192 protein-coding genes, 3 tRNA genes, 1 other RNA gene and 3 pseudogenes (2 of these 199 cut by a window edge) are annotated in these 230,686 nt (G+C 40.6%); 93 read left to right on the top strand and 106 right to left on the bottom strand.

Going from position 1 to position 230,686, the window contains the following annotated elements:
- On the top strand, positions 1-93 hold the 3' portion of the coding sequence (locus ACMX3D_RS11235) for a KGG domain-containing protein (RefSeq protein ID WP_482751498.1). 276 nt of this gene lie to the left of the window's left edge; the window shows 93 of its 369 coding nt (coding positions 277-369); its start codon lies off the left edge, out of view; the stop codon is at positions 91-93.
- Positions 94-215: 122 nt separating this feature from the next.
- Here ACMX3D_RS11235 and ACMX3D_RS11230 read toward each other — a convergent pair whose 3' ends face one another.
- The 4 genes from ACMX3D_RS11230 to ACMX3D_RS11215 all read right to left on the bottom strand — a co-directional run bounded on the left by ACMX3D_RS11230 (position 216) and on the right by ACMX3D_RS11215 (position 3,512).
- On the bottom strand, positions 216-1,004 hold the full coding sequence (locus ACMX3D_RS11230) for an SDR family oxidoreductase (protein WP_482751497.1): 789 nt from the start codon (positions 1,002-1,004) through the stop codon (positions 216-218).
- Between the two features lie 18 nt (positions 1,005-1,022).
- Positions 1,023-1,844, bottom strand: a complete 822-nt coding sequence (locus ACMX3D_RS11225; RefSeq protein WP_482751496.1) for an NADPH-dependent oxidoreductase — start codon at positions 1,842-1,844, stop codon at positions 1,023-1,025.
- Positions 1,845-1,930: 86 nt separating this feature from the next.
- Complete coding sequence (locus ACMX3D_RS11220) at positions 1,931-3,052, bottom strand: sulfonate ABC transporter substrate-binding protein (RefSeq protein WP_482751495.1); 1,122 nt, start codon at positions 3,050-3,052, stop codon at positions 1,931-1,933.
- A 217-nt stretch (positions 3,053-3,269) separates the two neighbouring features.
- Positions 3,270-3,512 carry an RRXRR domain-containing protein gene (locus tag ACMX3D_RS11215; protein ID WP_482751494.1) on the bottom strand — a complete coding sequence of 81 codons (243 nt, stop codon included), beginning with the start codon at positions 3,510-3,512 and terminating at the stop codon, positions 3,270-3,272.
- An 870-nt stretch (positions 3,513-4,382) separates the two neighbouring features.
- Between ACMX3D_RS11215 and ACMX3D_RS11210 the strand changes: the two genes are divergently transcribed.
- From ACMX3D_RS11210 to rbsK, 4 genes are all read left to right on the top strand, one after another.
- A complete protein-coding gene (locus tag ACMX3D_RS11210) occupies positions 4,383-5,420 on the top strand; it encodes an NADP(H)-dependent aldo-keto reductase (protein WP_482751493.1) in 1,038 nt (345 codons plus the stop codon).
- Positions 5,421-5,597: 177 nt separating this feature from the next.
- Positions 5,598-6,722, top strand: a complete 1,125-nt coding sequence (locus ACMX3D_RS11205; protein ID WP_482751492.1) for an aryl-sulfate sulfotransferase — start codon at positions 5,598-5,600, stop codon at positions 6,720-6,722.
- Between the two features lie 183 nt (positions 6,723-6,905).
- Positions 6,906-7,571, top strand: coding sequence for a glutathione S-transferase family protein (locus tag ACMX3D_RS11200; protein ID WP_482751491.1), 666 nt, complete (start codon positions 6,906-6,908; stop codon positions 7,569-7,571).
- A 413-nt stretch (positions 7,572-7,984) separates the two neighbouring features.
- Positions 7,985-8,923, top strand: coding sequence for a ribokinase (gene rbsK / locus ACMX3D_RS11195; RefSeq protein ID WP_482751490.1), 939 nt, complete (start codon positions 7,985-7,987; stop codon positions 8,921-8,923).
- Positions 8,924-9,074: 151 nt separating this feature from the next.
- Here rbsK and ACMX3D_RS11190 read toward each other — a convergent pair whose 3' ends face one another.
- Positions 9,075-9,506 carry a nucleoside deaminase gene (locus tag ACMX3D_RS11190; protein WP_482751489.1) on the bottom strand — a complete coding sequence of 144 codons (432 nt, stop codon included), beginning with the start codon at positions 9,504-9,506 and terminating at the stop codon, positions 9,075-9,077.
- Between the two features lie 17 nt (positions 9,507-9,523).
- Between ACMX3D_RS11190 and ACMX3D_RS11185 the strand changes: the two genes are divergently transcribed.
- Entirely contained in the window at positions 9,524-10,447 is a 924-nt protein-coding gene (locus ACMX3D_RS11185) for a nucleoside hydrolase (RefSeq protein ID WP_482751488.1), read from the top strand.
- Positions 10,448-10,576: 129 nt separating this feature from the next.
- Here the strand turns inward: ACMX3D_RS11185 and ACMX3D_RS11180 are convergent, their stop codons facing one another.
- Together ACMX3D_RS11180 and ACMX3D_RS11175 are read right to left on the bottom strand one after the other, a co-directional pair.
- Positions 10,577-13,231: a PAS domain S-box protein gene (locus tag ACMX3D_RS11180; RefSeq protein ID WP_482751487.1), complete on the bottom strand. Its 2,655-nt coding sequence runs from the start codon at positions 13,229-13,231 to the stop codon at positions 10,577-10,579.
- Positions 13,232-13,379: 148 nt separating this feature from the next.
- Positions 13,380-13,799, bottom strand: coding sequence for a response regulator (locus ACMX3D_RS11175; RefSeq protein ID WP_482751486.1), 420 nt, complete (start codon positions 13,797-13,799; stop codon positions 13,380-13,382).
- A gap of 249 nt (positions 13,800-14,048) precedes the next feature.
- Here ACMX3D_RS11175 and ACMX3D_RS11170 point away from each other — a divergent pair, with 249 nt between their 5' ends.
- Entirely contained in the window at positions 14,049-15,353 is a 1,305-nt protein-coding gene (locus tag ACMX3D_RS11170; RefSeq protein WP_482751485.1) for a glutamate-5-semialdehyde dehydrogenase, read from the top strand.
- 53 nt (positions 15,354-15,406) lie between these two features.
- Here the strand turns inward: ACMX3D_RS11170 and ACMX3D_RS11165 are convergent, their stop codons facing one another.
- Genes ACMX3D_RS11165 through ACMX3D_RS11155 form a run of 3 tightly spaced genes read right to left on the bottom strand, consistent with a single transcriptional unit; the run spans position 15,407 to position 17,568 of the window.
- Positions 15,407-15,742, bottom strand: a complete 336-nt coding sequence (locus tag ACMX3D_RS11165; protein ID WP_482751484.1) for an element excision factor XisI family protein — start codon at positions 15,740-15,742, stop codon at positions 15,407-15,409.
- Complete coding sequence (locus ACMX3D_RS11160; RefSeq protein ID WP_482751483.1) at positions 15,730-16,146, bottom strand: element excision factor XisH family protein; 417 nt, start codon at positions 16,144-16,146, stop codon at positions 15,730-15,732. The genes ACMX3D_RS11165 and ACMX3D_RS11160 overlap by 13 nt, the downstream gene beginning before the upstream one ends.
- Positions 16,147-16,152: 6 nt before the next feature.
- Complete coding sequence (locus ACMX3D_RS11155) at positions 16,153-17,568, bottom strand: isochorismate synthase (RefSeq protein WP_482751482.1); 1,416 nt, start codon at positions 17,566-17,568, stop codon at positions 16,153-16,155.
- A gap of 437 nt (positions 17,569-18,005) precedes the next feature.
- Here ACMX3D_RS11155 and menA point away from each other — a divergent pair, with 437 nt between their 5' ends.
- From menA to ACMX3D_RS11135, 4 genes are all read left to right on the top strand, one after another.
- Positions 18,006-18,905: a 2-carboxy-1,4-naphthoquinone phytyltransferase gene (gene menA, locus ACMX3D_RS11150; protein WP_482751481.1), complete on the top strand. Its 900-nt coding sequence runs from the start codon at positions 18,006-18,008 to the stop codon at positions 18,903-18,905.
- Positions 18,905-19,978, top strand: coding sequence for an o-succinylbenzoate synthase (locus ACMX3D_RS11145; RefSeq protein ID WP_482751480.1), 1,074 nt, complete (start codon positions 18,905-18,907; stop codon positions 19,976-19,978). The genes menA and ACMX3D_RS11145 overlap by 1 nt, the downstream gene beginning before the upstream one ends.
- A complete protein-coding gene (locus tag ACMX3D_RS11140) occupies positions 19,963-21,453 on the top strand; it encodes a 2-succinylbenzoate--CoA ligase (protein ID WP_482751479.1) in 1,491 nt (496 codons plus the stop codon). The genes ACMX3D_RS11145 and ACMX3D_RS11140 overlap by 16 nt, the downstream gene beginning before the upstream one ends.
- A gap of 401 nt (positions 21,454-21,854) precedes the next feature.
- The gene (locus ACMX3D_RS11135) at positions 21,855-21,980 is read left to right on the top strand and encodes a DUF433 domain-containing protein (protein WP_482751478.1); all 126 of its coding nucleotides are present in this window, start codon (positions 21,855-21,857) and stop codon (positions 21,978-21,980) included.
- 101 nt (positions 21,981-22,081) lie between these two features.
- On the opposite strand, the gene ACMX3D_RS11130 is transcribed toward ACMX3D_RS11135, so the two are convergent.
- From ACMX3D_RS11130 to ACMX3D_RS11115, 4 genes are all read right to left on the bottom strand, one after another.
- Positions 22,082-22,528, bottom strand: coding sequence for an acyl-CoA thioesterase (locus ACMX3D_RS11130; protein WP_482751477.1), 447 nt, complete (start codon positions 22,526-22,528; stop codon positions 22,082-22,084).
- 84 nt (positions 22,529-22,612) lie between these two features.
- Positions 22,613-23,698 (bottom strand): T3SS effector HopA1 family protein, encoded by a 1,086-nt coding sequence (locus ACMX3D_RS11125; RefSeq protein ID WP_482751476.1) that lies wholly within the window; start codon positions 23,696-23,698, stop codon positions 22,613-22,615.
- 46 nt (positions 23,699-23,744) lie between these two features.
- Complete coding sequence (locus tag ACMX3D_RS11120; protein ID WP_482751475.1) at positions 23,745-24,983, bottom strand: phosphotransferase family protein; 1,239 nt, start codon at positions 24,981-24,983, stop codon at positions 23,745-23,747.
- Positions 24,984-25,968: 985 nt separating this feature from the next.
- Positions 25,969-26,286: a TMEM14 family protein gene (locus ACMX3D_RS11115; RefSeq protein ID WP_482751474.1), complete on the bottom strand. Its 318-nt coding sequence runs from the start codon at positions 26,284-26,286 to the stop codon at positions 25,969-25,971.
- Positions 26,287-26,373: 87 nt separating this feature from the next.
- On the opposite strand from ACMX3D_RS11115, the gene ACMX3D_RS11110 reads away from it, so the two are divergent.
- The 4 genes from ACMX3D_RS11110 to ACMX3D_RS11095 all read left to right on the top strand — a co-directional run bounded on the left by ACMX3D_RS11110 (position 26,374) and on the right by ACMX3D_RS11095 (position 32,734).
- A complete protein-coding gene (locus tag ACMX3D_RS11110; RefSeq protein ID WP_482751473.1) occupies positions 26,374-27,729 on the top strand; it encodes an ATP-binding protein in 1,356 nt (451 codons plus the stop codon).
- A 36-nt stretch (positions 27,730-27,765) separates the two neighbouring features.
- A complete protein-coding gene (locus ACMX3D_RS11105) occupies positions 27,766-29,034 on the top strand; it encodes a tellurite resistance TerB C-terminal domain-containing protein (protein ID WP_482751472.1) in 1,269 nt (422 codons plus the stop codon).
- 75 nt (positions 29,035-29,109) lie between these two features.
- Positions 29,110-30,438: an ATP-binding protein gene (locus ACMX3D_RS11100; protein WP_482751471.1), complete on the top strand. Its 1,329-nt coding sequence runs from the start codon at positions 29,110-29,112 to the stop codon at positions 30,436-30,438.
- Positions 30,439-30,544: 106 nt separating this feature from the next.
- Positions 30,545-32,734 (top strand): DEAD/DEAH box helicase, encoded by a 2,190-nt coding sequence (locus tag ACMX3D_RS11095; protein WP_482751470.1) that lies wholly within the window; start codon positions 30,545-30,547, stop codon positions 32,732-32,734.
- Positions 32,735-32,867: 133 nt separating this feature from the next.
- Here ACMX3D_RS11095 and ACMX3D_RS11090 read toward each other — a convergent pair whose 3' ends face one another.
- The 3 genes from ACMX3D_RS11090 to ACMX3D_RS11080 form a co-directional block, all read right to left on the bottom strand.
- A complete protein-coding gene (locus ACMX3D_RS11090) occupies positions 32,868-34,544 on the bottom strand; it encodes a sodium:solute symporter family protein (protein ID WP_482751469.1) in 1,677 nt (558 codons plus the stop codon).
- Positions 34,545-34,553: 9 nt separating this feature from the next.
- Positions 34,554-34,805: a DUF4212 domain-containing protein gene (locus ACMX3D_RS11085; protein WP_482751468.1), complete on the bottom strand. Its 252-nt coding sequence runs from the start codon at positions 34,803-34,805 to the stop codon at positions 34,554-34,556.
- Positions 34,806-35,108: 303 nt separating this feature from the next.
- Positions 35,109-38,807, bottom strand: coding sequence for a PAS domain S-box protein (locus tag ACMX3D_RS11080; protein ID WP_482751467.1), 3,699 nt, complete (start codon positions 38,805-38,807; stop codon positions 35,109-35,111).
- 461 nt (positions 38,808-39,268) lie between these two features.
- Between ACMX3D_RS11080 and ACMX3D_RS11075 the strand changes: the two genes are divergently transcribed.
- Complete coding sequence (locus ACMX3D_RS11075; RefSeq protein WP_482751466.1) at positions 39,269-39,634, top strand: hypothetical protein; 366 nt, start codon at positions 39,269-39,271, stop codon at positions 39,632-39,634.
- A 77-nt stretch (positions 39,635-39,711) separates the two neighbouring features.
- On the opposite strand, the gene ACMX3D_RS11070 is transcribed toward ACMX3D_RS11075, so the two are convergent.
- From ACMX3D_RS11070 to ACMX3D_RS11055, 4 genes are all read right to left on the bottom strand, one after another.
- Positions 39,712-40,584 carry an MBL fold metallo-hydrolase gene (locus ACMX3D_RS11070; RefSeq protein ID WP_482751465.1) on the bottom strand — a complete coding sequence of 291 codons (873 nt, stop codon included), beginning with the start codon at positions 40,582-40,584 and terminating at the stop codon, positions 39,712-39,714.
- A gap of 173 nt (positions 40,585-40,757) precedes the next feature.
- Entirely contained in the window at positions 40,758-41,306 is a 549-nt protein-coding gene (frr, locus tag ACMX3D_RS11065; RefSeq protein ID WP_482751464.1) for a ribosome recycling factor, read from the bottom strand.
- Positions 41,293-42,021, bottom strand: coding sequence for a UMP kinase (gene pyrH, locus ACMX3D_RS11060; protein ID WP_482751463.1), 729 nt, complete (start codon positions 42,019-42,021; stop codon positions 41,293-41,295). The genes frr and pyrH overlap by 14 nt, the downstream gene beginning before the upstream one ends.
- A 70-nt stretch (positions 42,022-42,091) precedes the next feature.
- On the bottom strand, positions 42,092-42,646 hold the full coding sequence (locus tag ACMX3D_RS11055; RefSeq protein WP_482751462.1) for a thioredoxin family protein: 555 nt from the start codon (positions 42,644-42,646) through the stop codon (positions 42,092-42,094).
- A gap of 394 nt (positions 42,647-43,040) precedes the next feature.
- Between ACMX3D_RS11055 and ACMX3D_RS11050 the strand changes: the two genes are divergently transcribed.
- From ACMX3D_RS11050 to ACMX3D_RS11015, 8 genes and pseudogenes are all read left to right on the top strand, one after another.
- Complete coding sequence (locus ACMX3D_RS11050) at positions 43,041-43,946, top strand: alpha/beta fold hydrolase (RefSeq protein ID WP_482751461.1); 906 nt, start codon at positions 43,041-43,043, stop codon at positions 43,944-43,946.
- A gap of 161 nt (positions 43,947-44,107) precedes the next feature.
- Positions 44,108-45,988: a nuclease-related domain-containing DEAD/DEAH box helicase gene (locus ACMX3D_RS11045; protein ID WP_482751460.1), complete on the top strand. Its 1,881-nt coding sequence runs from the start codon at positions 44,108-44,110 to the stop codon at positions 45,986-45,988.
- 155 nt (positions 45,989-46,143) lie between these two features.
- Positions 46,144-46,416 carry a hypothetical protein gene (locus ACMX3D_RS11040; protein ID WP_482751459.1) on the top strand — a complete coding sequence of 91 codons (273 nt, stop codon included), beginning with the start codon at positions 46,144-46,146 and terminating at the stop codon, positions 46,414-46,416.
- Entirely contained in the window at positions 46,413-46,778 is a 366-nt protein-coding gene (locus ACMX3D_RS11035) for a clan AA aspartic protease (RefSeq protein WP_482751458.1), read from the top strand. Before ACMX3D_RS11040 ends, ACMX3D_RS11035 begins: the two co-directional genes overlap by 4 nt.
- Positions 46,779-47,034: 256 nt before the next feature.
- A pseudogene (locus tag ACMX3D_RS11030) lies at positions 47,035-47,214 on the top strand (DoxX family protein); the annotation flags it as partial.
- 177 nt (positions 47,215-47,391) lie between these two features.
- On the top strand, positions 47,392-48,702 hold the full coding sequence (locus tag ACMX3D_RS11025; RefSeq protein ID WP_482748684.1) for an IS701 family transposase: 1,311 nt from the start codon (positions 47,392-47,394) through the stop codon (positions 48,700-48,702).
- A gap of 16 nt (positions 48,703-48,718) precedes the next feature.
- Positions 48,719-48,868 (top strand): annotated as a pseudogene (locus tag ACMX3D_RS11020) (DoxX family protein); the annotation flags it as partial.
- Positions 48,869-48,880: 12 nt separating this feature from the next.
- The gene (locus tag ACMX3D_RS11015; protein ID WP_482751457.1) at positions 48,881-49,375 is read left to right on the top strand and encodes an ureidoglycolate lyase; all 495 of its coding nucleotides are present in this window, start codon (positions 48,881-48,883) and stop codon (positions 49,373-49,375) included.
- Between the two features lie 11 nt (positions 49,376-49,386).
- Here the strand turns inward: ACMX3D_RS11015 and ACMX3D_RS11010 are convergent, their stop codons facing one another.
- The 6 genes from ACMX3D_RS11010 to ACMX3D_RS10985 all read right to left on the bottom strand — a co-directional run bounded on the left by ACMX3D_RS11010 (position 49,387) and on the right by ACMX3D_RS10985 (position 60,915).
- Positions 49,387-50,403: an alpha/beta hydrolase gene (locus ACMX3D_RS11010; protein WP_482751456.1), complete on the bottom strand. Its 1,017-nt coding sequence runs from the start codon at positions 50,401-50,403 to the stop codon at positions 49,387-49,389.
- Positions 50,404-50,630: 227 nt separating this feature from the next.
- Positions 50,631-51,566 (bottom strand): alpha/beta fold hydrolase, encoded by a 936-nt coding sequence (locus tag ACMX3D_RS11005; RefSeq protein ID WP_482751455.1) that lies wholly within the window; start codon positions 51,564-51,566, stop codon positions 50,631-50,633.
- 19 nt (positions 51,567-51,585) lie between these two features.
- Positions 51,586-52,092 carry a DUF4112 domain-containing protein gene (locus ACMX3D_RS11000; RefSeq protein WP_482751454.1) on the bottom strand — a complete coding sequence of 169 codons (507 nt, stop codon included), beginning with the start codon at positions 52,090-52,092 and terminating at the stop codon, positions 51,586-51,588.
- Between the two features lie 117 nt (positions 52,093-52,209).
- Positions 52,210-53,124: a YihY/virulence factor BrkB family protein gene (locus ACMX3D_RS10995; RefSeq protein ID WP_482751453.1), complete on the bottom strand. Its 915-nt coding sequence runs from the start codon at positions 53,122-53,124 to the stop codon at positions 52,210-52,212.
- A 285-nt stretch (positions 53,125-53,409) separates the two neighbouring features.
- A complete protein-coding gene (locus ACMX3D_RS10990; protein WP_482751452.1) occupies positions 53,410-54,000 on the bottom strand; it encodes a chemotaxis protein CheB in 591 nt (196 codons plus the stop codon).
- 219 nt (positions 54,001-54,219) lie between these two features.
- Positions 54,220-60,915: a HAMP domain-containing protein gene (locus ACMX3D_RS10985; RefSeq protein WP_482751451.1), complete on the bottom strand. Its 6,696-nt coding sequence runs from the start codon at positions 60,913-60,915 to the stop codon at positions 54,220-54,222.
- A 552-nt stretch (positions 60,916-61,467) separates the two neighbouring features.
- Here ACMX3D_RS10985 and ACMX3D_RS10980 point away from each other — a divergent pair.
- Positions 61,468-61,614: a hypothetical protein gene (locus ACMX3D_RS10980; protein WP_482751450.1), complete on the top strand. Its 147-nt coding sequence runs from the start codon at positions 61,468-61,470 to the stop codon at positions 61,612-61,614.
- A gap of 323 nt (positions 61,615-61,937) precedes the next feature.
- On the opposite strand, the gene ureG is transcribed toward ACMX3D_RS10980, so the two are convergent.
- The 3 genes from ureG to ureE all read right to left on the bottom strand — a co-directional run bounded on the left by ureG (position 61,938) and on the right by ureE (position 63,785).
- A complete protein-coding gene (gene ureG, locus ACMX3D_RS10975; protein ID WP_482751449.1) occupies positions 61,938-62,534 on the bottom strand; it encodes an urease accessory protein UreG in 597 nt (198 codons plus the stop codon).
- Between the two features lie 143 nt (positions 62,535-62,677).
- On the bottom strand, positions 62,678-63,367 hold the full coding sequence (locus ACMX3D_RS10970; RefSeq protein WP_482751448.1) for an urease accessory protein UreF: 690 nt from the start codon (positions 63,365-63,367) through the stop codon (positions 62,678-62,680).
- Positions 63,345-63,785 (bottom strand): urease accessory protein UreE, encoded by a 441-nt coding sequence (gene ureE, locus ACMX3D_RS10965; RefSeq protein WP_482752318.1) that lies wholly within the window; start codon positions 63,783-63,785, stop codon positions 63,345-63,347. The genes ACMX3D_RS10970 and ureE overlap by 23 nt, the downstream gene beginning before the upstream one ends.
- An 82-nt stretch (positions 63,786-63,867) precedes the next feature.
- Between ureE and ACMX3D_RS10960 the strand changes: the two genes are divergently transcribed.
- The 3 genes from ACMX3D_RS10960 (at position 63,868) to ACMX3D_RS10950 (ending at position 65,195) form a co-directional block, all read left to right on the top strand.
- Positions 63,868-64,446, top strand: a complete 579-nt coding sequence (locus ACMX3D_RS10960; protein WP_482751447.1) for a hypothetical protein — start codon at positions 63,868-63,870, stop codon at positions 64,444-64,446.
- A 175-nt stretch (positions 64,447-64,621) separates the two neighbouring features.
- Positions 64,622-64,906 carry a DUF2795 domain-containing protein gene (locus ACMX3D_RS10955; RefSeq protein WP_482751446.1) on the top strand — a complete coding sequence of 95 codons (285 nt, stop codon included), beginning with the start codon at positions 64,622-64,624 and terminating at the stop codon, positions 64,904-64,906.
- A gap of 91 nt (positions 64,907-64,997) precedes the next feature.
- Positions 64,998-65,195, top strand: coding sequence for a hypothetical protein (locus tag ACMX3D_RS10950; protein ID WP_482751445.1), 198 nt, complete (start codon positions 64,998-65,000; stop codon positions 65,193-65,195).
- 22 nt (positions 65,196-65,217) lie between these two features.
- Here ACMX3D_RS10950 and ACMX3D_RS10945 read toward each other — a convergent pair whose 3' ends face one another.
- The 3 genes from ACMX3D_RS10945 to cobU form a co-directional block, all read right to left on the bottom strand.
- Positions 65,218-66,180 (bottom strand): ribonuclease Z, encoded by a 963-nt coding sequence (locus ACMX3D_RS10945; protein WP_482751444.1) that lies wholly within the window; start codon positions 66,178-66,180, stop codon positions 65,218-65,220.
- Between the two features lie 173 nt (positions 66,181-66,353).
- Positions 66,354-66,785 (bottom strand): hypothetical protein, encoded by a 432-nt coding sequence (locus tag ACMX3D_RS10940; RefSeq protein WP_482751443.1) that lies wholly within the window; start codon positions 66,783-66,785, stop codon positions 66,354-66,356.
- A 127-nt stretch (positions 66,786-66,912) separates the two neighbouring features.
- Positions 66,913-67,470 carry a bifunctional adenosylcobinamide kinase/adenosylcobinamide-phosphate guanylyltransferase gene (gene cobU / locus ACMX3D_RS10935; protein ID WP_482751442.1) on the bottom strand — a complete coding sequence of 186 codons (558 nt, stop codon included), beginning with the start codon at positions 67,468-67,470 and terminating at the stop codon, positions 66,913-66,915.
- A 253-nt stretch (positions 67,471-67,723) separates the two neighbouring features.
- On the opposite strand from cobU, the gene ACMX3D_RS10930 reads away from it, so the two are divergent.
- The 6 genes from ACMX3D_RS10930 to ACMX3D_RS10905 all read left to right on the top strand — a co-directional run bounded on the left by ACMX3D_RS10930 (position 67,724) and on the right by ACMX3D_RS10905 (position 73,535).
- Positions 67,724-68,536, top strand: a complete 813-nt coding sequence (locus ACMX3D_RS10930) for a hypothetical protein (protein ID WP_482751441.1) — start codon at positions 67,724-67,726, stop codon at positions 68,534-68,536.
- A gap of 133 nt (positions 68,537-68,669) precedes the next feature.
- Positions 68,670-69,602: a glycosyltransferase family 2 protein gene (locus tag ACMX3D_RS10925; RefSeq protein WP_482751440.1), complete on the top strand. Its 933-nt coding sequence runs from the start codon at positions 68,670-68,672 to the stop codon at positions 69,600-69,602.
- Positions 69,603-69,616: 14 nt separating this feature from the next.
- A complete protein-coding gene (locus tag ACMX3D_RS10920) occupies positions 69,617-70,558 on the top strand; it encodes a glycosyltransferase family 2 protein (protein ID WP_482751439.1) in 942 nt (313 codons plus the stop codon).
- A gap of 123 nt (positions 70,559-70,681) precedes the next feature.
- Complete coding sequence (gene hpsU / locus ACMX3D_RS10915; protein WP_482751438.1) at positions 70,682-71,245, top strand: hormogonium polysaccharide biosynthesis acetyltransferase HpsU; 564 nt, start codon at positions 70,682-70,684, stop codon at positions 71,243-71,245.
- A 76-nt stretch (positions 71,246-71,321) separates the two neighbouring features.
- Complete coding sequence (locus ACMX3D_RS10910; RefSeq protein ID WP_482751437.1) at positions 71,322-71,894, top strand: DUF1349 domain-containing protein; 573 nt, start codon at positions 71,322-71,324, stop codon at positions 71,892-71,894.
- Positions 71,895-72,089: 195 nt separating this feature from the next.
- Positions 72,090-73,535, top strand: coding sequence for a sensor histidine kinase (locus ACMX3D_RS10905; protein ID WP_482751436.1), 1,446 nt, complete (start codon positions 72,090-72,092; stop codon positions 73,533-73,535).
- Between the two features lie 140 nt (positions 73,536-73,675).
- On the opposite strand, the gene ACMX3D_RS10900 is transcribed toward ACMX3D_RS10905, so the two are convergent.
- Positions 73,676-74,482 carry an LmeA family phospholipid-binding protein gene (locus ACMX3D_RS10900; protein ID WP_482752317.1) on the bottom strand — a complete coding sequence of 269 codons (807 nt, stop codon included), beginning with the start codon at positions 74,480-74,482 and terminating at the stop codon, positions 73,676-73,678.
- Positions 74,483-74,792: 310 nt separating this feature from the next.
- On the opposite strand from ACMX3D_RS10900, the gene ACMX3D_RS10895 reads away from it, so the two are divergent.
- From ACMX3D_RS10895 to ACMX3D_RS10885, 3 genes are all read left to right on the top strand, one after another.
- Positions 74,793-75,059 carry a CopG family ribbon-helix-helix protein gene (locus tag ACMX3D_RS10895; RefSeq protein WP_482751435.1) on the top strand — a complete coding sequence of 89 codons (267 nt, stop codon included), beginning with the start codon at positions 74,793-74,795 and terminating at the stop codon, positions 75,057-75,059.
- Positions 75,056-75,331: a type II toxin-antitoxin system RelE/ParE family toxin gene (locus ACMX3D_RS10890; protein ID WP_482751434.1), complete on the top strand. Its 276-nt coding sequence runs from the start codon at positions 75,056-75,058 to the stop codon at positions 75,329-75,331. The genes ACMX3D_RS10895 and ACMX3D_RS10890 overlap by 4 nt, the downstream gene beginning before the upstream one ends.
- Before the next feature lie 355 nt (positions 75,332-75,686).
- Positions 75,687-76,829 (top strand): ParA family protein, encoded by a 1,143-nt coding sequence (locus ACMX3D_RS10885; protein WP_482751433.1) that lies wholly within the window; start codon positions 75,687-75,689, stop codon positions 76,827-76,829.
- A 393-nt stretch (positions 76,830-77,222) separates the two neighbouring features.
- On the opposite strand, the gene ACMX3D_RS10880 is transcribed toward ACMX3D_RS10885, so the two are convergent.
- From ACMX3D_RS10880 to glyA, 3 genes are all read right to left on the bottom strand, one after another.
- The gene (locus ACMX3D_RS10880; protein WP_482751432.1) at positions 77,223-78,473 is read right to left on the bottom strand and encodes a competence/damage-inducible protein A; all 1,251 of its coding nucleotides are present in this window, start codon (positions 78,471-78,473) and stop codon (positions 77,223-77,225) included.
- A 65-nt stretch (positions 78,474-78,538) separates the two neighbouring features.
- Entirely contained in the window at positions 78,539-79,585 is a 1,047-nt protein-coding gene (locus ACMX3D_RS10875; RefSeq protein ID WP_482751431.1) for a glycosyltransferase family 4 protein, read from the bottom strand.
- Between the two features lie 177 nt (positions 79,586-79,762).
- Complete coding sequence (gene glyA / locus ACMX3D_RS10870; RefSeq protein WP_482751430.1) at positions 79,763-81,046, bottom strand: serine hydroxymethyltransferase; 1,284 nt, start codon at positions 81,044-81,046, stop codon at positions 79,763-79,765.
- A gap of 674 nt (positions 81,047-81,720) precedes the next feature.
- Here glyA and ACMX3D_RS10865 point away from each other — a divergent pair.
- Both ACMX3D_RS10865 and ACMX3D_RS10860 read left to right on the top strand, forming a co-directional pair.
- The gene (locus ACMX3D_RS10865) at positions 81,721-81,918 is read left to right on the top strand and encodes a hypothetical protein (RefSeq protein WP_482751429.1); all 198 of its coding nucleotides are present in this window, start codon (positions 81,721-81,723) and stop codon (positions 81,916-81,918) included.
- 80 nt (positions 81,919-81,998) lie between these two features.
- The gene (locus tag ACMX3D_RS10860) at positions 81,999-82,475 is read left to right on the top strand and encodes a Tic20 family protein (protein ID WP_482751428.1); all 477 of its coding nucleotides are present in this window, start codon (positions 81,999-82,001) and stop codon (positions 82,473-82,475) included.
- 309 nt (positions 82,476-82,784) lie between these two features.
- Here ACMX3D_RS10860 and ACMX3D_RS10855 read toward each other — a convergent pair whose 3' ends face one another.
- Complete coding sequence (locus ACMX3D_RS10855; protein WP_482751427.1) at positions 82,785-83,558, bottom strand: fumarylacetoacetate hydrolase family protein; 774 nt, start codon at positions 83,556-83,558, stop codon at positions 82,785-82,787.
- Positions 83,559-84,106: 548 nt separating this feature from the next.
- Here ACMX3D_RS10855 and rpsF point away from each other — a divergent pair.
- Entirely contained in the window at positions 84,107-84,433 is a 327-nt protein-coding gene (gene rpsF, locus ACMX3D_RS10850; protein ID WP_482751426.1) for a 30S ribosomal protein S6, read from the top strand.
- Between the two features lie 207 nt (positions 84,434-84,640).
- Positions 84,641-85,201, top strand: coding sequence for an Npun_F5560 family protein (locus ACMX3D_RS10845; protein WP_482751425.1), 561 nt, complete (start codon positions 84,641-84,643; stop codon positions 85,199-85,201).
- Positions 85,202-85,466: 265 nt separating this feature from the next.
- Here ACMX3D_RS10845 and ACMX3D_RS10840 read toward each other — a convergent pair whose 3' ends face one another.
- The gene (locus ACMX3D_RS10840) at positions 85,467-85,820 is read right to left on the bottom strand and encodes an STAS domain-containing protein (RefSeq protein ID WP_482751424.1); all 354 of its coding nucleotides are present in this window, start codon (positions 85,818-85,820) and stop codon (positions 85,467-85,469) included.
- Between the two features lie 473 nt (positions 85,821-86,293).
- Between ACMX3D_RS10840 and ACMX3D_RS10835 the strand changes: the two genes are divergently transcribed.
- Both ACMX3D_RS10835 and ACMX3D_RS10830 read left to right on the top strand, forming a co-directional pair.
- Entirely contained in the window at positions 86,294-86,923 is a 630-nt protein-coding gene (locus ACMX3D_RS10835) for a DedA family protein (protein WP_482751423.1), read from the top strand.
- Positions 86,924-87,165: 242 nt separating this feature from the next.
- Positions 87,166-89,019 carry an aspartate kinase gene (locus ACMX3D_RS10830; protein WP_482751422.1) on the top strand — a complete coding sequence of 618 codons (1,854 nt, stop codon included), beginning with the start codon at positions 87,166-87,168 and terminating at the stop codon, positions 89,017-89,019.
- 29 nt (positions 89,020-89,048) lie between these two features.
- Here the strand turns inward: ACMX3D_RS10830 and ACMX3D_RS10825 are convergent, their stop codons facing one another.
- Complete coding sequence (locus ACMX3D_RS10825) at positions 89,049-89,912, bottom strand: hypothetical protein (protein WP_482751421.1); 864 nt, start codon at positions 89,910-89,912, stop codon at positions 89,049-89,051.
- 387 nt (positions 89,913-90,299) lie between these two features.
- On the opposite strand from ACMX3D_RS10825, the gene ACMX3D_RS10820 reads away from it, so the two are divergent.
- The 6 genes from ACMX3D_RS10820 to ACMX3D_RS10795 all read left to right on the top strand — a co-directional run bounded on the left by ACMX3D_RS10820 (position 90,300) and on the right by ACMX3D_RS10795 (position 98,060).
- Entirely contained in the window at positions 90,300-91,808 is a 1,509-nt protein-coding gene (locus ACMX3D_RS10820; RefSeq protein ID WP_482751420.1) for a tetratricopeptide repeat protein, read from the top strand.
- 110 nt (positions 91,809-91,918) lie between these two features.
- Entirely contained in the window at positions 91,919-92,518 is a 600-nt protein-coding gene (locus tag ACMX3D_RS10815) for a MiaE family protein (RefSeq protein ID WP_482751419.1), read from the top strand.
- Positions 92,519-92,649: 131 nt separating this feature from the next.
- The gene (locus tag ACMX3D_RS10810; RefSeq protein ID WP_482751418.1) at positions 92,650-93,054 is read left to right on the top strand and encodes a VOC family protein; all 405 of its coding nucleotides are present in this window, start codon (positions 92,650-92,652) and stop codon (positions 93,052-93,054) included.
- Between the two features lie 101 nt (positions 93,055-93,155).
- A complete protein-coding gene (locus tag ACMX3D_RS10805) occupies positions 93,156-93,575 on the top strand; it encodes a hypothetical protein (RefSeq protein ID WP_482751417.1) in 420 nt (139 codons plus the stop codon).
- A 936-nt stretch (positions 93,576-94,511) separates the two neighbouring features.
- On the top strand, positions 94,512-96,677 hold the full coding sequence (locus ACMX3D_RS10800) for a GumC family protein (protein WP_482751416.1): 2,166 nt from the start codon (positions 94,512-94,514) through the stop codon (positions 96,675-96,677).
- Between the two features lie 237 nt (positions 96,678-96,914).
- Positions 96,915-98,060 (top strand): SpoIID/LytB domain-containing protein, encoded by a 1,146-nt coding sequence (locus ACMX3D_RS10795; RefSeq protein ID WP_482751415.1) that lies wholly within the window; start codon positions 96,915-96,917, stop codon positions 98,058-98,060.
- A gap of 50 nt (positions 98,061-98,110) precedes the next feature.
- On the opposite strand, the gene ACMX3D_RS10790 is transcribed toward ACMX3D_RS10795, so the two are convergent.
- On the bottom strand, positions 98,111-99,406 hold the full coding sequence (locus tag ACMX3D_RS10790; RefSeq protein WP_482751414.1) for a hypothetical protein: 1,296 nt from the start codon (positions 99,404-99,406) through the stop codon (positions 98,111-98,113).
- 214 nt (positions 99,407-99,620) lie between these two features.
- Between ACMX3D_RS10790 and ACMX3D_RS10785 the strand changes: the two genes are divergently transcribed.
- Entirely contained in the window at positions 99,621-100,100 is a 480-nt protein-coding gene (locus ACMX3D_RS10785; RefSeq protein ID WP_482751413.1) for a hypothetical protein, read from the top strand.
- Between the two features lie 44 nt (positions 100,101-100,144).
- On the opposite strand, the gene ACMX3D_RS10780 is transcribed toward ACMX3D_RS10785, so the two are convergent.
- The 5 genes from ACMX3D_RS10780 to ilvN all read right to left on the bottom strand — a co-directional run bounded on the left by ACMX3D_RS10780 (position 100,145) and on the right by ilvN (position 106,401).
- Entirely contained in the window at positions 100,145-102,343 is a 2,199-nt protein-coding gene (locus ACMX3D_RS10780) for a GumC family protein (RefSeq protein ID WP_482751412.1), read from the bottom strand.
- A gap of 622 nt (positions 102,344-102,965) precedes the next feature.
- Positions 102,966-103,037: transfer RNA gene (locus ACMX3D_RS10775), tRNA-Gln, on the bottom strand.
- Between the two features lie 127 nt (positions 103,038-103,164).
- Complete coding sequence (locus ACMX3D_RS10770; protein ID WP_482751411.1) at positions 103,165-104,568, bottom strand: hypothetical protein; 1,404 nt, start codon at positions 104,566-104,568, stop codon at positions 103,165-103,167.
- Positions 104,569-104,819: 251 nt separating this feature from the next.
- Complete coding sequence (locus ACMX3D_RS10765; protein WP_482751410.1) at positions 104,820-105,284, bottom strand: hypothetical protein; 465 nt, start codon at positions 105,282-105,284, stop codon at positions 104,820-104,822.
- Positions 105,285-105,882: 598 nt separating this feature from the next.
- On the bottom strand, positions 105,883-106,401 hold the full coding sequence (gene ilvN, locus ACMX3D_RS10760; protein ID WP_482752316.1) for an acetolactate synthase small subunit: 519 nt from the start codon (positions 106,399-106,401) through the stop codon (positions 105,883-105,885).
- Between the two features lie 275 nt (positions 106,402-106,676).
- Here ilvN and ACMX3D_RS10755 point away from each other — a divergent pair, with 275 nt between their 5' ends.
- On the top strand, positions 106,677-107,039 hold the full coding sequence (locus tag ACMX3D_RS10755) for a BON domain-containing protein (RefSeq protein WP_482751409.1): 363 nt from the start codon (positions 106,677-106,679) through the stop codon (positions 107,037-107,039).
- A gap of 16 nt (positions 107,040-107,055) precedes the next feature.
- Here the strand turns inward: ACMX3D_RS10755 and ACMX3D_RS10750 are convergent, their stop codons facing one another.
- Positions 107,056-107,976: an alpha/beta fold hydrolase gene (locus ACMX3D_RS10750; RefSeq protein ID WP_482751408.1), complete on the bottom strand. Its 921-nt coding sequence runs from the start codon at positions 107,974-107,976 to the stop codon at positions 107,056-107,058.
- Positions 107,977-108,381: 405 nt separating this feature from the next.
- On the opposite strand from ACMX3D_RS10750, the gene infC reads away from it, so the two are divergent.
- Positions 108,382-108,915, top strand: coding sequence for a translation initiation factor IF-3 (gene infC / locus ACMX3D_RS10745; protein ID WP_193896811.1), 534 nt, complete (start codon positions 108,382-108,384; stop codon positions 108,913-108,915).
- A 203-nt stretch (positions 108,916-109,118) separates the two neighbouring features.
- On the top strand, positions 109,119-112,157 hold the full coding sequence (locus tag ACMX3D_RS10740) for an MFS transporter (RefSeq protein WP_482751407.1): 3,039 nt from the start codon (positions 109,119-109,121) through the stop codon (positions 112,155-112,157).
- A 55-nt stretch (positions 112,158-112,212) separates the two neighbouring features.
- Here the strand turns inward: ACMX3D_RS10740 and ACMX3D_RS10735 are convergent, their stop codons facing one another.
- Positions 112,213-112,827 (bottom strand): Uma2 family endonuclease, encoded by a 615-nt coding sequence (locus ACMX3D_RS10735; RefSeq protein ID WP_482751406.1) that lies wholly within the window; start codon positions 112,825-112,827, stop codon positions 112,213-112,215.
- Between the two features lie 236 nt (positions 112,828-113,063).
- Here ACMX3D_RS10735 and ACMX3D_RS10730 point away from each other — a divergent pair, with 236 nt between their 5' ends.
- Positions 113,064-115,673: a U32 family peptidase gene (locus ACMX3D_RS10730; protein ID WP_482751405.1), complete on the top strand. Its 2,610-nt coding sequence runs from the start codon at positions 113,064-113,066 to the stop codon at positions 115,671-115,673.
- Between the two features lie 108 nt (positions 115,674-115,781).
- Here the strand turns inward: ACMX3D_RS10730 and ACMX3D_RS10725 are convergent, their stop codons facing one another.
- Entirely contained in the window at positions 115,782-116,207 is a 426-nt protein-coding gene (locus ACMX3D_RS10725; protein ID WP_482751404.1) for a GNAT family N-acetyltransferase, read from the bottom strand.
- Between the two features lie 190 nt (positions 116,208-116,397).
- Between ACMX3D_RS10725 and argZ the strand changes: the two genes are divergently transcribed.
- From argZ to crtC, 4 genes are all read left to right on the top strand, one after another.
- A complete protein-coding gene (argZ, locus tag ACMX3D_RS10720) occupies positions 116,398-118,509 on the top strand; it encodes a bifunctional arginine dihydrolase/ornithine cyclodeaminase (protein ID WP_482751403.1) in 2,112 nt (703 codons plus the stop codon).
- A gap of 41 nt (positions 118,510-118,550) precedes the next feature.
- The gene (locus ACMX3D_RS10715) at positions 118,551-119,054 is read left to right on the top strand and encodes a DUF2085 domain-containing protein (protein WP_482751402.1); all 504 of its coding nucleotides are present in this window, start codon (positions 118,551-118,553) and stop codon (positions 119,052-119,054) included.
- Between the two features lie 259 nt (positions 119,055-119,313).
- Positions 119,314-119,724 carry a hypothetical protein gene (locus tag ACMX3D_RS10710; RefSeq protein WP_482751401.1) on the top strand — a complete coding sequence of 137 codons (411 nt, stop codon included), beginning with the start codon at positions 119,314-119,316 and terminating at the stop codon, positions 119,722-119,724.
- Positions 119,725-119,894: 170 nt separating this feature from the next.
- Entirely contained in the window at positions 119,895-120,767 is an 873-nt protein-coding gene (gene crtC / locus ACMX3D_RS10705; protein ID WP_482751400.1) for a cyanoexosortase C, read from the top strand.
- 41 nt (positions 120,768-120,808) lie between these two features.
- Here the strand turns inward: crtC and ACMX3D_RS10700 are convergent, their stop codons facing one another.
- Both ACMX3D_RS10700 and ACMX3D_RS10695 read right to left on the bottom strand, forming a co-directional pair.
- A complete protein-coding gene (locus ACMX3D_RS10700; RefSeq protein WP_482751399.1) occupies positions 120,809-121,810 on the bottom strand; it encodes an acyltransferase family protein in 1,002 nt (333 codons plus the stop codon).
- 194 nt (positions 121,811-122,004) lie between these two features.
- Positions 122,005-123,837, bottom strand: a complete 1,833-nt coding sequence (locus tag ACMX3D_RS10695; protein WP_482752315.1) for an N-acetylmuramoyl-L-alanine amidase — start codon at positions 123,835-123,837, stop codon at positions 122,005-122,007.
- A 190-nt stretch (positions 123,838-124,027) separates the two neighbouring features.
- Between ACMX3D_RS10695 and ACMX3D_RS10690 the strand changes: the two genes are divergently transcribed.
- Positions 124,028-125,665, top strand: a complete 1,638-nt coding sequence (locus tag ACMX3D_RS10690; RefSeq protein WP_482751398.1) for a CTP synthase — start codon at positions 124,028-124,030, stop codon at positions 125,663-125,665.
- Between the two features lie 90 nt (positions 125,666-125,755).
- Complete coding sequence (locus tag ACMX3D_RS10685) at positions 125,756-126,178, top strand: hypothetical protein (protein ID WP_482751397.1); 423 nt, start codon at positions 125,756-125,758, stop codon at positions 126,176-126,178.
- A 56-nt stretch (positions 126,179-126,234) separates the two neighbouring features.
- Here the strand turns inward: ACMX3D_RS10685 and ACMX3D_RS10680 are convergent, their stop codons facing one another.
- The gene (locus ACMX3D_RS10680) at positions 126,235-126,558 is read right to left on the bottom strand and encodes an ArsR/SmtB family transcription factor (RefSeq protein ID WP_482751396.1); all 324 of its coding nucleotides are present in this window, start codon (positions 126,556-126,558) and stop codon (positions 126,235-126,237) included.
- Positions 126,559-126,628: 70 nt separating this feature from the next.
- Positions 126,629-127,381, bottom strand: coding sequence for a PAP/fibrillin family protein (locus tag ACMX3D_RS10675; RefSeq protein WP_482751395.1), 753 nt, complete (start codon positions 127,379-127,381; stop codon positions 126,629-126,631).
- Positions 127,382-127,513: 132 nt separating this feature from the next.
- Here ACMX3D_RS10675 and ACMX3D_RS10670 point away from each other — a divergent pair, with 132 nt between their 5' ends.
- Positions 127,514-128,917, top strand: a complete 1,404-nt coding sequence (locus ACMX3D_RS10670; protein WP_482751394.1) for an aromatic ring-hydroxylating dioxygenase subunit alpha — start codon at positions 127,514-127,516, stop codon at positions 128,915-128,917.
- 3 nt (positions 128,918-128,920) lie between these two features.
- On the opposite strand, the gene glsA is transcribed toward ACMX3D_RS10670, so the two are convergent.
- Positions 128,921-129,823 (bottom strand): glutaminase A, encoded by a 903-nt coding sequence (glsA, locus tag ACMX3D_RS10665; protein WP_482752314.1) that lies wholly within the window; start codon positions 129,821-129,823, stop codon positions 128,921-128,923.
- Positions 129,824-130,153: 330 nt separating this feature from the next.
- Between glsA and ACMX3D_RS10660 the strand changes: the two genes are divergently transcribed.
- A complete protein-coding gene (locus tag ACMX3D_RS10660) occupies positions 130,154-131,665 on the top strand; it encodes a thioredoxin-like domain-containing protein (protein ID WP_482751393.1) in 1,512 nt (503 codons plus the stop codon).
- 1 nt (position 131,666) lies between these two features.
- Here the strand turns inward: ACMX3D_RS10660 and ACMX3D_RS10655 are convergent, their stop codons facing one another.
- Positions 131,667-132,200 carry a DUF4352 domain-containing protein gene (locus ACMX3D_RS10655; RefSeq protein ID WP_482751392.1) on the bottom strand — a complete coding sequence of 178 codons (534 nt, stop codon included), beginning with the start codon at positions 132,198-132,200 and terminating at the stop codon, positions 131,667-131,669.
- Between the two features lie 444 nt (positions 132,201-132,644).
- Between ACMX3D_RS10655 and ACMX3D_RS10650 the strand changes: the two genes are divergently transcribed.
- Complete coding sequence (locus ACMX3D_RS10650) at positions 132,645-134,198, top strand: NAD(P)H-quinone oxidoreductase subunit N (protein ID WP_482751391.1); 1,554 nt, start codon at positions 132,645-132,647, stop codon at positions 134,196-134,198.
- 244 nt (positions 134,199-134,442) lie between these two features.
- On the opposite strand, the gene ACMX3D_RS10645 is transcribed toward ACMX3D_RS10650, so the two are convergent.
- Complete coding sequence (locus ACMX3D_RS10645; protein WP_482751390.1) at positions 134,443-137,691, bottom strand: CHAT domain-containing tetratricopeptide repeat protein; 3,249 nt, start codon at positions 137,689-137,691, stop codon at positions 134,443-134,445.
- On the opposite strand from ACMX3D_RS10645, the gene ACMX3D_RS10640 reads away from it, so the two are divergent.
- Positions 137,657-137,980 carry a hypothetical protein gene (locus tag ACMX3D_RS10640; RefSeq protein WP_482751389.1) on the top strand — a complete coding sequence of 108 codons (324 nt, stop codon included), beginning with the start codon at positions 137,657-137,659 and terminating at the stop codon, positions 137,978-137,980. The genes ACMX3D_RS10645 and ACMX3D_RS10640 overlap by 35 nt on opposite strands.
- Before the next feature lie 51 nt (positions 137,981-138,031).
- Here ACMX3D_RS10640 and ACMX3D_RS10635 read toward each other — a convergent pair whose 3' ends face one another.
- Positions 138,032-138,220 (bottom strand): hypothetical protein, encoded by a 189-nt coding sequence (locus ACMX3D_RS10635; protein WP_482751388.1) that lies wholly within the window; start codon positions 138,218-138,220, stop codon positions 138,032-138,034.
- A 256-nt stretch (positions 138,221-138,476) separates the two neighbouring features.
- On the bottom strand, positions 138,477-138,794 hold the full coding sequence (gene trxA, locus ACMX3D_RS10630; protein ID WP_482751387.1) for a thioredoxin: 318 nt from the start codon (positions 138,792-138,794) through the stop codon (positions 138,477-138,479).
- A gap of 221 nt (positions 138,795-139,015) precedes the next feature.
- Between trxA and fabG the strand changes: the two genes are divergently transcribed.
- Positions 139,016-139,780 carry a 3-oxoacyl-[acyl-carrier-protein] reductase gene (fabG, locus tag ACMX3D_RS10625; protein ID WP_482751386.1) on the top strand — a complete coding sequence of 255 codons (765 nt, stop codon included), beginning with the start codon at positions 139,016-139,018 and terminating at the stop codon, positions 139,778-139,780.
- 7 nt (positions 139,781-139,787) lie between these two features.
- Here the strand turns inward: fabG and ACMX3D_RS10620 are convergent, their stop codons facing one another.
- Entirely contained in the window at positions 139,788-140,870 is a 1,083-nt protein-coding gene (locus ACMX3D_RS10620) for an MraY family glycosyltransferase (RefSeq protein ID WP_482751385.1), read from the bottom strand.
- A 256-nt stretch (positions 140,871-141,126) separates the two neighbouring features.
- Between ACMX3D_RS10620 and groL the strand changes: the two genes are divergently transcribed.
- The 5 genes from groL (at position 141,127) to rnc (ending at position 146,325) form a co-directional block, all read left to right on the top strand.
- Positions 141,127-142,791 carry a chaperonin GroEL gene (groL, locus tag ACMX3D_RS10615; protein WP_482751384.1) on the top strand — a complete coding sequence of 555 codons (1,665 nt, stop codon included), beginning with the start codon at positions 141,127-141,129 and terminating at the stop codon, positions 142,789-142,791.
- Between the two features lie 352 nt (positions 142,792-143,143).
- Positions 143,144-144,286 carry a magnesium/cobalt transporter CorA gene (corA, locus tag ACMX3D_RS10610; RefSeq protein ID WP_482751383.1) on the top strand — a complete coding sequence of 381 codons (1,143 nt, stop codon included), beginning with the start codon at positions 143,144-143,146 and terminating at the stop codon, positions 144,284-144,286.
- Positions 144,287-144,328: 42 nt separating this feature from the next.
- Positions 144,329-145,036, top strand: a complete 708-nt coding sequence (locus tag ACMX3D_RS10605; protein ID WP_482751382.1) for a hypothetical protein — start codon at positions 144,329-144,331, stop codon at positions 145,034-145,036.
- Positions 145,037-145,084: 48 nt separating this feature from the next.
- An RNA gene (rnpB, locus tag ACMX3D_RS10600) (RNase P RNA component class A) lies at positions 145,085-145,524 on the top strand.
- A gap of 72 nt (positions 145,525-145,596) precedes the next feature.
- On the top strand, positions 145,597-146,325 hold the full coding sequence (rnc, locus tag ACMX3D_RS10595) for a ribonuclease III (RefSeq protein WP_482751381.1): 729 nt from the start codon (positions 145,597-145,599) through the stop codon (positions 146,323-146,325).
- A gap of 35 nt (positions 146,326-146,360) precedes the next feature.
- Here rnc and ACMX3D_RS10590 read toward each other — a convergent pair whose 3' ends face one another.
- Positions 146,361-147,719 (bottom strand): right-handed parallel beta-helix repeat-containing protein, encoded by a 1,359-nt coding sequence (locus ACMX3D_RS10590; protein WP_482751380.1) that lies wholly within the window; start codon positions 147,717-147,719, stop codon positions 146,361-146,363.
- A 38-nt stretch (positions 147,720-147,757) separates the two neighbouring features.
- Positions 147,758-148,528 carry a DUF6745 domain-containing protein gene (locus ACMX3D_RS10585; RefSeq protein WP_482751379.1) on the bottom strand — a complete coding sequence of 257 codons (771 nt, stop codon included), beginning with the start codon at positions 148,526-148,528 and terminating at the stop codon, positions 147,758-147,760.
- Positions 148,529-148,710: 182 nt separating this feature from the next.
- Between ACMX3D_RS10585 and ACMX3D_RS10580 the strand changes: the two genes are divergently transcribed.
- A complete protein-coding gene (locus tag ACMX3D_RS10580; protein WP_482751378.1) occupies positions 148,711-149,322 on the top strand; it encodes a hypothetical protein in 612 nt (203 codons plus the stop codon).
- A 3-nt stretch (positions 149,323-149,325) separates the two neighbouring features.
- On the opposite strand, the gene ACMX3D_RS10575 is transcribed toward ACMX3D_RS10580, so the two are convergent.
- Together ACMX3D_RS10575 and crtD are read right to left on the bottom strand one after the other, a co-directional pair.
- Positions 149,326-149,694 carry a Dethiobiotin synthetase gene (locus tag ACMX3D_RS10575; RefSeq protein WP_482751377.1) on the bottom strand — a complete coding sequence of 123 codons (369 nt, stop codon included), beginning with the start codon at positions 149,692-149,694 and terminating at the stop codon, positions 149,326-149,328.
- Between the two features lie 112 nt (positions 149,695-149,806).
- On the bottom strand, positions 149,807-151,321 hold the full coding sequence (gene crtD / locus ACMX3D_RS10570; protein ID WP_482751376.1) for a C-3',4' desaturase CrtD: 1,515 nt from the start codon (positions 151,319-151,321) through the stop codon (positions 149,807-149,809).
- Between the two features lie 175 nt (positions 151,322-151,496).
- On the opposite strand from crtD, the gene ACMX3D_RS10565 reads away from it, so the two are divergent.
- From ACMX3D_RS10565 to ACMX3D_RS10555, 3 genes are all read left to right on the top strand, one after another.
- On the top strand, positions 151,497-151,847 hold the full coding sequence (locus tag ACMX3D_RS10565; protein WP_482751375.1) for a hypothetical protein: 351 nt from the start codon (positions 151,497-151,499) through the stop codon (positions 151,845-151,847).
- Between the two features lie 667 nt (positions 151,848-152,514).
- Positions 152,515-153,798, top strand: a complete 1,284-nt coding sequence (locus ACMX3D_RS10560; RefSeq protein WP_482751374.1) for a M16 family metallopeptidase — start codon at positions 152,515-152,517, stop codon at positions 153,796-153,798.
- Between the two features lie 101 nt (positions 153,799-153,899).
- Entirely contained in the window at positions 153,900-154,766 is an 867-nt protein-coding gene (locus ACMX3D_RS10555; RefSeq protein WP_482751373.1) for a fructosamine kinase family protein, read from the top strand.
- A 107-nt stretch (positions 154,767-154,873) separates the two neighbouring features.
- Here ACMX3D_RS10555 and ACMX3D_RS10550 read toward each other — a convergent pair whose 3' ends face one another.
- Both ACMX3D_RS10550 and ACMX3D_RS10545 read right to left on the bottom strand, forming a co-directional pair.
- Entirely contained in the window at positions 154,874-156,013 is a 1,140-nt protein-coding gene (locus ACMX3D_RS10550) for a tetratricopeptide repeat protein (protein ID WP_482751372.1), read from the bottom strand.
- 90 nt (positions 156,014-156,103) lie between these two features.
- Entirely contained in the window at positions 156,104-156,742 is a 639-nt protein-coding gene (locus ACMX3D_RS10545) for an RNA polymerase sigma factor (RefSeq protein ID WP_482751371.1), read from the bottom strand.
- A 196-nt stretch (positions 156,743-156,938) separates the two neighbouring features.
- Between ACMX3D_RS10545 and ACMX3D_RS10540 the strand changes: the two genes are divergently transcribed.
- Positions 156,939-157,535, top strand: a complete 597-nt coding sequence (locus ACMX3D_RS10540) for a glyoxalase-like domain protein (RefSeq protein WP_482751370.1) — start codon at positions 156,939-156,941, stop codon at positions 157,533-157,535.
- 56 nt (positions 157,536-157,591) lie between these two features.
- Here the strand turns inward: ACMX3D_RS10540 and ACMX3D_RS10535 are convergent, their stop codons facing one another.
- The 7 genes from ACMX3D_RS10535 to ACMX3D_RS10505 all read right to left on the bottom strand — a co-directional run bounded on the left by ACMX3D_RS10535 (position 157,592) and on the right by ACMX3D_RS10505 (position 164,565).
- A complete protein-coding gene (locus tag ACMX3D_RS10535) occupies positions 157,592-158,371 on the bottom strand; it encodes a photosystem II electron transport protein, Sll1252 family (protein ID WP_482751369.1) in 780 nt (259 codons plus the stop codon).
- A 78-nt stretch (positions 158,372-158,449) separates the two neighbouring features.
- Positions 158,450-158,950, bottom strand: coding sequence for a hypothetical protein (locus ACMX3D_RS10530; RefSeq protein ID WP_482751368.1), 501 nt, complete (start codon positions 158,948-158,950; stop codon positions 158,450-158,452).
- Positions 158,951-159,064: 114 nt separating this feature from the next.
- Complete coding sequence (locus tag ACMX3D_RS10525) at positions 159,065-159,460, bottom strand: hypothetical protein (protein WP_482751367.1); 396 nt, start codon at positions 159,458-159,460, stop codon at positions 159,065-159,067.
- A gap of 124 nt (positions 159,461-159,584) precedes the next feature.
- A complete protein-coding gene (locus ACMX3D_RS10520; protein WP_482751366.1) occupies positions 159,585-161,804 on the bottom strand; it encodes a TolC family protein in 2,220 nt (739 codons plus the stop codon).
- A gap of 104 nt (positions 161,805-161,908) precedes the next feature.
- Entirely contained in the window at positions 161,909-163,468 is a 1,560-nt protein-coding gene (gene kaiC, locus ACMX3D_RS10515) for a circadian clock protein KaiC (RefSeq protein WP_482751365.1), read from the bottom strand.
- Positions 163,469-163,543: 75 nt separating this feature from the next.
- The gene (gene kaiB, locus ACMX3D_RS10510) at positions 163,544-163,870 is read right to left on the bottom strand and encodes a circadian clock protein KaiB (RefSeq protein WP_482751364.1); all 327 of its coding nucleotides are present in this window, start codon (positions 163,868-163,870) and stop codon (positions 163,544-163,546) included.
- A 113-nt stretch (positions 163,871-163,983) separates the two neighbouring features.
- On the bottom strand, positions 163,984-164,565 hold the full coding sequence (locus ACMX3D_RS10505; protein ID WP_482751363.1) for a KaiA family protein: 582 nt from the start codon (positions 164,563-164,565) through the stop codon (positions 163,984-163,986).
- A 671-nt stretch (positions 164,566-165,236) separates the two neighbouring features.
- Here ACMX3D_RS10505 and ACMX3D_RS10500 point away from each other — a divergent pair.
- Entirely contained in the window at positions 165,237-168,629 is a 3,393-nt protein-coding gene (locus ACMX3D_RS10500) for an ATP-binding response regulator (protein WP_482751362.1), read from the top strand.
- Between the two features lie 39 nt (positions 168,630-168,668).
- On the opposite strand, the gene ACMX3D_RS10495 is transcribed toward ACMX3D_RS10500, so the two are convergent.
- The 3 genes from ACMX3D_RS10495 to ACMX3D_RS10485 form a co-directional block, all read right to left on the bottom strand.
- Positions 168,669-170,567 carry an ArnT family glycosyltransferase gene (locus tag ACMX3D_RS10495; RefSeq protein ID WP_482751361.1) on the bottom strand — a complete coding sequence of 633 codons (1,899 nt, stop codon included), beginning with the start codon at positions 170,565-170,567 and terminating at the stop codon, positions 168,669-168,671.
- Between the two features lie 25 nt (positions 170,568-170,592).
- Complete coding sequence (locus ACMX3D_RS10490) at positions 170,593-170,760, bottom strand: hypothetical protein (RefSeq protein WP_482751360.1); 168 nt, start codon at positions 170,758-170,760, stop codon at positions 170,593-170,595.
- A gap of 144 nt (positions 170,761-170,904) precedes the next feature.
- On the bottom strand, positions 170,905-171,537 hold the full coding sequence (locus ACMX3D_RS10485; RefSeq protein ID WP_482751359.1) for a hypothetical protein: 633 nt from the start codon (positions 171,535-171,537) through the stop codon (positions 170,905-170,907).
- 584 nt (positions 171,538-172,121) lie between these two features.
- Between ACMX3D_RS10485 and ACMX3D_RS10480 the strand changes: the two genes are divergently transcribed.
- Positions 172,122-172,454 (top strand): DUF565 domain-containing protein, encoded by a 333-nt coding sequence (locus tag ACMX3D_RS10480; RefSeq protein ID WP_482751358.1) that lies wholly within the window; start codon positions 172,122-172,124, stop codon positions 172,452-172,454.
- 36 nt (positions 172,455-172,490) lie between these two features.
- Complete coding sequence (locus ACMX3D_RS10475) at positions 172,491-173,537, top strand: glycerate kinase (RefSeq protein ID WP_482751357.1); 1,047 nt, start codon at positions 172,491-172,493, stop codon at positions 173,535-173,537.
- Between the two features lie 159 nt (positions 173,538-173,696).
- Here ACMX3D_RS10475 and ACMX3D_RS10470 read toward each other — a convergent pair whose 3' ends face one another.
- The 7 genes from ACMX3D_RS10470 to pedR all read right to left on the bottom strand — a co-directional run bounded on the left by ACMX3D_RS10470 (position 173,697) and on the right by pedR (position 185,121).
- Positions 173,697-174,680 (bottom strand): diguanylate cyclase domain-containing protein, encoded by a 984-nt coding sequence (locus tag ACMX3D_RS10470; RefSeq protein WP_482751356.1) that lies wholly within the window; start codon positions 174,678-174,680, stop codon positions 173,697-173,699.
- Positions 174,677-179,380: a PAS domain S-box protein gene (locus tag ACMX3D_RS10465; RefSeq protein ID WP_482751355.1), complete on the bottom strand. Its 4,704-nt coding sequence runs from the start codon at positions 179,378-179,380 to the stop codon at positions 174,677-174,679. Before ACMX3D_RS10465 ends, ACMX3D_RS10470 begins: the two co-directional genes overlap by 4 nt.
- Before the next feature lie 826 nt (positions 179,381-180,206).
- Positions 180,207-181,661, bottom strand: coding sequence for a protein adenylyltransferase SelO (locus ACMX3D_RS10460; protein ID WP_482751354.1), 1,455 nt, complete (start codon positions 181,659-181,661; stop codon positions 180,207-180,209).
- Positions 181,662-181,958: 297 nt separating this feature from the next.
- Complete coding sequence (locus tag ACMX3D_RS10455) at positions 181,959-182,354, bottom strand: hypothetical protein (RefSeq protein ID WP_482751353.1); 396 nt, start codon at positions 182,352-182,354, stop codon at positions 181,959-181,961.
- A 160-nt stretch (positions 182,355-182,514) separates the two neighbouring features.
- Positions 182,515-183,513 (bottom strand): glycosyltransferase, encoded by a 999-nt coding sequence (locus tag ACMX3D_RS10450; RefSeq protein ID WP_482751352.1) that lies wholly within the window; start codon positions 183,511-183,513, stop codon positions 182,515-182,517.
- 6 nt (positions 183,514-183,519) lie between these two features.
- Entirely contained in the window at positions 183,520-184,182 is a 663-nt protein-coding gene (locus tag ACMX3D_RS10445) for a DUF6391 domain-containing protein (RefSeq protein WP_482751351.1), read from the bottom strand.
- A 675-nt stretch (positions 184,183-184,857) separates the two neighbouring features.
- Positions 184,858-185,121, bottom strand: a complete 264-nt coding sequence (gene pedR / locus ACMX3D_RS10440) for a photosynthetic electron transport-dependent transcriptional regulator PedR (RefSeq protein WP_190979368.1) — start codon at positions 185,119-185,121, stop codon at positions 184,858-184,860.
- Between the two features lie 476 nt (positions 185,122-185,597).
- On the opposite strand from pedR, the gene ACMX3D_RS10435 reads away from it, so the two are divergent.
- On the top strand, positions 185,598-186,575 hold the full coding sequence (locus ACMX3D_RS10435) for a carbohydrate kinase family protein (protein ID WP_482751350.1): 978 nt from the start codon (positions 185,598-185,600) through the stop codon (positions 186,573-186,575).
- A gap of 64 nt (positions 186,576-186,639) precedes the next feature.
- On the opposite strand, the gene sfsA is transcribed toward ACMX3D_RS10435, so the two are convergent.
- Positions 186,640-187,365 carry a DNA/RNA nuclease SfsA gene (gene sfsA / locus ACMX3D_RS10430; RefSeq protein ID WP_482751349.1) on the bottom strand — a complete coding sequence of 242 codons (726 nt, stop codon included), beginning with the start codon at positions 187,363-187,365 and terminating at the stop codon, positions 186,640-186,642.
- A gap of 166 nt (positions 187,366-187,531) precedes the next feature.
- Between sfsA and ACMX3D_RS10425 the strand changes: the two genes are divergently transcribed.
- Positions 187,532-188,668 carry a GGDEF domain-containing protein gene (locus tag ACMX3D_RS10425; RefSeq protein ID WP_482751348.1) on the top strand — a complete coding sequence of 379 codons (1,137 nt, stop codon included), beginning with the start codon at positions 187,532-187,534 and terminating at the stop codon, positions 188,666-188,668.
- A gap of 146 nt (positions 188,669-188,814) precedes the next feature.
- Here the strand turns inward: ACMX3D_RS10425 and ACMX3D_RS10420 are convergent, their stop codons facing one another.
- Positions 188,815-189,759, bottom strand: coding sequence for a hypothetical protein (locus ACMX3D_RS10420; RefSeq protein WP_482751347.1), 945 nt, complete (start codon positions 189,757-189,759; stop codon positions 188,815-188,817).
- Positions 189,760-190,265: 506 nt separating this feature from the next.
- Between ACMX3D_RS10420 and ACMX3D_RS10415 the strand changes: the two genes are divergently transcribed.
- The 4 genes from ACMX3D_RS10415 to ACMX3D_RS10400 all read left to right on the top strand — a co-directional run bounded on the left by ACMX3D_RS10415 (position 190,266) and on the right by ACMX3D_RS10400 (position 193,462).
- A tRNA-Ile gene (locus tag ACMX3D_RS10415) sits at positions 190,266-190,337 on the top strand.
- A gap of 32 nt (positions 190,338-190,369) precedes the next feature.
- Positions 190,370-190,441: transfer RNA gene (locus ACMX3D_RS10410), tRNA-Arg, on the top strand.
- 598 nt (positions 190,442-191,039) lie between these two features.
- On the top strand, positions 191,040-191,606 hold the full coding sequence (locus tag ACMX3D_RS10405) for a Rid family hydrolase (protein ID WP_482751346.1): 567 nt from the start codon (positions 191,040-191,042) through the stop codon (positions 191,604-191,606).
- A 329-nt stretch (positions 191,607-191,935) separates the two neighbouring features.
- Positions 191,936-193,462 carry a slipin family protein gene (locus tag ACMX3D_RS10400; protein WP_482752313.1) on the top strand — a complete coding sequence of 509 codons (1,527 nt, stop codon included), beginning with the start codon at positions 191,936-191,938 and terminating at the stop codon, positions 193,460-193,462.
- Positions 193,463-193,675: 213 nt separating this feature from the next.
- Here the strand turns inward: ACMX3D_RS10400 and ACMX3D_RS10395 are convergent, their stop codons facing one another.
- The 7 genes and pseudogenes from ACMX3D_RS10395 to ACMX3D_RS10365 form a co-directional block, all read right to left on the bottom strand.
- Positions 193,676-194,479, bottom strand: a complete 804-nt coding sequence (locus tag ACMX3D_RS10395; RefSeq protein ID WP_482751345.1) for an isopentenyl phosphate kinase — start codon at positions 194,477-194,479, stop codon at positions 193,676-193,678.
- Positions 194,480-194,648: 169 nt separating this feature from the next.
- A complete protein-coding gene (locus ACMX3D_RS10390) occupies positions 194,649-194,909 on the bottom strand; it encodes a hypothetical protein (protein WP_482751344.1) in 261 nt (86 codons plus the stop codon).
- Between the two features lie 770 nt (positions 194,910-195,679).
- Positions 195,680-196,099 (bottom strand): endonuclease domain-containing protein, encoded by a 420-nt coding sequence (locus tag ACMX3D_RS10385; protein WP_482751343.1) that lies wholly within the window; start codon positions 196,097-196,099, stop codon positions 195,680-195,682.
- Positions 196,100-196,310: 211 nt separating this feature from the next.
- A complete protein-coding gene (locus tag ACMX3D_RS10380) occupies positions 196,311-198,017 on the bottom strand; it encodes a DUF262 domain-containing protein (protein WP_482751342.1) in 1,707 nt (568 codons plus the stop codon).
- A 152-nt stretch (positions 198,018-198,169) separates the two neighbouring features.
- On the bottom strand, positions 198,170-200,830 hold the full coding sequence (gene acnB, locus ACMX3D_RS10375; RefSeq protein WP_482751341.1) for a bifunctional aconitate hydratase 2/2-methylisocitrate dehydratase: 2,661 nt from the start codon (positions 200,828-200,830) through the stop codon (positions 198,170-198,172).
- Positions 200,831-201,090: 260 nt separating this feature from the next.
- A pseudogene (locus tag ACMX3D_RS10370) lies at positions 201,091-201,399 on the bottom strand (DUF4351 domain-containing protein); the annotation flags it as partial.
- A 113-nt stretch (positions 201,400-201,512) separates the two neighbouring features.
- On the bottom strand, positions 201,513-201,908 hold the full coding sequence (locus ACMX3D_RS10365) for a hypothetical protein (protein WP_482751340.1): 396 nt from the start codon (positions 201,906-201,908) through the stop codon (positions 201,513-201,515).
- A 629-nt stretch (positions 201,909-202,537) separates the two neighbouring features.
- Here ACMX3D_RS10365 and ACMX3D_RS10360 point away from each other — a divergent pair.
- The 4 genes from ACMX3D_RS10360 to ACMX3D_RS10345 all read left to right on the top strand — a co-directional run bounded on the left by ACMX3D_RS10360 (position 202,538) and on the right by ACMX3D_RS10345 (position 205,108).
- Entirely contained in the window at positions 202,538-202,858 is a 321-nt protein-coding gene (locus ACMX3D_RS10360; RefSeq protein WP_482751339.1) for a 2Fe-2S iron-sulfur cluster-binding protein, read from the top strand.
- Positions 202,859-202,949: 91 nt separating this feature from the next.
- Positions 202,950-203,132, top strand: a complete 183-nt coding sequence (locus tag ACMX3D_RS10355; RefSeq protein ID WP_482751338.1) for a hypothetical protein — start codon at positions 202,950-202,952, stop codon at positions 203,130-203,132.
- A 248-nt stretch (positions 203,133-203,380) separates the two neighbouring features.
- Positions 203,381-204,421, top strand: coding sequence for a DUF3326 domain-containing protein (locus ACMX3D_RS10350; protein ID WP_482751337.1), 1,041 nt, complete (start codon positions 203,381-203,383; stop codon positions 204,419-204,421).
- A 105-nt stretch (positions 204,422-204,526) separates the two neighbouring features.
- Positions 204,527-205,108, top strand: coding sequence for a CPBP family intramembrane glutamic endopeptidase (locus ACMX3D_RS10345; RefSeq protein WP_482751336.1), 582 nt, complete (start codon positions 204,527-204,529; stop codon positions 205,106-205,108).
- Positions 205,109-205,249: 141 nt separating this feature from the next.
- On the opposite strand, the gene purN is transcribed toward ACMX3D_RS10345, so the two are convergent.
- Positions 205,250-205,915: a phosphoribosylglycinamide formyltransferase gene (gene purN / locus ACMX3D_RS10340; protein ID WP_482751335.1), complete on the bottom strand. Its 666-nt coding sequence runs from the start codon at positions 205,913-205,915 to the stop codon at positions 205,250-205,252.
- Positions 205,916-205,940: 25 nt separating this feature from the next.
- On the opposite strand from purN, the gene ACMX3D_RS10335 reads away from it, so the two are divergent.
- Positions 205,941-206,825 (top strand): carbohydrate ABC transporter permease, encoded by an 885-nt coding sequence (locus ACMX3D_RS10335; protein WP_482751334.1) that lies wholly within the window; start codon positions 205,941-205,943, stop codon positions 206,823-206,825.
- 334 nt (positions 206,826-207,159) lie between these two features.
- The gene (locus ACMX3D_RS10330; RefSeq protein WP_482751333.1) at positions 207,160-207,774 is read left to right on the top strand and encodes a pentapeptide repeat-containing protein; all 615 of its coding nucleotides are present in this window, start codon (positions 207,160-207,162) and stop codon (positions 207,772-207,774) included.
- Between the two features lie 65 nt (positions 207,775-207,839).
- Here the strand turns inward: ACMX3D_RS10330 and ACMX3D_RS10325 are convergent, their stop codons facing one another.
- The 4 genes from ACMX3D_RS10325 to fraC all read right to left on the bottom strand — a co-directional run bounded on the left by ACMX3D_RS10325 (position 207,840) and on the right by fraC (position 212,017).
- The gene (locus ACMX3D_RS10325; RefSeq protein ID WP_482751332.1) at positions 207,840-209,159 is read right to left on the bottom strand and encodes a 2Fe-2S iron-sulfur cluster-binding protein; all 1,320 of its coding nucleotides are present in this window, start codon (positions 209,157-209,159) and stop codon (positions 207,840-207,842) included.
- 194 nt (positions 209,160-209,353) lie between these two features.
- Entirely contained in the window at positions 209,354-210,124 is a 771-nt protein-coding gene (locus ACMX3D_RS10320; RefSeq protein WP_482751331.1) for an ABC transporter permease, read from the bottom strand.
- Positions 210,125-210,410: 286 nt separating this feature from the next.
- The gene (gene fraD, locus ACMX3D_RS10315; RefSeq protein WP_482751330.1) at positions 210,411-211,442 is read right to left on the bottom strand and encodes a septal junction protein FraD; all 1,032 of its coding nucleotides are present in this window, start codon (positions 211,440-211,442) and stop codon (positions 210,411-210,413) included.
- A 32-nt stretch (positions 211,443-211,474) separates the two neighbouring features.
- The gene (gene fraC, locus ACMX3D_RS10310; protein WP_482751329.1) at positions 211,475-212,017 is read right to left on the bottom strand and encodes a filament integrity protein FraC; all 543 of its coding nucleotides are present in this window, start codon (positions 212,015-212,017) and stop codon (positions 211,475-211,477) included.
- A 338-nt stretch (positions 212,018-212,355) separates the two neighbouring features.
- Here fraC and ACMX3D_RS10305 point away from each other — a divergent pair, with 338 nt between their 5' ends.
- The gene (locus ACMX3D_RS10305; protein ID WP_482751328.1) at positions 212,356-213,492 is read left to right on the top strand and encodes a cob(I)yrinic acid a,c-diamide adenosyltransferase; all 1,137 of its coding nucleotides are present in this window, start codon (positions 212,356-212,358) and stop codon (positions 213,490-213,492) included.
- Positions 213,493-213,660: 168 nt separating this feature from the next.
- Positions 213,661-214,026 carry a Tom37 metaxin N-terminal-like domain-containing protein gene (locus tag ACMX3D_RS10300; RefSeq protein WP_482751327.1) on the top strand — a complete coding sequence of 122 codons (366 nt, stop codon included), beginning with the start codon at positions 213,661-213,663 and terminating at the stop codon, positions 214,024-214,026.
- 680 nt (positions 214,027-214,706) lie between these two features.
- Here the strand turns inward: ACMX3D_RS10300 and ACMX3D_RS10295 are convergent.
- The 8 genes from ACMX3D_RS10295 to ACMX3D_RS10260 form a co-directional block, all read right to left on the bottom strand.
- A complete protein-coding gene (locus ACMX3D_RS10295; RefSeq protein WP_482751326.1) occupies positions 214,707-215,057 on the bottom strand; it encodes a four helix bundle protein in 351 nt (116 codons plus the stop codon).
- A gap of 32 nt (positions 215,058-215,089) precedes the next feature.
- Positions 215,090-216,979 (bottom strand): ISL3 family transposase, encoded by a 1,890-nt coding sequence (locus ACMX3D_RS10290; protein WP_482751325.1) that lies wholly within the window; start codon positions 216,977-216,979, stop codon positions 215,090-215,092.
- Between the two features lie 333 nt (positions 216,980-217,312).
- Entirely contained in the window at positions 217,313-218,614 is a 1,302-nt protein-coding gene (locus ACMX3D_RS10285; protein ID WP_482751324.1) for a cytochrome P450, read from the bottom strand.
- A gap of 476 nt (positions 218,615-219,090) precedes the next feature.
- Complete coding sequence (locus ACMX3D_RS10280) at positions 219,091-219,414, bottom strand: response regulator (RefSeq protein ID WP_482751323.1); 324 nt, start codon at positions 219,412-219,414, stop codon at positions 219,091-219,093.
- 351 nt (positions 219,415-219,765) lie between these two features.
- Positions 219,766-223,479 carry a HEAT repeat domain-containing protein gene (locus tag ACMX3D_RS10275; RefSeq protein ID WP_482752312.1) on the bottom strand — a complete coding sequence of 1,238 codons (3,714 nt, stop codon included), beginning with the start codon at positions 223,477-223,479 and terminating at the stop codon, positions 219,766-219,768.
- A 722-nt stretch (positions 223,480-224,201) separates the two neighbouring features.
- A complete protein-coding gene (locus ACMX3D_RS10270; protein WP_482751322.1) occupies positions 224,202-224,375 on the bottom strand; it encodes a hypothetical protein in 174 nt (57 codons plus the stop codon).
- Between the two features lie 656 nt (positions 224,376-225,031).
- A complete protein-coding gene (locus ACMX3D_RS10265; protein ID WP_482751321.1) occupies positions 225,032-225,607 on the bottom strand; it encodes a hypothetical protein in 576 nt (191 codons plus the stop codon).
- 369 nt (positions 225,608-225,976) lie between these two features.
- Complete coding sequence (locus ACMX3D_RS10260) at positions 225,977-227,689, bottom strand: putative bifunctional diguanylate cyclase/phosphodiesterase (protein ID WP_482751320.1); 1,713 nt, start codon at positions 227,687-227,689, stop codon at positions 225,977-225,979.
- Between the two features lie 687 nt (positions 227,690-228,376).
- On the opposite strand from ACMX3D_RS10260, the gene ACMX3D_RS10255 reads away from it, so the two are divergent.
- Positions 228,377-229,228, top strand: a complete 852-nt coding sequence (locus ACMX3D_RS10255; RefSeq protein WP_482751319.1) for a DUF1206 domain-containing protein — start codon at positions 228,377-228,379, stop codon at positions 229,226-229,228.
- 37 nt (positions 229,229-229,265) lie between these two features.
- On the opposite strand, the gene ACMX3D_RS10250 is transcribed toward ACMX3D_RS10255, so the two are convergent.
- On the bottom strand, positions 229,266-229,982 hold the full coding sequence (locus tag ACMX3D_RS10250) for a pirin family protein (protein WP_482751318.1): 717 nt from the start codon (positions 229,980-229,982) through the stop codon (positions 229,266-229,268).
- A gap of 273 nt (positions 229,983-230,255) precedes the next feature.
- Positions 230,256-230,686, bottom strand: partial view of a DNA starvation/stationary phase protection protein Dps gene (dps, locus tag ACMX3D_RS10245; RefSeq protein WP_482751317.1) — the 3' portion only. 136 nt of this gene lie beyond the right edge of the window; only the last 431 of its 567 coding nucleotides appear in the window; its start codon lies beyond the right edge, outside the window; the stop codon is at positions 230,256-230,258.

Raw genomic sequence — 230,686 nt, 5'->3', positions numbered from 1 at the left:
GATACAGAGTCTAAAGGTACTCAAGGTGGTTCAAGAGAGCAACATGCTGAAGCAGGCCGCCAAAGTCACAAAAACAAGAATAAGAACAAATAATTTCTTGTTAAGATTTACGCACAAAGCTTAGCTGTTGACAGGGGTGTAAGGGAATAAGGGTATAGGGGTGTAAGGGTTTTACTTGTCTACATCCTTATATCCCTATACTTCTACACCCTATTTCAAAATGTCCCTGCATTCATACCGCCATCAACTTGTAACATCACACCATTTAAATATGAGGCTGCTGGTGAACAAAGAAAAACAGCAACATTAGCAAATTCTTCTGGTGTCCCCATTCTTCCTAAAGGTATAGCTGCATCAATACTGGCAATTTCTTCGGCTTTTGTTTTACCACTTTTTAGTGTGCGATCGCTGAGTAATTCATCTACTCGTTCTGTGTATGTCCAACCAGGTAAAATGCTATTGACGCGAATTTGCTCACTGCCTAATTCCTGGCTCAAAGTTTTGGTAAAACCAATCACCGCTAAGCGAATCGAATTAGACAATATTAGATTTTTGACTGGTTGTTTTGTGGAAGATGAAGTAATAGTCAGAATCGCTGGTGCAATTGATTGGCGTAAGTAAGGTAAAGCAGACTTCACCAACCGTACTGCACTCAGCAGATTTAAGTTAAGGGCGTTTTCCCAAGCAGTCAAATCAGTATCATCAAATGTGCCGGGTGGTGGCCCGCCTGCATTGGTGACGAGAATATCTAAGCCGCCGAATTTCTCTACAGTGCCATTAATCACCCGCTCAATATCTGCTGGTTGGGTGACATCTGCACGTATAGCTAAGACTTGTGTATTTGTTTCCGCTTCAATCTCAGCAGCAACTTTCTCGATGTTTTCACTCCGCGCACAGATGACGACTTTTGCACCTTCACGGGCAAATTGCCGTGCTGTAGCTTTACCTAGACCTTTACTAGCTGCTGTCACTAAGGCTACTTTGCCAGTGAGATGCAAATCCATAAGCTTTTTTGTGTGTGTTTATCGTAACTGAAAACCAAGATTATTTAAGGCTTCACGTAAGTGATCGCGTCCTCTTAAAGATTCTACAGTAGCAATTCGCTCAGCTGAATGTTGTGACCAATCACCAGCAACATTCATCTGTTGTTCAGTATAAAACTGTTTGATGATGTTGTTGTAGTGGGCGATCGCTTCATCTTGTTCGGCTAATTTATAGGTTTCTCGATGTAGTACTGCTGACTGCGGTAAACGTGGTTTAATTGCTGCATTCACTTCCGGGTTGGGATAACCTACACACAACCCAAACACCGCATATACAGAAGAAGGTAAATTGAGGATGCGTGCTACTTCTTCTGGGCGGTTGCGAATACCACCGATATATACTGTTCCCAAGCCTAAAGATTCAGCTGCGATCGTGGCATTTTGTGCTGCTAAGGTAGCATCAACGGTTGCCATAACAAACATTTCTAAATAGTCTAAAGCTTCATGGGCAATGCCGCAACTGTCAGCAACGTAACTCAGACGCGCCAAATCTGCTAACCAAACTAAAAATAGCGGTGCTTGACGGATGTGTGCTTGATTTCCCGCCAGTTTTGATAGTTCTTCTTTGCGCTGGGGATCTTCGACTGCGACTACACTCCAAGTTTGCAGATTAGAAGAAGTAGATGCAGACTGCGCCGCTGTCACCAGTATTTCCAGGGTTCCTGGTGGTAGAGGATCGCCCAGATAAGAACGAATAGAACGGTGAGAGAGTAATGTGGTGAGTGATTCATTCCAATTAATTTGGGAATCAAAAGGAATTTCACCGTAGCGCGATCGTAACAGTTCTGTAGGATTGCTCATAGAAAGTATGAAGTATGAAGTCACCCGCATATGTAGGTGTTTGTATAGATGCGATTTCTCATCGCCAAGAACTTCCTAAATTTAGATTAAATCTTTGGTGAAAATGCAGCGTATTGTTCTTTTGTTAAGACTGCATCTCTGACGTTAACCTGTTTAGGAATCAACTTCAATTGATAATAGGTATCAGCCACTTCTTGTTGTAAATTGATCAAGTTATCATCAATTGGCACCACTCCAAAACTACGTCTACTAGTTGCCTTTTGCATTGTTTCTATATCAATGCCTAGCACAGGTGCAAGAGTTTGTGCTACCTCTTTCCGATGCTGTTGTGACCATTCTTCTAGCTTTTGAATTTCTTCTAGTATTGCCTTTACAGTATTGGGATTTTCAGTCACAAACTTGCGGGTTCCTAAATAATATCCCCCTTGTTTATTAATGCCTGTGCCATCAACGAGAACACGCGCATTAGTAGCCTTTTGTGCTGCTGCATAAAATGGATCCCAAATTACCCAAGCATCTACACTACCTTTAACAAATGCCGCCCGTGCATCAGATGGTGGTAAATATTTAGGTTCAATCTCACTATATTTGACTCCCCCTTTTTGCAGAGCTTGAACTAGTAATAAATGAGCGCTAGAACCTTTTTGAAAGGCAATTTTTTTACCTTTTAGGTCACTCAATTGTTTAATCGGCGAATTTTCAGGGACAAGAATTGCTGAACCTGCTGGACTAGGAGCAATACCAGCAACGTAAGTCAATGCTGCACCCGCGGCTTGGGCAAATATTGGTGGTGATTCTCCTACATGCCCAAAATCAATGCTTCCCACATTCATTGCTTCTAGTAGTTGTGGCCCTGCGGGAAATTCAATCCATTCGACAGATTTTCCTTCTGGTGCTAAACGTTTTTCTAATACACCTTTAGCCTTTAGTAAAATCAGCGATTTTTGATAACCAAATCTGACCACTTTCGCTTCTTGAGGCGCAGTATCGCTAACTGGATTGGCGTTACTATTTGCAGAATTAACATTAGATGGTGATGAGCAAGCTGCAAATAACAAGCTCAAACACAGACCTGTAATGAAAGCTCCTGCTATGGGTAAAGGCGCAGCATGAAAGCGTAACTTAGGTGATTTTTGTAATGGAAGATTGATCAATTGAATTAGCGATCGCCACTTAATTGCTAAATAGCGAAATATCAAGTTAATCATCAGAATACTTCTCTAGTCATTGTTAACTACTATAAACCTACGGATATACCGCTGTATACTATGAATTTAGGGGAAGTAACAAAAAATCAGGAGTGATACTTGCAAACCTCCCCTGTTTTCCCTTGATCTGATCATCGAAGAAGAATTCAGGAGTCAGAACAAATTCAAATGCACTCATAACAGGAAGATTAAACTTAGTTATGGAACAGTGAAGTTTTTACCTCCTGCTTCCTGCCTGCCCCTTCCTGCCTTGTACTGGTTTGGCAGCTACAGCACTAAGTTGAAGTTTAAAGCCGAGTTGCTCTGGTTTAATTTGCGAAAAAGACTCTTTTAAAATAATTGTGAAGGGATATCTTTGAAAAACAGCCGCTTTTCCTTGAGATAATAATGCCCTGGCATGGCTGATACGTACCGGAGATAGCGGTTGTTGATCGGCATCAAGAATTAAAACTTTAGTCATAAGTCAAAAAATAGTGTCAGGTCAAGTTACTATGCGATCGCACTTTTTTGTCTCATCTCTGACTAACGAAATGCGATCGTATCCAGTAATTACGCAGTCAGACGAATAAAGGCTTTGCTCATCTACATTCCTTATGCCAACCCTTAATTGTTTGTCTCACTGCATGAGTCTTAGCTGTTTTGCTATTTGTCTGATGTAGCATATTGCTTTGATAAGAAAGATGAGAGCCTAGAGGTAAACTCCAGCACTCTCTTATAATTACCGCCCATTTAGCTGTGATATCGTGTAATACAAACAACGGTTTACCGAGCGATTTACCGTTATTTGTATTACATGCAAAAAATAGCATAGACAACTCAAAAAAGCAAGCCAACTGACAAAGTGCTATCATCCGTAGACACCCACAGATACAAGAAATACCAGTCTGCCAAGTTTTCTTGAGAATTCAAAAAATAAAAGTTGTTATCCTTTTCCCTAACCCAAACTCAGCACTCAAGCTATATAAATTTTTGTAACTGCAAAATCTCTCTAACTTTCTGCTAAAATCTACTATAAGTTGACTGGTTTACAGTATTTTAAAAAGTAAGCTTTAATAAATAAGCTAATAAAAACTAATATTTTAAGTATAAAAAGTCAATTTTAGGCTCAAATTCTTAGCCAAAATCTAATGTATATCTGTAATTTGTCTGCACTAAAACCATTCACCCTCATCAGTTTTATTTATATCTAAGAATATTAAATGAATAGCAAATATAACCAGTTGACATACTTGCCATGACAATCATTAAATTAGAAAGTCAATAATTTGAAAAAAGCGAAATATTTATTAAAGCTTCGCAGTAACACCTCATCAATACACAACACAAAGATATGCGCTATAACCAATTAGGTGAAAGTGACCTGAGAGTTTCGGAAATTTGCCTTGGTACTATGACATATGGGCGGCAAAATAGTATTGAAGAAGCCCATCAGCAGCTAGACTATGCTATTGCTAACGGAGTGAATTTCATTGATGCTGCGGAAATGTACCCAGTACCGCCGAGAGAAGAAACTTACGGCTTAACAGAAACATATATTGGCGAATGGTTAAAACATCAGCAGCGAGATAAAGTGATTGTAGCCACTAAAATTGCTGGCCCAGGGCGAGGCTTTAAATGGTTACGTGGGGGAGCAGACGCAATTGAGCGCGATAATATTAAACAAGCTGTAGATGATAGTCTGAGAAGATTGCAAACCGACTACATTGACCTTTACCAAATTCACTGGCCAGACCGCTATGTACCACGTTTTGGTCAGACAATTTTTGAACCCACCCAAGTAAAACCCTCGGTTCCAATAGTAGAACAACTAGAAGCTTTTGCTGATATTATTCAATCAGGCAAAATTCGCTATCTTGGTTTAAGTAATGAAACTCCTTGGGGAGTCACCCAATTTAGTAATGCTGCCAAACAATTAGGATTACCAAAAGTTATCTCCATTCAAAATGCTTACAACTTACTCAATCGCGTATTTGATGGAGCTTTAGCAGAAGCAGTTTATTACGAAAACATTGGTTTATTAGCTTACAGTCCTTTAGCCTTTGGCTTTTTAACTGGTAAATATCTCAACGGTAAACCAGAAAATACCAGAATTACATTGTTTGAAAACTTTGGTCAACGCTACCTTAAACCTAAAGTCACCGAAGCAGTAGCAGCTTACGTAGAACTAGCCAAACGCCATCAACTGAGTCCAGCACAACTAGCTATAGCTTTCGTGCGGAGTCGTTGGTTTGTAACTAGCACAATTATTGGTGCAACAACTCTAGAACAACTCCAAGAAAATCTAGAAAGTGTGAATTTAGTTCTCAGCAAAGAGATTTTGGCAGAGTTAGATGCAATTAACACTCAATATCCCAACCCCGCACCTTAAAAATACTGGCATTGCATAATTACCTCACGCAGAGAGGTAAGGAGTTGAAGATTTCAATACATCTGATTCAGCAATGCTAAAGTACTGAGCATTTGTCAGCAGCTGTCGCGTTTTCGTGTTGGCTGTTAACCGTTAGCAGTCAACAGTCAACAAACCTTATGATTGATTAAGTAGAATATGACGATCGCCACAACATTTGTTGAACAAAATACTATCCGCCGTCGGGGTACTGGCCTCAAAGCTTATAATCCTGAGAAAGCTTATAAGGGATATACACTTTTTACACCACTGACAAGTGATGGAGAAGTATATCTTTTGAACTTGCAAGGGGAAGTAGTACATCAATGGAATCTGCCTTATCCGCCAGGGTTATATGGTTATCTCTTGCCTAATGGCAATTTGTTCTATAACGGGAAAACTCCAGAAATTCCGCCACGCTTTCCCCTATGGTCGGCGTTTAAAGGTGGCGTTGTTTTAGAGGTAGATCCTAAAGGCAATATCATCTGGGAGTATCAGCATCCAGACCATCATCACGATGGACGCAAACTCCGCAATGGAAATGTGATTTTATTAGCCATTGAAAAGATTCCCCAATCTCTGGTTCCTCGCATCAAAGGTGGTGTTGCGGGAACAGAAGCAGATGGTGATATTTATGCTGATGTACTTTACGAAGTAACTCCCGCAGGCGAGATTGTCTGGACTTGGCACGCCTACGAACACCTCGACCCAGAGAAGTTTGCCATTACTCCCCAAGATCAACGGCATGAATGGACTCACGGTAATACTGTCGGCGAACTCGCTGATGGCAATATTATTGTGAGCTTCCGTAATATCTCCACAGTTGCTATTATCGATCGCCAAACTGGAAACATTATCTGGACACTGGGTGATGATGTATTAGCACAGCAGCACTTTCCGAACGAACTACCTAACGGCAATATCTTGATTTTCGATAACGGCGCACATCGTCGTCACACGGCGTTGAATTTCTCGCGTGTAATTGAAGTCAACCGTCAAACTCAAGAAATAGTTTGGGAATATACTGATAGTCCACCACACAACTTCTTCAGTTCATACATATCAGGAGCGCAACGCCTTCCTAATGGCAATACTTTGATTACCGAAGGCGCTTATGGCCGCATTTTTGAAGTGACTGTAGAAGGGGAACTCGTTTGGGAATATGTTAATCCTCATTTCGCAGTTCGCAACGTCCCTGGTGAAAAGTCGTTGGTAGCGCGTGGGGAACAAAATTCCGTCTTCCGCGCCTTTCGTTACGCACCTGAAGAAGTGCCTTGGCTGTAGAAATTTTAGATTTTGGATTTTGGATTTTAAATTGAATAATCAAAAACATAAAATTGCAAATCCAAAATGAAGTGACGAGAGACAGGAGGGAAGAAAGTTGTTCTGTCTCTGTCTAATTAACAGATTTGGGATGGTTGCATTCCAATGTCGGCTACAAATTCCTATTCATAAAGGAACGTAAACATGGCTGAAGTTAAAATTTATAGTGCCGTCGTTTGTCCTTTTGCTCACCGTTCTCGTTTGGTACTGCAAGAGAAAGGTATCGACTTTGAGTTGATTGAAATTGATTTGCAGAATAAGCCAGCGGGATTCACAGATATTTCTCCTTATGGAAAAGTACCAGCACTTGTGCATGGCGATCGCCGCGTTTGGGAATCTGCTGTTATTAATGAATATCTTGATGAAGTGTTTCCCAACCCCCCACTTTTACCCAACAATCCAGTAGGTAAAGCCCAGGCTCGTATTTGGATTGATTTTGCCAACACTAGATTTGTACCAGCTTTTTCTAGTCTGTTGCGGAGTCCAGATATTCAAAAACAAGAAGAAGCGAAAAAAGAACTTTACAAACATTTAGAATTCATCGAGAACGAAGCTTTTGGGAAGTTGTCTAAAGACGGCTCCTATTGGTTTGGCGAATCTGTCAGTTTGGTAGACTTTACCTTTTTCCCTTGGTTTGAGCGCTGGGCTGCACTGAAAAAATATCGTGACTTTCCGCTACCAGCTGAGTTCGCTCGCCTGAAACAGTGGAAACATGCTCTCAAAGAACGGGAATCTGTCAAAGCGATCGCTAATCCAAAGGAATTTTACATAGAGCGTTATGCTAAATTCGCTACGCCTGTTGCTGCGTAGTCATCTCTGGAACTAAAAACCATAACATCACATCGACGCTGCGGGGAAATGTAGAGTTTTCCCGCTTTATTTATCATCGCAGTGCTTGTGTTTTTGCTAAGGCTACGGTGACACACCAATCTTTGAATCGGCAATGTTAATGTATCAAGTTACATTATTAATGTGTCGCCTGACATTGTTAATGTATTGCCTGACATTGTTAATGTATTGCCTGACATTGTTAATGTGTTGCCTGACATTGTTAATGTGTCGCCTGACATTGTTAATGCACAGTCCAAATCAATACCTATAATAAAGCTACAGCTACAGTACATCTTTCTAGGATTTATGCCGAAACGGATAGCGATCACTAATCACATGAGTATAAAAGAATAGTTCGCTATCGTTAGGCGACAGAAGCAACAAAACCCAGCATGAGTATTATTGTTTTTGGCAGTATCAATATAGATTTAGTAGTCACAGCACCGCGATTACCAGTTATCGGAGAAACTTTGCTGGGAAAAGATTTTTTTAAAGTCCCAGGAGGTAAAGGTGCAAATCAAGCCGTAGCATTAGCGCGGTTGGGAATTCCCACTCAGATGGTGGGACGTGTGGGGACACAAAGTTTTGGTGCTGAACTGGTAAATCATTTGCAAACTGCTGGTGTAGACACAGAGAATATCTTGATAGATGAAGCTGCAAACTCTGGAGTTGCCATTATTGTTGTTGATGATCATGGACAAAACCAAATTGTGGTGATTCCTGGGGCAAATGGCCAAGTAAATCAAGAAGATGTCAAAAGGTTATCGCACTTATTACCAACAGCCAAAGCACTACTTTTACAATTAGAAATTCCCTTTGATGCTGTAGTCGCTGCTTCCCAAGCCGGACGCAATGCCAATATTACAGTTATTCTTGATCCTGCGCCGGCACAATCTAACTTACCCGCCGAACTTTACTCTTTGGTGGATATTATCACCCCGAATGAAGTAGAAGCAGGACAGTTAGTTGGTTTTACGGTAGATAGCGAAGAATCAGCCGCCGCTGCTGCTACGGTGTTATTGCAAAGGGGTGTGAAATCTGTGATCGTTAAACTAGGCGCAAAGGGTGTTGTTTGCGCCACAGCTGAAGAAACATTCTTTGTTCCAGCTTTTCCCGTTCATGCTGTCGATACTGTGGCTGCTGGTGATGCGTTTAACGGTGGTTTAGCAGCTGCACTTTACGCCGGAATGTCTTTACGCCAAGCAGTTGTTTGGGGTGCAGCCGCAGGTGCTTTGGCAACTACAAAACTAGGCGCACAAACTTCATTACCTGATAAGTTTATGTTTGAGGCATTCCTCAAAGAAAGGGGAGTTTTGAAAGATGAAGTGTGAAGTGTGAAGTATGAAGTGTGAAGTATGAAAATCAATAGGTTTAGATCCCCGACTTTTTTGAAAAGTCGGGGATCTTTTTGTTTGAGAGGAGAGTCAGCAAGATGAGGAAACAGTGTGAAGCTGAAAGTAACAAATGACTATTGACCATTGACTACTTGCCAATATCTTCATTCCATAATTCGGGGTTAGTTTGAATAAATTCACTCATCATTTGTTCGCATTCATCTAAATTTAAATCAATAACTTCTACGCCGTGAGATACCATAAAATCTTTAGCACCTGGAAATGTGCGAGATTCTCCGACGATGACTTTTTTTATGCCAAATTGCACCACTGCGCCAGCGCACAAATAACATGGCATTAAGGTTGAATAGAGTGTTGTACCTCTGTAATTGCCAATTCTGCCAGCGTTACGGAGACAATCAATTTCGGCGTGGGTAACAGGATCACCATCTTGGACTCGTTTGTTGTGTCCTCTGCCAACAATTTTGCCATCCTTGATGAGAACCGAACCAATAGGAATTCCGCCTTCTTGTCTACCTTGTTTTGCTTCGGCGATCGCAGCTTGCATAAATTCATCCATTTTCTTATTCTCCTTATATGTCAAAACAACTTGTATTAATGGATCATGATGGTGGTGTAGATGATTATCTCGCCACTATGCTGCTGTTAACGATGGATCATATAGAACTTCTCGGTGTTGTCGTCACCCCAGCCGATTGTTATATTGAACCAGCCGTTAGCGCTACACGCAAAATTATTGATTTGATGGGATTTTCTCATATCCCCGTTGCCGAAAGCACAGTGCGGGGGATAAATCCATTTCCCCGTCTTTATCGACGTGATTCGTTTATTGTTGACCATCTCCCCATTCTCAACCAGCAGGATACTATTAACACTCCTTTGGTTGCAGAAGCCGGTCAAGATTTTATGGTGCGGGTATTGCGTGCAGCACCAGAACCAGTCACGCTGATGGTAACTGGCCCATTAACAACAGTTGCAGTGGCGTTAGATAAAGCACCAGATATTGAAGCGAAAATTCAAAGAATTGTTTGGATGGGCGGCGCGTTGAATGTTGGTGGTAACGTTGAAAAAAGTTTAGAAGCGGGACAAGATGGTTCTGCGGAATGGAATGTCTATTGGGATGCTGTTTCAGCAGCGCGAGTTTGGCAAACACAGATTGAAATTATCATGTGTCCTTTAGATTTAACGAACAATGTACCCGTAACATCAGACATTGTGTACAAAATGGGCAAACAACGCCACTATCCCATCTCTGATTTAGCTGGACAATGTTACGCCTTGGTAATTCCGCAAGATTATTATTTTTGGGATGTGTTGGCGACAGCTTATTTAGGACACCCAGAATTTTATCAACTGCGAGAATGGGAAACGGAAATTATTACCTCTGGTCTGAGTCAAGGTCGAACTAAAGTTGTGCCTGGTGGGCGTAAGATTTATGCAATGGATCAAGTTGATAAAGATGCTTTTTATGCTTATATCTTGCAGCAATGGGCAAGGTAAATATTAAGCTGTTAAACATTTAATTTGCACATTGAGACCTCAGGGGGCAGGGGGCAGGGAGCAAGGTATAGGGTTTGCAGCTTTTACTACCATGAAAATAGTGCAATTTAAATGACGATTAGCTTATCTTCATTTACTTTTTGTTGTACTTGTCAATGCGTAAGTTTTACATACTTTACTTTGGGGAAAAGCAATTTTAACTTCTGTTCCTTGATGGCGGTTAATCTCGATAGTTCCTCTCAATTGTTTCACTAAACCTTGGACAAGATTGATACCTAATGTTTTAGACTTCTTGCTATCAAAATTAGCTGGTAGTCCAATTCCATTATCTTGAATGATGAGAATTAAATTCTGCTGATTTTCTGGATAAAAAGTGACTAAAATTTTACCTGTACAATTATTAGGAAAAGCGTATTTTAAAGAATTAGAAACTAATTCATTGATAATTAAACCACAGGGGATAGCCGTTTCAATATCTAAGTCAACATTTTCAATTTGAATACTAAGTTCGATTTGCTGAGAACTGATATCGTAGGCAGCAAATAAATGAGTAGTTAACTTAGCAATATACTGAGCAAAATCAATATTAGCGAGGTCTTCAGAAGAATATAGTGTTTCATGTACCAGAGCAATAGAGGCAATGCGGTTTTGACTATCACATAAAATGTTATTAGCTTGTGGATCTTGAGTTCGTCTAGACTGCATTTGTAGCAAGCTACTAACAATGGCTAAATTATTCTTGACGCGATGGTGAATTTCCTTAATTAATACTTCCTTTTCTTGCAAAGATGCTTCGATCTGCTCTTTTGCTTGTTTGCGTTCTGTGATGTCTTCAACAATATATGAAAATCTAGAATACCCGTTGGGACTGACTCCTATTGGGCTAACACTGGCAGAGAGCCATCTTTGTTCGTTGGGTGTGTCATGGGGATATTCAAACTGGATAGGAGCCTGAATTTGTTGGGCTTGGCGACAATGACTCACCCATTTCTGAATATTCAGTTGGGGTCTGCCTAAATCACTGGCAAACTGATTTTGCATTGCTTCTGGAGTAGTGCCAAAAAATTGAGCGGTGGCTTGGTTATCGGAAATGTGTAAAATGTCCTGGTTATGTAGCTCAATAATACCCATAAGCATTGCCCCACTGTTGAAGAAACTGCGGAGTGTTGATTCACTTTGTTGTAAATTGTCGTTGAGTTGGCTTAACTCGGTTGTGCGTTCTGCGACTCGAAGTTCTAGTTCTTCCTTGGCTTGTTGGCGTTCGGCTTCGATGCGTTTGCGTTCGGTGATTTCTTCGCACACAACACTGATAGCAATGATGTCTTTACCATCTTTTAACGGTAACCAGCTTTCTAACCAAGTTCGTTGCACACCGGGTTGAGCCGGAGTTTCTCCACTAATTTCGACATTGAGAATCGGTTGGCCTGTTTCTAAGACGGTGTAAAATAGTCTTTCAATGTCGTCAGCCAATTCAGGTAATAACTCACGCACCGTGCGACCGATATGCGCTTCTACAGGAAACCCATTGATTTCTGCTAGGCGCTGGTTAATACGGACAAAGCGGCAATCAGTGTCTAAGATACTCAACCCGATTGGGGCTGATTGATAGATAATTTCGATTTCAGCTAGTTGGCGCTGAAGCTGAATTTGACTTTCTTGTAATGCTGCCTCTGCTTGTTTCCGCTCAGTAATATCTGTGCAGGTGCCAATCCACTCGCTAATTGTGCCATCAGCATCTAAAATTGGTACAGCCCGAATAGCAAAATCGTGGTAATTGCCATCTTTCATCCGCAGTCGATACTCAGTTTCGTATGTGCTGTGATTTGTGTAAGATTCTTGCCATGTGGTATGGGCGCGATCGCGATCATCGGGGTGAACAAAATCAAGCCAACCCAATCCCAAGCTTTCCTCTATGGGTTGTCCAGAAAGTTCTTCCCACACCTCTGGCGCAGCTATTGTCATCCCATTGATATCAGTGCGCCAGACAATCTGAGCCGAAGCATGAACTAATGAGCGATATCGCCGTTCGCTCTGCTGCAACGCGGCTTGTGCTTGCTTGTGCTGATCGATTGCCATGACAGTTCCCGCCATACGGACAGGCTGTCCCAGTGCATCATAAAATGCGTGTCCTCTGGCCTCAAGCCAGTGAAGGCTACCATCTGCCCAAATAATGCGATACTCATGTTGGTAGGTGCTGTGAGTTTGCAGTGCTTGTTGTACTGCTTGGTTGATTGCCTGACGATCATCAGGATGTATGTAAGCTTCAAAGGTTTCATATTTACCATCAAAGCTACCAACAGCCAAACCAAATAATTGTTCGTGTTCTGGCGACCACTTGATTTCTCCCTTGACTATATCCCAGTCCCACATTCCCATTTTTGCCGCCGACAGAGCCATCCGCAGTTGCTCGGCATTTTCTTGAGCCAGTTTTTGGTTGAGTTGTATAATCTTCTGCGTGCTGTTGCGAAGATTGCTAGTTAGCAGGTTAATCGTCAAGGCAACAAGGAAGAAAATACCTAGTCGCAACACATCTTCTGTTTGAGCAATCCAGAGTTGATGTACGGGAGGAATCAAGAAATATTTGAGTGCCAGCGTTGACAGAGCAACTGTAACAATCCCCGGATAAAAACCACCATACCAAGTAGTTACAATGATTCCTATGTAAAAAAAAGTACCAAGAATTCGAGATATCAGGTTTTCTAGCGAAACTGACAGCAACAGAGCGATCGCAGTTGAAGCAATGGCAATACTGTAGGATAATAATCGTGGACAACGTCTCATCATTTTTCCCTCCCCTAGCTTTATATTCAATCAGCTTTGGGTTGTGACAAGGCAGTTCTAACATGCCCATCAAGAAAAAGAGTAAGAGAAAGGGTGTGGCTAAATGGGAAAAAGAAAGCCTGACAAATCTGGAATTCTATCCCTAAATCATCTAACCTTTTACGATATTTAGAAAGTTATAGCGGTTCATTGCTGTTTGAATGGCAACGTAAAGTTCTTGCTCTCTTACAGGTTTAAGGATATACCCAAATGGTAATGTCAGCGCTGCTCGTTCTACAGTACTTTTATCAGAATGTCCTGTGACATAAATAACAGGAATTTGCAGATGATTCCAGATTTTTTCTGCTGCTTGAATACCGTCTATTTTGCCCCGCAGGCGGATATCCATCAAAACTAAGTCGGGACGCAGCTTGCTTGCTTCCTCAATTGCTGCTTCTCCCGAATCTACAATATTAATAACTGTGTATCCCAGGGATTCTAAACTTTCCTGCAAATTACAGGCAAGAATATACTCATCTTCAACAACCAAGATTTGCCATAACTGAGAATTTTCTTGAGTGCCATCATTCATAATCATTAAATACTGAGCTTATTTTGGTGACGGCGTAGAAGATGCCTCTTTTACTACTATAAGAGAATAATAGGTATGGAAAAGGGTTTCAGGATTTGATAACCCAATACAGTTCAGATAAGTTTTTTTGTCTTTTACTGTTCCCTGTTCCCTGTTCCCTTGTCTCTACAGGGAAACATCGGACACGATACAACTAATTGATAGGATGGAAAATAAATGTTTGCGCCATAATTAAGAGTTATTTTTGATATGACTATTGCTCAAGTTGGGTCATCACTGGTTGAAATCGCTGGAGAAACTCGCGCCGCTGCTAGTAAGTTGGCAATTCTGGGGACAGAAGCGAAAAATCATGCGATTGAAGCGATCGCTCAAGCATTAGAATCGGCTAAAGAAGACATATTGCAAGCGAATGTGGCTGATTGTCAAGCGGCGGCGGCGGAAGGAATTGCCAAACCTTTATACAAGCGGTTGCAGTTAGATGAACATAAGTTAAGAGATGCGATCGCTGGTGTCCGAGATGTTGGTAAACTAACTGATCCTATCGGTAAAGTGCAGATTCACCGCGAACTTGATACTGGTTTAGTTCTCAAACGCATCACTTGTCCTTTGGGTGTATTGGGAATTATTTTTGAAGCACGTCCAGAAGCCGCAATTCAAATTGTTTCTTTGGCGATTAAATCAGGTAATGGTGTAATTCTCAAATGTGGCAAAGAAGCAGTACGTTCTTGTGAAGCAATAGTTAAAGCCATTAAACAAGGATTATCGCAAACTGCTGTTAGTCCTGATGCAGTGCAGTTGCTAACAACAAGAGAAGAAACTTTAGAACTTTTAAAATTAGATAAATATGTCGATTTAATTATTCCCAGAGGTTCTAATTCTTTTGTACGGTTTGTGCAAGAAAATACCCGCATTCCGGTACTTGGTCATGCTGATGGCATTTGTCATGCTTATATAGATAAAGCCGCTGATATTACTAAAGCAGTGGAGATTACTGTTGATGCCAAAATTCAATATGCTGCTGCTTGTAATGCTATTGAAACTTTATTAGTTCATCAATCAATTGCGGCAGAATTTTTACCCAAAGTTGCAGCCGCTTTAAAAGCCAACCATGTGGAATTAAAAGGTGATAAACGCACCTTAGAAATCTTACCTGAGATTGCCGCCGCCACCGAAATTGATTGGGAAACCGAATACAGCGATTTAATCTTGTCGATTAAAATTGTAGACTCATTAGAAGATGCGATCGCTCATATTAACGAATACGGTTCTCGCCACACCGACGCAATTATTACTGAAGATATCGCCACCGCAGAAGCTTTCTTCGGCTTGGTAAACTCCGCCGGAGTATTTCACAATTGTTCCACACGCTTTGCTGATGGTTTCCGCTACGGTTTTGGTGCAGAAGTCGGTATCAGTACTCAACAAATGCCGCCTCGCGGCCCCGTTGGTTTAGAAGGACTGGTAACGTATAAGTATCAAATGACTGGTGATGGACACATTGTAGCTAGTTACACTGGCGCAAATGCTAAGGCATTTATCCATCGGGATTTATAAAAATACTACCGATATCCTTGTTAGAGACGTTGCATTGCAATGTCTCTACATATTTATGTAACAGCAAATTCAGTATACTTTCTCACTTCTGCTGGTTGAAAAGCCAATACAATTTGGTCTTTAGGAATTCCTGCACTAACGAGTTCGTTAGCAATACCATCTTCTGTGCCGTCTCTTTGAATCCAGATTTTATTATTAATAAGATCAATATGTACAAGGCAACCATGTACTCGCTGTTTGTTTTCCCAACCAAGTGTCAGTAAAAGATAATGGTTTTTGTCTTGGTCAATAATTAACTGTCTTTCTAATTCTCCATAGGCGTAGGGAAGTTGGGCGTATTCATTTAAAACTTTTTGAATTATTTGGCGATAATCATCTACGGTAGCCATTCTATAATTACCTCGCTTTCTGAATTGAAGACGAGTAAACAAAAACGTTGATTTTCTATCAATATTTTACCAATTGGTTCTTGAAATAATTCTGAGTATGTTTCTTGACGAACAGCAAGATACAAGAGGCGGTCTGGTTCCAGGCGAGTGAGAATATCGTAGTATAAAATGTACTGTCCTAAAGCATTTTCTAGGTCTGCTACTGGAGAAGCACCTATAAAGCTTTTAACTTCTACTGCTATTTTTTTACCGCTTTTTTCTGCCCCTATTAGTTTTTCTGCACCTAAATCAATGTATAAATCTCTTGCACCCCATCTTAAGATAAATGGATCATTAGTAATTTGCCAATTATCTTTTTGGAGGGCGTTTATCACAGCATTGTGATAAATATCTTTAGCTGGCATAGCACATTACACCAATGCTTTGAGTAAAGCTTGCAGTTTCAATTGCACTTCTGCAAATTCTTTATCGGGATCAGAACCGGCGACGATACCTGCACCTGCGTAAAGTCTAGCGCGATCGCCATCAATTAACGCAGAACGAATACCGACAATAAACTCACAGTTCCCTTGCGAGTCTACCCAACCGAGAGGTGCGGCATATAAACCCCTCTCAAAGCTTTCGTAACGCCGAATTTCAGCACACGCCACATCTCTAGCAGCACCAGCAACGGCTGGTGTAGGATGCAGTTGGGCAACTATTTTTAATGGATGGACGTTAGCTGGAACTTTGGCGCTAATAGGTGTCCATAAATGCTGGATGTTAGATAGCTGTCGTAAGCGTGGCGGTAATACTTGGGGTGACAATCCTAGTTGTAATAAACGTTGAGTAATAAAGTCAATCACTAATGAGTGTTCGTGTCGTTCTTTGTCACTGTTCAGCAAACGATTTGCATTAGCAGCATCTTCCGCTGGTGTTTTACCCCTGGGTGCAGAACCAGCTAAGGCATCTGTGATTAACTGTTGATTTTCAATACAAATTAATCTTTCTGGGCTTGCCCCGATAAAGTTTTGTCCTTTACCATTACTTGTAGAAAAAACATAACAATTAGGATGTATTTGTCTAAGATTATTTAATAATGTATATAAATTAAATTGATGATTTGCCTGAACATCCAAGGCATCTGCCAGCACAATTTTGCTTAAATAACTAGCCTGGATTTTTTCTAAAGCAGAAACAACAGAGCGTTTAAATTCTGTACCCTGAGTTACAGATTGCTGACGAATGTTTGCCGATACAATATCAAGTTTGGGCGATAAGTATTTTAAAGAATTAATCAGTTCGATGTTGTCACACAAATTCTGCCAAATTTTTTGTAGCTGCGCATTAGCAGTTATTAATATGTTAGCGACTAAGACGCATTGCTGATTTTTCACAGCTATTTGCCAACGCGGTAGAAAAATTGTAGCGGCGGGAAAAGGATAGTCAGATTGAATGTTTTGATTAAAAAAACTAAAGTAACAAAAAAAGCGTGGACTGGCAAAAGGTGGATGATTATCTCCAAAAGTAATTATATTTTTTAGACAATTTTTGATAAAATATTCTGCTTGATTAAAACGGTCTTGCCCATCAATTTGTAATGTTGCCACTGCATCAATTGCAGCGATCGCTTCTGCTTTACCTTTGTTCTCAAAGTAAAAATTTATTTCATTTGCTTGCGCTAGTTTATCCAATACAACTAGAGGATCAACCCAGTCAAGCTCCAGCGAAATACTCACAATTTGCCGACAATTATTGTTGAGGCAATTTTCTTGAACCGCTAACAGAAATTGATATATGTCTTTGTGCTTTACAAAGAAGTTGTTACGACATGGTGAAACTGTCATGGATCTAAGAATAGTAAATTTTTTTTAAGTTATCTTCCTAAAGTGTAATTAAACATGGTCTATTTCTACAGGTAACATATTCAGTCACCATTTCACCAGAGTATGGTTTGCTTTGTTTAAGGTATTACTAAACGCTGACAAGCTATGCTCAGTTTTAACCTGCAATAAAAAATAAGTTTTACTAAGAAAGGGTTAACCAGTCCAAAAAAATGCTGAGTAATCAGTGCTAAGTGCCGAGTAAAATAATTGAAGAAGAATTCAAAAGCTAGACTTCAGAATTCAGCATCAATTAGTGGAGAATTCAAACTCGCCATTAATTCTAGACCACAGATTCTCAGATTTTTTGGAGGAATCATACAGCATTCATGCTGGCTGCTGACTCATGACTTCTGAAGTCTATTTTGATAAAATGTGGGTAATTTAATGAATATTAACTGATGACTATCAAGCAGATTTCACCTCCCAAAAGTAAACTGTGGATGGCAGCAATTAAACCACCAATGTACAGTGTTGCTATTATGCCTATATGGATAGGAACAGCAATTGCTTTTGCCGAAACAAAAATTTTGAATACTACAGTATTTTTGACTTTTTTAATAGCAGCAATTTTAATTCTGTCCTGGGAAAATTTAAGTAATGATGTGTTTGATTCCGAAACAGGAATCGATAAAAATAAACATCATTCACTGGTGAATTTGACGGGTAATAAGTCGCTAATATTTTGGTTAGGAAATCTGTTTTTGGTGATCGGCTTGTTAGGAGTAATAGCGATCGCAACTTGGCAACAAGACCCAACTGTAATCATCATGGTGTTGGTGGCTTGTACTTTAGGCTATATGTACCAAGGGCCACCCTTTCGGCTAGGATACCAAGGATTAGGCGAAATTCTGTGCTTTTTTGCCTTTGGGCCGTTGTTAGTACCAACAGCATATTACAGCCAAACGCAAACTTGGTCGATCGCTAGTTTTGCTGCTTCAGTGGTGGTTGGGATTGTCACCAGCTTAATTTTGTTTTGTTCACACTTTCACCAAGTTAAAGATGACATAGCCGCAGGTAAGCGATCGCCTATTGTTCGACTCGGTACAGCCAACGGCGCAAAAGTTTTGGTTTGGTTTACCGCCAGTATCTATCCTTTGTCTTTATTGTTGGTTTTCTTGAGAATTTTCCCAGTTTGGACATTGTTGAGTTGGCTAAGTTTACCCTATGCCGTCAAATTATGTCGTCACGTCCAACAAAACCACAACCAGCCAGAAAAAGTTAGCAACTGTAAATTCATCGCAGTGGCTGTACATTTCTGGAGTTGTTTGTTATTGGGTGTGGGATTTTTTATCGGCTGATGAGTCTTAACAAACAAGAATTTATCCTCAGTACTCAGCAACGCCACTTGCTTCAACGGAGGGAACCTCCGCAACGCAGTGGCTCCTCAGCACTCAGCACTCAGCACTCACTACTTTTTGAATTTCGTCCTTATCAACGGAAATTTACGCGTCCACTCACCACTCATCACGGTGTTTGGGATATGCGCGAAGGTATTATTTTGCGTTTTGTTGATGAAGCACTTAATGTTGGCTGGGGAGAAATCGCGCCTATCAGTTGGTTTGGTTCAGAAACTTTAGAACAAGCTTTAGATTTTTGTCGCCAACTACCCAAAGAAATTACATCAAAGACAATTTTCTCTATTCCTGATTGTTTACCCGCTTGTCAATTTGGGTTTGAATCAGCCTTTGAGGGAGTAGGGAGTGGGGAGTGGGGAGTGGGAGAAAAGCTGAGTTGCAGTGGCTTATTATCAGCAGGGGAGGTGGCTTTACAGCAATGGTACAAGCTGTGGGAAAAAGGATATCGCACATTTAAATGGAAAATTGGTGTTGATGCGATCGCTCAAGAACTAACAATATTTGATACCCTAATTCGTAGCTTACCCGCCTCAGCCAAACTGCGCCTAGATGCTAACGGCGGACTCAGCTACGAAGAAGCTAAATTATGGCTGTCAACTTGCGATAACATCCAAGCAGAAGTACCTTTAGAAATTGAATTTCTAGAACAACCCCTACCTGTTGAAGAATTTGCGGGGATGTTGGAGTTAAGTAGATGTTACCAGACTGCGATCGCTTTAGATGAATCTGTTGCCACACTCCAGCAACTCATCAATTGTTATCAGCAAGGCTGGCGAGAAATTTTTGTCATCAAACCCGGAATTGTTGGTTCACCGTCGCGGCTGCGTCAGTTTTGCCAACAACATGAAATTGATGCTGTTTTTTCCTCTGTATTTGAGACTGTGATTGGTAGACAAGCTGCACTTAACCTAGCAGCAGAATTATCTCGTAAAAACAGAGCAGTTGGTTTTGGCGTTGATCATTTTTTTGCCCAAGCAGAAGCCACCAGTCCTGAAAGTTTATGGAACAACCTTTAACTTATCTGCAAAATTTGTCTCAACATGATTGGCTAATTGGTGACAACAGCCATCAATTTTCAGCACTAGCCGAAGAATTATATTTAGAACTAACAGAAATATCAAAACAACGTCATACACCACCAAAAATTATCCTAGCGGAACGCGAACCAGTAAAATTTTTAGCTTGTTTTCTCGCCGCTTGTGCAGCTAATTGTCCAGTCTTCCTTTGTAACCCCGACTGGGGAACACAAGAATGGCAACAAGTATTTGAATTAGTCCAACCAGATATCATTTGGGGAATCGAAAATAGGAAATTATTAGTAAATACTAATCCCCACTCCCCACTCCCCACTCCCTACTCAGCACTCAGCACTCCCCACTCCCCACTCCCCACTCCCCACTCAGCACTCAGCACTCAGCACTCAGCACTTAGTAAGCACTCACCACTCATCATGATTCCCACAGGTGGTTCATCAGGCAAGATAAAATTCGCCATCCACACATGGGAAACTCTCACTGCATCTGTGCAAGGTTTTACAAAATATTTTCAGTTAACACAAGTAAATTCTTTTTGTGTATTACCCCCATATCATGTCAGTGGGTTAATGCAATTTATGCGTTCTTTCACGACTGGCGGTAAACTAGCAATTTTGCCATTCAAAACTATAGAATTTGGTCAAATACCTTCTATTCAACCCTCAACATTTTTCATTTCCTTAGTCCCAACTCAACTACAACGCCTTTTACAAAATGCCGAATTAACCCAATGGTTAGCCCAATTTCATACTGTAATGTTGGGCGGCGCACCAGCTTGGAAAGAATTATTAGAAAAAGCACGATTTCACAACATTAGGTTAGCACCAACTTATGGGATGACAGAAACTGCCTCGCAAATAGCTACCCTCAAACCTGATGATTTTCTCCAAGGGAAAATTAACAGTGGGCAAGTTTTACCTCATGCTCAGGTAACAATTCGCAATCAACAATGCGAAGTTTTACAACCTAATCAAATTGGCAATATCACTATTCAAGCTCAATCTTTAGCCTTTGGTTACTATCCTGATAATTGGGAAAATCAAGATTACTTCCAAGTAGATGATTTAGGTTTTTTAGATGACCAAGGGTATCTTAATATTATCGGACGTAGCAGCGACAAAATCATTACAGGTGGAGAAAACGTTTACCCAGCCGAAATAGAATCAGCTATCCGTGAAACAGAAATGGTTGCTGATGTTTGTGTAATTGGTGTACCAGATCAACATTGGGGACAGGCATTAACAGCTATATATATTCCTCAAGATGCCAATACTTCTACTTTAGAAATTGAAACTTTACTTAAACAGAAATTGAGTAAATTCAAAGTTCCTAAACATTGGATTTTCCTTGAAAATTTACCGCGTAATTCTCAAGGCAAAGTCAATCGTCAAGCACTACAACAAATAGCTAGAGACTTTCTGCACAATAATAATAGTGAACAGGTAACAGTAAAATAACTTGTTACTGCCTGACAATCAACTCGTTCGTCGCCAAGGAGGTAGCGTTCATAAGAAACCTTACGTCGTTCGTCACAAACGAGTTAAGGTTCTCTATCGATGAGGTAGAATTCATAAGAAACCTTACGGGGTTCGCCACAAACGAGTTAAGATTCTCTATGGATGAGGTAAGGTTGGTGACAAAAGCTAATTTTGAAAGTATAGCTGTAGTTATATAGATTAGGACACTGTAAAAGCGTTAATTTCAGGAGAAGTAATGTTTTTACCTCTTGCCTTCTGTCTCCTGCTATAAATTCAATTACAGCGCCGTACCTCACAAGCGGAAAATACAGATATCTATACCGACACACTTACTAGCTCATACAATAATATTGAGTGTGAAACAATAGGGAGAACAAGTTTTGGCAACTATTACCGATATCGGCACACTAATTAATCATAATCCTGAAATACACGGCGGTTGCCCAATTATTGCTGGTACAGGGGTGACAGTCCGCCGCATAGCTATCTGGTATAAACAAAGCTAAGTCAGCAGAATAAATGCAAAATCAGGTAGAATTTCTCAGTAGTTGGATTGATGCATAGCGCCAAGTCATCAAAATAAAACTACACATATAACCCAGAAATCTCACATCACCTCTCGTGATTTCCGCCTCTCCGCACCCTCTGCTTCTTTGCGGTTTGTTTCCAACCACTGCATAATTTCATCAGATAATTCTTGCTTCGTTCTACTATTCACATCAATACAAACATGGCGAGTTATAGCCTTAGAAATTAATACATTTTCAATGCTGATTTCGTAAGTAATTTCAAACTTATCAACACTAAGTTTTTGCGGAATTAAACTAATGCTTAACTCATCTCCGCAATACATGGGGCGCAGAAAATCAACATTAGCGTGAACAATTGGCAAAGCAACTGAAGGCTTCGTAAAAAAATCCTTGATGTTAATTCCTGAAGCTGCTAAAGAAGCTTCATACGCTTCATGACAAAAGCCCAAAACATTAGCAAAATAAACAACACCCGCAGCATCGGTATCGGAAAAGCGCACGGTACGGTTATAGATAAAAGACATTTTTGTATAATTAAAAATTAAAAAACAAAATAGCAGGCTATCAGCCTGCCATCTCAAATTATCTCACTGCCACAAAGACAGTTATCAATTTAAGGGGTAATATATATCCTCAGAACGAGGGTTGAGATAAGGGCGTTGCATATCAACTGAGTGAAGTGCAAAGTGTTTCTCAATTGACTTCATTCGTTCCTCGATCGCATTCTTCCCTTTTTGCCATACTTCTAGTAAAGCATGAGCGACAATTTGGCAACGGTTCATACCAAAACTTTCTTGCGCGGCGAATTTTTGCAGTGGTTCTTCGGCTAAACTCAATCCTGGGGCTAAAAACTTGGTGAACAAAGGGATTTCTGGCTGGAAGTGGAATTGATGTTCTGCATAAACAGCCTGAAGAATTTGGTGAATTGCTGGATAGTCGTCCCGTTCAAAATAAAGTAAGCCGGAATCGTAGCGTCCGTAGGCTCTGGGATTGTAAAGTACTTGAAAGGTAAAGGGAAGAGATGCTTTGTTGAGTTGCTGCGTCAGACTATCCATGAGTGCGATCGCCCCATCTGCCGTAATATTAAAATAGATTCTTCCTGTTCCCAACTCATCATCTAAACTCTGACGTTCTTGTCCCACATCACTTACCGCCACATAACAGCCATTTTGCAGATGATTTTTGGGCATCCAAATAGACACAGACTCACCCGGTTTGGCAGATTTGCTATGAGGTTTGAGATGGCAATCTGGCTCAACATATAATGTTAAACCAAATTTCGTCACTGCCATACTACCATCAGGCTCTTGACGTAACACTTGCCAACTAGGGTCAAAATATCCCTTACCGTGATTATTCGCGTGCAGTTGCGCGTAAAATTCCCAATCAATACCCAAATGAGAATTGTTAACTAAATTCTGCGGTGGCAAGCACTCAGGTGTATCAGTGTTCACAGCTAAAACGTTTTGCAGAGAACCGTTGTAATAAATTCCATACAGGAAATTACGGAGTAGCAAAGTTAGATATTTCTGCTGTAAAGCCGCAGAATTTTGCTGAAATCTATCTGCTACTCTAGCTGGTAGGGCAAAAGGTTGATAATCAGGATGATGAATCGAAAAGTTAGATTCAATCTGGATATTTCTCGAAATATCAAACAGAGAATCTAACAGAGGATTGGTAGAAGTATCTAGCATTCTGAATGAAGGATGAAGTATGAAGTTTGAAACTTTAGCCTACTTTTTAACAGCCACGCAGACGGGTTTTCTCGTAATAGAGACGAACTAATTTCTGTTCTTTTTGCGGTTGGGTTAGTTGATGCTGTTTAGCCATAGGGTCAATAATTGCTGATGCGGTAACACCGAAAACAGTCTGTACAGATTTATCTGGCATAGTTAGCAGATTTTGTGCTACCTGTAGCGCACACATATCAGTATTATCAAACTGCTGCTGATACTTTATTTTTTCTTGGATTTGGTGAATTAGTCCTAACCCAGCAAACTGAGTTACACGCTCTACAAAGTCTGGCCGATGTTCTAAAATAGCGGGAAATGCATTGAGATAAGCTTGAATTAAAGTCAGTAATGACGGTTGAATTGCTTCTAGTGGGATTAGTGCTAACTGCATAGATTCTTCTAATTCCAGCATGGAATCTACTAGTAAACTGGAAAGCCAAATCCTCAAATAACTGGCAATTAAAGTGCCTAAATCATAAACTGGATCTCCCCAGGCGCAAGCTTCCCAGTCGATGAGACGGACTAAGCAATTATCTAATTTATCCCAGCGAGAATGTAGCAAAATGTTGTTTAACTTTAAATCGTTGTGAGTTAAACAGCAAGGTTTCCATTCACAGGCTAAATCTGCGATCGCCGATTCTAAACTTTCATAGCGCTGATAAAAAGTATAAAATTGCAATGCTGATTTTGGAACTGTACCAAAAATATCAGGAGTCAGTGATTCTACACCTTGTGCTGGGTTGTAAAAGTTATAGCGATACTGTCCTTCTGGCGCAGTGGCCATAAAATCACGATATTCTCGGCGTTGGAAAGTCGCGCGATGCAGTCCCGCAATTGTAGTGCCGATAGCAGTGGCAATTTCTGTAGGAAAGCTATCGTTATTTTGATAAAAGTTATTTAATTCGAGATATTCACTTAAATAATTGCGGACAAGGATGGAATTTTCCTCGTCGTAATGTACTACTAATGATGCGATCGCCGCAATATTACCTAAAACTGGAAACTGCCGCAGTAATTGGTGAAATAACCACTCATTAAAAAACTCGTGGAGATTTCCCTCATTACCTTGAAGATGTTCTTGTTTAACTAGCAGTTGGCGATTATTTCCCAGAGTCACTAGTAAATTGAAATTCTTTCTGCTACTTCCCGGCACATCAGATAAGTCTGAGTTGCCATCTTCCAAGCTACACAGCCCTGTTGCTTGCAGATACTGAATAACATTTTGAGAAGATAGTGGTAATAACATATTGGATTTCCTAATTCGTAAAAGTGCTGAGATAATCAATTACTTAATTACAGGATTATTTTTACTTGGGAACTTTAAGTAGGTAGCAACAAGTATCTAAAAATCATTTATTCTTTCTATACTACTAATATCTTATTTCTGATATTTAAGACTGCCAAAATGGCATTAATAACTTTATTTATGCTTTAAATACTACTGACATAGACTATAAAAACTTTAAAATCATGAGATTATTTCGTGGAAAATACTAAATTTAATTACTATTATGTTTAAATCATAAACATATTCATGCTTCGGGAGAAAATTAAAAAATAATTAATAGGCTCTACCACTGATTTTGATTGACTGCTATTTTGAGTAACTAAATTGACGTTAGCAATATCATCTTGATAAAAAAGCATTGTCTGGCATTGTTTTCAGGTTTTTAGATTAGTGGTTAACTATGTGTAAATTTAGCTAATATAGTTAACAGCATAAATATTCAGTAGCATAAAAAACATTATCTTTTAATCACATAATAATTATTAGATATGCGTAATTGATGGCTGAAATAGCTCATAAATACGCGCTAATAATTGAATGTTTACCCAAGGTTAACTGTCTGAAGATGAATATTACAGAAAAATTAGGATGCAGAGATTACGCAGGATTTTGATTCATCCTGAAACGTGGCTACTAAACGCCGTATACATAATTGATTGCGTTATCAACGTGAGATAAACGCACAAACCCCGGTTGCTCAATGGGTAGACTCTCAACTGTACCCAAAACTGCAAACATTACATGCAATATTACTTTTATCTATCATTAGTTAGTAAACAAAACCGGATGTTTTAGCAAAAGAATTGGGAATTTTTTACGGTTAAATATTAATAAATTATGATACTCGTTCAGCACGAGGCTAGATTTTTTACCAATGCAGCCTAATTGCCTAGCGATCGCCAAAGCCATACAATAATATAAATGTACTATTAAAGAGCTATTGTTACCGTAGCAACAGTTGATGTGCCATCATCACCAGTGCCAACGCCCCTAAAACAATCATCAATCCCGCAGGCATAAACTTGCGTGTCTTGGCAAATCTCATAGTAAACACAACCACTAAAACCGCAGTTACACAAAATGCTAAAGTCAAACCCCAACTTTGCCCTTGCAGCTGAAAGTAAGCAGATAAAATCAGTAACAAACCACTAACACCACCACTGAGGAGCGAAACTGTACTACGCGCCTGAACGTAGCCAATAATCCCACCAACAATTGCTAAAATACCGTAGGCAAAAGCAGCAATTATACTTAAATTCATTGTTAAAACCTATGTAGATTTTGACTTTACAGCCAAGGTCGGCAGACAATTTACCATAGCTATTTAGCTACATCACCCAGTTGATTGATGGATATTCCAGCGATGGCAACGGCAAGTACTTCGTCCTATGCCCAGGTTCAATTCCTCCAGCGTCAAGCAGCATCTCTTTTACTCTACCAATCTGTCCTCCAGAGCGAAGCCGGGTTCGCCTTTCTGGAACTGTTGCAAGCAATACGTTACACTGATGCCGACGCGAGGGGTTGTCTCCTAGCCTATGGCAATTACTTCCACGCCTTAGCCGCACGAAACCAAAATTGGGAAGACTACTTAATTTCGCAAATTCTCATTTCCGAAAATCCTTTTAGCCGACTGGCGCAGCAACGAGATTTCCCAGAATTACCTCCTGCTTTAATTGCAGCCGCCCAACATGATTTACAGATATTACAAAGTCTGTATGAATGCAGCACAGCTGCTTTAAGCGAGTGGGTGCAAGCTGTTGCTCATTTGCCTGTTTCGCCTGTAGTTTGGTATCAAGAGTCCCATAATGCCGATAAGCAAATAACTCTTGACCTGCAAAATTGGGAAAATTGGGCTGATGCTGTGGAAGAATTAGCCGCCTGTTATCGAAAATTTGGCGTAGGTTTATTTGCCGAGTATCGCGCCTTGCGTTGGCAAGATGGGCAGTTTATTGGTATTCCTTATCCTGACCCAATAAAGTTAAGTACTCTGGTGGGGTATGAATTGCAGCGTGATGCTTTACTGAAAAATACAGAGTTTTTATTAGCAGGGGAAGCAGCACTGCACGTATTACTTTACGGTAGTCGCGGTTCGGGGAAATCTTCTTTAGTCAAAGCTTTGTTAAACGAGTATGGCGAACGTAACCTGCGGTTACTAGAAGTAGGCAAATCTGACTTGCAAGATTTACCAAAAATTGTGGAACAGTTACGCGGGTTGCCTCACAAATTTATTATTTTTGTTGATGACCTTTCTTTTGAGGAAGATGACGACGCTTTTAAAGCTTTGAAGGTAGTTTTAGAAGGTAATTTAACCGCACGTCCACAAAATGTAGTTGTCTACGCTACCTCCAACCGCCGCCATCTAATTCGAGAATACTTTGCTGATAGACCAGCCCCCAAAGATCACGAAGAAATCCATGCTTGGGATACCATGCAGGAGAAGTTATCATTTAGCGATCGCTTTGGTCTGACATTAACCTTTGAACCAGCAAATCAACAGACTTATTTAACAATTATTCGTCATTTAGCGGTACAAGGCAAAATTAATCTCAGCCCAGAAGATTTAGAATATCAAGCATTACAGTGGGCAACTCGCCATAACGGTCGTTCTGGACGCACCGCACGGCAGTTTATTGATTTTTTAAAAGCAGATATATCTCTCTTTGGGACAACTAATATTAAATCTGACACTCAGCCACAATCTTAATTACGAATTAGTTTAACTCCGCTACAAATTAGCAATATGCAAGCAGTAATGGTCAGTAATCGATTTCTTTTAGGCATAGTAGCCTTTAGTGTAAGTTTTGGTCTTAGTCTGGTTCCCAATTGGGATTTTGGTAAAGCCTTTATTACAGGCATAATTACTGTACTGGCTACTTATGCCGCAGCATTATTTGTCGATAAGCGACGTAGACATCATGAAATGCTGGTGTTAGTAACTTTACGTAAACGAATTAAAGAACAAGAAGCACTCAAAGCAAGAATTTTTCGAGAAATCAAACAAATAGAAGAGCATCGCAGTTTATTATACGCGGAGTCACAACAACTCCAAAATCAAATCGCTGAATCTCGCAACCAAAGGGATAGTCTACATCGAGAATTGGGTAATTTTGCTGGACAGAAAAAGCAGTTAGAAACTGAAACCAATAATCTAAAAAATACAATTCAAACACTAGAGAAAAGTAGCATAGAACTTAGTACCGCTTGCTCTAACTTCACAGCCGAAAAACGCCGTTTAGAGTTACAAAATAATGTGGCGCGGGCTGAAATTGCCCAGTTACAAGCTCAAATTGACGAACTACTACAAGCAAAGGAAGAAATTGATAGCAATGTAACTTTACTCGGCAGACTCAAACCTCAACTAGAGGAAAAAATGTATGAACTAAGAATGGAAATTCAAGAGCTAGAAATTTTAGTAAATCAGCACAATCAATTATTAGCAAATATAAGAGAAGAAAGAGACAAAATAACTAGTAGCCTGGATGAATTGAATCAGCAAATATTAGAGAAACAATCAGAAATCCAACAGTTAAATGGTCAAATTTCTATATTACAAGGAGAACGAGATTTATTACAAAGCCAAGTTTGGGAATTACTGCAACAAACAGAAACACTTAATTTAGAGGATGTGTCTACACATACCCCAGCAGAAGAAATTGATGTATTTCCGTTTGCCGACTTAATTGCACCTTCAGAAGATACAAATGAAGATTTACCTGAAGAATGGACTAACTTGTTAGAAAGATTACCAGGTCATGAAATCGAAGTATTAAAGGCAATCATCCACGAAGATAATCCCAAAGCTGCAATTAAACAAATTGCTGAAGCGAATATTACAATGCCTAATCTATTAATTGATTCTATCAATGACCGCGCCAACGATACCATAGGGGAATTAATCATCGAGCCAGGAGAAGACATTCCCGAAGTTTATCAAGAACATCTGATAAATGTGCGTAAAATGATTGCTATGTACGAAGACCTGATGAGCAGACATGCCTCATCAAATTAATATTACTTGTTATCGTAAAATTATTATTGACTAGGGCTGTATACCCTAAGTTGAACATCAAATCTAGTGAAGTACATGGCAAAGCTCAAAATCTCGAAGAAAATTTCCACTGCTTTAATTAATTCCCTCGGTGCGGGAGTAGTACCGAGACTAGGAGTTGAACACATAGCAGTTGGTCGAGAACAAGAACTTAAAAGCCTCATACAAAATCTGGATGACATCGCAGAAGGTGTAGCAGCATTTCGCTTTATTATTGGTAATTATGGGTCAGGTAAAAGCTTTCTCCTACAAATGATTCGTAACCGTGCAATGGAGCAAGGTTTTGTAGTAGCTGATGCTGATTTATCTTATGAACGTCGCCTTGCAGGAAGCAATAATGAAGGTTTGGCGACTTACCGAGAATTAATGAGTCACCTTTCAACAAAAACCCGGCCTGATGGTGGTGCTTTAGTTTCAATTTTAGAAGGTTGGATTAATAAAATTCAGCAAGAAGTTGCCAAAGAAACTAATATGCGTCCCACTGACGAAGGTTTTGATGACCAAGTTGAAGCCAAAATTCGAGAAGTTGTGCAATATATTGAAGATTTAGTTCACGGATTTGATTTTGGTAACGTTATTATTGCTTATTGGCGTGGTTATAGATTAGATGATGATAATTTAAAAAATGCTGCTTTACGTTGGTTGCGGGGAGAATTTAGCACCAAAATCGAAGCTAAAGCCGCTTTAGGTGTGCGGGTAATCATAGATGATGAAAGTTGGTATGACTACATCAAATTATTAGCTAAATTTGTTGCTGAGATTGGTTATAAAGGTCTACTAGTTTTATTAGATGAAGCGGTAAATTTGTACCAAATATCTACTACAGTTACGCGAGAGAAAAACTATAACAGACTGTTGGGGATGTTTAATGATACCATGCAGTGCAAAGCCGAACATCTTGGTATCTTTATTGGTGGCACAACCAAATTTTTAGAAGACCCCAACCGTGGACTGTTTGCTGACCAAGCTTGGCGAAGACGCACCAAAGAAAGTCGTTTTGTTAGCCAAGCGAATGTGCAAGAGTTTTTAGGGCCTGTAATTCGGTTAAACCCGTTGAGTCAAGCAGAAATTTTAACGCTGTTACAACGTCTGAAAGAAATCCATGTAGTTCACTATGGCTATGATAAGACGTTGAGCGATCGCAACTTACAAGAATTTCTGCAAGAAATCGTTAGCCGCTTAGGTGCAGAAGCATTACTCACCCCTGGCGAAATCATCCGAGACTTTATTAGTGTGCTGAATATCCTACATCACAGTCCCAAAATGGCATTCAGCGAATTAATTCATGGTTCTCAATTCAAGCCTACAAGCGTAGGTAAAAATTTAGGTATAGACGAAGATGATGCAGCGGAATTTAGTTTGTGATTAATTATGGCAATCGAAGCAGAGATAATGACAAAGACTCATGATCAAACATGGACACTGAGCGACTCTAAAGCCTGTTCCCTGTTCCCTATTCCCTGCTATAAATATGACTAATGCCTTCAACAGACTTGCACCCTTTATCCAAGAATATATCTACCATCACAACTGGACTGAATTACGACCAGTGCAAATCGCAGCTTGTGAAGTGATTTTTGACACTGATGCTCATTTATTAGTAGCAGCAGCCACAGCGGCGGGGAAAACAGAAGCAGCATTTTTACCAGTGTTAACTGTATTACACAATTACCCTACAAATACCATTGGTGCATTGTATATCGGCCCAATTAAAGCTTTAATTAATGACCAATTTGAACGCCTTAACGGCTTACTTAAAACAGCCGATATCCCTGTTTACCACTGGCATGGTGATGTTGCGCAAAATCGGAAAAATCAGCTTTTAAAAAACCCCAAAGGCATTCTTCAAATTACTCCAGAATCTCTCGAAAGTTTGTTAATTAACAAACATCATAACTTAGTTCGTTTATTTGGTGATTTAAAGTTTGTCATTATTGATGAAATTCATGCCTTTATGGGTTCGGAACGCGGTTGTCAGATTATTTGTCAATTGCAGCGTTTAGCCAATGCAATTCAATCACAACCCCGGCGTATTGGTTTATCAGCTACTCTTGGTGATTACTCATTGGCGGAAGAATGGTTGCGTTCGGGAACCGATAAACAAGTAATTACTCCCCAAATTGAGGTAGGAAAACGTCAAATTAAACTGGCTGTAGAACATTTTTATCTTCGTGATGATATTAATTCATCCGAAATATATGAAAATTACCTATTTAATCTCAGCAAAAATAAAAAATGCCTCATCTTTGCGAATAATCGCACCCAAACTGAATCTGTAATTGCTTCCTTACGAGAAATTGCCACAGTACAAGCACAAACCGATATCTATCATGTACATCACGGTAGTATATCGGCAAGCTTACGACAAGCAGCGGAAAAAGCCATGCAAGAACCGCATACTCCAGCTGTGACTGCGGCTACACTTACCTTAGAATTAGGCATTGATATTGGGAATTTAGAACGAGTCATTCAGTTAGAATCACCATTATCAGTAGCCAGCTTTTTACAACGTTTAGGACGTGCTGGAAGAAGAGGTGAAGCTGCCGATATGCGCTTTGTCTGCGCTGAAGATGAACCATCACAAGAAGCATATTTACCAGAACAAATTCCCTGGCAAATTTTGCAGTGTATTGCCATTATTCAACTTTATTTAGAAGAACGTTGGATTGAGCCGATAAAGCCTATTAAATATCCTTTGAGTTTGCTTTATCATCAAACAATGAGTATTTTATTAGCTACAGGAGAAATATCTCCGGCTAATTTAGCTAAACAAGTTTTAAATCTGCCACCTTTTGTAGCTATTTCGCAAGCAGATTATAAATTATTGTTACGTTACTTAATTGATATTGGACATATTCAGCAAACTGAACAAGGTAAATTAATTATTGGTTTGGCTGGTGAAAAGATAGTAGGTAAATTTCAGTTTTATGCTGTATTTGCTGATCATCAAGAATATACGGTTAAGCAAGGCACAACTGAAATTGGTAGTATCATTACACCACCGCCTGTAGGTAATCAATTTGGTTTAGCAGGCCGAACTTGGGAAGTTTTAGAAGTTGATTTTAAAAGAAAAGTTGTTTTAGCCAAGCAAGTAGATGGTAAAGCTACTGTTTATTGGCGTGGTGGTGGCGGTAGTATTCATACAAAAGTTTTGCAAAGAATGCGGCAAGTTTTACTAGAAGATGTTGAATACAGCTATTTACAAAAAAATGCTAAACAACGTCTAAAAATAGTTAGAGAATTAGTACAATCTGCTGGATTAGCAGAATCTAATATATTGCAACTAGACAAAAATAAATGCTGTATTTTTCCTTGGATGGGAACAGTTACTTATCGCACCTTAGAAAGATTGCTGAATTCCTTTTGCCGAGAATCTTTAGAAATTAGTAGTATAGGTGGAATTAACCCTTATTATCTAACTTTAAAATTAGGCAAAGGTAAATTTAAATATCTGCAAGTAGAAATTGCTTCTTTATGTGAGCAAAGGATTTCCGCAGAAGATTTAGTTAGTACCGCTGAAGCCCCAGAAATGCAAAAATACGACGAATTTATTCCACATTCGTTATTACGGAAAGCTTTTGCTTATGATTATTTAGATATGGAGGAACTTAGACAACAAGTTGCACTGTGGAAATTTGGTGAGTATGATATTCCCGAATAATTCATCTGTTGGGTTTCACTACGTTCCACCCAACCTACTATTACTCATAATTAAGTTAACAATAATATTTGAACCTACAAATAGAGACACGGCACTGCCATGTCTCTAGGATAGTCTGTATTCTTATGTACGCTTAATGCGAAACTATTTCTTGGTCTTCTTCAATTGCAGGCGAACGTAATTGTTCAACCATCGCTTGAATCTCTGCGGGAGGTGGTGGTGTGAGACGAGACACAACTAAGGTAACTACCAAATTGATTAGCATACCTAAAGTACCGATACCTTCAGGTGAAACGCCAAAAAACCAAGGTGGCGCACCGCCAAACTTAACGCTGATGATATAGATAATGGTAAATATTAAACCACTCAACATCCCAGCGATCGCACCTTGTGCATTGGTACGTTTATCGAAGATTCCCAGAACAATAATTGGGAAAAAACTCGCCGCTGCTAAGCCGAAAGCAAACGCGACAACCTGACCTACAAATCCTGGCGGATTTACTCCAAAGTAGCCAGCCAGCACCAAGGCTAAACCAACCATCACACGCCCAACAAATACTCGTTTGCGTTCCGATGCGTTAGAATCCACAATGCGGTAATAAATATCGTGGGCGACAGAACTAGAAATTACCAACAACAAACCCGATGCGGTCGATAAAGCCGCCGCCAAACCACCAGCCGCTACCAAAGCAATCACCCAAGGAGCCAGTTGAGCTATTTCTGGGGTGGAAAGCACAATGATATCGGGGTCAATCTTAATTTCGTTGGTGTCTTTATTTGGGGTTAATTGCAGACGACCATCTTTATTTTTATCGTCAAAACTCAGCAGTCCTGTTTTTTCCCATTTACTCGCCCAGTCTAATTGTTGTACCTCTGCAATTGTTTGATTGTGCAGGGTATTAATCAAGTTGTACCGAGCAAACATTGAAAGTGCTGGAGCAGTGGTATAAAGAATGGCAATAAATAATAATGCCCAACCAGCAGAAAAACGTGCTGCACGTACACTTGGTACTGTGTAAAACCGCACGATAATATGCGGTAAACCAGCAGTCCCCACCATCAATGCGATCGCCGTGAACAGTACATCGAGCATGGATTTGTTCACAAACGGCTGAGTATATTCTTGAAATCCTAAATCAACTTGGATTTGATTGAGCTTGTCAGCAACATCACTGAAGGTAAAAGCTAATTGCGGAATGGGATTACCTGTTAATCGGGTTGCGATCGCGATCGCCGGAATTAAGTAAGCAATAATCAATATGGCGTACTGGGCTACTTGCGTCCAGGTAATTCCTTTCATTCCCCCTAAGACAGCAAAAAAGCCGACAATCACCATCCCGATGATTACGCCTGTGTTGATGTCCACTTGCAAGAAGCGACTAAACACAATTCCCACACCCCGCATTTGACCAGCAACATAAGTAAGGGAAACGAAAATAGCTGCGACAACTGCTACCAAACGCGCCACATTAGAGTAGTAGCGATCGCCCACAAAATCCGGTACTGTATACTTACCAAATTTCCGCAGGTAGGGAGCTAACAGCAACGCCAACAAAACATAGCCCCCAGTCCAACCCATCAAATAAATCGAACCGTCGTAGCCTAAAAAAGAAATCAGCCCCGCCATCGAAATAAACGAAGCGGCGGACATCCAATCGGCGGCAGTAGCTGCACCATTGGCAATTGACGGTATTCCCTGACCAGCTACAAAAAAGTCTTTAGTATTTTCAACCCGCGATTGCCAACCGATATAAATGTAGATGAGGAAAGAAAGCCCAACTATTATAATCGTCCAAAGTTCAACAGACACAGTTTTTACTCACTTTTTATTATGCTTGCGGTCTATTTTGTCCATTTGAAAAGCGTAGATAAAAATCAATATCACAAAGATGATAATTGAACCTTGCTGCGCTATCCAAAAACCAAAAGGTACGCCAAAAAAACGTATTCCATTTAATTGTTGAACCAACAAAATACTAAAAACTAGGGAAACTAATGCCCAGACAATTAAAAGATTACGTATTAAAGCAGTATTAGCACGCCAATAAGAGCGGCGCTGATGTTCATCCATTGTTATATGTCGTAAGTGCATCAAAAATGATAACAAGAAGTCGCCATTTTCCTTGTGAATGCTTGTATTATTTTTTATAAATTTATATGTATCGCATCAATTAAGTACAAGACTGACGCAAAAGGTTTTTTCGAGAATTGGTAAAAGTTTTGCCCTGGAAAGATTGCTGTATATAGGACTCATATTTGATGAGTGAAAAAAATCAGTAGACATCTAACTTTCCTCTGATCTGTTCCCTGTTCCCTGTTCCCTGTTCCCTACCTAAACAAGAATTTTCAGTAATCAAATCGGATTCCTATATTTCTATTTGTGTTGGATTAGATTAGTAATCACCCGCAACAAAATTTCTGCCTCCAAAGGTTTTGAGATATGCTGTTGAAATCCGGCTTGCAGGGCTTGTTTTTGGTTGAACTCTCCAGCATAGGCAGTAAGTGCGATCGCTGGAATTTGCCCACCTTGCTCTGATGGTAAGGCTCGTACTTGCCGCATCAGCGTATAACCATCCATATCGGGCATTCCAATATCGCTGATTAGCACATCTAACTTAGATCGTCTTAAAATTGCCAACGCTTCACTGGCTGTTGCGGCGGCTGTTACTTCGGCTCCAGCCTGCTCTAACAGAAAAGCCACAAACTCCCGTGTATCGGCATCATCATCGACAAACAGAACTTGAACACCGCTTAAATTAGCTGATGATTCTGAAGATTGACAGTTTTGTTTTACCTGAGACAAGTTGGATAGCAATGGTAGCCTGACTGTAAACTTTGCTCCCTGCCCTTCGCCGGGACTTTCCGCCTGAACAGTGCCGCCATGTAGTTCGACTAAGTGGTGAACAATGGCAAGCCCTAAACCCAATCCACCAAATCTACGGGTTGTTTTAGAATCTGCTTGACGAAAGTAGTCAAACACGAATGGCAGAAAATCAGCAGAAATACCCTGGCCTGTATCACTAACTGTAATTTGGGCAAAAGTGCCATGTTGCTCTAGCCGAATATCGACTCGCCCCCCTTCGGGAGTGAACTTGACTGCATTGGAGAGCAGATTCCACACTATTTGCTGTAAGCGAGCAGAATCTCCCGAAACCTGACCAACTTCTGGATCAAATTTGTGCTGGATTTGAATCGATTTGGCTTCCGCCGCCAGCCGCACAGTTTCCATCGCTGATTGAATAATTGCTGCCAGATCAACAGCAACAACATTCAGGCTGAGTTTGCCTCGCAAAATCCGGGAAACATCCAGCAAGTCTTCAATTAGTTGGGATTGTAACCTCGCATTGCGTTCAATTACGCTTAGGGCTTGTGCAGTCTTGGTTGCGTTTAACTTGCCGGACTGGAGTAGCTGTGACCAACCTAGGATAGGGTTCAGAGGCGATCGCAACTCATGAGACAGTACTGCTAAAAATTCATCCTTAATCCGGTTGGCGGCTTGAGCTGTTTCTCGTGAAGCTTCTGCTGCCGACCGTGCTTGCTGTTCGGCTTCGTATAACCGAGCATTTTCCACGGCGATTGATGCCATTTGGGCTAACTGCACCAGAATTGCTTCATCAGCTTCGGTAAACTCACCCTCATATTTGTCGGAAAGCTGAATCAATCCAATGTTACGTCCATCTCGTCCTACCAGGGGAGCAGCCAGCCAGCCCCGTAGGGGAGGATGTTTTTCTGCCTCTTTGCCAAAGCCACGCCAATAGGGATGTACCTCTAGTTCAGCTTGCGTCATCCGCATTGGTCGATTCAGGTGACACAAACAAGCATAAATGCCAGATCCATCGGGCTGGGCATCGTAATTCCGCCAAGCCATATACTTATCAGATAAGTATATGGCCGTAATTGCTTGTGTCCACTTATGGTCAATTGTCATAGTAGTAACAGCTTGGTGAGTACCAATGGTTGATGCTGCTTGATTTGTGATTACCTGTAATAATTGTTCGACGGAAAGGGCAGAATTAATTGCTAGTGCTGCCGTAGTCAATCCCTGCAATTGGTTCATGTAGTAGCGTTCACGGGCCAGCAGCTGTTCACGTTCAATTTCGGCTTGTTTGCGAGCGGTGATATTGCGGCTGACTGTTGCCAAACCAATTGGTTGATTATTCTCACCTCTGATGTAAAAAACGTTGTAAATCATCCACAATGCTTCCCCAGTTTTGAAATGACGGAAACGAATTTCCACTTCCGCCCGTCCCTCGCAAAAAACGCGCGGGAAAAATTCATTGATGATAAAGTCCTGATCTTCAGGAAAGAAAAATTCTCTGACTGGAGTTTCGTTGTATTGCTGTGTGTTATCCAGCCCGACCATTTGCTTACCTGCATCATTCACATAAAACGGCACAAAATTCATATCACACATACCGATAAATTCTGTGCTGTTATCGGCAAGAGAAACAAATTTTTGGATTTCCAGTTCCGCTTGTTTGCGATCGGTGATATCTACAGCTATTCCTGCCAGTAATTGCCGTCCAGCCGCATCTTTGAGGGGAAATTTGAAGGCGAGATAATAGTGTTCACCATCAGCTAGGGGAGCAGACTCCGCCAGTTGCGCCACCTGTCCGGCTTGTAAAACAGCTAAATCATTGTCTCGCATAGCTTGGGCAGTTGCGTGAGGAAAGAAATCGAAATCTGTTTTACCTATCCATTCTGCTAGAGGACGGTTGAATACTCGCTCTATAAGTGAATTGACATACAGATAGCGCCCTGACTCATCCTTGATAAAGGCATTGGTAGGACTGTAATTCATAAAGCTTTGAAACAAGGCTTGGCTTGCCTGTAATTCCTCCTCAGCCTGCTTGCGCTCCATAAATTGCCCAATCTGGCTGCCGATCGCACTCATCATCTGTAGCAAATCCGCATCAGGTTCCTGATAATGGGTGCTAAAGCATTCAATCACGCCTAAAATTTCACAACCTAGTGAAACCGGAAACCCAAAGACACTATGTAGTCCTAAATCAAGAGCGATCGCGGCTCTAGGAAAATTCTCATCTTCAGCTAAGTTAGCAATCCAGGTAGATTTACCGCTTTCCCAAATGCGGCCAGGTAAACCAACGCCAAGGGCAAAGGTTGTAGCTTGATTTGCCATAACCAAGGCAGTTATATTCAGGTCGGGAGTATGCCAACTATTGAGATACCGTAACTTATTGCTTTGCGAATCAACCTGCCAAATAAACCCCAGTTGCCAACCTAAACTTTCGCAAATAGACTGCAACACAAGTGGAATCGCATCTGCCAAAGTGGTTGCTTCCGCCAATACCCGCGCTACTGCATACTGAACCGCAAGACGTTGCTCGGCTCGTTTGCGTTTGCTCAAATCGAGAACAAAACTGATTAAACTTTCAGGCTCGTTATGGAGTAAAGCGGCTCCCACAATTACTGGAATTTGCTGCTCATCTTTGCCAATAAATGCTTTTTCATAGGCAGTACTTTTTCCGGCTTTCTGCAACTCTTCTAAGGCCAGCACATCGCGATCGCGTAAATCTGGCGGTGTCATCTGATCCCAACGAACTCGTCCTGCTCGGACATCCTCCTGTGTAAACCCGGTCATGCGCAAAAATTCATCATTCACCTCATGAATCGCACCATATATATCGCCGGACACTACCCCAATAATGTTGGAGTCAACCAAACGACGGAACCGCGCTTGCGATTCCTGGAGTTGTTCTAAACTTCGCCTGCTTTGCTGTTGAGCGATGTGTAATGACCCGACTAAAATACTGATTAAACATCCCTGAAAGACAAATAGCCCCATCCTTACTCCACTGGACAAGGTCAAACTCAGGCTCGACACTGGCTCCAGGAAAAAGTATTTGGCAAATAGCGCCGATACAAAAGTTGCCAACAAACCTGGATTTCGCCCTCCATACCAAGCACTGATCGTCACAGCGCTAAAAAAGAGCAGAAACGATGCTTGAGTTAACTGAATGTAAGGATTGAGCGTCAGCATCAGCCCAGCCGCAACGATAACTGATGCGATCGCCACCCCATAATTCCCAATTTGCGGCTTGAACTTGAACATTAGAACACGCAACAGAGCAATCGCTCCAGGTTTACGGCTGAGCAATACTTAAAGAAAAATTCAGATCAGATTAATCCTAACGTTTGACATCACTTTTCAAAGCACAACTTTTACCCCATTTTTACTTAATATATATCGCAGATATCTGCAATATATATTAAGAGTCATTTTAGATGAAGGGTATTTTCGTATTTGCGATCGCACTTCAGATAGAGGTTTAATTAACCAAGCAATTCCAGTTTCGGACTGTACAGGATTCAATATGCTTCTCTTGGCGAGCAGTAAGCTCTGACTTCTGCTAGAGGAATGTTTCCCTTTGTTACAGATAGCCTTGATATGTCTTGGATAAAGCTAATTGGTTCAAAAATAGGTTAAATTTTGGCTAAATTTCATCGCTAACCTGTATTTTAATCCAGCCAATTAGCTCCAAAAACGTAAAGATAATGGAGTACAGTCTGGTCATGATAAACTTAATTTCTAAGGCATTTTCTCACATCAGTTCTCTGCTTAATAAACTTCAAGTCAAGCGGTTTGTGGCTGTAGTACTAGTTGGATTTTTAGTGCTGACAACCAATGCTAATATTGAGCGTGGTAATACCAAAGCAGTAACCAGAGAGCTTGATAGAGTAGTACATCAGGATAATGCTGATCGACCAAAAACTACAGGTGAGTGGAATAGAGAAGCTCGTCAAACTGAAGATGCTCCTGGTAAACGCACTCAAAGAATTGCTAAAGAATCAGCAGAAGCTGTAAAACAATGGGGTTCAGTTTACCCAGATACCGCTAAAAGAAGCACAGATAGCGTAGATGAAAATACAAATAGATAATATAGCAATCATAAATCATTCATGAACAACAAGATCCCCGACTTCTTCAAGAAGTCGGGGATCTAAATTATTGAGAATCAAAGCCTTTCCATCAAATCAATACACTTGTGCATTTGTTGACGCATAGTATTAATATCTGCGTGAAATCTCCGCCCATGACCTGGTAAAACCCACTCAAAGTCATAATTAGCCAAATTCCGCATTGATTTAATTTGTTCTGAAAAAGAATACCAACAGTAGTCACGAAACGCCGCTAATTGATGTCTACTTTCTGACCAAGCGAGATGGTCACCTGTAAATAAAAACTTATTTTTGTACAGTAAAACTGTATGTCCTTTGGTATGTCCAGGAACTGGAATAATTAACACATCTGAAGTTAACCTAAATGGCTCTAAACCTGTTAGCTGAATTTCTACATTGCGAGTTCCACTAGAAATATCATCAGCATGAAGAATTCTTTCACATTGAAAATGTTCAGCAAATTTTTGATGATCTGCAACATCATCTTGATGAGTTAAATACATATAACGAATTCCCCCCATCTCTTCTAGTTGCTTAACTAAAGGCGGTGTAAATCGAGGAGAATCCACCAAAATATTACCTTCTTCTAATTGAATAAAATAACTAGCAGCGGCGTAAGATTTTTCTGAGTGGTAGCCACAATGGTAAACATTTTCTTCTACTAAAATTGGAAAAGTCTCTTGAGCATCTTTGATATCTTTGGGTTTTGCAACTGTACCAATCGAACTTGTAGGGCAAGATAAAAGTGCTTGAAGTGCTGTTAATCTTTCTGCTGCATTGCTTGGTTGGTGATAAACTGCCGACTGTTCATCAACACGCGAAAAAACTTCTGGACTCATCCAACGACAGGTATCACAATCAATACAAGTAGTATCTACATAAAAATCGCCATTAATATTTTGGGGGCGACGCATATCTAAGTGAGCCATGTTAACCTCTTGGGCTGACCATAAACCCCAATAGCCCTACATTAGCAAACACGGCTATCAAAAAAAGCTGAAGTATGAAGTCAGAAGTATGAAATTTATCCTTTACACTTCATACTTCTTTAGTGAAATTATGAATTCTAAACATTCATACTTCACACTTCACACTTCATACTTTAGACAGTTGTGATGTCTTTTTCTTTTTCTGCTAACAAATCGTTAATTTTAGCAGTGTACTTGTCTGTTAGTTTTTGCAGTTTATCTTGTTGGTCTTTTGCTTCGTCCTCAGAAATTTCTGAGGCTTTCTCCTGCTTACGAATAGAGTCTAAAGCATCACGGCGGATGTTACGAATAGCAACACGACCTTCTTCAGCATACTTAGCAGCAAGTTTAACGAATTCTTTCCGGCGATCGCTTGTTAATGGCGGAATATTCAGCCGAATAACTGAACCGTCGTTACTGGGGGTTAAACCCACATCAGAAAGGGAAATAGCCTTCTCAACAGAGTTTAAACTGCTTTTATCGTAAGGCTGAATCAGGATTGTTGTGGCATCTGGCGTGCTAATATTTGCCAGTGATTTTAAGGGTGTTGGTGTACCGTAGTAATCTACTGTTACCTTATCTAATAGACTGGCATTGGCGCGACCAGTGCGAATTGTATTAAATGCGCGTTGAGTTGCCTCAACGGTTTTTTGCATCGTACTCTCAGCTTCAGCTAATTTCACAAGAACCTCCCACAAGGGTGCCGATTGATTCTCCCATGACTGCTCGGCGGATATTACCTCGCACCGTTAGGTCAAATACAAGAATTGGGATGTTGTTTTCTTTACACAAGGCAATCGCAGTACTATCCATTACCCGCAAATCGTGAGCCAAAACGTGAGCATAGGTGAGGCTTGTAAAACGTTTGGCATTAGGATGTATTTGGGGGTCAGCATCGTACACGCCATCTACTTTGGTGGCTTTGAAAATCACTTCCGCATCAATTTCTGCCGCTCTGAGCGCCGCAGTGGTATCTGTGGTAAAGAAAGGATTTCCAGAACCAGCACCAAAAATTACCACCCGCCCTTTTTCAAGATGACGGATGGCACGACGACGAATATACGGTTCTGCTAACTCTTGCATGGCGATCGCAGTCTGTACGCGCGTCTGTACTCCTATTCGTTCTAGCGAATCTTGCAGCGTCATGGCATTCATTACCGTGGCAATCATGCCGATGTAGTCAGCGGTTGCTCTATCCATCCCCGCCGATGCCGCTTTTACGCCACGAAAAATATTGCCGCCGCCAACGACTATGGCGATTTGAACGCCAGTGGCTATCACCTCTGCTACTTCTTGTGCTATTTCTTTGACCACTTCCGGATCAATTCCATAGCCCATGTTGCCCATTAAGGCTTCACCGCTTAGTTTAAGTAAAACCCGTCGGTAATTCGTTCCCATGAAGTTACGCTTTATCGAAAAAGTTGCAATTGCCTCCAATTTAAGATAGCAGCACAATGACTATCTATGTCTAGTTGCGCCAAATCAAACTGGTTCCTACTGGTTCTGTTTCTTGAGGGTTAATTGCTTGATTTTTAAATAAAGCGGCGATCGCATTTCGTAAATAATCTTCTCTTGCAGATGATGGTACTTGCGGGTCACTGTCAATTTTACCCTTATAAAGCACCATTCCGTTACTATCTATTAAAAAAGCCATTGGAGTTTTAATCGCGCCAAAACTCCTGGTTACGTCTTGAGTAGAATCCCAGAGGTAAGGAAAGTTCAAGCGGTGATGCTCGGCAAAAGCTTTCATATTTTCAAAGCTTTCTGTAGGGTACTTATTAGCATCACAGCCATTCATCCCAATTAGCGTAAAGCCGCTACCAGCAAATTCCGCTTGAATCTTTTTGAGCTTGTCTAAATATAAGCTGACATACGGACAGGAGTTGCACATAAAAACAACGCCAACTGCATGGAATTTGTCTAGATAACGGCTGAGATGGTGTACTCGCGTATCAATTCCTGGCAGTTCAAAATCTGGGGCATAGCCACCAACAGAAGTATAAATTGTTTCTAGTATAGTCATTTCCGTGAACCAGAAGGAACTAGAACAAAAATTTAGGTGAAATTTAGCGTCACTTTTTTAGTGCCAACTACCTTATCGCCGTTGCTCGATATCAAACGATTGTAGAGATCAGCAGAGAAACCGTAAATTGTAAAACTACTGAATATCGCTCCGTTGATAAATATATGACATCACATTTCCTAGGAGTAATTATCGTATATACCTATTTAGCTAGTTTTTCAGCTATTACCAACTAAAATAGCTCAGTTTATTTACTTAAATTTAAGTAATTATAGTTACTATTTTATCTTATTTTTTATTTCTTTTTTGTACAATCTTTACAAGATGCTTCTACAATTTAAGATAGATTAGCAAAAATGTTACAAATTATTAAATTTAGTAAATAAAAATTCAGATGACGACTTCTACAACTGCACTTACAGCACAAACTTGGATGTGGCAAGGGTTCCCGATTTGCTATCAAACTCAAGGAACTGCCGGGCCAGCCGTTGTTTTAGTACATGGATTTGGGGCTTCATGGTGGCACTGGCGGAAAAATATACCAGTATTAGCAGAGACTTGTCGTGTTTATGCCATAGATTTGCTTGGCTTCGGTAGTTCTGCTAAACCTCAGCCAGGTGAAAAAATTGCTTACACCTTAGAAATGTGGGGACAGCAAGTAGCAGACTTTTGCCGTGAAGTCGTTGGTGAGCCAGCTTTTTTAGTAGGAAATTCCATCGGCTGTATTGTAGCCATGCAAGCCGCAGTCAGTTTCCCAGACATCGCCTTGGGAGTAGCCTTAATCAACTGCTCTTTGAGATTATTGCACGATCGCAAACGAGAAACCCTGCCTTGGACTCGTCGTGTTGGTGCGCCACTTTTACAACGTGTCTTATCTGTCAAACCAATTGGGCAATTCTTTTTTAATCAAGTTGCCAAACCAAAAACAGTACGAAAAATTTTACTGCAAGCTTACGCCAATGCAGAGACAGTTACAGATGAGTTAGTCGATATTCTCACAGCGCCAGCAAAAGATCCTGGTGCAGTGGCTGTGTTTTTGGCATTTACTTCTTATTCCACAGGGCCTTTACCAGAAGACTTACTTCCACAACTACCTTGTCCAGCGATTATTTTATGGGGAACAGCAGACCCTTGGGAACCAGTAAATTTAGGGCGAGAATTAGCTAACTACTCGTCAGTGCAGAAATTCATTCCTTTAGAAGGAGTAGGACATTGCCCCCAAGATGAAGCACCAGAGCTAGTCAATCCGATTTTACAAGATTGGATAGGTGAGCGATCGCAAGTTTTAAAATCCAACTAACAGGCGATCGGCATCAGATGCGGTTCTGATTCTATCTTTGTTGGTAAGAATAGTTATACGAAAAAATTCAGTATAATATACAGGTAAGAGTGTAAAAAAGAAAGTTCCCGTATATTCGGATTTCCCTTGGTCTCAATCTATCTAAGTGTTGTTAGACCTTAATGACAAATCGATTTATTTCCCCTTCACCGCATGAACTAGATAATCTCAGAACTCCTCTAACGGTAGGAGAGAAAAGAGTCTTTCAGTTCTTCAATAAGAATCTTTCAGAAGATTGGGAGATCTACATTCAGCCTCACCTGAATGGCTTACGTCCAGATTTCGTTCTCTTGAATCCGAAGGTTGGCATCGCTGTTTTTGAGGTTAAAGACTGGGATTTAACGGCAATGCCTTATCATGTAAGGTACTCATCGTCTGAATCTAATAGCCCAGAGCTATGGGCAACATCGAAAGATGGAAAAGATTTTCGGCTCAAAGACAATCCTATTGAAAAGGTTCTTCTTTATAAGAACAGCATTGCTAACTTATACTGCCCACAAATTAATAATAATTGCACTGATCAATCGACTGCCTATCTTTCCTTGATTACGGCTGGAGTGATCGTGACAACCGCAGATACTATAACTCTAGAAGAGTTATTTTTTCCTTTCTATCAAGCGCGGAACCTCCTTGGGAAAGCCAAACCTTACTACCCACTGGCAGGGAGCGATGCTCTCCTATCAAATGACTTAGAAACTGTTTTTCCTACCGCAAGATGGCGCAGTTCTAAATTCATGAAGCCTGAACTTGCTAAATCTTTGCGAGGTTGGTTAGTTGAGCCAGATTTCTCAGCTAATCAGCGGCAACCTCTGGAGCTTAATCCTAAACAAAGACAACTAGCAACAAGCCGCACGAGATCTGGGTATCGGCGTATTCGTGGTGCTGCTGGTTCAGGTAAATCATTGGTACTAGCAGCAAGAGCCGCTCAGTTATCGATTGAACGTAAAGACACTTTAGTAGTATCATTCAACATTACGTTATGGCATTATCTCCGAGATTTAGCAGTCCGCTATCCGCTGCCAGGTAAGACAATTAATCGTTACATTACATGGCTCCACTTTCATGAATGGTGTAAACAAGTCATCTGTAATGAGGCAGGTCTCAATAATGAGTACAACGCACTTTGGCAAGGAAATCCAGATATTTTTGAAGTGCTAGAAACTGAGATTGTTCAATTAACTAATAAGGCGATTGACATTGCAGGAACACAAATTACCAAATATGATGCCATTCTGGTTGATGAAGGACAGGACTACAACCCTATGTGGTGGAACACGCTGCGACGAGTCCTGAAGGCAGGCGGTGAAATGATACTAGTTGCTGATGAGACTCAAGATCTCTACGAACGAGCTAGGAGTTGGACAGAAGATGCTATGAATGGTGCAGGATTTAGCGGCCCCTGGGTACAACTAGAGACATGCTACCGAATGCCTCATTCACTTATTAAGTACTTGAGAGACTTTGCAAACAGGTACTTACCTAACTTGAAACTTAACTTGCCAAAAGCACAAGTATCTGAATTAGATTTATATCCTACTCACTTAAGTTGGCTGCAACTTGGCTCTTCTCAGTCAATAGCAAGAGAGTGTGTCATTGCTGCACTTAAAATGCCTGGTTTAGCAACTCCTAGTATTATAGCTTACCCAGATATTGTTCTTCTGCTTCCAACTCATAAGTTGGGGCTAACCTGTGTATCACTTCTCAACGAACAAAAATTCAATGTCATTCATATCTTTGATGCAGATCAACAAGAACAGAAGAGCCGAAAGATGGCATTTTTTATGGGTGACGCTCGAATCAAAGCTTGTACAATCCATAGTTTTAAGGGATGGGAAGCTCGCTATATGGTCATTGCTATTTCTGAAGATACAGATCTTGAGTCTGTTTATGTTGCAATGAGTCGGTTAAAACGACACACAAAGGGAAGCTATCTAACTGTTGTCTGTTCCAATCCAATACTCGAAGATTTTGGTAGAACCTGGACAAATTTTGAGAAGCTCTAACGGTTTAGATTTTGAGTTTGGGCGTTAGTTAATGGAATTTTACAATATTGGATCAGGGAACAATCACAGATTTTAAAATCTAACTAACAGGCGATTTGTTTGTAAGATATTATGGAGGGGTTCAAAGAGTTGGCGTAACGACTTGGAGCGAGCGTATGCAAGCCATTCTTTTAAGCCGCGAAGAAGTTGCGCGTCGGGCAAAGCAACTGTACGAGGGTGGAATTCGTCAAAAGGTCGAAACTGACGAAAACATAGGTAAGATGGTCATCATCGACATTGAAACAGGGGATTATGAAGTTGATCAGACTGGGCTGCAAGCATCCCGTAACCTCAGCAAAAAGCACCCCAACGCCCGACTCTTTGGTATTCGCATTGGCTACAACGTTGCTGTCTCATTTGGTGGGGTCATGGAGCGTGTTCACAAGTGATTGCTGGAATTGTGACAGATAGACACGCTACTGTCGCACTTACCTTTCTGCTTCGGAACGGTTCAAGCATACCGATTGAGTTTGTCATAGATACAGGTTTCACTGGGGAACTCTGTCTTCCTTCGGAAGCGGTTTCATTGATGGGTTTAACATTTAGGCACGATACGCCTGCAAATTTGGCGGATAACAGTGAAGTGTTGCTTCCAATTTATGAGGCGACTGTTCTTTGGAATGGTGAAGAACGAGAAGTCCTTGTCATTGCTACAGGAAGACGACCTTTGCTTGGAACTGCTTTGCTGGATGAGCAGGAACTTGTGATTCAGTTTACAGAGGGCGGGTTGGTGACAATTGATGAATTGTAAATGCCGATCTAACTTGACGCAGCACAGGCTAACAACACAGTGGATGGGACGGTAGAGAGTCTTCGCGCCTCGTTTCAGTCATATCTGCCGCCGCTCACTTTAGCCTTTAGTCAATGGAATTTTATAAGATTGGATACAGGAGCGATCGCAAGTTTTAAAATCTAACTAATCAGTTTCTTTCTGTCGATTGAAGACAAACTCACCTGAAAATCAGCAACCTGAAGTGGTAAGCGCAAGTTTAAAATCAGGCGAAACCATGAACAAACGTAAGGAACTCTTTCGTGTCATCTTGGCAGTATCAATCATCATAGTTGGCATTACACACTTTGCTGTACCACAACCTTACGTCAAAATTATGCCGCCACAACTTCCTTACCCATTAGGATTAGTCTATCTCAGTGGCTTTTATGAAATTTTAGGTGGTATTGGCTTATTAGTTCCGCCTGTAAGTCAAGCTGCGGCTTGGGGACTAGTTTTGCTGTTTATTGCTGTTTTCCCTGCCAATATCAACATGGCAGTTAATCATATTAAAATTGAAACCATACCATATCTTTCTTTTGTCACTCCGGGAAGAGTAAAATCAGAAAAGAGGTCTGAAAGGCAGGAGGGGACTATGACACAGCCAAGAAGCCCCAAACCAAGCATAAAATTTGTGGACGAATATTGTGCAATCTACCAAAACCTATTTCCAGAAGTGAGAAGTTTTGAAAATTTCCGAAACCTACATTTAGGAATGATATCGGAGATAAAAAGAAAATCTTTACCAGAAATAGCTCTTGTGGTGGGATTAGAAAATCAGCAATCATTACATCATTTTTTAACAGAATCACCGTGGTCAGTAGAATCATTAAAGAAGCAAAGATTAGAACTAATACTACGAGTATTAAATGGGCGATCATTAATTCTAATAATTGATGAAACTGGAGACAAAAAACAAGGTCATACTACAGACTATGTGAAAAGGCAGTATATTGGGAACTTAGGCAAAATAGAAAATGGCATAGTTGTAGTAACAGCCTATGGCATAATTGAGGATATGACCTTTCCTTTAACATTTCAAATCTATAAACCAAGAGAGAGATTGCAGCCAGGAGATAAATATAAAACCAAGCCAGAAATCGCAGCAGAATTAATCAGAGAACTGCAAGGAATGGGGTTTAAATTTGAATTAGTTTTGGCAGATAGCCTGTATGGAGAAAGTGATGGAAATTTTATTAGTGTTTTGAATCAATTACAACTCAATTTTGTTGTAGCTATACGTAGTAATCACGGAGTTTGGCTGCCAAAAGGGCAAAGAATTAGGTATAACAGATGGCGAAAGTTTAACCGTGTTTTCTCGAATGGTAAACAAGAAGTTCGATATATTAGAGAGATTATCTTCGGCAAGCGGCGCGATATTCGTTATTGGCAAGTCACGACGGACACGGAGAAGCTACCTGAAAATTCAACGTGGTTTTTAATGACCCATGTTCCAGATATTAAGTATTCAGAAGTTGGTAATCTTTACGGTTTACGAACATGGGTAGAATATGGACTTAAACAAAGTAAAAATGAACTCGGATGGGCAGATTTTCGGCTGACCCATTATTCTGACATTCAAAAGTGGTGGGAAATAGTTTGTAGTACCTATCTCATGGTCAGCCTTCATTCAAGTGTCTTCCATGAATCTCATAGCTATATCCTCAAAATATTTGCGGAGCATCCCTTGTGGGATGAAAATTATGGTTGGAAGAATATTTTAAATAATTTACGTCTGATTGTTCAACCTTTCATCCTTTTCAATTTGATTAAACCTTGGCTCAAGGTATTTCCTATTCCTCAACTTTCTACAGGATTTTCTTACTTGATTAGCATCATGAATACCTTGCATAATCATCTATTTTTATCCCTTTGGTCAGAGTTTTTCTCTTTTTCCTCTGCCTAGAGTGACAAAAGAAAGATATTCAGATTCGCCTTTATTTCAAGCAATTAGATTGCCCTTGCAAGCAGTTTTAATCGCTTGGGCTTGGTGGTATACAAGACTTTCCGATAAGGAAATACAAGCTTCATTAATTCCTAAATCACTTATTCCTAAAGAATTAGAATGGTAAATTTTTAATATTATGACTACATCACAAACAGTCCAACAATTACAAGCAGAATTAATCACACCAGCAAATTTTCGTCCTTATGGACAAGTAATTTTTGCCAGTACAGATGGTAAAGCTTTTGATGTAGAAGATGCCCAATTAAATCTGCAAAATGGCATTCCACGATTTTATATTATGCGTCTAGAAAAGCGCGGACGCAAGTTTCATAAAATTACTCGTCATGTGCAATGTACTCAATGCTTAGGTTCTTTAGAAGGCAAAGATTGGTTCATTGCAGTGTGTCCTCCTCATAATGAATTAAATGAACCAGTATTAGAAGAACTTGCGGCTTTTCGGATTCCAGGCAATTGTTTTATTAAGTTAAACGAAGGTACTTGGCACGCTGGGCCTTATTTTGATCATGATGTTGTAGATTTTTATAATTTAGAACTTGCTGATACAAATGTTGTAGATCATTTCACCCATGATTTTCTTAAAAGTCATCAGTTAGAGTTTGAGATGGTGTAAGTTTCTGTTGTTTATGCTTGAGATGGATTGATACACTTGAGGCGATCGCAACCAAAATTTTGTGTCATCATTGCAGATAATTGCTGGGAAGCTTGACCATCCAGGTGCAATTCTCGCTTGATTTGTTCATAAGTTTCACCCTGGGCGATGCGGTTTGCCATTTGCTGAAACTGCACCCAAGTTAAATCACTGTTAACAAATGCTCTGGCAAGGGTAATGACAAGTTCTTCATAATCATTATCTTCCAGTTTGGTCATCATGCGATGTTCGATATGTAGCGAATCATCAAAGCAGTAATACCAAGATTTTGGTTGATGCTTGAGAATCATTTTAAACAATTCTCGTTGTTTAGTGCGGTTAACAGCGCGATCGCCTTCACTACACACCATTAAAATAGGTGTAGCAACTTTTTTTTGAGCCTGTTCTAAAATCTTCTCGCCTAATTCCAAAAATATTCGTAATGCAGGAATGCGAAAACCTTTATAGCCAAAATTACCAGGTGCATCTTTGTTGAACCATTCAAAGTAAATTGGCAAAGTCTTAATCAGCTGATCAAATAATACATTACTGCTGCCTAAAAAAGGCGTAAACAATAAAGAACGTTCAATTAGTTGGGGATGTTCTAAAGCTAACCAAGCTGCTAAGGTTCCACCCGTTGATAAACCACCAACTACAACTTGTTCACCTAATGTTTTAGCAATTTCCAACCACTCAAGTACAAACTTTTGGTAAGTCTGAATGTCTGTTGGTAATGGCGGTGGAGTTTGACTGTTCCACTCACCTGCAAGACCATGACCGGGTTGTAGCGGAATCAGAACATTGTATCCTTTGTTGAAAAAAGCTTTGCCAAGTGGCTCAAATTGGTAAGGTGCTGCTGTAAAGCCATGCAAAAAAAGACACACTTTTGACGTGGAGTAGGGATGAACCAAGAATCTTGAACGACAGGCTTCGTTTTTCAGTTCAAGTCTGGATTCTGATTGATGAACCTGTTCCAAGAAATTTGCTGTTTTTTGAATGCTCACTGTCATTTAGTTACTTGTCTTACTTCTGCATGGATGGGTATATTGTCTGAAATTGTTCAGCACGCCGAATCTAGCAGATGATATATAACAAGAGGCAGAAGAGTTTTAGATCTTGGATGATTAACTAGGAAAATTTCTCAACCGAAAGCGCATTGGTATTTTATCAGACTGATAAATTAACAGGTTTTGTCTCTTCAGAGTGTAATAATTAGCTACTGTCTGAAAACATCCTTTTAAACGAAATTTGTTTCCTGTAAAAATTCTAGAATAGCTGCATTGATGACTTTTGCTGAACCTGTAGAAGCATCATGATAGCAGTCAGGCAGAATTTGAAACTTGGAATTGGCAATGTATCGATGTAGTTTTTCGCCATGAGTCGCAGGGAACCAACTATCTTTATCGCCCCATAAAATGAGTGTGGGACATTCAATATTAGATAGCTTGTTTTGAATTCTCGTGAGCATATTAGGTTTATTACTAGTCAAGTTTTCAATTTCTCTCGCAGCTAGTTGCAAATCTTCGGCAACTTTCACCAATGTCCCCGGAATTTCTGTAAAAGGATAAGTGATCCAATACACATCTTCTTCTGACAAAATTGATGGATCAAATAGCACTCTGCGCCGCTCGATCGCCATAATTTCTCTAACTAAAGGTGCGACTAAATAAGCTAAACGCAATGAGTCTATTGTTTGCAAAACTTCTATTGGTGTATGAGCCAGAATTGACATTGCCCAATGGGGTAAGCGTTCGGCAAAAATCGGCACATTAACTACTACTAACCGCGCTATTAATTCTGGTTTTTCTTGGGCTAGGGCTAAAGCAACTAAACCGCCTAAAGATTCTGCCACAACGACAGCAGGTTCATCACATAATTCTTGAATAATCCTTTCTAATTCAATAACCTGATGCCCATCATGTTCCCGACGTAGGCAAGGTTTTTCGGAAAATCCAAAACCTTTGGCATCAAAACAAATGACTCGAAAATATTTTGCTAGTGGTTCAATGCTATAACGCCAGTTATAGCTCCAGCTACCCATACCATGCATTAAAATTAAGGGCTTACCTGTACCTTTTTCACCATAAGCAATTTGTACAGGATATCCTTGAGCATCAGTAATAATTACGCTTTGCCGCCCTTTGGGAAAAGTCGTTTGCCACCAATCTTTCATTCTTTTACTAATTCAATATCTAACCACCAGTTACTGCTCGCCACAGGGTGCTAATTAATAATACTGGTATTGTGATTAAAACAATGCCTATCAATATTAAGCCAAATAAAACAGCTAACACAAACCCAGTGTCTGTTTTTTGTGTACTGCGGGGAACTTTTAAATGTTCTTCTAATAGTTTGATATTATATTCGTTTGATTTCCAAGCAAAATCAAATAAGTCTCCAGCTACAGGTAAACTACCCACCAAGCTATCAATGATGATATTCAAAATCATTCTGCCTAAAGTAGCTTTAGGCGCACCTAATCGTGCGGCTTCTAAGATGATGTAGCCGGAAAATATCAAGGTTAAAACATCACCACCAACAGGCAGCAACCCCAACAGTGGATCTAAACCGACACTAATTTCTGTGCCAGGGATAGTAATAGCTTTATCCAATACGCGACTTAGTTGGCGCAGTCGCCTCAAGGAGGGTGCTTTAGCGTCAGGATCAATATTAGAAAACTGTGAGGAAGAATCAGGCATTCAAGCGATCGCTTCTTTGAAGTTGAACCGTTCAATATTTTACTGCTGCTTGGCAATTTGACAAGAGTTTGTCCTAATACTTAATTTATGAGTGCTGAGTGCTGAGTGTTGAGTGAGTTATAAATTTTTTTCCTGCTCCTCTGCTTCTTTGCTTTCTACTTTCTGATAGCGCATATCTTCGCCAACAATTACGTTTAATTGGTCGCCTATAAGGAGAACAGCAGCACTCATCCACAGCCACAGCATTAAAACTATCACAGTCCCGACTGCACCATAAACTTTATTGTAGTTGCCAAAATTAGCTACATAAAGTCGAAACAGTGCTGAGAGTATTGCCCAAAAAATAGCTGCTAAAGTTGCCCCTGGCATGATTGGTGTGCCGGAATTCCACACACTAGGCCCATAGCGATAAACAAAACTAAAGGTGGTGGCAACAATACCTAAACTGACAGGCCAGCGTAATAACTGCCAAAGGTGCTGCAAAAACAGTAAAGAACTGTGCTGATACACTGCTATTGCTAACACTAAGTCACTCACAAAGACTAAGAACGAAGCTAACACTAGTAGTACAATAGTACCAGATGTCAATCCTAACGAAATCAATTTGGCTTTCCAGAAGGGACGGGTATTCTGTTGGGGAATTTGATGGATTTGATCAAAAGCCGTCATGGCTGTACTGATTGCGCCGGAAGCAGTCCAAATAGCGATCGCAAAGCTGAGAGAAAACAAACTACTATTTTTAGAGTTGGCAATTTCTTGGCTGGCAAAATCACGAATCAAAATCATCGCTTCTTCTGGTGCAACTTGACTCAATAGAGCTGCCATCTGTTTAAAGGTGTCTTGTAAGGATTCTGCCAACAAGCCGATGGCTGTCAGTACAGCCAGAATAGCCGGGAATAAAGACAACATGGCATTGAAGGCAATCTCCGCAGCAAGTCCTAATAGTCGTCGTTCGATTGTCCGAGCAAAGGTTTTCTTGAGCGTGCGCCAATTAAGATGGCGAAAGAAACGGACAAAACGCGGCTTTGGCATAACTATTAAGTATTCACAAGCACAATGTCACAATAACTTATCTGGAGTAATCAGTAATACTGATTTCCAAAAAGACTGCGACATATAACTTGGTTATGAGGGTACAAATGTACGTGAAAAGTTAGAAGTATTGTTAAGTGTCTGGAGTCAGAATGTGATTAGTTGAACGACATATAATTAACCTCAGTTCGAGTGAAGACGATTTTGCTGCTAGTTATACGAAGGAATAAGAGTTTCTACCAACGATAAAATCATGTTTCAGCTGATACCGAACTCACGTTAAAATTAATCTTTGTTTACCAAATTAATTAAAGCAGAAGCTATTGTGGGCAGTGGCAAGATAAAATCTACTACCCCTGTGGCGATCGCTGCTTTGGGCATTCCAAAAAATTCTGAAGTCGCCTGATCTTGCACGATGACTATACCACCCATTTGTTTAATGGCTTGAACTCCCATGACTCCATCATGACCAGTTCCAGTTAAGACGACGGCGATCGCTCGTTTTTTATAACTGGCTGCAACTGAGTCAAACAGTAAATCGGCGGATGGGCGAACAAAATTTACCAACTTTGTTTGAGTTAAGCTAAGAGTACCATCAGGGTTAACCAACAAATGATGATCTGGTGGGGCAATGTATACGCTTCCAGGAGTGAGGCTATCTCCTTGTTGTGCTTGTTTTACTAGTAAGGGAGTGTGCCGACTCAAAATCTCTGCCATCAAGGAAGGAAGTCGCGGATCAAGATGCTGAACTATGACAATTGCACAGGGAAAGTCAGCAGGTAACCCAGCCAGAACTTGAGATATGGCAGTGAGTCCTCCTGCTGACGCGGCGATCGCTACGATATCAAATGCTACTTTAGAGAAAATTGATACCAATAGACTTTCCAACCTTTTTTCCTACCATACATAGACTTTACCAAGCCCCTTGGGGGCGGGAACTAGCCCCGAAGTAAGGTTTAAACCGGAGTGGAATCGTGGGCAAAAAATCCTTGTATCCCGTGGAAGGTGAAAACCCCAACGCCAGTTCTCTCAAGTCGGGAAACCCTTATGGGCGGCTCCCGATCCTATTGCCCGTTCCCTGTTTCCTGTTACCTTTTACCGATACAGCCAAACTCGCAGTAAAGAAAGCAACTGCTCAATGTCCACAGGTTTGGTGATGTAGTCTGATGCGCCGGATTCGATGCATTTTTCGCGATCGCCTTGCATGGCTTTGGCGGTGAGGGCAATAATTGGCAAGGTGGTGAATCGGCTGTTTTGCCGAATTAAGCGTGTTGTTTCGTAACCATCCATTTCTGGCATCATCACATCCATCAACACAACATCAATATCTGGTGTAGTTTCTAACATAGTGATGCCATCTCTACCATTCTCTGCATACATGACTTGCATTTGATAGCGCTCTAGCATACTGGTCAAGGCAAAGATATTACGTACATCGTCATCAACAATTAATACTTTTTTATTTGTCAGTATGTAGTCACGCGAATGCAGTTGTTCCAGCATTTGCCGTTTGGGTTCTGGTAAAGCCGCTTGGACTCGGTGCAAGAACAATGTAGTTTCATCAAGGAGACGTTCGGGCGATCGCACGTCTTTAACGATGATTGTTTCTGTGATCCGCCGCAATTCTGCTTCTTGGGCTTTGGTCAATTCGATGCCAGTGTAAATGATGATGGGCAGAGATTCACCATTTGGCTGCTGCTTGATTTGCTGAAGCAGTTCAAAGCCATTCATATCTGGCAATCCTAAATCGAGGACGAGGCAGTCAAATTGTTGAGAGTTAATCGCCTCTAAGGCTTCTTGTCCAGTGGCGACAGCGGTAGTGGCAACATCGCTATTGCCAATCAACTCAACAATACTATGGCGTTGAGTGTCGTCATCTTCAACTACGAGTAAATTCTTCACCCGCCGCTCTACAAAACCTTTGATTTTGTTTAAAGCTTCGGATATACTCTCGCTGCTGGCAGGTTTTTGCAAATATGCCAATGCTCCTAGTTGCAAACTGCGTCTCTTTCCTTCTTCTACAGTCATAATATGTACAGGAATGTGACGGGTATTGGCATCATGTTTTAGCCGATCTAGCACTGTCCAACCATCCATATCTGGCAGGCGGATATCGAGTAAAATCCCCGCAGGTTGGAATTGTTGCGCAAGTGCTAGACCATTACTACCACTTTGGGCGGCGACTACTTTGAATCCTTGCTGCTGCGCCATTTCCAAGAGGATACGGGCAAAATGAATGTCATCTTCGACAATCAATAACACGCGATCGCCCTTTTCGATGTCAACGCGATCGTCTTCTAAAACTGGCGTATGGGGGTTAGGGCGCAGCCTCTGTGTTGGGATGACTACTGTATTAGCTGGCTCTGTTGGCTGCACCTCAACATCAGTTGCTGTGACGGTGGTTGAATCTAGAGTGATGAGTTTTGATGGCTGAGGGGAAACTATTTGAGATATCGGTTCAGGAGTAATTGATGTTGGCTCAGAATTGAATTGTGGCAAGTAGAAGGTAAATGTACTGCCTTGAGTTAGGCTACTCACCAAGGTAATTTCGCCACCAAACAGACGCGCAATTTCCCGGCTAATGGATAAACCTAAACCTGTACCGCCGTATTTGCGGCTGGTAGTACCATCGGCTTGTTGGAATGCTTCAAAAATCACTTTTTGCTTTTCGGGGGCAATACCAATCCCTGTATCAATCACGGAAAAGGCAACTACCATCGGCGCACGGTTCAAGGTTTCTTGATTAATACTCCATCCGTGCTTGGCGACTTCTATGCGCAAGCGTACCTCACCCCGGTCAGTAAATTTAAACGCGTTGGAAAGCAGATTTTTCAGGACTTGTTGCAAGCGTTTCGGGTCGGTATAAATTGCTTTAGGTAAGTCGGAAGCTAATTCAATAGTGAAACCAAGTCCTTTGTCTTGGGCTATTTGCCGAAAGGTACGTTCTGTCTGATCTCGCAAATCGGTAACTAACATTTGCGACATATCAATTGACATCGTTCCCGATTCAATTTTGGCCAAATCGAGAATGTCATTAATCAGTGCCAACAAGTCATTGCCGGCGGAGTAAATGGTGCGGCTGTATTCAACTTGTTTGATGCTGAGGTTGCCATCGACGTTATCTGCTAACAATTTCGCCAAAATTAACAAGCTGTTTAGCGGTGTCCTCAGTTCATGGGACATATTAGCCAGAAATTCTGACTTGTATTTGGATGACAGCGCCAGTTGTGCGGCTTTTTCCTCCAAAGAAAGTCTGGCTTGTTCAATTTCGAGATTTTTCCGCTCAACTTCTTTCTTTTGCAGTGCCAACAACTCGGCTTTTTCTTCGAGTTCGGCGTTGGTTTGCTGTAGTTCTTCTTGCTGTTTCTTGAGTAAATCTTCCGAAGTTTTCAGGGATTGGGCTTGTTGTTCGAGACGTTTGTTAGTTTCTTTGAGTTCGTTTTGCTGAGTTTGCAGTTCTTCTGCCAAAGATTGCGATTGTTTAAGCAATTCTTCGGTACGCATGGAAGCGGCGATGGTGTTGAGTACGATCGCAATACTTTCGGTAAGCTGGTCGAAGAATGTCAGGTGAATTTCACTAAAGCGGCGGAAGGAAGCTAATTCAATTACTGCTGTCACTTGCCCTTCAAACAACACAGGTAATACTACGGCGTTGAGTGGGGCTGCTTCACCTAAACCAGAACTAATTTTGACATAATCGCTGGGGACTTCTGACAACAGAATTCGCTCTTTTTCCAACGCACATTGTCCGACTAAACCTTCACCCAAGTGGAAACGATTCGCTAAATGTTTGCGTTCGCGGTAAGCGTAACTGCTGAGTAATTTGAGATACGCCTGTTGTTGTTCTCCTGTATCCATTAAGTAGAATACGCCATGTTGTGCGCCTACCAGTGGTGCAAGTTCCGAAAGAATCAGCTTGGATACTGTTTCTAAGTCGCGCTGACCTTGCAGCATTCGGGTAAATTTGGCGAGGTTGGTCTTTAACCAATCTTGTTCGGTGTTCTTTTGGGTGGTTTCGCGCAGGTTGGCAATCATCTGGTTGATGTTGTCTTTCAGGATTGCCACTTCCCCTAGTGCTTCCACGGAAATCGAACGTGTTAAGTCACCTTTTGTTACCGCTGTTGCCACTTCGGCGATCGCGCGTAGCTGAGTTGTGAGTGTAGCCGCCAGTTCGTTTACGTTGTCTGTCAAGTCTTTCCAAGTTCCGGCTGCACCTGGGACTTTAGCTTGACCTCCTAATTTCCCTTCAATTCCCACCTCACGCGCTACGGTGGTTACCTGATTGGCAAAGGTCGCTAGGGTATCAATCATTTCGTTGATGGTTTCTGCCAAGGTTTCGATTTCACCTTTCGCATCTAGCATTAATTTCCGCTTCAAGTCACCATTCGCCACGGCGGTTACAACTCGTGCAATGCCTCGCACTTGGGCTGTCAAGTTACCAGCCATTGAGTTTACGTTATCTGTGAGGTCTTTCCATGTACCTGCAACACCTTGCACCACAGCTTGACCGCCTAATTTCCCTTCCGTTCCCACTTCCCGCGCTACCCGCGTTACTTCCGATGCGAAGGAACTTAGTTGATCCACCATTGTATTGATGGTGTTCTTCAAGTCGAGAATTTCACCTTTCACATCCACCGTGATTTTCTTCGACAAGTCACCATTCGCCACCGCCTTTGTTACTTCGGCGATGTTCCGCACCTGGGCTGTCAAATTACCCGCCATTGAGTTCACGTTGTCGGTGAGGTCTTTCCATGTACCGCCAACTCCTCGGACGTAGGCTTGTACACCTAATTTACCTTCCGTTCCTACTTCCCGCGCTACCCGCGTTACCTCAGATGCGAAGGAGTTCAACTGATCCACCATTGTATTGATGGTGTTTTTCAACTCCAGAATTTCACCTTTCACATCGACGGTGATTTTCTTGGACAAGTCGCCATTCGCCACCGCCGTCGTCACATCCGCGATGTTCCGCACCTGGGCTGTCAAACTTCCCGCCATGAAGTTCACTGAGTCGGTGAGGTCTTTCCATGTACCTGCAACACCTTTTACTTCTGCTTGTACACCTAATTTTCCTTCTGTTCCCACTTCTCGCGCTACCCGCGTTACTTCCGATGCGAAGGAGTTCAACTGATCCACCATTGTATTGACGGTGTTTTTCAACTCCAGAATTTCACCTTTGACATCAACGGAGATTTTCTTCGACAAGTCGCCATTCGCCACCGCCGTTGTTACTGCTGCGATGTTTCTTACCTGGGCTGTTAAACTTCCCGCCATGAAGTTCACACTGTCTGTCAAGTCTTTCCACGTACCTGCAACGCCTTTCACATCTGCTTGTACACCTAACTTTCCTTCACTTCCTACTTCCCTTGCAACCCTTGTTACCTCAGATGCGAAGGAGTTTAGTTGATCCACCATGATATTGATGGTGTTTTTCAGTTCCAGAATTTCACCTTTAACTTGAACTGTGATTTTCTTCGACAAGTCACCATTGGCGATCGCCGTTGCAACTTCGGCAATGCTGCGTACTTGGTCGGTGAGGTTCCCCGCCATCATATTCACCGCACCTGTCAAGTCTTTCCACGTACCTGCAACGCCGCGAACTTCTGCTTGTACACCTAATTTACCTTCTGTACCCACCTCACGGGCAACCCGCGTTACTTCTGATGCAAAGGAACTGAGTTGATCCACCATTGTATTGATGGTGTTCTTCAATTCCAGAATCTCACCTTTCACATCTACAGTAATTTTCTTGGACAAGTCGCCATTCGCCACCGCCGTTGTTACATCCGCGATGTTCCGCACCTGTGCCGTCAAGCTTCCCGCCATGAAGTTTACACTGTCTGTCAAGTCCTTCCACGTACCCGCAACGCCTCGAACTTCGGCTTGTACACCCAGCTTTCCTTCACTTCCCACTTCTCGCGCCACCCGCGTTACTTCTGATGCGAAGGAATTCAACTGATCCACCATTGTATTGATGGTGTTTTTCAACTCCAGAATCTCACCTTTCACATCCACCGTGATTTTCTTGGACAAGTCACCATTCGCCACCGCCGTCGTCACTTCTGCGATGTTCCGTACTTGGGCTGTTAAACTTCCCGCCATGAAGTTCACGCTGTCTGTCAAGTCCTTCCACGTCCCCGCGACACCTTTGACATCTGCTTGTACGCCCAGTTTTCCTTCACTGCCTACTTCCCTTGCAACCCGCGTTACTTCTGATGCAAAGGAACTCAGTTGATCCACCATGATATTGATGGTGTTTTTCAACTCCAGAATCTCGCCTTTCACATCAACTGTAATTTTCTTCGATAAGTCACCGTTAGCGATCGCAGTCGCAACTTCCGCAATGTTTCGTACTTGTCCTGTCAGATTTCCCGCCATTAAGTTCACGTTGTCGGTGAGGTCTTTCCACGTCCCTGCAACGCCGCGTACTTCTGCTTGTACGCCTAATTTACCTTCCGTTCCTACTTCCCGCGCTACCCTTGTTACTTCCGACGCGAAGGAGTTCAACTGATCCACCATTGTGTTGATGGTGTTTTTCAACTCCAGAATCTCACCTTTCACATCTACAGTGATTTTCTTCGACAAGTCACCATTCGCTACCGCCGTCGTCACTTCTGCGATGTTCCGTACTTGGGCTGTTAAACTTCCCGCCATGAAGTTCACGCTGTCTGTCAAGTCCTTCCACGTCCCCGCGACACCTTTGACATCTGCTTGTACGCCCAGTTTTCCTTCACTGCCTACTTCTCGCGCCACCCGCGTTACTTCTGACACGAACGAACTGAGTTGATCCACCATGATATTGATGGTGTTTTTCAACTCCAGAATCTCGCCTTTCACATCAACTGTAATTTTCTTCGATAAATCACCATTAGCGATCGCCGTTGCCACTTCCGCAATATTTCGCACTTGTCCTGTCAAATTTCCCGCCATTAAGTTCACGTTGTCGGTGAGGTCTTTCCACGTCCCTGCAACGCCGCGAACTTCTGCTTGTACACCGAGTTTACCTTCTGTTCCTACTTCCCTTGCAACTCTTGTTACCTCCGATGCGAAGGAGTTCAACTGATCCACCATTGTGTTGACGGTGTTTTTCAGTTCGAGAATTTCGCCTTTCACATTTACAGTGATTTTCTTCGATAAGTCACCGTTAGCGATCGCCGTTGCTACTTCCGCAATGTTCCTTACCTGTCCTGTCAAATTTCCTGCCATCAGGTTCACGTTGTCGGTGAGGTCTTTCCATGTACCTGCCACACCTTTCACTTCTGCTTGTACACCGAGTTTTCCTTCCGTTCCTACTTCCCGCGCCACCCGCGTTACTTCCGAAGCGAAGGAACCCAGCCGTTCCACCATTGTGTTGACGATATTGGCTGTTTGCAGAAATTCACCTTTGAGGGGTTTGCCATCCATTTCTGTGGCGATCGTTTGAGACAAATCCCCATTAGCTACTGCCCGAATCACCCTTGTAGTCTCGGCTGTGGGTTGGACTAAATCTGTAATGAGGGTATTGACAGAATTTACACAATCTGACCAAGAACCCCGCACAGTTCCCAGAGAGGCGCGTTCTGTAATTTTCCCTTCTTTCCCGACAACATTTCCAATGCGCTGTAGCTCTAATGCCATACGCTCATTCTGATCAATAATATCGTTGAGCGTGTCAGCGATTTTACCTGCTATACCAGTGTGTTCTACGGACATCCGAACCGAAAAGTCACCTTTTTTAACAGCAGTTAGTGTTTTCAGCAGTTGTTTTAAATCAAGATTGTCGCTTTCTCTGGTTAACAGTTCGGTTGCCATTGCTATATCCTTGGGGAAGTTGAGAGTAATGTTGTCTGCCGCTGGCGGAAACTAATTAGGGAGATGATAGAAATACTGCACACCGCTATTTAATAGCGTCATCACGCAAATTAAGTTCGCTGAAAATTATTTTTATCCCAGACTGCTACTACAAAAACGTAGGGGTCTTTGATAAGTCAATTGAGGCTTGAGTATAAGCGCTTTGAAGAATAAAATTACCTTGCTGCTTTTTAGCTAATCTCTTACAGAAGATAGCTAAAAATCATATTTAAAATACCAGTTTAATCATCAATTACTATCAAGTATTCTAACTCTATAAATTAGTTAACCTTAAGATGACGAATACATTATTGGTATCTAACGAAAGATAGAGGGCAAGAAAATAGAAGTTTGGTAGCATAGGTGTCCTTATTTTTTTTTGTATATTTTTTTATATCAAATCCGGTAGATGGAGTTATAATGCCCACAATCTTTACACTCCACCTCAACCGCTACGGTATACACACAAGTTTCTGAATCGACAATCTCAATTCATCGACTCGCATCGTTAATGTGACGACTCGCATCGTTAATGTAACGACTCGCATCGTTAATGCGATGACTCGCATCGTTAATGCGATGACTCGCATCGTTAATGTGACGGCTTGCATCGTTAATGTAACGACTCGCATCGTTGATTCGTCATTCCACCAGATGTAGAGACGCGAAATTTCGCGTCTCTACAGTGCCGTAAAGCGGGTGGGGTGTTTTAGGATTTATAAATAATTAACCGAACTTGACATTACACATAATTCAGCACTCAGCACTCAGAGGATGTTTGAAAAGTATTATTGTTAACATCAAGATCTTAAAAACCTAACCCCCCTATCCCCCCTTCCCTACAAGGGAATGGGGGTTTTAAAGCCTCTCTCCTTTTAGGGGAGAGGTTTGGAGAGGGGTTTTTAGTATTTTTCACGACTTTCCAAACAACCTCTCAGCACTCAGCACTCAGCACTCAGCACTTCACTATCGCTGCCAAATTTTTAACCAATATGTTTACCGACAAAACTAATTACATCAGCTAGTCCTGATTGAGTTTTTAAATTAGTAAAGATAAAAGGTTTATCACCGCGCATTTTTTTAGCATCTCGTTCCATAACGCTTAAATCTGCGCCTACGAATGGTGCAAGGTCAGTTTTATTAATAACTAATAAATCAGACTTAGTAATTCCTGGGCCACCTTTGCGGGGAATTTTATCGCCAGCAGCCACATCAATAACGTAAATTGTTAAATCGACTAATTCTGGACTGAAGGTAGCAGCTAAATTATCACCACCACTTTCTAAAAAGACTAATTCTAAATTCTGAAAACGCTCTTCTAACTGTTCAATTGCTGCCAAATTCATCGAAGCATCTTCCCGAATGGCCGTGTGAGGACAACCACCAGTTTCTACACCCAAAATGCGATCGCTTGCTAAAGCTTGAGAACGCACTAAAAATTGTGCATCCTCTTGAGTATAAATATCATTTGTCACCACGGCAATATAATACTGATCGCGCAACGCCTTACATAAAGCATCCACTAAAGCCGTCTTCCCCGAACCTACTGGGCCAGCAACACCTACTCGAAATGCAGTCATAGTCAATAGTCAATGGTCAATGGTCAATAGTCAATAGTCAATGGTCAATGGTCAATGGTCAATAGTCAATGGTCAATGGTCAATAGTCAATGGTCAACAAGATGAAATTTCACACTTCATACTTCATACTTCATACTTCATACTTAACTTCTAAACAACCTTGTATACTGCGTTTCATGCTGCATACTCGCTAAAGATAAACCCCAACTACAACAACTCAGTTCATCATCCTCTAAAACAAGAATTTCTTGGACAGTTACGCTAATTAATGGTTGTAAATCTAGCAATAACTCTTGTCCTGCGGTTTGTCCCAGGGGAATGAGTTTAACTCCAGCGGTGATGAGATTACTAGCCCAACTATGCAGATATGCCAATAAAGCAGCATGAAGATGAATTTGCCAATGTGCGACAGCAATACCAAAAGCGATCGCATAATTGCAAGGATTACCCAAACTATTAATAGTAGGTAGTAGCTGTGGTTGTAGTTTACCAAGTAACTGCACGAGCGATCGCCCCATCTGCCAACTAGAATTACGTAATTCTTGAGTTTCTCTCGCCGCAGATAGCCAGCGATTCCAATAACATAGCGCCTCTAAATTCCCAACTTTTGCAGATTCCGCAGCGCGTAACATCACCGCCGCCTCCAGACGAATTGCACCGTAACGCATTTCCGATGTCAACCAATGTTTGAGACTATCTTGGTGAGCAATTATGCCATCTTCTACTAAAGTTTCCAAACCTTCCGAATAACTATAAGCTCCTACAGGTAAAGCTGGACTAGCTAACTGTAAAATAAACAAAAAATCGCTATTAGTGAGAGTGATGATGTCCATAAGCCCCTAACTCTGGCTGAAATGGTGCAATTTCCTCGATAATTTCCAGTCCCAACTGTGTCAACATTGTGCGTAACACTGCATCCGGTGATAAACGCAAATAACTCGACGTAATTTCCACAGGCACATGACGATTGCCCAAATGGTATGCTGCTCGCATTAATAAAAGTGGTGACGCAGCAGAAACAGTCAGCACAGGTTCTGGTTTCGCAATAATTCTAATTACACTACCATCACTTTCATCTTGTAAAATATCGCCATCCTTTAACACCGTCCCCCTGGATAAACGCAAAAACACAACCTGACCATCTTCCATCTCAAACCGATGACGACTGCGAGTGCGTTCTTCTGCCGTCAGTGCTAAAGTTAAACTCACCTCAGCATCAGCATCCGGGGGTTTACGTTGAGTCAAAATCATCTTTGCACCTTTGCGCCTTGGCGCGAAACATTCATCATCCGTCAATTTGATATTATTAACGAAGTGAGCGATCGCTAAAACTATGGCAAAGCGTAAAAAAAGCAATCTTCAGTGGATTAAAGAAACGCTTGATCTCAAACCTGACCATCACTGGGAATCTCCATCAGGCTATAAAATTTTTGTCGCCAACCGGGGGGCTGTTCGCTTCAATGTTCCCCAAAATTGGATTTTTGAACCGCAAGAAAAATCTTTCAAGTTCATGGATAAAAAACCACCCAAAGATGACTGTTGTTTAGAAGTATCTTTCAATCATCTACCGCCCAACGACTGGAGTCTGTTTCCTCTCAAACCTACTTTGAAGAAAGTAGTAGAAGAAGACAGTCGTGATGTAATTGAGAAAGGTGAAATTATTACCCTCAAGCGCCAAACCGCCAGAATTGTCTGGACAGAAATTAAATTTATTGACACTCAAGCCGAACCACGGGAAGCTTTTTCACGAATTTGTATTGGCTTAGGCTCGAATATTCAGTGCTTGATTACATTCGATTATTGGGCAGACCAAGCAGAACAGTTAACACCTGTTTGGGATGAAGTAATGCGTAGCCTTACACTAGGTTTGTATATCCGTGACCCAAGAACTGGTTTAGCTTTCCCTGACTAAAAGTCAAGATTAAAATATGCAAGTAATTCGGATTTATCTTAAATTAAGTAAACTGAAGAACACAGTACTTTTCAAAGTAATAAAAGAAGTAATTCTCTAGATAGAAGATTACAATAACTAATAGTTTTAGTGTAGAAAAGTAAGTACCTCAATTACTATTAGTAACGAGGATATTATGTCTACCAAATCTGAAGCAGGGACTGAGCATCGCGGGCCAGATAAAGGTGAAGCTTATGGAGTAGCAGCAGTTACTCAAGCACTGGCAGGGATAGACTTTCCAGCCAGTAAAGAGGATATACTCCAACAAGCGAAGGATAGTGAACAAATTCATTGGACAAAAGATAAAACTGTAGATTTACGTTCGCTACTCGAACAAACAGGTCAAGATCGATTTGAAAGTATGCCAGAGTTAGTTGAAGTTATCAGTCAAAGTGTGAGAGAAGAAGAACCATCTGCATGATAAATGTGATGGAGTAAGAAAGAAGTTATTTAGTGAATTTAGTCAGTATGAGCCATCTCTTAAAGTTGTGCATTCAGTCATCATCAAGAGTATGGCTTTTTATTATGGAGCCGCCAATGCTGTATACCTTGATTGCGCTGTATTCGCCGCAATCACCCAAGAATCACCACGACTTCGCAATAGAGATATCCCGCATTGGCTCTCAAAAGCATTGATATTGTTAAACTTAACAACTATGAGTAAGAAATTCTGTGTTACAGTTGCTTATCTTGGCGATCGCATCAGCTAAATCTTCACTTCATCCACGTCCTTTAACTCACAGGTGCTTGTTGTAACCCTACTTCTCGTCGTCTCGGTACATCATAAGTCATAAAGTCGTAAGCCATATTTGTATTCGGAAAAATTGCACGGGCTTCCTGAAGCAAATCTTTCAAATCTATAGGGTTACCAGGAGCGTAGCGAGGACTAAAATGAGTCATAATTAACCGATGGGAACCAGCCGCTAAAGCTGTTTGTGCAGCCATCGTCGTTGTTGAATGTAATCTTTGAAAAGCCATCTCTGCGTCTTGATGGGCAAAGGTAGCCTCGTGAATTAACACATCTGCGTCCTGGGCTAATTCAACTGCACCCTCTGTATAAATTGTATCCGTACAATAAGCTATTTTTCGTCCAATTTCTGTAGGGCCGCAAAGCTCAGTACCGTTAATCACTCTGCCATCAGCCAAGGTGACAGTTTCACCACGCTTGAGTTGCCCATAAATCCGACCAGGAGGAATTTGCAGTGCTTTGGCTTTTTCAATCTCAAACCTTCCTGAGCGGTCTTTTTCGGCAACTCGGTATCCAAATGCAGTAATGCGATGATGCAACTGACCACAGGTAACGGTGAATTCCTGATCTTCGTAAATTACTCCCGGACGGATGGTATGAACTTTAATCGGATAGGAAAAGTGCGTATGAGAGTACCGTGATGCCGATTGGATATATTCATTTAATCCAGGTGGGCCGTAAATATCAATTCTGTCTACATTGCCAGCTAAGCCACAACTAGCCAGAAGACCCATTAAGCCAAAAATGTGGTCGCCGTGCATGTGGGTAATAAAAATTCGGGAAAGTTGGCTGATTTTGAGGTCACTCCGCAAAATTTGATGCTGAGTCCCTTCGCCACAATCGAATAACCACAGTTCTGCCCTTTGGGGTAATCTTAGGGCAACACTAGAAACATTACGCGATCGCGTGGGTACACCGGAACTTGTCCCTAAAAATGTTATCTGCACAGCGTTTTTTTGTTTTCCTATTGCTGATTTTGGCGCTCTATTCTATATGGTGGCATGGTTTATCACAAAAATTTTGCTTGCAGCACTGACATAGGAAATTTGTCATAAAAATACCGCAGTTTTTGCCCTAAACCACGGTTACAAACCTTGTGAAATTACTTGCCGAATGAAGCTTATTTACTTCTGATAGAAAGATTTTCTATCAAGCGATCGCGAATTCCCAATAGTCTTTCTTGGTTGTCAATAGCAGAGCGTGGTGCTGGTAAATCTGTGTTAGGCCAACCAGGTAAATTATTGCATGGACAAGTTTCTGCCGGCATTCCCACGTTTTTCATTGGTATTGGCATATTGCAACGACTACAAGGCATCATTTCCCATGCAGGTGTCAGCAATTCGGCAATGGTTTCGCTAGTGCCTTCTAGATAACAATCGCACGCTTCTAATGAAATAATTCTCTGCCAACAATCTTCAAATTCTTGACTATATTGATCACCTCTGTAGACAGGTTGAGGTAACAACTGTGCTGCCCCATTCCCGACTACTACTCTCTTACCCAACTGAAACCAGTAGGCAAGATATTTTTTTACATCTTCTTTGTTTGCCATACTACAATTGTACATTCGGGATGAAGAGACTTAATCTACGTATCGTATTAATTTTCTATTAAAAATTAGCCCTTCAAAAGACATACAAATAATAATCAAGCAGTCTTAATTTTTCTTAAAATATAGTTTATAGTTCTTCATCTATCACTTGTGGTAGTGGTGTACCAAGAACACTCAGATTCAAAACATGACCACCAGTCACCAGATAAACAGCGTCACAGACTGTACCTAATTGCCGCACCAAAGAACCCAAGCGATCGCGGAACTGTCTACCAATGGGATAGGCGGGAACCACACCCCAACCAACCTCTTCAGCGACAAACAGCATATCGGCAGCTACTAGTTGTACAGTGTCTATAAACTCTGCGATCGTGTTTTGCCAGCTAACTTCATCCTGGTCTAAAAGATTAGTTACCCAAGTTCCCAAAGAATCAACCAACAGGCAACTATTAGGTTTAGCATCAGCCAAGGTAGCTGATAATTCTATTGGTACTGCCAAAGTTGTCCAATCTTGAGGACGGCGTTGTTGATGCTGTTGAATGCGTTTTTGCCACTCTGTATCGGCAGGGTTTTCTGTAGCAGTTGCCACGTAAACAACTTTTTTGCCTGACTGCTTGGCTAGGTATTCTGCCCATTCACTTTTCCCAGACCTAGCAGGCCCCGTAATTAAGATGACTTTACCCACAGATTTTTCCTAATACCTTTGGCAGATTTTGAGAGTATGGTGGTAGCGATGTTAATAGCAATTTTGCCTAATAATCCTACCAGTTTCATACATTGAGACTATGATTTTGAGTTTGTTTGTAGCAAATATCTTTTAAGAGATAAAATTAGCACCAGCATTAATTTGTGCCAAAATTAGCAAAAGCTAAAACTCCCAACAAACCTTTGTGAATGATTGAACACCACAGAGGGCAGCAAACTTACAGGATATTTTTATGAAAACAGGTCTAAAACGTATTGAGGCAACTCTACATGATTTAGGAAATCGAGACAATGCAACTGTGGAAGCGGGGGATTCGCCAAAGCAGCCGGTATCTTTTAGAATTAGTGTTTCTGCCAAAGCAGCGACACCAGATATAAATACATCTGATGATCAGAGCATAATATCAGAACTAACAGATAACTTTGACATCAGCTCTCAAAATGAAAGCACTGTTGAACAAAATTTATTTTCCCAGCATCATTCTGTAGAGACATTTTCGGCAAAAGAAAATGGTAGTAAAACACCTAGCCTACCCAAGTTTAAAACTCCTAGCTTCAGCAACCATCGTCACGGAGCGAATCCAGCCTTAGCGATGAATCTGTTGCAAGAAATTCAAATTCATGTGGCTGGTTGGCAGCAAGAACTCCACACTATTCTGCAACAAATCCAAGACCTGTATTTAGAAGGGCCAATAGTTAATGGTTGGTTAGAATCCAATCCCAAAGAACCAGAACAGCCGGGAACTGTGACACTGCGCCATGCAGAAGTTGACCGCCTGATGAACTATGTAGAAGAACTTTGCACAACTGGATCTAAAGACGCTGATCAATTTGCGCGTACAGGATATCGCCTTTGTGGCTTGGATGGATCTGGTAAAGTTTGGTCACGTCCTTGTCCACCAGATCAGGTGCCTACAGTTAGTATGGCGATCGCCCGTCATCAAAAGTTACGTCAGCTGTTAGGACGCAAACAATATCTAGAAACACGCCTGAGTCAGTTAGCAGAAACTTTAGTAGTTTTACACAGCCATATTCAACAAGCGTGAAGATTTAAAGACGATTTCCGAAGAAACGCGGTTGGTGGGTTGGATTTTTTGTTATAGATTAGCACTGAGCAGGCGACCGTTGGATAGAAGACTGTAATCTAAAATCCAAAGGTGACAACTTAAACTTAATCCTATGCCAGATATCCAAATCTCTGCCATTATCTGTACTCACAATCGAGATACCTATTTAGGTGCGGCGATTGATAGCCTGTTGGCGCAGGATTTTGCGGCTGACTTTGAGGTGATAGTGGTAGATAACAACTCAAGCGATCGCACCCGCGAAGTTGTAGAACAAAGAGCCTGCAATCCTCGTTTAAAGTATATCTTTGAACCCACCACCGGATTATCAGTTGCCCGTAACACTGGTGCTAAAGTTGCTAGTGCCGAAATTCTCGCTTATTTAGATGATGATGCCGTAGCAAGCGATCGCTGGTTGCAAGTATTGTATTCTGCATATCAAAGCAACCCAAAACTAGCGATCGCTGGTGGCAAAGTTACACTTTTATGGCCGCCAACTATCCAACCACCCAAGTGGCTATCTTCTGGATTAGCAGGCAATTTGGGAGCTTACGACCTAGGTGACAAAATAGTTTATATCGAGCAACCCGGTTTAACCCCCAGAGGCTTAAATTATTCGATTCGTCGTAGCTTTCTCGAAGAAATTGGTGGTTTTGATCCCCATCTTGGTCGAGTGGGAAAAAACTTGTTATCTAATGAAGAACTGCAAATGACTGAATTTGCACTTCAGTATGGGTGGCAAGTCGCCTATCTTCCAGAAGCTTTAGTTGCACATAACGTTGCACCCGAACGGCTGAATCGCTCTTGGTTTTTGAATCGCGGCTGGTGGCAAGGTATCAGTGAGTGCTATCGAGAACAACTTGCAGGTAAAACAGGTATCAATCAGTTAGTGCGTGGTAGCGAGCGCTTGCTTCGGGGTTTATACAAGTCATTACTGTATTTTTCTGACCCAGCAGAACGCTTCGACAGACTTGTGTATACATATTGTCAAATAAGTTATTTAAATGCTGCTATTCAGGGTCTGCTCTCTACATCCAATAAAAAATAACAAAAACACCATATATGTCATCTAAAATTCCCGTCTCTGTACTTATTCCTGCCAAAAACGAAGAAGCTAATTTGCCCGCTTGTCTTGCTAGTCTGCAAAGGGCAGATGAAATATTTATAGTAGATTCTCAAAGTACGGACAAGAGCATTGAAATTGCTAATAACTACGGTGCAAATGTTGTCCAATTTTACTTCAATGGACGCTGGCCGAAAAAGAAAAATTGGTCTTTAGATAACTTACCTTTTCGTAATGAATGGGTACTAATTGTCGATTGTGACGAACGCATTACTCCCGAATTATGGGAAGAAATTGCTCAAGCAATTCAAAATGAAGAATACAAAGGTTACTATCTCAATCGCCGCGTATTTTTCTTAGGTAAATGGATTCGTCACGGCGGTAAATATCCCGATTGGAATTTGCGTTTGTTTAAACACAAAATCGGTCGTTATGAAAACCTAAATACTGAAGATATCCCCAACACAGGTGATAACGAAGTTCACGAACACGTTATCTTACAAGGTAAGGTAGGATATCTCAAAAATGATATGCTGCACGAGGACTTCCGCGACTTATTCCACTGGTTAGAAAGACATAATCGTTATTCTAATTGGGAAGCCCGTGTTTATTACAATATTCTCACTGGCCAAGATGAAAAAGGCACAATTGGCGCGAACTTATTTGGTGATGCTGTGCAACGTAAGCGCTTTTTGAAAAAAGTATGGGTGCATTTACCTTTTAAACCGATTTTACGCTTTATTTTGTTCTACATTATTCAGCGTGGTTTTTTAGATGGCAAAGCCGGATATATTTACGCACGTCTGCTGAGTCAATATGAATATCAAATCGGCGTGAAACTTTACGAGTTACGCAACTGTGGCGGTAAATTAAATACTGCAAGTACTGCTAAAACTGTACCAGCCTCTCTACCTCAAAAAATCGAACAAACAGCAATCTAGAAAATTAAAGATTAGAGACTGAGGACTAGGAAATAATTTTGGATTGGATTTTAATCTAAAATCCAAAATCTAAAATCTAAAATTCCTAGTCCTTATTATTTATTAACAAATGACAATTGACAAATGACAAATAACCAATCTTTTGTAGACTTACGCAAATATGACCAATCCTGGTTTGACCGAGGCCGTCCAGGTTGGTATGTTTTGTTATGGTGGTTTGTACAGGCGATCGCCTTTCCCTTGACTCCACACCCTTTAAATAATCTGCGTTGTTCTCTCCTACGGCTGTTTGGTGCGCGTATTGGTAAAGGTGTGTTAATTAGACCCACCGCACGTTTCACTTATCCTTGGAAAATTACCATCGGTGACTACAGTTGGATTGGTGATGACGTAGTGTTATACAGCTTGGATGAGATTACCATTGGTGAACACTGCGTAATTTCCCAAAAAACTTACTTGTGTACTGGTAGTCACGACATCCAAGACCCAGCTTTTGGTTTAAAAACAGCACCAATAACTATTAATAATGGGGTTTGGGTAACAATCGATTGTTTTGTTGGCCCCGGAGTTGAAATTGGTGCAAATGCTGTAATTGGCGCTCGTAGTAGTGTATTTGCCAATATGCCTAATGGGCAAGTTTGTTGGGGAAGTCCTTGTAAACCACAGTATCCCAGATTGAAGAATTAAATCAATCAACCTAATGTGTCGATGTTATCTTCACAGCTTGGCATGATCACTAATAGGATTAATAAACAATCCATCAGTGAATAATTCAACTGAAATGAAGTGGTATAACGAACCTTCTAATTGGAACAAGCAAGCAGACGTTTTATCCGTTAATGCAGGCGCAAAGACAGATTTTTGGCGCAAGACTCACTATAACTTCATTCGTGATAACGGGAACTTTTACTATCAGGAAGTCATAAGTGATTTTACGATAGAGGTCAAAGTTATTGGACAATATCAAACTTTGTATGACCAAGCAGGGTTGATGATTAGGGAAAATGAAAATACCTGGTGGCTAAAATGTGGGATTGAGTTTGTGGAAGGAATGCAAAATGTTAGTGCTGTGGTGACACGAGATTACTCAGATTGGTCGGTAGTTCCTCTATCACAGCCACCAGTTGCACTATGGATGAAGGTACAACGTCGAGCAGAAACTGTAGAAGTGCAATATTCTCTAGATGGTCAATTTTATCAAATGCTGCGACTTGCATATCTTACCAATACAGCAACATTACAAGTAGGGTTAATGTGTGCTTCACCGCAGGGAGAAGGTTTCTCAGTAGTTTTTGAAGGTTACAAAATTACTCAACCATATCAGCGTCCAGTTTGATTCAGTAACTTTTGAACAACGCGGCCTATTTTTGATTGTCAATTGTGAAATTTTCAAATATGACAGGGAAATTGCGCTTATCTTGTTCGGTTATACGACTGTCTCTTGTACACAAATGACTATAACCTCTTAAGTAGTAGTGAAATATTACTTTTCCACATTATTAGTCGCTCTCCAACCAAGAGGTGAAAACCTGTGTACGAATGGATCTTGCCAAGTCTGAGTGAAGTTTTAGCCGAAAGTCAATCAACTATGGCTGAATGTTCACCAGCCAAGGCAGAGAGACAGTGGCGTATCAGTTTAGCAGCAACAGAACATCTATTAATTGATATTTTAGCAAGTGGCTCTTCTGCTGTACCAGCATTAGTCTTAGCAGCACCAGCACCCTTATTTAGTCAACCAGCATTAACTCAAAACTTACAGACAGTTACTTTTACAGCCAAGCCCTTCAATCCCTTGGCTTTAATGCCATTTCAAATGCCTACAACAGCCACGGTAGTTGAAGAAAATTCTTTTCAAGAAGCAGTCCTTCCGATACTACCTGCCGATCCCCTAGTGGCTGAGCAATTTTGCTTGGTATTCACAGAAAAATTTAGATTAGTGCTGGTTTTAGCAGAACGCAAAAATGGTAACAAAATATTTTCATTTTCCTTTGAACCAGAGATAGTTCAGCAAGCTTGGCGAGCCATAGGAGCGCGGGTAATGCTAACTAATCCTGATTTTTGCGCCGAACTAGATGCTTTAGTAAAGCAGTATTCGCCAGTAGCGCCAGATTATCGCATTGCTATGCAGTTTAGCCAGTTGTTACTTCAGGAATTACCAGAACCAGAGGCAACTAAAGACTGGGAAACAGCAACAAGTGTACCTCATATCCAACCCTCAAGTCCTCATTCTCAGCACCCAGTCCCCGATGTAGAATTACTGCAAGCTTTTGCTCATGAAGTTCGTACTCCGCTCACAACTATTCGTACCATGACTCGCCTACTGCTGAAGCGACGTGACTTGCCTGCGGCTGTGATTAATCGCTTAGAAATTATTGATCATGAGTGTACAGAGCAAATCGATCGCATGGAGTTGTTGTTCAAGGCGGCAGAACTAGAAACTTGTGCTGCAATGAAAGCTGCTAATACTCATCTCACGCCAATGTCTCTCAATCAAGTTTTGCAACAGAGTATTCCCCGTTGGCAACAAGCAGCAAATAGACGCAACCTCACTTTGGATGTTGTTTTACCGCAACAACTACCTACAGTGGTAAGTAACCCAACTATGTTGGATCGGGTTCTCACGGGTTTAATGGAGAATTTTACTCGCAGCTTGCCTGCTGGTAGCCATATTCAAGTACAGGTGATCCCGGCTGGCGACCAACTCAAGCTGCAATTATCGCCTCAACCTCAGTGTCAAAACTCAGATGCCGCAGACACATCTGTAACGCCGCCAATTCGTAAAGCTCTTGGTCAATTGTTAATGTTTCAACCAGAAACAGGCACAATTAGTTTGAATTTAACAGCAACTAAGCACTTGTTCCAAGCCATTGGCGGTAAACTGATTGTGCGCCAACGTCCACAATATGGTGAGGTGTTGACTATTTTCTTGCCTTTAGAAGTTAGCCATCAGCAAAAGCTAGAGGTTAGGAAAAATTAGTTATAGCAGGTGAAAGGTTACAGGTTACAGTGTTAAAAAATAATTCCTAACTACCCTGGCTATTGCTATATCAAGCAGGCACGCGATCGCAGTGAATCACTGCTAATCACGCACAACCTATAAACAAGATTGTAAAATTTTCAAGCTGAACTTCCCCCAGTACGCGGAATACGTTCAATCTCCGCATATCCACTGAAAATTAATTTTTGTCCTTCAGTTTCTAAACGGTTGAGCCGCATTTTCACTCCATCAAGGTCAAAGCGATCTAAATCAACCATGTTATCTAAAATCTCTGCCAGTGCGATGCTTAGGGTTTGAGAAGTTGCTCGTTGCCCTTCTGGTACTTGTTCAAGGTTTATCTGTGGGTCTTTAAAGGAAATCCGTCGTCGCCGTTCTACTGCTATAGAGACGGTCATATTTACAGGGACAAGTTCGCTATTATTCAAATCAGCTTTTGCAGAAATCCGCAAGCGGTTTTCTGGCAATAGTTGTACCTGAACTTCAGGGAACGAAACTGGCTGGCCACCAGATAATTCTGTCAATGCAGGTACATCAAGGTTGACTAGGCGCTTTTTCACTAGTTCTGCCTTGAAGGCTTGGTTAATGCCTGCTTCGGATAATACTACTTGAGCGATCGCCTGAGTAGGTTGCTTGAGGTTCAATTTGCCACTTAAGACCGCGCCAAAATCTATCGCCACCGCATCCGTTTCAAAAGACATCTCCTCTACAGCAAAGTCTCTCCGGATGACTAAGCCACGACCACTCATCTTGAAGCTATCAATGCTGCCTTGCAACAACTTGCTGGAGGGATAGCAGCGTACAAAGACTTCTACTGACTCGCTTTGAGTAAACAAATGGCGAATCGTTTGGCTGGCAACTGTGTTGAGCATCCGCTCACCCCAGTCAGTGCCTTTAGGATCTTGTAAACCAGTTAGTCCGCCGAACATTTGGTTGTGCGTCTCTAGAAGTTCTTTGTACTTTTGTAACAAAATGTGAACAATACAGCAACCCTTGAGAGATTGATTGTTCTGATAGGCTGACTTGGGATGACTGATGTTTCGATAATGAGTGTGTTAAATGTTACATATTATCAAATAGAATGGAGGAGTCAGAATTCTTAGCAAAGATTTAATAAATAGGTGAAAACTGCTGGCACAAATGGAGGCGCTGACAAATGTTAAGTAATTTTCACTCTTTTAATCAGGCAATTTTCCCCATATAATACAATGCAGTATAACGCATTATCTGAGGCAAGGTATGAGTACTACAAGTTTCAGGCTCGATGATGACCTTGAAGATAAGCTCGAAGTGACCGCAACAAAACTGCAACGGACGAAAGGCTGGATAATCAACGACGCTCTACGGCAATACATTGCACGGGAGGAGCAAAAGCTAAGAATGCTTGAAGAGACACAAGAAGCGATCGCCGACATTCAAGCACAAAGAGTCGTTTCTGGTGAGGAAGTGATGAAGTGGCTGGAAACCTGGGGAACCAGTGTTGAAACTCAAGCACCCAAAAGATGAAACTTCAGTTCTCAGAAAGTGCGGTGCAGGACTTAGTACGACTAAGAGAGTTCATTGCTCAAAATAATCCGCAGGCGGCAGAGCGAGTATCACTAAGACTTAGGCAGGCAATAGGAAAACTTGTACTTTATCCCGACATAGGCCGTCCTGTCCCGGAGCTTGAAAATGTTCGTGATCTGATCGCCGGAAACTACGTGGTTCGTTACCTGCGTGAAGAAGATACTATATTTGTCTTACGGGTATGGCACGGCAAGGAATTTCGTGATTTTTAATTACGCGCAGAAAATTTAAATCAATTTAGCGATTAGCTAAAAAGTAAGAAACGCTATTTTATTTAAACGAAAATTATTGTGCTGTAAGCCTCTTTTTTGGTGCGACTGCGTAGCTTTATTGCGAAGTCGTACTAGGAAGTGATTATTCTAGCTAAAATCACCTAATCTTCTTAGGCAAGCAAGTCTGTTATAAGAATTGTTTAAAAATTATTTGTTTACCATAGTTATTCAGCGATGCATAAGCAAATTTTAATTTGCTAAATCAGTTTGATATTCATATTAGCAAGCCGTATTCTGGACAATTACTCCAAGTAGTACTAAGGTACTTGTGCAACTACAACATCAAGATTAAACTATGAACACAAAAATAATTTCCATTTTTAATAATAAGGGTGGGGTTGGTAAAACTACTACTATTTTTAACTTGTCAGCATCCCTAGCTGCACAAGGGAAAAAAGTTCTTTTAATTGATTACGATCCTCAATGTAATCTTTCTCTTCTAACAATGGGGTATTCTGAATTATCTCAATATCTTGAAGCTTCAAAAGATTATCCCCTTGCTAGAACAATTAGGGCTTATGCTCAAGCTTATATTCAAAGTCAAAGTCCACAAACTTACTTTTTTCAACCAAAATATTTTCAAAAATTTAAGCTTCTTACTAAAAAGAGGAATAAAGATAAAATTTTCTTTATGAACGATGATTTTTTTAGAAATCAAAATAATATTGTTAATCAGACTATAGACATTATTTTAGGTGATTTCTGGTTAAATCGATTGGCTGATTCTCTTGACGTTGGAAATGATCTGACATTAGGTATAGGTTTACGAAAGTTTTTAATTCCTTCTATCATAGTTGAAGATTTAAAAAATAAAGGGAACAACTATGATTATGTTCTAATTGATTTACCTCCTGCCTTTAACACTCTTGTACGTTCAGCTTTATATTGTTCTGACTACTTTTTAGTACCCTGTACAGCAGATTTGTTCTCAGCTTACTGTATTAGTCTAATTGGTGCTATGTTGCCTAAATTTATAAGTGAATGGAATTTAGGAGCAGACAATTATAAACAATCAAATCAATACGATGGATTTATCCCATCTAAAGGCAAACCTAAATTCGGTGGATGGATTTACAATGGTTTTGATAGTATCAAATTTCCTTCAACTCGTGAAAGGAAAGAAACAGAAATAGATCAGGTTCATTTAGAAAACGTTAAAACGAAAGTTAATGATACCTTAATTCCTCAATTGAACGATGGAATAACATTATATGATTGCGTACCGCATTTTATAACTGGAGATCCTGTTGCTAGAATTGAAGATTTAAACAATGGTGCTAGTCATATTCAACACTTAAATTTACCAATTAAGTATTTGGCAATGACTAAAAAACCTAAAAAAAGTTCACGGAGTTGGTCACCCTATCAAAAATCTTTGATGGATAGAATGGATAAAGAGTATGATTCTTTAGCAAAACTCATAATTAATAAATTTTAATATTAAGCTCTCAGCTACAAATCGCAGCTAAAAAAATAAAAAATAGACATGATAGCACTTCCGACCGAGAAAAGCCCTTCCACATGATCGCTTTGTTTGCCCTCAGTTCTCTTGGAAATGGGTGATAGCACCCTTCATTTTTACAATTCCAAGAGAACTGAAAAGAGATCGCTAGTAAAATTCAGCCAGGATATTCTCTAGCTCAAATGACATCTCAAAATAGCTTCTGAAAGTGTAAGACTGATTTGGTTCGAGGATAGGAATTTTGTTCATATACAAAAAGAGGTTAGGGATTAGAGGCTAGGGGCTAGAGAAATGTACGTCATTGGAATGAAAATTGCTGTAGCCATCCTAAATCAGCTGTAAACAAATCTACTCCCTAGTTCCTACTCCCTACCTCGTCAACAACCGCCGACGCAGCAAATCCAGTGCGGTACATGCACTTAAATGACGAATAAAAGTGCGATCGCGCATTGTCCCAAAACGATACTCAAAACTTTTCACTTCATCGTTCGGCCCAGCTACACCGATATAAACCAAACCTACAGGCTTTGTTTCTGTTCCGCCACCAGGGCCAGCAATTCCTGTGATACTTAACCCCCAAGTAGTTTCTAGGCGACTTTTTACTCCAATTGCCATTTGTTCAGCCACAACAGCGCTAACAGCTCCAAATTTATCTAAATCGTCTGGGTTTACTCCTAACATTCGCACTTTTGCCGAGTTGTCGTAAGAAATTACCCCGCCCCAAAAATAATCAGAACTACCAGCAATCTCTGTTAACATTTGCCCCAGTCCGCCACCAGTACAGGACTCTGCGACTGACACCGTTTCGCCTGCTGAACGCAACAACTCACCAACAACCGAAGCTAACGTGTCATCATCAGCACCGTAACAATCCAACCCAGCAATTTCTTTAAGCTGTTTTTCTATAGGTGCAATTAATTCCTCTGCGGCTGCTTCTGAATTTGCTTTTGCAGAAATTCGCAGTCTCACCTCTCCTTTCCCTGCATAAGGTGCAACTGTCGGGTTGGACAAATCAAAATAAGAAGATACTTTTTCCGCTAAAGCCGACTCACCAATACCCCAAAACCTTAAACTCCGGCTGTAAATAATTTCCTTACCCCAGCCTTGGCTTTGCAGAAATGGTGCTGCTGTTTCTTGCCACATCCGATGCATTTCACTAGGAACACCAGGAAATGTAAAAATCGTAATTTCAGGACGAGGTTGCCAAATGATCCCTGGCGCTGTTCCTGTGGGGTTGGGTAAAACTTCTGCGCCTTGAGGAATTAAAGCTTGCTTGCGGTTGGTGGGAGTCATGACGCGACCGCGTTGAGCAAATTTCTGTGCAATATCTTCGATAATCTCTGGACGTTCTACCAAGGGTGCGCCAAAAAAATCAGCAATAGTTTCACAAGTCAAATCATCGGGTGTCGGGCCAAGACCACCAGTAAAAATTAAAATATTTGCTCTGGAAATAGCAATTTCTATAACTTGCTTTAATCTTTCTGGGTTATCCCCTACCACTGTTTGATAGTAATGAGGAATTCCTAGTTTGGCTAATTGTTGGGCGATAAATTGCGAATTACTGTTAAGGATATCTCCTAGCAGCAGTTCAGTCCCAACACAAATAATTTCTGCACTCATGTAATTAAAGCAAAAGGTAAAAGAAAGATACTCATACTACTGTATTTCTTTTACCTTGCTAGTTTTTACTTTTGCTGAGAACGTTTCCAAACTCGCCAACTAGTGTAAGTTAACAGCGAAGTTGCGCCAAAAGCGTAAGCAATGCCACTAGGGATACCCGCTATGGCTAACGCTAAACTACCAACCCAAAGTGTGAGTGTATAAATAAATAAAACCGTCCAACGATGGGACAAACCAGCTTGTAGCAATCTATGGTGTAAGTGACATCTATCCGCTACCCAAGGCAATTTTCCACGACGAATGCGCGTCACAATGACTGCTGACATATCCAAAATTGGTACTGCCAAAATTAAATAAGGCAGAATTACCGCCGTGAATGCTGGAATTTTCACCAGCCCAATTATGCCTACCGCAGCTAAGGTGAATCCCATAAAATAAGACCCGCCATCTCCCATAAAGATTTGTGCGGGATTGAAGTTATATCGAAGAAATCCTAGTGCTGCACCAGCTAAGGCGGCAGCAATTAAAGCTGCTGCTGGTTGGTGCATAAACAAAGACACCACCAACATAACTACAGCAGCAATTCCCGACACACCAGCAGCTAAACCATCTAAACCGTCAATCCAGTTGATAGCATTGACCATTCCCACCAGCCAAATCACTGTAATAGGTAAACTTAGCCAGTTCAGGTCAACTATGCCAATTGTCGGAATCGTAATGAAGTCTATACTTACACCTGCTTTCCATGCACCAGTAGCGACGATAATTTGCAACAGCAGTCGTCCCAAGGGAGACAGATTGAATAAATCGTCTGCTAAACCAATGAGAAAAAAGCCCAGACCCCCTAGGGCGACACCCCAAATTTGCCATTCTTTGTCAGGCGGCAAATTGGCAAATCCACCTAACCACCAGACAATTAATAAAGAAATGAGAGTACCTGCGAAGATAGAAACTCCTCCCAGGCGTACCATTGGGCGTTCATGAACTTTTCGACCACCAGGCTTATCTACATTTCCACTTTTTATACCAATGTTCTTAACATCAGGCGTAGTCCAGAGAACGACTACGGCAGCCACAAGGAAGGCGATCAGATGATAAATCTGAGCAGGCATCTGTATTTTAAATTAAGTAGTTTCTCAGACAAAACTCTGTCGAGGGAGGTTTCTACTTAATATCTACTACATTTTCGGTTTTTATCAGCAGAAGATTTTGGTTAAGGAAGTATGAAGTCTAAAGTATGAAGTATGAAGGCTGAAAAAACTTATCAGCCTTCATAATTGCTCAACTTCTTATGCTAGTGCTGGCACAGGAATCTGCAAGTGGGGGTATAAGGGGAAGCGATCGCACAGTGCTGCTACTCGGCGTTTACAATCAGCTGCGACTGTTTCTGATTCTGGATTTAACAGGCGATCGGCAATAATATTCCCAATTTCGGTAAACTCTGCAACTCCCAATCCCCTAGTCGTCATCGCAGGAGAACCTAATCTCAAACCACTGGTAACAAATGGCGATTGGGGATCAAAAGGTACAGTATTTTTGTTAGCAGTAATATTTACACCACTGACCAGTTGATCTGCTTGTTTACCTGTCAAACCAATTGAGCGTAAATCTACGAGCATCAAATGGTTATCAGTGCCATCTGACACTAACTTTAAGCCCCGGTTTTGCAGTTGAGTTGCTAAAGCACGAGCATTTTCAATTACCTGTGCAGAGTAAGTTTTAAACTCTGGCTTTAATACTTCGCCAAAAGCCACTGCTTTAGCTGCAATTACGTGTTCTAAAGGCCCCCCTTGAGTCCCAGGGAAAACTGATTTATCCAGCTTTTTACCCAGTTCTGCATTCTTGGTCAAAATTAACCCACCTCTGGGGCCACGGAGGGTTTTATGAGTGGTTGTAGTTACAACGTCACAGTAAGGAATGGGGTCGGGATGTAAGCCAGAAGCCACTAAACCAGCAATATGGGCAATATCTGCCAGTAAGTAAGCACCAACTTCATCAGCAATGCTACGGAATTTTTCAAAGTCAATGATGCGAGGATAAGCAGAATAACCACAAATTAAGAGCTTTGGACGCTCCCTCAGCGCCAGCTCTCGAATTTGGTCGTAGTCGAGTTGCTCTGTTTCTTGACTAACACCATAGTGGCTAACTTGGAACCATTTACCAGAAACGTTTACAGGTGAACCGTGAGTCAGGTGTCCACCATGAGACAAATCCATCCCCATGATTTTGTCTCCTGGTTCTAGTAATGTCAGGAAAACTGCAAAGTTAGCTTGTGCGCCGGAATGGGGTTGGACGTTAGCATGAGCCGCACCAAACATTTGTTTAGCTCGGTCAATGGCGATCTGCTCGATTTTATCGACAAATTCACAACCGCCATAGTAACGTTTACCAGGCAATCCTTCAGCGTATTTATTCGTTAAGACTGAACCTTGAGCAGCGAGTACAGCCGCAGAGGTAAAGTTTTCACTCGCAATTAACTCCAAGTGGTCGCGTTGACGCTGGAGTTCTTCGTCAATTAATCCGGCGATCGCGGGATCAGAAGATGCAAGAAAGTCTGAATTAGTCCTAGTCACTTTATCTATCCTTAGTGGAAATTTGCACAATGGTGGTTTTTCTTGGAACCTAACATCTAAGTAATAATTCGCAGCCAAATGTCTACATTGCCAGATTTTTTGACTGCTGACTATTCACTATTGGTAGTAACTGAATTTATTACTTTAGATGCCAGCCCGGTTAAGTCCCATTAATGTGTTAATTATTATAAAGCTCTTTCTGGAACATGAACTTAATAGTTGTAAATAGTGCTGAGTTGAAAGTGCTTCCTCTCTGAGTTAAAAAACCACCCACTTATAGGTAGGGAATCAAACTGCTTTGAAATATTTATACCAATTTCTAAAAAGCTGATGAGAATGCTTCTTTCATACTTCAGACTTGATACTTTAGATTTTTGCTACTAGGTGTAAAAATTTATGTATGAGTTGTTACTGAAGAACTCTATCTCCGAGAGACTCAACATACAATAAATTTAAGGTTCACTGGGGAATTGTTGATCATTACCTCATTTTTGTCAAAAAGAGCATGAGACAAGATTTAGAGCCTAACTCCGCAGCTATCGCAGAGCAAAATTGCTTCTATACACATAGTGGATGTCGATTCTAGTTTCAGCCGCTCTTGAAATACAAAAATGTATGTGTGTTTTCCCTGAACAAATTGCGGATCGTTTCGAGGATTTACAGGAGGTCTTTGGATGTTAGTCATTTTAATGGATGATCAAATCCTTACCCCTGAGCAGGTTTGCCAGTCTTGTTTACTTGCTGACAGGAGTGGTCAACCGCGTTGGCGTGGCGGTCAACTACATTGCGGACAAGCTATTCGCAAACTTACCGCACAACAGCCAGAGCAGTATGAGTGCGTTATGGGCTTTCGGATTGCCGAGATCCAATGATTGTCTCTTCAGGGAAACTAGACAACTGCGTTATCCTAGGCTCAAGTAACTCTTAAAATTCTGCCACAGGAGAACGCAAAATGGCCTGGCGTGGTTCTACAAATATTTCCGATCGCATTTTCGCTTGTTTACCTTATTTGCTACCTCTGGTTGAGGTACTGAGTTTTGGCTTTGTTTTATTACAACAATTTCCTGCTCTCACAGTAGTGTTTGCACCTGTGCTGATTGTGTGGTCATTTTACAGACGTGTGCGGTTTGCAGGAATTATAATTTTCTTTGCTTTATGGTTGTTAGTAGTGAGAAACGAAAAAATTTCTCATTTTATTCGCTTCAATACCATGCAAGCGATCCTTTTAGACATTATTATCTTTTTGTGTGCCATCTTGACTGATATTGTGGGGTTAATACCCAGTGGAGACTTTGCTACCCAAACTTTATACAGTACTATTTTCCTCGGCATTGTGGCAGCAGTAGCTTATTCAGTTGTCCAGTCTCTCTTAGGACGTTATGCAGAAATTCCCGCAATTTCTGATGCTGTGTATCTGCAAGTTAGATAACTAAGGGTATAGTAAGATACTAAATGGTAGAGGCAGCAGAATTTTAGATTTTGCGAAAAGTTGAGCCAGTGCGTGGGACGAGTTCCCTGGCTCCCTCACTGGCGTTGTCTAGTGAGGCAGCGACGGGTACGTAGGGGGTTTCCCTCATGAGCGATTGCCACGCATGGTTTCCCACGCCACTTCCGTGACTGTCGGCAGAGCGCGATAGCGGAGTGGCTAGACTTGAACAACCTTTTCAAGACGGATTGATGATTTTAGATTCAAAGATTGACCTAATCTAAAATCCAAAATTGATTCACTTAGCGCTTCTTAACAGCCTACTATAGTGTTTTCGAGACGACCAATGCCTTCAATTTCCACCCGAATGCGATCGCCTATATGCAATGGGCCAATACCCAAGGGTGTACCCGTTAGTATGACATCCCCTGGTAGTAGAGTCATAACTTTACTGATGTAAGATACCAAAACATCTGGGGAAAAGACCATTTGATCGATCCCCGCAGATTGCACTGGATTTGGATCATCATTGATGAAAGTCTGCAATCTCGCACCTGGATTCAATTCTCGGACAATCCAAGGGCCTAAGGGGCAAAAAGTATCAAACCCCTTGGCTCTAGTCCATTGACCGTCTTTTTGTTGTAAGTCTCGTGCTGTGACATCATTTGCGATCGTATAACCCCAAATCTTGGTTTGCGCTTCCTCTGGGGTGCAATTACAAGCGCGATCGCCAATTATTAGTGCTAACTCTCCTTCGTAGTCTACTCTTTGAGACTGAAGCGGATACTTGATTTCTGCCTCAGTGGCAATGATTGATGTTGGTGGCTTGAGAAAGATTAATGGTTCACTTGGTACGGCTGTTCCCATTTCTGCTGCATGGTCTGCATAATTCTTACCCACCGCCACAATTTTTGAGGGAGCGCAAGGAGAAAGAATTTGGTAACTATCTGGTGCTAAAACTAAATCTGTCGGTTGTCCCTGTAACCAAGGTGGAGCATCCAGCACCTGCACATTCAGGGATAGCTGTAGCAACCCATAGTAAATTTTGCCTTCTGGATTTTGAACTCGCACATAGCGCTGCGCCATAACCTTGATAATATCCTTATTGTCTGTAATTTAAGATCTGTGAGTAGAATCTTCAGTCATGAAAGGAGTTTATAAGCTCCTGTGGGAAGCATACCTGTTGCTTCAGCCAGTAGCTAAATTAATTTGCTGTTGTTTACCAAAGGCTGAATTCCCAGTTGCAAACTAGTTACCTAAGAATTCAGCATTCAGGAGTCAGAATCCTGCTTGGGAATTCTTGCGACTGGATAGAGAATCTAGGTTGAAAGTTAGGGATTTTAATCGTGGAGAAGAAAAAATTCTTTCCTTACTCAAACCCCTGACTACCCTGTGGGAACGCTATGCCAACAGGCATGGGGTATTCTGAATTCTGTCTTCTGACTCCGGCTCATCCATAAAGTAATTTTTGCTGAAAGTAAGAATTTCGGCAGATTTTGCTGATGATTTACATAAAAAACTGGTAAGATTATAGTTCCTTGCTGCTTCAGATGTTGAAATATACGGTTATTTCTAAGAGAATTTGTATAATTTTACACTAGCAGCCACCTTGTCCAAAAGGAGATTTCAAACTCATGTCCACAGTTTACGAAACAATGTATATCCTGCGTCCTGACCTCAGTGACGAACAGGTAGATCAAGCGATCGCCAAATACCAGACCTTGATTCAAGATCAAGGAGCCGAGAATATTGAAATTCAAAATCGGGGTAAGCGTCGTCTGGCTTATGAAATTAAAAAGCAACGGGATGGAATCTACATCCAAATGAACTACACTGGGCCGGGAAATATTATCGCTCCCCTAGAACGTGCTATGCGGTTGAGTGAAGAGGTAATTCGCTACTTAACCATTAAGCAAGAAGTTTCAGGAGCAGCAGCAGATAAAGTTGCCGTAACTGCTTAAGGACATTGTTGATCAACTAGTACTGAGTAATGAGTATTTGTACTGCAAAACTCAGTACAAATTAAAGCAAAACAAAATTTTTTTTTACCTTTGACTTTTTTCTGCTTCGGTTGGGAATGCTAGATTAACAAGTACTTGCCAAAGGCAGTACGATCGCCGTTATACCTAAGATGAGAAAAGATTCGTCAATGGGAGCTGTAAGCCACTGTGAGCCAAACTGACCTACCCAACATCCAAGCTCTCTCTACAGAAGTCTCGCAGTTGCGACAAGAGTTGCAACTGCGTGATCAATTAGTGCAACAGCTATCTCAAGAACTCTTTCGGCTTGTTAAGGGCAATGCTAATTTTATGCCCCAGCGTTCTGAACCAGAGCGCGATTTAAGTCAGTTGCAGGCGTTACGAGAACAATTACAAGCTGTTGAGCAACAAGTAACATTTTATCAAGAGCAAATTGCTACTCGTGATGCGGAAATTTATCAACTGCGCCAGTCTGTACAAGAACTAACAGATCGTAGTCGGATGTTGGAGCAGGTAGTACAAGAATTACCTCAAATTTACCGTCGTAAGTTTGAGGAGCGGATGGCTCCAGTAAGAGAGAAAGTAGCAATTTTGCAACGAGAAAATCGCAAGCTGCAAGCAGAACTACAAAGCGTGAGTTACCGCTTAGCTCTCAAAACCCGTACTTCGAGTCACAGTGGGATTGACTTACCTAACTTTCCTCGCCCTGCGGCGGAAACAGCCAATGTTTCTGCTGTCCAAAATGCCTAGATGAACAGCAACAGACAAAATAAACAAAGCCCGCAACAGCAGGCTCTAAACTTGTGAGTTTTTGCTAAGTCAGATTTGTAGATTGAGTAAAATTGGTACAGTTTAAAGCCTGTTAGCCAAGTTTAGCTGTTTGTTTCTGTATCCCATTTGCAAAAGTGCCGAGTTTTAGCACTAGGAAAAATTGGCGATCGCTGTGAATTTGTTAAGAATAAAAAAATAATTGGTTTTGCGCAACACCAACACTTTTTAGCCCTATAATTAAAGTTTAGCTTGCTATAGCCAAAGTTTGCTCGCTAACAATATTGAGAACATCTTCGTAAGTGTTAAAAATTTCAAAAACTGAATCCAACTGTGTCAGTTCTAAAATTAACCTGACAGGAGCTTTGACACTACAAAGAACCAAGCGACAACCACATTGCCGGGCAGTAGTCAGCGCTTTGACTAACGGAACTAAACCAGAACTATCCATGAAATCTACTTCTGCTAGGTCAATTATCCAGAGTTGATCTGGCTGGGGTACTACTTCTGCCATACGTTGGCTGAGAGCCATACCACCCTGCAAATCTATGCTGCCTTCGGGTTTGAATAAAACCACTTGCAATTCTTGTACTGTAGTCATGTATTTATCTGGGTAGTTGAACTACTGGAAAAAATGAAAATCGACATCAATACTGCAAGGTTTCAACGGTAAAAAACAGTTTAATCACAAGCTTTGTGAACTTACCATTGTGAAGTCGAGACTATAAGCTTACGTATTCATGTCGTATAATTTGTGTTAACTTTCCTAAATATAGGCACAAACGCCTAGTAAATTCAGTATCAATAGTAGCTTTTACAAGATTTTCATATTGAAACGAGATTTTCATAAATTTTTTATAAAAAATTTATTGATTTGTTTGAGAAACTATGCACCCGTGCTATTAAACGCTGAACCAGTAATAGTCAATACTCAATAAGTAATAAATTTTAGAAACTGATAGTGATTAACCTAGGATGAATCAAGGCTGTCAAAACAGTACTTTGATTGACACTCCAGCCACAAACGCGCCAAGATAGAGGAAAGGTAAAAAATTGTAAAGGCGGCGGTGCGGGATGTCTCTTGAATTAATTTCACTAGAAAACATCCAGGAATTTGCCCACCAGTACGGTTACTGGGCAATTTTTTTGGGAATTTTACTAGAAAACTTGGGCATTCCTCTTCCGGGTGAAACCGTAACTCTTGTAGGTGGGTTTCTAGCTGGTAGTGATGAACTAAGTTACTGGTTAGTTATGGGTGATGCAGTTGCAGGTGCTGTAATTGGTGGTGCTTGCGGTTATTGGATTGGGAAGCTTGGTGGCTGGCCTTTCCTTCTGCAAATAGGGAAAATATTTAGAATTTCTGAAGAAAAATTACTAAATATTAAAGAGCAATTTAGTCAAAATGCTATTAAAGCTGTGTTTTTTGGACGCTTTTTCGCACTTTTGCGAATTTTCGCTGCCCCATTAGCTGGGATAGCAGAAATACCCTTCCAAAAATTCTTTTTATATAACCTAGCAGGAGCAACCACCTGGGCTGCTGTGATGGTGACATTAGCTTTTTTTGCGGGCAAAGTAATTTCTTTAGAACAATTGGTTGCTTGGGTCAGTCAATTTGCGATCGCAGCCTTACTCATTTTAGTGGCTGTGATTGCTATCCCCTTGTGGTTGGAGTCGCGCCAAGTTAAGCGTGCAGCAGGCGAATAAAACTCAGTAAAAATTAAAATGGCAAAAGTCAAAAGTAATTTCTTTGGCTTTTGCCTTTTATTTTGCTCAGAAATTTTAGAGACAATAGTCAAAATTCCACCATAAAATCTTAAGTGACTAATTTTTGTGTCAACTGATTCTGATAAGTTAGTAAACTAAATAATTACTGCTAATGCCTTCAAAGCTTTCAAACCCGGCGGAAGCATTGATGAAAGTAGGCACACTTCATTCAAGACAAAGATATGGCGCTCATAGTTCAGAAATACGGTGGTTCATCTGTCGGTTCAGTCGAACGTATTCAAGCTGTTGCACAGCGTGTATATAAAACAGTTACAGCAGGAAATTCCTTGATTGTGGTAGTTTCCGCAATGGGTAAAACCACAGATGGACTTGTCAAACTAGCCAGCGAAATCTCCAAAAATCCTAACCGCCGGGAAATGGATATGCTGCTTTCTACGGGTGAGCAGGTAACAATCGCTCTTTTGACTATGGCATTGCAAGAGCTGGGACAGCCTGCTATTTCCATGACTGGCGCACAAGTAGGAATTGTTACAGAGGCAGAACACACCCGCGCCCGGATTTTACATATCGAAACCGATCGCCTGGTGCGTCACATCAATCAAGGTAAAGTAGTTGTTGTAGCTGGCTTCCAAGGGATATCCAGCACTGGAGAATTAGAAATTACTACCTTAGGGCGTGGTGGTTCTGATACCTCAGCAGTCGCCCTAGCAGCAGCAATTGAAGCAAATTTTTGTGAAATTTATACAGATGTGCCAGGTATTTTAACTACAGACCCGCGCTTGGTTCCCGAAGCCCAGCTGATGGATGCCATTACCTGTAATGAAATGCTCGAACTAGCAAGCTTGGGGGCAAAAGTGCTACATCCCCGGTCAGTGGAAATTGCCCGTAACTATGGTGTACCTTTGGTAGTGCGGTCTAGCTGGACAGATGACCCCGGTACTTGGGTGACATCGCCCAAACCCCAAGAGCGATCGCTAGTAAATTTAGAAATTGCCAAGGCTGTAGATGCGGTAGAGTTTGATACTAACCAAGCAAGGGTAGCTTTGTTACGTGTACCTGATAAGCCAGGGGTAGCGGCTAAGTTATTTGGTGAAATCGCCCGTCAAAATGTAGATGTAGATTTAATTATTCAATCAATTCATGAAGGTAATAGTAACGACATTGCTTTTACCGTTACCACACCGATATTGAAACGAGCAGAAGCTGTAGCAGCAGCGATCGCACCCGCACTCAGAAATCCATCCAAGCCCAAATCAGACGAAGCCGAAGTGATGATCGAGCAAGACGTTGCCAAAGTTAGCATTTCTGGTGCAGGGATGATTGGTCGTCCTGGGGTTGCGGCTAAAATGTTTGCCACCCTCGCAGAAGCAGGCGTGAATATTCAAATGATTTCTACCAGTGAAGTCAAGGTCAGTTGCTTAGTTGATGCGACAGACTGCGATCGCGCCGTGACTGCACTCAGTACCGCCTTTGAAATTGCCGCTAAGGGAGAGACAGAGGAAACAATAACCAGGGAGCAAGAAGTAGTTCCCTGCCCCCCGCCCCCTGCTCCCTGCCCCGTTTCCTCTTCCCCCGTGCGCGGTGTCGCTTTAGATATGAACCAAGCACGTTTGGCAATTCGTCAAGTTCCAGATCGGGCGGGAATGGCGGCGAAATTATTTGGCATATTGGCACAGCACAACATCAGCGTCGATATGATCATTCAATCTCAACGCTGTCGCATAATTGATGGTATTCCCAAACGGGATATTGCTTTTACAGTTCCACGCATGGATGGGGAAACTGCCCAAAAACTACTAACTCAAGTTGCAGCAGAATTAGGTTGGGGTGAAGTTGTATTAGATAGCGCGATCGCTAAAGTCAGCATCGTGGGCGCAGGTATGGTAGGACAACCAGGCGTTGCAGCCAAAATGTTTGAAGCGTTGGCGCAACACCAAATTAATATTCAAATGATTGCTACCTCAGAAATCAAAATTAGCTGTGTCGTCGCCCAAGAACAAGGTGTGAAAGCTTTACAAGTGATTCATGCTGCTTTTGATCTCGCTGGTAGCGAGAAATTTGTAGTTCCAGCATAAACTCAGACATAATCAAGGCTGAAGCAATTTTACTCTCTAGTTAATTTTTCTAGGCTGGCGACTAGTTCTGCCAGCCGATATTCCCCACACCAAACTAAATCCAGCTTTTTGAGTTGTTCTAGGCTGTTACAACCTTCTACTTTACTCATTTCCGGTTCTTCCATTGCTGCTAATAAATCTTGGAAGATAATTACTTCATCAAACTGCGGATTTGTTTCTGGATCATTTAATATGGCTGTGACTCGCTGCTGTGGTAGTTCTTGCAGAGTATTAAAAATAAATTTTGTGGGAAAGTCCACATCTTGAAGGGCTGGATGCCGTTTGACTAAACCAGCCAGTAATACTCCTAAATAAGCAGCCGCTTGCGTATTACTAAGTGCCTTTACCTTACGAGACGCAATTTTGGTCAAATTAGTATAAAACGGGCAACCCAACTGTTGTTCAATCGCCACAATTGGATCTACAACTGTGGAAACTTGCAATTGAGCCTCAAAAAATTGCCGTTGCTCCTGAGGGAGGTGATGCAGTAAGATTTGCTTGGCGCGATCGCTTACAATCATCTCTCCATCTAGCCCAAGACTAAAGTCTTTTCCTGGTTCTAAACCTGCATTCACTAATATCTGAAAGACATTATTTTGGGCTGCTTGCTGCATCTGTTGATATCTAAATTGCCCTAAAAAAGTTGTAAAAAACCAACTGTGGCTTTCAGCATCGCACTCACGCAATACTTCGTTGACCATTTCAGTAAATTTTTCTTCGCCCACATTATATTGCCATCGCATAGTTAAGCGCTGGATGGACGCAATATCACGCCGACGCAGCGCCTCGATTAATTGACGCTTAGCCCCCGCAGTTACTTGGTTTCTGTTGCGTTTAAATAAGTTAATTTTCAAGCTATTTGGCGTTTATAGCAATTCGATTACAACTCTTTTACCGTACTGAGGAATAGCATGTCATGAGTGATCTCACGGCAATAATTGCATTAGTGGATTGTTGAGTATTTACTCAGTAAAATTTTTACTAAAAATCAAGAGTAGAAATTAAGGAATTGTTGTATTGGAAGTAAACTATGCCAGAGTAAGTTAGTGAAAATTACATTTTTTTCAGAGACTTATTTGCTGTTTTGTCTATACCGCTTTATGCATTTATGAAAATTAATTGCAGTAAGTGACAATTTTCTTAGTCTTTGTATATTTTTTGTAACTATTGATCCCCACAAAAATTATACTAGTAATAACACTAATATATAATCAAGCAACTTCGTATAAAAGCTTATATATATGGATGAGCAAATTCTGGATACACGTTACCACATCCTGCAATTTCTATGTATGGGAGAGTCCGTAAAAACCTATCTAGTAGAAGATACTGCAATTCCTGAGCAGCAATTTATAGTTAAGCAACTACATCCAGAAACTAACAATCCTCAACATTTAACTTGGCTACGACAGTCATTTTTAAAAGAAGCAAAAATTTTGAAACAACTTGGACAGGAACACGATAGAATTCAGAAAATATTGGCTTATTTTGAAGAAAGTGAAGAGTTTTATATAGTTCAAGAGTGTATTGATGGTCATCAATTAGCTGAAGAGATTTTGGTAGGATTTCCTCTCAGAGAAGACCAAGTAATTAACTTATTATTAGAAATATTAGAAATTTTATTATTTGTACATGACCGTAATGTTATTCATCAAGATATTCAACCAGCAAGTATTATTCGGCGACATTCAGATAATAAACTAGTTTTAGTTGACTTTGGTTCTGTGCAAGAAATTGTGACAACTACAGTTGGCAATATAGAATATATACCTATAGAACAATTACAAGGTCAACCTCAATATAATAGTGATATTTATGCGTTGGGAATAATTGCGATCGCTGCAATCATGGGTTTATCTCACGCCGAAATATCGAGATTGCAAAGTCACAAAAACTTACTTACAGGTGAAATTATCTGGCATAACAAAACGATAAAAGTTAGCAGAGAATTAACACAAATTATCAATAAAATGGTACGGTTTGATTACCGTAAACGTTACCAGTCTGTAACTGAAGTTTTAAATGACCTCCAACAATTAAAAAATTACCAGTACCAACCACAAACACTTCAGACTCAAAGAGTGAGGTTGATATTGACAGGAGTTACTAGTTTAATAGCTGTTATAGTTACTGGATGGTTTTGGCACTGGTTAAAAACTATAAATAATCAGCAATTTCTTTATCAAGAAGGAGTTGGTGAATATGAGCGGAAAAACTATCAAGAATCCGTAGAGAATTTGACCCAAATTATTAAAATAAATCCACAAAATTCTCTGGCTTATAATCATCGAGGTGATGCTTTTTATCGCTTAGGAGACTACGAAAAAGCACAAGCAGACTCTAGTAAAGCAATTGCACTAAATCCTCAAGATGCTAATGCGTATTATGACCGAGGATTTGCTGGGTTTGGATTGGGTAAATACAAAGAAGCGATCGCTGACTACACACAAGCGATTAAACTTAACTCTCAAAACCCTGATGCTTACTATGGACGGGGTTTAGCACAAGTTAAAGTTAAAGATTATCAAGCTGCAATCAAAGATTTTAGCAAAGCGATCGCACTTAATTCTAACTATGGTTTAGCCTATTATTATCGTGGCTTAATACACTCTCAAATGGGGAGAAGAAAACAGGCGCTTGTAGATTTGAAGCAAGCGGCAAAACTGTTCCAAGCACAGGGAGATAAAGATATTTACAAATATACAGTGCAAGAAATTAAAATCTTGGAAAAAGAATCTTACACATTTTAATACTATTCAGTTTTTTCAGCGATCGCTCACACTAAATTACGCCATTCGCCATTACAATCGATTTGCTGGGATACTCAGCAGAATTGTAATTTCGTAAGTTTCGTCAGCCTGTGCTTACTTCCGTATTACCAACTATCAACGCTCTAAAGCAACCCACATCCAATGCTTGGGTAGAACAAGCGATCGCCAATTTAGATATTATTTTGCTTGACCATTCCCACTGCGAACGCAAAGCAGCGGGTGTGGCGTTAAATTTTATGTTTCGCTATCCTTCCAATACCAAAATGGTAAGGGAATTAACTGCGATCGCGCGTGAAGAATTAGAACACTTTGAACTTGTAAACCAGTGGTTAGAACGCCGCAATATTCCCCTTGCGCCTTTATCACCGCCTCCCTATGGTGCAGGTTTGAAAGCTGCTGTTCGTCCTAACGAACCCGACCGCTTTTTAGATTCCTTACTCGTCACTGGCCTAATTGAAGCTCGCAGTCACGAAAGGCTGGGACTTTTAGCTACACATTGTCCGGAACCGGAATTAGCTAAATTTTATAAAGGCTTAATGGCATCCGAAGCACGACACTTTGGTACATACTGGGTTTTAGCAGATACTTATTTTGACCGCGAAATAGTTCAGCAACGGCTTGATGAATTAGCAATTGTTGAAAGCGATCTGCTGGTAAATTTGCATCCAGAGCCGAGAATTCATAGTTAGTAGAGCAAAGTGCTGAGTGCTGAGTGCTGAGTGTTGAGTGTAAACCCACTAAATTAAAGGCTTTGAGCAATCAACACTATCCTAATCTGACTGACTACGGTTGTATATTCACTAATAGACGTAATATTTATATGCTTCAGTTAACACATATCAGGCTGCTAGTAAATAACTACACAGATTGTTTTCTGTTCTACCGCGACGTGCTGGGCTTTGGGATTGATTGGGGTGATGAAAATACCGGGTACGCCGAGTTACACACCGGAGATAACCTCAAGTTGGCATTATTTAGAAAAGATTTAATGGCTGAAGCAATTCCGAGTGCTTATCTACCTTCTGCTTCAGATTGTCACAATAAAATGGCTTTGATTTTTGCCGTTGATAATGTAGATGAAGTTTATGAACGACTTAAAGAACGCAATGTTACAGTTGTCACGCAACCTTTAGACCGTCCCACGTGGGGACTGCGCACGGCTCATTTTCGTGACCCTGACGGTAATTTAATTGAAATCTTCAGCAATTTAGGAACGGTAAATTAGAGTTTTACACAATTTGTATGTATCTTTTAGAGTAGTTAGCCGACAGCGAACTCAGTAAATTATCGGTGACGCTACAACTATGTTTTTCAAACATCCCATTTATGACAGAACGGCTAGAGTCTCTCAAAGCAGGAATTATTGGGGGTTTATCGCTGGGTGTTACCTGCTTAATAACTCATTTGATTAATACTTTCCTATTGGCAAGGTATTTTGAGGTACTTGCAAGTTTACAAGTTACAGTAAATTGGCACTGGTTGGTAAGTTTGGCGATCGCAGCTTTTTCTGGTTTACTATTTGGGGTTACTTATCGCTACATCATCCGCCAAGATCAAAATCCGCAACTAAAAGCTGGCGGGGTTATGGCTTTTGGTTTAGTGCGAGGGTTAACACAAATAGATGTTGGTTGGAGTTTACCTAGTGTGGTGCTGGCTGGTGAAACTGTGCTGTGGTTTATTTTAGCTGCGATCGCTCTTGATACCGCCATTAAATTCGGCTGGGTTAAATCTTTTCCGTCTATTTGAGGAAATAAATTAGTCCTGAGCGAAATTTGATGTATAAGCTATTACATTTTTAAATTACACAATAAAGGAATGAGATTCGTTGACTGTTAACCCGCAACAGTCAACAAAATTTATAAATTAAATGCGCGACCACTTACAAGCTACGTAAGCGTTTAACAGGAAAAATCTCATAAGTTTATAAATATTTCACTTAACTCTAGCAACAAAATACCTAGAAATTAGCCTTGGTTACTTACTTCGAGTAATAAATTAAATATGCGGTTATTAACTTGTTATGTACTTTATTTAAACTAATTAGATTTTTTATATACAGATGTATCTGTTTTTCTGACTACTAATTTTCCTAGAATTTTGAAACATTCAATAGTTAATCTACTGAGTAATAACAACTTAATACTCAGCCAAAATTTGCCATGTTTATCTTATTCTGCTAAGGCTTAAGTTAGTAGATGTCATATCACTTACGGGTTTTTACAATTAAATATTCAAGTATTTTAATTTACTTTTTGCTTTAAGAATTTAATGCAATATATTTTATTCGGTAAATACTAGCATTATTTATAACTTTCAGTATATTCCAATTTAAGTTAAATAATTTGTCAAAAAAATTTACTAATATATTGCTAATTTCAGCCATTAGAATCCAATAAAGATTTTTAGAGAATGTTGACGTTGTATATTGAATTAATTTACGCTCAGAAAATATTTCTATTAATCCCATAGATTCATAAGTGCAAAGTTAATTTTGTATCTATGCGTTCAATAGACTAGAAAAATCTACCAGATTCAATTGTATAAATATATTTGGTTGATTTCTGAGACCACAAAAATAAATTTTGTGATTAACCAAAATATTCCTGATGTAAATTACAGCCAATTGTTTAAATAATTAAAAAAATTATAGAGGCAAAGATGATTTTTAATCAACGGCAAATAATGCTAAACTTTTCAATTCCTAAAGTTAGTATTAAACAAGTATCTGCAATTTTACGTCGCCGACGCTTTTTAGTATTAGGCGTTTCTTGTGCAGCGATGTCTGTTGTGAGCTTAATTGCTGTTAATACAAAATCTAATTACCAAAGCTCTATGCAATTGCTGGTGAGTCCTTATTTAAATACAGGAGTCACAACAAATAATATTATGAATGGGGCTAATAGCGAAATTGTAGACTTTAATCTACCAGTTGTAGATTACACAGCGCAGATGAAAATTCTTTTGAGTCCCAAACTTATTGAACAAGCTGTAACTATGCTGCGATCGCATTATCCAAATATTACAGTCGAAGATATTATCAGTAAAAAATCTAATAGCCAAAGACCTAAACTTTCAGTAGCAAAGTTAGATGATAAAATTATAGCGAATCAACTGACTGCACCAATATTAGAAATTTCTTTTAACGATGAAGATCCAGTTAAAACAAAGAGAGTGCTACAAGCACTACAACAAGTTTATCAAAACTACATTATTCAACAACAAAAAGAACGGTTAAGTAAAGGTCTAGCTTTTATTAATGTTCGCATACCTCAGTTGAAAAAAGAGGTGAATCAAGCAGAAAAAAACTTAGAGCATTTTCGCCGTAAACATAATTTGCTTGACCCAGAAGTACAAAGTAAAATTTTAATTGAATCTTTGGCTGAGGTACAACAGCAACTACAACTTACTCGCGCTCAGCTACAAGATGTACAAGCTCGTTACAATAACTTACAGCAAGAAATAACAACTTCATCTCATAAAGCTAGAATTGCTGCTCGTTTAAATCAATCAAGTCGCTACCAAACACTATTAACTGACTTTAAAAATACTGAACTAACTTTAGCTAAAGAACAAAAGCGCTATACGGATGCATCTCCCATCATAGAACAACTCAAAGAGCAACGCCAGAACCAGTTATTTCTCCTCAAAAGAGAAGTAAACCAATTATTAGCAGATGTTAAACAACCTGCTTTGATTACAGAACAAACAGAGGGAGTTGACCCAGGTCTATTACAAGAGTTAATTCAAGTACAAACAATAACTTTAGGACTAGTTGCCAACGAAAAAAGTTTGGCTGAAACAGAACAACGACTTCGGTTTGAATTCAATAGATATCCAAGTTTAATAGCGCAATATAACCGCTTACTTCCAGAAGTAAAAGCGAAACGCCAACAACTTGAACAACTGCTTCAGGCGCAACAGTCTTTAGGATTAAAAATCGCTCAAGGTGGGTTGGAATGGCAGGTATTAGAAGAACCAAGTTTAGGAAAGCTCACAGGAATTAACAGATTATCGCTGTTGTTAGGCGGAATAGTAATTAGTCCCATTTTAGGTATTGCTGTGGCTTTGAGTTGGGGAATGTTTACCCGCACTATTTATTCAACAAAAGAATTACAGCAGTCCACAAATTTGCGCTTACTGGGGTCTGTGCCAAAACTAGCGCCAAGGGGACTGAAGAAATGGCTGCCAAATATTTCTGGGAATGGAAAACGCAATATACCTTCTTTTGAGGAAACTGACAGTTGGTTACCTTGTCATGAAACCTTGGACATACTTTACCAAAACCTTCAGATATCCAAGTATCCTTTACCTTTCAAATCTTTGATGTTTACTTCAGCTTTATCAGGGGAAGGTAAAACTACTTTGTTATTAGGGCTGGCGGCAAGTGCGGCTCGAATGCATCGTCGTATCTTATTAATTGATGCCAACCTGCGATATCCTAATCTACATAAAATCCTGCAATTATCCAATGATTGGGGTTTATCTTTATTATTGCTGGATGAAACAAATCACCACGTTCATAATTACATCCAGCCTGTTCACCCCTTAATTGATGTTTTGACGGCTGGGCCTAAACCAGAAGATACAATCAAGCTCCTCAGTTCTCAACGAATGAAAGAACTGCTCAAGCGGTTTGAACAAACTTACGATTTAGTGTTAGTTGATGCTCCTCCGATTTTAGGTACAGCCGATGCGAGAATTTTAGCGGGATATTGTCATGAAATTGTCATGGTAGGGCGTATGGGTCAATTAACCCAAAGCGATTTAATGCAAGCTCAGGAAATTTTGAGCCATTTGAATTTAATTGGCATTATCGCTAATGAGGTGAGAAATTACCAACAGGTTTAATTTGGTCAATAGTCATTTTTCATTCGTCCTTTACCCTTGATTACTCCCTCATACTTCTTCTGCTTCCCTTTCACTTGTCCTCCTGCCTTCTGTCCTTTTTTCTAATCTCTACTAAAAATTCAATGCATAATTGATAGGAGGCGGCAACCTCCTATGTTGGACAACTGTCTCATCTTGAGTGGTAGATGCCATATTCCAAAGCGTCAAGCAGATACTAGTTGTGATTAGATGATCAGCATGAAATTCCAACTGTTTTTAGGCTCTTTATTTTCTCAGTTTAAATTCCGGCATTGGTGGATGGGTATCCTCTTGTGGATTGCTTTGGTTGCACCAGCTCAAGCATCGGTGATTTTACGCGTGGCAATTGAGAGGGGAGTTAATCAAGTTAAAGTCGGTAGTTCTACGTCTGCTCTGGTCAAGGATAGCACTGGACGCACTCTGGGACAATTACCAGCAATGAGTGCATACTATGCCCAAGCAATTCCTGGAGGAGTAGCTTTAGATAAGTGGCAGTCTGGGCTATTTTGGATTGAGCCAACAGGTAAAGGATTTGTTTATATTGGCGATCGCTGGTATCGCGGAAGAACCTTAGTTGTCCCCACAGAAAAAGGCTTAACTGCGGTTAACTGGGTAGATGCGGAAGAATACCTCTACAGCGTTATTGGTGGCGAAATGGATACTAGTTGGCCGCAAGAAGCGCTGAAAGCCCAAGCGATCGCAGCTCGTACCTACGCCCTCTACGAACGGGAAAAACAACGCAATAATCCCATTTACGATTTAGGTGATAGTCCTGATCGCTGGCAAATTTATAAAGGAGTCATAAGTGAATCTCCTACTACTTACGCAGCGGTTGATGGCACTGCTGGGCAAGTACTTACTTATAACAACAAAATTATTCTCTCTGTTTTCCATGCTTGTTCTGGCGGACATACTGAAAATGTGGAAGATGTCTGGGGAAATAGCTTGCCTTACCTGCGGGCTGTTCAAGATTACGATCAAGATATCAAGGAATGCAATTGGGTAAAAACCTTCTCACCTACAGAAATTAGCGCCAGAATTTCTGGTGTAGGCAATGTCAAGGACATAATTCCAGAACAGTACTCGCCTTTTCGCAGTGTCAAAGCCTTAAAAATTGTCGGGGACAAAGGTACAAAAGTCTTACAAGGCGAAGAAGTACGTACTGCACTCAAACTTAAGAGTACCCGCTTTAATGTGAGCAAAGGCCAGGATGGTAGTTTTATCCTACAAGGCTTAGGTTATGGTCATGCTTTAGGTATGAGCCAATGGGGCGCGTACAACCTAGCTCGACGCGGCATTAACCACCTACAAATTTTAGGACATTATTATCAAGGTGTAGCCCTCACACCGATTAAAGCGAAGTAAGAGAAAGTATGAAGTGTGAAGTATGAAATTTATCCTTCACACTTCATCAATTATTCTCCACTTTGCAGCCGCTTTTGCCATTCTGCATCAATTTGGGCAGAATTCTCGATTTCTTGTTCTAATAAGTCAGTTTCGGTGGAATAGACTAAATCTTTGTTTTCAATAATATTTTCGGCAGCAAACTGTCGGGCATAGTCAATTTTTTTCTGTAAATTTACATTTGGATTAGTTAATAGTCTGGCGCGAGATGAGCGATCGCGGTTACGTACCACAATTTTTTTATTGCGCCACTGAATCCAGAAATAACGTACTAGTGGTACACCCAAGAACCCAATACCGTAAGCCAACAGCAGCCAATAAATTCCTTGGACAAAAGCAACTAGTCCGCCCAGTTGTGCCGCAACACTACCATCTCTTAACAAATTTCCCAGTATTAACGCCCCAACAAAATTCAGAACTCCTAAGCCAGCACTCAACATAATTTGTCCAGAACCCGCCCTACTGAAACGCCAAGGCAATTCCTCTAAGTAAACTGGCACTGACTGACGACCTTTGTTGCTCGCTCTCACCTGTAATTCTGGGAAATAATAAACAATTTGTCCCTCAGAACTAACTTTTGGTTGCCCGTTGAATCGCAGCAGTACAGGCAACATATAATCTTCGTACTCTTGTGTATAACTTGGCCCAAGGTCATCTAAATAAGGAGCAATTTGTTCTGCTACCACTGCACCACGCTGATTGCGAATTACACTCGCAATTTCTTGCCAACGGCGTTCTTCTAGCTTGGCATTAGGATTACCATCACCAAACAAAAATGAAAAGACAGCCTCGAAGAAATTCATCTCGCTGCCTTGACGGTTGTCTTGTCGCCTTTGTTCGTAACGAGTATCGTAGTAGTTCGGACTAAGATACCAAAATAAATCCGGGAAATAAAAGAAGCCACCACCACTATAATTACCACCTCTATTGTCGTTATCGCGATCAGAATTAGCAGCAGTCACAATAATGATGATGCTAATAGTAATTAAGGCGATGGAAACAATTAAAAATATCCCAAAAGAAATGCGAATGAGGTAGAAAAGAACTCCCCAAATCTTTTGCCACCATTCTTGCAAACGTAACTGCAAGTATTTATTACGTAAAATTGCTCTAAAGTTTGGCGGAAATAGGTAAACAATGTCACCTGATTCTGCTACTTGTAAATGTCCACCAGCATCAGCCGCTAAAGCAAGTAACCCTTGCTGAGCCTCTGCAACTTTCAATCCTGCCTGGGTTGCTACATCACCAATGGTAACTCGATAACCCAGTTGTTCCACAGCGTGCATGATAGTGGGATTGGGAGCCATTGCTCTCCCCTCCTGTTTAAATTCACTCTATCTTTACTAGTATAAAGTTTTCTTTTCGGTGGCTTAAGAAGGCGCTAATTAATGCCAAAATGCAGCACAAAATCAGCAAAAAGAATGATTAATTTTTCATACGGTAAGATATTAATCACTACTTTCTCCATGTTAGAATTATTTGCCTTGGCTTGGTTAACCAGCAAATTTTCTGTCCTTAAATATGGTTCAGTATACTCTCGCCCAAAGCCCAGAAATTATCCTCACTGTTCCTGGCAAAGATTCAGCTAAAGCCCGTGATAAAGCAATGGATCAGTTGATGGAACTGATGGATGCGGGTAAACTCCCCACGGAATTAGAAGAAGGATTTGGCCCTCAACAATTAATTGAAGTAAAGGAATCAACTATTGATACTGCTAACGGTGAGGATTCCATTACTCAAGCAGTCCAAGTATTAAGTAACTTGGCCACTCTCAAGTTGAAAGTGCAAGAATCACGCACTGAAGCATTAGAAATTCGCAAAGCTGTTGACGTTCTGTTTTCCGATAACTCAGTTACAGAAGAGGAAATTACTCGTCTCAAAGAAGGCTTTAAGGTTCTCAAAAATTTTGCCCAAGTAAATCTGCGTTACCAAGAAGCGCGAGTTAAAGCAGAACAAGCTCGGCAAGTTTTAGATGAAGCTTTAAAATCGCCTGAAAAGTAAAAATTCAGAAGTCAGACATTAAAATCTGACTTCTGAAACATTATCTAGCGTCTTTTGATTCCTCTCAATACAGAGTTAACTTGCTCTTCGTTATTTTGTGTTTCTACCTCAACTATTTCAGCACTGATGCTCTTTTTGTAGTATTGCTGATAGTAATTATGAGAAACAGGTGTCGCATCTTTGGACTTGTTGGCGATCATACCCAACAGGGGTGTACCAGATATTTGAATTTCTTCCAATACTTGCTGTAGGGCAGTACGTTTTAAATGACCTAAGCCAGCTACCAACACAATACCATTGGTATTAGATGCTAACAGGTAAGCATCCGCAAATCCTAGCAGTGGTGGTGTGTCATAAATGACTAAATCAAAGCTGCTTTGCAGTTCAGTCATTAAATCCTGCATTTTCTTAGAAGCCAGTAACCTTATGGAGTCTGGAGGTGTTGGCCCCGCAGTCATGATAAACAGGTTTTCTTCAATGGGCGATCGCTCAATGACATTTTCCCATTCTAAATCTTGAGCAATTACATCCGTCAAACCTTGAACATTCAATATCCCAAGACGCTGGTGTAAACTAGGACAACGTAGATTAGAATCAACTAGCAATACTCTTTGCCCCATTGCTGCTGCTGCTTGTGCTAACTGTACAGCCACAGTAGATTTACCATCTCCCTGACCAGCAGAACTGATTACCAAAGAACGGATGGGGTCGTCTGAACCCAACAACATAATATTGGTATAAAGAGAGCGGAAAATTTCAAAGAAAGAAGCACGATGGGTTTGTTGTAACCCTCTGGATAAAGTAGATTGAGGTGCGGCTTCTAATTCTTTTCTAAGAGGAACAATGCCTAGTAATGGCAGTTTTGTATTGTTCTTCAATTCTTGCACAGTGTAGAAGATGTTGCTCAATTTATCTACAATTAAAGCTGCTCCTATACCCAATATTAATCCTAAAACACCACCAATTGCTAAGTTTAGCTTGGCATTGTTAGAAATAGCAGCGGGTTTATTGACTTGAGCTAATTTTGGATCCAGTAAGCGCCAAGGTTGTTGTTTTTGAGCTTTTTCAATTTCTAATGCTTGTTGTTTAGCAGTAAATTGAGTCAGACTACTATTGGCAATTTGTAATTGTTGTTGAATGTTGCTGTAATCCCGATTCAGAGTAGCTAAATATCTTACCTCGTTATTGAGAGTTTTGATTTTGTCATATAGTAGCTGATCGCGCCCTGAAACATACCGAATCTGGCTTTGCAATTCTTTCTGCAAACGCATTTCCTCTCCAGCCAGCAAAGGAAGTAAATAAGCTTTCCTTTCTCTCAGCGTCACCATTGCTGGGTTTTCTTCACTATAGACTGCTGATCTTTGGGCAATTTCAATGTCTACTGCTTGGACTTGATCGAGTATCTTTTGATAACGGGCATTTTCACTGAGTAAAGAATTACCAGCTCGTTCACCAGGATTTTGGGCTAATTCTCTCTGCAAATCCTGATATCTTGCTAATAATTGTTCTAGTTGTAACCGATTTTCTATCCTTTGTTGTCGTAATCCAGCCAGTTGAGTAGCTAATTCACCAGATCTCTGCCCTGGATCAAATAAGTTATTTTCTACTTGTAAATTGCGGAGTTGATTTTGCCAATATTTTACCCGTGTTTCTATTGGCTTTCTTTGTTTATTAACGAATTCAATTGCTTGATCAACATCTAACTGACGTTCTTGTAAACTATACGCTAAATAAGCTTCAGATAGTAGCTTAGAAACATCACTAACTACTTTTGGATCTGGATGAGTATATTGGACAGTTAAAATATCTGGAGATGTTGTTGCAATATTTAAGCCAGCTGCTAGAGAATCATAAGTAATGTATGGATATTTTGTTTTCAGCTTGGCAACAATCGGATCAAGAATTCGCGGACTACGTAATACTTGAATTGTTGTGGTACTTGAACCAGCTGAACCTCCAGTCGCTTCTTGATCAGAAATTGTTTGAGGCACACTAGCTATAACCTTTGTCTCACCAGTTACCTGCTTGGTTAAAATATCAAACGAACCAAGATATACTGGAGGATCTGTTTCTGCCTTTAACACCGCTACTGTAGCTACTAAAGCAGTGATCCCAGAAATTAACAATAATCGACGACGCAGAGTCGCAAAAATCTGACCAATATGTAATTCATCGTCATCATTATTGTAGAACTGAGCAGATTTAGCTTGTGACAGGTAAGGGTGTTTGTCTGACTTCAGCATAGTGTTTGTAAATTAAACGACTGGGGTTTGATGCAGAAAAGCTGCTCTCTGAATTTTGGTGTAGATGTTGAGAATGCTTGTAAGTTACCTTGTCTGTTGCTATGCGTTGGCAAATTCTTGAATTGACTAACTAACCAATACGTTAGACAATTTTAAGTACGCAGGTATTGTTGTGACCTTAGTTCATACACTTACCATTTTGGTTACAGTTTTACAAATACAGCTTAATAAAGGGTAACGCAATACAAATACAGTAACATTGCGTAGGAGAATTTTGTTAGTTAGGCTGAATATTCCTGTTCAGCTACACGAAATTTTTACTTAAACAGCACAAAATTTTTAACTTCTGACTCTGTAGAAGTTAGGTTTTTGGGTTAGCACAAATCAATTTCATTCCAACCTGATATTAAACGTATCAAAGCCTAGCCTAGTAAGTATATGTTTCTCTCACTAGATTTGCGTAATGAAATGTATATGCTCAAAGAAGTTAAAGCAGAATTCAGAACAATAAAAACTTCTATACCTAGCTTGAAGATTTCGATGCGGTACTTCAGTAACTTTAACTCTGCTGTACGTTATGAATTTACAATAAAAAAAGGCAGGTTTTCCTGCCTTTTTTGTACTGGGGCGCTAGGATTCGAACCTAGGGATGGCGGGACCAAAACCCGCTGCCTTACCGCTTGGCGACGCCCCATCGCTTCACCTCTGTTAATATAGCAGCTTTTGGTGGGGTAATGTCAAGTACTTTGATAGTAAATTTCGGAAAGGCAATTGTTGGCAAGTACTTTGATATTAAATTTCGGAAAGACAATTGTTGGCAGTTACTTAACACGGTCTTCTGGCGGAAAACTGTACCAGCTATACCAGTGACGCACTGCTAACCAAACAGCTGAAAGTAGACTGGCTCCGCTTAAAGTCAGACCACTAAACGGGACTAATAATCCAAACACAGGTAGCACTGCTCCAGCAATAGAGCAAATAATCACAGCTAAAGAAGCACTGCGGTTTGATCCTAATCCCCAACTTAAGGTGAGAAAGACGAGGGAAATCATTGTCCAGGCTAACTCTGCATTCATGAAGCGAGCCAAATAGGTCAAGGTTAAAATGCAAGCGAAGAAAATACCAGATGCGATCGCCACATTTTGCAAACTCATTGGCACTGACAAATACAGTAGCAGTATCCACCAGAGAAATATTGCCGGGGCTAACAATAACAACCGAGGTAAAATTCCTGTGTTACGGATAGGTGCGGTGTTGGTAAAAACTCCAAAGGGATTTTTTACAGAAACGTTATCATTAAATACCCAAGTATACTGAGTGCTACGGCGGTCAACTTTAATGTCGTTAGGGACAATCCCACTAGCAAAATCAACAAAAGCAAAGTTAGCTGTTGCTGTCAGGCGGAAATTGCTAAGCATCTGTCCCGCAGCATTATAAACCCAGCGCGGCCCTCCTTGAGCTTGGTAGGTAACGCGAAAGTTGGCTTCTTGTCCTGGTTGCAAATTGAAGGGAAAGCTATAGTTTCCGGGATTTAAAGGTTCTAGTCGAGTTCCCGAACGTTCTACTTTATAGTTAGCCAAAAGTGAGTAGCCATCAGGTGGTGGCGCTTCAAGGAAAAAACTTTGAATATCCTTGAGTCGATTGATGACTTTGTAATCTGCACTGTAATCTATGCGATAAACGGCACTACGACCTTGAACATCGGTGTTTTGCTCAAGTTTGACCTGAATCTGCGATCCTGCTAAGGAGAGGAAACGGTTTACTTCACGTGTATCATTTACTTTAACTATTTTGCCGTTTACTTGGGTGCTATAGGTGAATGGCTCTTGAGTAACATAGCGGACTTGGGGTGCTATTTGTTCTAATTTATCGCCAGCCACAGTTTGCGCAACTTGCACAACTTTTGTTTGTTCCCAGTGATGATAGCGATTACCTAACGTGGAACAGAGGAAAAATCCGACTACCAACAGAACTAATACCAAGGTCAAATGCTGTAATCCCCGTAGAATTTGGGAGTAACGCCAAACCCATTCCCCAAGAAAAATCACGTTTTCTTGTTGATAGCGACGCAAAGCAAAACTCATAAGTGCGATCGCTATACCCAAAGCTAGAACCAAAAATACTAATACAATTGAGGCTTTGAGTATTTGGCTACCAAACTGAATCAGTTCTGTTGGATGTGTCAGATCAGGCAATCCAGGAATACCCTGATTAGAAGAAGACATTGATAGTTTTTTTACATAATTTGGAAATTCAGACTGATGAAATCTCGCAAAAGTTTCGCCAAAATGTTCACACAGTGTACTTATGTACTGAATAATCTCACCACTATACAGACTAGGCTGACAACTGAATTTTTCCTCAAGTAATCAGTTTTTGTGTTGATTGCTGACTGTGGATTGTTAACAGTCAGTAATCAACAAACCGCATTGATAATTGTGTGATTTTAAGGCGTAATAGCGTACTTGACTAATGCTTACTGATTACCATTATTACTTGCTGACTGACAAACAATCTCCATCGAATTAGCTTCAGGTGTTCCAGGTTTAGGGGTAATTTCTTGCTTGATTTGTTGTTCACTAATTAACTTTCCATCTGCATTATAGATAGAAGATTTTTCAGAAAATAACCGTCCTTCAGCACAAACAGCATGAAAATTAGTTTTTGTTATGCCATTACCCTGTTTTTGCAAGATAGTATAATCACTTCCTTGTACAGATCCTGCATCTAAAATAATAGGATTACCATCATTATCCGCTCCTACCTGCACATGAAATGCTAAACGGTTATTAGTAGTCTGAGCAATAGCTGTACTACCTGCTAAAAGTGTCATTGCTACTACAACGCTACCAAAGCTCTTTAAAAACATACGCTTTAAATTTACCGAACTATATATTCTTTTGTATTCATAATTACTTGATTTTTGGTGCGGTAAAATCACTGGAAAATGTGAAAATTCAAATCGATGTTTTAAAAAAAATTCACTGTTTGTAGCAACTAAATAGCTTTTTTTGTTACATCTAAAACTGAGCAAAATTAAGTTATTTTACGTAAGATTTCCCATAATAAAAAAACCGTAGGGGAACTGCTACGGTTTTCTATGTAGATTACTGAACTCTAACCTTATGTGAAAAGCTGATATCTTGCAACTTCAGCTCTTTACCTAATCTCTAATCTCTAGAAAAACAGTTTAACTGCTTTAAATTCATTCGTCATCATAGTCTTCACAGAATTAGCTGAGTGAAATCTTCATCTATGACTACCGTACATTTATATTGATTGTGTGAAGTTAATGTATTTAAATCAGGATGAAATTAAGTGTTAACACTTAATTTATCTTCGTAAAATATACTTATTTGTCCGGAAAAATTATCAACTTGTTAAAATAAGCACTGACTCATTAGAGATAAAATTCAGTACGCAGCTATCGGATAAATATGAAAAAAAACCCCGCAAACTCGTCGGGGTAATAGCTGCGTCAATTTTGTATTAATTTCACTTTACAAGACATAAGGAAAAAAACAGTGCGATCGCTTTTACTAGACCTTTGCTTCCAAAGACTTGAGCAACTCAGTATTCACCCCAGATTCACGAGTCAGAGCTATTTTGCCAGTGCGGGCTATTTCTCTCAGACCAAATTTTTGTAGCACCTGTACAATTGCTACCATCTTTCCAGGGTCTCCCACCACTTCGAGAGTGAGGGAATCTTCTGCTACATCTACGACTCTCGCCCGGAAAATCTGAGCCAGTTCAATGACTTCTGAGCGGTTGCTGCTAGTAGCACTCACCTTCAAAAGCATTAATTCTCGCTCTACACAGGGAGTTTCCGTAATATCCTGAACTTTGATAACGTTGACCAGCTTGTATAGTTGTTTGGTGATTTGCTCGATTATGCGATCGTCACCTGCGACAACCATCGTAATACGGGAAATTCCTCCCTGCTCAGCTTGGCCAACAGCAAGGCTTTCTATGTTATAGCCGCGGCGGGCAAATAAACTAGAAATGCGGGAAAGAACACCCGCTTCGTCTTCTACCAAAACAGAAAGGGTATGTTTCATCTTTGCCAACACAGGCTCAGGTAGCATGTTACTAACGCAAACACTAGTTAATGGCTACCCTACACGTACTGTTAAACTAAATTTTTTGATAAGTGTGATTTTCTATTTTAAACTTATCCCTGCACTCATTACACTGTCTACACAGAAGTTCTGGACAAATCATCCTGCAAGCAGAAACCTTCATAAGTGCAAATCTTTTCCTTGACAGATGAAAATCATTGGGGAAAAATTTTATCTTCAAGATGTCATGGAATTTTTATAGGAGATCAGCATTTATGAGTTGGTTAAAAAGATTATTTGGTTTAGAAAAACCGCAAAATGCGCAAGTTAACCCTGCTCCGCAAGCAGTACCACAAGCTGCTACAGCTGCACCCACAGCGACTCAATCTATCCCACCAGAAAGAATCGGATTGAATGGCGAATACGACCAAAGTGGCTTAGCTAAGCGCGTAGCATTAGCCTTTGATCAAGATCAGCAGCTTGATGACATAAATACACTTTGGGTGGCTCAAACAGGTGGTACTGTAGTTCTCAAAGGGAAAGTGCCTAGCCAAGACATTCTTAATAAGATGGTTTCTGTAGCACGCTCTGTTAATGGTGCTACAGCAGTTGATACTAATCAAGTTCAAATTGGCTAGATATGCTGTCCTGATTTTATAGCTGGCGATCGCTAAAACATCGAGTCATCCAATCTAAAATGGCTTGGTTAACTACTTCTGGACACTCATCATGAGGACAATGTCCAACATTGTCTAGGTTGAGTAGTTCTAATTTTTCGTTGTATTGCGCAAATTTATTAGCCAATACAGGCGGAACAAATCGGTCTTTTTGTCCCCAAATTAACAGCATAGGAATTGTTAATTTTGGTAATACTGCTTTAACACTAGGACTAAAATTAACACCGATCGCCGCTTTAAATAAGGCACTAAAAGCACGAGCCGAACCTCGGTCTTGGGGAGGGCCAGCTAAAATTTCTATCAGTTCATCGGTTATAGCTTCGGGATTGGAATAAGCCAAACTTGCCCAGCGCCGTAAGACGCTGGGTTGACGCACAAATTTAAATACTGGCTGCAATATCAATGGGGAAGCAACGATATTTTTGATACTTTTAACAATTGGTCGCAAGATGGGAGGTATAGCTTCTTCTTCTAATGATGGGTCAGGCAAACTCATCATCACAATCCCCTGCACCATATCAGGATGAGCAGCCGCCGCAGCCAAAGAAATTAATGAACCATTAGAATTTCCTACTAATACAGCAGGTTGGCGGATAAATGCTCGCCAGAATTCATACACCTGCTCGACCCAGAGTTCTATGCTGTAATTTGCTGGAGCTTTTTCGGAAGCGCCAAAACCCAGCATATCTAAGGCGTAAACTGTATGGTATTCGCCTAAAACTGCTAAGTTATGCCGCCAATGCCCAATCGAAGCACCAAATCCATGTAGCAAAATCAAGGGTGTTGTCTTACGGTAATTTTCGTTAGGTCTGATGTAGGTATAACGAGTCTGCCAACCCCGCCAAACCCAATCTCTTTGATTCCCAACTCGTTGCTGCCAGTGTATCGCTGTCGTCAAGTTTACCTCCATAAATAGTCATCTGGGGAGTAGAGAGTTAAGTAGAGGTTTTTAACTAGATAATAGTCCCATCAACCCCTACACCCTTAAATTCTTTCACCCCTCAACTCCCGACTTCCTCACTCTAGCAAATGTATATTTATGACTATTTGTCAATATTATAGAAAATAATTGTTACAATAGATAATGCTGCGCTTGGTTGTGTAATTTAAGTTAACTATTGCAGAGAAATTCTCTTCATTATGAGTAGAATGACAAATACAGCCATTAGTAACTGGGCTATAGATTAGTTACTCTAAAACCTAAGACTCGTTGTTAAGTCCTCAGTTATTTAAGTATTGTGCTTCTGAGGCATACCAAGCAAAACCAAACTATATTCTAAAAAGAGAGCTTCCACAAATCATAATGCCTGTGATTGAGAAAAAAAGAACTCGCGATCTGCCTCAAATTAACGAAAGAATCCGCTTCCCTAAAATTAGAGTCATTGACACTGATGGCTCTCAATTAGGAATTATCACTCCTCAGGAAGCACTGCAACTAGCTGAAGAAAAAGAGCTAGATTTGGTGCTGTTGAGTGATAAGGCTGACCCGCCAGTTTGCCGAATTATGGACTACGGGAAATACAAGTTTGAACAAGAGAAGAAGGCGCGGGAAGCCCGGAAGAAGCAGCACACGGCTGATGTCAAGGAAGTAAAGATGCGCTACAAAATAGAAGAACACGACTACAATGTGCGTGTGAAACAAGCAGAGCGCTTCTTGAAAGATGGTGATAAAGTCAAAGCTACTGTAATGTTTCGGGGTCGAGAAATTCAACACAGTGACTTAGCAGAACATTTACTCAAGCGTATGGCGACAGATCTTGAACCTTTTGGTGAAGTGCAACAAGCACCGAAAAAAGAGGGGAGAAATATGATGATGCTGATTTCGCCCAAAAAGTAAGCTTTAACTTTTCTAAACACAACGCATAATCCTCTGCTAACAATAGCATAACGACCTAAGGTCGCAGAAGTTTATCTAAAACTGATAGTCCTGAGAGCTGAGTGGGAAACATAATACTCAGTTGCTCAGGACTCTTGCTTTTTAAGTGCTGAGTGCGATGTTTGATCGGACTGTTGCAGGGTGATATCAGAAAGTTAAACTGCATGGAACTGAAAAATTACTCGTTAGTTGTTAATAAAGGTGTTCTCTCACGGCTGCTACAGTGGGTAAATCTGCGCCCAGAAGAAGGCGAACGTACTTGGGTTATGTTTGCCTTTTACACAACTGTATCTATCGGGTTGCGATGGGCAGAGGATAGTACAGTAGCACTGTTTTTAGATGAATATGGTGCGGGGCCGTTGCCTTGGATGTACATTGCCAGCGCCGCGATGGGTGCGGGGTTGGTTTTTGTTTATTCTTGGCTGCAAAAGATTTTTCCGTTGCGTTGGGTAGTAGTGGCGATCGCACCTTGTATGGTCTTGCCACTTATGTTCTTGGTATTATTGCGTGAGGGATTACAGGTTTCGTACCTGACAGTAATTTTGGTGTTCGTACTGCGGCTGTGGGTAGATGGACTTTACGTCGTCAACGACCTCAACACCTCAATTGTTGCCAACCAAATTTTCAACATCCGCGAAATTAAACGCACCTACCCACTAGTTAGCAGTGGCTTGTTAGTAGCCGATGTACTCAGCGGCTTTAGTTTGCCGTGGATTTTGCAATTCGTCAAACTTGATAAAGTTATCCTGATTGCTTGTGCATTGATTGTTTTAGGGTCAGCAATCTTAGCTTATTTGAGCAATCAATATCGCGCCGCCTTTCCTGATGCACCCCAACGCCAAGTTCCCCATGAACAAGCTTCCCGATATCGGCGAATTCAAGCGCCACTGCGCCGCTATACATGGCAGTTATTTGCTTTTGTGGGGCTTTTACAAGTAATTGGATTATTAGTTGATTTTCAATATCTTCGTGAACTGAAATCTAATTTAGGCGATCGCGACCTTGCTAGTTTTTTAGGTATATTTGGTGGCATTGTTGGATTGTGTGAGTTAGGAACTCAGTGGTTTGTTTCTAGCCGACTCATCGAACGGATTGGTGTGTTTTTCACCGCTGCACTTTTACCGATTAGTGTGGGCTTTGTTGTCCCAGCTGCGATCGCTTTATTAAATTTATTTCCAGCTTTACACTCATACGGGATTTTTTGGGGATTAGTCGGGTTAAAATTTTGCGATGAATTGCTGCGTTACACCTTTGTTGTCAGTAGCGGGCCAGTGCTGTATCAACCCATACCCGAACGGCTACGCAGCCACATGCAAGCATTATCTGGTGGAACAGCCGAAGCGATCGCGACTGGTGGGGCTGGATTACTAATTTTGGCAACTTTGTTTGTTTGTAATCGAGTTGTTCCCCCAGGATTACGAGAGTGGGTATTTGTTGGCGAAACTGTATTAGCAGCGGCTACTTGTTTAAGAGTTGTTTGGGTACTGCGATCGCGTTATGTTGATTTATTAGTTTTAAGTGCAGAACGAGGAGAACTAAGTGCTTCCAAGGTGGGCTTGCGTGTCTTTAAACAGGGTGTAGTTAAAGCTTTAGGGGAAAAAGGCAATACCGCAGATAAACACTCTTGTATTGAACTTTTAGCGCAAATTGACCCCCAAGGAGCAGCGCAAGTTCTCGCACCATTGTTATTGAAATTACCACCAGAATTGCAGCGCCAAAGTTTGGAAGTGATGTTTATTGGCGGGGCAAATCCAGCATATATCTCAGATGTGGGCTTGTTAATCGAACAACCCCCAGACAAAATTGATCCTGAAGTTTTGGCTTTGGCGTTGCGTTACGTTTGGCTGGCTGAAGAAAATCCCAATTTGCGTCAACTCGAAGAATATTTGCAAGCCCGACATCATTCTTTAATCCGCGCCACCGCCGCCGCTTTGATTTTGCGTCAGGGAACGCCGATGCAAAAGGTAGCAGCCACCAAAACCATGCAAAGGATGTTGACTCACAAACAAGAACGAGAACGCATCAATGGAGTCAAAGCCCTGAGAGAAACTGTTTATCTCCAAGCACTGCGAATTCACATCCCGAATTTGTTGCAGGATGAATCTTTGCGTGTGCGCTGTGCTGTCTTGGAAATGATTGCAGCAACTCGGTTAGAAGATTACTATTCGGCATTGATTGCAGCACTTTACTATAAATCAACTCGCAACACGGCCATGCGTGCTTTAGTCAAGCTGGAAAATGACTCTCTAGATATGCTGTTGCAGTTGGCTACCGATCCTTATAAGCCAGAAATAGTACGTATGTATGCATGGCGAACGATTGCCCAAATTCCCACTTTAGAAGCGATTGAAGCCCTCTGGCTACACCTAGAAAAATCGTGGGGTGCTATGAGATATCAAATTCTGCGTAGTTTATTAAAAGTCCAGAAACAACCAGAAACCAGCAACAGAGTAGACCGCTTTCATCAAACTAGGGTAGAAAGTTTAATTGAGCAAGAATTAAAGCTTTTAGGAGAAATTTACGCGGCTTATCTTGATTTACAAAAACCACAGACGCTAGACAGCCATTTATCATCGCACAGAGCAATAGTTGTCTGTGAATTGTTACAAAGAGCCTTATTAGAACTAGAAATAGATGGACGAGAACGGTTACTGTTGCTATTAAGACTGCTTTATTCACCAGAAAAAATGCAAGCAGCGGCGTTTAACTTGCGATCGCCTTCTGGGGTGAACATAGCACGAGGGTTAGAAATTTTAGAACATACAGTCACTTTGCCAGTGAAATCTTTGTTGTTGAATATTTTGGACAAGCGATCGCACCAAGAAAAACTGCATTATCTTGTAGAAGCTGAATTAGTAGAATATCAACCAATGCCAGTCAGTGCGCGACTGCGGAGAATGCTGAGTTTAGATAATTTTCTCTCTGATTGGTGTTTAGCTTGTTGTTTTCATCTGGCTCAAGTTAGCCGCATCCGTCTAACTAGTAACGAAATTTTACTAGCTTTACGCCATCCTACAGGCTTTGTCAGAGAAGCGGCGATCTCATATTTAAATGCAGTTTCACATCGTGTTCTCTTAGAACTATTACCAAAATTACAACAAGATTCACACCCATTAGTAGCCACGCAAGTCCAAGAACTAATGAAAAAATACTCGACTCGTCGTCCTTCTGCTAGTAACAAGGATGTGACTGTAACTAGATGAGCAATTTGCGTGACAATATGATTAGCCTGCGTGATTTGCCAAGCCCAGCGCCAGCTTACAAAGCAGAATCAAAAATTTGTTGTGCTGTTAATTCGAGTTGGGGAAATAAAGGCGATATAATCACATCATCTTCCCTAAATACAGTCATTTGATAATCTCCATCAACTAAATTACAAATGGTAATGGTTTGTTGTTTGGGATTACCAGTAAATCTTTTGCCACCGAGTGCAGCATAGTCCACAATCCAATATTCAGGAATTCCCATTTCTTCATAGTCCCTGAACTTGTCGTAGTAGTCATCTCGCCAATTGGTACTGACTACTTCGATAACAATTGGTATAGATGCAGCTTGAATAACAGTCGATTGCTTGCTCCACAGAGGTTCATTAACAAGATTGTCATGATTTAATATTAAAATGTCGGGAGAATAGGTTGAGTTATTACTCTCAATTTTGATAAAGGCAGTTTTGGGAATGCGAAACGGAAGTCCCATTTGTAAAAACTGAAAAGTAATTTGTGCTGCCAAAAATCCAACAACATTTTCGTGTTCACCAGTTGGGGGCGGCATTTCAACAATAACTCCTTGATGTAGCTCATATCGCACCCCATTTGCGGGATACCAATCAATAAATTGTTCAAAGGTTGCTAACTTGGGTAGGGTTTGAGTCATAGTTACCACTTCCACATATATAGCAGTCCTAGTTTATATGTGAACAACAAAGACAAGGGAGAGAAGTTGATAAATCATTTAGGATTGCTATATTTGACTTTATCATCGCTACCGCTAGATTGCGCCGCAGGATAAAAACTGGCTAACCCACCAAATACCGCACAATCTAGGGATCTATAGCTACAAGTTTTTATTGATAGAATCGCTATGGTGATATTTAAATCTATCTCAGCCTGATGAAAAGCGATCGCTCACAAAACCCACAAATTTCTTTTCAACGTCCTGAACTGCTTGCACCAGCAGGTAATTGGGAATGTGCTAAAGCTGCTGTCGAAAATGGGGCTGATGCGATTTACTTTGGCTTGGATAGATTTAACGCCAGAATGCGGGCGCAAAATTTTACAGAAGCAGATTTACCGCAATTAATGAAGTTTTTACACCTGCGAGGTGTAAAAGGCTATGTTACCGTTAATACTCTCATCTTCCCGCAAGAATTAGCCGAAGCCCAGCAATATCTCCGCACAATTATTGCTGCTGGCGTAGATGCAGTGATTGTGCAGGATGTCGGTATTTGTCGTCTGATTCGTCACCTCTCGCCAGATTTTCCTATCCATGCTTCAACTCAGATGACTATTACCAGTGCGGCTGGGGTAGAATTTGCCAAATCTCTCGGTTGTCAGTTAGTAGTGCTGGCGCGGGAATGTTCTATCAAAGAAATTAATAAAATTCAACAAGCAACTGCTTTACCATTGGAAGTTTTTGTTCACGGTGCTTTGTGCGTAGCTTATTCTGGTCAGTGTTTAACTAGTGAAGCTTTGGGTGGACGTTCGGCTAACCGAGGAGAATGCGCCCAAGCTTGCCGGATGCCATACAATTTAATCGTTGATGGTGAAATTGTCGATTTACAAGAACGCAAATATTTACTCAGTCCCCAAGATTTGGCTGGGTTAGAAGTATTACCAGAATTGGTGAAGTCTGGAGTAACTAGTCTGAAAATTGAAGGGCGATTGAAAGCACCAGAGTATGTTGCTAATGTTACCCGTGTTTATCGAGAAGCGTTAGATCGGGTAATGGGGGAGTTGGAAAAACCTAACCCCCTAACCCCCTTCCCTCGTAGGGAAGGGGGAAGTAGAACTCCCCTCTCTGCTTCGGAGAGGGGTAGGGGGAGAGGTCAAGAACAATACAACTTAGAGATGGCGTTTTCTCGCGGACTTTACACTGGTTGGTTTAATGGAATTAATAATCAAGAATTAGTTCATGCACGTTTTGGGAAGAAGCGCGGAGTTTATCTAGGCGAAGTTACACGCATTCGCAACGAACAGGTGACTATCAGCTTAGAAGCACCCGTGAAGCCAGGAGACGGAATTGTGTTTGACTGCGGTCATCCAGAGGCGAAGGAAGAAGGCGGTCGGGTTTACACGGTGACACAGAAAGGTCAGGAAGCGGTGCTAACTTTTGGCAAAGATAACCTCAACTTCCGGCGTGTGCATATCGGTGATAAGGTGTGGAAAACAAGCGACCCAGAACTTGATAAGCAACTGCGTCAGAGTTTTGCTGGTGACACCCCGCAATTTCAGCGTCCAATATCTTTGGAAATTTATGGCGAAGTTGGGGAATTATTGATTGCGATCGCCCGCGATGAACTTGGTAATATCGTACAGGTAGAATCTGCGATCGCACTAGCCGAAGCGCACACCAAACCTTTAGATACAGACCGCTTGCAAGAACAGTTCGGTCGTTTGGGTAACACTCCCTTCTGCTTAGGAAACCTAACCAACCATCTCAAAGGTGCGGTGATGGTTCCTGTGAGTGAGTTAAACAAAATGCGTCGAGAAATCGTCGCGCAGTTAGAAGAGTTACGCAGCCAACCCAAACGCTGGGAACTTCGTTCTCATGTTTCCTTTAAAGACTTACTTCCTCCTATATCCTCTTCATCTCCCGCATCTCCCTCACTCATAGTTCTAGTACGCAACCTCAAACAACTCCAAGCTGCGCTGAGTACTGGTGTTGAAACTCTCTACTGTGAATTTGAAGACCCCCGCACCTATCGCCAAGCCGTACAACTAGTACATCAACATAGAACTCAGCACTCAGCACTCAGCACTCAGCACTCAGCACTCAGCACTCAGATATGGGTTGCACCTCCCCGCATTACCAAACCTGGGGAAAACTGGATTTTACAACAAGTACGAGCTGCTAATGCCGATGGTTATCTGGTGCGGAATTATGATCAGTTACAATTCTTTGGTGCAGACAGATGCGTCGGTGATTTTTCACTCAATGTTGCTAATCCTTTAACCGCAGATTATTATAAGCAGCACTTTGGTTTAGAAAGATTAACTGCATCCTACGACTTAAACATTACTCAATTAGAAGACTTACTCAGCAGTTGTCCACCGCAATGGTTTGAGGTGACAATTCATCAGCATATACCGATGTTTCACATGGAACATTGTGTTTTTTGTGCGTTTCTTTCTGATGGTACTGACTATACCAACTGTGGCAGACCCTGTGAGAAACATGAAGTAAAATTACGCGATCGCGTGGGTAGTGAACACGTTTTGCAAGCAGACGCAGGTTGTCGTAACACAGTATTTAATGGTACAGCCCAAACTGGAGCCGAATATGTACAGCGTTTGATAGAACTGGGGTTACGGAATTTCCGCATTGAATTTGTCAACGAAACCTCAGAACAAGTAACAAAAACAATACAGCGCTACCGTCAGCTACTCCAAGGCGAAATTTCCGGTTCTCAACTTTGGCGAGAGTTGCAATTACAAAACCAGTTAGGTGTAACTCGCGGCCCCTTGGGATTATCTACGGTTGGCGGCGGGAGAAAGTTGTAAGCTTTTACACATCAGTTTATAAGGGTGCAAGGGCGCAGGGTGTAGGGGAGAAAGAATCAACTACTCGCTGTGTTAATACTCAGCACTTAGCACTCAGCACTCAGCACTTTACACCAGCTTTTTCGATAAAAAATACCGCTGATGACCGGGGGGAAAATCTTCTAGAACACCAAAGATTTGATAACCGAGACGTTGGTAAAAACCCAAGGCTTGAAAACTGAAGGTATCTAGGTATACATTCCCACAACCGCGTTGTTTAGCTGTTTCTTCAGCCTTCTGCATCAATTTACTGCCATATCCTTGACCTCGCAGTGTTTTTGACACCCAAAGATGCGAAATATACAGCCATTCCCAGTTTGTTTTACCAACTAAACCCGCAACAATGGTACTGTCAGCATCTCGTACCCAAATAGCCAGAGGCTCATGTACATCTGGTTGTGTCTGAGTATTGTTATATTCCACCAGATGGCTGATGACAGTACGAATATCTTTTGGATCGGGTTGATGATCAACTGTAATGATTAACTCACTCATCTGAGTCATTCGCACTAAATGGCGCTAGAATAACACGGAATTGCAAGGCTATAACTTTGTCTTTCTGGTAATAGAATAGGAGCGAAACCTTTGTAAATCCTTCAACTATCTAAAGGTAGAGGTTTTGTAGCGGATTTGACATTATATCCAGATTAGGCTTGTAGTATCTATAAACGCTAGTAAGATTTTTATGAATTCCCGGATTCGCTTTTTAATGTGTCCTCCTGATCACTATGATGTGGATTATGTGATTAATCCTTGGATGGAGGGGAATATTCACAAATCCTCACGCGATCGCGCTGTCGAACAGTGGCAGGGTTTATATCAAATTCTCAAAGAACACGCCATTGTAAATTTAGTCACACCCCAGAAAGGTTGGCCTGATTTAGTTTTTACAGCCAACGCTGGTTTAGTTCTCGGTGACAACGTTGTTCTCAGTCGTTTTTTACACAAAGAACGTCAGGGAGAAGAACCATACTTCAAACAATGGTTTGAAGAAAATGGTTATACAGTATATGAACTGCCAAAAGATTTACCTTTTGAAGGTGCAGGTGATGCACTTCTTGATAGAGAAGGGCGTTGGCTATGGGCGGGATATGGTTTCCGTTCAGAATTAGATTCTCACCCATATCTCGCCAAATGGCTGGATATTGAAGTATTATCTCTGCGTTTAATTGATGAGCGCTTCTATCATTTAGATACTTGCTTTTGTCCTTTAGCGAACGGCTATTTACTGTATTATCCAGGTGCTTTTGATTCTTACTCTAACCGCTTAATTGAAATGCGAGTGGCAGCAGAAAAGCGGATAGCTATAGAAGAAGCCGATGCAGTCAACTTCGCTTGTAATGCGGTGAATGTGGACAGTATCGTGATTATGAACAAAGCCAGCGATGCTTTAAAATCTCGTTTGGCGGAAGTTGGTTTTCAAGTCCTGGAAACACCCCTGACTGAATTTCTCAAAGCTGGTGGTGCAGCTAAATGCCTTACCTTGCGGGTAACTGAACCTGTGCGGGCAGAAGTTCATGCAAATGTGTCTGTAGAAAGCCGCATTATTCTTCTAGAAGGACATTTGCTGGATTCAGGTTTAATTAACCGCGCCTTAGATTTGATTGTCGATACAGGCGGTAGCTTCCAAGTATTGAATTTCAACTTGGGAGAACAACGTCAAAGTACCTCTGCGGCTGAGGTGAAGGTATCAGCACCATCCCACGAGGTGATGGAAGAAATCATCTCCCAATTAATTGATTTGGGTGCGGTAGACTTACCCCAAGATGAACGGGATGCCAAACTAGAACCTGTGACTCTGGCTGGTGTCGCGCCTGATGATTTTTATGTCAGCACAATTTATCCTACGGAAGTGCGGATAAATGGCCAGTGGGTGAAGGTAGAAAATCAGCGTATGGATGGTGCGATCGCCATCACCCAAACAGCAAATGGTATCCTAGCAAGATGTAAAATTCTCCGGGATTTGGAAATTGGCGAACAAGTAGTTGTGGATGTTCAAGGTATCCGCACCATTCGTAAAACCGAATCGCGGGAACAACGCAACGCCCAAGAATTCAGCTTTATGTCGGCGGGTGTTTCCAGCGAACGCCGCGTCGAGTTAGTGGTAGAACAAGTTGCTTGGGAATTGCGTAAAATCCGTGATGCTGGCGGTAAAGTAGTTGTCACAGCCGGGCCTGTGGTGATTCATACTGGCGGCGGTGAACACCTCTCACGCTTGATTCGGGAAGGTTATGTACAAGCCTTACTAGGCGGAAATGCGATCGCCGTCCACGACATCGAGCAAAATATCATGGGAACATCCCTCGGTGTGGATATGAAGCGGGGTGTTGCAGTTCGTGGTGGACACCGCCATCACCTGAAGGTAATTAATACCGTTCGTCGTCATGGCAGTATTGCTAAGGCTGTAGAGGCTGGGGTAATTAACAGCGGTGTGATGTATGAATGCGTCCGCAATCATGTGCCGTTTGTCCTGGCTGGTTCTATTCGGGATGATGGGCCTTTGCCTGATACCCAAATGGATTTGATTAAAGCCCAGCAAGAATATGCGCAACATCTCGAAGGTGCGGAAATGATTTTGATGTTGTCATCAATGCTGCACTCGATTGGTGTAGGGAATATGACCCCGGCTGGTGTGAAAATGGTTTGTGTAGATATTAATCCAGCTGTGGTCACTAAATTGAGCGATCGTGGTTCGATTGAATCAGTGGGTGTAGTTACAGATGTAGGATTGTTCCTCAGTTTATTGATTCAACAGCTTGATAAGTTGACAAGTCCTTATCGTGCGGTGGTAGGTTAAGAATAGTTTCGCGCAAAGGCGCAAAGGCGCAGAGAGAGGAAATGGCAAGAGTAGCTTTCACAAGAGAGTTGCAAATTAATTGGGTCAGTTTTATTGCTGATTTTCTGCTGGTGGGAATGGTTTTTGGCCCGCCAGTCGCTCCTTTTCTGGCTGCGTCTGGAATATGGTTACTTGGGGGTATTGCGAACATTATTTATTTCATGGGAAATCATGTGTGTCCGCAACCAGAGATGGGCTTAGATTTAGCACCCCCATTTATCATGGCTGTTTGTATGCGCTGCTATGGCACGGTGACGGGTTTGTTAATTACTCGTTTGTTATATGCTGTAACTGGTGGCAAGGGTTTTTATTGGTTAAGCCAATATGGTTGGAATGGTGCTGCTTTCGCCAGTGTGTTGATGATGGCTTACCCGTTAGAATTAGCAGCGCAAATTTTTGGCTTATGGGATTTTAATAATTATGTGGTTACACCCTTTGGTTTAATTACAGGGTTAGCTTGGGGATTGTTTACAATGCCAATTTTGCATGATGGACAGCGTAGTTGAACTAACAAATTTCAACTCTAATGCTTGTAAATTTTTTCTTGTTTTTTGTAATTCTTTTTAAATGAATAGGATTTTCATACTCCTCAATCTTTCTTAAAGTTCTTGCTTAAAAAATTAGGAACTATATCTAAAGAATAGTGGTCAAGCACTAGAGCATACATCTACGGATGGATGAATAGGCATCAATCTTTAGGTAATAATTTGCGCTTAAGAGGTGTAAACAATATCCCATAAAAGTTTTTGAGGAGAATCTATAGTTATGAAATTTAAAGCCGTATGTACAAGCATAGCGGTCGTTACCTCTATGGCTATCTGTATGACATTTGTTCCTCAAGATCATGCAATTGCGCAAAACAGACCGAATCAAACCGAACAGGCAAATTCAAGAACATCAAGGTCTTTAAAAATTCAATGGCTTTTGGGGTTTATACCCTGGCTATCATGGACTACACATTCAAACAGTCCCAGAAGTCAAAATTTAAGTAATAACTCAAATAATCCGATCCAAACCAATACAAGTGGCTCAGATAGGTCAAAAGCAATAGATAGAAAACAAGCATCTAACCATAAAGAAGTTCCTGTTCCAATCTTAATACCAGGAATGACGGCTTTAGGAGCAGGTTTAATACGCAAATATCGCCAAGAGCAAAAGCAAATGGAAATGAAATAAATTAGTTCAGAGATACATACTTATTTATCAACCTTGATTGAATTAATATTCAGCAAATACTAATTTTCAAGTATTTGCTAATTTTTTACTGCTTAATTAATAGTTGATAAAAAGGAGGTTTAATTACTTTGTTTACGTATAAAAAGTATGTTTACAGAATTAAAAAAATATTGACAATCTCTTTAATACAAAAATGTAATCCTATTATTTTGTGTGGTTTGATTGTAGGTATTTACTATTACTTATTTTTTTGGTTAAAGACATTAGCACAGTTCGTGATTGGTGGTAGCACATTTCCATTATTGACAGTTACTGCTGCTTATTTAGCATTACAGGAGTTATGGCAACAGAAAAGTCAACTTACTAAATTAAATCCTGCAACTAGCCAACGAAGGTTAGGTCATAGTTTGATTTTATTTGGAATTGGTCTTTTCCCTTTCAGTCTGAGCAAAGGTTGGTCTCAAGCATTAGTTTGGTTAGTAATTTTAGTAGGTATTGTTTTGAGCAACTGGGGACTAAATTTCTTCAAAACTTATCTTCGTCCCAGTTTTTTGGTGATTTTAAGTATATATCCTGGAATTTATGCTCTACCAGCATACATATGGCAAGCTTTGACTCCTGAAAGAACAATGGATCAAATTCAAGCTTGGAGTGTTAATTTAGTACTTCATGCGATCGGTTATCCCAGCAGTAGAGATGGAATATTAGTAAAATTGCCGACAGGTAGTATAGAAATAGGATGGGGTTGTAACGGATTTGATTTGATGGTCTTGATGTTGATGACTAGTTTGTTAATAGGTATTGCTTACAGACTAAAAAGCTTCCAGATATTACAGATAAGCATTTTGGGATGCATTCTAGCTTTTATTTTCAATACTGCTCGCATTACATTATTGGCTATCTCTGTTGCTTATTGGAATGGAAAAGCATTTGATTTTTGGCATGATGGTTGGGGCGGACAAATATTTTCCGCAGTCATGTTTACAGCATTTTATTACCTGCTGATGCAAATGCGGTTACTGAATTTTGCTCAAAAATCTTAAGTGCAATAAATAGGTCGTCATAAATCAAGTTAAATTGCTAGTCAAGCCAATTGTTTAACTTTTGTATCTATCTCGCCCAAAAGAAAACGACGCGCTAAGTCAGATTTGAGGATTAGCTTGTAAATAAAGAAAGGGATAGTAATTGCAATAACTGTCCGAATAAGACTATGAACTGATACACTTCCTAATGCCATTTGAATTGGCTGGTGTAGGTACATGATAATCATACTGGCTGAACCTAACTCACTAGCAACTATGCATAGAATTTTGTTGTATGTAATTGCTTGTGAAATTTGTTGAGCGATTAATGAACCAGAAAGGGCGACAACTATGTTGAGACCTACGATACCGTAAGTACCTCCTTTCATCCCGAAGAAAATGCTTATATAGCTGGATATAATTAGTGTAATAACGTAAATAGTGATCGCTACAGGTAAAAGTTTTTGAAGATTTATTGAATGCTTGGATAATAAATGTCCTATCCAGTAAAAAGGAAGAGCCATCAATACAATGTTTATTCCCCAAGGCAAAGGAGGATTTTTGATAAATAGGGAGTCTAACATTGCTAATAAATAAGCAACTGCCATGATTGCAGCCATCAAGCGATTATTATTACCAAACTTAATGTACAGCCAATGGTAAGCTTGCTGACAAAGGAATAAACAAGTTACAAACCAAAATGCGGTGAACCAACCTCTTAATGCTGCACCTCCATAAATATGTCTGAAAAAAAACATTAATAAGCTTTCCTGATTCATTCCCATAGCAACTCGTATAACGCTACCTAACACAAGGAATGAAAAATAAGGCAACAGCAGATGTTGGCTTTTCTTTTTCAAATAAGAAAAATAATCTCCTTTAGTTTTATACAAATAACCACTCATGATAAAAAACAAAGGCATATGAAACCAATAGATCCACTGTAATCCATTGAAACAATGCCCAACAACAACAAGAGTAATAGCTATACCCTTGAGACAATCAATCCACAAAATTCTATTCATGCTAATCCCAAAAATTTCTCTAAAAGAATATTCATCCAAGTTAGGGAACTCCGTCCCTATAAATGTATGTTTTGCTTTTGTATTTCAAATTTTGATTATTCTATAATATTTTCCGCAATTTTTGTGCGTATTTCTAGATCAAGAAGAAACAGACATTAAGAATTAAAATTTCATTAAAGAAATTTTGTTAGCCAGAAATAACTGACAATAACTGTTACTTTTCAATGGTTTGTCTATTTGTTCTGACTACTAAACCACTCGACAATTCCTGCTGCTAAAACTTTGGCTAATTTTTGCTGTTCCTTTGGATTTGTTACCCACTCAAATTCATCGGGATTACTCATAAAACCTAATTCCAGTAAAACTGATGGTGCAACTACTGGACGAGTTAAGGCTAAGTTATCCCAAAACACACCGTATGAAGGTCTACCAAGCTTTTTAACCACATAGTTATCCAAAAATATGGCTAAACTGTGAGCTTGTGATTGATACCAAAAGGCAGCAAATCCCTTTGTGTTTTCTGCATCGCCATCGTCGGGTAAAGAGTTATGGTGAATGGAAATTGCGATCGCAGGCTTTTCTCGACTGATAATTGCTTGACGTTCTGGCAATGAAACATCTTTGTCATTATCTCTTGTCATAACTACTGTTGCCCCAAGTTTCACCAAATCATCGCGCAGTAACTTCGATACTGCCAAATTCACATCTTTTTCGAGATATCCTGTTGGGCCAGAAGCACCAGATTCTTTGCCACCATGTCCCGGATCAAGTACAATCTTGATACCAGATAAAGGCTTTCCTTTGCGATTTCCAATGGCAGGCGGATGACGTAAAGCTAAAACCAGGGTAGTACCTTCGTATCTCAGGTCATACCCCCATTGTTGGGCTTTTTTGAGGTTAAAGGTGTATTGCACCTGTCCCGGAGTTACTTGTTGCCAATCGAGGCGAGAAATTAAGGGGTCATCATCCAAACGAATAATGTCTGTTTGGGCAGTGGTGTTGTGAAGTGTCAGAGTGAAAGTTTTATCACTTTGTTGTACACTAACTGGGACAGGAATTTGTAAGGGAAAAACCATTTCTGTTGTACCAGCAAGCCTGCGATATCCGACACTGCGAATAATTGTCCGTGGCGGAATTGCACCCGGTAAGATACGAGTTTCCTTACTATTAATCCAAGCACCATAGTCTAAGCGCAACCACTCACCTTCTCTTCCTGTAACTGCTGCTTGTGTTCCTTTTGGTAGAGGAGTGAGTCGAGAATAATCGGTACTAGGGCCTGTGCGGGCTACACCGGCATCTACTGTCACCTCAGCAACTGGTAACTGTGCAGGGGAGAGAATTTTTATTTTGCCAGTTCCTGGTTGAGTGATTGTCTTACCATTCAGTGTCAGTTTAAACTGAGGTTGACCTAAATCTATCTCTTTATTAGCATCTGGCACAACAGCACCCGAAGTGATGTTGTTACCGTAAATTAGGCTTAAGGACTGAAAATCAGGTTGTTGCACCGTGGTGCAACCCGCATATTTCCCAGCACTAGACTGGGCGGTGGGTTGGTTTCGTCCTGTGAGAGCTGCCAAATTACTTGGTAGTTGTACTTGTTGGGGTTGCGGTGCTAGGGCAACAGTTTGATTAGCGAAGTTTACGGAGACGTTAGCATTGAATGGTGCAACTGCACTAAAACAAATGGGTTCCCCTGGTAGTCTGGCAATGTCTACTGCTGGCGTGAGAGAACCTGGCGCAAAGGCTAACCCTTGTGGTAAAGCAGGCTGAGTCGAAAGCCTGGTCACTTTAATCTGAATTGTTTGATTTTTGTGACTTACAGTAAAGACATTCTCTCCCAACTGTAAAGGGAGACTTGGGGAAAAATGACCGGACTTGCTGCGGTTAATTGGCTTACCATTGATCAGAACTTGTCCATCTGGTGGTGCTGTACCAAGAAAAAATATTTTTTCCGCACTGGTTTGGTAGTTGGGTTGAGGAAAAACAACAATAAGAGATGAATCTGCCAATGCTACAGAGGAGGTGGCAATTAAGCTGAATACAACTAATCCGAAAATATTTTTCACGACAATAACTGTGTCACAATGACCAGGATAAGGATGAAGTATAAAGTACCAAGGCTGAAGGAAGAACGAAATTTCGTTCTCGGCGTTCCCCATAGTAGGCTGAAAAGTTAAACTTCATACTTCATAATTCATACTTCACACTTCACACAATGTATTTTGAGAAGGCGCAAGAGAGAAATTCAAAATTACTATGACTAAGTTTATTTTCGTAACTGGAGGTGTAGTTTCCAGTATAGGCAAGGGAATTGTAGCAGCAAGTCTGGGCCGTTTACTCAAATCACGGGATTATTCGGTGTCGATTTTAAAATTAGACCCCTATATTAATGTCGATCCCGGTACAATGAGTCCGTTTCAGCACGGGGAAGTTTTTGTGACCCAAGATGGGGCTGAAACCGATTTAGACTTGGGTCATTACGAACGCTTCACGGATACTTTGATGTCACGCCTGAACAGTGTGACTACAGGCTCAATTTATCAAGCGGTAATTAACCGAGAACGTCGTGGTGACTACAATGGCGGCACAGTACAAGTAATTCCTCACATCACCAACGAAATCAAAGACAGAATTTTATTGGTTGCGAAAGACACCAATCCTGATGTATTAATTACGGAAATTGGTGGCACGGTGGGAGATATTGAATCACTGCCATTTATGGAAGCAATTCGTCAGTTACGTAAGCAAGTGGGACGGCAGAATGTGTTGTATATGCACGTTACGCTATTGCCTTACATTGCTTCGGCTGGGGAAATGAAAACCAAGCCAACACAACATTCTGTCAAGGAACTGAGATCAATTGGCATTCAACCAGATATTTTAGTTTGTCGGAGCGATCGCCCGATACCCACAGGCTTAAAACAAAAATTGTCTGAGTTCTGTGATGTACCGGAAAAATGTGTAATCACCTCCCAAGATGCCATCAGTATCTATGAAGTACCGCTGATTTTAGAACGGGAAGGTCTAGCAGAGCAAGCTCTAGCATTGCTGCAAATGGAACAACGCCAACCTGATTTAAAACAGTGGCAAACAATGGTAGAACGGCTTTACAGTCCGAAGCGTACATTGGAGATTGCCATTGTTGGTAAATATGTACGGTTAAGTGATGCTTATTTATCAGTTGTGGAAGCATTGCGTCATGCAGCAATTGCCACTCACGCTGATTTGCGCTTGCGCTGGATAAACTCTGAAGTATTGGAAACTGAACCAGCCGAAAATTATCTCGACGGTGTGGACGGTGTGCTTGTACCTGGCGGTTTTGGGACACGTGGGGTAGATGGTAAAATTGCTGCTATCAAATATGCCCGCGATCGCCATATACCTTTTTTGGGTTTATGCTTGGGAATGCAATGTGCTGTTATTGAATGGGCAAGAAACATCGGTGGTTTTTCAGATGCTAACAGTGCTGAATTTGACCCTGATACTACTAATCCAGTCATTAACCTGTTGCCAGAACAGCAGGACGTAGTTGATTTAGGTGGGACAATGCGCCTGGGTGTTTATCCTTGTCACATTCTGCCTAATACTTTGGCTGCCAAACTTTATCAAAATGAAATGGTACAAGAAAGGCATCGTCATAGATACGAATTCAACAATACTTATCGGCAGCGGTTGTTAGAATCCGGCTATGTAATAAGTGGCACTTCTCCCGATGGACGCTTAGTGGAAATTGTCGAATTTCCGCAACATCCTTTCTTTATCGCTTGCCAATTTCATCCAGAGTTTCAATCGCGTCCTAGCAATCCTCATCCTTTATTTAAGGGATTTATGGAAGCTGCGATCGCTCTTAACTATCCCAATTCTAATCTACAAACACCTGTAGAAGTTTCTTAGAAATTACCCCCATCAACATTGACTTAGGACTGACATATTTTGTTATACAGGGTTAGCATCATTTTTCCACATTGGACTTAAGGAGATGTTGTGCCGTACTGGATAAAAATCTTTTACGAGAGGAAAGAATATGTGATCAATTTCGACCGTGTTAACGCTTTTTGCTATGAAAAAAACGGCAGAGTCACCTTTTGGTTACCTGATAGTGCCATTCCGATTGTCATTAATCCTCAAAGTAACTTAGAAGACTATCAAAAAGTTCTGAAATATCTCGAACAAGTCACTGATGTAGAAGTAGAAAGTGGTCACTGGGTCAAAATAATTGATGGCAAAAATGAATATGTAGTAAACCTTCATTGCATTAGTTCTTTTTGCCAAGAAGCCAATGGAAGGATAACTTTTTGGTTGCCAGATGGCACTATTCCTATCATTATTAATCCTTCCAGTAACCCAGATTCTTATCAAAAAGTTTTGCAGTTTGTGAAAAATACCACAGGATATTCTTTGTCTTAAAAATAGCAAAGTGCTGAGTGCTGAGTATAAGTACAGCTTACTTATACCTTATTTTACTAATCGCAGCAGGAACGTGCAGATGAGAGTAAACCATGCTGGCGATAATCTGCTAAATATTGCTCTAACACACTAAATTGGGGAATATTTAAACTGTAATAAATCCAACGTCCTTCTTGGCGAGAGTTAACTAAGCCAGCTTCTTTGAGGGTTTTGAGATGAAACGAGAGTTTTGACTGGCTGACCCCCAAAGCATCACATAAATCACACACGCACAGTTCTTGCTGTCGCAGGAGTTCCAGCACGTTAATTCGCAAAGGCTCGGAAAGGGCATGAAAGCCCGCAGCGATTAAATGTGGAATAGTAGAAGTGGGGGTTTGCATGAAATTTGGCTGTTGATGAGAGTATGCAATCTTAAATTCCAGATACTGCTGTAGAAATGAAAAGCGATCGCTATTGTCTTTCACATACTAAGATGGTTCCCTTATCGCCACAAGTGATTCGTAACTCCTCATCAAGATAGAGAATTTCTAGACGACCTTTAGGCGATCGCTCCATGATAAACTTAACTTCTCCAGTTTCAGGATTCATTGTGTCTGGCGGAACCAAACCAAACATTAATTTAAATAAACCCAACATCAAACTTTCTTTAAAAGTGCGTTTTGTATTTTGACGCTGCTGACCAAAAACTGCCTGCCAAGCATCCATTTGATTTGGGTTTTGCGGTGCTAAAATTCCTCCAGTAAATTTCACTTGTAGCACCGTATCACTAATAGGTTCACAAACACCTAGGTTACGTACTACCCCAGATATTTGCGGCAAAGATTCATCAGCCGTAGTGAATTCCACAACAATATCATGACTGCGCCGTTCATGATTTCCTATTAAAAAAACAGGTTGTAAAACTCGGTCAATCACCACTTTTAGTTTCGTCGGCTGGAACATATTGAAAGCGAGACGACCTAGAGTATAGGCAAACTTCTCATTTGCCAGCTTTTCACCTCCAGGAAAATTAGGCGCACTAATCAATAACCATTCACTATCTAATAGCTTACCTTCACGAGTTGGCGCTGGATTCGGGTTGAGAAGTCGTAAATTTTCAATAGCAGCAATTACAGCTTCATCTTTCGTGTTGCCACCAGAAACAGCCAGCGCCTGACGCAAAGCTAGTTTAGCCTCTGCACATTTCCCTGTGTCTACTGCCATAGTGTTGAAATTGTGTTGTGCAACTGCTTGTTAATGTAGACCATTGGCTGATTTCACGACTCTTGCGTGCCATCTTCGTTAAAAAATTGTTACATTTTTGGTGGGTAGATAATCATTCTGACGCATTCCACCATGTCCAACAGCCTGTTACAGCCATTATCCCAAATAAATACAGAAAATTTTCCTGCTGGTGGACTAGATCCAAATCGCTTTGACTGGCTAGAAGTTTGGTATCCTGTCCACTACGTCGCAGATTTAGATAAATCCCAGCTAACGCGCTTCACCTTACTAGAACGCGATTTAGTTTTGTGGTGGGACAACAATGAACAAACTTGGCGTGCCTTTGAAGACCAATGTCCACACCGCTTAGTTCCACTTTCCGAAGGCAGAATTAACGAAGATGGCTGGCTGGAATGTCCTTATCATGGCTGGGCATTTTCTGGAACAGGCAAATGCGAAAGTATTCCCCAACAAGCACCAGACGGGAAGGCAGAAACTTCTCCTCGTGCTTGCGCGACTTCGCTACCTACCACAATACGCCAAGGACTATTGTTTGTTTATCCTGGTAAAGCCGAAAATGCTGCGAAAACTCCGGTTCCTGTGGTTGATGTTTTAGAAGCAGAAACTGATGGCTGGGTTTGCCTGAATACTTTTCGAGATTTACCTTATGATGCTTTGACATTAATGGAAAATGTTCTCGATTCCAGTCATATTCCTTACACTCATCACCGCACTGTTGGCAACCGAGCAAATGTTGCGCCTGTGGAATTGGAAATTGTCGAGTCAGGCAAATGGGGATTTAAAGGCGTTTGGGCAGAAGGCCCCCGCAAAGGAACTTTAGGTAAACAAGATACTACCTTTATTGCGCCGGGGTTGATGTGGCATGATCTCACCTCCAAGCAGTTTGGTAGAACGTTGACAGTTGTGTATGCAACTCCTATCCGCAAAGGCCAATGTCGCTTATTTGCCCGCTTTCCTTTCAAATTTTCTTCCAAATTACCAGGGTTATTTCTGAAACTTACGCCTCGCTGGTACTCCCATCTGGGACAGAATCGTGTACTAGAAGATGATCAGATTTTCTTACATTTCCAAGAACGCTATTTAGAACAAAAAGGTGGCAGCACCAACTTTACCAAAGCGTTTTATTTACCAACTAAGGCTGATAGTTTTGTATTTCAGTTGCGTTCTTGGGTAAAGGAATATTGTGCAGAATCATTTCCTGGTGAGACTTTACCACCGCCACTGCCCAAAGAAGCTTTACTAGATAGATACCATTCCCACACAAAACACTGTGCTAGTTGTCGTCCAGCTTTGAAAAATCTCCAACGTTTGCGGTTAGGAGTGGTGATAGCAACAGTATTAGTTTGGAGTTTGCTGCCGTTATTAGGATTGATTCAAGGTCATACTTCTAATATCACCGTGATTATTACCAGCTTGGCTGTATTACTCGGTGGCGGAATTTGGTTTGGTTTAGGCAAATTAGAAAAACAGTTTTATCAAGGGCAAGAAATCCCACCGAGAAATCTGGCTTCGTGATTTTTAAAAGATACTCAATTCTAAGTTTTGCGCTAAAGCCTCCATAAAAGCGATCGCCGCTACAGAATTTCCTACTATATCTAAAGCAGGACTGTAGCAAGCGATCGCTCCTGCGTTTGGTACTATAGCTAACAGTCCACCGCTAATGCCTGATTTCATCGGTAGACCAATCTTGACAGCAAACTTAGCCGAGTCTTGATACAGTCCACACATTAACATCACTGCGTTTACCAACCGATGATGTTGTAAATTATGACCACAAGCTAAGGCTGTTCCTAACAAAGCTAAATCTTCCACTCGTCCAGATAAACAGCATATTTGCTCATAAGTGTCAAGAGCAATTTCGGGATTTTCGAGACGATTTTTTTGTGCAAGATAATCTGCGATCGCTTGGTTAGCACTTGAACGAGAAGCGCGTACTGAAGCCAGCATAACTTCATCGAGAAATAGTTGGGAATTTGTCAACTGATTTAACCATTGACATAAGTTGTGGGTGCGATCGCTTGCCGTTTTTCCTGGTAATTTATCAGCTAGGGTGATAGCACCACTATTGATCATTGGATTGCGGGGATGTCCACCATCTGTAATTAATTGGTCTAAAGAATTAAAAGCTGCATCCGACGGTTCAACGCCAACCCACTGCAAAACTTGATCTGCGCCCATCGTTTCTAGCAGATACAGAAACGAAAAGACTTTGATTACACTCATTAAGGGAAACACACAACCTGTATCTCCCGAAGAGTAAGTTTTTCCCGATACACAGCAGATATGAACCGCAAACCAGTTAGGATTAGCGACAGATAATTGTGGAATGCGATCGCATACTTTTCCTTTTACAGCTTGAATTTGAGCTTGTTGTACCCAAGCCTCTAAATCAGTACTAGTAAGTTTGTCCAGTCTACTCAAAAGTGATACAGCCCCAAGATTATTTTTCGGTAAGGTAAATAAAGTGCAGCAATAGCCAAAATCGTTAGGACATTGGTAGATGCTAAAACTCAAAGCTTGCACCTATCCAATCTCCCGCCAGAGAATTTATTCTCTGGCTCATAGCACAAGTCCGTTTCAACGGACTCAAATACTCTACCAGTCAGATAAATCTGACTTTCGCTATTAGCCAAGAAATTTATTTCTTGGCGGGATAAAAAGCTGGTGCAAGATATCAGAAAACTTTTAACTCTGTAACCTGTCTCCTGTACCCTCACCCTCATATCTACCCTTAACAGCAAAGGATACCTCATGAATTCACGCGTCAGAGCGCCAGAATTACCACAAAATTACACTTGGCTGAACACTGACAAACCTTTGTCCTTGAAACAACTTCGGGGTAGAGTTGTCATCTTAGACTTTTGGACATACTGCTGCATTAACTGTCTGCACATTTTACCGGACTTGAAATATTTAGAACAAAAATATAAAGATAGTCTGACAGTTATTGGTGTTCACTCTGCCAAATTTGACAACGAACAAGAAACCGAAAATATTCGCCAAGCTATCCTCCGCTACGACATTGAACACCCAGTTTTAGTAGATAAAAATTTTCGAGTATGGCAAGAATATACTGTACGTGCTTGGCCGACATTCATGATTATCGATCCAGAAGGTTATGTAATTGGCTATGTTTCTGGTGAGGGTAAGCGCGATTTTTTAGATCAGTTAATTGCCAAAGTTATTAATGAACACCAAGAAAAAGGCACGATTAACTTTCAAGAAATCAATTATATTTTAGAAAAACAGCAACAACCAATCATTTCACCTCTAGCTTTTCCGGGTAAAGTCTTAGCCACACCAGCAGGTTTATTCATAGCTGACTCTGGACATCATCGCTTAGTTATGAGTAACTTTGATGGCGAAGTTTTTCACATCATTGGTACAGGAAAATCTGGTTTAACTGACGGTAGTTTTGAGGAAGCACAGTTTTCTGCACCACAAGGAATGGTATTTGATAGTGAAAGTCAAAGCCTTTTTGTTGCTGATACAGAAAATCATGCTTTGCGGAAAATAGATATCAAAAATCAAGTAGTCGAAACAATTGCGGGAACTGGTGAACAAAGCCACAACATTCATCCGCATGAAGGTATTGGTTTAGAAACAGCGCTAAATTCTCCCTGGGATTTAGTAAAAGTAGGAAATACCTTATTTATTGCAATGGCGGGTTCACATCAAATTTGGCAAATAAATCTAAAAACTAATATCATCAAAACTTATGCTGGTACAGGTGCAGAAGGTTGTGTTGATGGTTCACTAACAGAATCAGCTTTTGCTCAACCTAGTGGGATGACGACAAATGGAAAAGAGTTATATATTGCTGACAGCGAAATCAGCACAATTCGGAGTGTGGAAATTGTAGAACCATTTCAAGTCAAAACTGTTTGCGGTAGTCAACAGTTATTCGGTTTTGGTGATGTAGATGGACAAAATACAGATGTGCGATTACAACACTGTATGGGAATAGAATATGCTGAAAATTTTCTTTGGGTAGCAGATACTTATAACCACAAAATCAAATTAGTTAGTCCCAGTACAGGTAATTGTCAAACAATTTTTGGAAATGGTTGTGCTGGTTTACAAGATGGTCAAGGTAAAAATAGCCGCTTTTTTGAACCTTCTGGATTGAGTGCTATGAATTCTTATCTATATATTAGTGATACTAATAACCACGCTATTCGCCGCGTAGATTTAAATACTTTTGAGGTGACAACGCTAAAATTTTCTGGTTTGTGTGCGCCAGATATTTGTCTGCCAAATTAATTTATGATTTATTTTCAAGTTGGATTGCTATGGGTTCAGCCTCAAAAGTATGAAGCAGAAATTTTTCGGCTTTAATACCTTTAGGTGTATCAAATAATAACTCTACAGTGCGAGACTCTCCAGGTGAGAAAGGTTTACCTAATAAATCACTACTATATTTGTATTCGGTTTCTTTAAGAGCATATTTTTCCCCATTAGCATCAACTAAATTTGAGAATAAAAAACTAAAAGGAGTATCATCTTCCCGTTGTCTTTTTTCGCTGATATTTTTAATATCTACAGAAACTACTGTCCAAACGTCAGCAGCTTCATAGATTTCATAAGCTCCTGGGAATTTTTGTCCTGCATATCTAATATTATTAATGGTAACTTCCCAGTTTTTGAGATTTATTTTCTTATTTAATTCTCTTGGAGGTGGTTCAAGCTTAGTAGGTTCTACTAATGAAGAATCTAGTGATGTGGTTTCTTTGGCACTTTGACAGCCAAAAAGCACCAATAATAGTACTGTAAATAAAATCAATTTAGAGTTAGACATTTTTGAATTGATTTTTTAAGGACAAATCTTAACCTGTACAAGCTCGTTATTATACTTCCCTAATTTTTATTTGAAATAACGATCGCTCAAAATAATTGTGTTTTTCTTAATGTAAGAACAGCAAAATACTTAATCTTGTTTTTACTAAAATTTTTCGGCAGAGATATTGAACAGCATCTTTGTTATAAAGTCAGATGGAGAGCCTTGTGTCAAGAATTTAGCTTAATTGACAAGATGCAAAATCCAAATTTTAACTATAATTTAAATTGATGATCAAGATAGAGTATTGAGTGCTAGTTAGCTGATACGCTTCTTTTTAGCTACTTTTACTCAAGAGTCAGTCTATGCTTAAGACACAAAGGTAAATTGCAACTTTGGTAATGAACAATGGATAAAATTAACAAAGTTAGCCTTAATGTCTAATCGCCAAACCCTATATATCTCATGGATTTTGCTAATCTTGCATCCCAGTTAAATGCTGGAACGATTCTACCAGAGGGGATTGTAATTGTTACCCTCTTGGGGGTTTTGATTGTTGATTTGATTTTGGGGCGTACATCTTCACGCTGGATTGGATATCTAGCGATCGCGGGTTTACTAGCCGCAGTTGTCGCCCTGTATTATCAATGGGATGCTGTCAATCCCATCTCTTTTAGCGGTGGCTTCACTGGTGATGACCTCAGTATTGTCTTTCGCGGTATTGTTGCTTTGTCTGCGGTTGTGACCATATTGATGTCAATTCGCTATATTGAGCAAAGTGGCACCGCTTTAGCAGAATTCATCGCAATTTTGCTGACTGCTACCCTAGGAGGAATGTTCTTATCTGGGGCTAGTGAGTTAGTGATGATTTTCATCTCACTAGAAACCTTAAGTATTTCCTCTTATCTCTTGACAGGCTATACCAAGCGCGACCCCCGCTCTAACGAAGCGGCGCTGAAATACCTGTTAATTGGTGCTGCTAGTACAGCAGTATTTTTGTACGGCGTTTCGCTGCTGTACGGTCTATCAGGTGGTCAAACAGAATTAAGTGCGATCGCAGATGGGATCACCACAGCTAACGTCAGCCAATCTTTAGGTTTGGTGATTTCACTCGTCTTCATAATTGCAGGTATTGGCTTCAAAATTTCCGCTGCACCTTTCCACCAGTGGACACCAGATGTTTACGAAGGCGCTCCTACTCCAGTGATTGCCTTTTTATCTGTTGGTTCCAAAGCAGCTGGGTTTGCTCTAGCCATTCGCTTGCTAACTACAGTCTTCCCAATGGTGGCTGACGAGTGGAGATTTGTATTTACAGCCCTCGCCATTCTTAGTATGGTCTTGGGTAACGTGGTGGCTCTCGCCCAAACTAGCATGAAGCGGATGCTGGCTTATTCATCTATTGCCCAAGCTGGGTTTGTGATGATTGGCTTGATTGCTGGTACTGAGGCGGGATACGCCAGTATGGTATTTTACCTGCTGGTTTATTTGTTTATGAACCTGTGCGGCTTTACCTGTGTAATTCTCTTCTCCCTCCGCACAGGAACCGACCAAATTGCCGAGTACTCAGGTTTATATCAAAAAGATCCACTGTTGACATTAGGATTGAGTATTTCTCTACTGTCCTTGGGTGGTATTCCGCCACTGGCTGGGTTTTTTGGAAAAATCTACTTGTTCTGGGCTGGTTGGCAAGCTGGTCTTTATGGATTAGTTTTGCTAGGTTTGGTGACTAGCGTCGTCTCCATCTATTACTACATTCGTGTAGTCAAAATGATGGTAGTGAAAGAACCCCAAGAAATGTCCGACGTAGTGAAAAACTATCCCGAAGTCCGTTGGAATTTACCTGGATACAGACCTTTACAAGTAGGGTTAATAGTCAGCTTAATTGCGACTTCCATCGCGGGAATTTTGTCAAACCCACTGTTCACCCTAGCCAACAACTCCATTTCTCACACCCAAATCTTACAAGCAACAACTGCTGAAGTAAGCAAAGTCTCTCTGAAAGCACCAGAACAACTGTAGCTTGCTTTTACTTTATATTTATGGCTAATAGCTAATCATTTATCCTGAACAGCTATTAGCCATTTTTGTTTGATAAAAATATCTCTAAAGCATCGATTCAGTAGTCAAAAACCTAACCCCCCAGCCCCCTTCCCTACCAGGTAAGGGGGAGCCAAACTCCCCTCTCCTACGAGGAGAGGGGTAGGGGGAGAGGTTCTTCCAGCATTACTGAATTGGTGTTCTAGCGGTAGTTGGGTATCTGAGTCTACTTATCGCGCAACGGAGTCCAATTACCAGAAGGAACAAACGCCGCCCAATATTGCGGTTCGCTATACTCTTGACTATTGAGCAAATCTAACTGTGCGGAACGCAAAGCCTCATGTCTTCCTTTCCCCGCCTGCAAATTATTGTAATACTTCACCATCAATTCTTTTGTCGCTGCATCATCAACTTGCCACAGACTTAAAACCTGAGTTTGTGAACCAGCAATTACCAAAGCACGACGCAAACCATAAACACCATCGCCAACTTTAATATCACCCTTACCAGTGTCGCAAGCCGACAGCACAACTAATTGATTAGAGCGTAAATCTAAACCAGCAACTTCCAACGCTGTTAAAACACCATCATCATTATTATTTGTCGCTTGCTTGCGTTTATTAAACCCAGCCAACGCCAACCCAGAGCGTAACAAGGGATTTTCCACTTGGATAATGTTTTTTGGACGTGGTGTTAATTCAAAATCGGATGATGCGTTGATGTCTTGTTCTTCATCAGCGATGAAAAAACCGTGAGTAGCTAGATGTAAAATACTCGGACTTTGTAATTGTTTAATTGCGGTTTCTGTCGCATATTTACCTAACAATATTTTCGCATTAGGTAAAACCTTTTTAATAGCAACAGCTTCATCTTTAGTAGCAGCTAATGGGTCAAATATTAAGTTTGCTAAATCACCAGAGCGCCGATTTTGCGAACCGCGCGAACCAGATACTTTTGCAGAAGCTACAGTTTGTGTTTGGTTGTCGTAGTCAACATCTGCTAACACCACAGGCGAGGAAGTATTTTTAACATCTGAGTTTAGACGTAATAAATCTCGCCCAGTGGTAAGGTAAGAAAAAGCGTAACGTTGAATGAGAAATTTATCTTGCTCATCTGTTAGAGCTTCAAAGGGAATTAACGTTAATTGCCCATCGGGTGAAATTAAAATATGACTGGCATCACCCAATAAAGGACGAATGGGTGCGATTAATTTCTCGTCTAAAGTGCGTCCGAGTTTCTTAAATCTAATTCCTTTGACTAATGCTACACGAAAATCAATAGCTAACTTATCAATTTCTGCGGCTTCACCTAAATCAAGCCACTTTGGTTCACCAGTTGAGCGTAACACCGCCGCAGCATAACGGGGTTTACCCCACTTTTGAGCATCCGTTTTACCTTTGACGTTGAATGGTTGATACTGCACAATTTCTACCAAGGCTGCATCTTTTGGTATTTTGGCTTGAATTGCTGCTAATTCTACTGGTTGGGTTTGCTGACGGAACTCAGTACTTTTACTACTAATTGCGGCTTCTAACTTTTCTCTTTGTGCTTCCAGTTCTTCTAATTGATTTTTCAGGTTAGCGGTTTGTTTTTCTGGCTGAGAGTAGATTAACGCTGAGAGTTGCTGTTGTACTTGCAGCCATTGAGCGAATAATTTTTGCGTTTCGGGATTTTTGTCGAGTTGAGCGCGTAGTATTTGGATGCTGTCAGCTACGGCATCTAACACTAACCCTTTGCGGCGGAGTACAGTAGTTAAAGCCAGAGATGCGGCGGCTGGATTATTACGGGCTTCTTGTAACGATAGGGAAACAGTAGCATCGGTTGTTCCTGAAAAAGTTCCGATGTAATCTTGTTTGCTTTTTTCTGAGCCGACAGCAAAAATTAGATTGAGATTTTTTGTTTGAACATCTAACCCACGGCTTAAAAAATCGGTAGCGCGAGTGATGTCACCTTGGGCGAGATACAGGAAAGCCAAATTACTCAAGCTCTTGGCGACATTAGGATGTTCTTTGCCCAGCACTTTCTCCAAGATAGCCAGGGAGCGTTGATGCAAAGGTTCGGCTTGTTGATATTTTCCCTGTAAATGATACAGTTCTGCCAAATTATTCAAGCTAGTGGCGACATAGGGATGTTCTTTGCCCAGCACTTTCTCCAAGATAGCCAGGGCGCGGAGATATAATGGTTCGGCTTGTTGATATTTTCCCTGTGAACGATACAGTGTAGCCAAATTATTCAAGCTAGAGGCGACAAAAGGATGCTCTTTCCCCAGCACTTTCTCTCTAATAGCCAGGGCGCGGAGATACAAAGGTTCGGCTTGTTGATATTTTCCCTGTGCGCGATACAGTTCAGCCAAATTATTCAAGCTAGTAGCGACAGAGGGATGTTCTTTTCCCAGCACCTTTTCATAGATAGCCAGGGCGCGGAGATACAAAGGTTCGGCTTGTTGATATTTTCCCTGTTCATCATACAATCCTGCCAAATTATTCAAGCTAGTAGCAACATTTGGATGTTCTTTCCCCAGTACCTTTTCATAGATAGCCAGGGCGCGGAGATATAATGGTTCGGCTTGTTGATATTTCCCCTGTGAATGATACAGTAGAGCTAAATTATTCAGGCTTTGGGCGACATCAGGATGTTCTTTCCCCAGTGCCTTTTCATAGATAGCCAGGGCGCGGAGATATAATGGTTCGGCTTGTTGATATTTCCCCTGTGAATGATACAGTAGAGCTAAATTATTCAGGCTTTGGGCGACATCAGGATGTTCTTTCCCCAGTGCCTTTTCATAGATAGCCAGGGCGCGTTGATACAATGGTTCGGCTTGTTGATACTTTCCCTGTGAATGATACAGTCCAGCTAAATTATTCAAGCTCGTGGCAACTGAGGGGTGTTCCTTCCCCAGCACCTTCTCAAAGATAGCCAGGGAGCGTTGATACAATGGTTCGGCTTGTTGATATTTCCCTTGTGTTTCATACAATCCTGCCAAATTATTCAAGCTAGTGGCGACATCAGGATGTTCTTTACCCAGCACCTTCTCTCTAATAGCCAGGGCGCGGAGATACAATGGTTCGGCTTGTTGATATTTTCCTTGTGAGTCATACAGTAGAGCCAAATTATTCAAGCTAGTAGCGACATCGGGATGTTCCTTCCCCAGCACCTTCTCTGTGATAGCCAGGGCGCGGAGATACAAAAGTTCCACTTGTTGATAATTTTCCTGTTCTTTATACAGGAGAGCCAAATTATTCAAGCTAGTGGCGACATAAGGATGTTCCTTCCCCAGTACCTTCTCATAGATAGCCAACGCGCGTTCTGCTAAAGGGATGGCTGTAGTGTATTTACCTTCTTGGTATAACTTGAATGCCTGCTCATTTAGTTCTTTTGCTTCCTGTAAAGCTGCTTGCTGCTCTGGTGAATATGTCGGTGTCTGCTGTTGCGCTATCCCTGTGACTGGCGTACTTAAAACTAACCCAGTTGTCATCGCACCTGCTACCATCCAAGGTGCAAGACACATCCCCGCAACATTAATCGCGCTGAATAATTTTTTCACAGTCAACTCACAAGCTTGTAGGTTTGGCTATGAAATAAATCATGCCGGACTCAAGCATTTTCGCAAAGCTGTTGTGAAAAAACTCAAAAACTTGCGCCTTCCTCTCCGCGCCTTTGCGCCTTTGCGCGAAACAAAACAACATCCTGCAACACCCAACGCAGAAAATTTGCTGACATTTCAAACTCAAACGCTCAATACAGTCAGCGTCGCGCACTACTAAACATCTCGGTGCATTACGGTTGTCACCTAAAGCACCCTACCGGATTGTATTTTACTCGCTTTTTAAAGCGATCGCACCAAGCATGAGCATCTGAGCTTCACGCTTCACCCTCAGAACACCAATGTTCGAGTAAAAAACCTGAAACTCCACCTTCCGAACACCAACGTTCAAGTAAAAAACCTGAAACTCCGCCTTCTGAACACCAACGTTCGAGTAAAAAGCTTGAAACTTCGCCTTCATCACTCGAACTTTCACCTTCCGAACTCGAACATTCGAGCAAAAAGGCTCAACATTTACTCTTTGAACTTCAACATTCAAGCAAAAAGGCTGAAATTTTACGTTTATAACTCAATTTTAATTCGTCAGATTTTCACTGCATAACTTAAAACTAAAACCCCGACTGTTTAGAACAATCGGGGTTGTGTTTTGCTGACAATTGTTGCTAACGCTACGAAGAGTGTCAGTCGCGTATGGAAGAAACTGCCTTCTTCTATATTTAAATTAAACTTTGAAGATGTTGCACTAATTGCGGTGCTTGTAACACTCCCTCAATTTTATCTACAGGCTTACCCTCTTTAAATAACATGAGTGTTGGCAAAGCCTCAATACGATATTGGCTGGCCAATTCGGTGTATTTTTCTGTGTCAATTTTGACAATGCGTAGACGATCTTTTAACTGGGCATTCACTTGATCTAAAATTGGCCCCATCATCTTGCAAGGGCCACACCATTCAGCGTAAAAATCTACTAATACAGGTACATCAGAACCAGAAAGCATTTCTTCAAAGCTGTTGAAATGTTTTTTAGTGGCCATAAGACACACACCGAATTTTTATGGATTGCTTTCAATATTAATGCGTGCTGTCTGGAATGGCTGTAACATTATTTTATTTTTATAGTCAAGGGTCAACAGCCAATGGTCATTTGTTCGACGCGTTCTGTTTTACCCCAAAAATATTGCCCTTGAGTGAATTAACAAGCACAAATCACCATAAGATAATTAGCGCGGTAATTCAAAAGCTTAAGGAATAATTCATGGAAGTTTTGCCAGAAAACTTGCAAAGTCTCAAAGGAAAAGTAGCTGTTGTTACAGGTGGTTCGCGGGGAATTGGAAAGGCGATCGCACTTGAATTGGCGAAATATGGGGCTAGTGTTGTGGTTAATTATGCTAGTTCCAGTACAGCAGCAGATAATGTAGTAGCAGAAATTACATCTGTTGGTGGACAAGCGATCGCACTGCAAGCCGATGTTTCGCAAGCAGATCAAGTAGAGGCACTTATCAATGCCACCACAGAAAAATTTGGTCGAGTCGATATTTTAGTTAACAATGCCGGAATTACCCGCGACACATTACTTTTGCGGATGAAGCCAGAAGAATGGCAAGCCGTAATTGACCTTAACCTCACTGGCGTTTTCTTATGTACCCGCGCCGTCAGTAAAATCATGCTCAAGCAACGTTCCGGGCGAATTATTAACATTACTTCCGTTGCCGGACAAATGGGCAACCCTGGTCAAGCGAACTACAGCGCCGCCAAAGCCGGAGTTATCGGCTTTACTAAAACCGTTGCGAAAGAACTAGCTACCCGTGGGGTAACAGTGAACGCCGTCGCCCCTGGTTTTATTACCACCGATATGACCAGCAATCTCAGCAACACCGAAGAAATTTTGAAATTTATTCCTCTTGGTCGCTACGGGCAACCAGAAGAAGTTGCTGGTATGGTGCGCTTCCTTGCTGCTGATCCCGCCGCAACTTACATCACGGGACAAGTCTTTAACGTTGATGGTGGTATGGTGATGTAATTCGTAATTACGAATTATTAAGTATTCTTTGCCAAACGGTAAAGCCCAACAAAAGAATTATCCCAGCACTGGTAGCGACTATCACAGGTAAAGGCATACCTCGGATGGTCATTGCCAGCAAATTGCCAATTAAGGTAATTGTCCACAGAGTGAATGCAGCATGACTTTGCGAGAACCCCCAAGCTAATAAACGGTGGTGTAGGTGATCCTTACCAGGAGTACTGAGGGGGTTTTTTCCTGCCAATAGTCGCCGTAAAAACACTTGGGTAGTGTCTAAGACTGGTAATAGCAAAAATAAAACCGTCGGGACTAAGGAGAAGACCGTAGTCACCTGCAAGTCACCTAAAATACTGGTAGCAGCTAAAACATAACCAAAAAAGTATGCTCCAGCGTCACCCATAATAATGCGTGAGGGGTGGAAGTTGTGGCGCAAGAAACCCAACGCCCCACCTCCTAAGGCTGCCAAAACTAAGGTAGCTGCTGCCTTATTGGGAAATTGGGCTGAAACTGCTAACAAACTCATAGCAGTTATAAAACTGATCCCCCCTGCCAATCCATCCATCCCATCCATCAAATTGATGGCGTTGGTAATGCCGACCACCCACAATACTGTAATTAATATTGATAAAAATGAGTCAATCGGTGTGCCGAAAGCAACTTTGATGCTGATGCCATTAGCCACCAGCAACAAGGCTGTGATGATCTGTGTCCACAAACGCACAGAAGGGGGTAAACCAAATTGATCATCAATAAAGCCGACCAACACTAGGATTGAACCTCCTAGTAGAACAGTCAACACCTGCGCCAAAACATTTTGTAATTCAATCGGTCGTAAGAGACTAGCAAGAACTAACGCGGCAATTACTCCTGCATAAATAGCCAAACCTCCGGCATTCGGTAAAGGTTCCCGATTGAGTCGTCGCGCATTTGGTTGGTCAGCCCAACCAACCCGCAGGGCAAACTTGCGTACTGTCGGGATTAAGCGCCATGTTACTAGCCAAGCTAAGAGAAACGTAAATACTACTGCCAACCAGCCGATGCCGCTTGGGTCGGCAATACCCAAAGACCTAAGGGAGTTGTATAGATTCATCTCCCAATTCAACCATTACTGCCTGTATCCTACATGAGCATCAACTGTATATTAATCAATTTTTTAATAAAAGGTACTGGTATTTACTCAAGACTAAAGACTCAAGTTGAGAAATTCACACTTCATACTTCCCACTTCACACTTCACACCAGTACCAATCCTGATCATTTCCATTTATAATCTGACCAGCTTTGGTATTAGCACTCTGCGTCTGCGAGTGCTAAATTGTCTAATGGAAGCGCTAGAGAAGTGAAACATGGCTAAAATTATTTCCTTTGATGAAGAATCACGGCGGGCGCTAGAACGAGGAGTCAACGCCTTAGCTGATGCAGTGAAAATTACCCTAGGGCCAAAAGGTCGTAACGTCCTTTTAGAGAAGAAATTTGGTACACCCCAAATTGTTAACGATGGGATCACTGTTGCTAAAGAAATTGAATTAGAAGACCCTTTAGAGAATACTGGTGCGAGACTCATCCAAGAAGTAGCATCCAAAACTAAGGATATTGCTGGGGATGGCACCACAACCGCTACAGTTTTAGCACAAGCATTAATCAAAGAAGGTCTGAAAAACGTTGCGGCTGGTACTAACCCCATCAGCTTGAAGCGGGGAATTGATAAAACTATCGAAGCACTGGTAGAAGAAATTGCCAGAGTGGCAAAGCCAGTAGAAGGGGCTGCGATCGCTCAAGTTGCTACAGTCTCCGCAGGTAACGATGAAGAAGTCGGCGCTATGCTGGCAGAAGCAATGGAGAAAGTCACCAAAGATGGTGTGATCACTGTTGAAGAATCCAAATCCCTGACAACTGAACTAGAAGTAGTGGAAGGGATGCAAATCGACAGAGGTTATATTTCTCCTTACTTCATCACAAACAACGAACGGCAGATCGTTGAGTTTGAAAATGCTCGCATTCTGATTACCGACAAAAAAATCAACAGCATTCAAGAATTAGTACCAGTACTAGAAAAAGTTGCCCGTTTGGGTCAACCGCTGTTGATTATTGCTGAAGATGTCGAAGGCGATGCTTTAGCAACTTTAGTAGTCAACAAAGCACGGGGTGTGCTGACTGTTGCCGCGATTAAAGCACCTGGATTTGGCGATCGCCGCAAAGCAATGCTGCAAGATATTGCCATCCTCACCGATGGTCAGTTAATTTCCGAAGAAATTGGCTTGAGTTTAGATACCGCTTCTTTGGAAATGTTGGGAACTGCCCGCAAAATCACCATCGACAAAGAAAACACCACAATTGTCGCTGGTAGTGCCACCAAGCCAGAAATTCAAAAACGGATTGGTCAAATTCGCAAGCAGTTAGAAGAAACTGATTCTGACTACGACAAAGAAAAACTACAAGAACGCATTGCCAAATTAGCTGGTGGTGTAGCAGTAATTAAAGTCGGTGCTGCCACAGAAACCGAACTCAAAGACCGCAAACTGCGCATTGAAGACGCGCTGAACGCCACCAAAGCAGCCGTAGAAGAAGGAATTGTTCCTGGTGGTGGTACAACCTTAATTCACTTGTCTACCAAAATAGACGAAATTAAGAACAGCCTCCATGAAGAAGAACAAATTGCGGCAGAAATTATCAAACGTGCTTTAGAAGCACCTCTGCGTCAAATTGCCGATAATGCTGGTGCGGAAGGTTCTGTGATTGTCTCTAAAGTCAGAGAAACCGAGTTCAACATCGGTTACAACGCTGCTACCGGAGAATTCCAAGACTTGATTGCGGCTGGGATTATTGATCCTGCGAAAGTTGTACGTTCTGCTTTACAAAATGCCGCTTCAATTGCGGGTATGGTTTTAACTACCGAAGCGATCGTTGTTGAAAAACCAGAGAAGAAACCTGCTGCACCTGACATGGGTGGCATGGGCGGTATGGGCGGTATGGGTGGTATGGGCGGCATGGGCGGCATGGGTATGATGTAACATCTGCCTTAAAAGTGCTGAGTGCTGAGTGCTGAGTGCTGAGTAAAAATACTAGTTTTCATGCCTTAGCCCCTAGCCCCTTCCCATATAAATATCTTTATCTTTTTCAACAGTTTGCCTTGCCAAGGCAAGCTGTTTTTTTATACACTGGCTCATTCATCAGCGATCTAGCTATATACCAGTCGAAGCATAGGTTAGGACTATATTGATTGCTGAAACCTCTGATAATACTGAGTTTCTACTCAGCACTCAGCACTTCGCTATACAATTTGGCCTAATACCAATTAGGAAAGTAATCAGACAACATACTTACAATTATCACGAATGACCAATGACAATTAACAATTGACAAATGATTAGCAAAATTCGCCGTCTTACCAAAAAAGTCCGTAAGCCAAACTTCAAGGATTTTTATCATCTACCAGGAACTCTACCAGGAACTCTGATTATTGATGAAGATGCAGCAGCTCCCACAATTGTTTTGTTTGATTACAATCAAACAAACTTTATTCGGAAACAAATAGCTACTCCAGAAGAGTGTCTGAGTTATTTAGATGCAGAATCTGTTTCTTGGGTGGATGTTCAAGGTGTAGGTAGTCAAGATATCTTACAACGATTAGGTAAAGTTTTTGAGTTACATCCTCTGGTTTTAGAAGATGTAGTCAATATGGCAGAGCGCCCTAAAATTGAGGATTATGAAGACCAATTACTTATAATTTCTCGGATGGTAGTACCAAAGGAAAACTCTTGTGGATTTTATAGTGAGCAAGTGAGTTTTGTCTTGGGAAAACATTATTTGCTGACAGTGCAAGAAGAACCAGAGCATGATTGTTTTGAAAGCGTAAGGATACGAATTGATAAAGGTAAAGGCATTATTCGCAAAGCAGGTGCTGATTATTTAGCTTATGCTCTGTTAGATGCAATTATTGATGGTTTTTTTCCAGTATTAGAGCTTTATGGTGAACGCATTGAAGAATTAGAAGAAGAAGTAATCTTAAAACCTACGCCACAAACACTACAACAAATTTATCAAATTCGGCGAGAACTTTTGCAATTGCGCCGCTCTATCTGGCCGCAAAGAGATGCAATTAATGCTTTGATTCGAGATGGCAGTGAATTAATTAGTGAAGATGTCAGAATCTATCTACGAGATTGCTATGACCATACAGTCCAAGTTATGGATATGGTAGAAACTTACCGAGAACTAGCATCAGGATTAATGGATGTATATTTATCGGCAGTCAGTAACAAGATGAATGAAATTATGAAGCTACTAACTGTAGTTTCTGCGATTTTTATTCCTTTAACTTTTGTTGCTGGTATTTATGGCATGAATTTCAATACAGAGAAATCACCATTCAATATGCCTGAACTAAATTGGTATTGGGGTTATCCAGCTTGCTTGGCTTTAATGGTAGCGATCGCAGTTAGTTTACTCATATTATTTTGGCGTAGAGGATGGCTTGCTAATTTTTCTAGTATCAAAAATGATTGAAAGTTAAATAATCAACACTAATCCAGGGAGTTAAAATTCCAAATGATCAGAGGTAGTGGCGATCAAAATTTAGTTGTACTTACACTTTATATTATTGGAGTGTCTTACACCTTTAATCGGATGATTGAATCTATTGATGATAAAATCAAATATGAGTATAAAGGTGGCGCAGTCAACGAGCAACTCACAGAACAAGAACTCAAAGACCAAATAGGAATTTCTTTTAAATTCAATTCCTCCTACTCGGTAGATGAATTAAAAGAATTACAAATTAGCATTGAAAATAAATCAGATAATTTAGCTGTCTATGTTGACTGGGAAAATAGCACCTTAGTTGTTGAACATAGCAAGCAATCGCGCCGTGTAATTCGGATTTCTCCATATTTAACCCGTGACTTAGCAATACCCCAAACTCCTAGTTTAATTACACCTAAAAAAAGTGTTTCAGAAAAAATCACAGCCGAAGATGTTCTAGAGTTAGATTCTGTAGCCGGAACTTATTCAGCAAAAAAACCTTTAATAAATATCAGTGGCTTAGAAAAGGGGCCGCAAAAAAAGCTGTATAACGACTTTATGAATAGAGGCAAAGAGTTAGAATTTTCTTTACAGCTAGTTCTCAGAATATCTGATGTCCGTGTTGGTATAGCTCCAGGTATAAATATTCCTCCTATGTATCTGATTAATTGTCCTTTCACCATTAAGAAATTACCTTGGACTTACGCTCTACCTTGGAATAAAAAGAAGAAATAACTCAAATCGGACACATGATGCCATCCAAGATTACACTGTAATTAGGGAGAGAGTAGGCGCAGGCAGTTGCAGAACTGTCATGAAGATAGTTTTGAGGAAAGTCCGGGCTCCCGAAAGACCAAACTTGCTGGATAACGTCCAGTGCGAGCGATCGTGAGGATAGTGCCACAGAAAGATACCGCCAAAGTCAGTGCTGAGCAATGAGTGCTGAGTGCTGAGAAAAAAACTCAGCACTTTCAACTCAGCACTCAGCACTATTTTGGTAAGGGTGCAAAGGTGTGGTAAGAGCGCACCAGCAGCGTCGAGAGGCGCTGGCTCGGTAAACCCCGGTTGGGAGCAAGGCCAGAGGAACTACGGTTGGTCTTTTACCAGTTCCGTTTATGAGAGCCGCTAGAGGCGTTTGGTAACAAGCGTCCCAGATAGATAACTGCCCTTGTGTAAAAAAATTACATTAAGAACAGAACCCGGCTTACTACCAACTCTCTCCTCTTTTAGTCCATAGTCAAAAGTAACTACGAAAGACTATCGGCTATTGACTATTGACTCTTGACTAATGACTAATGACACTTGTTTATCCCCGCCGTCAAAGACAACTTGAAAGCTTAGTAAGAAAGTTAGGTTTGCCACTTGATGCACCCATTAAGTGGCAACTATTAGACTTGGCGCTGACTCATCCAACGGTATCTGATTCAGCCAATTATGAACAACTAGAGTTTGTTGGTGATGCGGTGGTGCGCTTGGCTGCGGCTGTGATTTTATGGGAAAAATATCCAGATTGCCAAGTTGGGGATTTTGCGGCAATTCGTTCGGTATTAGTGAGCGATCGCATTCTCGCCCAATTAGCTAGAGAATATGGTTTAGAACTCTATTTATTAGTCGCTGGTAGTGCAACCAGTGATAAAGTTGGTCAAGAGTCAAGATTGGCAGATGCTTTTGAAGCTGTCTTGGGTGCGCTTTACCTCAGCACCAATAATTTAGATCTCATCCGTTCTTGGTTAGATCCGCACTTTGAGCAACTAGCAACAGAAATTCGGCTTGATCCGGCTAGGCTCAACTATAAAGCCGCGTTACAAGAATGGACTCAAGCACAATTCAAAGTTTTACCAGAATATCGTGTCGAGGAAATCAATCAACCTAACCGCAATCAAGAGCGATTTGCAGCTGAAGTTTGGCTTCATGGCAAAAAACTCGGTGAAGGTAGAGGACGTTCTATCAAAGCAGCTGAACAAGCCGCAGCTAAAGTAGCTTTTTTAGCAGTTAATAGTCAGGAAAATGCTCAAGCAGATTAGAGAATTTGCACAATTAATTTATCGGTAGCAAAAACCTATGGCTCCTCTCCTCGAAATTCAAAAGCACCAATATCTTGCTTTTTGTTGATGATGCGTGAAAAATACTGGTAATCGTAGCTAATACTAGGCCAAAAAGTACCCTGATCAATTGCTGGACTCGTAGGTTTGAGTTTAAAATTACCTTTATTAGGGTCTACAAATTCTGGATTAGCAACAATATCATTCCAGCCTTTAACAACAATTTTGTTTGTATTGTAGTAAATATTATAGTCGTAAACAATATTACTATTCTTAAAATTGCTATTAACATTCTTTCCAGGATAAGCATACATAATATTATTTATAATCCGAACATTTCGGGAAAAACTAGCAAATATTTGCCCTCCATTCAATTCTGGAGACTGGTTATTCATGTAAGCAGTATTATTAATAATATCTACATTCTCACTTTCAAAAGAATGTATGCCTGAACCTCCATTATTATAACTAATGTTATTTGCGACTAAAGTTTTTCCTTTGTATCTACCTAATTTTGAATTGTTTTGTGTATTTTTACTATCATCAATAATAATTCCGTTGCCATCTGTAATTTTGCCAACAAGTATCCAAGGAACATTTTGACGATTATTGTATACATTATTATTAGTAACTAACATTTTGTACCCATCTACATAATCATCATAATTCCAATTTTGATACAGAGAAATTCCGCTATTAGCATAAACAGAATACCAAGCATTATTATAAACTTCATTTCTATCAATGGTAATGTAGTCGGCTTGAATAATAGCTATGCCTCCACCACCACAATTATGAACTTTATTGTTGCGAATGATTATATGGTGGGGCTTTTTGTCTCCCGCCTTTCTACCATCTACGCTAATACAACTACCACTGGTTAAATGGTTATCCCCAACATCTTTTTGAGCCAGAGCATAATCAATGGTAATGTTGGCATTATTTCCCTCTACTTCTAATCCTTCAATTTCGATATATGATGCATTCCCAATAAAAATACCATGCCAAGCATTATGTTTAATTTTAGGCTTGTGTCCTGGATAAGCCTTGTACTTAATCCAGGCTGTCGGTAATCCAGAACGCGTAATATTAACTACTTGTCTTGAGTTTGAATTAGTGTAAGTGCCGTTGAGAATATAAACAGTATCGCCAGGTTGGGTAATATTTGCAGCTTCTTGGATAGTTTTAAATGGAGTTTTTAGTGTAGTGCCATTATTGGAGTCTTTGCCTGTAGGACTTACATAATATATCTTTGGCTGAATTTTAGTTTGAGTTTGAGGTTGAGGTAGAGGTTTAGGCTTAGGTGATGTGTAATTAGAACTAATAAACAGTATATTTGCTAGTAAAAAGCTTAATAGTATTGAATATAATTTCATAAAGTACTAATTTTTAATACTATTTTTTGCTGAATAACTTAAAAAATACTCAGAATACCGTGGTTAGAATATAAACTAAAACCATCGGCAAATTGTATCGCAGGTTCATCTTTAGCGTGGAGCCTATTTTCTGTATCTAAGGATAGTTTGATTGGGCGATCGCAGACAAAACATACTTTGTTGAAAGGAAATATTGTTCCACATTCAATTACTACTTGTTCTGCCACTTTGTATACTTCAGGATTATGATAACAATCTAATTCTGAAATAAAGAAATCAAAAGTAGCAGCCGTGTACATCCAATCAAATGATGAAATAGCTTGAAAATTTATGTGTTTAACCCAAAGTTGCCAAACCAATTCAGATTGATTATGTTTTAAGATTGTGTCTAATATATTAAAAAAATCTTGATTTGGACAATTGAATTCTGAGGGTATATCGGGATTTTCTAAATAACTTAGGAATTTTTCTGGAGAATAATTGTTAATGGTTTCTAGGAAAATTTGTTTCCAAAAATATTGGATTTCATGCTTGATAATATTCAAAACATCTTCTACAAAATTTACCAATAATAAGCGGTTAGACGAATTCATTAATAGCATCTCGTTAATAGCTGCATACGGGCTAGGGCAAAAAATAATTTGCGGAATCTCATAATCTACAAGGGAGTATAAAATCTTGACCAATTCTCTATTTTTATTCTTATCAATAGGTTGAGTGGAAAATGCTATTTTTCTCCACTTGTCCCAATAAGCTGGAATTAAATTTTCTTTTTGTGGAGTGAGCTTATGATTTCTTTGTTTTGACATATACTTATAATTGTTTTTTTAACTAGTACAAATATTAAATATAGCTAATATTTTAAGTAAAATTACTTAAAATATTTTGTGTCACTTATCGCCATTACATGACATCATCTCCTTGTAAAACGGGAAAAATATGGTTAACCCCTGATTGGGGAAAAATTTCCATGTAAGTCCTGAATAGGAAAATGCTAAAAAAATCTTTGGTGAATAATTTAATTTTGTGTTTTTCTCTAGTTCCCTGGCTGTGCGTGGGAATGGTTTTTGATTCTAAGGCGAATGCTTTACCAGGGCAAAGTACGGAAGAAGTAACTACTTGGATGAATGCCCATCCTACGCTGCGTCCTCGGAGTGGGGAAAAATTGTATGTGCAGAAGAGTGATACAGCAGCCCAGCGTTTCACTTTTCAAGCATCGGTATTACCTCCGGGTAAAGTGGAGTTTGCCAAAGACCGCAGCCGGATTCGTTATGAACGCTTGGCTATGTATGATGCTATTAACGGTATGAGCTTTCAACGTCTGCAAGAATCGTTGCGGGTAATTTACGGCTACGATATTTATCAAGACTTTAATCAAGGTCAAGTGGTTTATGACTACCCTAGCCAAGGTGAAGTCAACTCGGCCCGTTTTGCCAAAACTCCGATTAAGGAAGCATTGCAGGGACAGTTACGTATAGGCGATCGCTATGCTTATTGGATAGAAATAGCTAAACCGCGAAATGGTAAAGCTTTCACTGGACAAATGACGGTTTTACTCAAAACTGATGTCGAAAAATTGCTCAAAGAATTGCAAACTCGTTGAACTTTAAGCCCCGCCAAACCCCCCAGATGGCGGGGCTTGCCATACACCAGAAAAGATACTTTCCGTCGCCAGAGAAATCCTCACTAAATCTTCTTTAAGTAGTGGCGGCCAATCTACCCCCATTTTGCGTCCAGCTACATATAACTGTTGTGTCTTTACTCCTAATTGATAAAGGGCAAAGATTAATTCTCGGTCTATGGTTGGTGAATCTTTGAGGGCTTCAAAGACGACTTTTAATGCCAATAAAATTGAGGTAATCTGACCGGGAACTGGTGGTTTTCCATATTTCAACCGCATCAATAAAGCATCAGAGTGTTCTTCGGTTGTGATTGTTTGCAATACAAGCAGTTTGCGGGCTGTGTCGTAATTCATTAGTTAAACACAGATAGACACTGCTAATTTATCAGTGTTTATCTGTTGTTTCAAATACTTTGGGTTGAAGATAGGGGCTAGAGGCTAGTATTTTTACTCAGCACTCAGCACTTTAAAATTCTGCCTCAATTTGTCTAACTACTGTCAGGGCTGAGTAACTCACGCCAGCCGTACCTTCGCCGGGATGGGTAGAGTCGCCGACTAACCACAGGGAATTGATGGGTGTACGATTGGCGAAACCAAAGGGGCCAAAGGTGGGTATTCTTTGACCGATGCCCCCAACTATACCGCGATCGCGCCCTGTGTAATGAGCAAAGGTGCGGGGTGTGGCAGCTTCTTGATAAATAATGGTTTCGGGTTTGAGGTAGAAATATTTGTTTAAACGAGCGATCGCTTCTTGGGTATATTTTTGTTTCAATCCTTGATAGTCTGAAGTTTGCCACCATTGTTCATAATCAACAAAAGATGAAGCAATGATTGAGGCTTTACCATCAGGTGCGCGACCGTCACCAGGATGACTAACCGAAACAAACAAAGAATTATTCTCGCCAATTGGCCCGTTAGCATCGTACATAAATTGCAGGTGGGGCGGACAATCTAAAGGAATGGCACTAGCATCTACGCCCAAGTACACGACAAATGCCCCTGATGGTGGTGGGAGTTTTTCGACTCGTTGTTTATACCCTGATGGAACCTTGTCTCCCAATAGTTGCACTAGGTTTTGGACTGTCACGTTAGCCACTACATGGTCGGCTGATTCTGTCCAGACTTCGCCTGTTTTCTGGTTTCTAATGACAACGGCGGTGGCTTTACCGTTTTCTACTTTGATGTGTTCGACAGTATGACGCATTAATAAACGTCCGCCGTCTCTTTCTAAAGCTGAGACTAGGCGATCGCTCAACACCTGCATACTACCTTGGAGATGATACAATCCTTGGGGCAGTTGGGAAACGCTCAATGCTGTTGCTGCATAGAGTAATGCTGTCTCTTCAGCGCTGACTTGAGAATACAACTTCAGTTGCAAATCTAAAAAGGTTCTCAAACGCTGGTCATTACCCAATCCACATAACCTTAAGGCATCACCTACAGTCAACAACGTGAAAGGTGCGGTAATGAAAGTATTGGGACGCACTGCCTGAATTAGTTGCCACAAATCCCACAAGTTACGCGGCGGTAAAACTGGGTCACGTCCTTGGAATTCCCAACTAGCATCAAATAACGTTGCCATTAACTGCCAGAATGGTTCGCTTTCCGGAAATTGCCGTTGTCGTTCTTCGCGCCATTTATCTGGGTCGCGCCACACGTTGATAGGCGTGTTTTCCCCTGGTAAATAAACTGCACAAGCTGGGTCACAAGGAGTGGCGGCTGGTAAATCAATTTCTAGTTCCGAAAAGATGCGGTGGTGAATTCCGCCTGGTTCTAACCCTGCTACTTGGGTTGCACCGACATCAAAAGTGAACCCTTGACGTTTAAATGTAGAAGCACAGCCTCCCGGTACTATGGCTTGGTCGAGGACTAAAACGCTGTAACCACGATGCGCTAGTAATGCCGCCGCAGTCAGCCCACCAATACCTGCACCAATTACGACAACACGAGATTTGCTTTTGTCAATAGCAGCACTGGACATTGATATCTACTTTATATTTCTTAATATTTCTATTCATAATTTTAGATTACTTGGAAACATTAATAATGCTTTAACTATTGGCTTAACTCTAGGCAAAATTTTCTGACGTTAAAAAAGCAACATAGGATATTGAGAAGATTGTAGATATCATCTATCCAAATGCAGAAATTTTCTTATGCAAATTGGCAGAGATATCATGATATTAAAAAAATGTAAAATTTTGGATGTTTTACTCATACCGCTGCAAAAGTCCGCAAATATCCAGGCTTTTGTATACTTTTGCCGTGGCATCTGGTTAATGCTTCAAATTCGCGTGATTGCTCATGGCATCCCCCAAAACATAGTCGAATCCGACAAAGGATTGCAAGATACCGAAGCTAAAATAATTAAATTACCGAGAGTACCAAGCTTAGGAGAATATATTATTTGGCGGAATCAGAGCTTTAAGATTACAAAAGTCACATACTTCCCTGAAAATTATACTTATACCGCAGCTATAGAAATTGAATGGTGTGAAAGTGTGTAACTGCATCGACTGTGATTAATATTTTGATTCTTTAACATTCATTGCTTGGTGGCGATCGCTAGTCCAGAATTAGCCAATTATTAAAATAGGAACATTTACAGCAGGGAACAGGGAACAGGGAACAGGCTTGAAAGTCGCTCATTGTCCATCCATGTTTGATCATTAGTCTTTGTCTTTATCTATGCTGCTACTGCTATACAAACAAAAAAATTGGTGTCACCTTTGGTTGATTGAGATGAGTGAGATTTAATCGATCAGCCTTTCTTAATCTATCGATAATTAGTTCGCTTGCCAGTTCAGTTTTTGATAATATTGAGATATTCGCACCGCAAATACTTAAACTTGTTCTCAACTTTTCAGAGAAAATCTCTCAAGTTAAATTAAATTTTTATATACAGAAAAATGCAGATTTATAAAGATACTATGTAGATTATTTGAAAAGTTATTTTAACCTGAATTTGTGCATTTTCTGATGTGGACTGTTGACTACTGACTGTTAACAGTCAACGAGACTCATGAGTGAGCGTGTAATTTCCAGGCGTAGTGGCTGAAGTTGAGAGCAATTTTATTTTTAAAGATAATATTTATAACTGATGCAACAAAAAGAGATATTTTTGAGTGACAGATAAGATAAAGAAGTAAGAACGCTGTTCACTCACCACTACTCATGACCTCAACCCTGTTAAAATCTCCTCGTCTTAATTTTCCAACACTACACCAGTTGCCTAATGGCTTGACAATTATTGCAGAGCAAATGCCAATTGATGTTGTCAACCTCAATCTCTGGATAAAAGTTGGCTCGGCTGTAGAATCTGATGCCATCAACGGGATGGCTCACTTTTTAGAGCATATGATTTTTAAAGGAACTGAGCGACTCGCCAGTGGTGAGTTTGAACGTCGAATTGAAGAACGGGGTGCTGTGACCAATGCCGCTACAAGCCAAGACTATACTCATTACTATATAACTACTGCGCCACAAGACTTTGCCGAACTGGCTCCACTACAAATTGATGTCGTATTTAATCCTAGTATTCCTGATGAAGCCTTTGAACGTGAGCGGGCTGTAGTTTTAGAAGAAATCAGACGTTCTGAAGATAATCCCCATCGTCGGACTTTTCGTCGTGCTATGGAAATGGCATTTGATGTACTACCTTACCGCCGCCCAGTATTGGGGCCAGAATCGGTAATATCTGGGCTGCAACCCCAGCAGATGCGAGATTTTCATGCTAGTTGGTATCAACCGCAGTCGATTACTGCTGTGGCTGTGGGTAATTTACCTGTAGAAGAATTAATTGAAACTGTGGCGGAAGGATTTACCCACGTTCATAAAACTCAGCACTCAGCACTCAGTACTCAGCACTTACTGATGAATCCCGAATCAGCATTTACAGAAATTGTGCGTCGGGAATTTGTGGATGAAAGCCTTCAGCAAGCACGAATGGTTATGGTGTGGCGGGTTCCGGGATTAGCTCAGTTAAACCAGACTTATGCACTAGATGTATTAGCAGGAATTTTAGGACACGGTAGGACATCAAGATTAGTTAGAGACTTGCGAGAAGAACGAGGATTAGTTTCTTCGATCGCAGTTAGTAATATGAGCAACTTACTACAAGGTACATTTTACATTTCCGCTAAATGTGCAGTGGAAAATATAGCAGCTGTTGAAGATGCGATCGCCCAACACATCCGCAGATTACAAACCGAGTTAGTTACTGAAAAAGAAATCGCTCGTGTCCGCAAACGCGTCGCCAACAGATTTATTTTTGGTAACGAAACCCCAAGCGATCGCGCTGGCTTATATGGTTTTTATCAATCATTAGTAGGCGATTTAGAACCAGCCTTCAACTACCCACTACACATACAAAAACAAGAAGCCAACGATTTACTTCTCGCCGCTAATCAATATCTCTGTCCAGAAGCTTATGGTGTAGTTGTCATGAAACCGAGGTAAATTTTAGTCAATGGTCATTTGTCATTTGTCATTTGACTTTTGACCACGCATTAATAACTGACGTAATTTCATACTTCACACTTCATACTTCATACTTCAGAATGTTTTGGACTGACATTGATGCCCATATTAGTCGGGTAACTGGCGAAAAATTTCAAACTCAACAACGGCGTTCTGTGAGTGGCGGATGTATTAACCAAGGTTACACCGTTAGAAACGGTGAAACAACATACTTCGTCAAACTCAACCAAGCATCACAAGTCGCCATGTTTGAAGCTGAAATGTTGGGATTAAAGCAAATGTATGCCACAAATACCATTCGTGTGCCAAAGCCGATTTGTTGGGGAACAAGTGGTGATTCTGGCTATATTGTTTTGGAATGGCTAGAAATGGGCGGCGGTAACCCCAAAGCGTGGGCAGAAATGGGACGCAAATTAGCCGCTATGCACAAAGTAACCAGCCAACATGGTTTCGGCTGGGATATGAATAATACTATTGGTTCTACTCCCCAAATCAACACTTGGACAGCAGACTGGGTGGAATTTTATTGCAAACATCGCCTCGGTTATCAATTTCAGTTAGCCAGAAGGCGGGGTGGTAATTTTCCGAAACAAGATGAATTACTAGCAGCAATTCCTGAATTATTAGCCCAACACGAAGTACAACCATCCTTAGTACACGGCGATTTATGGGGTGGAAATGCTGGATGTACCGTATTAGGAGAACCAGTGATTTTTGACCCAGCAACTTATTATGGCGATAGAGAAGTTGATATCGCTATGACCGAACTTTTTGGTGGATTACCTGCTGCTTTTTATCAAGGATATAACGAAGTTTTTCCCTTAGATGCTGGCTATGAAAATCGCAAAATATTGTATAACTTGTACCACATTTTGAATCACTTCAATTTATTTGGTGGCGGTTATGGTTCCCAAGCAAATCGGATGATTGACCAAATTTTACGTTAAGATTTGGGGTTGAGAACACGTCACCACTTTGAGACACCAAAATCATGATTGGCGGTGCGTTATGCCAAAGGCTAACACACCTAATCCAAACTAAAAGCAAAACAGTATTAATTTCGCTTTTTCTGCAATTTAGTTAATCTATCTTTCAACACTAGTTCTCGCTTGCTATCTTCTAATGTGTTTGCGATCGCAATTGCTCTTTCGTAGAAATTACGCGCAGTAGTATAATTACCCAATTGCTCGTAAAACTGGGCGTAAGATTCAAAAGATTTGAGTTGTTCTGGCAGATTTTGTAATTCTTGCGCCAGAATCAAACGCTGTTGCAGTAATTCCAAAGCGCGTTCATTGCGTCCTACAGAACTGTGCGCTTTGACTAAACCATCAATAGCACGTAATTGAATGCTGCGATCGCCATTCATTTTCGCCATCCGCATTGCTAACCCATAAGCGCCGATGGTATCTTGATAATTTCCGGCGGCAAGATAAGCATCACCTAAATTATTTAAAGTGTTAGCTTCACCAATTAAATCACCTTTTTGGCGGCGATAAGTTAAAGCTGTTTCATACAGTTTAATCGCTTTATTGTAATCACCCAATCTGGCAGCTACCAGCCCTAAATTGCTCAAAGAAAGTCCTTGACCTTCGATATTTTTTACACCTTGAGCAATTGTCAATGCTTCCTGAACTGTGCGACCTGCGGCAACTGTTTCTCCTTGTTGAAGAAGAATTGCAGCGATATTATTTAAGGCGAAAATCTGCGCTTGAAAATCTTTTGTATCCCGTGCGATCGCGAGCCTTCGGCGTAAAGCATCTTCCCCTTCTTTAAAACGTTCTTGTTGAATATAAGCTTTGGCTAATAATTCATAAGTTAAACCCGTAGATCTATAATCACCAATTGAGTGATAAATCTCTAAAGCTTGCTGACAAGAATCAATAGTTTTAGCCGCATTCCCCGACCGATATTGCTGTTCACCAATCCGTAACAAACTATCAGCTTCATCTCTCGATTGTTGCCAACTTGAACTGCTTAACGGACGATGAAGTTGTTGTGTAATATCACTCGCATTTGCGGCGAATGGACTCAAGACGAAAGTAAAAAGTAAAAAGTAAAAAGTAAAAAATTGCGATGGTTCAATCCGTCGCCAAGTAGTGACACCCTGAAAAAGCCAAAATCCATAGCTTTTTGAGTCAAAAGTGTGCGCAGAATCCAAAACAGTATGCTTTGAAAATAAATGCCGTTGCTGCATAAAACTTACCAGTGAAATTTCGGCTGAGAGTATAAAGTTTCAGTAAAAGTTTTATTTGATGCGGCATAATTACCATAAACATAAGCGGTATTACGTAGTTGATGATTGCACTAAATCTTCGCCCAAGTAGATAGCGCGGATGTCAGCAGGTAATTTGTCCTCTAGCATACGATAGCCTTCCTGAAGAAAATTGGCTACTTCGGCAGGAGCAATCCTTTCACCTTCTGCTTGCAGATAAGCTGCAATTCTCGTTTCACTCCAATGAAAAGTTTGCGCCATCAACACCATCAATCGTAATATCGGTGGCAGTTGGTCTAAAGCTTTTTCTACGTAGCACCATAAAGGTGGAGAAGTAGCTTGCAAAGAATAATGAATGGCTTCGGTTGGCGGTAGTTCAATCTCGTTAATACAAAAAGCTGTGATGTTAATTAGCCAATTTTGTAAAGTTAAGCCTTCTTGTCCTGGCAGCGGGTTTTCTAAATCAAGTCCGCCGAGTTCGTAATAGATATGTCGCCAAGTGAGAGCAAACAGATAATCTGCTTGTACAGGCGATCGCGCCGAATGCTGAATTAAGGTATAAACTATCGGGCTATAACGGCAAAAAATCACCGTAAAATACTTGCCAGCCTCTGGATAGCGTTGAAATAGACTTAGCAGTTCCTGGTCATTGTGATGAAACAGTGACTTAACTAGCGGATGATTAGTTTCGGGAAAATGAGGAATTTGCATAAGCCTTTTAGCTAAGAGTTGTTAAGATAATGTTTATAACAACAGCCCCAGAGTGCAACCCGTAAAATTTTGGTTAGGTTCGGTTTGCTGCCGAAGCTCAGACTACTTTAGTATTGATACACTAGAAACAAGGACTTAATCTTAGTCTTTATCTATAAAAATAAAAGCGGCTCTCTTATACAATCTTTATTTGTTCATGGTTATAGCAGCTAATGTAATGCAGTTTTTGCTTGCTCCGTTGACTCTAGGCTCGTTTTTACCATCCCTGCCTTTAGATAGCCTGTTTTCTACTCAAGGTATTATGGTGATGCTGCTTGCAGCATACGCTGGCGCTATGTGGATGTTCCTCACCAGTGCGCCCAAAGTACACACAGTCATGGTTTCAGATTTGGAAATTGCGCGACAGTTGTATGAAGGGCTGCTAGATTTACCAGCCGCTGAAGTGCCTTTGCATTACTACTACAACTATGAACAAACCATCGGCACAACTGCGATTGATCCTTTGTATATGTCCACAAGTCCTAGCTGGTCTGGCAAAACGATGAATAATGCCAACGAAGGACTGTGGTATCAACTCAAGAAAAATACCCAGCTACACGTTATTACCGGAGCCAGTTTAGGCAGCAAAAACCAGCAACGTCACGTTTGTTTTGACCGCGACTGCTTGGAAATGATTTTATTACGAGTAGAAACTCGTGGTTTAAAATTCAAAATTCGTAACCAAAAACCTCTCAATTTTTTGGTTAAAGACTACGAAGGACGGATTATTGAATTAGCTGAAGTGGCGAACTAGTTAAAAGTGCTGAAGGAAAAAGTACTCAGCATTCAGCACTTTTAACTCAGCACTCTTTACATATATCGTGTAAGTTGGACACGGTAACGTTCTTTTTTAGTAACCGCAACTTCTCCAACTTCTAAACGTCCTTTACCGCGAATCGCCACTAAATCACCAGATTTAACTTGAAAACTTGCTTGCGTAATTTCCTTCCAGTTGACGCGCACATCGCCAGCATCTATTAAATCTACCATTTTGCTGCGAGACATCCCAAAACCCGCACTGGCGATCGCATCTAATCTTAAAGAAGCCTCTACAGTTGTTAATTCTTTTTTCTTTGGTTCCCTAATTTTTAACTCGCTAATATCGATTGGCTGAGTTTTTACAGGAACTGATCGCACCTGTTGTAGGTTCATCTGCAAAAATTCTGCCATTTCTGGCACAACAATTACCTGCGCTCCACGTTCTCCTAAAACAATAATGTCTCCCGTCTTCTCCCGGACAATTCCAGTTCCCAACATTGCACCTAAAAAGTCCCGGTGAGTAGCGGTATCAAACAAAAAATTGCCTGCAATTTCTAAGGCAACAACAGCGACTTGTGAATGATCTAACGGGATTTCTCCACGAGCGATCGCAATTCTTTGTCGTTCAGCTTGGGGATATCCACCCCACGCCAGCAACTGCACCTCAGTTAAGCGGCTGAAAACTCGTTGAATTTCCGCTAATTCTGGCGGAGATAAAAAATCCGTCAAAACCGCTTCCCAAGTTTTGATAGCTTGCTCCGCCTGATCAATTACACGAGCAACAGTATCTCGATTTTCTACACCCTTTAAAAGTTCTTCTCGTGGCAACATTATTAAAAGTCAATAGTCAATGGTCAATTGTCATTGGTCAATCCTACATCCCTTCCTCACCCCTACACCCTTAAACCCTTATTTATCTTCCGAATAACCTTGGATATTTTCTGGTTCAAACTGACGCAATATCCGGGTTGCTTGCCGAGTCAAAGTTTCCGAACCCTGAACCACAATTAAGTATTTTCCAGCATCCAAACGATTGCGGTAGGGCAAAGCATCACCACTGCCTACAAGCAGACCTACTCCACCACCGACAAACACAGCACCCATAGCGCCACTACCAGCCCCCAGCAGTCCCCCAATAACGTGATTGCCGATTTCACCAGCCCAGGCAAAGGTATCTAAACCAGTGATGAGGCTGAAGGTAAAACCCGCAAAAAAGCCAAATGGCACTAGCCAAAATGCCATCAGCCGTGCTTGCTTTTTAGCTTGCTCTTTGGGATCAATCAAACCAAATTCATCAGCAGTTTTATAACCTTTACCTAAGATTGTGCTATTAATGCTGTCTTTTTCCAAAGCAAGATAAGCAGCTTCAGCTTGGATACGGTCTGGTAATACAGCAACAAGGTAATTCATTGATCTAACAAGATTTATCTGATAGAAGTTTGTCCTTAATTAACAGCCTATCAGTAAAAAAGTGCCGAGTGCTGAGTCAAAAATTCTAGTCTAAGCGCCTCTAGCACCTACTCCCTACTCCCCATTCCCTCCCGATTTAATCCCATCCAATGGTTCACAAAAATTGTTCACACCTTGTTTGAGAACATAGATTAAAACTGGTGTCGCCAAAATTTTGGGAAAAGTTGGCATTGTTTTGATGTGTGCCATCATCCCTAGGATAGAGTTATTAGCCAATTCTTCTCTAAATTCTGATTCGCAAATCACTGCACGCCATTTTTTCGCTAAAGCATCCAACCATTCAGAATTTGCCTGTTCTGGTTCTTGTCCGGCTTTGATAGCTAAAGTCATAGCTGCATCTTCTAAATCTCCCTCACAGTCTTCAATCAAATCCAGCGCTTCCATTGCTACGGGATCATCTATTAACTGAGAACGAAATAAAGCAATTTCTTGTGATGTAACTTGAGTCATGGTTAGTCAAAAGTCGATAGTCCATAGTCAACAGTCTAGAGTCAATAGTCCAAAGTCCAAAGTCCAGAGTGAAAAAGGCTCATAACTTTTGACTAATGACTATTGACCAATGACTAACGACTAATTAACGAAATGACCGGGTGGTAACTGCACGCTGTAATTGAGCCAAAGCACGGTTGTAATCTAGGATAGCTGTGACACGATTACCTTCGGCTCTTGTTAAGTCAGTTTCTGAGTTAATTACATCAGTTTGCGTACCCACACCAGCTTGGAACCGTAACCGCGCCAGACGTAGAGCTTCTCTCGCTTGTTCTAAAGCAGTATTAGCAGTTTGAACGTTGTCTAAATTCGCTCGCTGGGTAGAAAAAGCTTGTTCTACTTGGAAGCGGACTTGGTTACGTTGTTCGGCAAAGTTTGTTTCGGCGATCGCTTTATTAGCTCGTGCCTGAGATGCTCTAGCTCTGGCTGCACCACCATCAAATAAATTCCAACTAGCTCTCAGCCCAACAGAATAACCATCAGTAATGCTGACACTATCATCAAACTGATCTAGCAAGTTGTAGTTAGCAATAAAACTCAGTTGCGGCAGATTCGCTGCCAAAGCTTGTCGGCGCTGCTGCTCACTGATATTGCGTTGAGCCAACTGCTGTTGTAATTCTGGACGATTTTGAAAAGCCAGCACAATACTTTCTTCTAACGATCTGTTCCACAAACCAGCTAGTTGCACAGCATCTGCTGCACTAATAGTGATATTTTGTGGCAAACTTAAGCGAGTTACTAACTGTCGCCGCGCTATTTGCTGCTGTGAAATTGCATTAGTTAACTCTTGTTGAGTATTTGCTAAATTCACTTGCGATCGCAAAACATCAAAGCGAGTACCCACTCCAGCACGCTCTAAAGCTTCAGCATCACGTAAACTCGCTTGGGCATTTTCCACCGCTGACTGGGCAATACGTACTTGCTCATCGGCTCCTTGCAAGTTGTAGTATTCCGTACTAACATTCAGGCGAATTTCCTCAGTTTGTCGCTCTACCTCTAATTCACTAACACGTACCTGTTCTTCAGCTTCTTTGATAGCAGCTTGTCGTCTTCCCGAAGTGTAAATGTTGTACGTCAACTGGGCTTGACCATTAAAACCTGTACTAGGTTCATCCTGGTTAGACCTTAGTCCTGCTCGTCCATTTAACTCATCCTGAAGCTGACTAGAAGCCGACTGACTGCGAGTGATATCCGCATTAATATCCAAAGTCGGATACAAAGCTGCTTGAGCTTCTCGTAAAGCGGCTCGGCTGCGTTCTAGCTCCAATATTGATACCTGTAGTGTCCGATTATTCCGCCGTGCTAACTCCAAAGCCTGTTCTAAAGTAATCGGTTGATTACCTTGAACGGTGACTTCCTCTGCCTTGGTGGGAAATTGCAGCGAATTAGAGCTAGGAATCAGATTTTCGGGAACTTCTACAGCACCCCCAGCCGCTGGGGTAGTATTGCTAGGGACTGGGGCATTTGGAGCGGCTTCCACCGGAGTTGGAGTAGCTGTTGGTGCTGCCTCAGTCGCATTAGCACCAGGCTCACTTGGTACAGTAGTGGAATCTTGTGTAACTTCAGCAGGTTCCGGTGTTGAAGTGTTGTTTTGTGCAGTCAGTTCTTTAGGCAATTTGTGCTGCTCACAATTTCTGGAGTACACAGACAAAGTATTGAATAACCCTATTTGCTGTGAGCAACTTTGCACTGCCAAAAGTTTAGCTGCTCCTGCCCCCTTAACCGCCGTTTGTAGAACTATTGGCAACTGAGTTTTTAAAGTTGGACTCGGCGCTGCTGGCTGTTTAATTGCCGATGGGAAAACTGCTGTTTTTTGAATAAAAGAAGGTTGGGAGGTAGCAGAATTGACAACTGTATTATTTAATTTCTCCCCATTAGCTGTAGCTAATTTTTTTTGTTTTTGAATTTTGTTTGAATTTTGCTGCTCTGAACTTTGAGAAAAATTTAAAGTAGATGTCGATCTGACAAAACTACTTTGATTTTTCTGAGTTATTTGTGCAAGCGGCACACCAGTATTTCCTGCCAAGATACTTGGGTTACTATTATTACTTAAAGTTGTCACATTGAATGTAGTCAACTCAGAATTAGAACCTGCATCTGGAAAGATCTGGTTGGCAGTTTTAGGCAGTTGCGTATTGGTATTGTCTGCCACCAAGTTGTGACTTTCAGTGAAAGTCAAGACACTAGGAGAAGACGTTTGTTGAATGCTACTTACCTTCACTGTTCCAGCCCAAGCGGGCTGGGTTGTTAATACCGCTGCTGTTACGCCAGGTAAGAAAGTATGAAATAATTGTTGTCCTTTCACCGCATCCCCTCACACGAAAATCAATCTAGCGGCAGAAACCTTTTCTTCACCACAGAATATAGCACGATACTAAATTGAAGAAGGAATATAGCACGATACCAAATTTAGGAATCGGTACTCCTTTTGTCTTCAAAACTTTTGACTATGCGAGAAAGTTCTGCCTTTTCGTCGATGCTAACGCGGGTAGGCGCACCGCTGACAATACGTTCGTAATTCCGGAAAGAATCTTTAATTTCTGGGCCGTCAGCCGTAATATTATACTCACGAATTCCCTTATCGTGCCACGAACCTCGCATTTTAAATACGTTAATTGCCCGCGACATTTCTCCACGAATTTCTACGTACTGCAACATCAAAATTGTGTCTGTAATTGTAGAAATATGGGAGTCAGTAATGGAATGGGAACCCATAAATTGGTCAGTTGTGTTGGTAAAAAAACCAGTAATTTCTTCTTGTTTGGCATAACCGGTTACACCAATCACAAACTGCCGAAAAGCATTGTTACTCACTCCTCTTGCTAGGGCTGAGAGTGAGTCAATGGCAATTCTTGATGGTTTAAAATTAGCAATTTCTGACTTGATAATTTGCAAGTGATCTTCTAAACCAGTTGATTCAGGATAGGTACAAATTATTTTGAGCAAACCTTGATGTTCTAGTTCCTCAAAATCAATGCCCCAAGAATAAGCATTGCGTGACAGTTGAGCACGTGATTCTTCATAGGCAAATAAAATTGCGCGTTCACTGTTAACACAACCATTTTGTAAAAATTTACTCACAAGTAGTGTTTTTCCAGTACCAGTGGCTCCTGTTGCTAAAATAATCGAATCTTTAAAGAAACCACCACCACACATTTCATCTAGTGTTTTGACACCTGAAGAAACGCGGACATTAGAAGACCTTTGAGTCAAGCGCATTGCACCCAAGGGGAAGATGTTGACTCCGGCATTGGTAATTGTAAAAGGATACTCACCTTTCATGTGAGTTGTACCGCGTAGCTTGAGAATTTCTGTCGTCCGCCGCCGACGTTCTCCTTCTAATACATTCCGCACAATTACCACGTTATCCGAAACAAATTCTTCAACGCCAAAAGATGCTACAGGCCCGTATTCTTCACCTCGTTCGGTGGTAATGATGGTGGTGACATTCAGTTGTTTGAGTCTGGCTACAAGGCGGAAAATTTCTCGTCTGACTACTCCTACTGCTTCATACTGTTGAAATACTGCGGTAATTGAGTCAATGGAAACTCGTTTGGCCTTATATTTACGAATCGCATATTGTAAGCGCTCAATTAATGCCGAAAGGTCAAAATTGCCCACAATATCTTGACCTTCTGGATCTGGAGAAGCATCCAGAATAAATAACTTGCCTTCATCGATTAAACGTTGCAAGTTCCACCCAAATATATGAGCATTTTTAATAATGTCACTGGGCGATTCTTCAAAGGTAACAAATACTCCTGGCTCATCAAAATAGGTAATGCCGTTATACAGGAACTGAAGGGATAATAAGGTTTTACCTGTACCAGAGGTGCCACTGACTAAGGTGGTTCTTCCTACAGGTAAACCACCATGACTAATATCGTCAAAGCCCTCTATCATTGTCCGAATTTTTTCTACACCCCCAATCGGTGTATGGTTTTGCTCTTTTTGCTCGTTGTCACTCATTGCTGGATCATATATGGGTTTTTAACCCGGTTCTTCTATTACTAAAGTTGCTAATTTGTAATCAAAAAATTTAGATTAAAGGTTGTGCGACTCTTCCCAGTCTTCTTCACTCAGTTCTTCATAAAGCAAATCTAATCCAATTAATACTCTTTCTCTGTCTGAAAGATCACCAATAATTTTACGAACGGGAGGCGGCAAAATTTTCGATAATGTTGGTGTAGCTAAGATTTTATCTTCTTCAGCCAGTTGGGGATTTTTCATTACGTCGATTACTTTCAGTGCATAAACACCTTGAAACTCCTGCTCTAAAATGTTTTTTAGTGTTTTTAATGCCCGGACTGAGTTAGGGGTGTTCCCAGCTACGTAAAGCTTGAGAACATAAGTTTTTCTGGCTTTATTCATAAAGGTACAAACTTAAACATAAAAAATCACATAGAATCTGGTTCTACTGAATTTAGTGAAATACATAGTTGTTCGTGACTGTTGAGTATATGCTGGTTGATGGGTGTAATGTACTATTTAGAAATTGCACATCTATAAGCTTCACACAGGTGTGCTAGGACATCTATTAAAGTCAATCGATAATCAAGTAATGTCTCATCACTCCTTCCTTCTAATTTTAGCTGTTTAGAAAATTCTTCAATGAGTTCCATGTGAATCTCTATGATTTGAGGCACAGGAATATTAGCACAAAACACTGTATTGATAAATTTATCAATTTTTTCTTTCAAGGTTTTGTCTGTAGTAAAGTAATCTATAAGAATCTGGCGATAATCAGATTTAATTTGTTGTAACAATACCTGCTTATCCACTTGAGTCATTTGCTGAAAAACCTGCTGTGGTTTTTGCTGCTGGCACGCCAAAACGTAATAATATTTGTCTATAAAATTTTCATTAAGATTTTCTGGCAACAAATTCAGTAAGTAGTAAAGTCTAGCTGTGGTGGCGGCAATCGAATTCCATGTGCTAAATTGGGCTGAATTAGACTGAAGAAACCACCAACTGCTTGGGTTCAATGGTAGTTGGATACATAGCCCAGCGAGATTATCTAAAATTTTTTTAACATTTGGTTGGAAAAATAGTATAGGTAGTAGCATTTATATATTTAAACATCTTGCTTAAGCATTCCAACCAAAGTTGGTTAAGTTGAACAAAGTTTGAGTAAAACTTTAGAGAACCTGACTAATAATAAGTCAAGTTGTTTGTCGATTATCGAGTACCGCTCTAGATACACAAATGTCTATAGTTGACTCAACAAACACAGACAACAAGTGAGCAGGAATATTTATTGAGCGGTTGATGAGGTGTTCGTTATAGAGGATACATTAGTTGATTGAGATTCGCATATGTATATCTATCAGAATATAGATTTTTTGATTTCACCCCTTGATAGGATACTTAAACTAACTTAAAGTATGCGCGTATTCTAAATCATTATAATTCCTCAAGGTTCTAAAGCGAATGTTTGGAGCCATAATTGTTTTAGCTGTCACTTTTAATCAGGAGTGACAATACCAGTAAAACACTGTAAGGTTATTTCCCCAAATTGATAAAGTGGCAAAGGCAAAAACTGACACTGGGAAAATTCAAATCAACCAGCGATGCTATGTCTCAGACAAACCCACCAGGGCAATGGTGTTACAGCTAAAGCAAGAATTGGAGAAATGACTTTTGTTGTGAGGATATTACTGTAAGCGCGAACACTATCTACCAAATCGCTCATGCTAAAGCCAAACGCCGCCAGAGGAAGAATTAACCCTAAAGCCTTATGTCAATGCTACAGTACCCGCTTTATAATTTTCTCGCACCCGTACCCAAATGCGGCGAAACAAGCACTTTAGTAGCGGCCTTAGAAATTTTTGAGCAACAGCAGTGCGATCGCCTAGTAGTAGTAAATCAACAGCAAGCACCCATTGGTCTGTTAAAATCTGCCAACTTAACACAAAAACTATTGGTAGAATCTCCAGAAGAGCAATATTTACATTTGTTACAACAGCCACTGACACTCTGGAAACAAAGCATTTTTGAGCCAATACAAATAATAGCAGCAAGCGATCGCGTTGAGCAATTTGTGCAGTTATTGCGTTACTATTCTGCTGCTCAATCGAGCAACAATGTTAATTGGACACTGGTTGATCAAGAAGGCAAATTATTAGGCTTGTTAGACAGCAGCCGTTTGTTGAGATTATTAGCCCAAGAAAAGGCAGGCATAACTACGGCTGGCAAAAAATACTCCCATGCTTGGAGATCGACGGGCAAAATTTCCCTAGAACATCCCGACACATCCCATAGTAATGCGGCCAAAGTCAAAACCCACTGGCGATCGCACCAAACCAATCAACTTCAGTCATTGTTACATAAACCACTGATCAAATTACTCGAACAACTGCCTTGGCCGTTGATGCTGCAAACCAGTACTGGTGAGATAGTCTCCCAAAATCCAGCTTGGTGGCAGCAATTGGGAGCCTTGAAAGATCCCGAAGATGTGCGAAAACAAGTAGCGGCGATACTCTCGCCAATTCTGAGCAAACAACCAGAATACGCTAAGCAAACAACCGTTAAAGTTCCCTACAGTGAGGATAATACATTATCACAACTGAAACTGCATTCGGGAGAAAATACTTGGGCAGTGAGGCACGAAGCCTTACCCCATAACAATTTACTACCGCAATCGCCATCATCTACACCCAATTTTCATCACTTACAAGAATCACCCGTTTCTCCTCCCCATAGCTTTAATCGCTGCTTTTTAGATAGTCAAATGGGGACTTGTACCTGTGTTGTCGAAGAACAAAACGGTCAGGAACGAGTCTGGCAATTTGCCAAAATTCCTCTAGATAGTCCAGAATTCAAAGCTGTGGATGGTCAGCCAGTCGAAAATTCTGATCATCTGTGGTTGGTGTTGGCAACAGATGTCACTGAACAGCAACAGCTGTGCAAAGAATTGGCAGCGAAAAATGCTGACTTGATTCAACTTAATCGCTTAAAAGATGAATTTTTAGCTTGTATTAGTCATGAATTGAAGACACCCCTTACAGCAGTGTTGGGATTATCACGATTGCTAGTAGACCAACAATTAGGAGAATTGAACGAACGGCAAGCCCGCTACGCCGGACTGATTCATCAAAGCGGTCGTCACTTAATGAGTGTGGTCAATGACATTTTAGATTTGACCCGGATGGAAACGGGACAGATGGAATTGGCACTCGCACCAGTTAATATTCGCAGCGTGTGCGATCGCGCCCAATCGGAAGTCAAAGCTATCCACACTCAAAGTAGCAAAACTGTACCCACCAATCAAGCCTCAACCATCAGTTCATCAATACCAAAATTCACTTTGACAATTGAACCAGGCTTAGACCAAATGGTGGCAGATGAATTGCGCTTGCGTCAGATGTTGGTACATTTGCTTTCCAACGCTTTTAAATTCACTGAAACATCCGGCGAAATTGGTTTACGCGTCAGTCGTTGGGAAGGTTGGATTGCCTTTACCATTTGGGATACGGGCATTGGTATTCCTGAACATCAGCAACACTTAATTTTTCAAAAATTCCAACAACTAGAAAACCCGCTCACTAGGCAATTTGAAGGAACTGGTTTAGGGCTAGTATTAACCAGAGCTTTAGCCCGCCTGCACGGAGGGGATGTCAGCTTTTTGTCTCAAGAAGGCAAAGGTAGCCAATTTACACTATTACTACCACCCAGCCCGCCAACTACAGGTTTTACTGATACCGACACAAGTAATCAAGAAGAGAGAACACAGCAAAATATTGGCATTCAAAAAATTCCAACTTCCGTAGCGTCCCCAGTCAGCAATACGGCGCATCTCCCTGGTTGTTCTCAAAGGTTAGTGCTAATAGTCGAAGCCGTGGCGCGATACATTGAAGACTTAGCTGAACAACTCAAAGGTTTAGGTTATCGAGTCATCATTGCGCGTTCAGGTACAGAAGCCGTCGAAAAAGCCCGACGCTTACAACCACAAGCTGTATTTTTAAATCCTTTATTACCATTACTTTCAGGTTGGGATGTACTGACATTGCTGAAATCTGATGCAGCGACGCGTCATATCCCTGTAATTGTCACAGCCACAGGCGCAGAAAAAGACCAAGCATTTGCTAACCAAGCCGATGGTTTCTTGAGCTTACCCATAGAAAATTTGGCTTTAGCACCACTTTTGGAGAAATTGTGCGCTAAACCAACAGTTTCAACGTCAAATGTTGACACTGCTCAAACGATTGCCAAAAATCAACCACTGCGAATTCTGAGATTGGTCAATCCCGAATTAGTATCCATCAACCCCCATCCCTCTCTGCGTGAACATCGGGTGATAGAAGTGGATAACCTAGACCAAGCAGAACTCTTAGCACGGGTTTGGCAGTTTGATGTCATCTTATTAGATGTAGAAAGTTATTTAGCTCAAACTTATTTACAACAATTAATTCAGCATCCCCGTTTGGTGGCTCTACCATTGGTAACTTGTGATGTTGCTACTAGCTTGGCCGCTTCGCAAATACCTGGGCTTTCGGTATTTCCCTGTTTAACACCATTTGGGAAAAATCATGGAAATCGCCCTGACAAAATAGATCCTCTGTTGTCAGTTTTACAAATTGCTTCTGGTATTTGTTGCCCACCGAGTATTTTAGTGGTGGATTTGACAACACTACATGATTTACCCCAAATCAGACGTAAACAAGTCAGAAATTATCGTAACCTGAAAAATTCTACCCTGAATAACACTACTGCCGAAAGAGGATCTGAGTGGTTTCAAGCTTTAATTCAGTATCTGCAAACAGCAGGTTTGAAAGCGGCAATTGGGCGCTGCTGGACAGAAGTAACACAACAAATTCGTCACAATAGTGTTGATTTGTTGCTAATTTGCTTAGGCGAAACGCCAATTCATCAGGATGTGCTGAAAGCTCTCACAGCCTTAAAAGATTCACCTTTTAATTTGCCGCCTATTTTGGTAATTGACCAGCGGATAAATCATCACGCAATGAAGTATTCAGGAGAAATCAAGCAGCACAAAAATAGCAGTCGGGATCATGTAGATAAATCAATTAGTGCGATCGCCACCGAGGTTCTGTCTCGCTCAATCTCAATGGAAGATTTATTGCATCAGATTAATCAAGCATTATTTCAGCATCAGCAGAAAAAGGGTTAATTTTTATTGAAAAATCGAGAGGGACTCATCACCGATTTCTCAAAGAATTTGGGAGCTTGTTTTCTGAGAAATTAGAGAAATATTTTGCTTTTGTTGCTTCATTTTCTTGAAAGAAATTCTAATCAACTGATAAGCACCTTTTGAAGCTAAATTTTCATAATCATCAGGAGGTAAATCCATTTTGACAAGGTTTCTATGTTCTGCCAAAACCAGCAATGAAGGTGCTTTTAAAGGCAGATTCGTTTGATTTTTGATATACACAACAGCATCTTTTGTTAATTTGATGAAATTAACTTGTTGATGACTGTAAAAAACTACACTCGGTTTTTTAAAGCCAACCATTAGCAATTCTTCGTTTGGTTGTTTTACCTGGGAAATAACAGCAGAAATTTCCCTCAAAGGCATCTGACGTTCTTGATCCATCAAAAACATAGCAGGCATCAAAACAACAATTAAAAATGCCACAAACCCCAACAAATTTGCACCAATAATGCCCCGCCAACGCCGAGTTATTAATAAAAATGCCACACTTATAGCACTCAACAGCCAGATAGAACCCCCTAGTTGTGTAATACCTGAATTTTGTAGAGTTTGGCGGAAGTTAGGCGCAGCTTGATCGCTACCTAATAACTGGGTTATTTGAAATATCGCCACAGACAAGGCCGAGAACAAAACAACGTTTGCCCAGCCACTAAACCAAAATAATTTTTGCGGAGATCGAGAACTAGAGGCAGATGGTGTAGGAAAATAATCGCTCCACAATAAAGCTACCAAAATAGCAGCGGCTGGCATCAGCGGTAAAACATAGCTAGGCAGTTTGGTCACAGCAATTGTGAAAAAACCAAAAACTCCTAAAAACCAAATACAAGCAAATAAACCTAATTGCTGAGAGCGTTCTTGCATTAGCCAGTGCGATCGCTGCCAAAACTTGAGTCGAGCGAAGGCTGCGGGTAAATATACAGAGTATGGTGCAAAACCTAAAAGCACCACCAAAAAATAAAAATACCAAGGGGCGGAATGACCATTAACTACTTCTGTAAAACGGTCTATGTTGTGATATCCAAAAAACGAATTAATATAATTCCAGCCGTTCCGCCAAATTACTAATACATACCAAGGGACTGATAAAGCAACAATAATTAGTATTCCAAGTAGTGGACGCATTTCGCGCAGGACTTCGCGTAACTTGCCCACATAAATCAAGAAAGCCAGAATAATTATCCCCGGTAACACTATGCCTACAGGGCCTTTAGTTAAAATTGCCCCAGCAATTAATACATAACAAGCTAAATACCATTTATTGGGGAGTAGGAAATGGGAAACTGCTTCTCTACTCCCAACTCTCGACTCCCGACTCCCCTCTTGACTGGCATAACCCAGAAAAAAACATAACAGAGAAGAAGCAATGCAGCCAGTCAGTAGCATATCTGAAACACCGGTTCTTCCCCAGACAATCATCTCTGGATTGAGTGCCATAATAGCTGCTGCGATCGCAGCTGTTAAGTAGCGGCGAGTCGGACGCTCAACTTGTGCTGCTGTGTCTTGCTTTGCCAAGTGCCACTGTACAGTATAAAAACCTAAACTAATGACTGCAATTGCGGCGATCGCAGATGGGAGACGCACAGCCCACTCGTTCACGCCAATCATGCCATAAGCGATCGCCTGACACCAGTAAACCAAGGCAGGTTTGTCAAACCGAGTTACACCGTTAAAAAAGGGCGTAATCCAATCCCCGGTGACAAACATTTGCCGGGATGCTTCCGCAAACAGCGGCTCTGTTTCATCAACTAAGCCAATACTGCCTAAATTCCACCCGTAGCCTATCCAACCAATCAGCATCAACCACAAAATCGATAAAGTTACGGCTAGAGATGGACGCTGTATTATCTTGTTGAACCATTGGTTAACAGTGTGGAAATTACTCAATTTCATCCTCATTTAGTTATTAGTCAATAGTTATCAGTCAACAGTCAACTCCCTGCGGGAGAGGGAACAGGGAACGGGCAACAGGCAACACTTCGGCAAAGCTCAGTGCCAGCGGTTCGTCCGTTTGTTCCCTTTCCCCACCGTTGGGTTTGAGTCCCCCACCTATAGGTGGCAAGTCTTGACGGGGGCTTAAATCCCCCGTCACAGACAGTCTCTGTTCCCTGTTCCCTGTTGCCCGTTAATAGTTATTAGTCGTTAACAAGTGAGATTTTGTTCTTTATGATTTTTGCTTTGTACTAGTCATCAACTAAACACTATCATCTCAGGACTATGGACTTTTGACCTTTGACTATGGACTAAGTACCAACAGCCATTCTTTAGTTTGGTTATTCCAAGTTGGGAGGGAAGTTTCACCAACAACATAAGGCCCCCAGTAGCGTCGAGAACCATCCTGGGCAAAGGCGACTAAAATATCTCCTTTTTCTAGCTTTAAGTTGCCATTGGGCAAGGAAAGCAGCAAGCCCTTGCTACTACCTTCTTGCGGTGCAAAATCCCAATGTGCTGGGATATCATAGTTAATCTTGCTACTAGCCGAGCCTTTACTTTTTGATTGTCTTGCTAGTAATGCCAAACGTACAGGCTGATCAGTTTGATTACTCATCCGCAAAGTGCCTTGGGTTTTGGCACTACCAGCCGCATTAGAACGGTTTACCAAGATAGATTGAACTTGGCTGGTACTTTGTTCTATTTGGTTTGCTGGTATTGTGATGGTACTAGAAACATTTGTGGATGTATTTGTAGCATCTAATATAGGTAGTTCTGAATTGCTTTTTGCCTGAGGCATATTAGTAGATGCTGCTTCAGATGTGTCAGGATTCGTAGTCTCAAATGACACATCTAAATCTAAACATCCCACTAGCAATCCAAGCAGCCCCAAGGTACAAGCTGTAACAGCAGCCTTACGATACACCTGAGATTTCATTTTGATATTGGTTAGAAATAAGTATTTGTTTAGTCTTGGCCAAATATTAGCTTATTCTCTGCCGTCTGAATTCACGAAATTTACTGACTTGCTTACAATAGCTCTCATGAAATTAAGCTATGCAATGTATCATACATATCATTTTTCGGAAATCAGCATTTGCATGAATAATTACCTTAATTTTACGTAAAAAAGCTTTCTATTTGCCATTGTTACGTTGAGTTTTGCAGTGTTTCAGCAAGACGGAGAAAATAAGGATACATAAAAATAAACATTAAAGCGTATAATTACCTGCAAAAGTTTTTAGTCTTGGGGTAGTATGAACAACAAAATGTTTGTTGTTAAACCCTGAGATATATTATCTATAAATTATTTACATTTTTCAACAATTCATGATTAATCATGGCAAAATTCTGATTGCTATTGGTGATGAAATAAAATATACAATATATTTAACAGTATTTTAACCAGGCAGATCAGAAGTATAAGTTATTAATCAGTAGTTAAAATTCCGAGAATTTCTCATAATATTCAAATATTGTTTCTTAATAAAAGTAATCTGCATAATTTTGAGGTATTGATGGATGCAAAACACTCGAATTAATAATTTATTAGATGCCGTTGCTAGTAGTTTAGGGCGATGGTTTCTGAATCCTTGGCGGCGAATATCATTATTAATAATTAGTTTTTTGTTTGGCTTTTTTCTAGGAACAGCAATCTCTACAATAGCAGGACAAAAAGCAGAATTAGACATTGTTGTAGCAGCATTTTTAGTGATATTAACTGAGTTAACCAGCCGCATATTTTATAGTCGTAACTTTTTTGCTAAAAGACCGCTCTGGTTAGAATACTTGAATACTCTAAAACTGGGGTTCACTTACAGTTTGTTTGTGGAAGCCTTTAAGTTAGGCTCTTAGAAAAATTTGTGGTTCGTGCTGTTGAAGGAGATGTAGATGCATTCTTGGCTCAGGGAGATTATAACAGAGGATGTCCGAGAATTAACTTGGCAGCAAGCACGAGCAGCAGCCTTGGTTGATTTTTCAAGAGCAAAGGCTTTTGGGATTACACCAACAAATGTTGATGAAATTATTCAAAGGCGATCGCAGTTACTCAAATCAGTTCTACCAGCGTTGCGGCAATTTTGCCAAACTAACCTGCGTGCTAACTTTGAGCAAATGTTGGTTTTGTTGTGGGACTTGTGGCTCCCTTTAGGAATGAAATTAGCAGCCCACCGTCAAAACCTAGACCGTCCGTTGATTCAAGGTATCTTAGGAGTACAAGGCACAGGCAAAACCACAATGTGCCAAGTTTTAACCATCATTCTCCAGCAGTTGGGATACCGCACCCTGAGTTGGTCATTGGATGACTTATACAAAACTTACAGCGATCGCTTAGCATTATTACAGCAAGACCCCCGCTTGATTTGGCGTGGCCCACCAGGAACCCATGATTTAGATTTAGGTTTAAATGTCCTAGATCAAATTCGTCAAGGAAAAACTTCTGTCAATATTCCCCGGTTTGATAAATCGGCTCATGGCGGTGCAGGCGATCGCACGACTCCAGAAATTGTTAAAAATATAGATATCGTATTATTTGAAGGCTGGTTTGTGGGTGTGCAACCAATTGACCCAAACGCATTTGATATAGCCCCACCGCCAATTATTACAAAGGCAGACAAAGAATTTGCGCGTGATATGAATCGTCAGTTGAGCAGTTATCTACCACTTTGGGAGCGATTAGATAGTTTGATTATGCTTTATCCCACTGATTATCGTAGTTCCCTAGAATGGCGCAAGCAAGCCGAACAACAAATGATTGCTGCTGGTAAATCAGGTATGAGTGATGCACAGATTGAAGATTTTGTCAATTATTTTTGGCGTTCTCTCCACCCAGAATTATTCCTTAAGCCAATGCTGCGATCGCCATCTGTGGTAGATTTAGTGATTGAAATCTGCCCAGACCGCACTGTTGGAGCAATTTACATCCCTAATGCCTGCTAGTACAAAAAATATAGCTGTAGTCACTTAGGTTAAGACAGTGTTGATTGTTCAAAGCCTTGAAATTACTGGATTTATACTCAGCACTCAGCAACGCCACTTGCTTCAACGGAGGGAACCTCCGCAACGCAGTGGCTCCTCAGCACTCAGCACTTTGCTATATTATGCACCCCAACGGGGAATCGAAAAATTAGTAGGTGCTTGCTTGTTAGCCTGTTGAAAGCGATCGCGCCCTTCAATTTTTGCTTGATATAATGCGCGATCGGCAGCAGATATCATATCTTGAAAGTCTGAACCAGGCTGAGGAATATCTGTGGCTACCCCAGCACTAATGGTCACATAACCACTTGCTTGAGAATTGCTATGGGGAATTGCCAATCTCCTCACAACCGAGCAAATTTTTTCTGCTAACCGCAATGCCCCCTGAATTTCTGTTTTTGGTAGAATCACCGCAAATTCTTCACCGCCATAACGAGCTACTAAATCGGCTGGACGTTTAACACTATCTTTGATTGCTTGTGCCACCTTTTGCAAACAGCGATCGCCTGCCCGATGGCCATAAGTATCGTTATAAGATTTAAAATAATCAACATCACAAAGAATCAAAGACAAAGGCAATTGCTCTCGTGCCATTCGTTGCCACTCTTGGGCAAAATATTCTTCAAAGCGTCTGCGGCTGGCTACTTGAGTTAAACCATCGATAGTTACCAATCTTTGCAATTCTTGATTAGCAGTTTCTAGCTGTTGTTGTAGCTGAGATTGCTGAATTAAGCGTTTTACCCGTTGGCGCAATACAGGCCAGTGAATTGGTTTAGTCACATAATCTATAGCACCCACAGCAAATGCATGGTCTACTGACTCTTCATCTTCCAGCCCAGTAATCATTAACACTGGTGTATACTTGCCATGAGCTAACGAGCGCAATTGCATACAACACTCAAATCCATCCATACCGGGCATAATGGCATCCATGAGGACGATTTGGGGGTGCAATTGCTGAAACAGCATTAACGCTTCTATACCATCTCGTGCTTCTGCTATCTGATAGCCTTCTCGCTCTAGAGCAAGCCGCAGCTGAGTACGGATAAAGGGTTCGTCATCAACAATCAGAACTAGAGATTGGTTTTTTTGAAAGTTGTTTTTCATACTCCCGCCTCCAGTTCTAATTGCAATCCAGTTTTGACTTGCTCATATTCTTGCTGAAGTTGTGACAAGATATCTGCACATCCAAGAAGCTCATTACTTCTGCCTTTGACTTCTAACTGCTTGCAAAGGTTTGTTAGGTTGGTTGCACCGACAGAAGCACTGCTGGATTTGAGTTTGTGTGCTGTCTTCCATAAAGTTTCGACATCTTCAGCTACTACCGATGCTTGAATTTCTTGTATAAGTTTCGGAGCTTCTATTAGATAACATTGTATTAGTTCTGCAAATGCGATTTTATCTCCAGATAACATCTGACGCAGAGATTGCAAAATCTTGTGATCAACTGTGGATTTCGTGCAGTTTAGGTTTGGGAGTTCAGTTTGAGTTTGCCAGGACATTTGTGTAGGTAGTTCTGGTGTTGGGATAGGACGCTGGCACTTGCTCAGCGCTTGGGCTAACTCTGCCACTTGTATAGGTTTACTAATATAATCGTCCATCCCAGCGGCTAGACAAGTTTCGCGATCGCCGCGCATAGCGTTGGCAGTAATGGCAATAATATAAGGACGAGTACTAGCTTCCCATTCCTCAGAGATGATTTGGCTGGTTTTAAGTCCATCCATTTCTGGCATATGAATATCCATCAACACTACATCATAGGGTTGACGTTGCAATGCTTGAATAACTTCGCGCCCGTCAGTTACTACATCTGCGTCGTAGCCAATTTTTTGTAACATTAGTAGTGCCACTTTTTGGTTCACCAAACTATCTTCTGCTAAGAGAATTCGCAGTGGCATTTTCTGGGCTAAATTAAACTCCAACGGGGAAGTATGTGAACCAGAAATATTGGTTGGGAGAAACTGATGTTTACAAGCATGGGTCAGGACGTAGTGGAGTTGAGATTGTTTGATTGGTTTAGTCAAACAGAAAGCTAAATCCATCTCATCATAGTTGCTGCTTATTTCTGGGCCATTTGAGGAGGTTAAAATTATCACGGGGAGATTTTGACCACCAGGCTGCTGACGAATTTCCCGTGCTAGTTTCAGCCCTTCAATTTTCGGCATTTGCATATCGAGAATCGCAATATCAAACTTGATTCCTTGTGCCAGCAAAGCTAAGGCGGCATCACCTGATTGGGCAATATATGTTTGCATTTGCCAGGGTTGCACTTGCAAGCTGAGAATTTTACTGTTGCTGGGATTGTCATCTACAATTAACAGCCGCTTACCAGCCAACTGCGCAAAAGATGCCTTGACTTCTCGTGATGCTAAATGGGGAACGACTTTAGTTGTAATTGTGAAGTAGAAAGTGGAACCATAATCAGAGAAAGTTGATGAGACAGGTCTGCTATTTTGCCATCCAGGATCAGGATTGCCACCAATACAGCCACGACTGTTAACCCAGAGGCTACCGTTCATCATTTCACTTAAACGTTGGCTAATCACCAGCCCTAATCCGGTTCCGCCGTAAAGTCTGGTCATTGAGGCATCTGCCTGGGTGAAAGGTTGGAATAGCCGCGCCATTTTCTCTGGAGTGATGCCAATACCTGTGTCTTGAATGCTAAACAGAATGTTGCAGGTAGTTTCGAGATTTTGAGTTTCTAGTTGGCTGGCATATACAGAAAGTACTACTTCTCCTTGTGAAGTGAATTTAATGGCATTGTTGAGCAAGTTCATTAAAACTTGGCGCAAGCGTGTGATGTCGCCAACAATCTGTGTCGGAACTTGGGGATGGATAAGGTAAATCAGTTCAATATGTTTTTGGGCAGCTTTTGGGGACAGAAGGTCAATTACTTGTTCTACACAAGCTTTTAAATCAAAGGGTTTTTCTTCGAGTTCCAGCCTACCTGATTCAATTTTGGAGAAGTCGAGAATATCATTGATGATGGCTAGTAAAGCATCGCCACTGGTATGAACGGTTTCTACAAAGTCTCGCTGTTGGGGAGTTAGTTCTGTATCTAACAACAATTCTGTCATACCAATTACAGCATTCATCGGAGTGCGAATTTCATGGCTCATCATTGCCAAGAATTCACTTTTGGCACGGTTGGCTGCTTCTGCTTGACGTTTTGCTTGTTCTAGGGCAAAGTTTTTTAAGGTAAGTTCTTCGCGTTGGCGGGTTTCTTGTTCTAGTAGGTGGGCTTGGGCTAAGGCAATGCCGAGTTGTGCGGCGACTGCTTCTAATAATTCAATTTCTGCTGTTGTCCATTGGCGAAAATAGCTGCACTGGTGTAAGCCGATCGCACCGTTGGGTTCTCCTTGATAAGATGTGCGGACTGCTAACATGGATTTTATGCTCAAGCCTTGACAAATTTCTGCTGCTCCTTGCAGTAACGGATCAACATACACGTTATCAGAGGCAAGAGCTTTATCCTCGGTCATCATTTGCTCGGCATGGGGATTGCCGATAACGGGAATTTCCAATGTTTCTTGACAACAGTAAGTCGGAAAATCATTATACTCTGCTACTAAGGGAATGCGAGGGAGAGGGTCGGTGATAAAAGAGTGAATCAGGCAGCGTTCAGCTTGAAATGCTTGTCCAATTTGGATAGCTGCGGTGGCAAATATTTCTTTACTATGAAAACTTTGACGAATTTGCTGGGTGATTTGTTTTAACAGCAGTGTTTGATGCAATTGTCTCTGCAATGCTTGTTGTGCCAGTACTCTTTCTGTGATGTCATGATTAAAACTCACACTAGCAATTGGCTGACCTTGCTCATCTTGTAAGAGAATAACTGTGGTTTCACAAATTCCTTGACTGCCATCTTTACGCATAAATTGAATTTCCCCAGACCAACGTCCATGCTGCTGAATATCTGGCAAAATTTCGGGCATAAGTTGAGCAACGGCTTCAGGTTTATATAAAATACTAGTTGTTCTGCCTAGGATTTCGGCTTTGCTATAGCCAAACATCCACTCAGCCGCACCATTCCAGTCAATAATTTTTCCGGTTAAATCAGTGATAATTACGCCATCATACATGTTTTCAAAGATGAGGGCTTGGCGATGCAGAGTTGCTTCTGCTTGTTTGCGATCGCTAATATCGGTATGAATGCCAATAAAATGACTTAACCTACCTGTTTCATCATGGATTGGCGAAATATTCAATTCATGCCAAAATAAGGTGCCATCTTTGCGGTAGTTCCGCAACAGTACTTGGCAACTTTTGCCTGCTTTCAGGGATGATTGCAGTTGTTGAATTGTTGGTTGTAAGGGATCTGTACCTGGCAAAAAAGCACAGTTATAGCCAATGATGTCCTTAGCGCTATAGCCTGTGATTAACTCAAAAGCAGGATTAACGTAAATAATTGGTTGATTAGGTAGTCGAGCATCGGCAATTGTAATGCCATCACTAGCAGCTGCTAGGGCGCGTTCGCGTAATCTTAAAGTTTCTTCTACTAATTTTAAATCGGTAATTTCAAACATAAACCCCCTAAGCATTACGGGGGTTCCAGCGTCTTTGACAACATTTACTATGTCTCGCAACCATACAACTCGCCCACTGGCGGTGAACATCCGATATTCAAATTCGTGGTTTTCTCCCTTAGCCGTTGCTTCTTGACAAATTCGCATCACCTGTTCACGGTCGTGAGGATGCAGATGATTGAGCCAAAAATTTTCTTGATACCATTCATCTAGGGGATAGTCTAACAATGCTTCTGCTTGTGGCCCGACATAAGTAAATCGCCAAGTTTTGATATCAAATTCCCAAGGAATTACTTTTACTGTTTCGACTAACTCTCGCAGGCGTGTTTCACTAGCACGCAGAGCAATTTCAGTTTTTTTCTGTTCCCAAATTCGCTCTGCTAGTTCTTGATTAATGGCAACTATATGCTGGTTTCTTTGTTCGGTACTCTGAGCAAAATAAATGGATAATGTCAATGTACCAGCAATGATTAATCCAGAAATTAAGATCATTACTGGTAGAGGCGATCGCAATTTTGTTAATAATTCTTCAGAAGGATATACTGCTACTTGCCAGTTGACTCCGTATAAGTCAACGCCGACTTCTTGTTGCCAAGATAGTAGCTGTGTTGGTAGTGGATTCTGCCCGTAAATTAACTCTTGATCATCAAAGACTCTAATTTTATAACCTTGGGGCAAATGCACCATAGAATCTAATAAGAACTGAATTTGAAACACTCCTGCGATAAAGCCATCAAACTGCTCTCCTATCCACAGTGGTACGTATGCGAAAAATCCTTTACCGCCTTGGACAAGTTCTAGTGTGCGGCTAACAGTAGTGTGCTGAAGGTTACGTGCTGTTAATAGTGCTGTTTTTTGCAGAGGTTCTTGGCTGAGGTCGATATTGTAAAAGGATTTGTTGCTAATTTCGGGTACAGTCCATCTGACTCGCAATGATGGGTCAACCCATTCCAACGCTAGATATCCTCCGAAATCGTTGACATAAGCTGCGGCTTCAGTTCGCCATTGTTTCTGTTCCAGACCACCGTGCAATTGCCAATGATTGCCCATTTGCTCTAATGCGAGAATTCGAGTATTCAATTGGGCAGTTAATTCCGTTTTGATAGCGATCGCCTGCTGTTGAACAAGTTGTTGAATGTCCGTTTGCTCTTCAATTACTAACCTCTGCCAAAGCAGAATCACTGCAATTGAGACAATAATCCCCACCAATAATGGCAGCAATTCTCTTTTGCTGAAAATTTCTATTGCTTGCAACTGATGATATTTGTGCTGCCTAACCACTTATTCATCCTCTAGCACTTTCAGCATTTGTCTTAATGATTATTACTGTTACTTAAAATTATGAATATTTATTTTACAATACCGTCCTTTTTTAAATTTATTTTTTCTAGTTTCTTTTTAAGAAACTGCTTAAATTTTATTTATCTTTTATTCTTTTATAAATATTTAATCCCTAGCCAAAAAATAAAAAAATTTCTTTTTTATAAAAAATATTAACAAAAATCAATTTTTGTCAATTGTTGTTTTTTATATTGATTAAATCAATGTTTTACTCACTTTAATCATGATGTTGCTAAATAGTTATTTGATATATTTTAAAGCTAAAATTTGTAACTTTTTAATATTTGTATTTCACTATTAGTTTATCGCCTTGATAATTGCTATCCATATAACAAAAGTTATGACAAAATAATTTAGGAGAAACAAGCAATACTCTAGAACTAACACAAGTGTTATTCCAGGCTTTGATCAGACATTGGCAGCAGTTTTCGTGTTGACTGCTGACGCTTAACCTTCAATAGTCAGCAGTCAACGAACCTTTAGAGGCGTAATAGCATGTTACACGTAAAATCATAAGTTTTCAGGCAAGAGACAGAAGAATAATATCTGTTGTGAATTCTTAGCTTTATACCTGATTAATTTGCCAATTGCTGTAAATTTAATAACAATATAGCCTCCTAGGTGATGTAAAAAACTTAGAGAATAAAATATCAGATACATGAATTCTTGGAGAATTCATGTATCTGATATTCACCCACGATTTATGCCTGCTATATTGTTATGCTTGTACAAATAGTTACACTTTTTTTATGGAAATAGGATTTTACTATGTAGATTGAATTTGCTGAATTAAATTAGCAAAAGGTTGCCAATCATCATCCTCGGTAATTGGTTGCCAAATCGATTCAATCACAGGTCTGAGTAGTACAGTTTTAGGATTATACTTATATAAGGTTCGTGAGATAATTTCCATCTCATCTAAATCAAAATGATTTAAGATTTTATGGTAAAGGATGCACCAATTATCAAAAATTGCTGAAGTACCTGCTGCTGGCACAATATCTGAACTGTCTAGTACGCAAGCTGGCTCATCACGCCACTTAGAAGAAAAAGTCCGAGCCATCTCCGAGAAAAATAGATGATAACCAACTTGGCTTTCTTTCAAGAAAGTAATCGTTAATTCTAAAAGTTCATCGGCTTCTGGATGCGACAACTCCTCAAAACCTAACTTTTTCAACATTAAACAGCGATATTCTGCACCATAATAATCATCAAAGCTGGCTAATCCCGCTTCCATATCACTTGGCTGAACAATTGCTTTCAGTGGTTCCTGAAGCATTTCTAAATTCCATTGGCAAATACTGGGTTGATGACCATAACAATAACGTTTGTAATAGTCGAAATATGCGGCTGTGAAATATGGGTCATAAGTAGGGATAAACGCATAAGGCCCATAGTCGAAGCTTTCCCCAGTAATGGACATATTGTCAGTATTCAAAACTCCATGACAAAAACCAGCTGCCATCCACTGTGCGACTAGTTCTGCAATTCGCTTGACTAATTCTGCATAGAACAAGGCATATTTATCTTTTTCGGTGGCTAAAGGACGGTAATAATATTCAATTACATGGTCTAAAAGCTTTTTGGTTAAATCCGGACGCTGCAAATAGTGAAAACGCTCAAAAGTGCCGAAGCGAATATGAGAACTGCTCATTCTCACCATTACTGATGAACGGGTAGGAGAAGGTTCATCACCCCGCCATAGAGATAAACCCGTTTCAATCATGCTTAAACAGCGAGAAGTGCGGACTCCCATACGGTGTAGTGCTTCGGCTGCCAACACTTCCCGCACTCCGCCTTTGAGTGTGAGCATACCATCGCCACCACGAGAGTAAGGTGTTCTACCAGAACCTTTAGTACCAAAATCGTATAATTCGCCATCCGTCGCACGGACTTGACCGTAGAGAAAGCCTCTACCATCACCTAAAGCAGGGTTATAGGTACCAAATTGATAACCGTGGTAACGCAGTGCTAATAAAGGTTTACGTCCCTGGAATTTGCCAAAGGTGGTGATGAAATGCTCATCTGTAACAACTTGAGCATCTAGTCCCAAGTGAGATAACAGTGCATCATTACGCCAACGCAAAATGTAATGGGGGAATTCCTCTGCTGCTACTTCGTCGTAGTAATCATCACCCAAAGATTCTAAGGCTGGTTCGTAGTTGAGGGTGAGCAAAGGATTAAGGGAGTTGTCGTGGTTGGGAGTTTCAGCCAGAGTCATTACGCGCCAATTTAAAAGGATTCTTCCCTTCATCGTAACTCTGACATCAGCAGAGCGCGTCAGTTACAAAGTTCATTGTGCTGGCCTCAAATCCCTTTATTTAGTAGTTTACTTCCACTTGTATGTACACCGTAGCTTGCAGGGGAGAAGTTTGGAGAGGGGTTTTAGTATCTTTCACGACTTTCCAAACATCCTCTAAACTATGCTTCGTTTGCTATAACTTTTAACTACTAAAAATCTCTACTACCAAAAAGGCAAAGTAGAGATTACGATTGAAGACATTGGTATGAGATTGTTTTAAAACTGAGTAACTGTTAAACGGACACCAGAATCTAGCCGAGGAGTTTTTAAATAATCCACTGGTTCACCGTTACGTTGAGCAGGTTGACTATTACTTGGTTTTTCGCATTCTTTAATCGCCGCTTCCGGATCGTTAAGAATATCTAAAGGTTTAATGTTTTTGCATCCTTTCTCTTCGCTGACTCGGCCAATAGAGTTAGCGATTTGTCTTAAGGTAGAAGCGCGATCGCTGGCGTTAATTGCGCTATTGTTGATTGTAATTGGTTCGATAATCAGGGTAGCCGCTTCATGGCGTTCGATAGTTAGCGGATCTATCTCTGCTTGCTGCGCGTGGACAGGACGAACTAGAGCGATCGCACCAACAACAGCTAAAGTTATAAGTGGGCATTTCATACTTCAACCCCTGAATTAAGTTACATGAGATACCTACAATTGCAATTCCATGTTATCCGCAAGCAACTAAAATGTAATCGCTAGTAAAACTAACTATGTTCCATCAAAGAAACTGGCACAAAGAGCCAATAATGTAAGTAATTTTTCTGTATTACACCAATTAACCACGAAAATATTTTTTCTTCACCTTACTATATATATTTTTAAGTATTAATTTCCTTAACCTTCCTTTTGTCAAACTTTTGATATTAGATAAATGATGTTGTTTGTGGTCAAAAAACTCATTTAATTCATCCAAAATAACTTGCAGCCTTTGAATAATATTTTCGTGGCGATACTCTTGAAGTACCTGTTCTGATAAACCTAAACCTGCCGAAGAGCTAATTACCTTCAAAATACGTTGAATATCATACTCTTTGGAATATCCTGCTATTTTATAACAATTAAATCCCGGATCTAAATAATCTGAAAGTCCACCATTAACGCTAGAAAAAACCTGACACCCACAAGCTAAAGCTTCCATTGGTTGCAGTCCAAAGCCTTCACTGACAGCTTGTTGCGCCCAGTACTCAGCAGAATCATAAAGATAAATCTTAGCTCGATTAAATAATCCAGGTAAATCTTCTACATAATAATCAACTACATGCACATTGCATTTTTGTTGTAACGCAGGAATTAGCTCTTTTAATAAATACTCCGAAGACTTTCGTACTTGAACTAAAATATCAATATCCCGCTCTAAGTTTAAATTTTTAAATTCCGGGCTAATTTCATTAGGTAAATAATAAATGAGCGTATTAGGAGCTTTTTGTCCCCAGTAACCCAAGGTGTTGCGACTCACAGTAATAATGGGAATACTGGCAGGTAAATTAAATTTATAGCCAGAACTGTGGGCATGATAAACAACATTGTATTGTTGGAGTTTGGCAGCTAATTTAGCTATATCAAACCCCCAACTAATTACAAAAATTACATCATTTAAATTTGGTTCTGTAAGCAGGTCATCTAAAAACAGCTTACCTGTTTCCCTTTGGCGGTAAGTAACTACATCTGCGCTACAAATATGTTGGGCAAGTTTTAATATTTTTAACTCTGCCCAAAGACCGCCACAGGCAAATTTGCTACTGGTTCCAGGCAATAAAAAATAAAGCTTTCTCATTACGAATTAAGAATTAGGTTCTTGCCATTTTACCTTGACAAAATGCCCTTGCCGTCCCCAAACATCACGAGCCACAGTAATATTTTCAACTGTGAGGTTAAAAGGAATAGCAGTTGTAAGGTAACGCTGTGCTATTGAACCGATATCTGGGGCAATTTCTGCTGCTGTTGTAGCTGCCAAGCCTAAACCAATCAATTGCTCAACTGGCCTAAATGGTAGCAACAAATGTACACCAACAGCCATTCCAGCAGTTAACACCATTGCTACTGATAAATTTGTGCCACAACGGGGATGTACTGCCAAATCCCATTCGCCATGTGTGAGGCGATAAAGGGCTTGACTCACTGCACGGCGCAAGTTGCTAATATTGACTTCACCATAGAGGTAAAATCCTTGATCAGTAGATAAGCCACCTAATAATTCGTTATCAATTTGAATTGTATTGGGTCTTCCTGGGGGAGTATGGGCGTTTTTAGTTTCACTGAGAACCCAGACAGTGGCGTGTTCCAGGGCGTGAACTTGCCGCAGCATCAGCATTTCTTTCAAACCTGGCACGAATGATAGCTGTCTGAGTAAATCAGCATCTAGGGTAGATTGAGGTGTAGTAAAGTCGAAGCTAAAAAAGTTAAAGGAAGACAAGCTACCTTGAACAGAAGCAGAAGTTTCCATAGCAACACTGCTCTTCAAACTGATGGAGCAACATAGATTTCTTACAAATGTAGCGCTTGCAGCCAGGGATTATTGCTAATTTTTATTGATGACTGGATAAATATGGCAGGGAACAGGGAACAGGAAACAGGGAACAGCTTTGAAAGCTCCCTAGTGTCCATGTTTGAGCATTAGTCCTTGTCCTAATCTATGCTTCGACTGCTATAACTTTTTAAATATGGTGAAATGTACCGTTGATACAGTTTTATGAAACGGTATCAACGGTAACAGCTTTGCAGGATAACCAATAACAGAGTAATCTGTTCTGCTGGACGTTGATGCTAACGAGAACTCAAGGTTCACGCTGAAATAGATGCGTGAGGAGGAAAACAAGCTGTGAACCGTCAAAATGTCGTAGCTGCACGCCAGACGAAATTTATCGCAATATTAGACGCGATTTATGGCATCTGCCAAACGCCATTGACCGTGCCAATTTTAGATTTCGGATTTTGGATTTTGGATTGTTTCTTCGGTATAAGCCCCTGCGCTGAGGAAACGGAACAAAATCTAAAATCCCCAAGCTGCATCCCAAAAGTGGGTGCGTTCAATCTAAAAGACGCTCCTGCGTTGCTAACGCTACGCTATCGCAAATCTAAAATCCAAAATTGTTTGACCGCATCTTTACTGGCACACAATTCACTCGTTCTGGTTAGGCAGAGGACAGCAATTCACATCATTCAAGCAGACCTTGCCCCACTGTAAAGCCCAGCGGACAAGTGCCACTCGGTTTTCTGTTTGGGTTTTGGTGAGAATATTGCTGATGTGGTTATCAACTGTACGCTTGCTAATTTCCAGTTTTGCTGCAATCTCTTGGTTAGTTAAGCCAGCGGCCACTAAGTCGATAATTTGCAGTTCTCTGTCTGACAGAGTAACAGGGGTCTGAGACTCGCCACCAGCCATGACTGATTCTATCCTCCCTTGGTATATGTACTTAATCACTTTATTTAATTCTAGAAGATTCTTTTGTTTGTAGGGATTTGAAGTGTTAGCTGCAATACGATTGACAATAAATTTTTTCAACTTCAACAGAATGAAAAGTTCGCTTATATCTAAAATTAGTATTTTTTGTTACTTATTTATCGAATAAATCAAGTGTTTATAACTAGAAATAAAAAGTAGAATTCAGAGCCTACACATTCGGCAAAAGTAATAAAAATTGCCATTGAGTTCTGTGAAGGACTGGCGACAGATAATGAAGATTATTGTAGATTTTATACTGACCTCAAAAGAACTGCAAAGTCAGGGGTCAACAGGGAAAACTCAGAACTTAGAATTCAAAGTTCAGGTAGAAAAAATTCTGAACAGCATTTATTGTTGAATTCTGACTTCAGAATTCTTCTCAACTTCCTAAACCCAAATCGAAAATCTAAAATGAGATGAGCAATCCCCGTGTTTTGTGTCTTGGTGAAATTCTGTTCGATTGTTTAGCCGATCAATTGGGGCTAAAGCTGGAAGAGGTGCAATCTTGGACTCCTTATCCAGGAGGAGCGCCAGCAAATGTGGCCTGTGCTTTGGTGAAACTGGGAACTTCCGCCGGATTTGTTGGAGCCGTAGGTGAAGATGAACCGGGGAATGCACTGGTTCAGTTATTACAAGAAGTCGGTGTAGATATAACAGGTGTACAACGTCATCCGACTGCGCCAACACGACAAGTATATGTGGTGCGGGATTTAGCAGGCGATCGCACTTTCGCTGGCTTTGGTAAATATGATACATGTGAATTTGCCGACACTCGTCTGCAAGCCCAGCAATTACCCACTACTCTGTTTCAAGAGGCAGATTTTCTAGTTTTGGGTACTTTAGAATTAGCCTATCCTGAAAGCGAAAAGGCAGTTCATCGTGCTTTAAATTTAGCAGAACAATTCGACCTCAAGATTGTGCTAGACGTTAACTGGCGACCAGTATTTTGGCAAGACGAAAATATCGCGCGGCAAAAAATTCAAGAAATATTTAAGCGCGTTGACTTTCTCAAACTCTCCAAAGAGGAAGCAGAATGGCTATTTGACACCGCAGATGCAGGAGCTATTACTTACCGTCTAGATTCTGTTGAAGGGGTATTAGTTACAGATGGAGACAAAGGTTGCGCCTATTGTTTAAGTGAAAGCGAAGGTGTATTACCTTCTTTCCCTGTGAAAGTAGCTGATACGACTGGTGCGGGAGATAGCTTTTTGGCAGGATTTATCCACCAACTAAGTCAGCATGGTATCCAGAAATTAAAAGATGCAGACACCGCAAAACGTATTGTTACTTATGCCAGTGCTGTAGGAGCCTTGACTACTATTAAACCAGGTGCGATCGCTTCTCAACCCACCGCCGCAGAAGTTGAAGCTTTTCTCGCTACTCATCAACTTTAAGCAGGAGTATAACTGGTTGGGATATCAGCTGCGATCGGCTGATATTCCTGACTAGAATATTGGTTTAAATTCTTAATTTTGCCAAACCTAAATAACGGATACCTTCGGGGGAAACATCAAACCGACAAGGTAATACTTCTAAACCGAGGGCGATCGCTTGCCGCAATAACTGGCCATATACTGGATCTGTACTATCACCAGGGGCAAACTCTATACAATCACCTCGATTAATAAAGTACAGCATGACGGCGCGAGTTGAAGGTAGCAGCGCCATTAATTCTCGTAAATGTTTTTGCCCTCTTGTGGTTTCGGTGTCAGGAAATAATGCTAAGGTTCCTTGCGCCCAAGTTGTGTTTTTGACTTCTAAATATATCGGGCATTCTTCCTCACTACCTGTCAACAAGAAATCCACACGACTTTTTTTATCTAAGCCATAAACCACTTCACCTTTAATTTGGCTGTAGTTACCCAATTCCGGGAATAAATATTTGGCTAAAGCTAGTTTGACAATGCGATTAGGTAAAGCAGTATTCACGCCTACCCAAGTTGGTTGATTATCGTGTACTTGAATCAGTTCCAGTGTGTAAGCAAGTTTCCGGTTAGGATTATCACTTTTAGACAACTGTACCAGACTACCAAGGGTTGAGACTCCAGTCATCGGCCCTGTATTCGGACAGTGTGCTGTCACGACTTCGCCATCAGCAAGTTGCACATCAGCAAAAAAGCGCTTATAGCGCTTGAGTAAAATACCAGGGTAAAGAGTCGGGTAACAATAAAGCCAATCAAGCATTGTTTTACAAAACCAAGCACAGATGCACACAAAATCATATCGTGGTTTGTTCTTGGTATGAGAAGCAAAACAGCCTGTCTACTGAACCAGAAATTATATCTTTTTAAATTTATACAGTGGAATAGTTAGAGGGAATTATAAATTTACTGACTCATTAGAGAATAATATGATTAACAAGTTTAACTCACCGCTACATTGCTCATTACTGGTAGATATAAAAGATACTGCTACCCAAGAATATTTGCGAGCAATGGAGTGTTTGTTGGTAGTAGTTCAAGATTTATCCCTAGCCCGTAGTTTAGAGCGAATTATGGAAATTGTTAGGGTAGCAGCACGACAGATAACAGGGTCAGATGGGGCTAGTTTTGTGTTGCGGGACAATGGTTATTGTTATTACGCCGATGAGGATGCGATCGCTCCTTTGTGGAAAGGTCAGCGATTCCCGATGAATATCTGCATTGGCGGTTGGGCAATGTTGAACCGTCAACCAGCAATTATTGGTGATGTGTATAGTGATATGAGGGTTCCCCATGTCGCTTATCAACCGACTTTTATTAAAAGTATGGTGATGGTTCCGATTCGCACCTTCGACCCGATTGGTGCTATTGGTATTTATTGGGCAAGACTTCATCATCCCACTACAGAAGAAGTTAAGTTATTACAGGCTTTGGCTGATACAACAGCAGTGGCGATGGAGAATGTGCAAGTATATTCTGAATTAGAACAGCGAGTCAATGAGCGCACTGCGGCTTTAGCAGCAACTAACACCTATCTGCAACAAGAAATTCGCGATCGCCAAGCTGCGGAAGCTGAAGTACGTCGTCTCTCAATAACCGATGAGTTAACAGGACTTTATAATCGGCGTGGCTTTTTTATCTTGGCACAACAGCAACTCAAACAAGTTCAGCGATCGCAAACTCCTGCTAGTCTCATGTTTATTGATTTGGATGGTTTAAAAGCAATCAACGACACTTTAGGACATGAAATTGGTGATGCTGCAATTGTGGCGGCGGCGACTTTGCTCAAAAATACATTCCGCGAATCTGATATCCTAGCCAGATTGGGTGGTGATGAATTTGTAGTGCTGATGCAAGGACGAGATCCTAGTTCTGAAGTTATCCAGCAGCGATTGCAAGCTGCGATCGCGCAATTCAATCAAACTCAGCAGCAACCATTTTTATTGTCTATGAGTGTTGGATTGCAATCTTATGATTCAAATCAACCTGTTTCTTTAGACAAACTGCTCACCCTAGCAGATATGAAAATGTATGAATCTAAGCGACTGAAGAAATTGCATGATTAGGTCATAAAGATATAGGAATTTGGTTTGATTTCCGAATTTACTTGTGTAGCCAGGAAGTAGGAAAGAAGCCTTATCTGAGTGTACTGATTTTTTTTAGAAATCAAATATGATTCCTATGGCAATCTTTTGTATGTCTAGCCTCAAACTTAAGTTGATTCTGGTAATTGTATTCTGGCTTGACGAGAACCATAAAGTTCTATAAATCGTTTAAACAGTAGCATAGTTTCCTGTTTAGAAGCCAAATTTGCATTAAATAAACGCTCGAAGTTTTTTTCAGCTAAAGCTTGCAAATATGGCAAATCTTCAAACAGTGTCAAACAAGTAGCACAATGTAAAAGTATTTGTAATATCGGCTTAGGCCACTCTAAATCACTATATATATCTATATATAATTGATGCTCCCGCTCATTTAAAGGAAAAGCATGAAAAATTACAACTATTCTTTTGCCATTGTATGCAGGAATACTCAGTTCAATAGTATAGGGAGTATGTAAAATTAAATCTACCTCTACAATTGGTTGCCGCCAAAATCTCAACACATTGATATTTGGTTGCAACATTGTATTAAATTTGATAATTCCACCTATATTAGTTTGTTGAAACTGGCTAATATTCAATACTTTTAAGTTGTTAAGGCTGAATTTATGAATTGTCTCCAAGTGTTTTAAGTTCAGGAGGTGATAGATTTGGCAATAATAAGGAAAAGGTAAAATATAATCTTGGCTAATCATGTGCCGCTTCTTCAACCTAAACTTGTTAGCTTGACTGCGACTTAGGTATTCTGCATATTCATTAGGCTCTACATCATTTTTATTTAAACTTTCCTCTGGTTTTAAATACAGCCAGCTAACAAAAAATAGGCAAGTCATCAATAGCTGTAATATATCTATTGGTGATAATTCTCCATCCGATAAAATAGCAAAGCTTCTGTCTGTGATGGCAAATAACCATGATGGAATCCCAATTAGCCAAACACAACTTTTTATTTGATCCAACGCCAGGGCAACTTCTACTTTTATCGATTGTTGGGTATGATTATCTATGTCAGAGTTATTATTTTTATTCTGTTGCGTCAGGCAGCTAATAGACATAATATCTACAATAAATGTTTAATTTGATAGACTGATATTTGTCACTATATTTATGCTAAGTATTAAACATTCGATTGAACTCTATCATTGGCTGTAGATATCAGTTAAATCTGTCTGGATTAAATCAAAAAGAACATCGGTTAGTAATTACAAATGTGTCTCTCATCCTAAGTCAGCTATAATCCGGTTTCCTTCTGACTGAAGTCGTGCTAATGCTGCGATCGCACAACCACAAGAAATAAATTAGTTTGAAGTTTTACTGTGTCAAATAAAACTTAATGCCTTCCAGAACAAGATTTAATTTTCTTGTGCTACATTTAGTTACAAGGTAATAATACATCCGCTTTACTATGGTTTGGGTTCTTGATTCCCGACTGGTGCGCCAACCTCTGGCTTGCGCGTATACCGTAGAGCAATGCGTCATTACTCCATTGTTTGATTAGCTCAGTGGTAGAGCATCCGAAGTCATCGGTTGGACGTAGGTTCGATTCCTACATCAAACTCCCAGAAAGTTAGCTCACTGGTAGAGCGATCGACTCATAATCGATTGGTTGCAGGTTCGATTCCTGTACTTTCACACAACACAATTGTCTAGGGAAAACGACAATTCGCGGAATAGAGCAGTTGGTAGCTCGTTGGGCTTCTAACCCAAAGATCAGTGGTTCAAATCCACTTTCTGCCACAAAAAACCCTGTCCGGGTCAAAAGACACTATCCTGCCAAGATAGCCAATTCAACTTTGTTCAAAACTCTGCATTGTAGGTGAACTACTAACATTACTTGTGATGTTGGTAGTAACAGTAAAGTGGCCTGTGCAAATGTTCTCTCCTCAACTTGAGTATGTCCTTCGTTTACTAAATCCAGTTTTCTGGAATTGACAAACTGAACGGCATATTTGAGTGTTGTTGTCTTTTTTGAGATTACCTTCGGGTAGTTTAAAGAAAGTAGCAGCAATCTTAATCCAGTTTTGGAGATGTATTTGCCCGCGACTGAACTGTAAACACTTACATTTGCAGAGTTTTACAATCACATACATATCCGTTTTCAACAAGCTTAAGGCATAAGCCTAAGAAAAAACTTTTAAAAGTATTACTGAATGTTGCCATAAAATAACGTAAATTTTATATATCAATTAGTAATTTCTTAAAGATATTTTAAAGTTAATATTTTGTGCTGCAATTATACCCAAATATTCTATTTTTAGTGCTTTTTTACTCATATTAATTGCATAATATAACCAAGCCTAGTCCAAAATAGATAACTCATATCCAGGGAGCTTTGATGACTCAACGTATTACCAGTGCTATCAATTCAATAGTGACAAAATTCTCGCGGCGAAATGCTCTTTTGTGGCTTGGAGGTAGCGGATTAGGAACTGCTATTGTTGTAGGAACGCAAAAAGAAGTGAGCGCTCAAGATCACAAAGATGTGAAATTGGTGAACCCACCAACTTTGTATGATGCTCCCCGAAATGGTTATAGTCATATAGCTTTTACACCACCAAGAACAAAAACAGTTTATATTTCTGGCCAATTTGGTTCAGATTTACAAGGAAATCTTGTTTCCGATAACTATGAAGAGCAATTGGTACAGGCTTTTCGGAACCTGCGCTTTGCCTTAGAAGCCGTTGGTGCAAGGCCGCAAGATGTAGCAAAGACTACTGTTTTGATAGTGAATCACACTCAAGAGAAATTGATCCCGTTAGGACGCGAAATTGCTAATTTGTGGGGAAATAAACCACCAGCAAACACACTCATTCCCGTTCCTAGATTGGCACTTGATGGTATGTTGTTTGAAATTGATGCTTATGCAGTGATTCCAGCAGAACCAAATAGAAGGTGGTTTTAATTCCATCAACTTGAAATTTGATACGCATCTTTATAGAAAAAGTATGAGGATGTAAATGTGGGGTGTGTTAAGGCATTAAGCCTAACGCACCCCAATATTTTATGTTTAGGTACTACTGCGATCGCAATCACTCCTTTCTACATTTGCAAAGTTTTTGATTACAATGTAGTATAAATAATACAAGTAGAAGCTTATTAGCAGAATCACTGAACGTGTCAAGCAATTTCATACATCAAGCTCTACCGCTTGCTAATACGGAGGGTAAACTCTTGATGCGTAACTTATAAATGTGGTTATCAAATCTTTGACAGTTATCTATGCAAATTACTATGTGGCGAACTTTTTATATCAAACCTAACGAAATCGGCATCTTATATCACCGCAGTGATTTTAAGAAAATTTTGCAGCCCGGTACTCATACTTATTTTGGTAAGCATTGGCAAGTAAGAACCTATGACCTCAACCAACCTGAAGCTAAGATTGAAAACCTAGAACTATTGCTGCGAAATCATAGTTCAGAGTTACAGCAACATCTTGTAGTAGTCAGAACCGCATTCAATCAAACTGCTTTAGTTCGCTGGGGTCAAAATTGGGTTAGCATTCCACCAAATCAACTTCGAGCTTTTTGGCGTGGTTTTATTGAGGTAGAAACTCATCTATTTAACTTGAATGAAAGCTTGGCATTACCTGCGGAATTTGTACAACAACTACGTGGAATTGCGTTGAGTGGAGTTAAAAAATTCCAAATTTCCGAGTATGAAATTGGTTTGTTGTATGTGCAGAATAACTTTGTCCAACCACTCGAATCAGGAGAGTATGCTTTCTGGACTGTTGATAGAGATGTGACAGTACGGACTCTCAGCCGGATTTTACCGAATCCAGATTTTCCCTTAGAAGATGTGCTAATTGAGCGACATCCTGAGTTTGTGGCGGCTTATTGTGAGATAGTTCAATTACAGAATCAGCAAGTAGCGATCGCTCGCTATCAAGGTAAAGTAATTGCTATCCTCAAGCCATGTAGTCGCAAACTCTTTTGGCGAGGTGTGGAAGTAGAAGTTATTGACATCAACATTGATGCAACATTGCCATCTCGTTTAATTGCTGAGTTAGTTTCCGGTTTACCAGAAACTCTCGCTTTAAGCCGCAATTGTGTGCATATCTGCGAAGTACCTGCACAACACCTGGGACTACTGTACATCAATCAAGAGTTTCAAACACAACTGCAACCAGGAATGCACGTATGGTGGATGTTTGGGCGTTCTTTGCAAACAGAAATCTTTGACCTCCGCCAGCAAACAATGGAAGTGTCTGGTCAAGATATCCTGTCTAAAGATAAAGTACCGTTACGCTTGAATTTAACTGCTGGTTTCCGCATCATTGACCCTCTGAAAGCCAAAAACGGTTTATCAGATATTGTTAGCTACTTATACAAGGAGTTACAGTTTGCTTTGCGTGGTGCAGTCGGCGAAAGAACTTTAGATGCGCTACTAGAGGATAAAGGCGCAATTGATAGCAGTATTTTTGAATACATTCGCCAGAAAACCGCAGACTATGGAATTGAAGTAGATTCTGTTGGGGTGAAAGATATCATTCTTCCTGGCGAAATTAAAACTATCTTGAGCAAAGTAGTAGAAGCGGAAAAAGCAGCCCAAGCAAACGTAGTTCGTCGTCGTGAAGAAACTGCTGCAACTCGCAGTATGTTAAATACTGCTAAAGTCATGGAGGATAATCCCGTCGCATTGCGTTTGAAAGAACTGGAAGTGCTAGAACGAATCGCCGAGAAGATTGAAAAAATTCAAGTTAATGGTAGCTTGGATAGTATCTTAACAGAGTTGATTCAGATTAATCGGCAATAAAATTAAGAGTATGTCTGAAAAGTCGAAAATTATACTAATAACCCCTCTCCAAACCTCTCACGCCAGTCGCCTCAAGTCGGGAAACCCGCCCACGACGCTGGCTCCCCGAAACGGAGAGAGGCTTTGAAACCCTCATTCCCTCGTGAGTGTTGGGGGCGAGGGGGTTAGGTTTTTAGGATTTTGATGTTAGCGACAATACTTCTCAGACATCCTCTAAAATGCTCTAATTACTGTCCCCAAAGTTGGCTGTCCCAAAACAGCCTTGACTAAATTTCCGGAAATATTGCCATCAATTATCCAACAATCAATTCCTAAACTAGAAATAGCCAAAAACTCTTCTACTTTTTGGGACATACCACCAGTAACATCTACCGACTTACTTTCACCTATAACTGCTTTTATTTGAGCATAATTAGCTGGTGTAATCAAAGGTATTACTTGCCCATATTGGTCGTACACACCGGGATAGTTACCAGCATTGATGAGTCGTACTTGGTATTTACCTTGACTGTGAAAGTATTTGGCTAATTCTGGTAACAAGGTATCAGTAGAAAGAATAGTGCCACCAATTGCTTTATCTAAAACAACATCACCAAAAACTAAAGGTATTAAGCCAGCTTGTAGACTGTTTTCAATAACAGAAAATTCGGCTTTAAGTAGTTTTTTGTTTTGAGTGATAGCCATAGTTAGAGGTGGTAAGCTAACTACTGGTAATCCTGCTTGTAAAAATAACTTAGCTAGTAATACATTCAAATCTAAAGAATCTTGGTGGACTAGGCAGAACCCTAGTTTTTCATCATCACCAATAAAGCCATTGATAGTATTATATTTATGCGCTGACTGGTGACCAAAAGAACCAGCACCATTACCAATAATCAATTTCAAACTAGGATTTTGCTTGTTTACTAGACTAATTTCCTCGACTACTTGTTGCATAATTTCGAGTCGAGCAGTGTAAGGTTGGTTCTTATCAGTAATTAAAGAACCTCCCAGTTTGATTAATACTAGCTCTAGCATGAAATATAGGAAACTATACCTTAATAACTAGCGAAAAGCTTACCACGAAGCATTACAAATTCTGCTTGCACTCACATAAAAAAATGTTAATAACAACAGAGAATAGGCAACAGAATTCATACTGTTGCCTGTTAAGAGTAATCGTTTTTGAGTCTACAATCGTTAGTTATCAATCATAGAAATTATCCACTCTGATATCTCTTAAAATTTCCGAAACCTGCCATCCTGAATTGGCGATAGATAAAACTACAGGATTATCGCGTACTGGAATATAGTTAGCCTCTCTAGTTTCTACTACGTTGACTACAGGCTTTTCCTCAACTGTAGCTTCTTGGCTCTCAAAATCATCTACTGAAAGATTTTCTTCTTCTATCTGTTTTATCTTTTTCAGGATTAATTTCTCAGATTTTTTGATTAGTCGTATATCCATGATGATTTATTAAGCCTTAAAGTTTGACAAAGAAATAAGCAACAAAAAGCAGGTTCTTAGAGAGGTCAAAAACTTCTTCAAGAACCTTGAGCGAAATCCGCAAAAAAGTTTTATGAAGTTAGGTGTTGAAAAAATTACCCAAGAAAATCTAGGATACATCAAAATCGATGGAAAATCCGCAGACTAAACTAAAAAATTTATGGAATTGTCGATGAAGAATTAAAACCAGCCAAACTATCATCCCTCAAACACAATACGCTTTATCCCACCAACTCGATAGATTTTTTCTCTGCTTGTATGAAACTCTCGGCTGGTCAGTGTGCGCTATGTGGGAGAGTACGAACCAGGAATTCGGGGAACAGGACAAATACTTTATAGGGTTAAGTTTACAGGTTTGAACACAAATTTAGTGCGATCGCACTGGGTAGCCCGACGCTAGGTTTATGGTGGTTTTTGATTGTCAGCGTGAGGAAGTGATGATTTAAATTTTACGGGTTTAGTAGAGGCGATCGCCTGAATCTTCAACACAAAAAAGACATCAAAATTGTCCCCCCTTCCCTCGTAGGGAAGGGGGTTAGGGGGTCTGACAGGTGTAGGTTTTTTATATGGGGATGAGTGGGTAATCTCAAACAGAGTTCTAAACGTGGTTCAAATCACGAAATTTCGTTCTTATGCGGAAAATCAAAGACTAAAATTTGAGTTTTCAACCAACGGAAAAACCTCATTTCAGCCACGTTTGTAAAATACCTACACTTGTCAGGGTTAGGGGGTTAGGTCTCTTCAAAACAAGCTTGACAAATCAGCATCAAAACCCGATCAAGTTCCTGTTTCACTTCCTCATTTTTAATCCTTAACAAACGCAATCCTTTAGCTAACAAAACTTTGTCACGTTCTGCATCATATTCAGCTTGTTGTTCATGAATTTTTCCATCTACTTCTATCACTAATCTAGCTGCGTGACAGTAAAAATCTGCAATAAAACCATCAATAATTTGTTGACGACGAAAGTGTAAACCATTGAGGCGATTACTGCGAAGTTGTTGCCAAAGAATTTTTTCTTCTGGTGTCATTTGGCGACGAAGTTCTTTCGCAAGTTGTATTTTAGTTGGGTTTATTGTTTGTCCGATGACTATGTTATGAGGTCTATCTTTTTTATGTGACGATTTGTGCGGCGGTGTTGGATTATTCATGTATGAAACGTAGAGGCTGGTGTTGATTCATACATTATGGCTGACCTCTCCCCCAACCCCTCTCCGACGCGGAGAGGGGAGTATGATTTCTCCCCTTTCCCTATGAGGTAAGGGTCTGGGGGGTTAGGTTTGTGTTTAATATGGGAAGTGAGATCGCAAGTTGATCAGGTGCTTAATTAAACATTGGGATTCTTTAAATAGAATACTTCCTTTACCTAGGCCAAACTTTAATAGCTATCTCCGCTAAGTGTTCTGCACGCTTTTTAATTGCTTCTTCATCCCAAACATCTATATTTTTAAAATATTGGTTTAACGACAAGTTGCTAGTATGGAAATATCGCAACTTTTCTGTAAAAGCTTTATTACCCATTTCAGAATTATATCCTGTTAAAGTTAGGTTACCCAAAGTGTGCTGCAATTTTTTATGCACAGAATCATGATTAGCCCCTAACATTGTTTTCCATTCTTTATTTAATTTCTGGGGCATGATATGTTCGACAGTTACACTATCCGGAGTAACTTTTTCCTTAGTAAGAAATGACTCTAGACTTTCTAAAAGGAGCTTTGCTCTATCACTCAAACTTGTAGTGTATACATCCTTGGTAATAATACCATCACGTAATGCATCATCATCCGGCCAAACTTTACTCTTATCATAGCCCTTCAAGACTTGTTGTAATCCATCAACCAAATTAGCAAGATTTGCTTTCTGAACTTCACTGTACAAAGCATTGAAAACTGCTCCTAAACTTTTGGTGGAAATTCCAGCAAATAAACGACGTACAAAATAAGACTCTAAATAACGTAAAATTTCTTCAAACTGATGAAGCGATAACCGTTCCTCTTCATACTCATGATAAACATTAAGTAGGAATATATGACAAGTTGTAAAGTCCAGCCTCTTTAATCGCTCAAAGCAAGCTCTTAATTTAGGCTCTGGTTCTTGTTCGCAAAAATTAAGACGCTGATAATACCTTGCAAACTGTATGAGGGTTTGTAGCTCAGACCTTACACCAATCTCTGACTTATCAAAGCGTTTTTTGATATTTTTGTAAATTTCTTTCTGGTGAACTGCTTCACCATCTTTACGTAGATAAAACCAAAATGCATTTGTTAATTCATCTGCATACTCTTTTTGTCCAACACTAGATTTAAAACTTTCTACAAAAGGTAACCATTCATTCTCATATACATCTTCCCTCTCTTCATGCGGTAACCTCATAAATATATAGTTACGAACCAAGTCTACCTGAGTTAGTTCTTCTCCCTTATTATTTAAACTTTCAAAAATAAGATATGGGTTATCGTTTGCATCAGAAGTGATATTTACTATAACTAATTGCTCTAATATAATTTTTTTCAGTTTTGTTAAATCAAGTGGTATATCTTGCTCAGGAACAGATTCTTTAAGCCGTTTATCAAAAAAATTATAAGCTGCATTTATTTGCCCTAACTGTGCTTCTGTATTTTTAGTTTTAGCAGTTTTAGCAGTTTTAAATTCAACTATACTTTTATATGCATCACGGTCATTTTGAGTAGGTAATACTTTAAAGTAATCGTCATTTTTATGATATTTGTTAATTAAATAAAATTCATATATCTGTTCAGACATCTGTTTATCATATTTTTTGAGATGATTTCGTAATGCTGCTAAGAGAATGCTAAGGGTGGTAAGACGTTGTTGACCATCTATGACAACATATGGAGTGATGCCGTCAGCTGTTCCTAATTCTGCTTGTGTGACTATGGGGCCAAGAAAATACGAACCTTGTACTTCATCGTTGTAAAGGTTCATCAAATCTTCCCAAAGAGTCTTCCAATTTTCCTCCTTCCAAGAGTATGGTCGTTGAAACAGAGGTATTTGAAATTGTTTACCACCTTCTAGTAAGTTACGGAGCGTTGTTTCTGAGGCTTTCATTGTAAATATTGGTATAATTTGATCTAGATTAACAATAATAAACTTAATTTACTTGAAAAAGTAATAACCGGAATTTACAAAAAAAGCCCGCAAAAATGGGCTTTTTTTGTAAAATTCTTAGCTATAGTTTAAAATTGGACAAGCAGTTTTTACTACCTCGCCGCAGTAGGCATACCCAAAATATCTTCAATCTTGGGCATTTCTTCCAACGGAATCACGCGCCCTTCATCTTCAAAACCGGCAATTTGATCAAAGTTCAAATACCGATATAAATTATCAGCAAAAGGATGAATCTTATTCGCCACAATATCAAGATATTCTTGCACTGTGGGAATACGCCCTAATAACGCGCAAACTGCTGCTAATTCTGCGGAACCTAGATAGACTCTGGCATCTTTGCCCATACGGTTATTAAAGTTGCGGGTGGAGGTAGAAAAGACAGTTGTGCCATCAGCAACTCGCGCCTGATTTCCCATACATAAACTGCATCCAGGCATTTCTGTTCTTGCGCCAGCCGCACCAAAAATACCGTACACACCTTCTTCTTTTAATTGGTGTTCATCCATGCGGGTTGGTGGTGCTATCCACAGGCGAGTTTTAACTGAACCTGCACCTTCTAAAACTTTCGCAGTTGCCCGATAATGACCAATATTTGTCATACAAGAACCAACAAAAACTTCTTGTACTGGATCGTTAGCAACTTCCGATAATAACTTAACATTATCGGGGTCGTTAGGAGCAGCAACAATTGGTTCTTTGATTTCGTTTAAATCAATTTCAATTATTTCTGCATATTCCGCATCTGTGTCGGCTTCTAGTAACACGGGGTTGGCTAACCATTCTTCCATTTTGGCGACGCGGCGCATGATAGTACGCTCATCGTGATAGCCTCTGGCTACCATGTTCTTTAACAGGGCAATATTAGAACGCAGATATTCCGAAATTGTCTCGACACTTAGTTTAATTGTGCAACCTGCACAAGAACGTTCGGCGGAAGCATCTGTAAGTTCAAAGGCTTGTTCTACTTTTAAGTCTGGCAAGCCTTCCATTTCTAGAATTCGTCCTGAGAAGACGTTTTTCTTGTTCTGCTTCTCGACTGTCAGTAAGCCTTTTTGCATGGCAACGTAGGGAATGGCGTTGACGATATCTCGTAAGGTGATACCGGGTTGCAATTCACCTTTAAATCTTACCAATACTGACTCTGGCATATCCAAAGGCATAACACCCAACGCACCCGCAAAGGCTACTAACCCAGAACCAGCGGGGAAGGAAATACCCAAGGGGAAGCGAGTGTGTGAGTCGCCGCCTGTACCTACGGTGTCGGGTAACAGCATCCGGTTTAGCCAAGAGTGGATAATACCATCACCGGGACGCAAGGCAACGCCGCCACGTTGGGCGAAGAAGTCGGGGAGGTCGTGGTGAGTTTTGATGTCAACTGGTTTGGGATAGGCAGCGGTGTGACAGAAACTCTGCATTACTAAGTCTGCACTGAAGCCGAGACAAGCAAGTTCTTTCAACTCGTCGCGGGTCATGGGGCCTGTGGTATCTTGAGAACCAACGGTAGTCATGATGGGTTCGCAAGATGTACCAGGACGGACACCGGGTAAACCGCAGGCTTTACCAACCATTTTTTGGGCGAGGGTGTAGCCTTTACCTGTGTCGGCTGGTTGTTGAGGACGGATAAATACTGTGCTGGGTTCTAACCCTAGTGCTTGGCGGGTTTTGTCGGTGAGGGTACGCCCTATTAATAAGGGGATGCGTCCACCGGCGCGAACTTCATCAAGGATGGTGTCGGGTTTGAGGGTGAAGGTGGAAATTACTTCGCCGGCTTCGTTGGTAATTGTGCCTTTGTAAGGATAGATGGTAATTACCATGCCTGTTTCTAGCTTGGTGACATCGCATTGTATAGGCAAAGCACCAGCATCTTCGGCTGTATTAAAGAAGATAGGCGCGATCGCACCACCTAAAATGTATCCCCCAGCACGTTTATTCGGCACAAAGGGTATATCTTGTCCCATGTGCCACAACACGGAGTTAATGGCAGACTTCCGGGAGGAACCTGTACCTACCACATCGCCAACATAAGCTACTGGATGTCCTTGCTTTTTCAACTCAGCGATAGTTTCTAAGCTTCCCGGTTGACGTGTTTCTAACATCGCCAAGGCGTGGAGAGGAATATCTGGGCGAGTTGTGGCGTGGGTGGCGGGGGATAAGTCGTCGGTGTTGGTTTCGCCAGGAACTTTAAAGACTGTGACTGTAATAAATTCTGGCAGTTTGGGACGCGCAGTAAACCATTCAGCCTCAGCCCAGGAGTTAATTACCTGCTTGGCGTAGGGGTTAGTTTTAGCTAACTCCAAAACATCATGAAAGGCATCATACACCAGCAAGGTTTTGCTGAGGGCGGCGGCGGCGTAGGCGGCTATGGGTTCTTTACCTTCGCCTCCCATTACCAAAGGTGTTTCGGAAGAGTCTGATACTGATGTGGTGGCAAATTGCAGTAACTCAATTAAAGATTGTACGTTGTAGCCGCCTACCATTGTTCCTAGCAATTGCACTGCTTCGATGGGTGAAATGATGGGGCTTTTAATTTCCTTTTTGGCAATGGCGGTGAGAAACCCCGCTTTCACGTAAGCGGCTGGGTCAACTCCAGGGGGTACGCGATCGCGCAATAAATGTAATAATGTTTCTTCTTCACCCTTGGGCGGATTCTTCAGTAATTCACATAATTCTGAGGTTTGCTTCGCATCCAACGGTAAGGGGGGAATTCCTAATGCTGCCCTTTCGGCAACGTGTTGACGGTATTGTTCTAGCATTTCTCTATTCTCCGTTGGGATGTTCTACCCTTAATTATGAAATATTTTTAGGCGAGACTTGGCTATAAAAGTTTACCTCATTTTATAGCTGAAAGCCTTACTGGTAATCGGTTATCAAGTATTTTGGCTGATACTTAAATGATAGTTTTGCGTATTAATTCCCACTGAAGATATTTTAATTGCTGCGATCGCTATTCTTCAGTGAGGAATTGTTCTCTCTATGAGATAAAAAGCTATTTCTCAATATATTTACTGATCAGTTATCTTGAGTGTTGATCTAACCAAGTTTCTAAATCAGTAACACTAGAAAAATCTAATAATGCTTCACCGAGATTTTCTAATTGTTCAATTGATAAGCCTTTAATGCGCTCAATTAATAATTCATCAATTTCACCAAGACGACGATTTAGTAGACGTAGTATTAATCCTTGTCCTTCTTCTTGTCTTCCTTCTTGTCTTCCTTCTTCTTTTGCTTGTTCTCTGTCTCTTTGATAAAGTGGTTCTAAACGCATAATTAACTCTCGATCATCTGCTTCTAGTTCTTGATTTAATCTTAAATTTTGTTTTAAAATGGCGGAAGTTCTGTATTAATGCCCAGATTATATAGCAATACTGAACTATGGTATAGATCCCCGACTTCTTTAAGAAGTCGGGGATCTGGAAACTCGCGGAACTATTGTTATTAGGCAGTCATTGTGTTTTCATCTGATGTTTTCTCTGGATTAGATTTTAAGCGTGTCAATCTACTTTTACGGACTCTTTCGCTTTCTCGAATACCACCTGCAAGTTCATATTCATCGCTATTTTTTCCGTACTTAAAACCAACACCCACCACCATTTTGTCTGAAATTTGACTTAAGGTTTTTTCCATTGTATCTAGCTTGACTTTAGAAGAGTCAATCATAGCTATTGCAGCGTTATAATCATCAAGCATTTTTTGAAATTGCTCGATTAATTGCATCAGGTTTTGCAAGTTGCAATTATCATCAAAACTGATATTGGGGTCAATAGCTTTTAGTCCCGCAACTCTAAACTCTGCTTTTTTTAGAATCTGGGAACTACGTTTTTTGCGAGGCATGATTTTACACTTTTAAAAGCTTTACAAAGCTATTTTGGCTCAATTAATCTGTTTTCTAGTTCAGCAAAAAGCGCATTTTTTGTAGCACAATTTTTTCTGGATGTGCGTGATTTCTCTGAATTGAATTACCGATCGCACCTTTATTTCATAATCAACAGCGATCGCAGAGTTTGAAGGCTTAATATTCTAGCTTTAAGGCTTAATGTTCTAGCTTTAAGGGTTCATGTTGTAACCTTAAGGCTTAATGTTCTAGCTTTAAGGGTTCATGTTGTAACCTTAAGGCTTAATGTTCTAGCTTTAAGGGTTCATGTTGTAACTTTAAGGCTTAATGTTCTAGCTTTAAGGGTTTATGTTGTAACCTTAAGGCTTAATGTTATAACATTGATGACCAAAGTTTGTTGGTGAGTTGACTATAACAGGCTTAGTATTTCAGCGATTATTTTCATGGCTCGCCCAAAACGCAACTTACAATCAGGTTTCTCCTACCACACGCCCTAGCGGGAATTCAAATGCGTACAGTGATCGTTCCTAGGTTGGAAGTCAAAATTTAGTGGTTGACCATATCTGTAATATTATTCAATAATTCAGATATAATAGTGAGTTTGTCTATTGCACTCATTTTTTAGTATATGTCCAAAACTTACACCGTAGAACTGCTTCACCAAGGTAAAATTCTTACTCTGCAAGTTCCTGAAGATGAAACTATTTTATCAGTAGCTGAAACTGCTGGTTTCGAGTTGCCTGCTTCTTGTCATGCAGGGGTGTGTACGACTTGCGCCGCCCAAATTACCTCAGGAACTGTAGACCAAACTGATGGTATGGGTGTTAGCCCAGAATTGCAAAAACAAGGTTACGCATTACTTTGCGTCTCCTATCCCCGTTCTGACTTGAAAATTGAAACTGAAAAAGAAGACATCGTTTATCAGTTGCAATTTGGGAAAGACCAATAAAGTGTGAAGTATGAAGTATGAAGTCTGAAAGATAGAATTTTATACTTCATTCGGCTATTCTAAAACAAATTAATTAACAGGATGGACGGCAGTGACTACTCATTTTATTACCGCAGAAATTGACATTCAAGAAACTCCTACCGAGTTGCAAACAGCAATTGAGGCTGAATTGAAAAAACAAGGTGAACCATTGCGTTGGGCTATTACATCTGTAGATGAAGAACAGCAAAAAGTTGCTGTGGAAGCAGTTATTACTAAGAGTGCTGAGTGCTAAGTGCTGAGTGCTGAGTGGTGGTAAAAGATTGTATTACTTAGTAAAGTCTCAGACTTGTAATTTCACGTGAGTTAAATGAAGATAAAAACCCCTCTCCAAACCTCTCCCCCACAGGGAGAGAGGCTTTGAAACTCTATTTTTTTGTAGAAAAACAGTAGTATTTTTGCCCCTCTCCTCGTCGGAGAGGGGTTGGGGAGAGGTTCATCAAACTCCAGTTAATATACACATCTACTCACTCAGCACTTGCAATGCAACGTCCTTATACCGCTATTCTGATTGTACCTACTGGCGTTGGGGCGGCAATTGGGGGATATGCAGGAGATGCTATACCAGTTGCCCGAACTTTAGCACAAGTTTGCGATCGCCTGATCACTCACCCCAACGTCCTCAACGGCGCAAGTTTATATTGGAACATCCCCAACGCTTTTTATGTGGAAGGTTACGGGCTTGATAAATTTGCCTCTGGATGTTGGGGTTTACGACCAGTCCGCAATAATAAGATAGGTTTGCTTTTAGACCAAGGCATTGAACCAGATTTGCGCTTGCGACACCTACAAGCTGCCGATGCAGCAAGGGCAACTCTTGGATTAACCATCACAGATTATGTAATTACTGATGCTCCATTAAATGTAGAATTACGCACTTCAGCATCCGGGGCAAGTTGGGGAACCATTGGTAACCCCGATAGTTTACTGAGGGCAGCAGAGAGACTGATAAAGAAAACCGGGGCAGAAGCGATCGCAGTTGTTGCCCGTTTCCCTGATGATATGGATGAAGAGGCTGTGCAGAACTATCGTCAAGGTAAAGGCGTAGACCCTCTAGCAGGCGCAGAAGCCGTAATTAGTCATTTACTAGTCAGAAACTTGCAAATTCCTTGCGCCCATTCACCAGCACTCGCCAGCGCACCTCCCTATCCTGATTTATCTCCTCGTTCCGCGGCCGAAGAATTAGGTTATACTTTTTTACCAAGCGTACTTGTAGGCTTAAGTCGCGCCCCACAATTTATTGTCGAGAAACAATTATTTACATCTCGCCAAGAAGATATTTGGGCAGATCAAATAGATGCTGCGATCGTACCTGCAAACGCTTGTGGCAGTAGTGCTTTGCTGAGTTTAAGCGAACAGCAATGCCAAATAATTACCGTCAAAGATAATAAAACTCAAATACAAGTTCCTGCCCAACCTTTAGGAATCAAATCCATACAGGTAAACTCGTATTTAGAAGCAGTTGGTGTAGTGGTAGCCCTCAAAGCTGGTATCAATCCTAATGCTTTGGTCAATAGTCAATAGTCAATAGTCAATAGGTAGGAGGCAAAAGGTTAAAGGCTAAAAAATCAAATTTCATACTTCATACTTCATACTTCACACTTCACACTTCATACTTCATACTTTCCCGTGGTAGAACAACAAAAACAAGACCCTGAAATTCCATACCTAACGCGCTTCCAAGTGCTGGTAGCAATGGCGGTGACTGCAATTCTGTTGTGGACAGTCGCCAAAGTGTGGTTACGCTTTGGTAATGTTTTCCTATTCAAGTGGGAATGGAACGAAATAGATTTCCTTTGGGGGCTAGGTGTAGGAGTGATCATCACCGCCTTGAGTGGTTTAGCTTATCGATTGTGGCCGCTTTATCGCCAAAGCGCAGATTATTATTTAGAACTGGTATTAAGACCTTTAGCTTGGCCTGATTTAATTTGGCTGGGTTTACTACCAGGGTTAAGTGAAGAATTATTATTTCGAGGTGTAATGCTGCCAGCTTTAGGCTTAGACCATGTAGCAGTGATTGTATCTAGCCTTTGCTTTGGAGTTTTACACCTCAGTGGTTCGCAACAATGGCCTTACGTGATGTGGGCAACTGTTATTGGGTTAATTTTGGGATACAGCGCATTGCTGAGTGGAAACTTGTTAGTGCCAATTGTTGCTCATATTATGACAAATTGGGTTTCTAGTTATTTCTGGAAAATGCAGCAACGTTAAATCTTTTATTGAACAACCCCTCTCCAAACTTCTCCCCGCGACGGGGAGAGGCTTTGAATGTTCCCCCTTCCCTCGTAGGGAAGGGGGTTAGGGGGTTAGGTTCCAAGTTCACTTTTCAACATAACGTGAAAAGTCATTATTCTAGGAAGGTATAAGTTTGGTTTGGAGTTGATGAGCAGCGATCGCGATCGCCTGTGGTAGAATTTGATGTTCCTGAATTTGAATTCTGGCGTGGAGTGTTTCTGATGTATCGTCTGGTAACACTGGCACAGCTGCTTGAATTAATATCGGGCCGCTGTCCACTTCTAAACAAACTAAATGCACAGTACAGCCAGTAATTGTTACCTTAGCTTGCAAAGCTTGTTCCACAGCATGAAGACCTTTAAAACTCGGTAACAAACTGGGATGAATATTAATAATTCTGTTAGGAAAAGCATCAATTAACACTGATGTTACTAGCCGCATCCAACCAGCTAAAATTACCAAATCTACATCATGCTGGCGCAAAGTCTGGACAATTTGCCTATCTAAAGCTTCCCGGTTTTTGTATTCGCGGTGATTTAATAAAACAGTTTCAATACCGCGATTTGCGGCTCGTGTTGCTGCTTTCGCACCTGGATTATTGTAAATTAGAACAGGAATTTGGGCATTTAGTTGACCATTTTCAATAGCTTGGGCAACTGCTTCAAAATTGCTGCCATTCCCAGAAGCCATAATTCCTAGTTTGATAGGAGTATCAGTAAATGATAGGCGATCGCTAATATGGGGAGAAACCAAGCTAAAAGTAGAATCAGGGCAAAGGGTCATAACAGCAACAAGGGAAAATTAATAGATGCCAAAAATATATACTAATAAATCGTGGCTAGATAATGATACATTTGCCGCCTGGACTTTTCTCACACCCGCATTAATTTTATTAGGTCTGTTTGTAATTTGGCCGATCGCCTATTTGTTTTACCTCAGTTTCACGGCTGGTAGTTTTACATCCACAGGTACTTATTGGGTAGGGTTCAAAAACTACTGGCGCTTGCTACTTAACCCCGATTTTTGGCAAGTTCTTGGTAATACAATTTATTTTACCCTTGCTACTGTCATCCCCAGTTTAATTATTCCTTTAGGGTTAGCAGTATTATTAAATCGTTCCCTAGCGTTGCGGGGAATTTTAAGAAGTGCTTATTTTTTACCGTCAATCATTTCTCTTGTAGCTGCTGGTTTAGGATTTCGCTGGCTATTTCAAACTGCTGGCCCTGTAAACGCATTTTTGAATATATTTGGTATTGCGCCAATTCCTTGGTTAGGAGATACATTTTGGGCAATGCCTGTTTTAATTATCTTAAGTATTTGGAAACAATTGGGTTTTAATATGGTTGTCTTTTTAGCAGGGTTGCAAGCAATTCCTCCCAGCCGCTATGAAGCAGCCGAATTAGATGGTGCGAATGCTTGGCAACAATTTTGGTATGTAACCTTGCCTGGACTACGCCCGACTTTAGTTTTTGCTACAGTTACCACAGCAATTTTTACATTGCGGAGTTTTGAACAAGTTTACGTGATGACTGGTGGCGGCCCGTTGAATTCTACTAATTTGTTGGTTTACTACATTTATCAAGAAGCTTTTGGTCAATTTGATTTCGGTTATGCTGCTGCTGCTGCCACAGTTTTGTTAGCTGTAACTTTAGTTTTAGTGTATTTGCAATTACGAACTTGGGGCGAAGAATAATTAATTTGATTAGAGAATAACAAGATATCTAACTTCTAAAATAAGTCGGGTATCTGTACCTAAATATTATTAATATTTCCTGACTTATGTCAGCAATTTTTGTTATGCAAGCTACATTTATAGCTTATTTTTCGTGAATTCTCCAAATATTATTAATTTCTCATTCAGCGAATTTGCTTTATTAGTGTAATCTCTATATACAGTGATACTACTTGGAAAAGAGAATACAAAATATGGATTGTGAGAATTCAGACACAAATAGTAATTCCCAATCCAAAATGGTATGACTCTCACAATTGAGCCTTGCAATTATTGATACTCTGAGGTGAGTACTATGAGAAATTTTGCTGACTTGCAGGAATTAATCTCTAGCCAAATTCACGAAAAATGTAATCAGCAGCAGGATTTCAGTAGATGCGATTTGCGAGGAATTGAGTTAAAAGAACTTGATTTAAGTAATGCTAACTTTCGGGGATCAGATTTACGCTATGCTAATTTATCTGGTTGTATTTTGACTGGCGCAGACTTAAGTGAGGCAAATTTAACCCAAGTAAATTTAAGCAATGCTGATTTAAGTTATGCCAATTTGTGTGGGTCTTGCTTGTGGCGATCGCAATGTAGTAATAGTAACTTTTGGGGTGCTTCTTTATGCGGTGCAGATTTCACAGAAGCCGACTTGAGTAATGCCAAATTGATTGAAGCTTCGTTAATAGAAGCTAAATTAGTCAAAGCTAATTTAACAGAAGCCAGCCTATGCGGCGCAATATTACTAGAAGCTAATTTAACAGAAGCAAACTTAAATGGCGCAGATTTAACTTGGACTAATTTAACTAATGCAAATTTATTAAATGCAAACCTTTGGGAAACAAAAATAATTTATAGTAAACTCCGGCATACCATTATGCCTGAAGGTACAATTTATAAACCTGAGATCATTATTAGTTATTAAACAACAATATTCCCGACTTCTTTGAGAAGTCGGGGATCTAAAGCTTCATATATTAAAGTAATTTATTAAATATCTAATACCAATTTAGAACTTCCAGGTTGAGAAATACAAATCAATACCGAACCTTTATCAGTTGTTGCACTTGGTTCTTCTTGATAAGCAACTTCACCTTCGCGGATTTTACACATACAAGTACCGCAAACCCCTACACGACAACTAAAAGGTGGATTAATATCATTAGCTTCGGCAAATTCTAAAATAGTGCCATCACTAGGTTGCCATGTTAAAGTTTTGCCAGATTTGGCAAAGACAATTTCTGCAAATTCCTCACCTGGAGTTGTAGTCTGAGTTTGTTTGTCAGTCTCAGTTTTCATCGGTTTCCCGAAGGATTCAAAGAAGACTCTACTATTAGGTACTCCCGATGCTTTCAGTCCTTCGGTAATAGACTGAATAAATGGTGGTGAACCACATAGAAAATATTCAGCTTCTTGTTGGCATAATTCTTGAATTAACGCCGCATCAACATACCCAAAACTGTGATATTTACCTGCATCTTCTGGTCGAGGACGACTGTAGCAAATATGTACATTTAAATTAAGATTTTGTTGGGCAATTTCCATGATTTCATCTTGAAAAGCATGGAATTGACCATCTCTCGCCCCATGTACAAACCAAACATGACGCTGAGGATTCAGCCGAGTACAAGCTTTCGCCATACTAATCATCGGCGTAATTCCTACACCATTGCTAATCAAGACTGCGGGGGTATATTTCTGTACATCCAGCACAAATTTACCGTTTGGTGGTTTGGCTGGAATTACAGCACCTTCATGAATGCGATCGTGCATAAAATTAGATGCTATACCAGGCATAACATCTAATCCATTTGGTGCAGGTTCTCGCTTAATTGAGAGACGATAATATTCGCCAGTTTCTGGATAATCAGAAAGAGAGTAAGTCCGAATTACAGACTTATTTTGTCCTGGAATATCTAGTTTGATAGTTAAAAATTGTCCTGGTTGAAAGTTGGGAATTTTACCTTTATCTTCAGGTTGCAAATAGAACGATGTAATTTCTTCGCTTTCTTTTACCTTCCGCACAACCACAAAATTTCGCCAGTCTTGCCAAACATTGCTGTCTGTTTCTTTGAGGTCTGGAGTAGATTGATTTTCACTTGTTTTACTGGTATAAACTAAGCCGAAGACTGCACCAGCAGCTGCACCAAATAGTGAGGAATAAACACCAAATTGATGGGCAGATTTATCTTTAGGATTGGCAAACCCAATTACAATAGCAGTAGACAAAGTTACTACTGAACCAACGGTAGCTGCTGCGGCAACACTTCTGACGAATGGATGGTTAATTCTTCCCAGACTTTCCAGCATTGTTATTTCCTACCTCAGACTTTTTAAGTGATGTTGGTATATACCTGCGAAGATTCTAATTTCAGTCGTTTTACCGAAAGATTATCTGCATCCTACCGTTCGTTTTTATTCCTGTTGAGTCTCTTTAGATTTACTTTAGAAAGCGCCTCCGAATTAATTAAGAATTACAAACAGCCAGTGATTTTGACTAATATTTAAAATTCCCGCTTTGAGAAAACAAAACTTGCGATCGCCAATAGCATGATGCTGTAAAGTATTCCATAACCTGCATTTGTGATTAACACAGTTGCATTCGGTAAAGCTTGCATTCCATAAACGGCATCATTTTTGAAATCTAAACGGGATAAATCGGGCAAAATTAGATATAAACCTTGAGTGATACGTTCCATCACTGGATTTTCACTCAAACGACCCAATTTAACTAAATCTTGAGTAATATTACCCATTAAGTACACGGCAAACGTTAACGTTATCGCCAACAAAGAATTCGTAAACACCCCCAAAGTAATAGCCACAGCATTAATTAGAGATAACTGTAAAAACAGAAAAACTACGGCGATTAAAATGCTGAGTGTAGGATGAGGAATATTCTCTAGTTGTAAAAAGACTAGATAAATAGCAGTCATTGTGGATATCAAGACAGCCAATACTGCTGACAAACCCAAGAATTTGCCAGTAATAATTTCACTGCGGCTAACAGGTTTAGCAATTAACACCAAAATAGTGCGCTTATCAATTTCTTTTTTAACCAGTCCAGTACCGATAAATACAGCGACAATTAAGGTAATGGTACTCATGGCTACAATGCCAAAGTCTAACAACATTTTGGTTTCATTAGTAGCCGCAAATTCCGGGAGTACTCGCCACGCGATCGCCAGCACTAAAGTATAAAATCCAATCACATATAAAATGCGATCGCGTACCACTTCCTGAAATACATTTTTCGCAATTACAAAAGTTCTCATTGGTTAATAGTCAATAGTCAATGGTCAATGGTCATTGGTCAATAGTCAATGGTCAATGGTCAATAGTCATTGGTTAATAAGAGAACAGGGAATAGGGAACAGGGAATAGAAAGAAACAACCTGTTGCCTGTTAAGTTTTCCTCCTGATGACATATCACTGTTGCCAGTTGCCTCTTCCCTGTTTCCTCTCTCGAAGAGAGTTGGCTAAAAGATAAAATTACCCTACAAGAAGCCACCCAAAAGGTATCTACACACTTCATACTTCATACTTCACACTTCACACTTCCTACTGTTGTGCTGGAGGGGAACCAGCAATAAACTTACTAACGCGATCGCATTCTATTTCTCCGACTGCGATTTTATCCTCTGGGTTTTTGGTTGTGATGGCTTTTTTCGTAGAACTTGCTACTGGGTCAATCCGACAAGATTTTTTCAGGTAATATCCTTTTCGGCTGGAACTTGGACCTCGCCAAATACTGAGTAAATCTAATATATATCCACCAGATTTAGTATTAACTACTCGTGGTTCAACACGCCATAGTGCTTTTTCTTCCAATGTTCCCAGGTGTTTTTCTATAACTCTGTTCCCTAAATTTCCTACTTGTAATTTGGCATCTAGTAGCCATCTTTCTACTTGTGACCAAGGTCGTTCATCTATTTGTTGTTCTACGAGTGGTTGCAGTTTATCTAAAATTAAAACACCATTTTTTGGAACTTTTTCAATAAAATCAGTTCTTCTGACAAAGGTGCTGCGTTGAAAGTTATCTGCTAATAAGCTGGGATATTCTTTTAACCATTTATCCATGACAAAGTAAAATTGTAGCCAGCAACTCAGAATCATACAACTTGCCACTAAAACGATGATTCTTTGCCTAACTTCTGGTTTGGGAATTTGCGCTTTTGAGTCGGTATCTGTGCCTTCAATAAATTCAGGAATGGCTGTAATTAAAGCTGATATAGTTGGCCAGAGTACGATGGTTCTGGGTGTAATTACATCCTGTTGATTGCCAAAGGCAAAAACACTCACCAAAAACCCTGTAATTACTGCACCTACTGGCATAAAGGTGCCAGGAACTCTCAGCGGATCATCAGTGGTATACCAAGCTGTACCAGCAATTAAAAATAACCACCCGCAAAAGGCAATTATATCTCTGACATATCCTATAGCAAAATATGATAATATCCCAGAAAATACACTTAAATAAATTAGTGTTTGCCAAGCATAAGCTTTGGATGGTACTAATATTTTTCTAACTCTGGCATAGATATCTTCAGTAAATTTAAATATGCCAAATAAGTCTTTAAATAAAACGTTCATTTTTGACCTCCAAGTAATGTAAATAACAAAATTTATCTATTACGAATCAATAAAACAATCGTAATAGCGGTATAACTGAAAGAATTCGCTATTAATGTAGTGGTAACTAAGTTAGTTGTTTGCAATTTGATATTCGGTGAAGTGCGACGTAACTGCCTCCTTTGAGATGTTTCAGTGATGTCTGGCTTTTTCCAACCATCTTCACTTAAGGTAAATACGAAAAGCTGTAACAGTAAAAATTTCATTAAAAAAGTTGTAAAGAAAATAATAAAAGTAGTTAAAATCAAAGTTGCTTGGGTATTGGCATATCTAAAGTTATTAAAGAATACATAATTAATTAATTCCGATTTAATTTCTGGTGGCAAAATTGGTTCTAAGAAAAAAAAGATGATCCAACCAAGAGTTCCAGAAAAAAGATTGGTAGCTATGGCATAAAAAATACTAGTTTTCTTGTCAAACTTTAGCCGACGATTGAAAACATAAGCTTCAATAGGTATAGCAATTAAAAAAAATAAAAGGTTAAACAACATCACGCCAATGGGCAAAAGTCGAGGCAGGGTAAAATCATCTAGCATAGAAAGTCAATGGTAAGGTTTAAAGTGAAAGGGTAAAGTCGGGATAATCAGGCTGATGGCGGCAATTATCTCATTGCGATCGCTGTTTACCATCTTGGTGTGCCAGTATACCCCTATTTACCCTGTTAATATATCCTGCAAACTCTTGTATGGAAGCATCCAAAAGAGATTTTTTCATCAGATACCGAATTGAAATAGGTAAAATTGTTTGCGAACTCTAGAACTGTCGGATAGTCAGGATTTTTAATCCAAAATCTAAAATCCAAAATCCAAAATTGCTATGGTAGTGCAAGACGTTAGGTAAGATTAGAGACTGCCACGTTACAGGTTTTCGAGAGATGACAAGGAACGGGATTGGTATACGCACGGCGCAAGCGCGTTCTGAACGGCTTACAGGTCAAATTCACGTCTATGACGGTTTGGGTAAGGGTAAATCTCAAGCAGCGTTAGGGGTGGTTTTGCGTTCGATTGGCTTGGGAATCAACACATCAAGTCATTCCAACCGCGTCTTGCTGCTGCGGTTTTTAAAAGGGCCAGAACGCGACTATGATGAAGATGGCGCGATCGCAGCTTTACAGCGTGGTTTTCCTCATTTAATTGATCAGGTACGGACTGGGAGAGCGGAATTTTTTAGTGCAGAAGAAATTATTCCCTACGACCGACAAGAAGCGGCGCGGGGTTGGGATGTGGCTAAAGGTGCGATCGCTTCTGGTTTGTATTCGGTAGTAGTATTAGATGAACTCAACCCCGTCCTAGACTTGGGTTTGCTACCAGTAGATGAAGTGGTGCGGACATTAAAAGCCAAACCCCAAGAATTAGAAATTATCGCCACCGGACGCGGCGCACCAGAAAAGTTACTGGAAATTGCGGATTTACACTCGGAAATGAAACCGCAACATCACCCCACTGCCCAACAATTATTAATTGAGGGCATTGAAATTTATACTGGTGCAGGTAAAGGTAAATCTACCAGCGCCTTGGGTAAAGCTTTACAAGCCATTGGTAGAGGGATTAACCATCCTGGTTCTACCCGCGTGTTGATTATGCAATGGCTCAAAGGTGGTAGCGGTTATACAGAAGATGCAGCGATCGCAGCTTTGCAACAATCTTACCCGGAAGTGGTAGATCATCAACGTTGTGGTCGAGATGCTATTGTTTGGCGCAATTCCCGACAAGAATTAGATTATGTGGAAGCTGAACGCGGTTGGGAAATTGCCAAAACTGCGATCGCATCTGGATTGTATAAAACCATCATCTTAGATGAACTTAACCCCACAGTAGATTTAGAACTCCTCCCAGTAGAACCGATAGTTCAAGCCTTACTTCGCAAACCCCGTGATACAGAAATTATTATTACTGGACGTTGCCAACAGCAACCAGCTTACTTTGATTTAGCGAGTATCCACTCTGAGGTATACTGCCACAAACACTATGCTAATCACGGCGTAGAACTGAAACGGGGAGTTGATTTTTAGATGGATAATACTAATGTGCTGGATTGGGTAACAGGCGGATTGGCGATCGCTATTTTGGTTGGTGGTATGTTGATGATGTTCACAACCATACTGACCACCAAGAAGAAATGATTACCTTATACACTTCACCGCCTTTATGGGGGCTACCCAGCTTGAGCATCGGCTTGTATGAAGCTCAAAACTTGGTTGCGTATGGACAAGTTGGACTATAAAACTGATACAGCAGTCAACTTAGCAATAGCCCCCAAAGGCAAAATTCCGTTTATTGACTACCAAGGAAAGCTCATAGGTGATTCTACCTTAATCATTAAAATGTTTAAGTCTGAAGTTGGAATCGATTTAGATGCAGGCTTAACACCGCTGGAAAAAGCCATTTCCTTGGCTTTTCGGCGGATGATTAAAGAAAACATCTACTGGGGAGAAGCTTACATCCGTTACCAAGTCCCAGAAAATTGGCGAATTTATCGAAAAGCTTTAATTAGTGCGTTGAGTGATGCTGCTCCAGTCGAAGCATGTGAACAAATTGTTGAGTAAGTTGATAAAATTGCTTGCACTCAACTGTCAGCATTATGACCGTATGAATCAACTATTTTTCAGCGATTTGGAGTTGGGGAAATAATTTTTTGTTTCGCGCAAAGGTGTAAAGAAGAATTTTAAGTTATTGATTAGCGTGCGATCGCTATTTAAGCAACCCACATAATGCTATTTCTTAATTTAAAAGTAAAAACTAGACACAGTAAGACTTTCGAGAGCCTTTAACGCTCAACTTCCTTGCGAAGAAGAGGCTAAGAGCGATCGCAAAAGCAGAGCCTTCTATGCCGCAAGCTTGAACAGATTGACGAACGAATTGGGGTAATGTGAAGATAGCTGTGACCAGGGGCAAACTAGATAGTTTAGTTTATATAAATAGGAGTGGATATAGCTGAAACGAGTATTGCAAAGTATTGTATAAGCGTTGCATAATAAGCGTTTCAGGATTTGATGAGCTTCTTGAGATAGCAATCAGCTATGCTGCTCTGTGGGTGATCGCAACCATCGTACTTAAAGTTCCGCTTTTAATTGAAGTCGGAACTTTAGAGCAAAATAGATGCACCACTTGGTACTTTTTAGGCATCAAATGGGTCTTGTCCACTTTTGGTGATCTAGGTTGAGGGAAGGCAGAGGGCAGAGGGCAGAAGGCAGAAGGTAGAAGGAGTCAGAAGGAAATTATAGATTCAAACTTTGAGTTTATTTAAACTGGCAACTAATATACTTTGCATTTCCTCAACTTCATTTAATAGGGGAATAAAAAGATTTTTCTCTGCCAAATCTACTTCTTTAGCAATGATTAATTGTGTATCGAGTTCTCTTAAAGAGCCTAAAGCAATATGCAAAAACTGTACGTATTCTTGCTTTGAGCGTCTACCATAGCCTTCTGCTATATTGGATGCTACAGATACAGAAGAACGTCGGATTTGACTAGTTAGACCATACAATTCTGACTGAGGAAATAGGCGGGTAAATTTATAACAATTGATAGCAAGTTGAACCGCCCTTTGCCAGATAAACTGATTTCTATAACTCATATAATCAAGTGTAAAATGTCAAATTTTTGTCCTCAAATAGCCAACAAAAACCGTCGCTCCAGTAAATCTATTTTGGCGCGACCATACATCTGCCGCTTTAACATTTTCAGTCGATTAATATGTCCTTCAACAGGGCCATTACTAACTGACATAGTTACACCTGCTTTGACAGCATCGTAGTCAGACTCTAAACTAACAGCAAAGGAGCGCAACAAAGAAACAGAGCTGTTTTTAGCTGTGTTTAACCAAGCATCGAGTTGCTCAGGTAGACGTTGACGTACAAGAGATGCAAACTGTTGAGCTAGTTCAATAACTGACTTCAAATCAGAATGGGCTGTTTGTAGTTGAGCGATGATTTCACGCTCATTAGGCTGTATAAATTCTGGTCGTCGCAAGACTAAAGCTGTGACGCGACTGGGGGTGAGAGGATGATGGGAGGAAGAACTCACCCTGGGGAACGCGTTTTTCTTTGAACACTTTGCTGGCTTAAATCCGCGCAAGGTCTTGAGATAACGAGTGAAGCGAGCGACCGTAGCATAACCACCGATATAGCCGCAGGTGCGAATTTCTTCAAACAGTTCTTGGGTGTTGTGGTTCCCGCTATTCCAGCGACTGAGGAGGTAATCATGATAAGGGTTGAGAAGACTCAGACCGTGGTCGCTACGTTCACGACGTTCGGTAAAAGTTGAGCTACGCAAGTAATTGAATACGGTAGTTTTAGAAACTCCCAGCTCTTGAGCGATTGCTAGTCCTGAGAGGCCAATAGACCGCAGTCTCCAAACTTGCTCATGGAGTTCCCTCCGTCTATCCCGTGCTTTGGCGGATTGAACTTTTCTTTTTAAAGATGTGTTTTGGGGAAACCTTGGCACAACTGGACTGTTATTAGTCTCAGCAATCATGGAAAGGTTATCGGGGAAAGGCACAGAGCAGACGGCAGACGGCAGAATATTGGTTTGAGGGTTTTCCTGTGCAGTCAATCCGTCTGTATTCTCTGCCAAACAGGGTTTAACATCCCCACACTCGTTTTGAATTTCAGTGGTCTGCAATTGGGTGGGGGATGTATCCTCATCCAATTCCCGAATGCCTTCAATTCGTGATGTTTCCACCTCTAAATGCACTTTAGTATCAGTACTAAATACTTGTTTTTCAATTTCTTTAAGTACTTTGTTATTCATACCAAAGACTTGATAGAGCGTTTGAGATAAGTTCTGCAATAAGTGAAAACGGTCTGCAACTTGAATAGCTTCTGGTGCGCCTTGACGAATACCACTTTCATAAGTTTTTGACCGATCTCGTGAGACGACTTTGACACCAGGGTGCGCTTTTAACCATTCTGTCAAGGTTTCAGCTTTTGCATCTTTTAGTAGAGCAATTGGTCGGCTGCGTTCTAGGTCAATTAGTGCTGTCCCGTAAGTTTTACATTTACGAAAGCAGAAGTCGTCTACTCCAAGAGTATGTGGCGTTACGATGGGTGGCAGTGGGATTGAGCGGACTAAATTTAACAGTGTGTTGCGCGAAACTTTTATCCCCCATTGCTGTAAGAGTCTTTCCCCTGCTGCACCACCATTAGCTAAACCAATCACACTCAGTCGTTGAGCTAAACGTAGAGTTTTTCTCGCCCAAGGTGCAGTTACATTGGTCAGCCTTTCTGTAAAAATGCGTCGTTTACACAAACTATTGATGCAAAAAAACTTCCTTACCCGTAACTGTAAGGTAATGCTGTAATCAGCCCAGGGTAAGTCTGCTAATAAGCGTTCATAGCGACTATGAATTTTTTGAGTTGGTTGGTTACAAAATGGGCAGTTAACTACTCTACTGATTGCGGAAACAATCAAATTTATCTGAGTTTTTATTTTGTCAAGTTGGCAATTCTCAAGTCTCAGATTGCTTGAATCTGGTAATAGGTGAGTTAGCACCGACATAGAACTTGCTGAGGCTTATACCTCAAATGTTTGAAGGAATGAAGTTTGAAGTATCTCGATTATATCTTTCTGACTTCTGCCTTCTGCCTTCTGCCCTCTGCCTTCCCTCAACCTAGATCACCAAAATCTGCCAAGAACCCATCAAATTGTCATTTCTTTAGGTAAAGTTCCGACTCTCTAACAAAATTCGGTACTTTTTGGGAAGTTAATAAACTAAACTGTCTAGTTTGCTCCTGGTCGCAGCTACCTTCACACTACCCCATACCCCAGTTTGTCACTGTGCAACGGCGTTATCTTATATTTTTTTACCTTCAATTCTTGACGCATTGTTCACTAGAACCGCACAGGTAAAGCATCAAATCCCTTAAAAACTAGGGTACTACGACGGGGAAGGGCGGGTCTTATCGAATCAAACTGAAGATTTGGGAACCGCTTCAGCAAAGTAGAGAAGCAAATATTTAATTCCATCCGAGCCAAAACTGCACCTAGACAGAAATGGATACCAGGGCCAAACCCTAAATGTTCATTAGGCGATCGCTCAATATCAAAATTGTCTGCTAGAGTAAATTTTGCTGGGTCGTGATTAGCTGCTCCTAATCCCAAAGCAATCATACTACCTGCGGGAATTTTTTGACCACCAATTTCTATATCTTCTTTGGCAATGCGAAATACAAAGGACACCGAACTGTCATAGCGGATGATTTCTTCAATCGCTGATGAGATAAGGGCGGGATTATCCTTGAGTTTCCGTAGCTGTTCAGGATGATTGAGCAAAGCTGATACCCCATTGGGGATTAAATCAGTAGTAGTTGAACGGCCAGCATTGAGAATGAGAATGCACAGGGAAGGTAATTCTGCAAAATCCAGGTTTTGCTCTGTGTAAGCCATTGTCAGCAAGCTAATCATATCTGTTCCTGGTTTTTGACGGCGTTCAGCTACGAGTTGGTTAATGAAAGCCGTGAATTGAGCAGCACTAGTATCAGCTTTCCGCGCCAATTCTTCTATATTGTTACCAGATGGAGCGCCCCAGAAAGAACTGATATCCCTCGCCCACTGAATTAGGTTAGGGCGATCGCTTTCTGGTACACCAAAAATCTTGGCAATAATTAAGCTAGGTAACGGTACAGATAGGTCAGAGACAATATCCATATAACCCTGATGTTGCACTTGATCTAATAAGGTATCAGTCGTTTTTTGAATAATGCTCCGCCAGCTTTCTAAAGCACGGGTTGTAAAGCCTTGATTCGCTAGTTTTCGCATCCGCGAGTGATCGGGTGGATCTTTTTCAATCATCGAGTTATCCGTCAGTTGCAAAAAGTTTTGAATCAAACTGACATCTAGATTGCCCAATTGCTGAATAAACAAAGTCCGTCGGTTCGCACTAAGCCGTTCATCTCGTAAGGCAGCTTCTACATCTTGATACCGAGTTAAAATCCAGTAGCCCAAGGATGCTTCATAGTGAACTGGATCTTCTTCGCGGATACGTTTGTACAATGGATAGGGATTAGCAATTATTTCTGGTGCAAATAAGTCATAAGTTAGGGATTGATTGCGTTTTGCTAAACCACTTTGGTTGTCTTCTCGATTCAATCCTAAATGCTCTGGGGGAATTAATGGGGTACTAGGTGGATGCATAATTAGTAGGAGATTACGATGTTTGCGGAGTAGGATTTATTTATGCATTCTGAAGTTTTTCCATCCCCAAAAGTCTTTGCAACTAAACTAGGAATGGTTTTCTCCCGATTTAAGTTAGCGATACCCCAGTGTAAAAGTTTGATAAATGATTTACCTCTGTCGAGCAAAAGATATATGTGCTATACAATTTCTACTTATGGAATGATTTAGGCAGAACTTTTTTATAATAGCCTTGATGCGATGTGCGACTTATTGAGTAGCCGCCGAGGTATGTTCAAAATGGGACGCATTGTAAACAAACGCGTCTCTAAACAAGAAAACAATCGCGCATCTGGTAAACGCGATTCCGCCACTTTTTTGAGATTTGGACAACTCTACCAAAAGTAAAGTTGTATGTCATACCGGATTGATAGAAATATGTTCGCAGTCATTTGTTATTCTTCATTCAGCATGGATTTTATTTTGTCTATAAAATTTTAAATATCCAATGGCTTGAACATTACTTGAGATAATTGAACTAAGCTTTCTCTTTTGAATTCTTCTTCATTAATTGCTGTTATAAACAATATCGGAAGATTGTCAATTTTTAAATTTTCCTGAATATATTTAGCGAGTTCGTAGCCACTCATATCAGGCATCATTATATTCGATACTAATAAATCAGGTTGATTTTGTTGGATTTTTAAAATTGCCTCCCTTGCACTATTTGTAGTGTCAACTGCAAAGCCTTCTGGTTCTAGAGTAAATCTTAAAAGCTCAACCATATCTTCAATATCATCACAGATTAAAATCTTTTTCATAAAAAACTATAAAAAAGGGTATTAATTTCAATGCTAAAAATTAACATTGCCAATCAACCCCCATCAAAAGATATAGAGAAAGAATATTAAAAAAAAATCTACCTTAATTGACAAAAGCCACGACCGAGCAGCAGCATTGCGAAACAAAGGCAGCGATCGCAGTTTTCTTCCCCAGCCACCCCAGCCCCCCCAGCTTTGACCACGCAATAGAGATGCGACACATTAGCTTTCAAAAGTGTTGATATGGCTCGTTTTTGACAACTTATGTAAGAAATTAAAGGCTGAATTTTCTTACTCTTGGGCTTTTGGGAGCATTGTTACTATCAGCGGTAACGCACGATTGATCGCACTTTAACTTAACTCAGCTAACTTTTTCTTTGCCAATTCCCGTACTTGCTCATCTGGGTCATTTGCGGCGCGATCGCGCAATAATGGTAATGTTTGTGGATGTTTAGGATATTGTTCGGTAATTGCTTCTAGTGCGACTTGGCGGGGGTTATCTTGAAAACTATATTCCCGCACAAAGGGGTCATTAACAGCACAGGTGTAAAACACTTCAAATAAGTCATGTGTGTCTTTAAAACCCCTGGCTAATTCTTGCACAGCAGCTTGTCGCACATTAGATGATTTATCAACAGTGGCGCGTTTCTTCAAGATGACAAGAGTATCAGGATCATTTTTGAATCTTCTAGCTAACTCTTGAATTGCGGCTTGTCGCACATCTGCATATTTATCAGCTGTAGCGTGTTTTTTGAGGATGAAGAGAATATCAGAGTCATCTGTGAAACCCCTAGCCAGTTCTTGCAATGCAGTGCGGCGGACATATTCGTTATCATCTGTTGTGGCGCGTTGTTTAAGAATCAGCAAGGTATCGGGGTGATTTTTGAATCCTCTACCTAATTCTTGCACAGCAGCGCGGCGCACATCGGAAGATTGATCAGCGATCGCTCGTTGTTGCAATATAGACAAAGTTTCTGGATCATCTTGAAATCCCCTAGCTAATTCTTGCACGGCGGCACGTCGCACATACTGATCGTTTTCAGCATTAGTACGCTGTTTTAACCAAGGCAAAATTTCTGGTTCTTCTTTGAACCCCCTCGCCAATTCCTCGACAGCAGTTTGTCGCACACCCGAATATTTATCAGATGTAGCGCATTGTTTGAGAATAAACAAAGTTTCAGAATCGTCTTTGAAACTCCTGACTAATTCTTGCACAGCCGCTTGGCGCACATATTCATTCTCATCGCTGATAGCACGTTGTTTGAGGATAGAAAGAGTTTCATCATCATCTTTAAAACCTCTAGCTAATTCTTGCACTGCAACTTGGCGTACCGTCCAATCATCATCTGTGATACGTTGTTTTAGCCACGGTAGAGTTTCCCAATTATCTTTAAAGCCTCTGGCTAATTCTTGCACTGCAACTTGGCGCACCGTACCAGAATTATCAGCAGCAACACGCTGTTTCAGCCAAGGTAAAATATCGGGTTTTTCTTTAAAGCCTCGTGCTAATTCTTGCACAGCGGCTTGACGCACATATTCATTCTCATCAGTGGTGGCGCGTTGTTGCAGCATGGGGAGAATTTCCAGATCATCTTTGAAATTTCTCGCTAATTCTTGCAATGCTACTTGTCGTACAGTCCAATCATTATCTGCGATCGCCCGTTGTTTTAGCCATAATAAAGTATCAACATGGTCTTTAAAACTTCTCGCTAATTCTTGCACTGATGTACGTCGCACATCTTCATGTTCATCAGCACTAGCCAGTTGTTTTAGCCATACCAAAGTATCAGCGTCATCTTTCCAAGTTGTAGCTACCGATGTCACGGCTTTAGCCCGAATTTCTTGAACTAATTTAGTTTCTTCTTCGTCTCGATAAGGTTGGTAATAATAACCAAGCTCATATTTAGTTAAATCTTTCAGCCGATTCAGTAATTTATTCGCCGTTGTTGTTACTAACAACTTATTTCTCACTTCTGCAAGACATTTAGCAGCTAAAAAAAGATTGATAAACTTTTCTGGTTCACCATTTTGTGCCATTAAATATTCCAGAATTTCGCAAACAAATCTTGGCTCAATCATCCCGGTAATCAGGCGCAACACTTCATGCCAAGTTTCATAACGCCAATGCTTACCAAACACTTCATTATTCAAATCTTGAATGGAAAGTATTTGTGTTTCCTTGAACTGCCAAACAAACTCCCATGCACAAAAATATTCTAAAAAAGTGCGATGTACAAACGCATAGTAATCTGCACCCAAAAAACATAACATAAAATTGCGAGTTCGCAATTGATTAATCATCACTCTCGCAACTTTAGTTGGGTTGTCAAATTCGATATTTTTTAAATACCGAATCAAAATTTTTTCTAAATCATGAACACTGATTAAATTCCCTGTAAAACCTTTAGCACTAGTTTGCATGTGATAAGCAACTTGCCGCAACATAGCCTGCTTATCTTTATAGTCAATAGTTTTTGGGTCGAGGCGCGAATCTTCTACTAAAGCACGTTCCACATCCCATTGATGTAGCAGCACCCGTGATGCTTGTTCATAAAGTGTTGCTCTATCTCGTGGCAATTCTTGGTTGCGATTAAGAATTGCCATCATTGTTAATAAAAGTGGATTTCCTGCTAATTCTGCAATTGATTTTGAAGTATCAATTGCTCTTTGTAACCGCTCACGTTTACGTAATTTATCTTCTGCATCATTAAAAGTCAATTCATGCCAGCGATTAATAAAATCTTGAATTTGTTCTGGTTCTAAATCTTGCAACATGAAATGACGAAATTCTGCATCTCGCAAGCGTTGTGGTTTATAGCCAATCACACGAGAAGTTACAATCACCCGCACATTGGGATATACATTAGTAAAGCGATGAATATCTGTAATTACATCTTCTCGCTTTCCTAGTTCAAAAACTTCATCTAAGCCATCAAACATCACTAAAGCATTGCCAGTTTTTAAATGTTCATGAAGTTGATGTTGATTAAGATGATGAACTATCCCGCTACATTTATGGAAAAATTCTAAAAAATTACTGCATTCGTTATTTTCTCTTCGTCTGATGTAAGTGCGTAACTCGATTAATAAAGGAATAGGTTGAAAAATAATGTTATTTAGTGGCGTTCCTGCCCAATTTAATGCCAAAAATTGCAATAATGTAGATTTTCCTGAACCTGGATCACCTAAAATAACTATATATTTATAAACTGGATTATTGATAATATCTAAAACTGAAACTATTGGTTGTTCAAAATAAACTCTGCGGTAGCCTTCTAACTCTTCTAGTAAAATTTCTGCTTCTATTTGATTGGTATCTCTGAGTTTTTTTAAATGTTCTTTGGGCAGTTCATGTACTTGTGGTAACACTTGGTGAACTTCCCGCACATTCTGGGCAATAAACATGCGCCATAACTTCAATTCATTATACGCATAGCCAGTTGTATCTAAACTATCTAATTTCAAATTTCCGTAGCGTTCATATAGTCCTTCTTGATACCTTTGTAAGTCAAAATCTGTAGGAATACCAGCCATTTCTTGCAGATTTTTATTTACTTCTTCTAAATTTTGACTGTCTAGAAGAGAGCGTAATTTATCTGACTCTCGAATAATTGCTTTCACTTTTTTGACATATCTTTTGGTTAGCCTTTCCCACTCAAATTTTTGAGGTAAACTAGGTAAATTCATTTCATACCAAGTTTGAAAAAGTACTTGAGCATCTAAAGATTGACAGTCTGCTTGGAAAGCATAACCCAGCGTCTCTTGTAGAAATTGATTGCTAATAAAATTTTTTAAAGTTTTAGTATACTGCTTCAGTTCTATTTCTTCTATGTCTGCATCTTCTAACTCCTGCTGCATTAATTCTAAAAATTCCTTTAATGCTTTGCCAGCAGCAATTTCAATATCTTCCTTTTTTAATTGCTGTAAAATGTTCTTAGGAATACATTTTAATAAATCTTTAGCCCAGTCTTTTGCTACGTCTTTTGCTAATTCCTCAAAAATTGGTTTAAAAGCAAATCCAACAGCTTGAGTTACGCCCCAAACAGCCAACCAATCTATTACCATCATCGCGTTTACCCAGGTTTAAAGTTTGAGGATATCCAACCGTTTTAGGAATTTTTAATTACAACGCAAAAGCTTGATAAGCATTTTCATTTAATTGATACTTTACATTTTATTCTATCTAATTACTTATGGTTTTTAGAAAAATTGCATAAAATTCATTGTTAACCTTGTATTTATAAGTAAATTTTGGTATTAATTTATTGTGTATAAAAATAGTTTCAAGAAATAGTAGTAACCGATAAAAAATCAATTTATATTAGTATAAATTTTAATTTATCTAATACAAATTATTGCCAAGCTGGTTAATGTAGAAAATTCAAAAGTTACAGGCGTTGAAAAAACGGCTAAAGGTATTCTCTGCACCTAGGCAAGAACAAAAATGAAATAATGAGCAGGTATGACGCTAATAATCTTTCTGAACTAAGAGTTATAAGTTTATCCGGATTGGTTAACATCCGCTAAGAACACTTTATTGGTAGATGCACCTTGATCTTCAACTCCCCTGGCTGACTCACATTGGCTGGGGGATTTTTTTTGCCGTTATACCGAGAATGAAAAAATTTTATCCGGTCAGAGGCGATCGCGACTAGAACAATTAATTGGTAGATGCACCCTGATAATTAACTCCCCTGGCTGACTCACATTGGCTGGGGGATTTTTTTGTATTTATACCCAGAATAAACAAAATTTTATCCGGTCAGAGGCGATCGCACACAGAACAATTAATTGGTAGATGCACCCTGATAACTAACTCCCCTAGCTGACTCACATTGGCTGGGGGATTTTTTTGCAGTTATGCCCAGAATAAACAAAATTTTATCCGGTGAGAGGCGATCGCACACAGAACAATTAATTGGTAGATGCACCCTGATAACTAACTCCCCTAGCTGACTCACATTGGCTGGGGGATTTTTTTGCCGTTATACCGAGAATGAAAAAATTTTATCCGGTGAGAGGCGATCGCTTCTAGAACAAGTAATTGGTAGATGCACCCTGATAACTAACTCCCCTGGCTGACTTACATTGGCTGGGGGATTTTTTTGCCGTTATACCGAGAATGAAAAAATTTTATCCGGTGAGAGGCGATCGCTTCTAGAACAAGTAATTGGTAGATGCACCCTGATAACTAACTCCCCTGGCTGACTTACATTGGCTGGGGGATTTTTTTTACAGTTATGCCCAGAATAAACAAAATTTTATCCGGTTATAGGCGATCGCGACTAGAACAATTAATTGGTAGATGCACCCTGATAATTAACTCCCCTGGCTGACTTACATTGGCTGGGGGATTTTTTTTACAGTTATGCCCAGAATAAACAAAATTTTATCCGGTTATAGGCGATCGCGACTAGAACAATTAATTGGTAGATGCACCCTGATAACTAACTCCCCCGGCGGCTGCCACCACTGGGGGATTTTTTTATTGATTGCAAACATCATTGCAGCGGATTCGCCAGGTGCGGATATTTAGGCGCAGTTGGTTTGTGATAGCGTTTTTAACTCATCAGAATAAATGACACTCAACACCAAAATTTTTCCAAATCAAACAGGCTTATCTTTGCCAACCGACTAATCCCACCATTTCTAATGCTTCGGCTACTTGTGGATGCAACGTGCAGTACCAGACATCCGCAAAACTCCACTCAACCAACAGTGCAGTCGGAAATGGCGAACCATCAGTGTGAGTTGGCACAGAGCAATTTAAGTATTTTGCCAACAAACAGCCAAGTCTCGCATATTGCAAATTAACTGCGCCATAATGGTCATAACTAGCTGCTCTAGCTAATTCCGAGGTTGTCGTAGTCCGATTAGGGAAATGATAATGAGCTACTAACATAGCTCGGTGTCCCGCAGTGAGGTTGGCTTCAATAGCAGTAAAAGCTTCGGCATATTCCTCGGCTGAAGGCAGAAATTGATCAATGTGAGAGTCAGGAGTATCAATTACCTCCTCCATGTCATCCAAGGCAGCTGCGATGAGTTCACTACAGAAAGCGCTTTTCGTGTAACCCATCAATTGAGCCAGTTTTTCTAAGCGAGAGTTGTCACTGGGTACAAGTGTCACGGAAAACCTCACAGATTCTTCCTGGCACTGCAACATCTTGTGTGCTAATCTTTGAACTTTAGTCATAATCGCAAAATGCACCAAAATAATTCATCATTTTTAACACCAGTATTTATAGTGGTCAAATTTGCGGAGTGTGCATGGTAAATTCGGTATTAAACCGCTCAACCGAATGCAGAATATGAATTTTAGTCTTAGTTCTCGGCGAAAAGTACAGTATTAACCACAGAAATTATAAATTTGCAATAGCCGCCAAGGTATAGTCAAAAGTTAAAGGTGAAGTACCTTGAGATGCACTACCCAATCAAGATACTTCACTTTAGGGACTTGCAGAAAATAAAATATCCAATTTTCAAGAGAGGATATTTTTCTTTTTCCCCCTGCTCCCTGCCTACACAGTGATAGTATGTCTTTTTAGTTGGAAGTCCCTTAGTTTTATGCAGCTATCTCTTCTCGCTGCATAGAATTTTGCTGGAGTAGTTCGGTAATTCTCTCGGCTGGTGCAGGGATACCAAAATAATATCCTTGACCTTCTTGACATCCACGCTTTTGTAAATATTCCAGTTGTTCTTGAGTCTCCACACCTTCTGCTGTGATGTTCAACTGGAGGCTTTTAGCTAAAGCAATGATGGCATCTGTGACGGCGGCACTATCAGGATTTGATGTGACATCTTGCACAAATGAACGGTCAATTTTGAGCATATTGACAGGGAAGCGGTTCAAGTAGTTCAAAGAAGAATAGCCAGTACCGAAGTCATCTAGCGCTAACCATACGCCTAGTTCCCGTAATTGTTTGAGAGTTTTTACCGAGCGCTGAATATCGCCCATCAAAAAGCTTTCTGTTACTTCTAATTCTAAGTAAGATGCTGGCAATTCTGTTTCTTGTAGGACTTGTTTGACAACCTCTACTAAGTTTGGTTCTTCAAATTGTCTGGCTGAGAGGTTGACTGACATCCGAATTGGCTTTATTCCTGCTAATTGCCAAGCACGATTTTGAGCGCAGGCGGTGCGTAATACCCATTCTCCAATGGAGACAATTAAACCATTGTCTTCGGCAATTGGTATAAACTTAGCTGGCGAAACCAAACCCCGTGTAGGATGCTGCCAACGTATGAGTGCTTCTACTGCGGTTACTTGCCTACTATGTAAATCTATCAGGGGTTGATAGTAAACTACCATTTCTCTACGCTCTAATGCTCCACGTAGCTCGTTTTCTAGTGCTAGTCGTTCTTGCAATTGAGCATTAATTTCTGGAGAATAAAAGCGATGTTGACTGCGGCCTTGCTGTTTTGCTTGGTACAGTGCGATGTGAGCCTGTTGCAATAATTGATCCACATGATGACGATCGCCTAAATTATTAATGGTAATTCCAATACTGGCCGTAATGTGAATCTGCTGCCCATCAATAAAGAAAGGTTTGGAGACTGTACTTAGTAGTGATTGCGACAGTTTAACGACACTCTCAAAGGAAAGTATATCAGTGTGAGCGATCGCAAATTCATCTTGGCTGAGATAGGCGAGAATATCTGTTTGCGCCATACAATTTGTTAAACGTTGCGCAACTGCTCTTAACAGCAAGTTTGATTTTTCATGCTCTAAGCCATGACTAATACCTGTGAAATCATCAATACCTAGTACAAGCACAGCTATAAGCTGCTGATGGTTTTGAGATTGTGATATGTTCTGAAAAAGGCGATCGCGAAATAAATCTCTATTTGGTAATCCAGTTAAATTGTCATAATTAGTAATCTGATGAATCAACTCATCTAATTTATGCAGAGTTTGTGAGGTATCTGCCATTAATGTACCTGCCTCATCTGCAAATTCTGTAGGCAGTTCTGGTAATTTTTTAGTATGAAAATAATCTTGCAATGCAGCTGATGTCAAAATCACTGGAGACAGCAGATAACGCAGTACATAAAGTGTGGCGGCTGTACCAGCAAGTGTCGCCAACAAAGCAATCAGCAACACTCGTACCGCCATTTCCCAAGAATAAGAGTTAGACGTAACAAAACAGAATAGTAAAGTGAGCAATGGTACGTGAGTCCCTAAAAATGCCACCAACATGATTTTGGCTGTATAACTATTCTTGAGGAATCGAAATTGAGCGAGAAATGAGTACAAGTAAAGTTTGTGGTTCAGCTTCATAGATTCTGTTTGTGGGTAGAGAGTCAGCAAATTATTTACCAGAGTTTTTTGGACAGAAAAGTTCCTTAGATTTGCTATCCTGATTCCAAAAAAAATGAGTAATTTAGGGTTATTTATTATGCTTCCCTATTCATCTATTTAGCTTATAGAATTCTCTCTATAGTTTTTGTAAAGCCCAATCTATAGCCTATTTCAGTACTAAAATTTTATTAGTACAATTACTGTTTAATATATAAAATTTAAATAAAGTATTGTTGGCAAAAATTGATGAGATAAAAGCATCGCCAAAACACTGCACATATTTTCATCACTTAAAAACTGCTCTAGCCACCGTCCCTGTAGAAATCTCATACCGCAGTGCTAAACAATTTCCGCCAACAGACAGGTGAAACGCAATCTCAAAATCAGGCAAACTAAGCTCACCAAGCAGAGCCAGATTTGATTTTCGTAATGTAGAGATAAATCTGCCAGAGTGTAGAAAAAGGACGATATCAGGTAACTTCTCATTCAATGTAGTTATCAATAAGAATTATTTGCGAATTTTTTAACTTTCGTAGCACAATTTCATGCTTGATTTGTGGATTAACCTCATTTCTGTGATGAGCTACTTAGGTATTGCCTTGTTTAACAAAAATAATCGCTACTTTTTTCTTAATCAAATCATTAATTAGGAGTATATAAAAACTTATGTCAAGACCAAATTTACCAGCAAATATTCAGCAACCAGTAAAAAAAGCAGTTACTAACCCCTCTTTTGAGCGTTTGGCAAGATTGGGTTTCGCTGCTAAAGGCGTTATCTATTTTGTAGTTGGTTTCCTCGCAGCACAAGCAGCATTCGGTACAGGTGGCAGAACTACCAATACTAGTGGAGCGCTACAAGCTATCGTTTCTCAACCTTTTGGAAAATTTCTGCTCAGTATCTTGACAGTTGGGCTAATTGGTTACGCACTCTGGCGCTTGGCAGAAGCAATGTTTGACCCAGAACACTCCCATCAAGCAATGGACACCAAACAAGTAATTAAACGCTTGGGTTATGCCTTTAGTGCATTGGCTTATGGAGGTTTAGCTTGGACAGCAATCAGCCTGATTATCGGTTCAGGAGGTGGTGGTGGTGGTAATTCCACTCAAGACTGGACAGCCAAATTGTTAGCTCAACCCTTCGGCCAATGGCTGGTGGGATTGGTTGGTGTGATTGTGATTAGTGTTGGGATTTCTTATCTTTACGAGGCATATAAAGCTAAGTTTCGTCGCCATTTCAAACTGCAAGAAATGTCTACTAACGAGCGAAATTGGGCGATAGGTGCAGGCAGATTTGGCATAGCGTCTCGTGGCATTGTCTTTGCCATCATCGGTATTTTCTTAATTCAAGCTGCACGTCACTCTAATGCTCGTGAAGCCAAAGGTTTAGGCGAAGCTCTTGCTGTTTTGGCACAGCAACCCTTCGGCCCTTGGATTCTGGGTTTAGTGGCTTTGGGTTTGATTGCTTACGGTATTTATTCGTTTATCGAGGCTCGTTATCGCCGAATTAATAATCGATAAAAAATAGAGACGTTATATGTAACGTCTCTACAAAAGATTAACCTAAATCGAATAGCAAAAATTCTGTGCCAACGTCGGTGCTGATTTCGAGTTGTTCTTCGCCGCTGATTTGTACGCCATCGCCCGCTCTGAGTTCTTCACCGTTTAATGTTGCTATACCTTGAGCGATTTGCAACCAAGCATAGCGATCGCGTTTTAGGTGATACTTAACCACATCACCGCTTTCTAACACAGAGGCGTATAAATCAACATCTTGATGAATTGTCACCGCACCATCGCGTCCATCTTTAGCTGCGATGAGACGTAATTGACCGCGCTTTTGTTCTAGGGGAAATGCTTTTTGTTCATATCTGGGAGTCAAGCCTTGCTCATCAGGTAAAATCCAGATTTGCAGTAAGTGCAGTGGTTCAGTTGGCGAGGGATTAAACTCGCTGTGCATAATGCCTGTACCAGCACTCATAATTTGAGCATCACCAGGACGAATAACTGAGCCTGTACCTAAACTGTCTTTATGTTCTACAGCGCCAGATAGCACATAGGTAAGGATTTCCATATCGCGGTGGCCGTGAGTAGGGAAACCTGCACCAGGAGCGATGCGATCATCATTAATCACTCGCAGAGAGCGGAATCCCATACGATTGGGATCGTAAAAATGACTGAAGGAAAATGTATGGTAACTATCGAGCCAGCCAGTTTGGCTACGACCGCGATTATTTCTATCATGAACTAGATAGTTAATTGTATTTTGAGACATAAAGTTACCTCAGTTAATATGATTTTTGTCAGTTCAATAATTAATATTTTTGTGTGCCGAAATATGCTGGTGATCGCAGTCAATAAATTACTGAACTATCAAGTTGATGCGCTAGATTTCTACTTTCAATAAAACACTAAACTTAGAGAGAATTTTGATTCATCTAGCTTGCTTTCGACATATTTAAATATTAGGATATGTACCTATAAAATGAAAAGTACGCACTAAAAAGTGGCGTACTTACCAAAAAGATACTATGAAGTTTGCAAGTATTTATCTCACACCAACTGGTGTTTGAGCTTTAGCAGCAGATGTGCCGTTCTCTGCTTTGATTTCATCAATTTGTATGTGAGCTTCTAAGAACCAGAGTCGTTTGTCAATGGTGCGAGAAACTTCTGTGTAAAGGTCAGCGGTATCTGCATCACCTAAGTCGTTGGTTTTAGCGATCGCTTCTCGGATATGTTTAGCATAGGGTGCAAAACGATCTACCAAGGCTTTTATATGGTCTTTGCCATCCAAAATGTCGAGGGGATATTCTGGCAGGATGGAGTTACTAGCAGCAAGTCTAGCTGTTCCGAAAGCGTAGCCACCCAAAGCAGTGACACGTTCAGCTACCATATCAACGTATTCTTCTAATTCACCTGCAATCTCATCAAACAATTCATGCAACTGATAGAAGTCAGTCCCTTTTACGTTCCAGTGGG

It is taken from the genome of Anabaena sp. TISTR 8404 (genome assembly GCF_056847745.1).
The sequence above is the reverse complement of the archived record's forward strand: the minus strand, read 5'-3'. Positions and strand labels throughout refer to the sequence as shown.

Coding starts and splice junctions, on each gene's coding strand:
- ACMX3D_RS11230 (WP_482751497.1), bottom strand. CDS start 1,004: ATGGATTTGCATCTCACTGGCAAAGTAGCCTTAGTGACAGCAGCTAGT.
- ACMX3D_RS11225 (WP_482751496.1), bottom strand. CDS start 1,844: ATGAGCAATCCTACAGAACTGTTACGATCGCGCTACGGTGAAATTCCT.
- ACMX3D_RS11220 (WP_482751495.1), bottom strand. CDS start 3,052: ATGATTAACTTGATATTTCGCTATTTAGCAATTAAGTGGCGATCGCTA.
- ACMX3D_RS11215 (WP_482751494.1), bottom strand. CDS start 3,512: ATGACTAAAGTTTTAATTCTTGATGCCGATCAACAACCGCTATCTCCG.
- ACMX3D_RS11210 (WP_482751493.1), top strand. CDS start 4,383: ATGCGCTATAACCAATTAGGTGAAAGTGACCTGAGAGTTTCGGAAATT.
- ACMX3D_RS11205 (WP_482751492.1), top strand. CDS start 5,598: ATGACGATCGCCACAACATTTGTTGAACAAAATACTATCCGCCGTCGG.
- ACMX3D_RS11200 (WP_482751491.1), top strand. CDS start 6,906: ATGGCTGAAGTTAAAATTTATAGTGCCGTCGTTTGTCCTTTTGCTCAC.
- rbsK (WP_482751490.1), top strand. CDS start 7,985: ATGAGTATTATTGTTTTTGGCAGTATCAATATAGATTTAGTAGTCACA.
- ACMX3D_RS11190 (WP_482751489.1), bottom strand. CDS start 9,506: ATGGATGAATTTATGCAAGCTGCGATCGCCGAAGCAAAACAAGGTAGA.
- ACMX3D_RS11185 (WP_482751488.1), top strand. CDS start 9,524: ATGTCAAAACAACTTGTATTAATGGATCATGATGGTGGTGTAGATGAT.
- ACMX3D_RS11180 (WP_482751487.1), bottom strand. CDS start 13,231: ATGATGAGACGTTGTCCACGATTATTATCCTACAGTATTGCCATTGCT.
- ACMX3D_RS11175 (WP_482751486.1), bottom strand. CDS start 13,799: ATGAATGATGGCACTCAAGAAAATTCTCAGTTATGGCAAATCTTGGTT.
- ACMX3D_RS11170 (WP_482751485.1), top strand. CDS start 14,049: ATGACTATTGCTCAAGTTGGGTCATCACTGGTTGAAATCGCTGGAGAA.
- ACMX3D_RS11165 (WP_482751484.1), bottom strand. CDS start 15,742: ATGGCTACCGTAGATGATTATCGCCAAATAATTCAAAAAGTTTTAAAT.
- ACMX3D_RS11160 (WP_482751483.1), bottom strand. CDS start 16,146: ATGCCAGCTAAAGATATTTATCACAATGCTGTGATAAACGCCCTCCAA.
- ACMX3D_RS11155 (WP_482751482.1), bottom strand. CDS start 17,568: ATGACAGTTTCACCATGTCGTAACAACTTCTTTGTAAAGCACAAAGAC.
- menA (WP_482751481.1), top strand. CDS start 18,006: ATGACTATCAAGCAGATTTCACCTCCCAAAAGTAAACTGTGGATGGCA.
- ACMX3D_RS11145 (WP_482751480.1), top strand. CDS start 18,905: ATGAGTCTTAACAAACAAGAATTTATCCTCAGTACTCAGCAACGCCAC.
- ACMX3D_RS11140 (WP_482751479.1), top strand. CDS start 19,963: ATGGAACAACCTTTAACTTATCTGCAAAATTTGTCTCAACATGATTGG.
- ACMX3D_RS11130 (WP_482751477.1), bottom strand. CDS start 22,528: ATGTCTTTTATCTATAACCGTACCGTGCGCTTTTCCGATACCGATGCT.
- ACMX3D_RS11125 (WP_482751476.1), bottom strand. CDS start 23,698: ATGCTAGATACTTCTACCAATCCTCTGTTAGATTCTCTGTTTGATATT.
- ACMX3D_RS11120 (WP_482751475.1), bottom strand. CDS start 24,983: ATGTTATTACCACTATCTTCTCAAAATGTTATTCAGTATCTGCAAGCA.
- ACMX3D_RS11115 (WP_482751474.1), bottom strand. CDS start 26,286: ATGAATTTAAGTATAATTGCTGCTTTTGCCTACGGTATTTTAGCAATT.
- ACMX3D_RS11110 (WP_482751473.1), top strand. CDS start 26,374: ATGGATATTCCAGCGATGGCAACGGCAAGTACTTCGTCCTATGCCCAG.
- ACMX3D_RS11105 (WP_482751472.1), top strand. CDS start 27,766: ATGCAAGCAGTAATGGTCAGTAATCGATTTCTTTTAGGCATAGTAGCC.
- ACMX3D_RS11100 (WP_482751471.1), top strand. CDS start 29,110: ATGGCAAAGCTCAAAATCTCGAAGAAAATTTCCACTGCTTTAATTAAT.
- ACMX3D_RS11095 (WP_482751470.1), top strand. CDS start 30,545: ATGACTAATGCCTTCAACAGACTTGCACCCTTTATCCAAGAATATATC.
- ACMX3D_RS11085 (WP_482751468.1), bottom strand. CDS start 34,805: ATGGATGAACATCAGCGCCGCTCTTATTGGCGTGCTAATACTGCTTTA.
- ACMX3D_RS11080 (WP_482751467.1), bottom strand. CDS start 38,807: ATGTTCAAGTTCAAGCCGCAAATTGGGAATTATGGGGTGGCGATCGCA.
- ACMX3D_RS11075 (WP_482751466.1), top strand. CDS start 39,269: ATGATAAACTTAATTTCTAAGGCATTTTCTCACATCAGTTCTCTGCTT.
- ACMX3D_RS11070 (WP_482751465.1), bottom strand. CDS start 40,584: ATGGCTCACTTAGATATGCGTCGCCCCCAAAATATTAATGGCGATTTT.
- pyrH (WP_482751463.1), bottom strand. CDS start 42,021: ATGGGAACGAATTACCGACGGGTTTTACTTAAACTAAGCGGTGAAGCC.
- ACMX3D_RS11055 (WP_482751462.1), bottom strand. CDS start 42,646: ATGACTATACTAGAAACAATTTATACTTCTGTTGGTGGCTATGCCCCA.
- ACMX3D_RS11050 (WP_482751461.1), top strand. CDS start 43,041: ATGACGACTTCTACAACTGCACTTACAGCACAAACTTGGATGTGGCAA.
- ACMX3D_RS11045 (WP_482751460.1), top strand. CDS start 44,108: ATGACAAATCGATTTATTTCCCCTTCACCGCATGAACTAGATAATCTC.
- ACMX3D_RS11040 (WP_482751459.1), top strand. CDS start 46,144: ATGCAAGCCATTCTTTTAAGCCGCGAAGAAGTTGCGCGTCGGGCAAAG.
- ACMX3D_RS11025 (WP_482748684.1), top strand. CDS start 47,392: ATGACACAGCCAAGAAGCCCCAAACCAAGCATAAAATTTGTGGACGAA.
- ACMX3D_RS11015 (WP_482751457.1), top strand. CDS start 48,881: ATGACTACATCACAAACAGTCCAACAATTACAAGCAGAATTAATCACA.
- ACMX3D_RS11010 (WP_482751456.1), bottom strand. CDS start 50,403: ATGACAGTGAGCATTCAAAAAACAGCAAATTTCTTGGAACAGGTTCAT.
- ACMX3D_RS11005 (WP_482751455.1), bottom strand. CDS start 51,566: ATGAAAGATTGGTGGCAAACGACTTTTCCCAAAGGGCGGCAAAGCGTA.
- ACMX3D_RS11000 (WP_482751454.1), bottom strand. CDS start 52,092: ATGCCTGATTCTTCCTCACAGTTTTCTAATATTGATCCTGACGCTAAA.
- ACMX3D_RS10995 (WP_482751453.1), bottom strand. CDS start 53,124: ATGCCAAAGCCGCGTTTTGTCCGTTTCTTTCGCCATCTTAATTGGCGC.
- ACMX3D_RS10985 (WP_482751451.1), bottom strand. CDS start 60,915: ATGGCAACCGAACTGTTAACCAGAGAAAGCGACAATCTTGATTTAAAA.
- ureG (WP_482751449.1), bottom strand. CDS start 62,534: ATGACTGCATTTCGAGTAGGTGTTGCTGGCCCAGTAGGTTCGGGGAAG.
- ACMX3D_RS10970 (WP_482751448.1), bottom strand. CDS start 63,367: ATGGACATCATCACTCTCACTAATAGCGATTTTTTGTTTATTTTACAG.
- ureE (WP_482752318.1), bottom strand. CDS start 63,785: ATGATTTTGACTCAACGTAAACCCCCGGATGCTGATGCTGAGGTGAGT.
- ACMX3D_RS10960 (WP_482751447.1), top strand. CDS start 63,868: ATGGCAAAGCGTAAAAAAAGCAATCTTCAGTGGATTAAAGAAACGCTT.
- ACMX3D_RS10955 (WP_482751446.1), top strand. CDS start 64,622: ATGTCTACCAAATCTGAAGCAGGGACTGAGCATCGCGGGCCAGATAAA.
- ACMX3D_RS10950 (WP_482751445.1), top strand. CDS start 64,998: ATGGCTTTTTATTATGGAGCCGCCAATGCTGTATACCTTGATTGCGCT.
- ACMX3D_RS10940 (WP_482751443.1), bottom strand. CDS start 66,785: ATGGCAAACAAAGAAGATGTAAAAAAATATCTTGCCTACTGGTTTCAG.
- ACMX3D_RS10930 (WP_482751441.1), top strand. CDS start 67,724: ATGAAAACAGGTCTAAAACGTATTGAGGCAACTCTACATGATTTAGGA.
- ACMX3D_RS10925 (WP_482751440.1), top strand. CDS start 68,670: ATGCCAGATATCCAAATCTCTGCCATTATCTGTACTCACAATCGAGAT.
- ACMX3D_RS10920 (WP_482751439.1), top strand. CDS start 69,617: ATGTCATCTAAAATTCCCGTCTCTGTACTTATTCCTGCCAAAAACGAA.
- hpsU (WP_482751438.1), top strand. CDS start 70,682: ATGACAAATAACCAATCTTTTGTAGACTTACGCAAATATGACCAATCC.
- ACMX3D_RS10900 (WP_482752317.1), bottom strand. CDS start 74,482: ATGTTCGGCGGACTAACTGGTTTACAAGATCCTAAAGGCACTGACTGG.
- ACMX3D_RS10895 (WP_482751435.1), top strand. CDS start 74,793: ATGAGTACTACAAGTTTCAGGCTCGATGATGACCTTGAAGATAAGCTC.
- ACMX3D_RS10890 (WP_482751434.1), top strand. CDS start 75,056: ATGAAACTTCAGTTCTCAGAAAGTGCGGTGCAGGACTTAGTACGACTA.
- ACMX3D_RS10885 (WP_482751433.1), top strand. CDS start 75,687: ATGAACACAAAAATAATTTCCATTTTTAATAATAAGGGTGGGGTTGGT.
- ACMX3D_RS10880 (WP_482751432.1), bottom strand. CDS start 78,473: ATGAGTGCAGAAATTATTTGTGTTGGGACTGAACTGCTGCTAGGAGAT.
- ACMX3D_RS10875 (WP_482751431.1), bottom strand. CDS start 79,585: ATGCCTGCTCAGATTTATCATCTGATCGCCTTCCTTGTGGCTGCCGTA.
- ACMX3D_RS10865 (WP_482751429.1), top strand. CDS start 81,721: ATGTTAGTCATTTTAATGGATGATCAAATCCTTACCCCTGAGCAGGTT.
- ACMX3D_RS10860 (WP_482751428.1), top strand. CDS start 81,999: ATGGCCTGGCGTGGTTCTACAAATATTTCCGATCGCATTTTCGCTTGT.
- ACMX3D_RS10855 (WP_482751427.1), bottom strand. CDS start 83,558: ATGGCGCAGCGCTATGTGCGAGTTCAAAATCCAGAAGGCAAAATTTAC.
- rpsF (WP_482751426.1), top strand. CDS start 84,107: ATGTCCACAGTTTACGAAACAATGTATATCCTGCGTCCTGACCTCAGT.
- ACMX3D_RS10840 (WP_482751424.1), bottom strand. CDS start 85,820: ATGACTACAGTACAAGAATTGCAAGTGGTTTTATTCAAACCCGAAGGC.
- ACMX3D_RS10835 (WP_482751423.1), top strand. CDS start 86,294: ATGTCTCTTGAATTAATTTCACTAGAAAACATCCAGGAATTTGCCCAC.
- ACMX3D_RS10830 (WP_482751422.1), top strand. CDS start 87,166: ATGGCGCTCATAGTTCAGAAATACGGTGGTTCATCTGTCGGTTCAGTC.
- ACMX3D_RS10820 (WP_482751420.1), top strand. CDS start 90,300: ATGGATGAGCAAATTCTGGATACACGTTACCACATCCTGCAATTTCTA.
- ACMX3D_RS10810 (WP_482751418.1), top strand. CDS start 92,650: ATGCTTCAGTTAACACATATCAGGCTGCTAGTAAATAACTACACAGAT.
- ACMX3D_RS10805 (WP_482751417.1), top strand. CDS start 93,156: ATGACAGAACGGCTAGAGTCTCTCAAAGCAGGAATTATTGGGGGTTTA.
- ACMX3D_RS10800 (WP_482751416.1), top strand. CDS start 94,512: ATGCTAAACTTTTCAATTCCTAAAGTTAGTATTAAACAAGTATCTGCA.
- ACMX3D_RS10795 (WP_482751415.1), top strand. CDS start 96,915: ATGAAATTCCAACTGTTTTTAGGCTCTTTATTTTCTCAGTTTAAATTC.
- ACMX3D_RS10790 (WP_482751414.1), bottom strand. CDS start 99,406: ATGGCTCCCAATCCCACTATCATGCACGCTGTGGAACAACTGGGTTAT.
- ACMX3D_RS10785 (WP_482751413.1), top strand. CDS start 99,621: ATGGTTCAGTATACTCTCGCCCAAAGCCCAGAAATTATCCTCACTGTT.
- ACMX3D_RS10780 (WP_482751412.1), bottom strand. CDS start 102,343: ATGCTGAAGTCAGACAAACACCCTTACCTGTCACAAGCTAAATCTGCT.
- ACMX3D_RS10770 (WP_482751411.1), bottom strand. CDS start 104,568: ATGTCTTCTTCTAATCAGGGTATTCCTGGATTGCCTGATCTGACACAT.
- ilvN (WP_482752316.1), bottom strand. CDS start 106,401: ATGAAACATACCCTTTCTGTTTTGGTAGAAGACGAAGCGGGTGTTCTT.
- ACMX3D_RS10755 (WP_482751409.1), top strand. CDS start 106,677: ATGAGTTGGTTAAAAAGATTATTTGGTTTAGAAAAACCGCAAAATGCG.
- infC (WP_193896811.1), top strand. CDS start 108,382: ATGCCTGTGATTGAGAAAAAAAGAACTCGCGATCTGCCTCAAATTAAC.
- ACMX3D_RS10740 (WP_482751407.1), top strand. CDS start 109,119: ATGGAACTGAAAAATTACTCGTTAGTTGTTAATAAAGGTGTTCTCTCA.
- ACMX3D_RS10735 (WP_482751406.1), bottom strand. CDS start 112,827: ATGACTCAAACCCTACCCAAGTTAGCAACCTTTGAACAATTTATTGAT.
- ACMX3D_RS10730 (WP_482751405.1), top strand. CDS start 113,064: ATGAAAAGCGATCGCTCACAAAACCCACAAATTTCTTTTCAACGTCCT.
- ACMX3D_RS10725 (WP_482751404.1), bottom strand. CDS start 116,207: ATGAGTGAGTTAATCATTACAGTTGATCATCAACCCGATCCAAAAGAT.
- argZ (WP_482751403.1), top strand. CDS start 116,398: ATGAATTCCCGGATTCGCTTTTTAATGTGTCCTCCTGATCACTATGAT.
- ACMX3D_RS10715 (WP_482751402.1), top strand. CDS start 118,551: ATGGCAAGAGTAGCTTTCACAAGAGAGTTGCAAATTAATTGGGTCAGT.
- ACMX3D_RS10710 (WP_482751401.1), top strand. CDS start 119,314: ATGAAATTTAAAGCCGTATGTACAAGCATAGCGGTCGTTACCTCTATG.
- ACMX3D_RS10690 (WP_482751398.1), top strand. CDS start 124,028: ATGACTAAGTTTATTTTCGTAACTGGAGGTGTAGTTTCCAGTATAGGC.
- ACMX3D_RS10680 (WP_482751396.1), bottom strand. CDS start 126,558: ATGCAAACCCCCACTTCTACTATTCCACATTTAATCGCTGCGGGCTTT.
- ACMX3D_RS10675 (WP_482751395.1), bottom strand. CDS start 127,381: ATGGCAGTAGACACAGGGAAATGTGCAGAGGCTAAACTAGCTTTGCGT.
- ACMX3D_RS10670 (WP_482751394.1), top strand. CDS start 127,514: ATGTCCAACAGCCTGTTACAGCCATTATCCCAAATAAATACAGAAAAT.
- ACMX3D_RS10660 (WP_482751393.1), top strand. CDS start 130,154: ATGAATTCACGCGTCAGAGCGCCAGAATTACCACAAAATTACACTTGG.
- ACMX3D_RS10655 (WP_482751392.1), bottom strand. CDS start 132,200: ATGTCTAACTCTAAATTGATTTTATTTACAGTACTATTATTGGTGCTT.
- ACMX3D_RS10650 (WP_482751391.1), top strand. CDS start 132,645: ATGGATTTTGCTAATCTTGCATCCCAGTTAAATGCTGGAACGATTCTA.
- ACMX3D_RS10645 (WP_482751390.1), bottom strand. CDS start 137,691: ATGACAACTGGGTTAGTTTTAAGTACGCCAGTCACAGGGATAGCGCAA.
- ACMX3D_RS10635 (WP_482751388.1), bottom strand. CDS start 138,220: ATGAAGGCGAAGTTTCAAGCTTTTTACTCGAACGTTGGTGTTCAGAAG.
- trxA (WP_482751387.1), bottom strand. CDS start 138,794: ATGGCCACTAAAAAACATTTCAACAGCTTTGAAGAAATGCTTTCTGGT.
- fabG (WP_482751386.1), top strand. CDS start 139,016: ATGGAAGTTTTGCCAGAAAACTTGCAAAGTCTCAAAGGAAAAGTAGCT.
- ACMX3D_RS10620 (WP_482751385.1), bottom strand. CDS start 140,870: ATGAATCTATACAACTCCCTTAGGTCTTTGGGTATTGCCGACCCAAGC.
- groL (WP_482751384.1), top strand. CDS start 141,127: ATGGCTAAAATTATTTCCTTTGATGAAGAATCACGGCGGGCGCTAGAA.
- corA (WP_482751383.1), top strand. CDS start 143,144: ATGATTAGCAAAATTCGCCGTCTTACCAAAAAAGTCCGTAAGCCAAAC.
- ACMX3D_RS10605 (WP_482751382.1), top strand. CDS start 144,329: ATGATCAGAGGTAGTGGCGATCAAAATTTAGTTGTACTTACACTTTAT.
- rnc (WP_482751381.1), top strand. CDS start 145,597: ATGACACTTGTTTATCCCCGCCGTCAAAGACAACTTGAAAGCTTAGTA.
- ACMX3D_RS10590 (WP_482751380.1), bottom strand. CDS start 147,719: ATGAAATTATATTCAATACTATTAAGCTTTTTACTAGCAAATATACTG.
- ACMX3D_RS10585 (WP_482751379.1), bottom strand. CDS start 148,528: ATGTCAAAACAAAGAAATCATAAGCTCACTCCACAAAAAGAAAATTTA.
- ACMX3D_RS10580 (WP_482751378.1), top strand. CDS start 148,711: ATGCTAAAAAAATCTTTGGTGAATAATTTAATTTTGTGTTTTTCTCTA.
- ACMX3D_RS10575 (WP_482751377.1), bottom strand. CDS start 149,694: ATGAATTACGACACAGCCCGCAAACTGCTTGTATTGCAAACAATCACA.
- crtD (WP_482751376.1), bottom strand. CDS start 151,321: ATGTCCAGTGCTGCTATTGACAAAAGCAAATCTCGTGTTGTCGTAATT.
- ACMX3D_RS10565 (WP_482751375.1), top strand. CDS start 151,497: ATGCAAATTGGCAGAGATATCATGATATTAAAAAAATGTAAAATTTTG.
- ACMX3D_RS10560 (WP_482751374.1), top strand. CDS start 152,515: ATGACCTCAACCCTGTTAAAATCTCCTCGTCTTAATTTTCCAACACTA.
- ACMX3D_RS10555 (WP_482751373.1), top strand. CDS start 153,900: ATGTTTTGGACTGACATTGATGCCCATATTAGTCGGGTAACTGGCGAA.
- ACMX3D_RS10550 (WP_482751372.1), bottom strand. CDS start 156,013: ATGCAGCAACGGCATTTATTTTCAAAGCATACTGTTTTGGATTCTGCG.
- ACMX3D_RS10545 (WP_482751371.1), bottom strand. CDS start 156,742: ATGCAAATTCCTCATTTTCCCGAAACTAATCATCCGCTAGTTAAGTCA.
- ACMX3D_RS10540 (WP_482751370.1), top strand. CDS start 156,939: ATGGTTATAGCAGCTAATGTAATGCAGTTTTTGCTTGCTCCGTTGACT.
- ACMX3D_RS10535 (WP_482751369.1), bottom strand. CDS start 158,371: ATGTTGCCACGAGAAGAACTTTTAAAGGGTGTAGAAAATCGAGATACT.
- ACMX3D_RS10530 (WP_482751368.1), bottom strand. CDS start 158,950: ATGAATTACCTTGTTGCTGTATTACCAGACCGTATCCAAGCTGAAGCT.
- ACMX3D_RS10525 (WP_482751367.1), bottom strand. CDS start 159,460: ATGACTCAAGTTACATCACAAGAAATTGCTTTATTTCGTTCTCAGTTA.
- kaiC (WP_482751365.1), bottom strand. CDS start 163,468: ATGAGTGACAACGAGCAAAAAGAGCAAAACCATACACCGATTGGGGGT.
- kaiB (WP_482751364.1), bottom strand. CDS start 163,870: ATGAATAAAGCCAGAAAAACTTATGTTCTCAAGCTTTACGTAGCTGGG.
- ACMX3D_RS10505 (WP_482751363.1), bottom strand. CDS start 164,565: ATGCTACTACCTATACTATTTTTCCAACCAAATGTTAAAAAAATTTTA.
- ACMX3D_RS10500 (WP_482751362.1), top strand. CDS start 165,237: ATGTCAATGCTACAGTACCCGCTTTATAATTTTCTCGCACCCGTACCC.
- ACMX3D_RS10495 (WP_482751361.1), bottom strand. CDS start 170,567: ATGAGGATGAAATTGAGTAATTTCCACACTGTTAACCAATGGTTCAAC.
- ACMX3D_RS10485 (WP_482751359.1), bottom strand. CDS start 171,537: ATGAAATCTCAGGTGTATCGTAAGGCTGCTGTTACAGCTTGTACCTTG.
- ACMX3D_RS10480 (WP_482751358.1), top strand. CDS start 172,122: ATGCAAAACACTCGAATTAATAATTTATTAGATGCCGTTGCTAGTAGT.
- ACMX3D_RS10475 (WP_482751357.1), top strand. CDS start 172,491: ATGCATTCTTGGCTCAGGGAGATTATAACAGAGGATGTCCGAGAATTA.
- ACMX3D_RS10470 (WP_482751356.1), bottom strand. CDS start 174,680: ATGAAAAACAACTTTCAAAAAAACCAATCTCTAGTTCTGATTGTTGAT.
- ACMX3D_RS10460 (WP_482751354.1), bottom strand. CDS start 181,661: ATGACTCTGGCTGAAACTCCCAACCACGACAACTCCCTTAATCCTTTG.
- ACMX3D_RS10455 (WP_482751353.1), bottom strand. CDS start 182,354: ATGAAATGCCCACTTATAACTTTAGCTGTTGTTGGTGCGATCGCTCTA.
- ACMX3D_RS10450 (WP_482751352.1), bottom strand. CDS start 183,513: ATGAGAAAGCTTTATTTTTTATTGCCTGGAACCAGTAGCAAATTTGCC.
- ACMX3D_RS10445 (WP_482751351.1), bottom strand. CDS start 184,182: ATGGAAACTTCTGCTTCTGTTCAAGGTAGCTTGTCTTCCTTTAACTTT.
- pedR (WP_190979368.1), bottom strand. CDS start 185,121: ATGGCTGGTGGCGAGTCTCAGACCCCTGTTACTCTGTCAGACAGAGAA.
- ACMX3D_RS10435 (WP_482751350.1), top strand. CDS start 185,598: ATGAGCAATCCCCGTGTTTTGTGTCTTGGTGAAATTCTGTTCGATTGT.
- sfsA (WP_482751349.1), bottom strand. CDS start 187,365: ATGCTTGATTGGCTTTATTGTTACCCGACTCTTTACCCTGGTATTTTA.
- ACMX3D_RS10425 (WP_482751348.1), top strand. CDS start 187,532: ATGATTAACAAGTTTAACTCACCGCTACATTGCTCATTACTGGTAGAT.
- ACMX3D_RS10420 (WP_482751347.1), bottom strand. CDS start 189,759: ATGTCTATTAGCTGCCTGACGCAACAGAATAAAAATAATAACTCTGAC.
- ACMX3D_RS10405 (WP_482751346.1), top strand. CDS start 191,040: ATGACTCAACGTATTACCAGTGCTATCAATTCAATAGTGACAAAATTC.
- ACMX3D_RS10400 (WP_482752313.1), top strand. CDS start 191,936: ATGTGGCGAACTTTTTATATCAAACCTAACGAAATCGGCATCTTATAT.
- ACMX3D_RS10395 (WP_482751345.1), bottom strand. CDS start 194,479: ATGCTAGAGCTAGTATTAATCAAACTGGGAGGTTCTTTAATTACTGAT.
- ACMX3D_RS10390 (WP_482751344.1), bottom strand. CDS start 194,909: ATGGATATACGACTAATCAAAAAATCTGAGAAATTAATCCTGAAAAAG.
- ACMX3D_RS10385 (WP_482751343.1), bottom strand. CDS start 196,099: ATGAATAATCCAACACCGCCGCACAAATCGTCACATAAAAAAGATAGA.
- ACMX3D_RS10380 (WP_482751342.1), bottom strand. CDS start 198,017: ATGAAAGCCTCAGAAACAACGCTCCGTAACTTACTAGAAGGTGGTAAA.
- acnB (WP_482751341.1), bottom strand. CDS start 200,830: ATGCTAGAACAATACCGTCAACACGTTGCCGAAAGGGCAGCATTAGGA.
- ACMX3D_RS10365 (WP_482751340.1), bottom strand. CDS start 201,908: ATGCCTCGCAAAAAACGTAGTTCCCAGATTCTAAAAAAAGCAGAGTTT.
- ACMX3D_RS10360 (WP_482751339.1), top strand. CDS start 202,538: ATGTCCAAAACTTACACCGTAGAACTGCTTCACCAAGGTAAAATTCTT.
- ACMX3D_RS10350 (WP_482751337.1), top strand. CDS start 203,381: ATGCAACGTCCTTATACCGCTATTCTGATTGTACCTACTGGCGTTGGG.
- purN (WP_482751335.1), bottom strand. CDS start 205,915: ATGACCCTTTGCCCTGATTCTACTTTTAGCTTGGTTTCTCCCCATATT.
- ACMX3D_RS10335 (WP_482751334.1), top strand. CDS start 205,941: ATGCCAAAAATATATACTAATAAATCGTGGCTAGATAATGATACATTT.
- ACMX3D_RS10330 (WP_482751333.1), top strand. CDS start 207,160: ATGAGAAATTTTGCTGACTTGCAGGAATTAATCTCTAGCCAAATTCAC.
- ACMX3D_RS10325 (WP_482751332.1), bottom strand. CDS start 209,159: ATGCTGGAAAGTCTGGGAAGAATTAACCATCCATTCGTCAGAAGTGTT.
- ACMX3D_RS10320 (WP_482751331.1), bottom strand. CDS start 210,124: ATGAGAACTTTTGTAATTGCGAAAAATGTATTTCAGGAAGTGGTACGC.
- fraD (WP_482751330.1), bottom strand. CDS start 211,442: ATGAACGTTTTATTTAAAGACTTATTTGGCATATTTAAATTTACTGAA.
- fraC (WP_482751329.1), bottom strand. CDS start 212,017: ATGCTAGATGATTTTACCCTGCCTCGACTTTTGCCCATTGGCGTGATG.
- ACMX3D_RS10305 (WP_482751328.1), top strand. CDS start 212,356: ATGACAAGGAACGGGATTGGTATACGCACGGCGCAAGCGCGTTCTGAA.
- ACMX3D_RS10300 (WP_482751327.1), top strand. CDS start 213,661: ATGAAGCTCAAAACTTGGTTGCGTATGGACAAGTTGGACTATAAAACT.
- ACMX3D_RS10295 (WP_482751326.1), bottom strand. CDS start 215,057: ATGAGTTATAGAAATCAGTTTATCTGGCAAAGGGCGGTTCAACTTGCT.
- ACMX3D_RS10290 (WP_482751325.1), bottom strand. CDS start 216,979: ATGTCGGTGCTAACTCACCTATTACCAGATTCAAGCAATCTGAGACTT.
- ACMX3D_RS10285 (WP_482751324.1), bottom strand. CDS start 218,614: ATGCATCCACCTAGTACCCCATTAATTCCCCCAGAGCATTTAGGATTG.
- ACMX3D_RS10280 (WP_482751323.1), bottom strand. CDS start 219,414: ATGAAAAAGATTTTAATCTGTGATGATATTGAAGATATGGTTGAGCTT.
- ACMX3D_RS10275 (WP_482752312.1), bottom strand. CDS start 223,479: ATGGTAATAGATTGGTTGGCTGTTTGGGGCGTAACTCAAGCTGTTGGA.
- ACMX3D_RS10265 (WP_482751321.1), bottom strand. CDS start 225,607: ATGACTAAAGTTCAAAGATTAGCACACAAGATGTTGCAGTGCCAGGAA.
- ACMX3D_RS10260 (WP_482751320.1), bottom strand. CDS start 227,689: ATGAAGCTGAACCACAAACTTTACTTGTACTCATTTCTCGCTCAATTT.
- ACMX3D_RS10255 (WP_482751319.1), top strand. CDS start 228,377: ATGTCAAGACCAAATTTACCAGCAAATATTCAGCAACCAGTAAAAAAA.
- ACMX3D_RS10250 (WP_482751318.1), bottom strand. CDS start 229,982: ATGTCTCAAAATACAATTAACTATCTAGTTCATGATAGAAATAATCGC.